The sequence below is a fragment of the Streptomyces sp. DH41 genome (assembly GCF_029813785.1).
Classification (GTDB): Bacteria; Actinomycetota; Actinomycetes; order Streptomycetales; family Streptomycetaceae; genus Streptomyces.
In genome coordinates, this window is record NZ_JARVKY010000004.1 from 1 (window position 1) to 230686 (window position 230686).

The 230686-nt window shown below is 71.8% G+C and carries 163 protein-coding genes and 4 pseudogenes (1 of these 167 cut by a window edge); 73 read left to right on the forward strand and 94 right to left on the reverse strand.

The window, feature by feature from the left end; translation table 11 throughout:
* The 6 genes from QC283_RS08760 to eccD all read right to left on the reverse strand — a co-directional run.
* A partial coding sequence (locus tag QC283_RS08760; RefSeq protein ID WP_279560811.1) for an AAWKG family protein occupies positions 1-1699 on the reverse strand: 1699 nt, incomplete at its 3' end.
* A 12-nt stretch (positions 1700-1711) separates the two neighbouring features.
* A complete protein-coding gene (locus QC283_RS08765) occupies positions 1712-2158 on the reverse strand; it encodes a type VII secretion system-associated protein (RefSeq protein ID WP_279560812.1) in 447 nt (148 codons plus the stop codon).
* Between the two features lie 28 nt (positions 2159-2186).
* Positions 2187-2507 carry a WXG100 family type VII secretion target gene (locus QC283_RS08770; RefSeq protein ID WP_279560813.1) on the reverse strand — a complete coding sequence of 107 codons (321 nt, stop codon included), beginning with the start codon at positions 2505-2507 and terminating at the stop codon, positions 2187-2189.
* 66 nt (positions 2508-2573) lie between these two features.
* The gene (locus QC283_RS08775) at positions 2574-2924 is read right to left on the reverse strand and encodes a hypothetical protein (protein ID WP_279560814.1); all 351 of its coding nucleotides are present in this window, start codon (positions 2922-2924) and stop codon (positions 2574-2576) included.
* Between the two features lie 376 nt (positions 2925-3300).
* Positions 3301-4770, reverse strand: a complete 1470-nt coding sequence (eccB, locus tag QC283_RS08780; RefSeq protein ID WP_279560815.1) for a type VII secretion protein EccB — start codon at positions 4768-4770, stop codon at positions 3301-3303.
* Between the two features lie 17 nt (positions 4771-4787).
* Positions 4788-6185 (reverse strand): type VII secretion integral membrane protein EccD, encoded by a 1398-nt coding sequence (gene eccD / locus QC283_RS08785; RefSeq protein ID WP_279560816.1) that lies wholly within the window; start codon positions 6183-6185, stop codon positions 4788-4790.
* A gap of 294 nt (positions 6186-6479) precedes the next feature.
* Between eccD and eccCa the strand changes: the two genes are divergently transcribed.
* Positions 6480-10460, forward strand: coding sequence for a type VII secretion protein EccCa (eccCa, locus tag QC283_RS08790; protein WP_383529436.1), 3981 nt, complete (start codon positions 6480-6482; stop codon positions 10458-10460).
* Between the two features lie 305 nt (positions 10461-10765).
* Here the strand turns inward: eccCa and QC283_RS08795 are convergent, their stop codons facing one another.
* Positions 10766-11992 (reverse strand): S8 family serine peptidase, encoded by a 1227-nt coding sequence (locus QC283_RS08795; protein WP_279560817.1) that lies wholly within the window; start codon positions 11990-11992, stop codon positions 10766-10768.
* An 86-nt stretch (positions 11993-12078) separates the two neighbouring features.
* Between QC283_RS08795 and QC283_RS08800 the strand changes: the two genes are divergently transcribed.
* On the forward strand, positions 12079-15402 hold the full coding sequence (locus tag QC283_RS08800; protein ID WP_279560818.1) for a right-handed parallel beta-helix repeat-containing protein: 3324 nt from the start codon (positions 12079-12081) through the stop codon (positions 15400-15402).
* Positions 15403-15481: 79 nt separating this feature from the next.
* On the opposite strand, the gene QC283_RS08805 is transcribed toward QC283_RS08800, so the two are convergent.
* From QC283_RS08805 to QC283_RS08830, 6 genes are all read right to left on the reverse strand, one after another.
* Complete coding sequence (locus QC283_RS08805) at positions 15482-16843, reverse strand: hypothetical protein (protein WP_279560819.1); 1362 nt, start codon at positions 16841-16843, stop codon at positions 15482-15484.
* 63 nt (positions 16844-16906) lie between these two features.
* Positions 16907-19927: a hypothetical protein gene (locus tag QC283_RS08810; RefSeq protein WP_279560820.1), complete on the reverse strand. Its 3021-nt coding sequence runs from the start codon at positions 19925-19927 to the stop codon at positions 16907-16909.
* A complete protein-coding gene (locus tag QC283_RS08815; protein WP_279560821.1) occupies positions 19924-20580 on the reverse strand; it encodes a type VII secretion system-associated protein in 657 nt (218 codons plus the stop codon). Before QC283_RS08815 ends, QC283_RS08810 begins: the two co-directional genes overlap by 4 nt.
* Complete coding sequence (locus QC283_RS08820; protein ID WP_279560822.1) at positions 20577-21626, reverse strand: sugar-binding transcriptional regulator; 1050 nt, start codon at positions 21624-21626, stop codon at positions 20577-20579. Before QC283_RS08820 ends, QC283_RS08815 begins: the two co-directional genes overlap by 4 nt.
* A 447-nt stretch (positions 21627-22073) precedes the next feature.
* Positions 22074-23477 (reverse strand): sugar porter family MFS transporter, encoded by a 1404-nt coding sequence (locus tag QC283_RS08825; RefSeq protein ID WP_279560823.1) that lies wholly within the window; start codon positions 23475-23477, stop codon positions 22074-22076.
* Positions 23478-23487: 10 nt separating this feature from the next.
* Positions 23488-24339, reverse strand: coding sequence for a phytanoyl-CoA dioxygenase family protein (locus QC283_RS08830; RefSeq protein WP_279560824.1), 852 nt, complete (start codon positions 24337-24339; stop codon positions 23488-23490).
* 123 nt (positions 24340-24462) lie between these two features.
* On the opposite strand from QC283_RS08830, the gene QC283_RS08835 reads away from it, so the two are divergent.
* Entirely contained in the window at positions 24463-25494 is a 1032-nt protein-coding gene (locus tag QC283_RS08835; RefSeq protein ID WP_279560825.1) for a LacI family DNA-binding transcriptional regulator, read from the forward strand.
* 9 nt (positions 25495-25503) lie between these two features.
* Here the strand turns inward: QC283_RS08835 and QC283_RS08840 are convergent, their stop codons facing one another.
* A complete protein-coding gene (locus QC283_RS08840) occupies positions 25504-26997 on the reverse strand; it encodes a carboxylesterase/lipase family protein (RefSeq protein ID WP_279560826.1) in 1494 nt (497 codons plus the stop codon).
* A gap of 22 nt (positions 26998-27019) precedes the next feature.
* The gene (locus QC283_RS08845) at positions 27020-27934 is read right to left on the reverse strand and encodes an MBL fold metallo-hydrolase (RefSeq protein WP_279560827.1); all 915 of its coding nucleotides are present in this window, start codon (positions 27932-27934) and stop codon (positions 27020-27022) included.
* 211 nt (positions 27935-28145) lie between these two features.
* Here QC283_RS08845 and QC283_RS08850 point away from each other — a divergent pair, with 211 nt between their 5' ends.
* Positions 28146-30902, forward strand: a complete 2757-nt coding sequence (locus QC283_RS08850) for a helix-turn-helix transcriptional regulator (protein WP_443032581.1) — start codon at positions 28146-28148, stop codon at positions 30900-30902.
* A 439-nt stretch (positions 30903-31341) separates the two neighbouring features.
* Here QC283_RS08850 and QC283_RS08855 read toward each other — a convergent pair whose 3' ends face one another.
* Positions 31342-32310: an SDR family NAD(P)-dependent oxidoreductase gene (locus QC283_RS08855; protein ID WP_279560829.1), complete on the reverse strand. Its 969-nt coding sequence runs from the start codon at positions 32308-32310 to the stop codon at positions 31342-31344.
* Between the two features lie 148 nt (positions 32311-32458).
* Between QC283_RS08855 and QC283_RS08860 the strand changes: the two genes are divergently transcribed.
* Together QC283_RS08860 and QC283_RS08865 are read left to right on the forward strand one after the other, a co-directional pair.
* Entirely contained in the window at positions 32459-33325 is an 867-nt protein-coding gene (locus QC283_RS08860) for a helix-turn-helix transcriptional regulator (protein WP_279560830.1), read from the forward strand.
* 301 nt (positions 33326-33626) lie between these two features.
* The gene (locus QC283_RS08865; protein WP_279560831.1) at positions 33627-34118 is read left to right on the forward strand and encodes a hypothetical protein; all 492 of its coding nucleotides are present in this window, start codon (positions 33627-33629) and stop codon (positions 34116-34118) included.
* Positions 34119-34220: 102 nt separating this feature from the next.
* On the opposite strand, the gene QC283_RS08870 is transcribed toward QC283_RS08865, so the two are convergent.
* Positions 34221-35222, reverse strand: a complete 1002-nt coding sequence (locus tag QC283_RS08870) for an ArsR/SmtB family transcription factor (protein ID WP_279560832.1) — start codon at positions 35220-35222, stop codon at positions 34221-34223.
* Positions 35223-35792: 570 nt separating this feature from the next.
* Here QC283_RS08870 and QC283_RS08875 point away from each other — a divergent pair.
* Together QC283_RS08875 and QC283_RS08880 are read left to right on the forward strand one after the other, a co-directional pair.
* Positions 35793-36716, forward strand: a complete 924-nt coding sequence (locus QC283_RS08875) for an AurF N-oxygenase family protein (RefSeq protein ID WP_279560833.1) — start codon at positions 35793-35795, stop codon at positions 36714-36716.
* A gap of 23 nt (positions 36717-36739) precedes the next feature.
* A complete protein-coding gene (locus QC283_RS08880) occupies positions 36740-38272 on the forward strand; it encodes an FAD-dependent oxidoreductase (RefSeq protein WP_279560834.1) in 1533 nt (510 codons plus the stop codon).
* A gap of 178 nt (positions 38273-38450) precedes the next feature.
* Here QC283_RS08880 and QC283_RS08885 read toward each other — a convergent pair whose 3' ends face one another.
* Complete coding sequence (locus QC283_RS08885) at positions 38451-39479, reverse strand: saccharopine dehydrogenase NADP-binding domain-containing protein (protein WP_279560835.1); 1029 nt, start codon at positions 39477-39479, stop codon at positions 38451-38453.
* Positions 39480-39589: 110 nt separating this feature from the next.
* Here QC283_RS08885 and QC283_RS08890 point away from each other — a divergent pair, with 110 nt between their 5' ends.
* The 5 genes from QC283_RS08890 to QC283_RS08910 all read left to right on the forward strand — a co-directional run bounded on the left by QC283_RS08890 (position 39590) and on the right by QC283_RS08910 (position 46736).
* Positions 39590-40564, forward strand: a complete 975-nt coding sequence (locus QC283_RS08890; RefSeq protein WP_279560836.1) for a helix-turn-helix domain-containing protein — start codon at positions 39590-39592, stop codon at positions 40562-40564.
* A 268-nt stretch (positions 40565-40832) separates the two neighbouring features.
* Positions 40833-42200, forward strand: a complete 1368-nt coding sequence (locus QC283_RS08895) for a M1 family metallopeptidase (protein ID WP_279560837.1) — start codon at positions 40833-40835, stop codon at positions 42198-42200.
* A 72-nt stretch (positions 42201-42272) separates the two neighbouring features.
* Entirely contained in the window at positions 42273-42905 is a 633-nt protein-coding gene (locus QC283_RS08900) for a GPP34 family phosphoprotein (RefSeq protein WP_279560838.1), read from the forward strand.
* 110 nt (positions 42906-43015) lie between these two features.
* Entirely contained in the window at positions 43016-45169 is a 2154-nt protein-coding gene (locus QC283_RS08905) for a DUF4139 domain-containing protein (protein ID WP_279560839.1), read from the forward strand.
* Between the two features lie 7 nt (positions 45170-45176).
* Entirely contained in the window at positions 45177-46736 is a 1560-nt protein-coding gene (locus QC283_RS08910) for a mucoidy inhibitor MuiA family protein (RefSeq protein WP_279560840.1), read from the forward strand.
* Positions 46737-46820: 84 nt separating this feature from the next.
* On the opposite strand, the gene QC283_RS08915 is transcribed toward QC283_RS08910, so the two are convergent.
* The 6 genes and pseudogenes from QC283_RS08915 to QC283_RS08940 all read right to left on the reverse strand — a co-directional run bounded on the left by QC283_RS08915 (position 46821) and on the right by QC283_RS08940 (position 53035).
* Positions 46821-47612: a VOC family protein gene (locus QC283_RS08915; protein WP_279560841.1), complete on the reverse strand. Its 792-nt coding sequence runs from the start codon at positions 47610-47612 to the stop codon at positions 46821-46823.
* 105 nt (positions 47613-47717) lie between these two features.
* Positions 47718-48686 (reverse strand): DUF3500 domain-containing protein, encoded by a 969-nt coding sequence (locus tag QC283_RS08920; RefSeq protein ID WP_279560842.1) that lies wholly within the window; start codon positions 48684-48686, stop codon positions 47718-47720.
* Positions 48687-48849: 163 nt separating this feature from the next.
* Positions 48850-50778 carry an ABC transporter ATP-binding protein gene (locus QC283_RS08925; RefSeq protein ID WP_279560843.1) on the reverse strand — a complete coding sequence of 643 codons (1929 nt, stop codon included), beginning with the start codon at positions 50776-50778 and terminating at the stop codon, positions 48850-48852.
* A 115-nt stretch (positions 50779-50893) separates the two neighbouring features.
* Positions 50894-51298, reverse strand: a pseudogene (locus QC283_RS08930) (proton-conducting transporter transmembrane domain-containing protein); the annotation flags it as partial.
* Positions 51299-51375: 77 nt separating this feature from the next.
* Entirely contained in the window at positions 51376-51909 is a 534-nt protein-coding gene (locus QC283_RS08935; protein ID WP_279560844.1) for a GNAT family N-acetyltransferase, read from the reverse strand.
* 145 nt (positions 51910-52054) lie between these two features.
* Positions 52055-53035, reverse strand: a complete 981-nt coding sequence (locus tag QC283_RS08940; protein ID WP_279560845.1) for a helix-turn-helix transcriptional regulator — start codon at positions 53033-53035, stop codon at positions 52055-52057.
* A 136-nt stretch (positions 53036-53171) separates the two neighbouring features.
* Between QC283_RS08940 and QC283_RS08945 the strand changes: the two genes are divergently transcribed.
* Positions 53172-53567 (forward strand): RidA family protein, encoded by a 396-nt coding sequence (locus tag QC283_RS08945; RefSeq protein ID WP_279560846.1) that lies wholly within the window; start codon positions 53172-53174, stop codon positions 53565-53567.
* A gap of 313 nt (positions 53568-53880) precedes the next feature.
* The gene (locus QC283_RS08950) at positions 53881-55653 is read left to right on the forward strand and encodes a beta-ketoacyl-[acyl-carrier-protein] synthase family protein (protein WP_279560847.1); all 1773 of its coding nucleotides are present in this window, start codon (positions 53881-53883) and stop codon (positions 55651-55653) included.
* 4 nt (positions 55654-55657) lie between these two features.
* Here the strand turns inward: QC283_RS08950 and QC283_RS08955 are convergent, their stop codons facing one another.
* From QC283_RS08955 to QC283_RS08970, 4 genes are all read right to left on the reverse strand, one after another.
* Positions 55658-56404, reverse strand: coding sequence for a hypothetical protein (locus tag QC283_RS08955; protein WP_279560848.1), 747 nt, complete (start codon positions 56402-56404; stop codon positions 55658-55660).
* 17 nt (positions 56405-56421) lie between these two features.
* Complete coding sequence (locus tag QC283_RS08960; RefSeq protein WP_279561149.1) at positions 56422-57282, reverse strand: endonuclease/exonuclease/phosphatase family protein; 861 nt, start codon at positions 57280-57282, stop codon at positions 56422-56424.
* A 167-nt stretch (positions 57283-57449) separates the two neighbouring features.
* Positions 57450-58508, reverse strand: coding sequence for a hypothetical protein (locus QC283_RS08965; protein ID WP_279560849.1), 1059 nt, complete (start codon positions 58506-58508; stop codon positions 57450-57452).
* Positions 58502-58720, reverse strand: coding sequence for a hypothetical protein (locus QC283_RS08970; protein WP_279560850.1), 219 nt, complete (start codon positions 58718-58720; stop codon positions 58502-58504). The genes QC283_RS08965 and QC283_RS08970 overlap by 7 nt, the downstream gene beginning before the upstream one ends.
* 157 nt (positions 58721-58877) lie before the next feature.
* Between QC283_RS08970 and QC283_RS08975 the strand changes: the two genes are divergently transcribed.
* Entirely contained in the window at positions 58878-59789 is a 912-nt protein-coding gene (locus QC283_RS08975) for an NAD-dependent protein deacetylase (RefSeq protein ID WP_279560851.1), read from the forward strand.
* Between the two features lie 42 nt (positions 59790-59831).
* Here the strand turns inward: QC283_RS08975 and QC283_RS08980 are convergent, their stop codons facing one another.
* The 4 genes from QC283_RS08980 to QC283_RS08995 form a co-directional block, all read right to left on the reverse strand.
* A complete protein-coding gene (locus tag QC283_RS08980) occupies positions 59832-60821 on the reverse strand; it encodes an MASE1 domain-containing protein (protein WP_279560852.1) in 990 nt (329 codons plus the stop codon).
* A gap of 50 nt (positions 60822-60871) precedes the next feature.
* Positions 60872-61702: a PP2C family protein-serine/threonine phosphatase gene (locus QC283_RS08985; protein WP_279560853.1), complete on the reverse strand. Its 831-nt coding sequence runs from the start codon at positions 61700-61702 to the stop codon at positions 60872-60874.
* 257 nt (positions 61703-61959) lie between these two features.
* Positions 61960-63327 (reverse strand): outer membrane protein assembly factor BamB family protein, encoded by a 1368-nt coding sequence (locus tag QC283_RS08990; protein ID WP_279560854.1) that lies wholly within the window; start codon positions 63325-63327, stop codon positions 61960-61962.
* Positions 63324-63875 carry a SigE family RNA polymerase sigma factor gene (locus tag QC283_RS08995; RefSeq protein ID WP_279560855.1) on the reverse strand — a complete coding sequence of 184 codons (552 nt, stop codon included), beginning with the start codon at positions 63873-63875 and terminating at the stop codon, positions 63324-63326. The genes QC283_RS08990 and QC283_RS08995 overlap by 4 nt, the downstream gene beginning before the upstream one ends.
* A 143-nt stretch (positions 63876-64018) precedes the next feature.
* Here QC283_RS08995 and QC283_RS09000 point away from each other — a divergent pair, with 143 nt between their 5' ends.
* Positions 64019-64837 (forward strand): siderophore-interacting protein, encoded by an 819-nt coding sequence (locus tag QC283_RS09000; RefSeq protein ID WP_279560856.1) that lies wholly within the window; start codon positions 64019-64021, stop codon positions 64835-64837.
* 27 nt (positions 64838-64864) lie between these two features.
* Here QC283_RS09000 and QC283_RS09005 read toward each other — a convergent pair whose 3' ends face one another.
* From QC283_RS09005 to QC283_RS09030, 5 genes are all read right to left on the reverse strand, one after another.
* Complete coding sequence (locus QC283_RS09005) at positions 64865-65257, reverse strand: VOC family protein (RefSeq protein WP_279560857.1); 393 nt, start codon at positions 65255-65257, stop codon at positions 64865-64867.
* On the reverse strand, positions 65254-65556 hold the full coding sequence (locus QC283_RS09010) for an ArsR/SmtB family transcription factor (protein ID WP_279560858.1): 303 nt from the start codon (positions 65554-65556) through the stop codon (positions 65254-65256). The genes QC283_RS09005 and QC283_RS09010 overlap by 4 nt, the downstream gene beginning before the upstream one ends.
* 32 nt (positions 65557-65588) lie before the next feature.
* The gene (locus QC283_RS09015; RefSeq protein ID WP_279560859.1) at positions 65589-66341 is read right to left on the reverse strand and encodes an SOS response-associated peptidase; all 753 of its coding nucleotides are present in this window, start codon (positions 66339-66341) and stop codon (positions 65589-65591) included.
* 288 nt (positions 66342-66629) lie between these two features.
* Complete coding sequence (locus QC283_RS09025; protein ID WP_279560860.1) at positions 66630-66965, reverse strand: putative quinol monooxygenase; 336 nt, start codon at positions 66963-66965, stop codon at positions 66630-66632.
* An 89-nt stretch (positions 66966-67054) separates the two neighbouring features.
* The gene (locus QC283_RS09030; RefSeq protein WP_279560861.1) at positions 67055-67645 is read right to left on the reverse strand and encodes a TetR/AcrR family transcriptional regulator; all 591 of its coding nucleotides are present in this window, start codon (positions 67643-67645) and stop codon (positions 67055-67057) included.
* Between the two features lie 127 nt (positions 67646-67772).
* Here QC283_RS09030 and QC283_RS09035 point away from each other — a divergent pair, with 127 nt between their 5' ends.
* Positions 67773-69224, forward strand: a complete 1452-nt coding sequence (locus tag QC283_RS09035) for an amidase (RefSeq protein WP_279560862.1) — start codon at positions 67773-67775, stop codon at positions 69222-69224.
* A gap of 58 nt (positions 69225-69282) precedes the next feature.
* On the opposite strand, the gene QC283_RS09040 is transcribed toward QC283_RS09035, so the two are convergent.
* From QC283_RS09040 to QC283_RS09055, 4 genes are read right to left on the reverse strand one after another with little or no spacing between them, the layout of a single operon-like run.
* The gene (locus QC283_RS09040; RefSeq protein ID WP_279560863.1) at positions 69283-70296 is read right to left on the reverse strand and encodes a DUF2891 domain-containing protein; all 1014 of its coding nucleotides are present in this window, start codon (positions 70294-70296) and stop codon (positions 69283-69285) included.
* Entirely contained in the window at positions 70296-70946 is a 651-nt protein-coding gene (gene pcp, locus QC283_RS09045) for a pyroglutamyl-peptidase I (protein ID WP_279560864.1), read from the reverse strand. The genes QC283_RS09040 and pcp overlap by 1 nt, the downstream gene beginning before the upstream one ends.
* 56 nt (positions 70947-71002) lie before the next feature.
* On the reverse strand, positions 71003-71977 hold the full coding sequence (locus tag QC283_RS09050) for a DUF979 domain-containing protein (protein WP_279560865.1): 975 nt from the start codon (positions 71975-71977) through the stop codon (positions 71003-71005).
* The gene (locus tag QC283_RS09055; RefSeq protein ID WP_279560866.1) at positions 71974-72693 is read right to left on the reverse strand and encodes a DUF969 domain-containing protein; all 720 of its coding nucleotides are present in this window, start codon (positions 72691-72693) and stop codon (positions 71974-71976) included. The genes QC283_RS09050 and QC283_RS09055 overlap by 4 nt, the downstream gene beginning before the upstream one ends.
* Positions 72694-72910: 217 nt before the next feature.
* Here QC283_RS09055 and QC283_RS09060 point away from each other — a divergent pair, with 217 nt between their 5' ends.
* From QC283_RS09060 to QC283_RS09070, 3 genes are read left to right on the forward strand one after another with little or no spacing between them, the layout of a single operon-like run.
* Positions 72911-73663, forward strand: coding sequence for a LamB/YcsF family protein (locus tag QC283_RS09060; RefSeq protein WP_279560867.1), 753 nt, complete (start codon positions 72911-72913; stop codon positions 73661-73663).
* On the forward strand, positions 73660-74319 hold the full coding sequence (locus tag QC283_RS09065) for a 5-oxoprolinase subunit B family protein (protein ID WP_279560868.1): 660 nt from the start codon (positions 73660-73662) through the stop codon (positions 74317-74319). Before QC283_RS09060 ends, QC283_RS09065 begins: the two co-directional genes overlap by 4 nt.
* Positions 74316-75170: a biotin-dependent carboxyltransferase family protein gene (locus QC283_RS09070; protein WP_279560869.1), complete on the forward strand. Its 855-nt coding sequence runs from the start codon at positions 74316-74318 to the stop codon at positions 75168-75170. Before QC283_RS09065 ends, QC283_RS09070 begins: the two co-directional genes overlap by 4 nt.
* Positions 75171-75282: 112 nt before the next feature.
* On the opposite strand, the gene QC283_RS09075 is transcribed toward QC283_RS09070, so the two are convergent.
* The gene (locus QC283_RS09075; protein WP_279560870.1) at positions 75283-75900 is read right to left on the reverse strand and encodes a TOPRIM nucleotidyl transferase/hydrolase domain-containing protein; all 618 of its coding nucleotides are present in this window, start codon (positions 75898-75900) and stop codon (positions 75283-75285) included.
* A 303-nt stretch (positions 75901-76203) separates the two neighbouring features.
* Here QC283_RS09075 and malX point away from each other — a divergent pair, with 303 nt between their 5' ends.
* Together malX and QC283_RS09085 are read left to right on the forward strand one after the other, a co-directional pair.
* Complete coding sequence (gene malX, locus QC283_RS09080; protein WP_279560871.1) at positions 76204-77850, forward strand: maltose/glucose-specific PTS transporter subunit IIBC; 1647 nt, start codon at positions 76204-76206, stop codon at positions 77848-77850.
* Positions 77851-77852: 2 nt separating this feature from the next.
* Positions 77853-79073 (forward strand): MalY/PatB family protein, encoded by a 1221-nt coding sequence (locus tag QC283_RS09085; RefSeq protein ID WP_279560872.1) that lies wholly within the window; start codon positions 77853-77855, stop codon positions 79071-79073.
* Between the two features lie 89 nt (positions 79074-79162).
* Here QC283_RS09085 and aztD read toward each other — a convergent pair whose 3' ends face one another.
* The 4 genes from aztD to aztB form a co-directional block, all read right to left on the reverse strand.
* Positions 79163-80362, reverse strand: a complete 1200-nt coding sequence (gene aztD, locus QC283_RS09090) for a zinc metallochaperone AztD (RefSeq protein ID WP_279560873.1) — start codon at positions 80360-80362, stop codon at positions 79163-79165.
* A gap of 98 nt (positions 80363-80460) precedes the next feature.
* A complete protein-coding gene (gene aztC / locus QC283_RS09095; protein WP_279560874.1) occupies positions 80461-81450 on the reverse strand; it encodes a zinc ABC transporter substrate-binding protein AztC in 990 nt (329 codons plus the stop codon).
* Positions 81447-82682 carry a PQQ-binding-like beta-propeller repeat protein gene (locus QC283_RS09100; RefSeq protein ID WP_279560875.1) on the reverse strand — a complete coding sequence of 412 codons (1236 nt, stop codon included), beginning with the start codon at positions 82680-82682 and terminating at the stop codon, positions 81447-81449. Before QC283_RS09100 ends, aztC begins: the two co-directional genes overlap by 4 nt.
* Positions 82679-83563: a zinc ABC transporter permease AztB gene (gene aztB, locus QC283_RS09105; protein WP_279560876.1), complete on the reverse strand. Its 885-nt coding sequence runs from the start codon at positions 83561-83563 to the stop codon at positions 82679-82681. Before aztB ends, QC283_RS09100 begins: the two co-directional genes overlap by 4 nt.
* Before the next feature lie 15 nt (positions 83564-83578).
* On the opposite strand from aztB, the gene aztA reads away from it, so the two are divergent.
* Positions 83579-84319 carry a zinc ABC transporter ATP-binding protein AztA gene (gene aztA / locus QC283_RS09110; RefSeq protein WP_279560877.1) on the forward strand — a complete coding sequence of 247 codons (741 nt, stop codon included), beginning with the start codon at positions 83579-83581 and terminating at the stop codon, positions 84317-84319.
* Positions 84320-84364: 45 nt separating this feature from the next.
* Here the strand turns inward: aztA and QC283_RS09115 are convergent, their stop codons facing one another.
* Together QC283_RS09115 and QC283_RS09120 are read right to left on the reverse strand one after the other, a co-directional pair.
* Complete coding sequence (locus tag QC283_RS09115; RefSeq protein WP_279561150.1) at positions 84365-85093, reverse strand: ABC transporter permease; 729 nt, start codon at positions 85091-85093, stop codon at positions 84365-84367.
* Between the two features lie 10 nt (positions 85094-85103).
* Positions 85104-86066, reverse strand: coding sequence for an ATP-binding cassette domain-containing protein (locus QC283_RS09120; protein ID WP_279560878.1), 963 nt, complete (start codon positions 86064-86066; stop codon positions 85104-85106).
* Between the two features lie 103 nt (positions 86067-86169).
* Here QC283_RS09120 and QC283_RS09125 point away from each other — a divergent pair, with 103 nt between their 5' ends.
* The 8 genes and pseudogenes from QC283_RS09125 to QC283_RS39550 all read left to right on the forward strand — a co-directional run.
* The gene (locus tag QC283_RS09125) at positions 86170-86979 is read left to right on the forward strand and encodes a TetR/AcrR family transcriptional regulator (RefSeq protein ID WP_279560879.1); all 810 of its coding nucleotides are present in this window, start codon (positions 86170-86172) and stop codon (positions 86977-86979) included.
* Between the two features lie 128 nt (positions 86980-87107).
* Positions 87108-87818 carry a haloacid dehalogenase type II gene (locus QC283_RS09130; RefSeq protein ID WP_279560880.1) on the forward strand — a complete coding sequence of 237 codons (711 nt, stop codon included), beginning with the start codon at positions 87108-87110 and terminating at the stop codon, positions 87816-87818.
* A gap of 111 nt (positions 87819-87929) precedes the next feature.
* The gene (locus QC283_RS09135) at positions 87930-89147 is read left to right on the forward strand and encodes an AAA family ATPase (RefSeq protein ID WP_279560881.1); all 1218 of its coding nucleotides are present in this window, start codon (positions 87930-87932) and stop codon (positions 89145-89147) included.
* A 29-nt stretch (positions 89148-89176) separates the two neighbouring features.
* On the forward strand, positions 89177-90787 hold the full coding sequence (locus QC283_RS09140) for a vWA domain-containing protein (RefSeq protein ID WP_279560882.1): 1611 nt from the start codon (positions 89177-89179) through the stop codon (positions 90785-90787).
* 174 nt (positions 90788-90961) lie between these two features.
* The gene (locus QC283_RS09145) at positions 90962-92266 is read left to right on the forward strand and encodes an ATP-grasp domain-containing protein (protein WP_279560883.1); all 1305 of its coding nucleotides are present in this window, start codon (positions 90962-90964) and stop codon (positions 92264-92266) included.
* A gap of 12 nt (positions 92267-92278) precedes the next feature.
* On the forward strand, positions 92279-94324 hold the full coding sequence (locus tag QC283_RS09150) for a CocE/NonD family hydrolase (RefSeq protein ID WP_279560884.1): 2046 nt from the start codon (positions 92279-92281) through the stop codon (positions 94322-94324).
* A 42-nt stretch (positions 94325-94366) separates the two neighbouring features.
* Positions 94367-94924 (forward strand): nucleotide triphosphate diphosphatase NUDT15, encoded by a 558-nt coding sequence (locus QC283_RS09155; RefSeq protein ID WP_279560885.1) that lies wholly within the window; start codon positions 94367-94369, stop codon positions 94922-94924.
* A pseudogene (locus QC283_RS39550) lies at positions 94849-95010 on the forward strand (IS630 family transposase); the annotation flags it as partial. The gene QC283_RS09155 and the pseudogene QC283_RS39550, both read left to right, overlap by 76 nt.
* 49 nt (positions 95011-95059) lie before the next feature.
* On the opposite strand, the gene QC283_RS09160 reads toward QC283_RS39550, so the two are convergent.
* Positions 95060-96058, reverse strand: coding sequence for an aldo/keto reductase family protein (locus QC283_RS09160; protein ID WP_279560886.1), 999 nt, complete (start codon positions 96056-96058; stop codon positions 95060-95062).
* Between the two features lie 699 nt (positions 96059-96757).
* Here QC283_RS09160 and QC283_RS09165 point away from each other — a divergent pair.
* Both QC283_RS09165 and QC283_RS09170 read left to right on the forward strand, forming a co-directional pair.
* Complete coding sequence (locus QC283_RS09165; RefSeq protein ID WP_279560887.1) at positions 96758-98797, forward strand: ABC transporter ATP-binding protein; 2040 nt, start codon at positions 96758-96760, stop codon at positions 98795-98797.
* Between the two features lie 202 nt (positions 98798-98999).
* On the forward strand, positions 99000-99293 hold the full coding sequence (locus tag QC283_RS09170) for a hypothetical protein (RefSeq protein ID WP_279560888.1): 294 nt from the start codon (positions 99000-99002) through the stop codon (positions 99291-99293).
* 107 nt (positions 99294-99400) lie between these two features.
* On the opposite strand, the gene QC283_RS09175 is transcribed toward QC283_RS09170, so the two are convergent.
* The gene (locus QC283_RS09175) at positions 99401-100708 is read right to left on the reverse strand and encodes a phytase (protein ID WP_443032575.1); all 1308 of its coding nucleotides are present in this window, start codon (positions 100706-100708) and stop codon (positions 99401-99403) included.
* Between the two features lie 218 nt (positions 100709-100926).
* Here QC283_RS09175 and QC283_RS09180 point away from each other — a divergent pair, with 218 nt between their 5' ends.
* Complete coding sequence (locus QC283_RS09180; protein ID WP_279560889.1) at positions 100927-101154, forward strand: hypothetical protein; 228 nt, start codon at positions 100927-100929, stop codon at positions 101152-101154.
* A gap of 87 nt (positions 101155-101241) precedes the next feature.
* On the opposite strand, the gene QC283_RS09185 is transcribed toward QC283_RS09180, so the two are convergent.
* Positions 101242-101799 (reverse strand): TetR/AcrR family transcriptional regulator, encoded by a 558-nt coding sequence (locus QC283_RS09185; RefSeq protein ID WP_279560890.1) that lies wholly within the window; start codon positions 101797-101799, stop codon positions 101242-101244.
* 119 nt (positions 101800-101918) lie between these two features.
* Here QC283_RS09185 and QC283_RS09190 point away from each other — a divergent pair, with 119 nt between their 5' ends.
* The 5 genes from QC283_RS09190 to QC283_RS09210 all read left to right on the forward strand — a co-directional run bounded on the left by QC283_RS09190 (position 101919) and on the right by QC283_RS09210 (position 107135).
* Positions 101919-103115, forward strand: coding sequence for an MFS transporter (locus QC283_RS09190; RefSeq protein WP_279560891.1), 1197 nt, complete (start codon positions 101919-101921; stop codon positions 103113-103115).
* A gap of 272 nt (positions 103116-103387) precedes the next feature.
* A complete protein-coding gene (locus QC283_RS09195; RefSeq protein WP_279560892.1) occupies positions 103388-104281 on the forward strand; it encodes an aminoglycoside phosphotransferase family protein in 894 nt (297 codons plus the stop codon).
* 264 nt (positions 104282-104545) lie between these two features.
* Positions 104546-105274 carry an alpha/beta hydrolase gene (locus QC283_RS09200; protein ID WP_279560893.1) on the forward strand — a complete coding sequence of 243 codons (729 nt, stop codon included), beginning with the start codon at positions 104546-104548 and terminating at the stop codon, positions 105272-105274.
* Positions 105275-105357: 83 nt separating this feature from the next.
* On the forward strand, positions 105358-105846 hold the full coding sequence (locus tag QC283_RS09205) for a MarR family winged helix-turn-helix transcriptional regulator (RefSeq protein WP_279560894.1): 489 nt from the start codon (positions 105358-105360) through the stop codon (positions 105844-105846).
* Entirely contained in the window at positions 105843-107135 is a 1293-nt protein-coding gene (locus QC283_RS09210; protein WP_279560895.1) for an MFS transporter, read from the forward strand. The genes QC283_RS09205 and QC283_RS09210 overlap by 4 nt, the downstream gene beginning before the upstream one ends.
* A 52-nt stretch (positions 107136-107187) precedes the next feature.
* Here QC283_RS09210 and QC283_RS09215 read toward each other — a convergent pair whose 3' ends face one another.
* Positions 107188-107736 (reverse strand): YciI family protein, encoded by a 549-nt coding sequence (locus tag QC283_RS09215; protein WP_279560896.1) that lies wholly within the window; start codon positions 107734-107736, stop codon positions 107188-107190.
* Between the two features lie 440 nt (positions 107737-108176).
* On the opposite strand from QC283_RS09215, the gene QC283_RS09220 reads away from it, so the two are divergent.
* Positions 108177-109091 (forward strand): YceI family protein, encoded by a 915-nt coding sequence (locus QC283_RS09220; protein ID WP_279560897.1) that lies wholly within the window; start codon positions 108177-108179, stop codon positions 109089-109091.
* A 109-nt stretch (positions 109092-109200) separates the two neighbouring features.
* Here QC283_RS09220 and QC283_RS09225 read toward each other — a convergent pair whose 3' ends face one another.
* A complete protein-coding gene (locus tag QC283_RS09225; RefSeq protein WP_279560898.1) occupies positions 109201-109662 on the reverse strand; it encodes an SRPBCC family protein in 462 nt (153 codons plus the stop codon).
* Positions 109663-110213: 551 nt separating this feature from the next.
* Positions 110214-111041, reverse strand: a complete 828-nt coding sequence (locus QC283_RS09230) for a phosphotransferase enzyme family protein (protein WP_279560899.1) — start codon at positions 111039-111041, stop codon at positions 110214-110216.
* 126 nt (positions 111042-111167) lie between these two features.
* On the opposite strand from QC283_RS09230, the pseudogene QC283_RS09235 reads away from it, so the two are divergent.
* A pseudogene (locus QC283_RS09235) lies at positions 111168-111429 on the forward strand (VOC family protein); the annotation flags it as partial.
* A gap of 79 nt (positions 111430-111508) precedes the next feature.
* Here the strand turns inward: QC283_RS09235 and QC283_RS09240 are convergent.
* Entirely contained in the window at positions 111509-112687 is a 1179-nt protein-coding gene (locus QC283_RS09240; protein WP_279560900.1) for a Cmx/CmrA family chloramphenicol efflux MFS transporter, read from the reverse strand.
* 473 nt (positions 112688-113160) lie between these two features.
* Here QC283_RS09240 and lanKC point away from each other — a divergent pair, with 473 nt between their 5' ends.
* From lanKC to QC283_RS09260, 4 genes are all read left to right on the forward strand, one after another.
* Complete coding sequence (gene lanKC / locus QC283_RS09245) at positions 113161-115779, forward strand: class III lanthionine synthetase LanKC (RefSeq protein WP_279560901.1); 2619 nt, start codon at positions 113161-113163, stop codon at positions 115777-115779.
* 34 nt (positions 115780-115813) lie between these two features.
* A complete protein-coding gene (gene ramS / locus QC283_RS09250) occupies positions 115814-115942 on the forward strand; it encodes a mycelium formation morphogenetic lantipeptide SapB (protein WP_003972313.1) in 129 nt (42 codons plus the stop codon).
* 129 nt (positions 115943-116071) lie between these two features.
* Positions 116072-117865 carry an ABC transporter ATP-binding protein gene (locus QC283_RS09255; RefSeq protein ID WP_279560902.1) on the forward strand — a complete coding sequence of 598 codons (1794 nt, stop codon included), beginning with the start codon at positions 116072-116074 and terminating at the stop codon, positions 117863-117865.
* The gene (locus tag QC283_RS09260; RefSeq protein WP_279560903.1) at positions 117862-119682 is read left to right on the forward strand and encodes an ABC transporter ATP-binding protein; all 1821 of its coding nucleotides are present in this window, start codon (positions 117862-117864) and stop codon (positions 119680-119682) included. The genes QC283_RS09255 and QC283_RS09260 overlap by 4 nt, the downstream gene beginning before the upstream one ends.
* Positions 119683-119724: 42 nt before the next feature.
* On the opposite strand, the gene QC283_RS09265 is transcribed toward QC283_RS09260, so the two are convergent.
* Positions 119725-120324 carry a response regulator transcription factor gene (locus tag QC283_RS09265; protein WP_279560904.1) on the reverse strand — a complete coding sequence of 200 codons (600 nt, stop codon included), beginning with the start codon at positions 120322-120324 and terminating at the stop codon, positions 119725-119727.
* A 563-nt stretch (positions 120325-120887) separates the two neighbouring features.
* Between QC283_RS09265 and QC283_RS09270 the strand changes: the two genes are divergently transcribed.
* Both QC283_RS09270 and QC283_RS09275 read left to right on the forward strand, forming a co-directional pair.
* A complete protein-coding gene (locus QC283_RS09270; RefSeq protein WP_279560905.1) occupies positions 120888-121691 on the forward strand; it encodes an SAM-dependent methyltransferase in 804 nt (267 codons plus the stop codon).
* A 370-nt stretch (positions 121692-122061) separates the two neighbouring features.
* Entirely contained in the window at positions 122062-122796 is a 735-nt protein-coding gene (locus QC283_RS09275) for a D-Ala-D-Ala carboxypeptidase family metallohydrolase (RefSeq protein ID WP_279560906.1), read from the forward strand.
* Between the two features lie 4 nt (positions 122797-122800).
* Here the strand turns inward: QC283_RS09275 and QC283_RS09280 are convergent, their stop codons facing one another.
* Entirely contained in the window at positions 122801-123457 is a 657-nt protein-coding gene (locus QC283_RS09280) for a response regulator transcription factor (RefSeq protein ID WP_279560907.1), read from the reverse strand.
* On the reverse strand, positions 123451-124734 hold the full coding sequence (locus tag QC283_RS09285; protein ID WP_279560908.1) for a sensor histidine kinase: 1284 nt from the start codon (positions 124732-124734) through the stop codon (positions 123451-123453). Before QC283_RS09285 ends, QC283_RS09280 begins: the two co-directional genes overlap by 7 nt.
* Positions 124735-124941: 207 nt before the next feature.
* Here QC283_RS09285 and QC283_RS09290 point away from each other — a divergent pair, with 207 nt between their 5' ends.
* From QC283_RS09290 to QC283_RS09300, 3 genes are all read left to right on the forward strand, one after another.
* Positions 124942-125733, forward strand: a complete 792-nt coding sequence (locus QC283_RS09290; protein ID WP_279560909.1) for a class I SAM-dependent methyltransferase — start codon at positions 124942-124944, stop codon at positions 125731-125733.
* Positions 125734-125884: 151 nt separating this feature from the next.
* On the forward strand, positions 125885-127390 hold the full coding sequence (locus tag QC283_RS09295; protein ID WP_279560910.1) for a carboxylesterase/lipase family protein: 1506 nt from the start codon (positions 125885-125887) through the stop codon (positions 127388-127390).
* 84 nt (positions 127391-127474) lie between these two features.
* Positions 127475-128302 carry a class I SAM-dependent methyltransferase gene (locus QC283_RS09300; RefSeq protein WP_279560911.1) on the forward strand — a complete coding sequence of 276 codons (828 nt, stop codon included), beginning with the start codon at positions 127475-127477 and terminating at the stop codon, positions 128300-128302.
* Positions 128303-128461: 159 nt separating this feature from the next.
* Here the strand turns inward: QC283_RS09300 and QC283_RS09305 are convergent, their stop codons facing one another.
* The 10 genes and pseudogenes from QC283_RS09305 to QC283_RS09350 form a co-directional block, all read right to left on the reverse strand.
* Entirely contained in the window at positions 128462-129682 is a 1221-nt protein-coding gene (locus QC283_RS09305) for an FAD-dependent monooxygenase (protein WP_279560912.1), read from the reverse strand.
* The gene (locus QC283_RS09310) at positions 129679-131076 is read right to left on the reverse strand and encodes an MFS transporter (RefSeq protein WP_279560913.1); all 1398 of its coding nucleotides are present in this window, start codon (positions 131074-131076) and stop codon (positions 129679-129681) included. Before QC283_RS09310 ends, QC283_RS09305 begins: the two co-directional genes overlap by 4 nt.
* 184 nt (positions 131077-131260) lie before the next feature.
* Complete coding sequence (locus QC283_RS09315; protein ID WP_279560914.1) at positions 131261-133804, reverse strand: ABC transporter permease; 2544 nt, start codon at positions 133802-133804, stop codon at positions 131261-131263.
* Positions 133801-134646 carry an ABC transporter ATP-binding protein gene (locus QC283_RS09320; RefSeq protein ID WP_279560915.1) on the reverse strand — a complete coding sequence of 282 codons (846 nt, stop codon included), beginning with the start codon at positions 134644-134646 and terminating at the stop codon, positions 133801-133803. The genes QC283_RS09315 and QC283_RS09320 overlap by 4 nt, the downstream gene beginning before the upstream one ends.
* A gap of 433 nt (positions 134647-135079) precedes the next feature.
* A complete protein-coding gene (locus tag QC283_RS09325) occupies positions 135080-135754 on the reverse strand; it encodes a response regulator transcription factor (RefSeq protein WP_279560916.1) in 675 nt (224 codons plus the stop codon).
* A complete protein-coding gene (locus QC283_RS09330) occupies positions 135751-136989 on the reverse strand; it encodes a sensor histidine kinase (RefSeq protein WP_279560917.1) in 1239 nt (412 codons plus the stop codon). Before QC283_RS09330 ends, QC283_RS09325 begins: the two co-directional genes overlap by 4 nt.
* Positions 136986-137267: pseudogene (locus QC283_RS09335) on the reverse strand (fatty acid desaturase); the annotation flags it as partial. The pseudogene QC283_RS09335 and the gene QC283_RS09330, both read right to left, overlap by 4 nt.
* A gap of 38 nt (positions 137268-137305) precedes the next feature.
* Entirely contained in the window at positions 137306-138517 is a 1212-nt protein-coding gene (locus tag QC283_RS09340) for an acyltransferase family protein (protein ID WP_279560918.1), read from the reverse strand.
* Complete coding sequence (locus QC283_RS09345) at positions 138514-139491, reverse strand: alpha/beta hydrolase (protein WP_279560919.1); 978 nt, start codon at positions 139489-139491, stop codon at positions 138514-138516. Before QC283_RS09345 ends, QC283_RS09340 begins: the two co-directional genes overlap by 4 nt.
* A 266-nt stretch (positions 139492-139757) precedes the next feature.
* The gene (locus tag QC283_RS09350; protein ID WP_279560920.1) at positions 139758-140798 is read right to left on the reverse strand and encodes a DUF6215 domain-containing protein; all 1041 of its coding nucleotides are present in this window, start codon (positions 140796-140798) and stop codon (positions 139758-139760) included.
* A gap of 1056 nt (positions 140799-141854) precedes the next feature.
* Here QC283_RS09350 and QC283_RS09355 point away from each other — a divergent pair.
* Positions 141855-143360 carry a peptide MFS transporter gene (locus QC283_RS09355; protein WP_279560921.1) on the forward strand — a complete coding sequence of 502 codons (1506 nt, stop codon included), beginning with the start codon at positions 141855-141857 and terminating at the stop codon, positions 143358-143360.
* Positions 143361-143387: 27 nt separating this feature from the next.
* Positions 143388-145391, forward strand: coding sequence for a CocE/NonD family hydrolase (locus QC283_RS09360; protein ID WP_279560922.1), 2004 nt, complete (start codon positions 143388-143390; stop codon positions 145389-145391).
* Between the two features lie 73 nt (positions 145392-145464).
* On the opposite strand, the gene QC283_RS09365 is transcribed toward QC283_RS09360, so the two are convergent.
* The 6 genes from QC283_RS09365 to rhaI form a co-directional block, all read right to left on the reverse strand.
* A complete protein-coding gene (locus QC283_RS09365) occupies positions 145465-146829 on the reverse strand; it encodes an APC family permease (RefSeq protein ID WP_279560923.1) in 1365 nt (454 codons plus the stop codon).
* 171 nt (positions 146830-147000) lie between these two features.
* Positions 147001-147972 (reverse strand): amidohydrolase family protein, encoded by a 972-nt coding sequence (locus tag QC283_RS09370; RefSeq protein ID WP_279560924.1) that lies wholly within the window; start codon positions 147970-147972, stop codon positions 147001-147003.
* 220 nt (positions 147973-148192) lie between these two features.
* Positions 148193-148948 (reverse strand): SDR family NAD(P)-dependent oxidoreductase, encoded by a 756-nt coding sequence (locus QC283_RS09375; protein WP_279560925.1) that lies wholly within the window; start codon positions 148946-148948, stop codon positions 148193-148195.
* A gap of 386 nt (positions 148949-149334) precedes the next feature.
* Complete coding sequence (locus QC283_RS09380) at positions 149335-150834, reverse strand: rhamnulokinase (protein WP_279560926.1); 1500 nt, start codon at positions 150832-150834, stop codon at positions 149335-149337.
* Positions 150835-150990: 156 nt separating this feature from the next.
* Positions 150991-153036, reverse strand: a complete 2046-nt coding sequence (locus tag QC283_RS09385; RefSeq protein ID WP_279560927.1) for a bifunctional aldolase/short-chain dehydrogenase — start codon at positions 153034-153036, stop codon at positions 150991-150993.
* A gap of 69 nt (positions 153037-153105) precedes the next feature.
* Positions 153106-154272, reverse strand: a complete 1167-nt coding sequence (gene rhaI, locus QC283_RS09390; protein WP_279560928.1) for an L-rhamnose isomerase — start codon at positions 154270-154272, stop codon at positions 153106-153108.
* A gap of 291 nt (positions 154273-154563) precedes the next feature.
* Here rhaI and QC283_RS09395 point away from each other — a divergent pair, with 291 nt between their 5' ends.
* The 6 genes from QC283_RS09395 (at position 154564) to QC283_RS09420 (ending at position 160840) form a co-directional block, all read left to right on the forward strand.
* Complete coding sequence (locus QC283_RS09395) at positions 154564-156093, forward strand: sugar ABC transporter ATP-binding protein (RefSeq protein ID WP_279560929.1); 1530 nt, start codon at positions 154564-154566, stop codon at positions 156091-156093.
* A complete protein-coding gene (locus QC283_RS09400) occupies positions 156090-157145 on the forward strand; it encodes an ABC transporter permease (RefSeq protein WP_279560930.1) in 1056 nt (351 codons plus the stop codon). The genes QC283_RS09395 and QC283_RS09400 overlap by 4 nt, the downstream gene beginning before the upstream one ends.
* On the forward strand, positions 157138-158169 hold the full coding sequence (locus QC283_RS09405; protein ID WP_279560931.1) for an ABC transporter permease: 1032 nt from the start codon (positions 157138-157140) through the stop codon (positions 158167-158169). Before QC283_RS09400 ends, QC283_RS09405 begins: the two co-directional genes overlap by 8 nt.
* A 93-nt stretch (positions 158170-158262) precedes the next feature.
* On the forward strand, positions 158263-159348 hold the full coding sequence (gene rhaS, locus QC283_RS09410; RefSeq protein WP_279560932.1) for a rhamnose ABC transporter substrate-binding protein: 1086 nt from the start codon (positions 158263-158265) through the stop codon (positions 159346-159348).
* A gap of 65 nt (positions 159349-159413) precedes the next feature.
* Positions 159414-159734, forward strand: a complete 321-nt coding sequence (locus QC283_RS09415) for an L-rhamnose mutarotase (protein ID WP_279560933.1) — start codon at positions 159414-159416, stop codon at positions 159732-159734.
* A 77-nt stretch (positions 159735-159811) separates the two neighbouring features.
* Entirely contained in the window at positions 159812-160840 is a 1029-nt protein-coding gene (locus tag QC283_RS09420; RefSeq protein ID WP_279560934.1) for a LacI family DNA-binding transcriptional regulator, read from the forward strand.
* Between the two features lie 88 nt (positions 160841-160928).
* On the opposite strand, the gene QC283_RS09425 is transcribed toward QC283_RS09420, so the two are convergent.
* From QC283_RS09425 to QC283_RS09435, 3 genes are all read right to left on the reverse strand, one after another.
* Entirely contained in the window at positions 160929-164195 is a 3267-nt protein-coding gene (locus QC283_RS09425; protein ID WP_279560935.1) for a family 78 glycoside hydrolase catalytic domain, read from the reverse strand.
* 54 nt (positions 164196-164249) lie between these two features.
* Positions 164250-167660 (reverse strand): glycosylhydrolase-like jelly roll fold domain-containing protein, encoded by a 3411-nt coding sequence (locus QC283_RS09430; protein ID WP_279560936.1) that lies wholly within the window; start codon positions 167658-167660, stop codon positions 164250-164252.
* 99 nt (positions 167661-167759) lie between these two features.
* A complete protein-coding gene (locus QC283_RS09435) occupies positions 167760-170294 on the reverse strand; it encodes a glycoside hydrolase family 127 protein (protein ID WP_279560937.1) in 2535 nt (844 codons plus the stop codon).
* Positions 170295-170651: 357 nt separating this feature from the next.
* On the opposite strand from QC283_RS09435, the gene QC283_RS09440 reads away from it, so the two are divergent.
* Positions 170652-173702 carry a glycosyl hydrolase gene (locus QC283_RS09440; protein WP_279560938.1) on the forward strand — a complete coding sequence of 1017 codons (3051 nt, stop codon included), beginning with the start codon at positions 170652-170654 and terminating at the stop codon, positions 173700-173702.
* Positions 173703-173799: 97 nt separating this feature from the next.
* Here the strand turns inward: QC283_RS09440 and QC283_RS09445 are convergent, their stop codons facing one another.
* The 4 genes from QC283_RS09445 to QC283_RS09460 all read right to left on the reverse strand — a co-directional run bounded on the left by QC283_RS09445 (position 173800) and on the right by QC283_RS09460 (position 189331).
* The gene (locus QC283_RS09445) at positions 173800-180435 is read right to left on the reverse strand and encodes a type I polyketide synthase (RefSeq protein ID WP_279560939.1); all 6636 of its coding nucleotides are present in this window, start codon (positions 180433-180435) and stop codon (positions 173800-173802) included.
* 59 nt (positions 180436-180494) lie between these two features.
* Positions 180495-186488: a type I polyketide synthase gene (locus QC283_RS09450; protein ID WP_279560940.1), complete on the reverse strand. Its 5994-nt coding sequence runs from the start codon at positions 186486-186488 to the stop codon at positions 180495-180497.
* A 53-nt stretch (positions 186489-186541) separates the two neighbouring features.
* On the reverse strand, positions 186542-188125 hold the full coding sequence (locus QC283_RS09455) for a PfaD family polyunsaturated fatty acid/polyketide biosynthesis protein (RefSeq protein WP_279560941.1): 1584 nt from the start codon (positions 188123-188125) through the stop codon (positions 186542-186544).
* 69 nt (positions 188126-188194) lie between these two features.
* Positions 188195-189331, reverse strand: coding sequence for an SDR family oxidoreductase (locus tag QC283_RS09460; RefSeq protein ID WP_279560942.1), 1137 nt, complete (start codon positions 189329-189331; stop codon positions 188195-188197).
* Positions 189332-189663: 332 nt separating this feature from the next.
* On the opposite strand from QC283_RS09460, the gene QC283_RS09465 reads away from it, so the two are divergent.
* Both QC283_RS09465 and QC283_RS09470 read left to right on the forward strand, forming a co-directional pair.
* The gene (locus QC283_RS09465) at positions 189664-190935 is read left to right on the forward strand and encodes a wax ester/triacylglycerol synthase domain-containing protein (RefSeq protein ID WP_279560943.1); all 1272 of its coding nucleotides are present in this window, start codon (positions 189664-189666) and stop codon (positions 190933-190935) included.
* Positions 190936-191055: 120 nt separating this feature from the next.
* A complete protein-coding gene (locus QC283_RS09470; protein WP_279560944.1) occupies positions 191056-192129 on the forward strand; it encodes a P1 family peptidase in 1074 nt (357 codons plus the stop codon).
* Between the two features lie 6 nt (positions 192130-192135).
* Here QC283_RS09470 and QC283_RS09475 read toward each other — a convergent pair whose 3' ends face one another.
* Positions 192136-192984 (reverse strand): inositol monophosphatase family protein, encoded by an 849-nt coding sequence (locus QC283_RS09475; protein WP_279560945.1) that lies wholly within the window; start codon positions 192982-192984, stop codon positions 192136-192138.
* Between the two features lie 203 nt (positions 192985-193187).
* Here QC283_RS09475 and QC283_RS09480 point away from each other — a divergent pair, with 203 nt between their 5' ends.
* The 3 genes from QC283_RS09480 (at position 193188) to QC283_RS09490 (ending at position 195543) form a co-directional block, all read left to right on the forward strand.
* Positions 193188-193697 (forward strand): MarR family winged helix-turn-helix transcriptional regulator, encoded by a 510-nt coding sequence (locus QC283_RS09480; protein WP_279560946.1) that lies wholly within the window; start codon positions 193188-193190, stop codon positions 193695-193697.
* Positions 193698-193774: 77 nt separating this feature from the next.
* A complete protein-coding gene (locus tag QC283_RS09485) occupies positions 193775-194755 on the forward strand; it encodes an ATP-binding cassette domain-containing protein (protein WP_279560947.1) in 981 nt (326 codons plus the stop codon).
* The gene (locus tag QC283_RS09490; RefSeq protein WP_279560948.1) at positions 194752-195543 is read left to right on the forward strand and encodes an ABC transporter permease; all 792 of its coding nucleotides are present in this window, start codon (positions 194752-194754) and stop codon (positions 195541-195543) included. The genes QC283_RS09485 and QC283_RS09490 overlap by 4 nt, the downstream gene beginning before the upstream one ends.
* Here the strand turns inward: QC283_RS09490 and QC283_RS09495 are convergent.
* Complete coding sequence (locus QC283_RS09495) at positions 195524-198652, reverse strand: ATP-binding protein (RefSeq protein ID WP_279560949.1); 3129 nt, start codon at positions 198650-198652, stop codon at positions 195524-195526. The genes QC283_RS09490 and QC283_RS09495 overlap by 20 nt on opposite strands.
* Before the next feature lie 457 nt (positions 198653-199109).
* Here QC283_RS09495 and QC283_RS09500 point away from each other — a divergent pair, with 457 nt between their 5' ends.
* Together QC283_RS09500 and QC283_RS09505 are read left to right on the forward strand one after the other, a co-directional pair.
* Positions 199110-199628 (forward strand): lytic polysaccharide monooxygenase auxiliary activity family 9 protein, encoded by a 519-nt coding sequence (locus QC283_RS09500; protein ID WP_279560950.1) that lies wholly within the window; start codon positions 199110-199112, stop codon positions 199626-199628.
* A 119-nt stretch (positions 199629-199747) separates the two neighbouring features.
* On the forward strand, positions 199748-200479 hold the full coding sequence (locus QC283_RS09505) for a chitinase (RefSeq protein ID WP_279560951.1): 732 nt from the start codon (positions 199748-199750) through the stop codon (positions 200477-200479).
* Positions 200480-200533: 54 nt separating this feature from the next.
* On the opposite strand, the gene QC283_RS09510 is transcribed toward QC283_RS09505, so the two are convergent.
* Together QC283_RS09510 and QC283_RS09515 are read right to left on the reverse strand one after the other, a co-directional pair.
* Entirely contained in the window at positions 200534-201433 is a 900-nt protein-coding gene (locus tag QC283_RS09510) for an aminoglycoside phosphotransferase family protein (RefSeq protein WP_279560952.1), read from the reverse strand.
* Positions 201434-201597: 164 nt separating this feature from the next.
* Entirely contained in the window at positions 201598-201810 is a 213-nt protein-coding gene (locus QC283_RS09515) for an MbtH family protein (protein WP_279560953.1), read from the reverse strand.
* Between the two features lie 88 nt (positions 201811-201898).
* On the opposite strand from QC283_RS09515, the gene QC283_RS09520 reads away from it, so the two are divergent.
* Positions 201899-202999 (forward strand): alpha/beta hydrolase-fold protein, encoded by a 1101-nt coding sequence (locus QC283_RS09520; RefSeq protein WP_279560954.1) that lies wholly within the window; start codon positions 201899-201901, stop codon positions 202997-202999.
* Positions 203000-203007: 8 nt separating this feature from the next.
* Here QC283_RS09520 and QC283_RS09525 read toward each other — a convergent pair whose 3' ends face one another.
* The 8 genes from QC283_RS09525 to QC283_RS09560 form a co-directional block, all read right to left on the reverse strand.
* Positions 203008-204708 carry an ABC transporter ATP-binding protein gene (locus QC283_RS09525; RefSeq protein WP_279560955.1) on the reverse strand — a complete coding sequence of 567 codons (1701 nt, stop codon included), beginning with the start codon at positions 204706-204708 and terminating at the stop codon, positions 203008-203010.
* Complete coding sequence (locus QC283_RS09530) at positions 204695-215617, reverse strand: non-ribosomal peptide synthetase (RefSeq protein ID WP_279560956.1); 10923 nt, start codon at positions 215615-215617, stop codon at positions 204695-204697. The genes QC283_RS09525 and QC283_RS09530 overlap by 14 nt, the downstream gene beginning before the upstream one ends.
* Positions 215618-215673: 56 nt before the next feature.
* A complete protein-coding gene (locus QC283_RS09535; RefSeq protein ID WP_279560957.1) occupies positions 215674-217464 on the reverse strand; it encodes an ABC transporter ATP-binding protein in 1791 nt (596 codons plus the stop codon).
* A complete protein-coding gene (locus tag QC283_RS09540) occupies positions 217461-218522 on the reverse strand; it encodes an iron-siderophore ABC transporter substrate-binding protein (protein ID WP_279560958.1) in 1062 nt (353 codons plus the stop codon). Before QC283_RS09540 ends, QC283_RS09535 begins: the two co-directional genes overlap by 4 nt.
* A 91-nt stretch (positions 218523-218613) precedes the next feature.
* Positions 218614-219474, reverse strand: a complete 861-nt coding sequence (locus tag QC283_RS09545) for an ABC transporter ATP-binding protein (protein WP_279560959.1) — start codon at positions 219472-219474, stop codon at positions 218614-218616.
* A 38-nt stretch (positions 219475-219512) separates the two neighbouring features.
* Entirely contained in the window at positions 219513-220574 is a 1062-nt protein-coding gene (locus QC283_RS09550; protein ID WP_279560960.1) for a FecCD family ABC transporter permease, read from the reverse strand.
* Between the two features lie 95 nt (positions 220575-220669).
* Entirely contained in the window at positions 220670-221728 is a 1059-nt protein-coding gene (locus QC283_RS09555) for a FecCD family ABC transporter permease (RefSeq protein ID WP_279560961.1), read from the reverse strand.
* A gap of 11 nt (positions 221729-221739) precedes the next feature.
* Entirely contained in the window at positions 221740-223125 is a 1386-nt protein-coding gene (locus QC283_RS09560; protein ID WP_279560962.1) for a lysine N(6)-hydroxylase/L-ornithine N(5)-oxygenase family protein, read from the reverse strand.
* Between the two features lie 233 nt (positions 223126-223358).
* Here QC283_RS09560 and QC283_RS09565 point away from each other — a divergent pair, with 233 nt between their 5' ends.
* A complete protein-coding gene (locus QC283_RS09565) occupies positions 223359-224306 on the forward strand; it encodes a methionyl-tRNA formyltransferase (protein WP_279560963.1) in 948 nt (315 codons plus the stop codon).
* Between the two features lie 124 nt (positions 224307-224430).
* Here the strand turns inward: QC283_RS09565 and QC283_RS09570 are convergent, their stop codons facing one another.
* Positions 224431-224673, reverse strand: a complete 243-nt coding sequence (locus tag QC283_RS09570; RefSeq protein ID WP_279560964.1) for a DUF5302 domain-containing protein — start codon at positions 224671-224673, stop codon at positions 224431-224433.
* 188 nt (positions 224674-224861) lie between these two features.
* Between QC283_RS09570 and QC283_RS09575 the strand changes: the two genes are divergently transcribed.
* The 4 genes from QC283_RS09575 to QC283_RS09590 all read left to right on the forward strand — a co-directional run.
* Positions 224862-225272: a PGPGW domain-containing protein gene (locus QC283_RS09575; RefSeq protein WP_279560965.1), complete on the forward strand. Its 411-nt coding sequence runs from the start codon at positions 224862-224864 to the stop codon at positions 225270-225272.
* A gap of 201 nt (positions 225273-225473) precedes the next feature.
* Positions 225474-226433, forward strand: coding sequence for an alpha/beta hydrolase family protein (locus QC283_RS09580; RefSeq protein ID WP_279560966.1), 960 nt, complete (start codon positions 225474-225476; stop codon positions 226431-226433).
* A gap of 102 nt (positions 226434-226535) precedes the next feature.
* Positions 226536-227933 carry a DEAD/DEAH box helicase gene (locus QC283_RS09585; protein WP_443032576.1) on the forward strand — a complete coding sequence of 466 codons (1398 nt, stop codon included), beginning with the start codon at positions 226536-226538 and terminating at the stop codon, positions 227931-227933.
* A gap of 171 nt (positions 227934-228104) precedes the next feature.
* Positions 228105-230686, forward strand: the 5' portion of a protein-coding gene (locus QC283_RS09590) for a family 16 glycoside hydrolase (protein ID WP_279560967.1). Its footprint extends 427 nt past the window's final position; 2582 of the gene's 3009 nt are visible here — the first part of the coding sequence; the start codon lies at positions 228105-228107; its stop codon lies off the right edge, out of view.

Consider the following 230686-nt stretch of genomic DNA (forward strand, 5'->3'; position numbering starts at 1 on the left):
CGGCCTCAGCCTTCTCCCGCTCCCGCTCCGCCTTGGCCTCGGCCTTCTCCCTCTCAGCCTCATCCTTGGCAGCGGCCTGCTCGGCCTCGGCCTCAGCCTTCTCCCGCTCCCGCTCCGCCTTGGCCTCGGCCTTCTCCCTCTCAGCCTCATCCTTGGCAGCGGCCTGCTCGGCCTCGGCCTCAGCCTTCTCCCGCTCCCGCTCCGCCTTGGCCTCAGCCTTCTCCCTCTCAGCCTCCGCCTTGGCGGCAGCCTGCTCGGCCTCGGCCTCAGCCTTCTCCCGCTCCCGCTCCGCCTTGGCCTCAGCCTTCTCCCTCTCAGCCTCCGCCTTGGCCTCGGCCTTCTCCTTCTCAGCCTCCGCCTTGGCGGCCGCCGCTTCGGCCTCCGCCTTCTTCTTCTCGGCGTCGGCCTCCGCATCGGCGGAGATCTCGGAGAGGGGACGGTCGTCCTTGTCGGTGATGCTCGTGTCGAACGCCTTCTCCGCCGTCTTGAAGGCGTTGTGGATCTCGACGACGGCCTCCGCGCCGGCCGTGCTGAGCCAGTCCTGCACGGATTGCTCCCACCGGCGGACCGCTTCGTCGGCGATCGCCTTCCACGTGGTCATCTCGCTCGGCTTGCCGTACGACTTGCCCTCGATGACGATGTCGTTCTGGAAGCCGGCGGTCGACACCACGTAGTTGTGCCAAGAGGTGTACATGCCGGAGCCGCTGGACACCGTCTCGATGTCCGTCTTGTCGTACTGGGTGTCGAAGAGGGTCAGCCGAGCGTTCTGCAACATGTCGTAGAGCCAGCGCTGCGGATTGCTCTCGGCCTTCCACGCCTCCCAGGCGTCGTAGAGCTTCTGCGCCTGGGCGAGGAGAACACCCTGGGCCTCGGCCAGCGCCCGGGCCGGCGCGGAGGTCACCGTCACGTCGTCGACGGTGACGGCGGTGCCCTCGCCTCCCTTGCCGTTGAGCTGGTCGGCGTACCCCTCGTAGTTCCGGGCCAGTTTGTGGATGAGTTCCTTGAAGATGGCGGCCGACGTGCCGTCCCAGGCGTCGCTGCCCTCTCCGATGTTCTCGGTGTCCCAGTTGCCCACGGTGACCGCGCTGTCCTCGAAGAACTTGACCACGCGGTCGAAGGCCTGGGCGGCTTCCGTGAAGGTGCGCAGGTCGACGTAGTCGGCGTCGTTCACCGGGTAGCCGCGGTTCTTGAACCCGTGGGTCGAGTAGGGCCACATGGTGATCTGGGAGAGGGCGTCCCTGGAACCGTAGACGTACCGGACCAGCGCGTTGGTGTTCCAGTCGAGCTTCTCGCCCTCTTTGTTCCAACCGCCCTTGTCCTTGAGGCGCTCACTCGTCTTCGTGTAGTCCGGGATCACGTCGTCCCCGCCCGGCGGCCAGTCCTGGCCGGACGCGAGGAAGGTGATGTAGGCGCGGTACCGGTAGAGGTACTTCCCCGCGGACACGTCCTGGGAGTCGTCGCTGGGGCGGTAGAACGGGATGGTGTAGTCGGTGTTGTGCGTCTTCCATCCACTCGGGGACAGGAAGCCCGACGCATACTCCGGACCACCCTCCTTGTCCAGCCGGACGTGAAGCAGCGGGATACCGTCGTTACCCTTCAGATCGTCGAACAACGTTTTCCGCTCCGGCAGGACATAGCCGGTGAGCAGGTCAACCGCTTTCTTCCAGTTGTCGTTGTTGTTGTCCTCGGGGCTGGCCATCGCCGAACTCCGCTACTCTTCCTCTTCGGTCGCACCCGGATTGTCAAGATCACTGTCGACATCCTCGAAGATGTCCATGAAATCGTCCGCGGTGATGTTCTCCAGGTTCTTCGCCTGGCTCTTGGCCAGCTCGTCGATGGTGTCCCACAACGCCTGTTCGAGGTCCTCGAAGAGGACCGTCTGGTCCTCGAGGATGCGCAGGACCTCACCCGCGCCCTGCTGGACGACCTTGTTCAGGGCTCCCCCGCCGACCGCGCTGTTCTCGCCGGCCATGAGGCCGATGACGAGCGGCTTCGCGGAGTCGATCGTCGTGGTCGAGATGCTGTCCGCGATGAACGAGATCGCCGGTCCGGCGGTCGGACTGTCCTTGAGGATGTTCTCCAGCGTCGTACGGAATCCGTCGACCTGGTTGTTGATGAAGTTCTTCAGGAATGTGCTGTCGAGGACCGTGACGGCCACGTGATCACCCTTCCGTCACCGGCCGGCGTCAGCGGCTTCCGATCCTAATGTCGCCCCACCGCTGCGACAGGTTCTGCTCCGTGTACCGGTAGTTGGAGGAGATCTCGGTGAGCAGACCGGAGTGGTTGGCGAGCAGGTTTTTGATGTTCTGGACAGCGTTGTCCCACTTCGCCTGGACCTCGCTGTAGACGTCCTTGTCGTCACCGATCCAGCTGTTCCGGAGCTCGGCCAGTTCCATCTCCAGGTTGGCCAGAATGCTCATGATCGCCTGGGACTGGCCGACCATGTCGTCCGCCGCACCTTCGGCATGGTTGTAGTCGACGTAGATGTAGCCGTCGGAGTAGTCCATCAAAGGCCTCGATTCACCTGGAGAACGACGTAGGTTGAGGGGCTGAGATCTGCTGGACGCACCGGGTCAGTTCGACGACGTGTTGGTGCCGTTGAGTTCGTCGAACACCTGCGTGGAGCGTGAGTACTCCGTGTCGATCGCGTCGCTGGTGGAGCCCTGTACCAGCCCGTGCTCCGTGAGGGTGCCGTTCAACTCGTCCACCATCCGGTCCAGGTTGAGCAGGATGGTGTCGACGTGCTCGTCCCACTGCTCCAGCAACTTCTTGTACTTCCCGCCGTCCGCGCCCCCGTAATTCGAGGCGAGCGTGTGCGACGTGGACTGGACGTCCTGCTGACAGCGCTGAACACCGGTGAAAGCCTGTTCCAGTGCCATGATCCCGTTACGGGTGGCGTTTTCCTCGGACTGCTGCATGGCCATGAGAGAGATCCCTTTCGGCAGAACTCACCGGATAACCGCCCCGACTTCACTCCGCGGGCAGACGGAGTGTCCCTACGATCACGGCTGACTCGCCGGGGCCATGGGGTGGCCAGATGCTATGCAGGCCGCAACTTGTTTGGCAATTGCCAGCGGAACCACGAAGTCCTCTACCAGGGAACTCAATTGAGCAATGCCTCGGAATTCGCACCGCTCAGGTGAGCGGCGCGGTGGATCCGGCCGGACAGATCGGGCATCGAGACCGTCCACCGGACGCCGCCGGATGCGTGGATTAACGTGAGGTGACCAAGCGGATGCCAAGAATTTCCCTTCCCCGCGACCGCCGACGGAACCCGATCGCCCTCCCCCCGCCCCACTGTCAGCCGGAGCACCGCAGCGTCACCCGTGCCTCGCCCTTGGACGCCGCCTCGGGAGTCAGGTCCGGGCCGGTGGGCAGCATGGCCAGCATCGGGGACGGCATCGTCCGCGCCTCGACGCCCTCGTAACCCAGCGCCGTCACCGACTCCCGGGAGAGCAGCCGGTACTTCACGCCCTCGTCGGTCACCAGGTACGTGGTGTCGCCCAGTACGCTGCCGCTCGCGCTCAACGCCCTGACCAGCGCACCCGTTCCGGCCCGTACGGCGATGGAGTCGACCTTCAGGCAGCCCGGCTCGACCTCGGGCGCCGGTGCCTGCGCCGCCTCGGGCAGGGCGCCCTCGGGCAGGACCGAAGTACCCACCCGCACGCCGGAGTCCGTGGAGTCGACCTCCGCGCAGGCCACAGAGCCGGCGTCGACGGTGACCGCCTTGGGCGGCGACGCGGGCAGCCTCGCCACCTGCGAACTCCTCGCGTCGGGGGCGAGATGCCCGGCCAGGGTGTCCGCGCCGAGCGTCACCACGGTCGCGGCGTCCCCGCCGTACGCCTTCTCACGCGTTCGCGGGTCGCCCAGCAGGAGGGTGGCGCCGGTGTCGGTGAGGGGGACGAGGCCATCCCGCGTGAGCAGGTGGTGGCGGGCGGCCGAGCCGGGTACGTCGACCTTGAAGAGCTGCCCGATCCTGGTGCTCCGCCCAGCCAGTTCCGGGCCCTTCTCGCCCCGGCCGGCTACCTCGGCGGGCGCCAGGTCGGGCCCCAGCGGGAAGGCGTCGAGGAACGCCGCGGCGACCGGCCGCGGGGGGACGTCGCCGTACCCGAGGGCCTCGGCCGCCTTCGCCCGCTCGTCCAGCCGCAGCCTGCTGCCCTGCCACAGCAGATACGTGGCGTCGTCCGGGCCGGCGACCAGCATGCCCTCGTTCCTGCCCAGTCGCCTGCCGCCGGGCACGTCCTGCGGGGCGTCGGCGCCCAGGGCGAGCGTCGTGGTCGCCGTGACGACACCCGTCGTCCGGGGGACGACGCCGGAACACACCAGCCACGGAGTGCGGTCCAGGTCACCGGTGCCCGGCAGTGCCTCGGGCCCGTCGGGGATACCGATGGGCGTTCCGTGCGGGGTGCCGGCCAGCGAGGACGTGCCCACCGTCGTGACGCCGACAGCGCCGCCGGTGACCAGCCGGGCCGACGCGTAGTTGCGCACCGGACGCAGCCGCCCGTCCAGGTACAGGTAGCGCGCGCCGGTCTGCTTGTCGACGATCAGGTTCTCCCCCGAGCGCCACGAATCGTTGCCGCCGGGACGCAGGAGTCCGAAGACGAAGGCGCCGGCGCACACCAGCAGGGCGATGATCACGCCGATCGCGGCGCCGCGGTTGGTCCTGCCCAGCGGGCTCTCCGGGGCGTCCGGCTCGGCGCGCAGCATGGCCGAGGCCAGCCGCCCCATGATGAAGAGGTGCGCCTGTACTTCGTCGCGTTTGCTGTGCATGTCGCCGTTCTCCCGGGTCAGCCGTTGATGCCGCGGAGCCAGCCGTAGACGCCCATCGACCAGAGCGTCAGCGGCAGGATGCTGATGGCGGCGAGTGAGTGCAGCAGCTCGGCCGCGCGCCCCCAGTACGGGACGAGCCGCCGTCCGGGCACGGTCCACGAGGCGATGGTGATCGCGGCGGCCAGCCCCATCAGGCCGGCCGTCAGGGTCAGCCGGTCCACCGGGGCGAGGGAGCTCGCGGAGACGAACAGCAGCAGGACCACGCCCCAGGCCCCGGCGGCGGTCAGTGACAGCCGCTGCCAGACGTTGCCCAGCCCGCGGCTGTGCAGCAGCAGGAGGAGGGCGAGGGCCACGACGGTGAGGATCTCGGCGAGGCCCGGCGCGGCCATGAGAGCCGCCTGGCAGGGCAGGCACACCAGGCCGATGGCGCCGTAGAGGGCGGTCATCCAGCCGTCCGCCAGTGCCGACCGCGCGTCGACGTCCGAGGAGGAGTACGGGTCGATGCCCTGCTGCAGCTGCTGGACGTTGGTCGGCAGGGGCGGCATCCGCATGCCGGCCAGCCGGAACGACAGGGACGGGACGAACCCGCCGAAGAGCACCACCACGACGGCCACCACGCCCGCCGCCTGTTCCGGCGCCAGTTCCAGGGTGATGAGAGCGGCACCGAGCGCGCCCGCCGCCGCGACGCAGGCCGCGCCGATGAACAGGGCGGGGTACACGCCGACCGCCGCCAGGGCGAGCACAGCGCCCGCGCCGCCGGCCGCGGAGGCGGCCAGCAACCGTGCGCCGAGGACGGCCTCGCCGTCGGCACCGCCCAGGTCCCCGCCGGGCAGCAGCCAGCCCGCCAGGGCGAAGTAGGGAGCCGCCACAAGGCCGAGCACCGAGCCGGCTCCGGCGTCCCCGACGGCACGGGAGGCGGAGCCCGCCCCGGCGATCAGCAGCAGTCCGGCGGCCGTGGCGGCGACGGCCCGCACCCAGCCCGCGGTCCCCGGCATGGCCAGCAGCACGATGCCCAGCACGAGGGTGGCCGCGGCCAGTCCGAGCAGCAGGCGCCGGCCGGCCTGAGGGCTCCAGCCGTGCGGCCTGCGGCCCATGCCGTCCGAGATGCCGTCGACCAGGTCGTCGATGTGCACCTCGGGCAGCGCCTCGGTGCGTGGCCGCAGGTAAAGATCCTCTCCGTCCCGCAGACCGAGGGAGTCCAGGGTACTCTCGGGATCGAGCGGTGGACCGCCGAGGCGTTGGAGCACCCAACCTCCGTGCTCCAGGCCTGATTCCTCCAGGTCGTCCCCTCCGTAGCCGATCACTGTGGGCAGCAGATCGGCGACGGGGACGTCGGAGGGCAGGGCCAGGTCGACGGTCCTGGCCGGAGCGCGTACGGTGACGCGGCACAGGCTTGCCGTCTGAATCTCAGTCATGGGTTCGGGGTTCACACTTTCTGGCGGACCACGCGATAAGCGGTGGCTGGAAGGTGGCAGCGGCACACCGGTCGGTCGCCGAACGCGATGGAAAAGTCGGACGGGGCATGCGCCGACGAGTTTGACCGTACGCCGGGATTTTCGCAACACCACTTCGGGTGTTCAGCGTTGCGGAACCCCACGGCAATTGTTCCGCCACCGTCGCGCGGAACTCTGAGTCTTTACGAAATAGCCCGCGACGTTCCCGCGTGGTTTCCCCGGAATTCCTGCCGAAATCATTGAGGAGGACGTTCGTTGAGCGTGATCCTGTTCCGCCGCCCGGCCCGCCGTAAAGGACCGGAAATGCCGTCGGGGGAGCTGAGCCTCCAGGAGCCGCCGACACTTCCGGAAGTCGTGCCGGACAGTTCCGCGGTGTGGACGTACCTGCCGATGGCGCTGATGTCGGTCTCCATGATGCTGATGTTCATGCGGCCGGGGATGAGCCGGGACAGCGGCGGGTTCATCTACATCGCGCTCGGTGTGATGGTGATCGCGTCGGCGGGCATGATGCTCGGTCAGGTCATGCGCCGCAACGGCGAGCGCAAGCAGCGGATGAAGGGGGAACGCCGCGACTACCTGCGGTACCTGCGGCAGACCCGGCGCATCGTGCGGGCGTCCATCGTCGAGCAGCAGCGCGCCCTCGCCTGGCGCCATCCGGAACCCGACGCTCTGTCGTCGCTGGTGCGCAGCACCCGGCTGTGGGAGCGGCGGGCGTCGGACGAGGACTTCGCCGAGGTGCGGATGGGCGTGGGCGACCAGCGTCTGGCGATGAAGCTGACACCGCTGTCGACCAAGCCCGTCGAGGACCTGGAACCGCTGTCGGCACACGCGCTGCGCGGCTTCACCCGGGCCTACTCCACCGTCAGGGACCAGCCCATCGCGATCTACCTGCGGGCCTGGTCGAAGGTGCTGTTCCGTGGGGACGAGGAGCGGATACGCGCGCAGACCCGGGCCCTGCTCGCGCAGTTGGCGGTCTTCCACTCACCCGACGACCTGTGGATCGCGCTGTGCGTCTCGGACGAGCGGCGTGCGGAGTGGGAGTGGGCGAAGTGGCTGCCGCACAGTCTGCACCGGCACGAGGAGGACGGCGCCGGACCGGCCCGCATGATCGCGTCGGCCTTCACCGAGCTGGAGAACCTGCTCGGTGCCGAGTTCCTGGAGCGGCCGGGGGCCGACCCCGACGCGGTCCCGGGGCGTGAGGAGCCGTACACGGTCGTCGTGATCGACGGCTGCACGGTGCCGACCGGGCACCGCTTCGACGGCCACGGGTTCCGCAACGCGGTGGTACTCGACCTCACCGGGGCGCTCGCGTGGAAACCCGGGCGGACCACACTGCGCCTGGAGGTGGACGAGAGCGGTGTCGCGCTGGTGCGCACCGACCGCGACCGCAAGGAGCAGTCGACGGTGCTCGGCCGGCCCGACCGGCTGGGCACGGTGGGAGCGCTGGCACTCGCCCGGCTGCTGGCGCCGTACCGGATGAGTGTGGGCGGCGACGACTCCAAGCCGCTCGCCAATGATGTCGAGCTGACCTCACTGCTGAACATCCCTGATCTGCACCGGCACGACCCGGCCACGCTGTGGGGGCGGTCGACCGGCAGTGCCCGGCTGAGGGTGCCGATCGCGGTGAGCGGTGAGGGCAGACCCGTGGAGCTGGACATCAAGGAGTCCGCCCAGGGCGGTACGGGACCGCACGGCATGCTGATCGGCGCGACCGGTTCCGGCAAGAGCGAGCTGCTGCGCACACTGGTGCTGGGGCTGGCGCTGACCAACTCCTCCGAGACGCTGAACTTCGTCCTCGTCGACTTCAAGGGAGGTGCCACCTTCCTCGGACTCGACGAACTGCCGCACACCTCGGCGGTCATCACCAACCTCGCCGACGAGGTGGCGCTGGTCGCCCGGATGCAGGACGCCCTGCACGGGGAACTGATCCGACGTCAGGAGCTGCTGCGCGCCGCCGGGAACCACACCTCCGCGCTGGAGTACGAGAAGGCACGGCAGTCCGGGGCGCCGCTGCAGCCGTTGCCCAGCCTGTTCGTGGTGGTCGACGAGTTCAGCGAACTGCTGGCCTCTCACCGCGACTTCATGGAGCTTTTCGTGATGATCGGCCGGCTCGGGCGCAGCCTCGGGGTCCATCTGCTGCTCGCCTCGCAGCGACTGGACGAGGGCCGTATGCACCAGCTGGAGAGCCATCTGTCCTACCGGATCGGTCTGCGGACCTTCTCCGCGATGGAGAGCCGGGGTGTGCTGGGTGTGCCGGACGCCTACGAGCTGCCCGCGCAGCCGGGTGCCGGTTTCCTCAAGAGCGGCGTCGACGCGCTCACCCGGTTCCGGGCCGCGTACGTCTCCGGGCCGTACCAGCGGCGCCGGGCCGTCGTGCAGGCGCAGGTGGCGCGTCAGGTGGTGCCGTGGACGGCGGAGTGGGTGGTGCCGCGCGCGTCCGCGGGCCCGGACCCGGCGGGGGAGCCCGACGAGCCGGAGCCGGAGGGCGAGGGCGGCGGCGAGACGCTGCTGTCGGTGGCGCTCGACCGGCTGCGCGGCTCGGGGCCGCCCGCCCACCAGGTGTGGCTGCCGCCGCTGGGCCGGCCGGCCACCCTGGACCAGATCCTGCCTCCGCTGGCACCCGATCCGCGGTACGGCCTGACCACGGCCGACTGGCCGCTGCGGGGACGGCTCACGGTGCCGGTGGGCGTCGTGGACCGCCCCTTCGACCAGCTGCGCGATCTGCTGACCGTGGACCTGTCGGCGGCCGGCGGTCACGTGGCAGTCGCCGGGGGCCCGCAGAGCGGCAAGAGCACTCTGCTGCGGACCCTCATCACCGCGCTGGCCCTCACCCACACGCCGCGCGAGGTGCAGTTCTACTGTCTGGACTTCGGCGGCGGCACGCTGGCCGCGCTCGACGAGCTGCCCCATGTGAGCGGGGTCGCGGCGCGCGTGGACACCGAGCGGGTGGGCCGTACGATCGCGGAGGTCACCACGCTGCTGGCCAGGCGGGAGCGGTTCTTCCTGGAGCACGGCATCGACTCCATGCCCACGTACCGCAGGCGGCGCGCGGCGGGCGAGTTCCCCGACGAGCCGCACGGGGACGTCTTCCTGGCCATCGACGGTTGGGCCACCGTGCGCCAGGACTTCGACCGGCACATCCCCACCTTCAACGCGCTGGCCGCCCGCGGGCTCAACTACGGAGTTCATCTGCTGGTCACCACCGCCCGCTGGGTGGAGTTGTCGTCCTCGGTGCGCGACCAGACCGGGACCCGGCTGGAGCTGCGGATGGGTGATCCGATGGACTCGCAGATCGACTCCCGGAAGGCGGCGGCGATCCCGCGCAGTGCGGGGCGGGGCCTGACCTCCGACAAGCTGCACTACCTGTCGGCGCTGCCGCGGGTCGACGGGGTCGAGGACGCCGACGACCTCGCGGACGGTGTCGCGGGACTGGTCGCCGCGATCGGCGAGAACTGGACGGGGCCCACCGCCCCGCGGGTGCGGATGCTGCCGGCGAGGCTGCCGGTCGAGGAGCTGCCGGAGCCGGAGGGCGAGCACGGTCTGCGGATCGCCCTCGGTCTGGACGAGAACGAACTGGCTCCGGTGTGGCACGACTTCACCGAGAACCCGCACCTGATCGTGGTGGGCGACACGGAGAGCGGCAAGACGAATCTGCTGAAGCTGGTCGCGCGGGCCATCACCGAGCGGTACACGCCGGCCGAGGCGCGGATCATGACGGTGGACTACCGGCGGGAGCTGGTGGAGAGCGTGCCCGAGGCGTACCGGCTCGGGCACGCCGTGTCCCTGGACATGTTGCGGGACCTGGTGGACGGGGCCGCGCGGGCGGTCAAGCAGCGGGTTCCGGGTGAGGACATCGCTCCGTCGCGGATGCGGCTGTGCGACTGGTGGCAGGGGCCGCGGCTGTTCATCCTGGTCGACGACTACGACATGGTGGGCGGCGGACCGATGACGCAGCCGTTCGCCCCGCTGCTGGACCACCTGGCGCTGGGACACGAGGTGGGCCTGCATCTCGTCGTGGCCCGGTCGTCCGCGGGTGCCGGGCGTGGGCTCAACGAGGCGTTGTTGCGGAGGTTGCAGGAGGTCAACACACCTGGGCTGCTGATGTCGTGCCCGCCGAGTGAGGGGTACCTCTTCGGGAGCGTGAAGGGGCGGGAGCTGATTCCGGGGCGGGCGATCCGGATCGCCCGCCGTAAGACCTTGCAGGTGCAGACGGGACTTGTGGGGGACGCGTCGTGACGCGCCCGCGGCCGGGCCGGCGCCTCGTGAGACCGGCCGTCCGTGAAGGTGCCTCCCCGGTCTCTCAGGTACTTGGGGAGGCGCGAGGGGCCGCGGTCACGGGGGCGGTGTGGTTACGGCTAGGGGGTGTCGTTCGGATCAGGTCGGCTCCAGGAAACGGCGCCTTGCAGCGGAGCCGAGCGGGGTCTGGTGCGTGCGGCTGCAAGGCGGAGGGGGGCGACAGGGCGGAGCCCTGGCAACCGACGACAACGCCGCAGCTGTGCGTGCCGGGCCCCGCGACCCCGGCAAGATCCAAACGACACCCCCTAGGGAGCTGTGGGGGGCCGCCAGCCCCTGGTTCTGCCTCGGGGGACGACCGCGGCGAGGGCCGCGAGGAGGAGGACCGTTGCCAGGCCCACGGCTGCGATCGTCAAGGAGCGGTTGTGGGGGGTGGGGTCGGCCGGGGGCGGCATCTGTGCGGGGGCAGGTGTCGGCGCGGGTGCCTGTGTGCGGTCCTGGAGGAGGGACAGGGCGGCGTACGGGTCCAGGCGGGGGGTGTCCGACGGGTAGGCGGTGTCGAGGAGCCGGCGGGCGACCTCCTCCGCCGTGAGGTCGGGATGGTAGGCGCGTACGAGTGCGGCGGCGCCCGCGACGCCCGCGGCGGCCAGCGAGGCACCGGAACCGATGTAGTGGCCGGAGCCCTCGGGGCCGACGCTGACCATCGCGCTGCCGGGCGCGGACAGGTCGGGCTCGTGGGCGGGCGGCGCGTTCTCCTGTCGTACGCCGCCGGGCCCGAAGTCCACGACGGCGAGGGCGCCGGGCGCGGCGGCCGGCCAGTACGGGCCTTCCGGCATCTCACCGTCGGGTCCTCGCTGCTCGCGGGGCACGGCGTCCGGGGCGGCGGGGGCGACGACCAGTGCGCCGCGCCGGGTGGCGTGGGCGACGGCCGCGGTGAGTTCGGCCTTGCCGGTGCGCAGCGCCTGGCCGACGTAGATGATCCGAGCGCCGCGGTCCGCCGCCGTCCGGATGCCGGCGGCCACGCGTTCCACGGACGGGACTCCGCGGTCGTCGGTGCCGGCCAGGGCGAGGATCTCCGCCTGCGGGGCGACCCCGGTGATGCCGCTGCCCTTCTCCGGAGCGGCGGCGATCAGGCCGGCGGCGAACGTGCCGTGGCCCACGCAGTCCTCGTCCGCGCCGTCGACGGCCGTCACCCTGCCGGACAGGCTGGGGACTCCGGTGGCGACACCGGTGTCGACCACCGCGACGGTCACCCCGCCACCGCCCGAGATCCGCTGGGCCCGGGTCAGTCCGAGCGCCGCCTGCGACCACGCCGCTCCGGTGGCCGTCTGCCCCGAGGCACCGGTGCAGGGGTTGCCCTCGCCGAGCCGGACGGGCAGCGGGGGCAGCAGCGTGGCTCCCGGACCGTCGGCACCGGGACTCCCCGAGGGCGCGTCCGACGCGACCGGGGCTGCGGGGAGGGCGAGCGCCGGCCCGCCCGTGACCGGCAGGACCACGGCGATCGCCAGCGCGAGGACCGCACTCCGACTCTTCATGACATTCCGCATAAGCCGCATGATATGCACACAAGATGTACGGCGCACAACGCCAACTACCGCAGCAGCACAAGGAGGTTCGAGGCGTGGCACGGCAAATACTCACGGTCGGCCCGGAACGGTCGGACGGCTACCAGACGATCGGTGAGGCACTGGCCCAGGCCCGCACCGGTGCGGTGATCCGGGTCCGCCCCGGCCGCTACGCCGAGAACCTCGTCATCCGGCACCGGGTGACGATCGTCGGCGAGGGCGAGCCGGGCACCGTCGAGCTCTGCCCGCGGGACGGCACCGCCGTCACCCTCATGGCCGACGCCGTCATGCTCAGCGCCCTGACCCTCCGGGGCCGCGACAAGGAGGCCGCGGTCGTGGACGTACCGGCGGGGCAGGCAGCGCTCGACGGATGCACCGTGACCGGTGCCGGATGGACGGCGCTGCTGGTTCGCGGCAAGGGCTCACTGGCCGCCCGCGGTTGCCGGATCGGCAACCCCGGCGGCGCCGGACTCGTCGACTCCTCGGAGGCCGAAAGCATCGTCGAGGACTGCGTGTTCGAGAACTTCGGCACCTCCGCGGTCGTCATCGGCGAGTCGGCCGGACCCCTGATCCGCGACTGCCGCATCCGGGGCGCGCGGGCCAACGGGGTCCTGGCGAGCGGCGAGGCCCGGGGGACCTTGGAGGGCTGCGACATCTCCGGCACCGACAAGCCGGCCATCGCCCTGGAGGGTCACAGCTCGACGCGCGTGCTGCGGTGCGCCGTGCACCACACCTCGGTGGGTCTGCTGGTGACCAGCATGTCCCGCCCGGAGATCGAGGGGACCTCCTTCGAGTCCATCGCGCAGAGCGGCGTCGTCATCTCCGGCGGGGCCGACCCGGTGCTGCGCGGGTGTGTCACCCGGCGGACCAAGAACAGCGGGCTGCTCGTCCTGGACCGCTCGCGCGGAACCCTGGAGAGTTGCTCGTTCCAGGGCTCCACCGAGGCCGCCGTGCGGGTCGTCGAGGGCAGCGCCCCGCTGCTGCGGGACACCGTGGTGAGCGACTGCGCCGACACCGCCGGAGCGGTGCAGCTCGCGGACGACTCCACCGCCGAGTTCGAACGCCTGGAGGTCCTGGACGCGGCCGGCGTCGGCATCTCGGTGCGCTCCGCCGCCGACCCCCTGCTGCGCCGTGCCCGGGTCACCGGCGCCGGCGGCCACGGCATCGAGTTCACCGACGACGGCCGCGGCCGCCTCGAGCACTGCGAGATCGAGTCCGCCGGCGGCTGCGCGCTGCACATCGACGACGACTCCGACCCCGAGATCAGCGACACCACCGTGAGCTCGGCCGCCCGCTCGGGCCTGCTCGTCGGCGAACGCGGCCGGGGCACTCTGCGGGACTGCGAGATCGGTGACAGCGCCGACGCCGGGGTCGGTGTGCGGGACGGCGCGGAGATCACCCTGGAGCGGGTCCGGGTGCATGGCTCGCGGGCCCACGGCGTCCAGGTGTCGCACGGCGGCCGGGCCGTCCTCAACGCCTGCGAGATCACCGGGAGCACGGGCGACGGCGTACGGGTCGACAGCGCCGAACCGGTGGACGTCACCCGGTGCGTGGTACGCGACAACCGCGGCGCGGGACTGCGCCAGAGCCGCGCGAGCGAGCGGCTCACGGTCGAGCTGCTGACCAGCGCGGACAACGGCCTGCCGGACAGCTGGGGCGAGTCGGCCGGCACGGCCGGCGAGGAAGGCGTCCCCGGCGGGTCCGGCAAGGAGCAGGAGCCCGAGGGGCCGCTGGCCGCGCTGGAGGCACTCGTCGGTCTGGAGAACGTCAAGCACCAGGTGCACACTCTGGTCAACCTGAACCAGCTCGCGGAGCGCCGGCGCCGGCTCGGCATGCCGGTCCCGTCGATGAGCCGGCACCTGATCTTCGCGGGGCCGCCCGGCACCGGCAAGACCACCGTCGCCCGCCTCTACGGCAGCATCCTCGCGGACCTGGGCGTGCTCAGGAGCGGACACCTGGTCGAGGTCGCCCGCGCCGACCTGGTCGCACAGGTCATCGGCGGTACGGCCATCAAGACCACCGAGGCGTTCAACAGTGCGCTGGGCGGAGTGCTGTTCATCGACGAGGCCTACACCCTCACCGTCGAGGGAACGTCCAACGACTTCGGCCGCGAGGCCGTCGACACCCTGCTGAAACTCATGGAGGACCACCGCGAAGACGTGGTCGTGGTGGCGGCCGGCTACTCCGAGCAGATGGAGTCGTTCCTGTCCGCCAACCCGGGTCTCGCCTCCCGGTTCACCCGCACCATCGAGTTCGGCAACTACGCGGTGGAGGAACTGGTGACGATCACAGAAAGCCTCTGCCACCGCCACCAGTTCGAGCTCGGGCCGCTGACCCGGGAGGCCCTGGCCGTACGCTTCGAGCAGATGACCCGCGACGCGACCTTCGGCAACGGCCGCGCGGCCCGCGGCGTGTTCGAGGACATGGTGGACCGGCAGGCGTTCCGGCTCGCGGCCATGACCGACCCGGCGGAGAACGACCTCACGCTGCTCCTGCCGCAGGATGTCGGCGACGCGGAGGCGGCGGCCGTCGGCGGGACGGCGCAGGACGCCGACGACGCGTCCGACCCGATGGCCGAACTCACCGCCATGGTGGGGCTCGCGGCCGTCAAGCGGGAGGTCGCCGACCTGGTCAGTCTGCTGACCAACGCCCGGCAGCGGATCGCGGCGGGACTGCCCGCCCCCCGGATCAGCAACCACCTCGTCTTCAGCGGGCCGCCCGGCACCGGCAAGACCACCGTCGCCCGGCTGTACGCCAGGCTCCTGCACTCACTCGGGGTACTCCCCCGCGACTTTCTGGTGGAGGTGGCGCGGGCGGACCTGGTGGGCCAGTACGTCGGCCACACCGCCCAGCGCACCAAGGACGTCTTCACCAGCGCGCTGGGCGGGGTGCTGTTCATCGACGAGGCCTACACCCTCACCCCCGAGGGCTCGTCCAACGACTTCGGCCGCGAAGCCGTCGACACCCTGCTGAAACTCATGGAGGACCACCGCGACGAGATCGTGGTCGTCGTCGCCGGGTACACCGAGGAGATGGAGCGCTTCCTCGCCTCCAACCCCGGCCTGACGTCCCGGTTCTCCAAGTTCGTACGCTTCGAGGACTACAGCACGGACGAACTGGTCACCATCGTGTCCCGGCACGCCGCCGCCTCCGGGTACGAGTGCGCCGACGCCACCGCCGAGGCGCTGCGCGCCCATGTGGACGCCATCCCGCGCGACCGGTCCTTCGGCAACGCGCGGCTCGCCCGGCAGTTGCTGGAGACGATGATGACGAGCCAGGCCCGCCGGCTGGGCGGGCTGAGTTCGCCGAGTCTCGCCGACCTCACGACGCTGTTGCCGGAGGACCTGCCGCCGGCACGGCGGCGGGAGGCCGCCCTGTGACGTCCTGAAGGCGAACGCCCGCCGGTTCACACCGGCGGGCGTTCGCCGCGCTGCCGCGCTCACACGGTGAACGCGCCACTCACACGGTGAACCTGACGGCTTCCAGCCAGAGGTGCGCTTCCGTCGTCCCGCCGAAGATCCAGCCCTTGGGCGACTCGCATGCCAGGCCGCCCCAGTCTCGATTGCCGAGTTTGTGGTTCTGGCAGACGTTGCCCGACTTGACACCTATCGTGAAGCCGCTGAGGTTCGGCGCGTTCGAGGCGGCACTGCCCAGCGTCAGATCCGTCCCGTCGGCCGCGCCCGACCACTCGGACGTCCATCCGTCCTTCTGGACGAACTCGTTGCCGTTCACCCTCTGCGCGTTGACCACCGCGACGTTGATGGCGGTGATGGGCCGCCCGTTGCCCTCCTGGCCCGCCGTGGCCCCGTCACACACGGGAGCCGTCCAGCCGGCGCCCTTCACGTGGACCCGGTAGCAGATGTGCCGGCCGGGGTTCGACGCGGCCAGCCGCTGGACGGCGTAGGCGGCGGTGTTCGGCGGGAGCACGGGAGCCTTGTGCTCCTTGACGCGGGGCGCCTCCTCCTTCTTGATCCGGGGCTCCGCCTTCTTCGTCACCGCCTCGGCCGGCTCGGCGACCGGCGCCGGACTCCGCACCGGGTCGGGCTTCTCGACTACCGGGCTCGGCTTGGCGGACGGCTTCTCCGTCGAGGGCTCCGGAGTGGGCTTTGCCGGGGCGTAGTCCCCCTTCGGCACCTCCAGGGGCTCCTCCTCCAGCAACGTGTCGGACCCGGCGGCCACCGCCACGCTGTCCTTCTTCTGCCGCGAGTCGTCCGTGGCCCAGATCAGCAAGGGCACCGCGAGGAGGACGACGCCCGCGATGCCGGCGGCGGCGAGCAGGGGTTTCTTCGGGTTCCCGGACGGCGGTCCGTCCGCACCGGCGCCACCGGCGGCGGTTCCGGCGGCGGCGGTTCCGGCGGCGGCGGTTCCGACGGCGGCGGTTCCGGCGGCGGCGGTTCCGGCGGCGGCGGTTCCGGCGGCCGAGCCGACCCCTTCGGCTCTGCCGACCCCTTCGGCCTCGGCGTCCGGGGCCGCCCGACCGGCGGTGGCCGGCTCGGCGGCGCTCTCGCTCTCCGCCTCCGACCGCTGTCGTGAGGCGGACGCGCCGGACACGGCGGCCGTTCCCCCGCCGGCACCACCCGTGGTGGCGGGCTGCTCGGGAGCCGCCTCGCGCTCGGCGGTGTCCGGGGCGGGTCGGGCCGACCGGGCCCCTCCCCCGGCGCCGCCCTCGTCCGGCTCGGGCGCGGCCGTACGCCGTGCGGCCGGTGCCAGCATCGAGCCCGGGTCGGCCGCCGCCGATCCGAGGGAGACGGCCCTGCGGACGGACGAGCCGCCCGTGCCGTCTGGCCCCTCGGCGGCGGGCGGCTTCTTCTGGCTTGCCATCGTTCTCCTTGATCTGTGTGGGACTGCGGGGCGATGGGTGGTCGTTCGACGCGGCCCCGCTCGCTATCGGTACTCGCCCACGGGCCCGGAACAGCGCTCCGGCCACTGCGGTTCGTCACCGACTCGGAAGCCCTTGGCCAGCGCCTCCTCCAGGTGCTGGAGGGCCCTGAGGTCCAACCCGCTCAGCTCCTCCGCCCCGTCCATGTAGGCGGTCGCGAGGCCGGGGAGTTCACGGAGCAGTACGACGGAGGAGCCGGCAGGCCCGGTCCTCGCCCCCAGCACCCGGAAGCCGGTCCCCGGAACGAAGACGATCTCCTCGGGCGTCTGAGTGGAGCCGCCCGGCCGGTCGAGCAGTTGCCGGACCTTGCGTCCGGTGACGGACCAGATCGCGTAGCGGACGGGAGCCCCGGCGGGGAGCGCGGAGGATCCGGCCAGGGCGCTGACCGGGGCGGGGTCGTGCAGCAGCGTGCCGACTCCCGGTTCGGGGCCGTCGGTGTCCTCGCCGCGCAGGGCCACCCCCCGGTAGGAGGGCAGTCGGCGCAGAGCGGAAGCGAGGCACCCGGCGTAGGGCAGCAGGCGCCCCTCCCCCTTACGCAGGTCCCGGGTCAACTCTCGGTGGTGCAAAGGGCCTTCCTCGGCGGTGAGGTAGGCGTGCACGGCGATGAGATCGGTCCGCGCCGCCTCCAGTTCGTGACCGCGCAGGGCGGGCATCCGGGTGAGCACCCGGGTCACCGCGGCGGCGTGCCCCTCCCAGGCACCGGCTGCGGCATCCCGGAACGCGGCACGTTCCGCGGCCCCGCTGACATGCCCCGGCGCGAACGGAAGGGCGGCGCGGAGCGCGGCCGGCTCTTCGCCGGCCCGTTCCCGCGGTCTCGTCCGCTCCTCGGCACGCCCGGCCCGGCCGCCGTCCGGCCCTGGTGCGCTGCCCTCCCCGGCGACGCGCCCCGTCCCGCCGAGGGCACCGTCTCCCCGTTCACCGTCGGCTCCTGCGCGCGCCCCTGCCGATGAGGCGACCTTCGGCCGGGTCCTCGCTGCTCCCGGGGCCGTCCCGCCGGCCGGCGAAGCGACGGGGTCGGGAGTGCTGTGTCCGCTCCGGGCGCCGGCCCCGGTCTCCCGCGCCGCGGCGGGCGCGGGCCCTTCGGCGGGCCGCCCCTGCGAACGGGGTTCCGAGGCCGCGGCGGGCAGGGCAACCGCGGGCTCCGCTTTCCCGGCAGCCTCCGAAGGAGACGTGGACGGCGCCCCCGCCGCACCACCGGGGCCGACGCCGTCCGCATCCACGTCGGCCGCCCCGCCCGTCGGTGGGGAGTCCGGCGCCGGCAGGGGCCCGGTCCCCTGAGAGGACACCGGCGGCACAAGTCCGCCGGGACCGGCGACCGGGCGGTCCGGAGCATCAGCCTGCGCTGAGGGGTCCGGGAGCGCGACGGGCCCGGCGACCGGAGGCCCGCCGACGGCACCGCTCACCTCCGCGGCCCCACCGTCGCCCTGAAGGGTAGCGGCACGCGCGGCACGCGCGGGCGCAGGCACTCCCGGCCCGGCAGCCGGCGGGACAGCGGCCTTGCCGGACCCACGGGCCACTCCACGTGACGGCAGGACACGGCCGGGTTCCGCGACCGCGCCGGGGCGGTCGGCCGCCCTGCCGGGGCGCGGGGGCCGGCCGGTGGTGACGTAGCGGATGTTGGGTACGCCGTGTTCGGCGGCCAGGCGGCGCAGGTCGCCGTCGCCCGCCAGGAGTCTGCCGCGGACCAACAGGGTGGTGCGTGAGCGGACGTCGGTCCCGAGGCCGCTCAGAAGGCGGGACAGCGCGGGCAGCAGGGAGGCGTCCAACGGCTGTCCCGGCATGCCCAGCTCGATGGCGCACACCTCGGCGTCGACGGCCGGTCCGAGTGGCCCGGGGCGGGGGCCGTCCTGGGCCCACAACGCGAGACCGGCCCGGGTCACCGTCGCCCGCCAGCGGTCCGTCAGCCGTATCGTCCCCCGTTCACCGCCACCGAGTATCCAGTCGGGCAGGCGCAGCTCCGTCGGCCTGGGTACGGGAGCGCGCCCCTGCGAGTCGACCGGCCCGCAGACCACGGACGGCACGAACGGCCGCCAGCTCGGCCTGCCGTCCAGCCCGACCAGCGTGGGCCGGGGAGGTGTTCCGGGCGGGGCGTGGTCGTCGAGGAGAGGCAGGCCGGTGAGCACCTCCACCTCGGTGCCCAGCAGGTCGGCGACCGACTGACCGAGCCTCAGCAGGTCCCGCCGGCCGCCGGGCGCGAGCCGGGTCCGCGCGCGCTCCGCCTCCGGCAGCCCGGCGAGTACGGTGGCGACCTCGTCGGCGGCGACGTCCTCCGCCCGCGGGGCACCGACCAGGACCGTCAGGCGCTCGAAGTCGACGGGCACGGAGAAGCACAGATCGTCGGGAGCGGGCTGGGGCGCCTCGGCCGGGCGGATCACCACCCCCGCCGGGACCCGGTCCACGACACAGCCACCGGCCGTGCGCGCGGGCACCCTCTCCAACGCCTCCTCCCAGGCGGGCGCCGGTGCGCGTCGGCCCGCCTTCCGGGGTTCCTCACCGGGCGCGAACCGCCACCAGGCACAACCGGGGCGGGAGCCGCCCTGGACGAAGAGCGCGCCCCCCGGCGTGATCAGGACCGCCCCGTCCGGAGCCGTCACCTCCAGTTCCCAGGCGTCCGCGATCCGGCGGGCGACGCTGGGCCGGTCCGGCCGGTCGTCGCCGGCGCCGGACATCACCAGCCGGACCCGGTCGGTGCCCCGCGCACGGAGGGAGTCCAGCAGCGCGCCCAGCCGTGCCCAGTGGTCGGCGTCGGGCCCCTCTCCCCCGGCGGCGGAGCCCACGATCACCGTGACGACGCCCTCCTCCCGTCCGACGGCGCCCGCCACCTCGGCCACGACGTCCAGGGGGAACGAGTCGTCCTCGACCGAGCGCACGAGCAGCACGCCGTCGACGTCCTCGACCGGCGGGCCCCCGGCGGGCCGGTCTCCGGTGCCGTTCGCGCCGCCGGCCGGGAGCGCCGTGCCGCGGCGCCCCGCACCGGAACCGGGCCTGCGTCCCCGGCCCGGCCTCACGGGCAACCAGCGGCTCACGCGTTCGCTCCCCGGATCGGGTCCACGGCCTCGGTCAGTACCCGTGTGGAACGGCGGACGGCGGCAGCGGGGGCAGGCCGTTCCACGCCGTTTCGGACCGCGGTGCGTACGGCGTCGAGGTCCAGCAGCATGCTCACCGCGGCGGAGGGGTTCAGATACAGCGCGTGCCCTTCGGGGACGCGCGTCAAGAGATCGTCCGCTCCGACGAGTTCGAAGGAGAAGCGCCCCACCGCGTGCAGGAAGACCGACGAGGTGAAGACCGGCACCACCGGCGTCCCGTCCGGCGCCGCCGCGCTCAGCGGCCCGCCGCCCGGTGCCGTCAGCACGGCCGCCTCGCGCCCCACCAGCGCGGCCGGTACCGCCTCGCCGGGCCCGTACCCGGTCGACGCGAGCTGGACGGCGCGGTCCACCTCGTCCTGGGGTTCGGGCCAGCCGAGCGCACGCGGGGACGGCCGGTACCCGGGGTTGTCCTCCCACTCGACGATCTCGCCGTCGGGCCCTGACCGCCACCGTCCGGTCATCGCCCACTCCGGAGGCTTCCCCGTTCCGGACCACGTCGGGTCGACCACCCCCAGCCAGTGTTCCGGGGCGAGACGGCCCGCCTCCCGGATGTCGTCCGGAACGGGCGGAAGCGCCCCGCCCTGTCGGCTCATCGCTGTCCTCGTTCGGTGGATCGCGAGGACGCCGCGGTCCTTGTCATACCGCCCGGGCCGTCGTGCCGCAGGAGGCGGCGCGCGGTCACGGCGTCCGTGACGACTCCGGTGAACAGTCCGGACCTCAGCACGGCGCGGACCGCTCCGGTGTCACATCCACCAGCCGTGACGGCGATCAGTTCCGCGACACCACGGAGTTCGGCGGCACCGACGGCGATCGTGCGGGCGTTCAACTCGGTGGGAATCAACCGGCCCTCGGCGTCCAGGACATGGCCGGCCACCTCGGCGCACGCTCCCGCTTCCCGGAGCGTCTCGCGCTCCGGCTCGGACAGGGCGTCGTACACCGTTGAGTGCGGGGCGTCCCACGCGCCGATGCCGACGACGGCCTTGGTGACCAGGCCGAACCGGTTCAGCGTCTCGGCGGTGGCGGGCTGGCTGCGCAGGACGGCGGCCGTAGCCGCGTCGGGCAGCAGGAACGGGGTGTGGAGCGGGAACGCCCTTCCCCCGCCCACCGCGGCCGTACGCCGGACCGCGGCGATCGCGGCGTCATGGGCGAGATCGCGCCCGTGCACCCCGGTCAGCTGGACCACGTCGCAGAGCGGCAGCCGGGTGACCGCCTCGCTCAGCGCGTCCACCGCATGGCTGCCGTCCAACCCGAGGACGTCGCCCTCCTCGGCGATCTCCGTGATCAGCCGGGCCGCCGCCGTGCCGAGCCAGCGGTCTTCGAGGAACCGGTCCCCGGCGGACTCCGTGTTTCCTTCGCCGTGGGCCAGGTTGACAACGATGCCGTGACGGAGCCCGAACCGCTCGGTCAGCGCCCGTCCGAGCGGGACGTCGATCTCGGCCGGGACGGTGATGTCGATCCGCACGATGTCGTGGGCCATGGCCGCGTCGAGGAGGCGGGCCACCTTGAACCGGCTGATGCCGAACTCCTTGGCTATCTCCACCTTCGACAGCTGCTCCAGGTAGAAACGCCGGGCGACGGCGGCGGCGAGGAGCGTATCGACCGGCACGGGTAACGTCATCGTCTCAGCCGGTTCGGCCATGTCGTCTCTCCGCGCTCTCATCCATCGTCAACTCACGCCACATCTTCGGCTAGTTCATCTGTACGAAGTGAGCAATACGTGACGGGGGAACGACGTCAAAGTGACACATGAGGCCTCAGTGACCATTGAGACCGGGCATTGCGGCTTCGCGCGTCCCGACGCTCCGATCGGCGCGGTCGATGGGTGGTGGCGAGCATCCGGTCCACGGCGGCGGAGAGTGCGGCGTCGTCCTCGTCGACGCAGGCCCTGACGACGTGGCCGTCGGGGCGGACGAGAGCGGAGCACATGGTGGCCCAGGCGGCCGGAGGCCGGGGGCAGGAGGCCGGGGTGGTGGGCGCGGACGATGGTCGAGCCCGTACGGAGCGCGGGTTACGGAGCGGGGATTGCCGAGCCTGCCGCCGCCCTGGCAGCGCGGCGGCAGGCTCGGCCCCCTGAGCGTCCATCCGGTCAGGAGTTCTGGAGTGTCTTGCGGAAGGAACCGCCACGCTGCAACGCGCGTTCGATGCTCTCCAGGGACTTTCCCCTGGTTTCCGGTACCTTCGCCGCCACGAAGGCGATGCACGCGACGTTCATCAGAGCGTAGACGAAGAACGTGCCGGAGCGGCCGATGGCCTGGATGGCGGTCAGGGCGGTCACCGCGATGAGCAGGTCGACACCCCACAGCGTGACGGTGGCCAGACTGGTCGCCGGACCGCGCACGCTCAGCGGCACGATCTCCGGACCGATGAGCCAGACCACCGCCTGAATCCCGATCCCGTTGAACAGGATGTACGCGAACAGCGCGATGATCACCGTCCAGCGCTGTGCCGCCGATCCCTCCGGACCGAGGAAGGCCAGGGCCATGACCGCCATGGCGAGCCCCGAGCCCGGCAGGAACCACAGCATCGTCCGGCGGCGGCCCACCCGGTCCACGGCGATGGCACCGACCACACCGGCGATCACCAGCATCACGCCGATACCGACGCCGGTGAGCAGGGCGGCCGAGTCACCGAATCCCGCGTCCACGAGGATCGTCGGTGCGTAGTAGACGACGGCGTTGATACCCGTGAGCTGGGAGAAGGCCGCGATTCCGACGGCGATCAGCAGAGCGGGGCGCATCCAGCGCTGTCGCAGGTCGCGCCAGCCGCCGGCGGGAGTGGCGGCGGCGACCTCGGTGATCTCGTCGATCTCCCGGCGGACGTCCGTACCGGCCGGCCGGAGCCGGGCCAGTACCGTCACGGCCTCCTGCCGACGGCCGCGCTCGACCAGCCAGCGTGGACTCTCGGGCAGGAACAGCATGCCGACGCCCAGGGCCACGGCGGGCAGGACCGCCAGGGCGAACATCGTGCGCCAGCCGCCGCTGCCCGACAGCGCCCACCCGCAGAGATAGGCGATGAGCTGTCCGCAGGCGACCATCAGCTGGAACAGCACCATGAGCCGGCCGCGGATCCTGGCGGGAGCCGCCTCGGCGATGTAGACCGGCACCATGTTGGAGGCGCCTCCGACGGCCAGCCCGAGTACGAAGCGCGCGGCGACGAGGCTGCCCACCCCGGGAGCCGCCGCGGCCGCCGCGGCCCCGAGGGCGAAGACGACCGCGACCGCGATGACGACCTTGCGTCGTCCGTGCCGTACGGCCAGACGTCCCGCGAGCAGTGCTCCGGCCATCGCGCCGAGCAGGATCACGCTGACGACGATCTCCTGTTCCCGGGAGGACAGGTCCAGGTCCTCACGCAGATGCAGCAGAGCGCCGGAGATGATGCCGGTGTCGTAGCCGAAGAGCAGGCCGCCCAGAGCGGACACGCCCGCGACCGCGTACACCATGGCCGGTGCCTTCCGCTGGTCCCCGACGGCCGCCTCTGCGTTTGCCCGCACCTCGGCCGGCTCAGGCATCGCCCATGACCAGACCCTCGATGGTGTGCTTCTGCGTGATCGGCTCCAGCTCGTCGACGATCGGGCAGTCCAGGTGGCGCCGCACCCGCTCGGGCAGGGACTCCCAGTAGGTACGGGTCACAGCCGTGTCGTGCCGGTCGCCGTTGGTGGCCTCGGGGCCGTCGACCCCGAGGACCAGCACGGGCCGGGACTTCGCGGAGTTGTTCTTGGTACCGCGGTGGATGGTCAGTGCGGTGCGCGCCGAGATGTCGCCCCGCTGCGGGTACTTGCGCACGGCACGCTCCTCGTAGCGCGGGTAGTGCGGACGGGGCGGGAACATGCCGTGGCCGAACTCCGGGCTGTCGTCCCACTGGGTGCCCGGCGCTATCTCGAAGGGGCCCATGTCCTCCTCCGTGTCGACGGCGGTCACGTTGAAGGCCAGCGAGGTCAGCCGCCGCTCGGCGCGAGTCTCCTCCGGCATGGGGAAGTCCCGGTGCCAGGGCTGGTTGACGGCACCCTCGAGCGGGACGTCGAAACCGAGCTCGACGATGCGGTAGTCCGGGCCGAGCACGGCGGCGCACACGGACCGCACCCAGGGGTGGTCGACGAGCTCGACGAAACCGCGCAGCTGCTCGGGGTGGATCTCCACGTAGTAGCGGTGCGGTCCGCGTCCGACGGCGCCGCCGGGCCGTGCCATCGCTTCCCGGAAGGCCGCGTCGATGTCCTCGCGGAGCCGGTCGGCCCAGTCGGAGGCGAAGGCACCCTTGCGGGCGGTGATGCCGTCCGAGTACAGGGCCTCGACCTCGGCGGTCACGTCCGGTTCGAGGTCGGCCGGGGAGACGCCGGGGTGGGCGTGCGGACTCATGGGGTGCCTCCTTGCACGTGCGGTAGCGCTGTCCGAGACATGTTGCATCGTTGAATGCAACGTGGCAATACCCTCCGGAGGGGATCTTGGTCAGGGTCACCGGGGGCATGCCACGATGTGCGGGTGAGCAGCAGCCTGAAAGACGTAGCCGCCCGCGCCGGGGTCTCGGCGCGCACCGTGTCGAACGTGGTCAACGGTTCCGCCCGGGTCTCCGAGCACACCCGGCAGCGGGTCCAGGAGGCGATCGACGAGCTGGGGTACCGGCCCAATCTCGCCGCCCGCAACCTGCGGGCAGGCCGCACCGGAGTCATCGGTCTCGCCATCCCGGAACTGCACTCGCCCTACTTCGGCGAACTCGCCGGCCTCCTGGTCGACGAGGCCCGGCGCCGCTCGTGGACGGTGATCATCGACCAGACGCACGGTGACCCGGAGGCGGAACGGCGGCTGCTGAACGGCGACGGCGGCCGGGCCATGGACGGCCTCATCATCAGCCCGTGGGCGCTGGAGGCGCAGGAGGTGGCGACCACCGCACGCCCCCTGCCCGTGGTACTGCTCGGCGAACGCAGCCCGCAAGGCCTGGCGGACCGGGTGGCCGTGGACAACGTGGCCGCCGCGGAAGAGGCGACCACCCATCTGCTGGCGCTCGGGCGCCGCCGCGTCGCCGCCATCGGACTGCAACCGCACCTGCACAACGGCACCGCCGAGCAGCGCGCCGAGGGCTACCGCAGAGCACTGCGCCGCGCGGGCGTCGCGCCGAGGCCGCACTGGCAACGCCCGGTCACCTCACTGCACCGGCTGGACGGCGCCCGGGCCATGGCCGAACTCCTCGACGCGGACGACGGAGACTTGCCGGACGCCGTCTTCGCCTTCACGGACGAACTGGCGCTGGGCGCCATGCACATGGCGCACGCGCGTGGGCTGCGGATCCCCGACGACCTCGCGATCGTCGGCTTCGACGACATCGAGGACGGCCGCTTCGGCCGTCCGACGCTGACCACCGTCTCCCCCGACAAACGGCAGATCGCCGAACGTGCCCTGCAATGCCTGGCCGACCGCATCTACAGCCCGGAGAACGAGGTGTCCGCCTTGGATCTGACCATCCCGCACCGGCTGGTCGTACGGGGCAGCACCGGCCCGGAGGCCCAGTCGTACTGATCCGCGGGGTCAGCGCCAGGCCTGCCGTTCCCGACCGCGGGGGTCGTCGACCTGTGTCCACTCGGCGTCGACGCGCATCGTGGCCCGTCGCTCGTCGTCGTACGGGTCCCAGCCGGGGTCGCCGGTCGTCGCGAACCGGACCCAGGTCCCGTGCATACGGGCGGCGAGATCCGCGGGGGGCTTGTCGGGGCCGAGCAGAGCGGCGGATCCGTGCAGCCGCGGCAGGTGGGCGACATCGAAGACGAAGGGCAGCTCGACCGCGTGGGTGGCGCCGAGCGCGCCGTCCAGGGCGTGGGAGCGCCAGGCGAACTCGTAGGCGTAGGTGCCGGACCCGGGGTGGGCGGCATGCGCGCCGGCCAGCGCCCAGGTACCCGCGCCGAAGAGGGCGTCTCCCATGATGGCGGAGCGCAGCTCGCCGAAGGATGCCTCGGGGCGCGTCTTGCGGTACGTCTCGAGGAGTCGCGCCGGCTGCGGGTGCGAGCGCGCCGCCACGTCGTCGACGTCCCCGGCGGTCGAGGTGGCGTACTTGCCCACCGGGACGAGGTAGAGGTGTCCTTCCTCCGTGTTGGTTCCGATGAGCAGAGGGATGTCGCTGCTCTGACCGGCGGCGACGGATTCGGCGGGCTGGGTGTCGAGGACCAGGCTGAAGGGGCTGAGTCCGATCAGCGGGTCGTGATGCGTCTCGGTCCGCAGGCCGATGCCCGCGAGCCGGGAGGCGGCCTCGACCAGACGGTCGTCGGTGATGTCCGCGAAAGCCCCGGCCTCGGGTTCGACGCCCAGGGTTTCGGCCGCCGCCCTGGTGACGCGGGCCGCCTGCTCGGTGGTGAACGCTCCCAGTCCGCTGCCGCTCTGGACGATCGCCCGGCGAAAGAGGCCGGCGGCTTCCGGGGCGGCGAGGACGCCGCCGACGATGGTCGCCCCGGCGGATTGACCGAAGAGGGTGACGTTGTGCGGGTCACCGCCGAATGCGGCGATGTTCTGCCGCACCCAGCGCAGCGCGGCGACGACGTCGAGCAGCCCGCGGTTGGCGGGCGCGCCGGGGAGGTCGAGGAACCCCGCGATACCGAGCCGGTAGTTGACGGTGACGAGGACGACGCCGTCGCGGGCGAAGGCGGAGCCGTCGTACAGCGCGGACCGTGTCGATCCGGCGACGAATCCGCCGCCGTGCACGAAGACCATGACGGGCAGGCCACCGTCAGCGGTGGCGGGCTGCCAGACGTTGGCGGTGAGATAGTCCTCGCCGCGGCTCCAGCCGGTGCCGAAGTAGGGGGACATGTCGACGCTGCCGAGCTTCCGCTCGGACTGCGGCGCGTTGGGTCCCGGCACGGTGGCGTCCCGTACGCCGTCCCACGGCTCGTGCGGCTGGGGTGGTGCGAATCGGCCGGCGCCACGGGGCGGGGCGGCGTAGGGAATGTTGAGGAAAGCGGCCGTGTCGCCCTGACGCAGACCGCGGACGGCTCCCTGCGCCGTGGTCACGATGGGCTCGAGGTGGTGGTGGCTCATGTCTCGTGTCTTTCCGCAGGGCTCAGGCCTGCTCGGTGTACGGGGCGAAGGGCGCCCAGCCCTTGATGGCGAACTTGTCTCCCTCGCGCGCCACTTCGGCGGCGCCGTGTCCGCCCAGGTGTGCGGGGATCACGAGTGCGTTGTTGTCCGCCGCCCAGCCCAGCACCTTGCGACGGGTGGCGCGGGCACCCGCGGGGTCCTCGCAGAAGCAGCTGTTGGAGTCGGGCTCGAGGATCTGCACGGGGTTGTGCAGCAGGTCCCCGACGAACACCGCGCGGTCCGTCCCGGAGGTGAGGGTCAGTACGGAGGAGCCGGGAGTGTGTCCGGGGGCCGCGTCGAGGCGGAGGCCGGCGTCGATCCGGTGGCTGCCTTCCCACAGCGACGTCTGGCCGGCCTGGTGCACCGGCGCCACACTGTCCTCGAAGACATTCTGGTTGCCGCGGCCGAGCAGTGGCTTGTGGCCGTTCTCTGGGTTCCAGAAATCGAAGTCGTCCTTCGGCATGAGATAGGTGGCGTTGGGAAAAGTGGGCACCCATCGCCGGCCGTTCAGGTATGTGTTCCAGCCGACGTGATCGATGTGGAGATGCGTGTTGATCACGATGTCGACGTCCTCGGGCTGGACGCCGGCGCGCGCGAGATTGGCCAGGAAACCCGTCTCGAGACGGTTCCAGACCGGCGCGTAGGGGCGGTCCTTGTGGTTGCCCACGCCGGTGTCGACGAGGATGGTCTTGCCTTCGCTGCGCAGCAGCCAGGTCTGGATCGCGGAATTGACGATATTGGTATCGGCGTCGAGGAAATGCGAGCTCAGCCAGGAGGCGCCACTGTTCCACACTTCCTTCGGGCTTTCGGGGAAGAACTGGTCGGGCGTCATTTCGACGGAACCGAAGTACTCCCACACTCGTGTGATGGTGACGTCGCCGAGCGTGATCTGTTCCATGGGCCATCCTCAGGAGGCGGAGATTTCCCTGAAACCGTACGAGCGGCCTCGGCGCGCGCGGTATCCGTAACATGACTGCACCTGTGCGCCCGGCCCGGGCACTGGACCATGCCGCTTGTAGCCTGGATGGGCCGGCGCAAGGCGGCTCCGATCGACAGCCGCGATTCCTGGAGACTCCGTGGACAAGCACACAACCGGCCGAGGTGCGGTCATGGGGCCGGGGCCGGATCCGGCGGAGCTCATCGTCGGCCGGGACGCGGAATTGGCTCGCCTCCTTCGCGCGGTGGACCCGATGGCGGCCGACCCGGCGGTGGTGCTGGTCGGCGACGCGGGCACGGGCAAGAGCGCACTGCTGGAGCACGTGGCGCGCCGGGCCGAAGCCCGCGGTGCTCGCGTGCTGCGTGCCGAGGGCAGCGAGTCGGAATCGAGCCTGGCGTTCTCCGCACTGCATCAGTTGCTGCGGCCGGTGCCGGCCGAGGTGGAGGGGCTGCCGGGGAGACAGCGCGAGGCGCTGAAGGACGCCTTCGGCGAGGGGGCGGGCACGTCGGCACCCGATCTCATGCTGGTCGCGGTCGCCGTCCTGAGCCTGTTGTCGGGCCTGGCCGACCACCATCCGGTGCTCGTGGTGCTGGACGACGCGCAGTGGCTCGATCGTGCTTCCCTGGACGCGCTGTCCTTCGCCGCCAGACGGCTGGCGGGTGAACCGGTCACGATGCTGATCGGGACCCGTGGCGGCGATCGCCTTCCGGGATTCGACCGTCATGTGCCGGTACTCCCCCTGGAACCGCTCGACAACGCCGCGGCCAGTCAACTGCTGGACCTGCAGCCCAAGAGCCCCACTGGCCACATCAGGTCGCGGATCCTCGACCAGGCAGGCGGCAACCCGCTGGCGCTGGTGGAACTGGCGAGGACGGCCTCAGCCCAGGACACGGCCGCGGGGGCGCCGTCCGCGGGTCCGCTTCCGCTCACCGATCGCCTGGAGCGGATCTTCGCCGCCCGCCTGGACAACCTCCCCGCCTCCACCGCGCGGGCTCTGCTGCTCCTGGCGGCCATGGACAGCGCCGACTCCTCGCTCGCCGACTCGGCGAGGCTGCCGCGCGCCGAGGACGCGGCCTGGCTGCCGGCCGAGCGGGCCGGGCTGGTCAGGCGGACCGGCCGCGACGTCCGGTTTCGCCACCCACTGGTCCGGTCCGCCGTGTATCACGCCGCCTCCTTGGGTGCCCAGCGCGAGGCTCACCTGGCGCTCGCCAAGATGTTGCGGGACGAACCGGACCGGAGTGCCTGGCATCTCGCGGCCGCGTGCCCGCGTCCGGACGCGGCCGTGTCGGCGGAGCTGGAGCGGACCGCCGGACGCGCCCGCCGCCGCGGCGGCCACGCGGCGGCGGCCCGGGCCCTGCGGCGCGCCGCGGAACTCGCCCCGCAGCGCGAGGACAGTGCCCGGCTGCTGGTCGAAGCCGCCGCGGCGGCCGTGTTCACCGGAGACATCGCCTGGGTGGAGGAGCTGGTCGCCGCGGCGCGCACGCGTACGGACGACGCGACCCTGCTGGCCTCCGCGGCCGTACAGGCGGGACGGCTGGCGGTCCTGACCGTGCGCCACAGCGTGGTCTTCTCCCGGCTGGCCGACGCGGCCGAGGAGTTGGCGGCCACCCAGCCGGCGGCCGGGCTGGACCTCGTGGCCGGCGCCGCCGTGGTCCGCTTCTACTCCGGGCAGGACACACAGCGCCACCGTGTCCAGGACATCCTGCGGCGCCTTCCCGCGAACACCTCGTACGCGGGCTTGCCCACATGGGTGAGGGCGGTGTCGGACCCTTTCGACGACCGGGCCCAGCTCGTCTCCCTCCTACCGCGGTTGGCCGCCGAGGCGGAGGGCCGGCCGGAACGGCTCACCGCCGTCGGCATCATGGCGTGGCTCCTGGACGAGACTCCACGGGCCGTCCGCGCCTTCGACGAGGCCTTCGACCGCTGGGGGCTGCAGGGAGCGCTGCCCGAGGGGCTGGGGGGCGCTGTCGCCTGGGCCTACGTGGAGCGAGGACGGTGGGAACAGGCCCGTGAGGCGTGCGCCCGCACCACGGCGGTCGGCCGGGTGGCCGGCCTCGACCACGCCGTGGCCTGTGCGGCCACCGTGGACGCCACCGTGCTGGCCTTCCTCGGCGACGTGTCCTCGGCCCGGGCCCGGGCCGAGGACGCGCTCGCTCTGATCGATCCGCTGGAAAGCCGCTCGGTGGCCGTCTATGCCCATCGTGCGCTCGGCGCGGCGGCAGCCGCGGAAGGCGACTACGAGACCGCGTACGGCCAACTCCGCATGGTCTTCACGGCAGACGGCGCGCCCGTGCACTACCACGCCTCCTACCCGGCCCTCGCGGACCTGGCCGCCGCCGCTGTGCGCTGCGGCCGCCACGAGGAGGCTGTCGCGATCGTCGAGCGCTCGGCGGGCGCGCTGGCGGACAACGCTTCGCCTCGTCTGCGTGCGCTGATCAGCCGAGCCCGTGGCCTCCTGGCGGACCCCGGGAACGCCGAACCGCACTTCCGGGCGGCTCTCGCGGATCCGGTACTGGAGTACTGGCCCTTCGAACGTGCGCAGACCCTGCTCGACCTCGCCGAGTGGCTGCGGCGCCGTCGGCGCGTCGCAGAGGCGCGTGCGCCGCTCACACAGGCCCTGGAGATCTTCCGGCGTCTGGGGGCGCGCCCGTGGATCGAGCGTGCCCGGGTCGAATCGCGCGCAGCCGGCCTCGACGTCACGGACACCGTCCCCGACGCGGTCGCCGAACTCTCCCCGCAGCAGCGGCAGATCGTGCGGCTCGCCGCCCGCGGGCTGACCAACCGTGAGATCGGAGAGAAGCTCTTCCTCTCGCCGCGCACGGTCAGCTCGCACCTCTACCGCAGCTTTCCCAAGCTGGGCATCACAGCCCGTTCCCAGCTGCGCGACCTCATCGAGGGACCCCTCGCCACGGCGGCCCACCGGGGATAGGGGCGAGGCCGCGGAATCCCGCGAGGTGGCCCCTTCCGTCTGTACTCCGATGCCCCCTTCTTCTCCCAAGGTCACGCCTTGCGGGGACGCAGGCCCGTAGCCCACCGGGGCGCGGGGAACGGCTTCACTCGTGCGGGAGCGGTCCTCTGCCGCGCTTGTGGCCGGCGGCTTCACAGCGGTGGTCACTCCGTCGGCGAGCCGCCCGCGCGGGCTTCCGATCTGGAGCCCTGCCCGGAGACCCTGGACCTGCTTCGGGTGCGCACAGCCGGGCTGGACGAGCAGATCGACACGCTCGTCCGGTCCCGCCAACCCTGCGTGAGTACCTGGCGGCCACGGAGCGACGGGTGGCCGGCCAGGTGGTTCGTCCGGATCAGTCGGTCGCTGGTCCGGGTGGATCGTTGACACTGCTTCCAGTCGGGCCGTCCGGTCGCTGCTCGACCTATCGGGGTGAACCGCTCGTCGCTTCGCCTGAAAACGTGTCCGCCCTGGCTGTGTCCACCGCGGTGAACCGCTCGGCGGCCGCCCAGAGCTCGCCCTCGCGCTGCGGGTCGTAGGACTCCTGCGACGAGCGGTCCGCACGATCGCGGTCGACGTAGGAACCGGTCGGCGCATGGGTCGTGCCGAGGACGACGTCGGCGAGGTAGCGGCCCGCGGCACTGCGGCTGGTGGCGAACGGGGTGAGGGTCATCACCGGCATGATCCGGCGCATCGCGAACCGGGAGACCGGTCCTGCGTTGCGGGCGAGACCGGTGCCGGGGACGAAACCCGGGTTGTAGGCGACGGCGTCGATCCCGGCCGGCAGCCGGCGCGCGTACTCGTGAACCAGGTAGATCGCGGCCAGCTTGCTCGTCGAGTACGCGGTACGCCCGCCGGCCGCGGTTTCCGGCTTGGGGAAGGCGCCCGTGCGGGCGAGGACGTCCGGGGACCTCCAGGCGGGACCGGGCACCATGCCCATGTTGTGCTTGAAGTCGCCGAAGTGGGTGTCGCTGGCGGTGATCACGATCCGGGCGGGAGCGGTGAAGCGGTCCTGGAGCAGTCGGACGAACAGGTGGTTGGCGAGCACGTTGACGGCGAAGGTGGCCTCGAACCCGTCGGGTCCCTCGGTCAGCGCGTTCGTGTACTGCATGCCGGCGTTGCCCACGAAGCCGCGCAGCGGCGGCAGGTCACCACGGTCGAGCCGGCCGCGGATCTCGCCGGCAGCCGAGCGGACAGTGGCCAGTGAGCCGAGGTCCGCCGAGACGTGCGAGACCGTGTATCCGCCCGCGTCGAGCTCCGCGGCGAGCCGCGCCCCGGAGGAGTCACGGGCCACGACCAGGAGGTGCGCGTCCGGCGACCGGCGCAGGATCTGCTCCGCGGCGACGCGGCCGATCCCGCGGCTCGCGCCCGTCATCACGATGGTGTGCTTCATGGAAGGCTCCTCAACTGGCTGAACGGTGGCGCCCGGCTCGGGCGCATCTCCACGTTCGCCGGTGGCACCACGGCCAACCAGTGCAGTCGCCGTCACTAGGACTGTCAGTACCCAGGCTCGTCCGGCGCCGCGCGGCGAGAATGGACCCATGGCTTCCTCCCGATCCGATTTCGCCGCACTCCTGCGCGCCTGGCGCGACCGGCTGTCCCCGGCCGACGCCGGCTTCAAGATGACGGACGGCCGTCGTGCCCCAGGGCTGCGCCGCGAGGAGCTCGCCCAGTTGGCCGGGCTCTCCGTCGACTACGTCCTGCGCCTGGAACAGGGACGCGCGAAGAACCCCTCGGCCCAGGTCGTCGGCGCCCTCGCCCGGGCCCTTCAGCTCTCGCGCGCCGAGCGTGACCAGCTGTACCGGAGCGCCGGGCTCCTTCCGCCCCAGGACGGGACGGTCAGCACCCATGTACCCCCGGGCATCCAACGGCTCGCCGCACGCCTGGGCGACGTACCGATCGGAGTGTTCACCGCCGACTGGACCCTGGTGTGGTGGAACACCACGTGGAACGCCCTGCACGGCGACCCCGCCGTCCTCCCGACCGCCGAACGGAACCTCGCGCGTGCGCTCTTCGGCAACGGCGCCGCACACGCCTCGATGCTTCCCGTCCGATCCGAGCGCGGACAGGACGCCTTCGCGGAGTCGATCGTCGCCGATCTCAAGGACGCCGTGTCCCGGTACCCCAGGGACGCCCAGCTCGATCGTCTCGTGCGGGAACTGCGAGAAACATCCGATGAGTTCGCCCATCACTGGGCCGCACAGACGGCCGCCGCCCAGCACACGACGGACCGCAAGACGATCCGGCACCCGGAGATCGGCGACATCCTGCTGGACTGCGACGTCCTCGTCGTCCCCGGCGCGGACCTGCGCATGGTCACCTACACGGCAGCGGCCGGAAGCAGCGAGGCGGGAAAACTGGACCTTCTTCGCGTCACAGGTGGCCGTACTGCCACCGCGCTCCCCTGACCGGCGGCTGCCGGGCGGGTGGTCATGCTGGAGGGTCGGACCTCACCCGGGGCAGCCTGCGACGGGCCTGCCCACGCCGTAGCGGGTGGCTGGGTGCGCGGCTGGATGCCCTCTTCGGGAATCGGCCGGTGCCGGTTCGTCGAGGAGGGGCCGCGGGAGGACGCGCGCCACCTTGGATTGCGTATCCGTCGAATGTTTCGTCCGTCCGGCGCGAACCGCCCCACCATGGGGCGCGAGTGGGTGACCCTTCGCTTCGCGGAGCGGGACCAGGACACGAGACACGGAGGACAGCACTATGCAATTGCCCCGGACCCAACTGAAACCTCGAAAGCTGGTGGGACTCGTCGCGGGGGCGGGTCTGCTGCTCACCACTCTGCTGGGCGCCGCGCCGGTGCAGGCGGCCGACTCGGCCTCCCCCGCGGTCGGCTCGACCGAGCAGCGGGTGGGCGCACACGCGGAAGCGGGGGTGCTGGCGAACTCGCCGGGGATCTCGCCGGCCGCCGAACGCGTTCGGTACGTGTCCGGCAACAATTACAGTTGCCCGACCGGACGGCTGTGTGCCCGCGTGTGGGATCCGACCCGCAACACGTACAAGGTGTTCGACCTGTACTACTGCAAGACCTACTCGCTGTCCTACTGGGGCGGCCGCGGTGGTTTCTACAACTACCAGACCGATGGCACGGCGGCCAAGTTCTACAACTCGAGGGGTGCAGTCGTCCACACCTCGATCGCGCGCAGCACAGCCAACTCGGGGTGGAACTGGGACCCGATCTGGAAGATCAAGAACTGCTGACCCGCACGCCGCACCGCACAGCGCCCGCCTCACGGCCGTACGTCGGCCGGAGTCGGGCGCTTCCGCACGACTCGCCGCACCTTCTCGCGTCCTCACACCGCCCTACTTCCCGTTCAGCAAGGCCTCCCCCAACCTCGTCCGCCGATGCAGCACCCGGTGCCCGTCCCGGACCGAACCGACCAGCCCCGCCTCTCGCAGCACCGTGGCATGGCGGCTGGCGTTGGCCGGGGAGAGGTGGAGGGCGGCGGCGATGCCGCTGGTGGACATCGGGCGGTCGAGCAGCTCCAGCACTCGGGCCCGGGTGGGGCCCAGGAGCCGGTACAGACGCTCCACAGAGCCCGGGCCGGGTGCGCCGCCGGGCCCGGGCAACGTCAGGCAGCCCGGCGCGAGCGGAACCGGGTACACCAGTACGGGAGAGAGTTCGGGTGCGGCAAGAGTGACAGGCTGCCGGCTGCAGAAGAAGGACGGGATCAGAGTCAGCGGACGGCCGTTCAGCTCCAAGCCCCGGTCGAAGGGGTATCCGCATTCGAGCCGGCCGTCCCGCCATGACAGCAGCTCCGGCTGGTAGCTGCTCAGCAGCCCCTCCGCTCCTGCGGCCAGCGCCGAGTCGGCGCGTTTGGCCAAATCCGCGCCGACGGCCCGGTCGATGATCGTCTTGTACGGCGCCACAGCCACCGCGTGATAGGCGCGCACCGCCGTCCCCAGCCGGTGCAGCGCCTCGCTCCCGCCCTCGGCCAGCCGTCGGGCGCCCGGCGGCATCGGTCGGTCCGGGTAGAGCCGGGCGAGTTCGCGTCGTAAGCGTCTGCGGGGTGTGGAGAGCACCGCGTCCAGTCCGGTGTCCGGGTCAGGGGTGCCGGGACCGGGGGTGAGGAAGTCCGGGAAGTAGGAGGCGAACGGGCTCACCTCCATGAGCGCCCGGGTCATCCGGTTCAGCCCCGCTCGCGCCAGCCCCTCACGTACCTGCCTCCGCCAGGGATCGAAGACCAGGGCCGCGTGCCGGTTCTGGAGAAGCTGCAGGCTGAGCACCACCTCCCACATGAAGTCACTGCCCGCCGCCACCCGCAGCCGGTTGAGATCGTCCGCGCCGAAACCGATACGAAGCATGTCCCCCACACTCCTGTGATACGTCCGCCGCCGTGACACACCGTTGGGGCAGACGGGCGGGCGATGACGGACGGTTCCGGGGTGGGGAGAGTTGTCCGAATAGCGGCGGGCATCGAGTCCCCCCTGCGCCTCGTACTCCAGCCGCAGATCGTTGCGTGCCCTTGCTCGTGGGTCGGCTTCGGGAAGGTCGCGTCCATCGCTGACGATCGGCGTGCGAAGACCAACGACCCTGTGGTGGCCGCAGGTCACGACGTGGACCCGCTCGCCGGCAGCAAGCGTTCGAGGGCCTGATGAGCCGGATAACCGGTCGGTTCGCCCGGGTTGGCGCCTCATGCTCTGCGCCGACGGCGCACGGACAGCCCGCCCTCTCCGAACCCGGGGAATCGCGTCGCATCGGCCGGCCCCGGAGGTCCGCCCCGGTGGCGTCCGGCGTCAGCGCGAACATGCTGGTTACTTCGGGGTAGGCACACGGCGGCTCTTGTTATACAGTTCGTCAGCAACATGCTGTTACCGCAAGTAATAGCTGTGAAGGACGAGGCACTTCCCCGATTCGGCTCGAGGAGTCCCAGCATGGCCATCAACATCTCGCGGCCCAAGCCCAGGAGCCGCACAACCGACGCAACCGACCCCGGCGTCGCGCGGCGACTGCTCGACTCCTCCGCGCAACTCTCGTACGACCCGCTCACCGAGGTCGACTGGGAGACGCCGCTCGACGAGAACTACCACGGCGCCAGTCCGGAGTGGAGCACCCTGTACGGGACGGCGTACTGGAACGAGATGACCGATGCGCAGCGCAAGGCGCTGACACGGCAGGAGGCCGCGTCGGTGGCGAGCACCGGCATCTGGTTCGAGATGATCCTGCAGCAGATGGTGCTTCGGGACATCTACGCGAAGGACCCGACCAGTGACACCTTCCAGTGGGCGCTCACCGAGATCGCCGACGAGTGCCGCCACTCGATCATGTTCGCTCGCGGCGCGGAGAAGCTCCAGGCACCGGCCTACCGTCCGCACCGGGTAGCGGTCGAACTCGGCCGGTTTTTCAAGACCGTCGCGTACGGCGAGGCGGCGTACGCGGCGATCCTGGTCGCCGAGGAGGTCCTCGACGTCATGCAGCGCGACTGGATGCGCGATGAACGGGTCGTGCCGTTCGTCCGCACCATCAACAACATCCATGTCGTCGAGGAATCACGGCACATGCAGTTCGCCCGCGACGAGACGCGCAGGCACCTCGCGCGTGCCGGACGGACGCGCCGCCGGATCCAGTCGCTCCTGATCGCCGTGGCGGCCTACGTCATCGTCACCAGCATGGTGAACCGGAAGGTCTACGCGAACGCCGGGCTGGACGAGGAGCGTGCCGTCCGCGAGGCCAAGGCCAACGAACACCACAAGTCGATGATGCGCTCGAGTTGCTCCGGCCTGATGGAGTACCTGACGTCGGTGGGTCTGCTCACCAAGCCCGCGCTGTTCTTCTACCAGCGCGCCAACCTGATCTGACGACCTGGAGCCGAGCGGACGACATGGCCTTCGCGATCACCCAGACCTGCTGCAACGACGCGACCTGCGTGTCCGTCTGCCCGGTCAACTGCATACGTCCCACTCCCGGGGAACAGGCCTTCGGCAGCACGGAGATGCTGCACATCGACCCGGCGACCTGCATCGACTGCGGCGCATGCTCCGACGCCTGCCCGGTGGATGCCATCTTCCCGGTCAGCAGCCTGACCGTCGGCCAGCGGGAGTACGCCGACATCAACGCGGCCTACTTCGAGCGGGCCGAGGAGGAGTCGCAGGCGGGGGCGCAGGGAACACGCGACTTCGGACCGAACTTCCACGCCTGGGGGGAGCCGACCTTCGACCGGGTCCTGCCGTCGGACTTCGGACCGCTACGGGTCGCGATCGTCGGCACGGGGCCGGCGGGCATGTACGCCGCCGAGGACCTCCTGCTGCACACCCGGGCCCAGGTGACGCTCATCGACCGGCTGCCGTTCGCCGGTGGCCTCATTCGCTACGGCGTCGCCCCGGACCATCCGGCGACGAAGAAGATCGGCGACAGCTTCGCCCGCTTCCACACGCACCCGCGTGTGCGCCTGCGCCTCGGCCTCGAGGTGGGCGCGGACATCACGGCCGAAGAACTCGCCGCACACCACGACGCGGTGATCTACGCAGTGGGCGCCGCCACCGACCGGCGGCTCGGCATACCCGGCGAGAAGTCGACGGGGAGCCTCTCCGCGACCACTTTCGTCGCCTGGTACAACGCACACCCGGAAGTCGCGCCGGACGCCGTCGACCTCTCGACCGGGCGTGTCGTCGTGGTCGGCAACGGCAACGTCGCCCTCGACGTCGCCCGCGTCCTGGTCTCCGCCCCGGAGACGCTGGCCGACACCGGGATCGCGCGCCACGCGTTGGCGGAACTGCGCCGCAGCAAGGTGCGCGAGGTGGTGCTGCTCGGACGCCGGGGGCCCGAGGACTCAGCGTGCACCCGGTCCGAACTGCTCGCTCTGCGGCACCTTCCCGAGGTGGACCTGATCGTCGACGACCACGATCCGCGCATCGGAGCGGTGATCGACGCCGCCGGCTCGAAGGACAAGGCGGGGGTCCTGCGGGGCGTTGCGCGGGAGGCAGTCGACTGGTCCGTGCCCCCGGACCCGGCAGGGCGGCGGCGCATCGTGTTCCGGTTCCTGTCCAGGCCCGTGGAAGTGTGCGGGGACGAGCATGTGCGTGCCGTGCGCGTCTCTCACGGGGCGGGAGAGCTGGACATCCCGACCGGGATGATGCTGCGGGCGATCGGCTACCGGGGAACGCCCCAGGCCGGACTGCCGTTCGACGAGGCGACGGGAACCGTTCCGCATGAGCAGGGCCGGGTGACCGGCAGTGCGGGGACCTATGTCGTGGGGTGGATCAAACGAGGTCCCTCGGGAGGCATCGGTGCCAACCGCGCCTGCGCGGAAGAGACGGTCGGCACCCTGCTGGCCGACGCCGTCGCGGGCGCACTCCCCACGCCGACCGGCTCCGCGAGGGCATTCCCCCGCCTCGCACGGCGCCGTCGCCGCTGACCGCCCCCTGGGCGGCTGGCCGCCTTTCGTTCGATCACCGCTGTCCCGGGCGCTGTCAGGCTGCGCCCTTCCGTCCTTCTCCGTGAATACCGGCCAGCTTTGGGTGCCCAGGCTGACGGCAGGACAGTGATGAGGCCGGCGGCCGACGACGCAACTGTGCGAGTGCGCCGCCCGGCCACTACGGGAGCAGCTCCAGGCTGATGTGCGGGGACAGCGCACGGAGGAAGTCCGCCGCGTCGAACACCTCGCCGGCGGAGACGACTCCGACCGCGGCGGTCCGACCGTCGAGGACGCGGCCGAGCGCTTCCGCCACCAGCGGCGCGGTGACGGCGTAGATGTCCTGCCCCCGGGCGACCGCACGTCGTTCGGTCGCCCCCGCGCGCACCAGTACGTCGACGAGGAAGGTCTGGGCGGAGCGCCCGCGCTCGTCCACCACGGCCGGCGCCGGCGTCTGTGGAGCGGCGATGTCCCGGGCCGCCCCGACCGTCATGTAGGTGCGAACTTCGGGGATGGCCAGGTGGCTCGGGATGGTCACGACGTCGGCCATCGTGAACTCCGCGATCACGGGGCGCCGGCCGAGGGGCTCGGGGAAGGTCCAGTCCTCGGTCGCGGTGGCGTCGCTCGTGTACCGCAACCGTCCGCCGGTGTAGCGGACCCGCCGGCCCTCGCGCCGCTGCCGTGAGACGGCGCCGGCCGTGCGTGTCCCAGCGGTGGGGTGCCAGTTGCTCAGGCCGTAGGCGACGTGCGCCTCGTCGGCCACCGTCCGGTCCCCCATCGCGGCGGTGGCCAGCAGGTCGCCGAGTCCGCCGAAGAAGGCCATCGCCGGGACGATCACCGTCCCGGCTCCCCGGGCCCGGTCGGCGAAGTGGGCGAAGGTGTCGACGTTGGCCTCGATCTCGGCCGCCACGTCCAGATACGGGATCCCTGCCCGCAGGGCCGCCTCGATCACCGGTGCGGCCGTCACGGCGAAGGGGCCGGCGCAGTTGACCACGGCCGCCGTCCCGGCCAGCGCACGGTCGAGCGAGGACGGGTCGTCGACCGACGCCGGGCGGGCGTCCAGCCCGGTCTCGTACGCCAGCGCCTTCAGCTTCTCGGCGCCACGACCGGAGAGGACCGGGAGGTACCCACGCTGTCTCAACTCGGCCACCACGAACCGCCCGGTGTGCCCGTACGCGCCGAATACCGCCACTGTCTGTCCCGATCCCATGACTTCTCCCCTGTACTCGCACGCCCCGTCACGCTCCGACAGGAACATCCTCATGTGGACCGGCGCCCACCACTACTGTCCGGAACGCCATGGCCCATACAATTCCGGACATGACCACTGTCGCACTGGCCGCCACCGACGGCATGCTGCACTTCGAGCTGGCCCTGGCGTGCGAGGTCTTCGGGACCGACCTGGCGGACGTGGTGAAGCCCTGGTACCGCCTCTCCGTCTGTGGCCCGGGCACCGTACGGGTCGGCCGTTTCGGGCTGGAGCCCGATGCTGGGCTCGACCACCTCACGTACGCCGACACGGTGGTCGTCCCGGGCTGGGCCGACATCGACCGGGATCCGCCGGCCGAACTGGTCGATGCGGTGCGCGAGGCCCACGAGGCCGGCGCGCGCGTGGTCTCCCTGTGCACGGGCGCCTTCGTACTGGCCGCCGCCGGCCTGCTGGACGGCAGGCGCGCGACCACGCACTGGGCCCACACCGGGGAGCTGGCCGAGCGCCACCCACGGGTGACGGTGGACCCGGACGTCCTCTACGTGGACGACGGCAGCGTGCTCACCTCCGCCGGCAAGGCGGCGGCCATGGACCTGTGCCTCCATCTCGTCCGCCTCGACCACGGGGCTTCGGTCGCCAACAGGCTCGCCCGCCGGCTGGTCGTGCCACCGCATCGGGACGGCGGTCAGGCGCAGTTCGTGGCCACCCCGGTGCCCGCCCCGGACAATCATCCGCTCGCCGAGCTCTTCCCCTGGGTTCTGCAGCGGCTCGACCACCCGCTCACCGTGGAGGACCTGGCCCGCCGGGCTCGGATGAGCTCGCGCAACCTGGGCCGCCATTTCAGGTCGGCGACCGGGACCACCCCGCTGCGGTGGCTGCTCACCCAACGCATCCGCCACGCACAGGAGTTGCTGGAGACCACCGACGACACCATCGACAGGATCGCGACGGCCACCGGCATGGGCACCGCCACGACGCTGCGCCGGCACTTCCACCGGACGGTCGGTGTACCGCCGGACGCCTACCGCCGCACCTTCCGTTTCCAGACCGGCCCCGCCCCCACCGTCGCCGCCCGCCGCCCCTAGCTGGGCCTACGGCCGTACAGGTCGGGGTGCGACCGCATCGGGACGTCGTGCGTCGGCCACGTCGTGCGAGGGAGGCGGTCCACGAGCTGGAAGGCGAGGCGGCTCACTCCGTCGAGCACGCGAAGTACCGGCCAGTCGGGCTCCTCGGGCGCACTGTGCGCCTGGGGTACTCGCCCATGGGTCCTCCGTACGTCGCGGTGTCCGGTGCCTCGTCCGCGGTCTTGTGGCAGTATCTCCTGGCATGTCACCGTCAGCCGCGTGGTCTGCCATGTCCGGTCGTCGTCTGTTCGTCGTGCTGCTCGTGCTGCTCCTGGCCGTGTGCGCCGGGACCGGTGATGCCGGCGCCGCGGTGGCCGAGTCCCGGACGCCGGCTGCCGCGACGCCCGACCGGGCGGGTTACGACGTGGCCCTGCGCTCCGACGCCGATGGCAGTCACTGGGCCGGGCGGCAGCGGGTGTCCTTCCACAACGCGTCCGACCGCCCCCTGCGTGAGGTGTACCTGCGGCTGTGGGGCAACGGCGAGGACGAGTGCGGCACGCCCGGCGCGCCCTCCCCCGTCACCGTGTCGCACGTCCGCGGTGGCACACCGGACCGTCCCTCCGTGGACTGCACGGCCCTGCGCATCGCCCTGCCGAAGCCGCTCGCGCGCGGGAAGCGGGCGTCCGTCGCCTTCGACGTCTCCATCACCGTGCCCGACCGCAATGCCCGCTTCGGCCGTGAGGACGCCTACCGCTTCCTCGGCAACGCGCTGCCGGTGCTCGCCGTGCACGACTCGAAGGGGTGGCACCTCGACCCGTACGTGGCCGTCGGTGAGAGCTTCTACGCCCTGACGAGCGACTTCCGGGTCCGCCTCGACCACCCGTCGGCCCTGAAGGTGCCGGCGACCGGCCGCACCCGTACCCTCCCCGGCGGCCCCGGGCGTACGGTCACGCTCAGCGTCGCGGACCGGGTGCGGGACTTCGCCTGGGCCGCCGGGCCCTTTCGCACGGCGACGGACACCACGCGCGGCGGCGTGCGGGTGAAGTCGTACTGGGCGCCCGGCACCTCTGCCGAGGGTGTGCGCCTCAGTCGTACGGACGCCGCGGCCGCGATCGACCGGTTCGGCCGGGAGTTCGGCCGCTATCCGTACGGCGAGATCGACCTCGTGATGACCAGCGGTTTCGGCGGCGGCATGGAGTATCCCGGCCTCGTTCTCCTCGGCACGACCGAGGAAGGCAGCGCCGTCGTCCACGAGGTGGCGCACCAGTGGTGGTACGGCGTCGTCGGCAACGACGAGTACGACTCACCTTGGCTGGACGAGAGCTTCGCCCAGTACGCCAACGCCCGCTTCCACGGCTGGGACACCCGCGACTGCTGGTCGGACGTCTACTGGCCCGACGACGGCACCGCACTGACCAACTCGATGGCCTACTGGTCACAGCACCGCGGCGAGTACCACGTCGTGTACACGGCCGGGCCCTGCGCCCTGGCCGACCTCGAACGCGCCCTCGGCGCCGACACCATGGCGCGACTTCTCGAGCGGTACGCCCGGGACCACTGGTACGGCGTCTCCACCACCGCCGACTTCAAGAAGGCCGCCCAGGCCATGACGGACAGGGATCTCGGCCCCTTCTGGGAGGCGCACCGCATCAGGTGACGGCGGGTACCGCGCCGCGGGTCGCGTACGCGGTCTCGACCGCGGGCCGGGACGAGCAGCACAATGGCGGGCATGAACACCGCTCGGGATCTGTTCGCCATCACCCTTGAAGTGCCCTCCGCCCGGCCCATCGCACAAGGAGACGTGTCCTTGGCTCTCGCCGGTGCCGAACTCCTCGACCTTCGCGAGGCACATGCCGTGCGTCTGGACGGTGATCGCGTCATCCCCCTCGGCGAGCACGTCCACGGCACGGACGCGCTCCTCGCACAGGCCGCGGAGCAACTCGGCACGGAGCCGCCGTACGAGACGGTGGAGGACTGGCTCTGGCGCCGGGGCCGCGGACTCGCCGGCGCCTATGCCGACTCCCTCGCCACGCAGGCCGCCGTGGACTCCCACGGCGGCTTCCTGCCCCGCCTCCTTCGCCGCTCCGGCCTCACCCGCTCTCAGGAACCGCCCTCCGCGTCCCGTCCCGAGGCCACCGGTCTTTCGCTGCCGGACGACCCCGTCCTGGCGGCCCTCGCGAGCACACTCGGTATCGGGGAAGGGGTGTCCCCGGAAGCCGTGGACACGTCCGCGACGGAGACCGCGGACGACGTGGAGACCATCCTCGCCGTGGTGAGCGACGCGCTCACGGAGCTCGAGGCCGAACGTCAGCGACGCCAGATCGAGCAGGACGCCTACGACAACGTGTGGCGCGCGACTTGACGGGTCTCGGTCCGGACGCACCCTCCCGTGAAGACCGTTGAGAAGACGCGACTCGTGCGGGCATCCGGCATAGAGTTCCCTCGGCACTGACACGGCGCAGGGGGGAGCACATGAAGGCTGGGACGGTTCCGAACTGGTCGTCAGCACTCGACTCGGTGGTGGTGTACGCGCAGGGCGCCCTGTGCCGGCGGCTCGCCCGCGGCAGCGTGCCCCTCGACGGGCGGGTGCGGGTGACCGGCCTGCCGCGTTCCATGGACCCGGGCTCTCTGCGGGTACGGGTCCTCGACGCCACCGACGCGCGTGTCACCGAGGCCAGGGTCGAGGTCGAGGCCGAGCCGCTCGGCAGCCCCGCTGCCGACGAGCTGCGGCAGGAGGTGGAGCGACTCCTCGACGCCGTACAGGCAGCCCAGGCCCGCCGGAACCGGCAGCAGGGGCTGATCGACGAGGTGGCGGCCCTGCGCCCGGTGCCGCCACCCCGCCAGGCCGAGGATCCGCACCGCCGCACCCCCGTCGACGCCTGGCTGGACCTCGCCGAGTTCGTCGACGACCGGTTGACCGCGCTGCACTCCCGCCTGCGAGCCTCGGAAGAGGAACTGAAGCACGTCGAGCACGCGCTGGACGTGGCCACGGACAGACTCTCCCGCGCCTCCACCGACGCCCCCGCCGCACGCGTCGAGACCACCCTGTGCGCGGCCGTGACCCTCGTGGGCGGCGCCGGCACGGATGTCGGGGTCGAGGTGGAATACGGGGTGCCCGGCGCCGTCTGGGTGCCGGCCTACCGTCTCACCCACCACCAGGGCGGGAGCGACGGGCGGTTGTCGCTGCGGGCGGCGATCGCGCAGCGCACCGGCGAGGACTGGACCGGCGTCCGCGTCTCGCTGGCCACGGCCGATCTGCGGCGGCGCACCGACGTACCCCGGCTCCGTTCCCTCCGCATCGGGCGCGGTCAGCCCGCTCCCGCGCCGTCGGGGTGGCGTGAGCCGCCGCCCGGGCTGGCCGGCCTCTTCGGCGGCTACGACGCGGCGGGACCCCGTCCGGGCGTCGGCAGGTCCGCGGTGACCCTCCCGGCCGCCGGGAGGGACCCGGCCGCCGGGCCCGTCCCGGCCGCCGTGTCGGCCGAAGCGGCTCCTCCGTCCGGTCCCGCCTCGCCCCCGCCCCCTCCCCCGCCGATGACGGGTCATGGTGCGCCCTTCTCCGTCCTTCCGCCGCCCGGCGGAGCGGCGGCGGGACCGGTGCCCGCCTCGTTCGGCGGCTCGGCACCCGGTCGTCCCTCACCACACGCCCGCCGGAAGGACGGCGCTCCCCGTACCGGCGGCGGGCCCGCCGCGCCCCGCCCTGTGGCTCCCGCGGCCCCCGGCCGGGCCGCGCCTCCGCCCGTACCCGGTCCTCCGGCCGCGCCCGTGCCCTCGTCCGCCCCCGTGGCCGGACCGCCACGGCCGAGCGGAGCCGAACTCGACTACGCGGCACTGGTTCTGCACGGCCCTGACTCGGGGCAGGAGCGTCGCGGGCGGCTGTTCCCGGACTCGGCCCCCGACCCGGTGACGGCCGAACACCGTCGACGCGCCGAGACGGTCGCGGCGCTGCCCCTGCCGGAGAACGCCGTACGCCCCCGCGAGTCGGCCGGTTCCTTCGACCACCGTTACGACGCCGCCGCCCGCGCCGACGTCCCGTCGGACGGCACGTGGCACACGATCACCCTCGGCGACGTGGCGGTGGGCCTGCGCACCGAGTACCTGTGTGTCCCGTCGGTGGAGCAGGCGGTCTACACGACGCTGGTGCTCTCCAACGCCACCGACCAGGCGCTGCCGGCGGGTCCGCTGGAGGTCGCGGCCGACGGGGACTTCCTGCTGACCACGTCCCTGCCCACGCTCGCCCCCGGCGGAGTGTGCCACGTGGGGCTCGGTCCCGACGAGGCCGTCCAAGTCGCACGCCGGACCAGCGTGCACGAATCGACCTCAGGGCTGCGCAACAACGTGACCGTGCTCGACCACCGCGTCCACGTGGAACTCGCCAACCGGCTGCCGGTTCCCGTCACCGTGGAGGTGCGCGAGCGAGTACCGGTCACCTCCGAAGCGGACGTCAGGATCGAGGAGAAGGCCGACTGGAAGGCGCCGGCCGGCGGGACCGAGTCCGGGCAACACGCGTCCGGCACCCGGCTGTGGCGAGTCGAACTGCCGGCCCGCGCCACTGCCGCCCTCGACGGCGGCTACGTCATCCGCATCCCGGCCGGCAAGGCCCTGACCGGCGGCAACCGCAGGAGCTGACACCCGCATGCCCACGAGCCCCGATCCCATCGCCCTCCCCGTCACCGCCGTCACCTGTCTGGAGGACCGGGCACTCGTCGAACGAACCGCGGTGCTCGACCTGGCGGCCGGTACCCAGCGCCTGCGTCTGGGACCGGTCAGTGCCCTGGCCGTCGACCACAGTCTGCAGGCCGAGTTGCCCGCCGACTGCCCGGCGACCGTGCTCGACGCCCGGATCGTACGCGAGTGGACGCCGCGAGGGCCGGGGCCCGCCGACGACGACTCCGCCCTGCGCCACCGTGTGCGGGTCCTCGAAGAGGAGCAGCACACGGTGGGACAGCGGCGTGAGCGGCTGCACGCCCGCCTCGACCTCCTCGGTCGTCTCGCCACCGATCTGCTGCGGGAGATCGGCGAAGGCGCGGGCCTCGGGGAGACCGACAAGAGCCGGTGGGCCCGCGAACTGGACCGGGTCGACGAGGAACGCGACACCCGTGGCGAGCGGCTGCGGGTGGTGAACGCCCGGCTGACCGCGCTCGCGGCCGAACTCTCCGACGCCCGGCATGCCCTGGAGCACGCCGAAACGGAACCCGCCGAGCTGGTCGGCCACGTGGAACTGACCGTCCGCGCGACCGCCGCCGGGCCGGCCGGGCTGCGCGTCACCCATCTCGTCCCGTGCGCCCTGTGGCGGCCCGCCTACCGGGCCGTACTCGACGCGGACTCGCTCACCCTGGACACGCACGCGATGGTCTGGCAGCGCACCGGCGAGGACTGGTCCGGCGTACGGATGACTCTGTCGACGGCCCGCAGCACGCTCGCCACCCAGCCTCCCCGGCTGGAAGAGGACAGGCTGACGCTCCGGGACCGTTCCACGGAGGAGCGCCGCGGCATCCAGGTCGAGCTGCGCGAAGAGGACATCGCCGACCTGGGGCCCGCACCGGTGGAGGGCCTGCCGGGAGTCGACGACGGCGGCGAGGTCCGGGTCCTGCGCTGCGGCGCCCCGGTCTCGGTACCGTCCGACGGGCGGGCACACCGTGTGCCGCTCTCCTCCTTCACCACAACCGCGAGCAGGGAGTACGCCTGTTCACCCGAGTTGTCCCCACTGGTCGGCCAAGTGGTGCGGCTCGGCAACCGCTCCGGCCACGCGCTCCTCGCCGGGCCCGTGGACCTCGTCAGCGGCAGTGGCTTCCTCGGTCGCGGCACCCTGGACTTCACCGCTCCCGGCGCCTCGGTCGCCCTCGCTTTCGGCAATCGCGACGACCACCGGGTCGTGCGAGAGACCGAGGAGACCCGTGACACGGCCGGTCTCACCCAGCGGACCGTTCTCACGCGCACCGTCCGGCTTCACCTCTCGCGTTTCTCGGGGCCCGCGGACCAAGAGGAACACATGATCGTCGTACGGGAACGCATCCCGGTCTCGGAGACCTCGGCGGTGGAGGTGAGCCTGCGCCGGCAGGCGTGTTCCCCCGCGCCCGACGACGTCGACGCGGACGGCGTCGTCCGCTGGGACGTGCTCCTCCCACCGGGCGGCCGGCGCACGGTGGAACTGGTCTACGAGATCACGACGAGCGCCAAGGTGAAGGGAGTGTGACCCGCGCCCGGCGAGATTCCGGACGGGGCCCTCCGGCTCACCGTGCGACCGTCGGACGGCGCGGCGGCCCGGGGGATGATCCGGTCACTCCTGTGCCGGGGCGAGCACCACGAAGTCCGCGTTCGACGGGTCGAGGCAGACGGCCAGCCGGCCGACGCCCTGCGCGTCCTCGGGCCCCATCTGCACGCTGCCGCCGTTCTCCGTGACCGCGGCGACCGCGGCGTCGCAGTCGGTGACGGCGAATACCGGGTGCCAGTACGGCCGGCCGTTCGCCAGGGCGAGGTCCTGCTCGCGGAGCTGCATGAGACCGCCGTGCATGCGCTCCTCGGGAAGGCCGGCGGGAGTGATGAGGGAGTACGTGCCCCCGCCGCCCGGCATCTCCATGTCACCGAACTGCCAGCCGAAGACACCGCCGTAGAACTCCTTGGCCGCCGCGGCGTCGCTCGTGTACAGCTCGGTCCAGGAGAGCGACCCCGGCTGGTCCACCAGCTCGACGCCCTTGGTCGTGCCCGGCTGCCACGCGGCGAACTGGCCCCCCGAGGGGTCGCTGTACTGCGCCATCCGGCCCCAGTCGTCGAGGTCCATCGGCGCCACCCGCACCGTGCCGCCACCGCCTCGCACGGCCCGGGTCGTGGCATCCACGTCGGTGACGCGGTAGTAGATCATCCAGGCGGAGCGCGCGCCCTCCTCGGTGAGCTTGCCCAGCCCGGCGACGATCTTGCCGTCCTTGCGGAACATACCGCCTTCCACGTCCTCCCCCATGGACTCGTAGTCCCAGCCGAGCACGGCACCGTAGAAGGCCGCGGTGCCGGCGACGTCGGGCGTACCGATGTCGATCCAGCAGGGGGAGCCGGGGGCGAAGTCGTTGGTGATCACGGCGATTCCCTTTCGCAGTTCCTGTACGGACTCAGCGTGACACCTCGTGCCGGCACCCGCCCGTCGTCCTGGTCCGGCGTACGCCCCGCGCCCTGCGCGCCTCCTTCACCCGTGCTGCTCCGTGTAGTGCGCGCGGAGCAGGTCGGCGCCCCAGTCGTGGCGGACGTGCCGCCAGACGGAGTGGGCGTGATTGCCGTCGTCCTGGGTGTTGTCGTACTCGATGAGCAGATCGGGGCCCCGGACGCAGTAATAGTGCCGCTCCCCGGGCGCGCGGCCACCGGCCCAGGCGAAGGAGAGGCCGGCCGGCCCGCGCGCCACGATGTCGGACCAGCACTCCCGTGCGTACGCCGGGGGTGCCCGGTCGAGGTAGCGGCGCACCAGGCGCTCGAGCAGCCGTCGCTGTCCGGACGTCATGTCGGCGTACGCCAGGCCGGCCGGCAGCAGGTCCGGATCGGCGAACGGATCGGCGCGGGTCAGGATGTCGTCGGGCGGCGTCGCGGCGAAGACCGCCGCCGCCCGTCGCAGGGGGTCCAGGTCCGTGACCAGCTCCCGGGCCAGATCCTCCTCCGGCCCCAGCAGCCGGCGTCCGGCCTGCGGACCGTCCGTGACGCGCGCCGGCTCCGCACCGACGAAGTGCGGCGTCACCCGGATCGCGCCCGCCGTGATCAGTACGTGTACGGCGAGGTGATGGCCGTTCATCCGCCATCCCCAGGGCCCGTCGCCGTCCGGGTCTCCGAGCAGTCGCACCCAGTAGCGGTCGGTGCCCGCGGCGCCGGCCGTGGCCCGGCGGTGGCGCTCCACCTCGATCGCCCCGCGCGCCAGCTCCGCTCCCGGTGCGCTGTGCGCCGCGGCCAGCAGCGCGTCGACGGCCTCGCGCTGCCTGCCGTCGAGGCCCTCGGTGGACAGACCGGGACGCGGGCCCGGCAGATAGGTCCACTCCCTCAGCTCGGGCGCGTCCAGCCGGGCGGGTGCCGCGCGCAGCTCGCTCACCTGTCCCGGGTCCAGTACGGACAGCAGCGCGTGCACCGCCTCCCGCATCTCCACCGCCGTCGCCTCCGATCGATGGACGTCCACCGTTCCCCTCCTCCGTCTCGGCGCACGCCATGGGCATCCGCGCAGTGGTGTCACCCCTTATGACCATGGTGCGTCACCCGGCGGCGACCCAACAGCGGCGGGCCCCGCCACCGCCGCCGATGAGAGGGCCGGCCGGCGCCGGACCTGACGGCGCCCGGCTCGATCACGCGGGGCCGGTGCCGGTGCGAGCCTGCGGGGACGCCCGCCGGACCCGATCCGGAGCCGGTGCCGGCGGTTCCGGCGGTCCCGGCAGCCCGGTGGGACCGGCTCCCGGTGGGGCCTCGCCGGGTGCCGGCTCGGCGCTCTCGTCGAGGAAGCCGCCCGACTGGTGCTGCCACAGCTTGGCGTAGACGCGGCCCGCCTCGAGCAGCTCCTCGTGGGTGCCCTGCTCGACGACGTTCCCCCGGTCGAGGACGACGAGCCGGTCCATGCCGGCGACGGTGCTCAGGCGGTGGGCGACGACGAGGGCCGTACGTCCGTCCATCAACCGCCACAGGGCGTCCTGGACGAGGATCTCGCTCTCCGAGTCCAGCGCGCTGGTCGCCTCGTCGAGCAGCAGGATCGGGGCGTCGCGAAGGACCGCCCTGGCGAGGGCGACCCGCTGGCGCTGACCGCCCGACAGCTTCACGCCCCGCTCCCCCACCAGGGTGGCGAACCCCTCGGGGAGCTGCTCGGCGAACTCCGTGACGTGCGCGGCCTCGGCCGCCGCGTGGATCTCCTCGTCGGTGGCACCGGGCCGGGCGAAGGCGATGTTGTCCCGCAGACTGCGGTGGAACATCGCGGGCTCCTGCGGAACGTAGGCGATCAGTGAGCGCAGATCGGCCTGACGCAGCCGGCTGATGTCCTGACCGCCGATCAGGACGCGTCCTGCGTCGATGTCCGCCATGCGCAGGAGGAGTCGGGTGAGTGTGGTCTTGCCGCCACCGGACCTGCCGACCAGACCGATCCGTGCCCCGCCGGGGACGTCCAGGTCGAGACCCTCGAAGATCGGCTTCGCGCCCGCGTGCGCGAAGGTCACCGCTTCGAAGCGGATGCCGGTGTCCCGTGGCGCGACCGGTTCGGGCTCGGTCGCGTCCAGCACGGTGGGCGGGTCCAGCAGCAGCTCCGTGAACTGCGCGGCCTCGGTCACCGAACTCTCCAGACGCCGGTAGATCTGGTTGAACTCGAACATGATCTGGGTCGCGTTGGAGTAGTAGGTGAAAGCGACGACGATCTCCTCCACTCCCTGGCCGGAGCCCCGGAAGGCGATGGCGACCAAGAGGCCGAGCACGTTGGTCAGCACGGACATGGGGGCGATCAGGGTGTCGACGCGCAGGTTGCCGTAATCCCACGACCTCAGCGCCAGGCGCCGGGACTCCGCGACGCGGCGGCGGTGCTCGTCGGCTTCCCGCCGCTCGGCCGCGAACGCGCGGATGGTCTCCATGTTCATGAGGCTGTCGGCGACGTGACCGGAGACCCGGGCGATCGCCGCCTCACGGTCGTTGACGAGCGCCTGACGGCGACGGATGAGGGGTGCGGCGCTCACCACAGTCAGTACGATCATCAGGAGGAGACCCGCGACGAGCATCGGTTCGTAGTGCCAGAGCACCACGGCGCCGAAGAGCAGCGGCACGAGGCTTCCCACGATCCGGTACGTCACGGTGTCGACGAAGTCCTCGAAGCGCTTGCCGAAACTCAGCACGCGTTTGGTCAGGGAGCCGGCGAAGTTGCCGTGGAAGAACGCCACGTCCTTGGCGAGGAGTTCGTCCATGCCGCTCACGTACAGGTGCTCCATGCCGAGGGCTTCCACGCGGTTCAGGCAGTGCTGGGCGATCCGCCACACCGTCTCGGCCAGCAGCAGCACCACGCCGAAGCCCAGCACGTACGGCATCGCCGAGGAGAGGGTGAGACCACTGTCGTCGGCGGCCTGCCCCGCCAGTTTGGCGACCAGCAGCGGGGCGACGTAGCGGATGCCGATGTTGCCCACGGCCGGCAGGAGCAGCGCGGGCAGGGCCAGTCGTCGCAGGCGCAGCAGTTCCCGGCCGTAGTGGCGCAGCGCGAGGACGACCGCGCTCCTGCCCGGCGTCGGCGCCTGCGTTGTCGTTGCCGCCATCACTCTCCCGAAGGTCGGAAGACGGAAGTTTCCCGTTGGACGACGGCACCGGTCCAGGCATTTACCACGGATGGATGAGAATCGGACACGGCTGCCCGCCGACGCTTGATGTGTCGACCCAGGCGGCACCGCCGTCGATCGCCGCGCCGAAGATCTCCGGTTTGCCGAGGAAGACGCCGGTGGGCGGAGTGCCGACCAGGCCGAGCGGACAGACCACGAGGACGGCTGCGAGACCGGGGCGGTGACGGGCCAGACCTCGGTAGTCGTCCAGGCGGCGGGCCCTCGGCAGCGCTGCCACGACCGCGAAGGCGCCGAGGTTGGTGGCCGCGTAGGCGGCCAGGTGGAACAGCAGGCTCTTGAGGGCGAGGTCGCTGCGGCCGGCGACGGCGAGGGCCACCAGGAGGTAACCGACCTGGCTGATGGCGGAGTAGGCGAGCAGGCGCTTGACGGAGGTCTGGGAGAACGCGGCCAGACCGCCCAGCGTCATGGTGACCGCGGCGAGGACGGCCAGCGGCAGCGGCCGGCGCCCGGGAGATTCCGGGCCGGCCGTCGACCCGTGGCAGCCGCGTCACAGTCCGGTCCAGGCCGTCCTGTCCGCTATTCCTGGTACTGCGTCAGGTCAATGCCGAAGACCGCGAGGTCGTGGCCGTGGACCGGGTGCTGTGCAGTACCTTCCGCCTGCATGCCGAGCTTGTCCAGTACGTTCACGGAGGCGCCGTCGCCCGTCCGGCATACGGCGACCACGCGATCGAGGCCACGGTCCTGAAGGGCGAACTCCAGGGTGGCGTGCGCCGCTTCGGAGGCGTAACCCTGCCCCCAGAAGACCCGTCCGAGCCGCCAGCTGATCGCCACCTGACCGGCGACCTCGGCCGGGGCGTCGGCAACGGACAGGCCGACAGCGCCCGCGAGCTCGCCGGAGCCCAGGAACTCGACCGCGAACATCCCGAACCCTTCCTCGTCCCACTCCTCCTCCCACGCCTCGATGTCCTCGGCGGTCTGCTCCAGGGAACGCGGCCTGCCGTCACCGATGCCCTGCATCACCACCGGGTCGGCATGGATCTCGGACAGGGGGACGAGGTCGTCGTCCAGCCATCGGCGCAGGACAAGACGGGGGGTGCGGATCTCGATCATGTTGTCATCCTGCCGACACGGCGACGGGAACGCGAACCGCGGGGCCGGACGAACGAGCGCGCCGCACTGCCTGCGGGGCATACCGGTCTGTTCGAGACCTCGCGGCGGGGTCTTTTTCGGGACCCCGCGGCGCGTGGTGCGTCACTCACTCCCGGGGTGAGTCCCCGTAGCGGGCGGCGATCGCGGCGGCGCGGTCGCGCAGGGAGGCGCGCAACGACCTCGGGGCCAGGGCTTCCGCGTCCGTACCGAGCTGCCACAGCGCCCATTCGGCGTGCCGGGAATCCTGGAAGGTCGCCTCCAGCCGCAGCCAGCCGTCCTCATCGGGTTCTTCCGCGCGGACGGCCAGCGCGGTGTCCAGCAATTCCTCCCGCCGCGCCGGGTTCATCCGTACCAGCACGGTGACGTGGTCACCGTCGGAGAGGAACCGCGCCGAGCGTTCCCGCCAGATCCGGTCCAGATCGACCCGGTCGGGCCGCTGCGCGGTTTCGGGGAGTTCCTCGGCGTCCCGCACCCTCGACAGCCGGTAGGTGCGGTCCGCGCCCGACCTCGTTGCCAGCAAGTAGGCCCGGTCGCGCACGGTGACCAGGCCGATCGGGTCCACGGTGCGCCACCGTGGTGCCTGGCCCGTGGCCGCGTAATGGATGCGCAGCTTGTGTCCGGCGAGCACCGCGCGCCGTACCTCGATCATCGTGGTGTCGGACACCTCCTCGGTGACCAGCCGACGCGAGAGCAGATCCGTCTCCGGGTCGACGAGAAGTCGCCGGGTGGCGTCGCCCGCGGTGGCCCGATGGCTTTCGGGCAGCGCGTCGACCACCTTCCGCATGGCCGAGGCGAGCGCCGAGCCGAGGCCGAACACCTGCTCGCCGCGCCCCGATCCGGCGGTCAGCAGGGCGAGGGCCTCGTCGTGGTTGAGTCCGGTGAGCTCGGTCCGGAAGCCGGGCGACAACGCGAACCCGCCGTGCCTGCCGCGTTCGGCGTAGACCGGGACGCCCGCCGCGGACAGCGCCTCCATGTCGCGCAGCACGGTGCGGGTGGACACCTCCAGCTCGCGGGCGATCGTGTCCGCTGTCAGCCGACCGTGCCGGCGCAGCAGCAGCACCAGTGAGACCAGCCGATCGGCACGCATGCGAGGACTTTAACCAGATACATGACCAAGGGTGTCGTGATTCGCTGGGAGGCTCTTCGACACGACGTCGGAACTGGTGGCCACCGAGCCGATGGACGTACGTGCTTCCGATGGATCGAATGGAGCTGATGCGGCAGTGGAACGAACAGCGGTCAACCCGGTGACGTGGTCGGTGGCGATGGGATTCAACCAGGGGGAGGTCGTCTCCGGGCACACACGGACCCTGTACGTCTCGGGGCAGACCGCGATGAGCGGCGACGGCAGGCCTCAGCACGACGGCGACATCGCGGCGCAGTTGACGCTGAGCGTCGACAACCTGGAGGCGGTGCTCGGCGAGGCCGGCATGTCCCTCGGGAACCTGGTCCGGCTCAACGTCTACACGACCGACGCCGATCTGCTCCTCCAGCACTACGGCGTGCTGGCAGCGCGGTTGGGCGCCGCCGAAGTGGCGCCCGCCTCCACGATGCTCGAGGTGACGCGACTGGCGGTCCCCGGCCAGATGGTCGAGCTCGAGGCGACCGCCGTCGCGTGACGCGTCCTCGTCGGCCCTGCCACTCGTGCCGGTCGAACCGGCACGAGTGGCAGGGGGACGGGTGGTTACCCGTGCTCGGTGTCCTGGGCGAACGCGCCGAGCGCCCACAGTGACGTTTCACACAGGACTGCGATGCCCTGGCAACTAGTCCGTGTTGTCCGCCATTTACCTGACGTGTCTCGCGTCACCTATGTGGCAGATCTATACAAAATGGACAAGTCCTACGTTCAACAATAGCCGATTCACACTTCGTGCAGAACACTCATGAACGCCGTCAGTACGACAGTTCGGATTGAAGAGAGTGCGCACGGCTATGACCCACTCACCCGAAACGCCCGAAGTACCCATACGCCCGTACACGGTTACGGCCGCCGAGGTCGTCCCCGGCGATCTGCTCGCTCTGTCGGGCGAGGACGCGGCGCGGCACCGGTGGCACGTCGTCACGCACACGCAGCCCACGTCCCCGGAAGTGATCCGGGTCACGCTGCGACCGCCGCTCGGCGGCGTGGACCACGAGGAGGCCCTACGACGCGAGCAGCGGGTGACCGTCGCCGGGCGGCGCCTGGACCCGGACGCGGTGCCGACCGGGAGCTCGCCCGCCCTCGACGACGTGGCCTTCCGCGACGGGGACCGGGTGCACTGCCTGCGGGCTGTCGACCCGCAGGCCCAGGGCGTGACGTACGTCCGTCGCTGGGGCGCATGGCACCGGGACACGGAAGAGAACCAGGATGACGGCGTGACCGACGCCCAGGTACGCCGGTGGGCCGCAGCGGCCGACCGGGAGGGCGAGGTCGTACGGCACGAGCCGCGCGCCGTCCGGGAGGCCGAGGCGGCCGGAGGACGGCGTGTCGTCGTCACCGGGCTCGGTGCCGTCACGCCACTGGGCGTCGGTACGGACGAGTTGTGGCAGGGGCTGCTCGAAGGGCGGCATGGCATACGGGAGTTGGCGGGCGAGGAGTTCGACGGGCTGCCGGTGCGCATCGCCGGCACCGTGCCGGTGGACCCGGCCGGACTGCTGCCTCGCCGGTCCGCGCGACGGATGAACCGCGCCGCGCAGTTCGCCGTGCTGGCCGCGCGGGAGGCCTGGGCCGACGCCGGTTACGCGGACGGCGGTACCCGCGAGAGCGGCCTCGACCCGGAGCGGGTCGGAGTGAGCCTCGGTGCCATCCTCGGCGACGCGTCGGTACTCGTCGGCGGGGACCGCGCACTGCGGGAGAAGGGACCGCGCGGAGTCTCACCGCTCACCACGCCGATGACGGTGCCCTCGCAGGCGGCCTCCCAGGTCTCGCTCGACCTGCACATCACCGGTGAGGCGCGAACCGTGACCAGTGCGTGCGCCTCCGGCACCGAGGCGATCGGGCAGGCCGTGGACCGCATCCGGTACGGCCGGGTCGACATCGCCCTCGCGGGCGGTGCCGAGGCGGTCGTCACGCCGGCGATCATGGCGTCCTTCGCCGCCATGCGGGCACTGGCCGACGGTGACCCGTCAGCGGGTTCGCCGTCGCGGCCGTTCGCCAAGGACCGTGACGGCTTCGTCAACGGGGAGGGGGCGGGGGTGCTCGTCCTGGAGTCCGAGGAGCACGCGCGCGCCCGTGGGGCTCGTATCTACTGCGAGGCCGCCGGATGGGGGCTGTCCGCCGACGCCCACCACGTCGCGGCGCCGGATCCGTCCGGCGACGGCATCGCGCTCGCGCTGCGACGGGCCGTACGCGACGCCGGCGGCCGGCTCGCGGACGTCGTCCACGTCAACGCGCACGCCACCGCGACGGTCGACGGCGATCTCGCCGAGGCACGGGCCCTGCGGGGCGTGCTGGGACGGCGCGAGGTACCGGTCACGGCCCTCAAGGGGCACATGGGCCACCTCCAGGGTGCCGCGGGCGGGGTCGAGGCCGTCGCCGCCGTACTCACGCTGCACCACGAGGTGATGCCGCCCACGGTCGGCTGCGCGGAGCTCGACGACGCGATCGACCTGGACGTCGTACGCGCCGGACCGCGTGCCCTCCCGGCCTCCGGCGACCTCGTGCTGAGCAACTCCTTCGGCTTCGGCGGCCACAACGCGGTGCTGGCCCTGCGCCGGGTGGGGTAGGGCCCTACCGCAACGCCTCGCCGGCTCCAGGCCCCGGAGGGAGGCGGATGCCGCCTTCGGGCACCCACGTCCAGGCGTCACCGCCGAGTCCGTCGAACGGGTCGCCGTCGCTGTCCGGCCAGCCGAGCGCACCGTCGGCGTGCAGGGCGGGCCGGTAGCCGAAGGCCGTGCCGCCGCGGTGCAGCGCCGCCTCGACCTGCTCGACGTAGTCGACGAGGGTGCCCAGCGCGAAGTCCACCTCCCCCGCCTCCCCCCATGCCCCGATCCGACCGTCCTCGGGATCGAGGAAGAAGCCGGACATGGAGGAGTCGAGGGTGTCGGCGGCGAAGGGGATGAGCCGGTCGTACTCCCCGTCGATGCCCTGGTGTACCGGATGCTGGGCCACCACTTCGTCGAGGGGGAACCAGGCGAAGCCGGTGTGGATGCCCGGGCCGGGCAGGAAGAGAGCGGCGGCCCACTGCGCCTCCCAGGCACGGGAGGCGTCGTCGGCCGGTGCGGGCAGCGGTCCCCCGGCGTGCGGGTGGTCCCCGAACCGGTCCTGGTCGTACCCCCGGCTGCCGTCGTGCAACAGGTAGAGCGCCCTGAGAGCCGGGGGAAGGGGGAAGCCCGTCGTGGCCTCCCAGCGCTCGATCCGGTCCGGGGCGGCGGGCGGGTTGAGCATGGCGTGCGAAGCGGGGGCGTGGCGTTCCAGCCACGTCTCGATCCGCTTCCATGCCCGCTGTACGCGTATGAAATCGTCGCTGCTGGTCACAGCGCGAAGGGTATCGATCAGGGTGTCGATCGTTGGTGGTTCCGCGGGCCCAGGTCGGCGTGCACCAGGTGGTGGTCCGAGTACGGGGTGGGGTGCACGCGGTGTTCGAGGGGGACCAGGCCACGCAGGAAGACGTAGTCGAACTTGCTGTGCCAGTCGGTGGTCAGCTTGCAGGTACCGGCGGAGGGGGGATGGCACTGGGGGTCCGCGTCGTCGGCCAGGGTCCACATCCGGGCGAGTTCGGGAGCGTCGGGCACGGCGTTGAAGTCGCCGAGGACTATCGCGCGGTCGTGCCGGGCGACAGCCGCGGCGAGTACTTCGGTCTGGCCCGCCCGGATCGCCTCCTGACGTCGATGGGCGAGGTGTGTGTTGAAGACCCGGACGGGCTCGCCGCCCACCATGGTGGTGACCGCCATGTACCCGCGGTCCTCGGATCCGCCGTCGGGGTACTCCACGTTGACGTGGTCCGTCATCGGTGCCGCCGAGAGGACCGCCTGGCCGAAGGCCCCCGGATTCCACGGCGTTCCCCCGCACCGGCTCCGGTGATCGAGAACCGTCCCGTACTCGACGTGGTAGACAAGCCCGTAAAGGCTCTCCAGGTAGGCCCGGATTCGCTCGACGTCACGCACGCACGCTTCTTGCATGCCGACGATCTGGGGAGCGTACGTGGCGATCTCCGCCGCCAGCTCGACGTCGCTCTCCTGGCACGGGTTGCAGATGTTCCACGTCATGACCCGGTTCGGTACGACGTCTCTGGGAGCGTCGGAGGGCAGCGGCCTGACGACGAGGGAATCGCCTGGTGCGCTGGGGCCTGTCAACAGCAGGCATGCCACGGTTGTGGCACCCGCGAGCAACCGCGCGCCCCTTCCGAGCACCATGGCCTCCCCAAGATGTGTACTCATGGCACCTGACGTCTTGAGACACAAGGTTATGGGACGCGGGTGTCGTCGAACGGCCAGAGGTGCCCGGAGATCTCCTCGTGACCGACGACGACCTCATCCTCACCGTCCGCGCGCACGTGGCCGCTCTGCCGTGCAAGGCACGTTCATTCGCCGTCGGTCCAGAGGTAGGTGACGGTCACCCAGCCGTTGTCGTCGAGGCCGACGTTGTAGAAGGTGCCGTCGGCCAGATCGATGCCGGCCGGGTTGGCGACCAGTCGGCCGAACTCGTCGCGTCCGCCGTTGTAGCCGTTCTCGTACGCCGCCTGCGCCTCGGGGAGGCCCCGCGGCAGATCCTGCCACTGCTCGCGCTGCGCGGAGGGGTTCCAGTGGTCGTCGTGCGTGTTCCACGGGCCGACGTCCCACACCGGTGCGGTCTCGCAGCGGACCGGCCCGCACACCTGCACCGCATACTGACCGCTGTCCTTGGGCGACAGGGCCCGTCGTGAGGGGAGCGCCACGAAGTGGTCGTCCTCGCGGATGACGTGGCCGTTCGCGGTGGTGTGTCCGACCAGGCCCTCGCGGGTGGCGTAGACCCGGGCGGAGAAGGCCGAGGCCGCCTTCGGCGCGGGTTCGGCGGGGGCGCTGCCCATGTCGTCCGCCGTCAGTGTCAGCGCTCTCACCGCGGCCGTGGCCCCGCCCTCGGTGTTCCACAGGGTGAGCCGGGCCTGGACGTCGACGACGTGACGCGGCAGCTGCGCCGGGGTGCCGGTCGCCGCCCGCCGCCACTCTGTCCAGGTTCCGTCGGCGGCCCGTCCCCGTACGTCGACCTCGACGCTCGCCGCCGCGGGCACCGTCGCGTCGAGGCCCACGGTGACCCGGTCGACCGGCCGGTCGAGGTGGTGTGTCTCCAGCACGGCGGAGGCGTAGCCGCGGTCGCGGTCCAAGGAGGCGGGATTGACGGAACCGTCCCGCACCCGCAGGGTGCCCCCCTCGTACTGGACGTTGACATCGTCGGCGCCGGTCCGGGACAGGTCCGGGCGCCAGGACGCCGAGGGGGGCGACGGCTCGGCGGCCGGAGCCGGAGCCGGAGCCGGAGCCGCGGCCAGTGTCGTACCGGCGAGGGTGAGCAGGCACGCCATGACGCTCAGCGCGTGCGTGGAGCGCGGTCCGCGGCGCGGGGCGGCGCCGCCGCGCCGGGTGGGGCGGACGGGACGGGTCAGCATGTGGGCACTCCTGGGAGCCGGGCGTCATTGACGTCCATGAAGACGTCGGAGATGCAGCCGCCGTGGTCGGGGCAGGCACGACGGACGTCGTTGCCGTAACCGTCGTACTCGACGAGTCCGCCGTGGACCTGGCAGGCCACGCGGACGGACGTCGGTCCGGGCGGGGTCACCACCCGGGCGGAGTCCGTCGACGGCTGCTGACGGATTCTCACGTCCGCGCCCCGGATCGGGAAGGGTGTACCCGTGGTAGCGACATCCACGTTCACCATTCCCCGGCACGGTCGCCCGGCGTCCCCTCCGCTGACCTTGTGCGCCGGCCGCCGACCCGGCGCCGAGCGCCCGGGACGGGCGGTTCCGTACCCTGGCGGCATGCGCATGCGCCCCACTCTGAGCTGGACCCCTGACGAGGACCTGCCCCCGGGCAGCACGGATCCGGGGCCAGTCGCCGATGCGCTGAGCGCCGGTGGTGTGCTGGTGCTCAGCGGGGCGGGCATCTCCACGGAGTCGGGTATCCCCGACTACCGGGGCGAGGGCGGGAGCCTGAGCCGGCACACCCCGATGACCTACCAGGACTTCACCGGCAGCGCCCAGGCGCGACGCCGGTACTGGGCGCGCAGTCATCTCGGCTGGCGCGTCTTCGGCCGCGCCCGTCCCAACGCCGGGCACCGGGCGGTGGCCGCGTTCGGACGGCACGGCCTGCTCTCGGGTGTGATCACCCAGAACGTCGACGGCCTGCACCAGGCCGCCGGCAGCGAGGGCGTCGTGGAACTCCACGGAAGTCTGGACCGGGTCGTCTGCCTTTCCTGCGGCGTCCTCAGCGCGCGCCGTGACCTCGCCCGGCGACTGGAGGAGGCCAACGCGGGCTTCGAGCCGGTGGCCGCCGGAATCAACCCGGACGGTGACGCCGACCTCACCGACGAGCAGGTCGGGGACTTCCGCGTGGTGCCCTGCGCGGTCTGCGGGGGCATGCTCAAACCGGACGTGGTGTTCTTCGGTGAGACCGTGCCGCCCCGGCGGGTCGAGCACTGCCGCACGCTGGTCCGTGCGGCGGAGTCCCTGCTGGTCCTGGGGTCGTCACTGACGGTGATGTCCGGGTTGCGGTTCGTACGCCAGGCGGCCCAGGACGGGAAGCCGGTACTGATCGTCAACCGGGACCCGACCCGGGGCGACCGGCACGCCCGCACCCGGGTCGCGCTCCCGCTGGGAACCGCGCTCACCACCGTGGCCGCACGGCTGGACATCCCCGTCGACGGCCCGGGACCCCTGCCGCCCCGAAGCTGACCGGCCGGTCCGGCGGCTCGGGCCCGAGGAGCCCGCGGCACCTCACCGGCCGTCTCGCCCGGACGTTCCGGTGTTGCCCGGGCCACCGGCGTTCAGATGCTGCAGCGCCTCGACCAGTTCCTGGCAGGCCCGTTCCACCGAACGTCTGGTGTTGAGCTGTTCGCTGATCACGGCGGACAGCAGGAGCGCGGTCAGGCCCAGGGTCCCGTTGAACGCCTGGAGCTTCATCATGGTCTCGACGTCGGTCAGTCGCCCGAAGGAGCCTGCCTCGTCCCTGGCGGCGACGGTGGCCACCACCGAGGCGAAGAGGGCGCACGGCATGCCGCCGGCCAGCTGGAAGCGCAGCGCGGCCCAGATCAGGATCGGGTACACCAGGAACAGGACACTGACCGAGCTGTACGTGACCAGCGGTACGAGTACGCACACGACGAGGGTGAGCCCCGCGGCCTCACCCCATCGACCGGACGGGGGCGGCAGGCGGGCCCGGTGCAGCAGAAGCAGCAGCGGGGTGACGATGACGACGCCCATGGCGTCACCCACCCACCACGCCAGCCAGACGAGCCAGAAGTCGTGGGTGGCGAGTTTGTCCGTGAGGACGAGTATGCCGACGCCCACCCCGGAACTGATCAGCATGGCGGTCAGCGCCCCCAGGAACACCAGCGCGAGGCCGTCGCGCAGCCGGCTGAGGCTCACGCGGAATCCCACCGCGCGCAACATCAGGAGGGCACACAGGGGCGCGGCGGTGTTGCCGATCACGACTCCGGCGGCCGAGAGCCCTGGCACGGTCAGGGACGCGACCACCAGCAGGGAGCCGACCGCGATACCCGGCAGGCACCGTACTCCGAACAGCAGCAGGCAGGCGAGCGCGACGCCGGTGGGTGGCCAGATGGGGGTGACGACCGCCCCGTCCGCGACCAGTTGCTGCGACAGCCCCAGCCGCCCCGCCGCGTAGTAGCAGGCGGCGACGAGCAGCGTCTCGCAGACCAGGACGAGCGGTCGCGGCCAAGCACGGATACCCACCACAGCAGTCATCAGACACCGCCGTCACCGTGTCAGCGAGGCGAGTCGTACCGGGTGCCTCCCTACGGCGTAACAGCGCGCCCGTCATGACCGACGACCAGCACCGCCGCGTCGTCCTCGTGTCCCACCAGCTCGGCGTTCCTGAGCACGGCGGCCGCGAGTGCGTGCGCCTCCATCCCCGCCACCGCGGCGATGCCCGCCAGCCGTACGACCCTTTCGAGCCCCTCGTCGACGCTGAGGGAGGGGCCCTCCACCACACCGTCCGTGAGCAGGACGAAGACTCCGCCGGTGGCGAGCTGGTACCGGGTCACCGGGAAGTCGGTTCCCTTCAGGACGCCCAGCGGCGGTCCCCCTTCGTCCTCGGAGACCTCCGCCTTGCCGTCCACCGTGGCCCACACGCAGGGGATGTGCCCGGCCCGCGCGCTCTCCAGAACGCCGGTGGCCGGGTCGAAGCGCATGAAGGTGCACGTGGCGAAGAGGTCCTTGTTCAGGGAGAGGAGAAGATCGTTCGTACAGGCGAGCAGGTCACCGGGCTCACTCGTCACGGAGGCGAGCGCCCGCAGACCCACGCGTATCTGCCCCATGAAGGCCGCCGCGTCGATGGCGTGGCCCTGGACGTCTCCGACGGAGAGGCCGATACGGCCGTCGGGGAGTACGAAGGCGTCGTACCAGTCGCCGCCCACGTTGAGTCCGGAGTAGGCGGGTGAGTAGCAGGCCGCCAGGTGGAAGCCGGGGACCACGGGCAGGTCCGCGGGAAGCATGTCGCGCTGCAGTGCCACGGCGAGCTCCACCTGGGAGCGCCGGAGCTCGGCGAGTTCCCGTGTCCGGGTCGTCAGCGAAGCCAGCCTGGCCAGCAGCTCTTCGCCGTCAGGTGCGGGACGCTTGCGGAACATCGACCACTCCCGGGCCGGACGGCCTCTGGACGGGCTTCACCGTGCGGTTCGCTACAGCCCTGGCGGGCACCGGGCACTGCCAGTGTCTCACTCAACTCGAACGGGGGCATACCGTCGCGAACCGCGCGGGAGGGACGGGCGACTCGTCCCGCCCGGCGCCTCCCGCCCGGCCCCTCCCCCGCGGCCTCCTGCCGTCCGGCCCCTCCCCCGCGGCCTCCCCCCGCCCGATCCCTCCCCCGCGGCCTCCTGCCGTCCGGCTACGAACCCGCCTCGGCCGGCTCCGGCCTGATACGGAACAGCTCGCCACCGATCTGACCGATGAGCCCGCGCTCGTAGAGCATCAGCTCCGGGGCGATCCCGCCCTCCACCGGGCCTTCCGGCACCGGCACCCGGCCGCGCCAGCGCACGGCACCGCTGTCCAGGTCGAGACCCACCAGCCGCCCGGAGGGGCCGAGGTAGTACGCCATACGAGTGCCGAGATCCACCGCGGCGGCGGAGGGCAGTTCCCGCATCGTGGGATCGCCCGGCTCCGTGCGCAGCTTCAGTCCGAGGTCGCGCGACCACAGCCGCTTCCCGTCGTCGGCGGAGTAGGCGACGACGTCGCCGTTCCCGCCGGGCGTCAGGATGACGCCGTCGGCGACCACGCCCATCGGCAGGCCGTCGACGCGGTGCTGGGACACCTGGCCCGAGCCGACGTCGACGCGGGTGAGGGTGGCGGGGCCGGGGTCGCTGAGGAACTGCTGCCCGCCGGCCATGCCGCCCAGCAGGATGGCGTCCCCGTCCGTGCCGATGTAGGCGGTCGGGCCCTCGACGGACGCGACCGTCCGCGGCTCGCCGGTCGCCGGGTCCAGCCGGACGACGGTGCTGCGCCGCGGGCTCTCCTCACTGTCCGGCGAGCACATCAGGTACGGGACGCCGCCGATGGCGGCACGGTCGCAGTCCGCCTTGTCCCACGAGTACGTCCACAGCGTCCGGCCCGTCCGGTCGTCCAGCGCGACCACACTCCGGAAGGCCGGGGAGTTGGCGAGGATCCCGCCGTCGAACAGCACGGCGGAGGCACTGCTGCGGCTGTCGTCGGCCAGCTCGTGCTTCCACAGCACCCGCCGGCTGTCGATGTCGAGTGCGACGAGGTCGGTGCCGGCTCCGGACGTCCCCGGGGCGTGATCGGCGTAGGTGTACAGGATCCCGTCGCGGACGCCGGGCAGCGCCCCTGCCGGGGAGCTGCCGCCGTTGACGTCCTTGGCCTTGTGCTGCCACACGATCTTCCCGGTGCGGGCGTCCACGCCGATACCGTCGTACTCCTCCCCCCGGCAGTACACGGCACCGGGTCCGGTGGTGCAGGCGTCCCAGGACGTGCCGGGCAACGTCGTCCGCCACAGCAGCGTGCTCCGCTCACTCACCCGCGCCGGCGGCCGCGCCTTGTCGTCGCCGCCCGCGCCGGTGACGAGGACCGCGCCGAAGGTGATGCCGGCGAGGCCCAGGGCCGCTCCGGTGACGCGCGCCAGGTTCCGCCGTCGGCGGCGGCGCACGACGCGGTCGGCGATGTCCGCGGGAGCGCCCGGGTCGTCGGGGGTCCAGTGGTGCAGGACGTCCCGGATCGCGTGGTCGAGCCGGTCGGCGTTCATGTGCGGGCCCCCTTCGGTACGTCGCTGCTCAGGGTGGTGGCCGCGGCCGGTGCCGGGGCGGCCAGTTCCGGGGCGAGTCCGCGCAGCCGGGCCAGTGACCGGTGGGTGGTGCTGCGCACGGTGCCCACCGAACAGCCCAGGGCGCTCGCCACCTCCGTCTCGGACAGGTCCTCGAAATAGCGCAGCACCAGCATCGTGCGCTGCCGCGGAGTCAGCCGGGCGAGCGCCTGGCGCACCGTGATCCGCAGGTCGGCGTCGGACGTGCCGTCGGCGACACCGTGGCCCTCCGGCGGCGCGGCGAACGTCACCTCACGGTGCGGGCGGCGCAGTCGCCAGCGGCTGATCTGCTGGCGATACATCACCTTGCGCACGTAACCGTCCAGGTCCTCGATGTGCCGCCAGCGGCCCAGCGCCTTCATCAGAGCGATCTGCACCAGGTCCTCCGCCTCGTGCCGGTCGCCGCCGGTGAGCAGGTTCGCCAGGCGCAGCAGGGTGCTCCACCGGGCGTCGACGTAGTCCCGGAATCCCTCTTGGTCCTGCGGGTCCATGACCCCTCCCGTTCCCTCACGCCCACAAGGACGCGCGGACCCCGGCCGATCTATGCCAGCGTTCCCGGGATTCTTCCGCGAGCGGCGCAACCGGCGCCGGGGGGAGGGTGATACGAGGTTCAACTTAGGCTAGCCTTGCCTGCATGGCGAAGGTTCGTCGGCTCATGCCACAAGACCCCAGGATGTTCCGTGCCCACGTGGTGCGCACCGAACGCGTCTCCCCGTCCATGCAGCGCGTGACCGTCACCGGTCCGGACCTCGCCGAGTTCCCCTGGCTCGGGTATGACCACTGGTTCCGCCTCTTCCTCCGGCTCCCCCGCCAACACCGTCTCCGGCTCCCGGAGTTCACCGGGTCCCAGTGGTATCAGCCGTATCTCGCCATTCCCGAGGACGAACGGCCGCACTGCGCCAACTACTCCGTGGCCGACTTCCGTCAACAGACGGCGGAGATGGACATCGACTTCGTCGTGCACCGCGGCCCGGGGGGCGACATCGAGGGCAGGGCGGCGATCTGGGCCTGCCGTGCCGCCCCGGGAGACGCGCTCGCCCTGCTCGACCAGGGCATCCTCTTCGACTGCCCGCAGGACGCCTCCGAGGTCACCATCGTGGCCGACGAGACCGGCCTGCCCGCCACTGCCGGCATTCTGCGCTCCCTGCCGGACGGGACGGTCGGACGGCTCATCCAGGAGGTTCCCACCGCGGACGACAGGCGCGCGCTGAACGGACCGGCGGGAGTCGCGGTCTCCTGGGTCGTGCGCCAGGACGGCGCCACCGTCCCTGGCGTCGCGGCACTCCGTGAGCTTCGGCGGCTGTCCTCCGCCAGCGCGACGGGATACGCCTTCGTCGTCGGCGAGTCGGCCCTGGCCACCGAGGGCCGCAGGCATCTGCACCGTCTGGGCCTGCCCAAGGACCGCATCACCTTCTCGGGCTTCTGGAAGCACGAGAAGGCGCAGGCCGCCTGACGGCGGCCGGTCGCCGTCGAGAGCCGTCTACTGTGCCTGTGTCGCGATCTGGATGAGGTTGCCGCAGGTGTCGTCGAAGACGGCGACGGTGACGGGGCCCATCTCCAAAGGCTCCTGGGTGAAGCGGACGCCCAGATCGCGCAGGCGCTCGTATTCCGCCTTCACATCGTCGACGGCGAACTGCGCGAGCGGAATGCCGTCCTGGACGAGCGTGTCGCGGTAGGTCTTGACGGCCGGGTGGCCGGCGGGCTCGAGGAGGAGTTCGGTGCCGCCGGGCTCGTCGGGCGAGACGACCGTCAGCCACCGGTCCTGCTCCCCCACCGGTTCGTCGTGCTTCTTCACGAAGCCGAGAACCTCCGTGTAGAAACCCAGGGCCTTGGCCTGGTCGTCGACGAAGACACTGGTCATGTTGATCTTCATGGGGTGCTCTCTTCCGTTCGGGCTGTGGCGGGTGCGAGCCAGCGCTCGGTGATCCGCCTCAGCGGGGTTGTGTTCAGGTCGTGGAACTTGTACCGGCCCTCGCGCCTGGTCTCGACGAGCCCGGCGGCCTCCAGCACGGCGAGGTGCTGGGAGACCCCCTGACGCGAGATGCCGAGCTGGTGCTTCACGCTCAGTCGCGAGCAGATCTCGAACAGCGTCTGTCCGGACTTCTCCGCGAGCTCGTCGAGGATGGTGCGACGTGTGCGGTCGGCCAGGGCTTTGAAGAGGTCGTCGGCCACGACCCCAGGATAGGCAAGGATTCACTTGCCTATCAAGTCGAGGTGCCTCCTACGTCTTCCAGCAGCCGCGGACCGTCGTTGCGGACGTTGTTGACCGCCGTGGAGACGGGGCGGGCGTTCAGGTGGCCGTCGCCGGGCTGGTTCAGCAGGCCGCGCAGCCCCTCCGGGTCCTGGTGGGCGGGGTCGAGCCAGGCGTCGTAGTGCTCCTCGGCGACGGCCAGGGGCATCCGGGGATGCACGCGGCCGGCGGCATCGGTGGCCTGGGTGGTGACGACGGTGCAGGTCGTCAACCAGGCGGACCCGCCGTCGTCCCGCCCGGCGTCCGGGTCGCGCCAGTACTCGTACAGCCCGGCCAGAGCCATCACCCGGTCGTCCTCGGCGTGGATGAAGTACGGCTGCTTGCGAACCTTCCCCGTCTTCGGGTCCTCGAGCCGCTGCCACTCGTAGAAGCCGTCGGCGGGAAGAAGGCAGCGGCGCCGGGCGAACGCGGCACGGAAGGCCGGCTTCTCCTGGACGGTCTCCACCCGTGCGTTGATCATTCGGGCGCCGATCCGGACGTCCTTCGCCCATGACGGCACCAGTCCCCAGCGCAGCGGCCGCAACTGCCGCGTCGGGCGCGCGTCGTCGTCCGCGCCGCGCGAGATGCGCTCGAGGACGGCCCACACGTCGTCGGTCGGAGCCACGTTCCAGCTCGGCGCCAGGGTCTTCTCGACGCTCCGGTCGGCGACCCGGAAGAGCCCGGCCAGATCTTCGGGGCTACGGGTGGACGCGTACCGGCCACACATGAGTCCACCTTCCCACCTTCCGCCCGGGCGAGCACGCTCCTGAGGAGGGGATGGGGCCGGCAGGCGAGCGAGCGCGGGCGCAGGCTCGAGGAGTACGCCGACGGCGGGTCCCTGGCGACGGCCGGCCCGGAGGGCAACGAGTTCTGCGTCATCCCCGACGGACCGTTCGAGCTCGACGACGAGGGCCGCACCACCTACCTCGGCTGACGGGCCGCGCGAGCGGCCGGCACGCCGGTTGCCGCCGCCGGGACCTCCTCCTCTCCCCACCGAAAGCGCGGCGGCGCTGCCTCAGCCCTCTTCTCCCGGGACCGCCATTTCCCCGAGCCGCGACCAGTCCTCCTGTGGGACCGTCGCGTTGACGATGCGCGGCGTTTCCACCAGGTGGGGCGGCAACGTCTCACGTGCCGCGGCGAAGTGGTCCGAACCGACGTGCGCGGCACCGGCCTCGTCGTCACGGAACGCTTCGACCAGCACGTACTCGGTCGGGTCGTCGATGCCGCGGGACCAGTCGAACCAGAGGCACCCGGGCTCCGCGCGGGTCGCCTCGGTGAAGGCGCGGGTGATGTCGGGCCAGGCGTCGGCGTCTTCGGGCCGGACGCGGAACCTGGCGGTGATGAAGATCATGGACTGGCCTTTCGGGCGTTCGGACGGTGGCCGGCCAGGCGCTCGGGAAAGCGGTGGGACGGTCTGCCGAAGGAGGAGCCGGGGGAGGATCAGCGCCGGTCGACGATCCCCTCGACGATTCCCATCAGTCGGTCGCCCACCTGATCGATGCTTCCGTTCTGCGTGCTGACCTGCGCGCCTTCGAGTACGAAAGTGATCTCGGCCGCGGCCTGCTCCGGACGGGGCAGGCCGGCCTCGGTGCACATGCCGACCAGTCTGCGGGTCTGGTCCGCCTTGTGCTTCTCGATCACCTGTCGTGCGGGATGGGAGCGGTCGGGCAGTTCGGCGATGGAGTTGATGAACGGGCAGCCCCGGTGCGAGATGGCCGGCAACCCCTCGGCGATGAAGCGGGCCAGCCCCAGGATCTGCTCCCTGGGCCGGCCCGGGTTCTCGGCCTCGACGCGGTCGAAGGCCGCCCGGTAGTCGGCGGCGACGATGCGCAGCCACTCCGCGACCAGCGCGTCCTTGGTTTCGAAGTGCCGGTAGATCGCCATTTTGGTGGTCTCGGCCCGCTCGGCGATCGCCTGGACGCCCACCCGCCTGATCCCCTCGCTTTGGAAGAGCTCTTCCGCGGCGTCGAGGATCCGTTCGCGGGGGGGCAGTTTCGCGACTCTGCTCGGCCTGCCGGCGGTCGATGTCATGACTGCTCCGTGACGTCCGGTGGGTTCGGGCCTTTCCATTCCTGTTACGGTACCAGCCCGTCCCATGCGATACCGCTCGGTATCATCAGGGACCCAGTGGTATCGCTCGTTTCGATGGAGGGTGACAGTGAGAATCGCCGAATACGTGAACTTCGACGCGGTCGGACTCGCGGAGCTGGTGGCGAAGGGCGAGGTGTCCCCCGCCGAACTGGAAGCAACCGCACGCGAGGCCGCGCAGGCGGTCAATCCGCGGATCAACGCGGTCGTGGAGACCTGGCCGGCCGACGACGGGCCCAGCACCGGCAGCTCACCGCTGGCCGGAGTCCCCTTCCTGATCAAGGACATCGGAGTCTCCATGGCCGGGAGGCGAACGGAGCTGGGCAGCCGTCTCGCGGCCGGCAACGTCGCCGGCTCCGACTCCTTCCTCATGCTGCGCTTTCGCCGAGCCGGCCTCGTGACGTTCGGGCGTACCGCGACGCCGGAGATGGCCTACAGCATCACGACGGAACCAGTGCTGTACGGCCCGACCCGCAACCCGTGGGACCCGGAGCGGAGCGCGGGCGGGTCCAGCGGGGGCGCGGGCGCGGCGGTCGCTGCCGGGGTGGTTCCCCTCGCACACGCCACCGACGCCGCCGGCTCGCTCCGCATACCCGCCGCCTACAACGGCCTCTTCGGGCTGAAGCCCACCCGTGGCCGGGTCTCCATGGGCCCCGCCGCCGACGAGACGTTCAGCGGTCTGGCCGTGCACGGCTGTGTCAGCCGCACGGTACGGGACAGTGCGGCACTGCTCGACCAGATGCGCGGGCCGGAGCCGGGCGATCCCTACTTCGCCCAGGAGCCGCCCCGTCCGTACACGGAGGAAGTCACCCGCCACCCGGGCTCGCTGCGGATCGGCGTCCTCACCCATGCGTGGGGCGGACGCCGGACCGCGCCACCTGTGGCCGACGCCCTCTCCCGCACCGCGGGTCTGCTCGAGTCACTCGGCCACCAGGTGGAGGAGGCCAAGGTGGAGCTCGGGGCCGGCTGGGAGGACTTCGTCCTTGCCAACGCCCGTCTGATGACGGCGCATCTCACGGCCTCGGTCGACGAGTTGGCCGGCGCCTTCGACCGTCCCGTCGACTCCTCGACCCTGGAGCCGGTGACCCTTGCCGGCTACCACTACGGGCAGCGGGTCTCCGGCGCCCAGTTCGTCACCGCTCTCGCGATCCGGAACCGGGTCGCCCGGAGTCTGGCACGGTGCTTCGACGCCTACGACATACTGCTCACCCCGACCCTGCCGGAGCTTCCGATGCCGCTGGACACCTATGGCGAGGGCGCGCAGGAACTGGACGGCCTCGGCTGGATCGACCGCCTCAACGACCGCTCGCCGTTCACCATGCCGTTCAACGTGGCGGGTACGCCCGCCATGTCCGTGCCGGTGACGGCCGATGCCCAAACGGGCCTCCCGGTCGGTATGCAGTTCGCCGCCGGTTACGGACTCGAAGGCCGCCTCTTCCGCCTCGCCGGCCAACTCGAGCGAGCGGCCCCGTGGTCGGGCCGGACACCGACGGTGTGGGCGGGGAGCCCCACGGACCGCTGAGAAGTGCTTCAGGTGCGAAGCCGCCGGGCTCTTCGGCGCCGTGGCCCCCGGCACCCGTTCAGCCGTGGGCGACCGGGTCCAGAGCCAGGGCGGCGAAGGTCGCCAGCCAGTGGTCGGTGGTGAAGTCACCGCGTTCCACCGCCGGCAGCCCCGCCGACAGGTGCGCCCGGGCCGCCTCGTCCATGCGGGTGCGGACCGGTCCGTCGGGCAGGGCGTCCGCGAGGGAGCGCAGCGCGGCCGCCCTGCTGAGAGTCAGGCCGAGCAGATGGCCGATCTGCGGGTCGGCGTGATCGGAGACGACCGGTACGTCCAGGAGTGGACAGGGAACACCGGAACCCAGCGCGGGCAGGAAGCCGTCGAGCCACTGCGGGAACCTGTCCTTCGGGAGCACCCTGCGCATCGCGTCGGCCTCGCTCAGCGCCGGGGAGAGGAAGTCCTGTCCCGACGGTTCCCAGTGCGCGGGCGCGTCGTGGTCGTCGGTGAACCAGGCGAGCAGGCGTTCCCTCACGGCTCGGTCGGTCGCGGCCGACAGTTCTCCCGAGTCGAGCGCGAGGCCCAGCGCGAAGGCGCTGTTGGGGTGGTTGCCGTGGCGTACCGGATACGTGGCCTTGGGCAGCCAGTCGGCCAGCAGTCGGTCGACGGCTTCGACGGCCGGCGTCAGTGCCTCGGCCCAGCGGGCGCCCGCCGCGCCCCGGTGAGCCCGGCACTCGGCGGTGAGCGCGAGCAGCCAGGCCCAGCCGTAGGGCCGCTCGAAGGAGGGTCGGTCACGGAGGTAGGCGGCTTCGACGGCGAGATTGCCGGGGGTGAGGTGCCGGTCGAGCACGTCGACGGCCGGCCCCGTGTCCGGCAGTACGGGCGTACCGCCGTGCCGGCGGAGCAGGCGGACGAGCAGCCAGTGCATGTGGACCGAGGAGTGCCAGTCGTAGGCACCGTAGAAGGCGGGATGCAGGGAGCGGGGAGCCGGGCGCTCGTCGGGTGAGGTGATCAGGTGGGCGAGGAAGTTGGGGTACTCGCGGGTGATGTTGGCGAGGGCGAGCCCGGCGAAGGGGGCCGCGTAGGCGCTGAGCGGCATCAGTGGGTGGCTCCTTCGGTGACCTTCAGGTCCTGCTCCGGCGGTGTGCCGGCGGCTGTGACCAGCAGGGCGCGCAGGCCGTGGGCGACGGTGGCGGGTGGCAGGGACGGCGCGGTGCCGTCGGTGACCTGCTCCGGCGCCCAGGGCACGTGCACGAAACCGCCCCGTATGTGCGGGAACTCGGTGGCGATGAGGTGACCGAGGCCGTAGGCCACGTGGTTGCAGACGAAGGTGCCGGCCGTGTTGGAGACCGCGGCCGGGACACCGGCCTCCCGCATCGCGGCGACGCAGGCCTTGACGGGGAGGGTGGAGAAGTAGGCGGCGGGGCCGTCCGCGATCACCGGTTCGTCGATGGGCTGCCGGCCGGCGTTGTCGGGGATGCGCGCGTCGTCGAGGTTGAGGCCGGCGCGTTCGACGGTGACGCCGGGGCGTCCGCCCGCCTGGCCCAGGCAGAGCACCAGGTCGGGGGCTTTCGCGCGGATGGCGTCGCGCAGGGTGTCGAGGGACTTGCCGAAGACGCAGGGCAGTTCGGTGGCGGTGACCGTGAGCCCGGCGGGCGGTTCGGCGGCCACCAGGGTCGCCGCCCGCCAGGACGGGTTCACGCTCTCGCCGCCGAAGGGGGCGAAGCCGGTGATGAGGACTCGGGTCATGGGCATTCCTTGCGGGTCGTACGGGCGCCGGTCGGACGAGGGGCCGGAGCGGATGCTCAGAACGCGAAGAGCGACATGATGACGGTGCAGCAGCCGAGGAGCGCGATGCCCGTCGGCAGTTGCGCCTTGATCGGTCCGTACTGGTCCTTGAGCTCGAGCAGGGTGGCCGGGACGATGTTGAAGTTGGCCGCCATCGGCGTGCAGAGGGTGCCGGCGAAGCCGGCCAGCATGCCGATCGCGAGGACGGCGGGCTCGTTGCCGTGCATGTCCTGGATGAGCACGGGCCAGCCGATCGCCGCGGTCATCACCGGGAAGGCGGCGAAGGCGTTGCCCATGATGACGGTGAACAGGAACATGCCGACGCAGTACGCGATGACGGCGAGGTACTTGGAGTCGTCGGGCAGGACGTTGTTCACGATGTCGCCGACCTGTGTGCCGACTCCGGCGGCGGCGAAGATCGAGCCGAGTACGGCCAGCAGTTGGGGCAGGATCAGGGCGGAGCCCATCGCCTCCAGCATGGAGCGGCCGGAGTGGATCGGGACGGAGAGCTTGCGCTCGCCGGTGACCAGCATGCCGACGACGAGCGCGACGACGCATCCGAGGCCGAGTCCGAGGAGCGTGGCCTTGCCCGTCTCGAACAGTCCGGACTCGTCCAGCACGGAGGCGCAGACGATCGCGACGAGCGGGATGGTGAGGGCGGGGATGAAGATCCTGCTGCCGAGCCGGGTGGCGGAGGCCTCACGCTGTTCTCCGGTGGTGGTGACCGGGACGCCCTTGCCGAGGAAGTTGAAACCGGCGAGCACGATCAGGGTGAGGACCGCGACACCGAGCGGTTCGGCGGGCAGGGTCCAGTCACCGTTGCCGGCGGTGGCGTTGGCGACGCCGGTGCCGTAGGGGAAGGTGAGACCGAGCAGGCCCCAGAACGCGGCGGACGTCCACCGCTTGGGGTTGCTGCGGTCGGCGGCCATCTGCACCGCCATGACGACGAAGACGAGGCCTATCAGCCAGTAGAGCCATTCGACCTTGATCACTTGTCGGCCCCCTCGGGAAGCGGCAGGTCGTGCTCGGCGGCGGCCTGCGCCATCTCACGCTCCAGTTGCCGGTCCAGGAGCAGCAGCCTGGCGCCGTGGATGACGAAGGCGCAGACCGCTAGCGGGATCGCCCACAGGGCCAGCTGGGTCGGTTCGATCTCCTGCTGGTAGGTGGAGTTCACGAAACCGGTGATCAGCAGGATGGATCCGATCGCGATGAAGCAGTCCTCGCCGAAGAAGACGCCGACGGTGTCGGCCGACGCGGAGTAGGAGCGCACCTTCTCGCGCAGGCGGTCGGGCAGTTTGGCCCCCGTGGAGCGTTCGGCGGCGGCCTCGGCCATGGGGGCCACCAGGGGCCGCACGGTCTGCGCCGGGCCGCCGATGCTGTTCAGGCCGAAGGCCGCGGTGACCTGCCGGACCAGCAGGTAGACGGTGAGGAACCGGCCCGCGCTGAGCTTGCCGAGCCGACCGATGAGATTGCGGGCCTGTTCGCGCAGGCCGTAGCGCTCCAGCAGGCCGATCACCGGGAGCACGATGGCGAAGACGGTGACCGAGCGGCTGTCGGCGAAGGACCGGCCGAAGGCCGCGAGGACCTCCAGAGGGCTCATCTTGCCGAGCAGTCCGGTGACGATACCGGCGACGCCCACCACAAGGACGGGGTTGCGGCGCGTGACGAATCCGAGGATCACCACGACCACACCGAGGAGAACAATCATTCGGTGGCCTTCAGGCATGAGGGGGCAGAGCACGGACCCGGAAGCTGCGGAGCCATGACTTCATCGGTCCGGGGACCATAGCTCCAGATGCGTGGCAGATGCACGGACACTAGCGATCGTTGAACGATCTAACAAGAGGTGAATCTCGGAACCCTCTCCACTCACGATGTCCGCCGATGTCTTGTCGGATCGTTCAACAATCGATTACGTTCGGAGTGTGATCGACCTCAACGCAGACCTCGGTGAGGGCTTCGGCCGCTGGACCCTCACCGACGACGACGCCCTTCTCTCCGTCGTCACCAGCGCCAACGTCGCCTGCGGTTTCCACGCGGGCGACCCGTCGGTGATGCGCCGCGTCTGCGACCTCGCCGCCGAGCGCGGGGTGCGGATCGGAGCCCAGGTGTCCTACCGCGACCTGGCGGGCTTCGGACGGCGCGCCATGGACGTGCCCGCCGGTGAACTGGCGGCCGAGGTGGCGTACCAGATCGGCGCGCTCCGGGTGTTCGCCGAAGCCGCCGGGTCCGAAGTGGCCTACGTGAAGCCGCACGGCGCGCTCTACAACCGCACCGTCCACGACGCCGAGCAGGCCCGTGCCGTCGTGGCCGGGGTCCGGCTCGCGGGCGGTGCGCTGCCCGTACTCGGCCTCCCCGGCTCGCTGCTGCTCACCGCCGCGGGCGAGGCCGGGCTCACCTGCGTGCCCGAGGCCTTCGCGGACCGCGCCTACACCGCTCGGGGCACACTCGTCCCCCGCCGGGAGGCGGGCTCCGTGGTGACGGACGAGGACGCGGTGGTACGGCGCGCGCTGGCGTTCGCCGTACGGGGCGAGGTCGAGGCCGTGGACGGGACGACCGTCGCGGTCGCCGCCCGGTCCCTGTGCGTGCACGGCGACACCCCGAACGCGGCCAGGATCGCGGCGCGGGTGCGTGAGGCGCTGGAGTCGTCGGGGGTCGGGATCGGAGCGTTCGCATGACGGAGAGCCGGTCGCTCACCGTGCGTCCCGCCGGCCGCCACGCGCTGCTCGTCGAACTGCCCGACGCCGAGCGCACCGCGGCCTTCCACGCCGAAGTGCTGCGGCGGCGGGCGGCCGGGTCCCTGCCTCCCGTGGAAGAGATCGTGCCGGGAGCGCGGACCGTCCTGCTGGACGGGGTGCCGGACCCGGACGCGCTGGCGCGCCGGCTCACCGGGTGGGAGGTGGCGCCGGGCGCCGACGACGACGGGGACCTCGTGGAGATCGCGGTGCGCTACGACGGGCCGGACCTGGCCGACGTGGCGGCGGTGTGGGGTGTCGCCCCCGAGGAGGTCGCCGCACGCCACACCGCCCACGCCTACCGTGTCGCGTTCTGCGGTTTCGCACCCGGCTTCGCCTACCTCACCGGTCTTCCCGCCGAGCTGCACGTGCCCCGCAGGGCCACGCCCAGGACCCGGGTCCCGGCGGGCGCGGTCGCCCTGGCCGGCCCCTACAGCGCCGTCTACCCCCGCTCCACGCCGGGCGGCTGGCAGCTGATCGGCACCATGCCGGACGCGGGCTCCCTGTGGGACCCCGCGCGGGAGCGGGCGGCGCTCCTCGCACCGGGGACACGCGTGCGCTTCGTCACAGCGGACGCCGCCCCGGGAGGCACGGGATGACGGCGAAGCTCACGACCGTGCGCTCCGGCGCCCTCACCACGGTGCAGGACGCCGGGCGGCGCGGCTACGCCCACCTGGGAGTTCCCCGCTCCGGCGCCTTGGACGCGCCCGCGATGCGGCTCGCCAACCGGCTGCTCGGCAACGACCCGGACGCCGCCGTCCTGGAGACCACCCTGACCGGCTGCGCCCTCAGACCCGACCGAGCCATGACCGCGGTGGTCGGCGGCGCGCACTGCCCAGTCACCGTGGACGGACGTCCTGCCGCCTGGGGGGCGCCCGTGCGGGTGCCCGCGGGTGCGGTTCTGAACGTGGGAACGGCGACCGCGGGCGTGCGCTCGTACGTGGCGGTGGCCGGGGGCATCGCGACCGATCCCGTCCTCGGCAGCCGCTCGACGGATCTGCTCTCGGGGCTGGGCCCCGAGCCCCTGCGGGACGGGGACGTCGTACCGGTGGGTCTCCCCCGGCCGGTGGCACTGTCCGTCGCCGCTCCCTGGCCCGGACCGCCCGCCGAACTCGTCCTTCCGGTACGCCTCGGCCCCCGCGCCGACTGGTTCGCGCCGGCCGCCCTGCGTACCCTCACCTCGGCCACGTACCGCGTCTCCCCGCACAGCAACCGGATCGGCCTGCGTACCGAGGGGCCGCCGCTGGAACGGGCTTCGGCGGGTGAACTGCCCAGTGAGGGCGTCGTCCTGGGCGCCGTTCAGGTCCCGCCGGACGGACGCCCTGTGATCTTCCTGCACGACCACCCCACGACTGGTGGCTACCCGGTCGTCGCGGTCGTCGCGGAACCCGCCCTGGCGGCGGCCGCCCAGGCCGCGGTCGGGACACCGGTGCGCTTCACGCTCGGCTGAGGCCCCGGCGACGAAGTACGAGAGCCTGGTCCCTGGCAGTCGTCGGCGAAGCCCGGCCGCAGGCGCATCCGGTCGTCGCGACGGCCCGGCTCACCGGAGCGGGTGCCGACGGTCAGAGGCTGGTGAGCAGGTCGTCGAGCGGGGCGGGTACGCGGTCGGGGTCGAGGGCTCCGACCAGGACGCCGGCGTAGTGGATCTTGCGCCCCTTCTTCGTGCCGAGGAAGCGGCGCAACTGCTGCCGCGCGGTGCGGCCCTGCTGCGCGGGTTGGCGAAGGAAGGTCCGCAGGGCTCGCATGTCGCCCTCGGCCCGGACGAGTTCCTCCACCCGTGGCACGCCCAGCGCGCGGATGAGCTCGTCCTCCAGATCCGCCGCGCACACGAAGTACCGGTGGTCTGCCGCGCCGGCCCGCTCCAGGGCTCGGTCGTAGTAGGGGTGCTCCCTCTCGTCGCAGAGTCCGGTGAGGCGGAGCCCCAGACCGGTCGGTCCGAGGAAGCGCGCGAAGCGTCCGACGTTCATCGCGCCGCCCATCGACAGGACGCACACTCCTTCTTCCTCCAGGTCCCGGCCGTGCGCCGCGGCCAGCGCGCCTACCGCGGCGACGTCGCTCGGGCCTTCCAGCAGGACCACCGCCCGGACGGGCAGGCGCGCCGCGAGCTCACGCGCGGGGGTGTCCGGGCCACCCGGCGCCCACTGGATGACCGCCTCGCGGAACGCCCCCATGTCAGTCATGAGACGAGTCTCCGCCTTTCCCGGCCGCCACGGTAGTGATTTCCCGTCGCGGCACGGGGCGGACCGCTCAGGGCCCGGCGCGGCAAGCGGGAGCAGCCGCCTCCATGGACAGTCGCCGACCCGCTGTGATGTGATCCGTACGGCGGAACGGTCCTGCTTGGCGCGGTCACAGGTGATCCCAGGTGCCGCGCGAGGACGGCCGGCCCCCACGTCATGTCTTCCGCCACTCGCTGTGCCCGTGGGCCCCGCATCGCCACGGCGAGCGTCCGGGCCCGTCCCCCCAGGCTCGAAAGTTCCGTACTCATGCAGAAGACCAAGGCCGCGCTCTGGGAATTCCTCCAGGGACTCGGCAAGACGTTCATGCTGCCGGTGGCCCTGCTCGCGTTCTGCGGCATCATGCTGGGCATCGGTTCCTCGCTCTCCAGCGAGGCCGTCACTGACAACGTTGCCTTCCTGAAGGGCGAGGGCTGGCACCTCGTCTTCACGTGGATGGCCAACACCGGGTTGGTCGCCTTCACCTTCCTGCCCGTCCTCTTCGCGATGGCGATCCCGCTCGGTCTCGCCCGTGAGGACAAGGGGGTGGCCGCCTTCTCGGGTTTCGTCGGCTTCGCCGCCATGAATCTGGCGGTGAACTTCTACCTCACCGCCAAGGGCGTCGACTTCGAGGACGAGAAGGCGATCGAGCACTACGGCATAGCCGACGTGCTGGGTGTGCGGTCCATCGACACCGGGCTTCTCGGCGCCGTGGCCGTTGGCATCGTTGTCAGCCTTCTCCACCGGCGCTTTCGCACCCAACGGATGCCTGACGCGCTGGCCTTCTTCGGCGGGCTGCGCTTCGTCCCGATCGTCTCGGCCCTGGTCCTGAGCGTGCTCGGCCTGCTCATCCCGCTGCTCTGGCCGACCTTCAACGGCTGGATCACCGCCGTGGGCCGGGGCATCGGACACACCGGGGTGTTCGGGCCGTTCTTCTTCGGCATGGGAGAGGTGCTGCTGCGGCCGATCGGGCTGCACCACATCCTCGTGGCCATGTTCCGCTTCACGGACGTCGGCGGTGCGGGAACCGTGTGCGGCGACCAGGTCTCCGGCGCCCTGAACATGTTCTACGCCCAGCTGGACTGCTCGGCCGCCCCGAACAGCGCGGTCACCGACGCCACGCACTTCCTCTCCCAGGGCAAGATGGCGGCCTATCTGGGCGGCCTCCCGGGCGCCGCGCTCGCGATGTACCACTGCGCGAACCGGCGGATGCGCCCCGAGATCAAGGCGCTGCTCGTGTCGGGTGTCGTGGCCTGCGTAGTGGGTGGCATCACGGAGCCGTTGGAGTTCCTGTTCCTCTTCGTCGCCCCGTGGCTGTACGCCATCCACGCGGTTCTGGTCGGACTCGGGTTCCTCACGGCGGCCGGGCTCGGCGTCTTCATCGGGAACACCGACGGCAATGTCATCGACTGGATCGTCTTCGGCGTCCTGCAGGGCTCGACGACCAAGTGGTATCTCGTGCCGGTGATCGCGGCGGTGTGGTTCACCGTGTACTACTTCCTGTTCCGCTGGGCGATCACCCGCTTCGACCTGAGGACTCCCGGGCGCGAGGACCTCTCGGCACAGGACGGGGACGAACAGGACGGGGACGAACGGAACGAGAACGAACGGGACGAGGTGGAGGACGCCGCCCCGGACGAGGCGGCGGGACCCGAGCGTGAGCTGGTCGCGGGGAAGTACGACGCCGCCGCCATCCTCGACGCGATCGGCGGCGCCGACAACATCCGGTCCCTGGACAACTGCATCACACGTCTGCGGATGACGGTCCAGGACGCCGAACGGGTCGACGAGGCACGGCTGAAGAAGCTGGGGGCCGTGGGAGTCATCAAACTCGACGGCCACAACGTGCAGGTCGTCATCGGCCCGCAGGTCCAGTCGGTGAAGGACGCCATCGCCACGATGATCCCGGTGGGCTGACCATGACCTCCTCCCCCGCCGGCCACCCTGTCCGCGGCACCTCGCCTGCGCCCTACGACTTCGACACCCCGGTGGACCGGCACGGCACCTGGTGCACGCAGTGGGACTACGTCGAAGACCGCTTCGGCGTGCCTGATCTGCTGCCTTTCACGATCTCCGACATGGACTTCGAGACCGCCCCGGAGGTCATCGCGGCACTCCGCGCACGCCTGGACCACGGGGTCCTCGGCTACTCGCGGTGGCGCCAGGACGACTTCCTCTCCGCGATCGTCCACTGGTACGCGACGCGGCACGCCACGGACGTGGCGCCCGAGTCGGTCGTCTACGCGCCCTCCGTCGTCTACCAGGTCTCGCAGCTGCTGCGGCTGTGGTCGCGCCCCGGTGACGGCGTGGTCGTCCACACACCCATGTACGACGCGTTCCCCAAGACGGTGGCGGCCCACGGGCGTCGGCTCCGGCGGTGTCCGATGGACGACTGGGCGGAGTTGGAGCGGCTCCTGGCGCTCGACGACACGGCCGTACTGCTGCTGTGCTCACCGCACAATCCGACGGGCAGGGTGTGGTCGGCGGACGAACTGGACCGGATGGCCCGGCTGTGCGCGCGGTACGACGTGGCGGTCATCAGCGACGAGATCCACTCCGACCTCGCGTATGCCCCGCACGTCCACCGGCCCTGGGCCCGGCACGGCGGCGACGGTCGTTGGGCCGTGCTCACCTCGGCCTCCAAGTCGTTCAACATCCCCGCGCTGACCGGCAGTTACGGAATCATCCGCGATCCCGCGACACGCGAGGCCTACCTGCGCCGGCTCAAGGAGGCGGACGGTCTCTCCTCCCCCGCGGTGCTGTCCCTGGTCGGCCACATCGCCGCGTACCGCGAGGGAGCGCCCTGGCTGGACGCCCTGCGCGGATACCTCGCGGGCAACCTCGCGATGGTGGCCGGCCGTCTCCGTGAGGAGTTCCCCCAGCTCGGCTGGGAGCCTCCGCAGGCGGGATACCTGGCCTGGATCGACCTGCGGCCGCTCGGCGTCGACGACGACGCGCTTCAGCGCGACCTCGTGGAGGTGGAGAAGGTGGCCGTCATGCCGGGGGCCACCTACGGCTGCCCGGGACGCGTGCGGCTCAACGTCGGGTGCCCTCGGTCGAAGGCGGAGGCGGGTGTCGAGGCCCTGGTGCGGGCGTTGCGCCGGATCACCCGGCCGGAGGGGGCGACGACCCCGTCCTGAGCGGTCCACCGGCCACCCGGGAAATCGGTCCACGGGCGCCGGTGGCCGCCACCCCCGGTCCTCGGTCCGCCGCGGGCCGGGGCGGCGGGTCAGTGTCCCGCTACGACGCCCGAGAGCTCGTTGGTGCTCTGCGGCAAGGTGACGGAGGTGGTCTTCTCGCCGGTCGCGAGGTCGACGGCGTGCAGGGCCTTCTTGCCGGGCTCGGAGACGTAGGCGGTGCCGCCGCGGACGAACAGGGTGGGCCGGGGCTGCTGCCAGTCCAGCGGCTCCCGCCACTCGCCCACCACGGGGATCTTCTTGTCGATCTCACCGCTGACCGGGTCGATCACGCGGATCGCGCCGTCGGTGCCGAGGACGAGCGCCTCGCCCTCGGGGCCGCGGGCCAGCGAGCGGAAGGAGTAGCTGGTGCCCAGGTCGACCAGGCGCAGCGTCGCCTTCTCGGTGTCGATGAGGGACACGCGGGTCGGCCGTTCCAGCTCGGCCTCGGGGTCGCTCTTGTAGTCGCCCAGGAGGACCGGGGAGGCGTCGCTGCCCGCCTGGTTGCCGATGCGGCCGTAGTCGTCGGGGGCGTCGACCTTGGTGAACCGGCCGTCCTTGTAGATCAGTACGCCGTCCTCGCAGCCGAAGGCGACGGCTTCGTTCCGGGCCGCCGCCTCACCGTGCACACCGGGACACTTCTCGTTGCGCTCGATCTCCTTGTTGTTCTTGTCCAGCACCAGCGCGCCCGTGCGCTTCTCATCGGTGCCGAGCGTGCTGAGGAGTTCGCCGTTCTCCAGCTCGATGGCGACGCCGTGGTGCGGCTCGGCGGAGGTGTAGGTGCGGGTGGCGGGCTTCTTGCCGGTGCCGAGCCCGGTGGGGTCGAAGACGTTGACCTCGCCGGTGCCGTCGGTGAAGAGGGCTGTCCTGCCCGCGTGGCGGACGACGTGGCCGGGCTTGGAGCCCTGGTACTCGATGTCGGTGAGGGTCTGCCCGGTGGCGTCCAGGACGCGGAAGCCACTGTCGGTGGAGACGATGACGTGGTCCTCGTCGCCCGCGGGGCTGACCCGGTTGAAGCCGGGCAGCTCGACGGTCCCGGCCAGTTCGAGGGTCTCGCCGTCGAGGATGTAGAGGCCGCCCTCGAAGGTGGCGACCAGCGGGTCCTTGACCGCCGCGGCGGGCGTGGGGCTCGCGGTGTCATGGGCCTTGGCGTCGGTGGAGGAGTCCTCCCCGCCGCAGGCGGTCAGGACCGTGGACACCGCCAGAGCGAGTGCCGTGCCCGTGAGGGCTCTCCTGCGTATCGACGTGTTCACCGGTGTGTTCCTTTCCGAGCCGCACGGTGGCGGCATGGGATGCGTGGCGGATCCGGCCCGGTCGGCCGGCGTCCGTGGGGTTGGGGAGCGGGCGCGTGTCAGTCGCCGGTCGGGCCGGCGGTCAGGCCGTCGGTCATGGCGGTGGTGTTGGCGCGCATCATCCGCAGGTAGGTGTCGGCGCCCTCGCCCGGCGCGGTCAGGGACTCCGAGTACAGCTCGACGACCTCGACCCGGCCGTCCAGTTCCGTCCGCAGGACCTCCGCCAGCCGCTTGGGCTGGGAGGAGTCGGCGAACACGGTGCGAACGCCGGCCTCGTCCATCGCCCGGGTGAGTGAGCGCAGGTCGGAGGAGCTGGGTGAGGCCAGTGTGGTGCCGCTGGGAACGACTGCGCCGATCACCCGGAAGCCGAAGCGGTCGGCGAGGTAGCCGAACACATGGTGATTGGTCACCAGAGCGCGTTCGTCCTCCGGGACGCGGTCGAAGGACTTCTCCATCCAGGTGGTGAGGTCCGCCAACTCCTTCTCGTACCGGCCGGCGTTGGCGCGTACCGTGTCCCCGTCCACGCCGTCGACGTGCTCGATCACTTGGGCGGCGATCAGGCCGGTGGCCTTGCGCACCCGGTCGGGATCGGTCCAGAAGTGCGGGTCGGGCTGTCCTTCCCCGTCCTCGGGGCCTCCGTCGTCGCCCGCCCGGAAGGTGAGCGGGTCGACCGCCCGTCCCGCCTCGAAGGTGGCGACGCCGGACTCATGGGCGGCTGCCACGTGCCGCAGCACGTTCTCCTCCAGGCCGAGGCCGTTGTAGACCACGAGGTCGGCGCGTTCCAGTTCGGCGGCCTGCACGGCCGACAGGCCGAAGGAGTGCGGGTCGGCGTTGGGCTTCATCAGGACGGTGACGTCGGCTTCGTCGCCGACGACCTCCCGGGTGATGTCGCCGAGGATGTTGGTCGTGACCACGATGTCGGGCCGGTCGTCGCCGGTGGTGCAGGCGGTGGCGGCGACGACGGTGCCGAGGGCGACCAGTCCCATGAGCAGGCTGCGCAGCCGTGCCACGCGTACTCTCACACGCTTCTTCGCCGCGTTTCGGCTCATCGGCCGGTCTCCGCCATGAGGACGGGCTCGATGTCCAGGTCGAAGGAGCGCGCGATGCGCAGGCCGTCGTTGTAGTCGATCTCGAACACCTTCTTGCCGTCGGGGTCGTTGACGTAGGCGCGGCTGCGGTCGACCTCGATCACCGGTCCGCTCTCGGTCGTGCCGGCCCGCTGTGCTCCGGTCAGGAGCCGCTTGGTCCGGGCGATCTGCTTCCCGGTGGCGATGTCGTAGCCGTGCAGTGCCCCGTCGGTCTCCAGAACGAGCAGCACGGATCCTTCTCCGGCGGTGTTGGCGGCGACGACGGGACCGGTCTCCACCCGGGTCCAGGTCCGCTCGGTCGCGTCCAGGACCCACACTGCGTTGTTCCCGGCCGACGCGGTGAGGGTGTCGCTGCCGGGCCGCTGCCGGAAGGCGGTGGCCCGTTCCGCCGCCGGAACGCCGTCGTCGTAGGGGATCTTCTGGGCGGTGAAGGCGCCGCCCTCCTCGCGGACCAGCAGGGCTCCGTCGGCGCACCCCAGCACCACTCCGCGCCCGGTGACGGCGTCGCCGCGCGGCTCGTCGCACCGGGTGTCCGGCGAGTGGACGCGCTTGCCCTTCCGGTCGAGCACGGTGAGTTTCGTGGTGCCGTCCTCGTTCGTGAACGCCAGGAGGTGTTCCGCGTACGGCACGACAGCGCCGGTGTACGTGCCCGGCAGCGTCCGGGCGGAGACGACCTCGCCCTTCTCCAGTTCGCTCCGGTCGAGGAGAACGGCCCGGCCGTCGCCGTCGGTCACCGCGGTCACGGCCATGTCGCCGCGCACACGCGTGTCGCGGCCCGCCGGGATGTCTCCGACGTCACGGATGGTCGCGCGGTAGTAGTGGACGTGGTCCCCGTGGTCCACCGTCCAGGCGCCGCTGTCGAGCACGTGCGTGCCACCGGACGCGTGGAAGTAACCGAACCGCCCGTCCGTGCTCACCCGTACGGCGCCCCGTACCTGTGTCGTCCTGTGCACCTTGCCGGTCGTGAGGTCGAGCACCCGGGTGTGCCCGCTGCGGGGGTCGTTGAGAAGCAGACGGGATTGCTGCTCGGCGGCTTCCTGGGCTCCCGCGACGTACCCGTGAGGGGTGGCGGACGAGGAACTCGCCGCCGGGCGGGAGTCGTTGTCCGGCTGCCCCGCGCAGCTCGTGGCGAGCAGCGCGGTGAGCAGCAGTGTGGCCGAGGCCCGCGGAGTGACGCTGCTTCGGACGGTCATGACGATCGCCTCGGACTTCCTTCAGTTGACTTCAGGGGCGGGAGCAGGGGCTGCGGCGAGGGGGCGCGGCGGTGGCGGAGGCCGGACGCCAGGTGGGAGAGGAAGAACACGCTCACCGCGAGGGCCGAGACGGTCGCGCCGGCGGCGGTGCCCAGATGCCAGGACAGCAGCAGCCCGCCGAACGTGGCGGTGACGCCAAGGAGCGCCGCGAGCAGCATCACCCCGCGGACGCCGCGCGCCCACGGCAGGGCCGCCGCCGGAGGGGCGATGAGCAGGCCGAGGACCAGCAGGGTCCCCACGATGTGGAACGAGGCGACGATCGCGAGACCCAGGAGGCCGAGCAGCACGGCATGGGTGAGGCGCGGACGCAGACCGAGGGTCTGGGCCTTGCGGGAGTCGAACGTGAGGGCGAGGAAGGCCCGGTGGCCGAGGACCGAGACGACGAGTGCCGCCAGCAGCGCCGCGGCCAGCACGAACAGGTCCTGCTTCCGCACGGCGAGGACGTCACCGAACAGGAACCCGGTCAGGTCCACCGCGAAGGACTGCGAACGCGACACGATGATGACGCCGAGCGACAGCATGCCCACGAACAGCAGCCCGATCCCGGTGTCCTGGGACAGCCTCGGAATACGTCCGAGCGCCGTGACGCCCGCCGTCATCACGGCCGCGCTCGCCACCGCGCCCACCAGCAGGTTGCCACCGAACAGCGCGGCCAGCGCGACTCCCGGCAGCAACCCGTGGGACATGGCGTCGCCGAGGAACGCCATGCCCCTGAGCACCACCCAGGTCCCGGCCGGCGCGCAGATCGCGGACACCAGGATCCCGGCCCACAGGGCTCGCTGCACAAACGTCACTTCGAACGGGGTCGTCAACCACTCCATGGCGAGGACACTACAATGAAAATCATGTTCAACAAACCGACCTCCTCGCCCGCCTCCCCCCGACAGCGGGCCGCCCGCGTCCACTTCACCGAGCTGTGCGCCGGCTATCCGGGGCGGCCCGTGCTCTACCAACTCGACGCCGAGATACCGCGGTTGGCCACGACCGCGCTCGTCGGCCCGAACGGCAGCGGCAAGTCGACACTGCTCGGTGTTCTGGCCGGTGTGATCCAGCCGACATCGGGCAGCGTTCGCCACCACGAAGGATCGCCGCCCGCGTTCGTTCCGCAGCGCGGGGCCGTCGGCGACACTCTGCCGCTCACCGTCCGGCAGGCCATCGAGATGGGACGCTGGAGGGAACGCGGTCCCTGGCGCCGGCTGACCCGACGGGATCACACGACGGTGGACACCGCGCTCGACCGGCTGGGCATCGGCGATCTCGCCTCACGCCAACTGGGCGAACTTTCGGGCGGCCAGCGTCAACGCGCCCTGATCGCGCAGGGATTGGCGCAGGAGTCCGACCTGCTGCTGCTGGACGAGCCGACCACGGGTCTCGACCCGGAGGCCAGGGACCGGATCGCGGCGCTGCTCACGGCACTCGTCGCCGACGGTGTGACGGTCGTCCAGGCCACACACGACCTGGAAGCCGCGCGCTCGGCCGACGCCTGCCTCCTGCTCCGCGACGGCCGCCTCGCCGGTCAGGGGCCTCCCGGCCGGGTGCTCACCACGTCGGCGCTGGCCCGGATCTGGGGCCCGTGACGGTGGACGGCGTGATCCACCGAGGTCACCTGGCGGGACGAAGCACTACTGGCTCGTCCGCCGCCGGAAGAGCGCCCCCGCCGCCGCCACCGATACCGCCGTGATCGCCGCGCACCATGCGAGCGCCTGCCAGCCGCCGGCACCCACCGGCTGGTCGAGCAGAAGACCGCGCATCGACTCGATCACCGGCGTCACCGGCTGGTGTTCGGCGAAGCCGCGCAGCCAGGACGGCATGGTGTCGATCGGTACGAAGCCACTGGACGGATACGGAAGGAAAGCGATGAAGAAGGTGAAACCCCCGGCCGCCTCCGGCGACCTGGCCACCAGCCCCACCGCCGCCGACAGCCACGACAGGGCCACGATGTAACAGACGAGCACGCCGATCGCCGCGAACCAGCCGGCCGCCGACGCCGCGGGGCGGAAGCCGATCGCCGTGGCCACGCCGAAGACGACGACGGTGGCCGCGATGTTGCGGGCGAGTGAGGCGGCGACGTGTCCGGCCAGGACGGACGTGCCACTGACGTCCATGGAGCGGAAGCGGTCGATGATCCCGCCGTGCATGTCGTTCGCGACGCTCATGGCGGTGTTGCCGGCACCGAAGCCCGCGCACAGCACGAGCACGCCGGGCACCACGTACTGCACGTACGTGCCGCCGGTGTCGATCGCCCCGCCGAAGAAGTAGACGAAGACGAGCATCAGCATGACCGGCATCACCAGGGCGCTGATCAGCGCGTCGGGCGTACGGGCACTGAGCCGGACGGACCTTCCGGTCATGGTGAGGACGTCAGACACCGGTCCGCTCCTTCTGCCGCGTGACACCGGTGCCGGTGCCGGTGAGGGCCAGGAAGACGTCGTCGAGGGTGGCACCGTGCACGGCGAAGCGCTCGACCAGTTCGCGTTCGGGGTCGACGGCGTCGAGGAGCTCGCGGACGTGCTCGGCGCGACCGCTCGTCGCCACCCCGAGCCGCAGCTCGTCGGGTTCCCGGCGCACCACGAGTGTGCCGAGGAGCCGGTCGGCCTCCTCGTACGCGGCCCGCCCGGCGAGCGTCAGGACCAGTAGTTCGTCGGCCACCCGCAGCTTCAGCTCGGCAGCCGTGCCCTCGGCGACGATCCGGCCGCTGTCGATGAGCGCGATCCGGTCCGCGAGCCGGTCGGCCTCCTCCAGGTACTGGGTGGTGAGGAAGACCGTCACCCCGGACCCGGCCAGCTCCGCGATCAGCTGCCACACCTCCTGCCGGCTGCGTGGGTCGAGGCCGGTGGTCGGCTCGTCGAGGAAAATCACGGCCGGCTCGCCGACGAGCGAGGCGGCGAGGTCCAGGCGGCGCCGCATGCCGCCGGAGTACGTGGCGACCCGGCGGCCGGCGGCATCGGTGAGCCGGAAGCGAGTCAGCAGCTCCTCGGCGCGGGCGCGCGCTGCGGCACGGTCCAGACGGGCGAGGCGGCCCATCATGCGGAGGTTCTCGACCCCGGTGAGCTGCTCGTCGAGAGCGGCGTACTGCCCGGTCAGGCTGATCGACCGGCGTACGCGGGTTCGCTCGATGACGACATCGTGCCCGGCCACCCGGGCATCGCCGGCGTCGGCGGCGAGGAGGGTGGCGAGGATGCGGACGGTGGTGGTCTTGCCTGCGCCGTTCGGGCCGAGCAGGGCGAAGACGGTCCCCGGGGCGACGGTCAGACCGACGCCACGCAGGACGTCGACATCCCCGTAAGACTTGGTGAGGCCGCGGGCCTCGATGGCCGGTGTCATGGGTGCGGAGCTCCTCTGCGTACGCCATACACGCTACTGCGTAGACCATACACGCTTTTGCGTATGCCGTACACGAAACTGTGTGTGACCTACACTCCGGCCCATGGAGAACGACGCATTCCCCGCCAGCGTGGAAGCGGCCTGGGGCCTGCGTGACCGCCCCCAGAAGGGCCCGAAGCGCGCGCTGACACTCGACGGGATCATCACGGCGGCCATCGCGGTCGCCGACGCGGAGGGGGCCGAAGCGGTCTCCATGAGCCGGGTCGCGAAGGAGCTCGGAGCCTCGACCATGGCGCTCTACCGCTATGTGGCCACCAAGGACGAACTGGTGACCCTGATGGTCGACTCGGCCGTCGGCGCTCCCCCGCCGCTGCCGGACGGCGTCACCGGATGGCGCGCGGGCCTCGAGTACTGGTGCGTTTCCATGCGCGAGGCGATGCTCCGCCACCCCTGGGCGATCCCGCTGGTGGCCGCGAGCGGTGGACCGCCCATCACCCCGAACCAGCTGGCCTGGCTCGACCAGAGCCTCCGGATCCTCTCCGGCACCCGCCTCGGCCAGGGCGAGAAGATCGCGATCACGCTGCTGGTGAGCGGCCAGGTCCGCAGCGAGGCCGGCATCACCGCGATGCTGCTGCGGGACCCCGACGGCACGAAGCGGCGACTGGCGGGCTACAAGGACTTCCTCCGCCGGGTGACCGAGAACGGCAGGCTTCCGGCGCTGCGCGAGGCCGTGGAGGACGGCGCCTTCGACGACCTCGACGCGGACGCCGCCGCCGAGGTCGACCACTTCGACGACTTCACCTTCGGCCTGCAGCGTGCGCTGGACGGGGTGGCGGCGTACTTGGCAGCGATGGGCGACGTCCCGGTCCCCCACTCCGCGCAGGGTGATCCGGCTGGGGCGACGGCCGAGTAGTTCCTCGCCAGGGGCCGGGCCGGTGGAGGGCGTACTGGAGGACAGCCGGGACGGGAATCCGGCGGACGTCCCGGCGTGTTCGGCCAACAGCCACTGCCGCGTGCCCCCTTCGTACAGGAGCCTCTCCCATGCCGGAGCTTGAGATCGACGCAGTCGTGTTCGACGTGCTCGGCACGCTCGTCGACGAACCCGCCGGTATCCGCGCCGGCATTCGCGAACTCGACCCGTCCCTCGACGGCCCCGGGGTCGAGCGGCTGCTGTCGCTGTGGCGGGAGCACATCGACCGCGAGCAACGTCGCGTCCTCGCCGGCGCCCGGGCCTACGTCACCAGCGACGTCCTCGATCTGGAGAGCGCCCGGCTCGTCGCCGATGCCGCCGGGATCGACGACCCGGCCGCCCTGGCGGCGCTGGCCCTGTCCGGTCGCAGGCTCCCGCCGTGGCCCGACACGGTGGCAGGGCTCGCCCGGCTCGCCGAACGGTTCCCGCTGATCGGTCTCTCCAACGCCGGCCGGACGGCGCTGCTGGGTATCAACGCCCACGCCCGACTGCGCTGGCATCAGGCCCTGTCCGCCGAAGACGCCCGGACGTACAAGCCGGACCCGCGGGTCTACCGACTGGCCGTCACCGTTTCCGGACTACCACCACAACGGCTTCTGATGGTCGCCGCCCACGCCTGGGACCTGCGCGGAGCACAGGGCCTCGGCCTGCGCACCGCCTACGTCGCCCGCCCCGTCGGCGACCCGCCCGCTCCCTCGGACCGCTTCGACCTCCACGCCGACGGCCTGGCCGACCTGGCCGACCGGCTCGACCGTGCCCAACGGCCCGCCCGCCGGCCATGACACCATCCTCGGTGGCCGCTGAACCAGAACGCCGACCGGAAGAACGGGCGAATCCGCAAGACGCTCCGCGGCTCGCCCGCCCGACCGGGCGCCAGATATGAGGAGTTGACCATGGGGCCACAGGACTCACCGGCGGCGCGGGGCCCGCGGGACACGGCCGAGCGACTGCGGACCATCAGCGACGAACTGTCGGACCGTTTCTACGAGCGGGCCGACGTGGTGCGGACGCTGGTGGTGACACTGCTGGCCGGACAGCACTCGCTGGTACTCGGCCCGCCCGGAACGGCGAAGTCCGAGATGGCCCGGGAACTCACCGCCCGGATCGAGGGGGCCTCCTACTGGGAGATCCTCCTGTCGAAGTTCACGGCGCCGACGAGGATGTTCGGTCCCGTCGACGTGGCCGCGCTGGCCCGGGGCGAGTACCGGCAGGTCTACGACGGCCGTGCCACGACCGCGCACGTCGCGTTCATCGACGAGATCTTCAAGTGCTCGACGGCGGCGCTGAACGAGACGCTGGGTTACCTCAACGAACGTATCTACCACCCCGAGAGCGGTGGCGAACCGATCCGCTGCCCCCTGATCGGCGCCGTCACGGCGAGCAACGAACTGCCGAACGGGGAGGACACCGCCGCCATCTACGACCGGCTGCTGGTGCGGATCGAGGTCAAGTACCTGGAGGACCCCTCGAACTTCGCCGCGCTGGTCCGTTCCGCCGTCAGCCGCCCGGCCACGCCGCCGCGGACCACGGTCGAGCTGGCCGCGTTGCGGCACGCCGTCGCCGAAGGCGTCCCGGCCGTGGACGTCCCCGACGCGATCGTGGACGCGGTGTGCACGCTGCGGGCCGCCCTGCGCCGCAAGGAACTCGTCGCCTCCGACCGCCGCTGGCGGCAGGCGGTGGGCCTGCTCCAGGCGTCCGCGTACCTCGACGACCGCCCGGCGGTCACGGAGGCCGACCTGTCGGTGCTGACCCACGTGCTGTGGAACTCCCCCGCCGAACGCCCGACCGTCGAACGCGAGGTGCTGCAACTCGTCAACCCCGACGCCAAGGAGGCGCTCGACCTGGCCGACACCATCGAAGAGCTGGAGGTACAGCTCGACGCGATGGCCGGGCAGTCCCGCGAGGCACTGAGCGAGTGGGTCATCAAGAAGGCCCACAACCAGCTCGCCATGGCGGGCAAGCGGCTGGAGAGACTGCGCGAGGAGGCGGCGGGCGCGGGTCGCTCCACCGCCGCCATCGACCGGGTCACCGGCCGCCAGCGCGCCGTACGCGCCCGCGTCCTCACCGAGGCCCTCGGCATGGACGCGAGCATGGTGCGGGCCCAGCTCTGAACACCGGCGCGACGAGGACGAGCGGGAGCATGAGCGAGACGACACCGGGCAAGCTCGATGAGCTGGCGGGCCGGGCCGGCACGTGGCTGGCCCTGACCGCCGCTCCCGCACGCCACACCGCGGCCGTGGTCGCGGACCGGTTCGACCGGATGGCGTGGCGCGACACCTACGAGCAGTCGGCCGGACTGCGCGAACTGGCCGAAGAACTCGACCAGCGCCACCACCACGCCACCGACCTCGTGGCCGACGCGTTCCTGGCCGCCTACAAGGTGGGGCCGCGGTTGCGCGAGCCCTCCGAGATGGACCCCTCCCGGCTGGTCAACCACCAGGTCGTCGCCTCGCTGTTGGAGTCCGCGGAGTTCGCCGAACTGCACCGTGAGACGGTGGGCGACCCCTACGCCGCCGCCATGGCCGTACTGGCCCAGGCCACCGCGCTGCGCCGGATGCTGGACGGCTCCGAGGCCGCCCGGGAACAGGCCGAGCGGGCGGGGCAGGCCCGGCGGGCCGTCGAGGACGCGGCGACCGCCGTGTCCGAGGCGCTCCAGCAGGCCGCCGACGAGGCCGCCGACGACGGCACTGTGCCGGCTGCGGCGGCCGACGCCGTACAGCAGGCGGTCGAGAGCGCGGAGGCCGCCGCTCAGCAGGCCGCCCAGGGCGCCGCGCAGGCCCTCGCGGTCGCGGTCCCCGGCATCCGTGGCACCGCGCGCAACGCGGTGGCGAAGGCTGCCGCATCGGCCCGGGAGGAGGCCGCGCTGATGCGGGCATGGGGCGTTGGTTCCGGCGAGCTGGAGCGGATGCCGTTCGACCGGCGTGCCCGGCTCGCCGAGCGGCTGCGCACCAGCCGGCTCGCCCAGTGGGCCGAACTGATCGGCCGCTTCCGGCAGATGGCCGACGGTGAGCGCGCCCGCAAGGTGGAGAACGCCACCGGGGAGCTCATCGGCGTCACGCTCGGTGACGACCTCTCCCGCGTCATCCCCTCCGAACTGGCGGTCCTCGGCGTGCCCGAACTGCGCGCGGTGTTCGCCGCGCGCTTCGCCGCCGGGGAGTTGATGCTCTACGACAGCCAGGGCGAACAGGCCACCGGCCGGGGCGCCGTCATCGCGTGCGTGGACACCTCGCACTCCATGTACGAGGCGGGGCCCGGCGGAATCACCCGGGAGGCGTGGGCCAAGGCGTGCGCGCTGGCGCTGCTGGACCAGGCCCGCCACGCGGGGCGTGACTTCGTCGGCATCCTGTTCTCCGCCGCCGACAAGCTCCAGGTCTTCCGCTTCCCGGCCGACCGGCCCGCCGGCATCGCGCGGACCCTCGACTTCGCGGAGACCTTCCTCGGCGGCGGCACCAGCTACCAGAGGCCGCTGACAGCGGCGCGCGACGTGCTCGAGGAGGAGTTCGACGACGCCGCCCGTACCCGCGGTGACATCGTGATGCTCACCGACGACGACTGCGGCGTCACCGAGGAATGGATGCGCGCCTGGAACGAGTCCAAGCGCCTGTTGGGCTTCCGGGTCTTCGGCGTCGCCATCGGCGCCCCGCGCGTCGCCGAAGGGGGCTCGGTCCTGGAGGCCCTGTGCGACAACCTGCGCTCGGTGGAGGATTTCACCGACGTCCACGCCGCCGCCGATCTCTTCCGCGTGATCTGACGAGAAGGCGTACGCCGGCATCACTTTCCCGTCCCGCTCGGGTGCCGTCGGCCCGTCGGCGAACGCACCGCCGCCGGTGCCGGGTTGCCCGAACTGCCGGGCGCCCGCCCCCGTCCGTGGTTGCCCGAGCCACGCGCGGGTACCCAGCCGATCTTGGGAGGAGAGAGGAGAGTCGTGTCTGACGAACATGTGAAGAACGTCTTCGTGGTGGGTCTCGACGAGACCAATCTTCCGACGCTCAAGGCCGTGCCGGGCGCGGATTCGCTGCGCTTCCACGGTCTTCTGACGGTCGAGGAGCTACAGGACGGCGAGGTTTCGCTACCGGATGTGATCGAGAAGGCGCGGCAGGTGCTGGACGCCTTCGACGGAAGCATCGACGCGATCGTCGGCTACTGGGACTTCCCGGTCAGCACCCTGGTGCCGATCCTCGGAGCGCGCTACGGCACCCGCACCACGAGCCTGGCGTCGGTGGTCAAGTGCGAGCACAAGTACTGGAGCAGGCTCGAGCAGCAGAAGGTGACGGACCGGCATCCGCGCTTCGGCCGGGTCGACCTGGAGGCCGACCCGCCGCGTCCTCCGGAAGGCGTGCGGTTCCCGATGTGGCTCAAGCCCGCGTTGTCCTACTCCTCCGAACTCGCCTTCGGCGTGGACGACGAGGAGGAGTTCGGCGCCGCCGTCACCGAGATACGCGAGGGCATCTCCCGCATCGGCCGCCCGTTCGAGCACATCCTCGACCAGGTCGACCTGCCGCCGGAGATGGACGGCGTCGGCGGCCGGGTCTGTCTCGCCGAAGAGGCTCTGTCCGGTGTCCAGGTCGCCGTGGAGGGCTACGTCCACCAGGGCGAAGTGACCGTCTACGGCACGCTGGACTCCATCGACTACCCCAATTCGCCGTGCTTCCTGCGCCACCAGTACCCCTCCATGCTGCCCCCGCAGGTCATCGACCGGCTGCACACCGTCACCGAGCGGGTCATGCGCCGGATCGGCTTCGACTCGGCGACGTTCAGCGTCGAGTACTTCTACGATCCCGGAAACCAGGACATCAGCCTGCTGGAGATCAACCCGCGCCACTCGCAGTCGCACGCGGAGCTCTTCGAGTACGTGGACGGCGTGCCCAACCACCACTGCATGCTCGCCCTCGCCCTCGGTCGGGACCCGCGCATGCCGCACCGGCAGGGCCCGTACGCGATGGCGGCGAAGTGGTACCACCGGTGGTTCACGGACGGCGTCGTACGCCATGTCCCCTCCGCCGAGGACATCGCCCGTATCGAACGCCAGATTCCGGGTGTACGGATCGAAGTCCTGCCCGAGCGGGGACAGCGGCTGTCCGACCTGTCCCAGCAGGACAGTTACAGCTACGAGCTCGCGCACATCTTCACCGGCGGCGACGACGAGGAGGACATGCGCGGGAAGTACGACCAGTGCGTCGCCGCCCTGGGCCTGACCTTCGACGAGCCCGCGGAAGCAGCGCGAGGATAAGGAGCGCCGGTCATGCGTCATGTGACCCACCTGCCCTTCACCACGAAGGAAGAGGAACACGTCGTCATCCCCATGTCCGACGGCGTCCGCCTGTCGGCGCGCGTCTGGCGCCCCACGTCGTCGGACCACGAGCCCGTGCCCGCGGTGCTGGAGTACATCCCGTACCGCAAGCGGGATCTCACCGCCGTACGTGATTCCGTCCACCATCCCTACATCGCCGGGCACGGCTACGCCTGCGTCCGCGTCGACCTGCGGGGCACCGGCGAGTCGGAGGGGGTGCTGCGGGACGAGTACCTGGAGGTGGAACAGAGGGACGCCGAGGAGGTGCTGGCCTGGCTCGCCGACCAGCCCTGGTGCGACGGCACCACGGGGATGATGGGCCTGTCCTGGGGGGCGTTCGCGGCCCTCCAGGTGGCGGCCAGGCAGCCGCCGAGCCTGAAGGCCGTGGTCATCGCCTCCTTCACCGACGACCGGCACGCGGACGACATGCACTACATGGGCGGAGCCATGCTGTCGGACAACCTGGCCGAGGCGGGCACCATGTTCGCCTACGCCACCTGTCCGCCCGATCCCGCCGTCGTCGGCGACAGCTGGCGCGACATGTGGCACGAACGCCTGGAGCACTCCCAGCCCTGGGTCTTGGAGTGGCTGCGCCACCAGCGCCTGGACGACTACTGGCGGCACGCCTCGGTCGCCGAGAACTACCAGGACGTGCGGTGCCCGGTGCTGGCGTCCAGCGGCTGGGCGGACGGCTACTCCAACGCCGTCACACGGCTGCTCGCCCACCTGGACGTGCCCCGCAAGGGGCTCATCGGCCCCTGGTCGCACAAGTTCCCGCACCTCGGCGAGCCCGGCCCCGCCATCGGCTATCTCCAGGAGGTGGTGCGCTGGTGGGACCACTGGCTCAAGGGCGTCGACAACGGCGTCATGGACGAGCCGATGCTGAGGACGTGGATGCAGGACAGCGTCCCGCCGTCCACGTCGTACGAGGAACGGCCGGGGCGCTGGGTGGCGGAGCCGTGCTGGCCGTCACCGCACGTCCGTCCGACCACACACGCGCTCACCCGGCACCGGATCGCGCCTCCCGGTGAGCGGCGCGAGGAGACGGCAGGGGACGGGGGCGGTGCCGCGCTGACCGTGCGGTCACCCCTGTCCGTCGGTCAGTTCGCGGGCAAGTGGGCCTCCTACAACGCGCCACCGGACCTGCCCTACGACCAGCGGGAGGAGGACGGCGGCTCACTCGTCTTCGAGACGGAACCGCTCACCGAGCGGCTGGAGATCCTCGGATCGCCGACCGTCGACCTCGACCTGTCCGTCGATCAGCCGGTCGCCATGGTGGCCGCACGCCTGTCGGACGTCCACCCGGACGGCGCCGCCACCCGGGTCACCTACGGCCTGCTGAACCTCACCAGGCTGCACAGCGCGGAGCGGCCCGAACCGCTGGAGCCCGGCCGACGCTACCGCGCCACCGTCCACCTCAACGGAGTGGCGCAGAGCCTTCCGCCCGGCCACCGCATCCGTCTCTCCCTGTCCACGTCCTACTGGCCGCTCGCCTGGCCACCGCCGAAGCCGGCCACGCTCGGCGTCCACGACGGCTCGAGCACGCTCACCCTCCCGGTCCGTCCTCCGGAGAAGGCCGACGACACCCAGGCCACGCCGTTCGGCGAACCGGAGGGCACCCCGCCCCTCGTCACCACCACGCTGACGCCCCCGGAGGAACGCTGGGACGTGAAGCGCGATCTGGTCGGCTACAACGCCGAGCTGGAGACCGTGAAGGACCGTGGCACCGTCCGCTTCGAGGAGATCGGCCTGGACGTCGGCCGCCGTGCCCACGAGCGCTACGCCTCCGTCGCCGACGACTTCACGTCCGTCAGCGGCGAGTCCACCTGGACCATGGAGTTCCGGCGCGCTGACTGGGACGTCCGCGTGGTCACGCACACACGTCTCACCTGCGACGAGAACAGCTTCTTCGTCGACGCCACCCTGGACGGCTACGAAGACGACCGCCGGGTGTTCTCCCGCACCTGGAACGAGTCGGTGCCCCGCGACCTGCTCTAGCGGGTGTGGCTCTCGGGGGCCTCAAGGATGTGGAATGGGCGGGTGAACTCTCCCGCACAGGGCGCCGAGCGCCCGGAACGCGTCCACCCCGCCTCCCACAGCCTCACCGGTGTGGGCCTCGCCGTCCTCGACCCGGCCGGACGGATCCTGCTCGGCCTGGGACACGACGGACGCTGGGAACTGCCGGGTGGCAAGGTCGACACCGGGGAGGACTTCGAGACGGCCGCCGGGCGCGAACTGGCGGAGGAGACCGGGCTCGTCGTGTCCGCGTCGGACGTCCGGGTGATGGCGGTCCTCGTCGACGGTCTGAGCGGGCTGCCCCGGGTGACGGCCGCCGCCGTCACCCGGCGGGCCACGGGAACGCCCCGGGTCACCGAGCCGGACAAGATCGTGCGCTGGGAGTGGTTCGACCGCCGGGCGGTCCCCTCCGCGCTCTTCCCTCCGTCCGCCTCGGTCCTGGACTGCCTGTGGCCCGAAGCGGCACCACGAGGAGCCGCCGGGGTACGTCACTACGAGGTGCTCGCCAGGACGAGGCCGGCCTCCCCCGCCGGCGGCCCAGAGGACGGACCCGGGGCCGGCGCGGCCGCACTCCCGTCGTGACGGACGGCGAGTGACGCTCGGGAGGCCTGTCGGTGGCCGGACTGATCGCGATACGGCCCGGCTCCCGGACCCGGCCGTGCCACCGTCCGCGCCGCGCCCCGCCGACTGGGGCGAACCGGTACGGGCCCGGCTGAGTCAGCGGTGCTTGATACCGGCCTGGGCGGCGGGGGCGAGGGTCGGTTCGGTGACGGGAGCGTCGCCGAGCGCCCGGTCGACGGCACTCAGCAGGTCGTCGGGCAGTTCCACACCGGAGGCGGCGGCGTTGCCGTGTACCTGTTCGGGTCGGGAGGCACCGGTGATGGCGGACGCGACTTCGCCGCGGCGCAGGACCCAGGCGAGGGCCAGGACGGGCATGCTCAGCGCGGCCTGTTCGGCGATCGGGGCGAGACGCTGGACCGCTTCGAGGGTGGCGTCGCTGTAGACGAGGTCCTGGGAGACCGCCATGTCGGCGGAGGCGAAGCGGCTGCCCTCGGGGACGGGCTGCCCGGGCTTGTACTTGCCGGTGAGGACGCCCTGGGCGAGCGGGGACCAGACGATCTGGGAGATGCCGTTGGCGGCGCACAGGCCGAAGACCTCGGCCTCCGGTGCCTGCCACAGCATGGAGTACTGCGGCTGGGAGGAGACGAACAGGTCGGGTCCGGCGATGTCGATGCCGGCCTGGATCTGTTCGGGGGTCCATTCGCTGAAGCCGAGGTAACGGGCCTTGCCCTGTTCGACGACCTTCTGGAACGCCTCGATGGTGTCCTCGATCGGTACGGCGGGGTCGAAGCGGTGGGCCTGGTAAAGGTCGACGTGGTCCGTCTTGAGGCGGGTGAGGGAAGCGTCGATCTGCTTGGCGATCTGCTCCGGTGACAGGCCCCGGTCGGCCGGGTCGTCCGACATCGGGCCCCACACCTTGGTGGCCAGGACGTAGGAGTCGCGGGGGTGGGAGGAGAGGATCTCGCCCCAGGCGGTCTCTGCGGCGCCTTGTCCGTAGACGTTGGCGGTGTCGAAGAAGTTGATGCCCGCGTCGAACGCCGCCTCGGTGCAGGCCCGGGTTCTGTCGGCCTCGACGCCGCCGGAGTAGGTGAGCCAGGAGCCCAGGGAGATCTCCGAGACCCGCAGGTCCGAGCTGCCGAGTGTGCGGTAGCGCATGGTCGCTCCTTGCGTCGGTTGGTTGTTTCGGAGGATGAGCGGCAGGCCGGCGGCGGAGGGCGGCCGGCTGCGGGGCGGGGTCGAGGAAGTTGCTGTCGGCCGGGTCGATCACGGCTCCCGGGGTGACGATCTCGTCGGATACGGTCCAGAACCCGCGGAGCCAGGATCACGTCGGCGGCGGACAACTGCGACCGGAGGTGCTCCAGCGTGCGCGGGCCGCGGAGCGCCGAGGTGACCGCGGGAGGGTCGGGTACGAAGGCGATCACCGTGTCGATCGACGTCATCCCGTTGTCCTGTCCTCGGCCAGGTGGGTGAGGACCTCGGTAGCCCGGAGCGTGCGCCGGTCGGCCCGCAGGGACACGGTGATCACGACCATGCCGTACCGGGCCGCGGTGGCAGGACGTCGGCCTCGATGCCGCGCACCAGCACGGAGTACGGCGCCCGCTCGCACACGAACCGCTCCAGGCGGCCGGCCCCACGTGGTCCCGGCGGTGCTTGATCGCCCGGCCGGCGACTTCCTCGGGCCGGCCCGCGTCGGCGACACGGTGTGCCGTCTCGAGCATGAGCTCCCGGCGCACCGCGCAGCACGGCCGCCCTCGGTACTCGCGTCCGCGCGCCCCCTTCTTCCCCCTCCCCACTCTGCCGCTCCGCCGCCAGGCTGCTGTGCGGCAGTTGGCCCGTATCGACCGGAGGAGCACGATGTCCCCACCGCACGACGGCACTCCCGGCAAGCCGCCGCCCCACGCCGGTGGCGTGTCGGCGGCCGAGCAGGAACTGTTCGGCGGGCGCCTGCGCTACAACCAGGCCTTCGTGCACCACGAGGGTGCGTTGACGCGCATGACGTTCGGACAGATGGCCTCGGCGTTGCCTCGTATGGTCGCGGTGGTGCTGCGGGCCGGGTGGGGTGTGGACCGCCGTGCCCTGGCGGGGCTGGTGGTCTCGCAGGTCGGGCAGGGTGTGACGGCCGCGTGGGGGTTGGTGGCGGTCAACCGGGTGCTCACCGAGCTGTTCGCGGAGGGTCCGACCGCGGACAAGCTGCGCCAGTCGCTTCCCGCCCTGGTCGTGCTGGCGTCCGTGTCGGTCGGGACGGCGCTGCTGGCCGCGTGGACGACGGCGATGTCCGGGCGGTTGGAGCCGCAGGTCGAGCGCGCCGTCGCCACGGACTACTACCGGGCCGTCACCGGTGTGGAGGTGGCGGCCACCGAGCAGCCGGAGGTCCAGCGGATCCTGGAGGCGGGCAAGTTCGGTACGGACTCGGCGCGGCGCATGCTGGGGTTGTCGGTGAGCGTGGCGGGCGTGCTGATCAGCATGGTGGCATCGGCCGTCGTACTCGCCTCGCTGCACTGGGCGTTGCTGCCGATGCTGCTGGCGATCGCGCTGCCCAAGGGATGGGGCGCGGTGCGCTCGGCCCGGCGCGAGTACCTCTCGCGCCGTCACTGGGTCGACCATCGGCGAGCGGTCGCGACGCTCCTGCAGTACCTGACGCTCCCCCATGCGGCGGGCGAGATCCGGGCGCACTCGGCCGGCGCGCTGCTGCTGCGCGGCTACGCGGAGATGTCTTCCCTGATGGAGACCGAACAGCGGCGTCTGGCCCGCGCCCAGGCACACACCGACCTCGTCGCCGGAGCCTTCTCCGGCATGGCCTCGCTGGGCTGTTACGGGGTGCTGTGGTGGCTGCTCACCAGCGGCGGCCTCCCTCTTGCGGTGGGTGGCACCGCCGTGGTCGCCATTCAGACCTCGACCGCCCGCCTGCGCTCCCTCGTCCAGCAGGTCAACCGCATGTACGAGGAGATGCTCCACCTGGGCGACACCGAGGAAGCCACCCGACTCGCCGCCCGGCACGCCATCCCCGCCACCGGCGTGCCTGTGCCCGAGCCCGTTCGAGCGGTCGCCGTCGACAAGGTCTCCTTCACCTACCCCGGCGCCGGCACCCCCTCCCTGCATGACGTGAGCCTGCGGGTCCAGCGAGGCCAGGTGACCGCGCTCGTCGGCGCGAACGGCTCCGGCAAGACCACCCTCGCCAAGATTCTCGCCGGCCTTCTCCTGCCCACCGACGGCACCGTGTGGTGGGAGGGCCCCGGCGGTGAACGTGTCGAGGCACGCGCGGCCGACCGGGCGGGCATCTTCCGCTCCGTCGGGCTCCTCGCCCAGGACTACCCCCAGTGGCAGATGACCGCCGCCACCAACATCGCCATCGGCGCCGGCGACCGCCCACGCGACATGACCCGCGTCGAGGAGGCCGCCCAGGCCGCCGACATCCGAAAACTGATCGAGGACCTCCCTCACGGCTGGGATTCGATCGTCTTCAAGGGCTACGACCGTGGCGTCCAACTCTCCGGTGGCCAGTGGCAGAAGCTGGCCAACGCCCGAAGCCGCTACCGCGACGCCCCCGTTCTTCTCGTGGACGAACCCACCTCCGCCCTCGATCCCCACGCGGAGATCGAGGCCTTCGAGCGCCTGCGCACCCTCGCCGACAGCGGCACCGCGGTGGTCCTCATCACCCACCGGCTCGCCGCGACCGCCACCGCCGATCACATCTACGTCCTCGATCACGGACGCGTCGCCGAGCACGGCGGCCACGAGTACCTCATGTCCCGTCCGGGCGGCCTCTATCAGGCCATGTTCCAGGCCCAAGCCGCCCAGTACGGGCTCACCGCACCTGTGGGCGGTGACTTGCCACAGCCCCGTCGCGGCCCTGACGTCACGGACAGGAGGGCTCCGCGGCCTCGGCGCGGGTGACCCTCGGCACCACGGAGCCCCGCCCGATCGATGCCCTCCCTCGCCGTAAACCCGGCTTCGGGCACAGCTGAAGCCAGACGGCGCACTCCGGGGATCGAGAGGTTGCCTCCACACGCCGGATACAGGAAGCGCCCACTCGAATACACTGAGTGACTTCAGTGGGTCGCATCATGCGCGGTCCGCTCGAGGAGGGGACCCCCACATGATGCGACGACGCATGGCCGTGGCCCTCGGGGCACTGGCGGCCGCCGTGACCTTGGTTGCGGTGCCGGGATCGGCGTACGCGGCGGAAGGCGTCCTGATCATCAACGGCAGCGAACAGGAAGACCCGAGCGGCTGCTACGCCATCGACTGGTACCCGTCCTCGGTGACCAACCACACCGACGCGATCGCCGAGGTCCACTCGGGACCGGACTGCACCGGTCCGGTCGAGTGGCTGGTCTTCCCGAGCGAGACCTACTACACGGAGACGGCCCAGAGCGTCTTCATCCTCTGAGCGCTTGAACCGGTGCAGCCAGGGGGAGGCGCCGGTGTCGTCCGCCTCCGGCGGCCCTGTAGCTCATCAGGCACGGCACGGCAGGGAACGGCACGAGTGACACAGTGTCAGTCGTCGAGGGCGTCGAGCACAGGCTTCAAGTCGACGAACTTGAAGTTCGTGGCCTCCCGGTCCGTCTCGCCCGGCTTGTCGTCGCCGTCCTGGACGACGAGCAGACCGTGCGGGTACTTCCTTCCGAGTGGCTCGTTGAGGACGGCGGCGCCGTCGCTCTCCTCGGTGCCGTCGAGGCTGTCGGAGGTGGCGACCACCCGGAAGCCACCTTCGTACTCGTTGTCGTCGTCCAGTTCGCGGTCGTATGCGGCGAAGCTGTCGTCGCCCTGGCTGGAGGCGAGCAGGTAGCCGTCGCCGTCCTCCTGGTTGAGCAGGGTGAGGCCTTCGACATCGGCCGACAGGCGCCTGCCTCCGTAGCCCGGATTCTCGCCCGGGACGCACTCCTCGGTCTCCTCGTCGTAGGTGCCGGGCACTCCGTACTCCCGGACCTTGTCGATCAGTTCCGGAGTTCCGCGAAGGTCGGCGTCCAGGCGCCAGATGCCGACGTCCTCCTGGCCCGCGTACAGGGTGCCGTTCCGCGGGTCGACGACCATGCCCTCGACCTGCGGCAGTTCGTCCGGCTCACCGCACGGCGCCCAGGTCCCGCCGTTCGGTAGCCTGAATGCGGAGGGCAGTTGGAGGGTGCGAACCTTGCGGTAGGAGACCGTGCCGTCGGCGGCCGCCGTCAATTCGAGCAGGCTGAGCGCGGTGCGCTCCCGCCGGCTGACCACCGCGTACGCGCGGCCGCTGGACGGTTCGGTCCACGTGGCGAGTCCGTAGGCGGTCCGCTGTTCGTTGATCTCCTCCTGCGAGGACGAGTGGATCGTAGGCGCTGAAGGGGAGGTGACGTCGGTGAGCGGAGTGTCGGCGTTGCCGCCGTCGATGCGGTAGATCCGCAAGCGGTCACTGCCACGGTCGCTGGTGACGGCAAGGTCGGCCTTGGCTGAGCCGATCCTCATGCCGTGCACGAGGTCGACGTTGTTGAACCGGCCGGGGGCGTCGCCCGGTCCCGGCGCTTCGGGCGCGGCCACGGACTGCACTGCGCGGGCGTCCAGGTCGTAGACGCGCAGACCGCCCTCCTTGGCGGTGGCGACCACCAGGCTGCGGTCCGGGTCCGCCGGGTTGCGCCAGATCGCCGGGTCGTCGGCGTCCGCGTTGCCGCCCGCCTCGTCGTCGTACTCGGAAGGGGTCTCCGCGATCGGCTTCACACCGGGCAGATCGTCGGCCGCTACGGCCACATGGGGTGTCACCATGGCGAGGGCGGCGAGGGCCGCGAGCAGTGTGAAGCGGCCGACGGCGGTACGGTCTCGGACGGACTGAGCCATGAACTGTGGTCCCTTCATGTCGCGAACATGACGAGCTCATCCTGAAGTCGTTCGGTGACGGACTGTCGAGGAATAGCAGAACGAGGGGCTGTCCCGAAGATGAACAACCGCTCGTGGGGCGGTTGGCGCTGCCTGGGGCGGGGTGCCGGGGGTGAGCGTCTGTGCGCCCCCGCAAGCCCACTGCCCGCCCGCCCCGGACCGGGCGCACGGTCGAACGCATGGTGTACACAACGGAGCAGGCGTGTGCGGGGCGTGGGGACGGGAGCGACTGCCCGAACGGGGAGTTGCTGCCGACCGGGCCGGGACCGGGCGAGGTCCGGTGCGAGGAGTGCCGGCACCACTGGGAACTGGACGCCATGGAGCCAGCCCGGCGTACGGCACCGGATGAGGGGCTCACGCAGCCGATGGGGGATCCGCGGGAGACCGGGCACGGAACCGCCGCGTAGGCCGGGGTCAGCGGTCGGCCGCCCGTCTCCGGAACCGGCCGGTACGTCCGCGTCCACAGGGAAACCCTGGAGAGGTGCCGGTCGCGTTCAACGGTCCCGATCGACTACGGCGTCGACGATGGCGGCCACTTCCGCGCGGTCGGTGGGCCGTAGGTCGACGGAGTTGTGGATGGACAATCCTTCGATCAGTGCGTCGAGGGCCCGTGCGGTGAGTGGGTCGAAGTGCCTGGCAAGCGAGTCCCGGCTGGCTTGCATCCAGGACCGCATGACAGTGCGCACCTCGGGGTGGCGGGTGGCGAAAGCGTAGAGCTCATAGCTGAGCAGGAGGTTGCGGTCGGTTCCCCAGACCTTGCCGCAGATGATCTCGACGACCGCCTCCTGTGCCTCCCGAGGTGACCGGGCCGCCTCCAGCAGGGCCCCGTACCGCGTGGAGACGGACTCGGCATGCCGGGTGAAGGCGTCGGTGAGCAGGTGCTGCATGTCGTCGAAGTAGTAGGTGAGTGAACCGAGCGGTACCCCGGCCGCGTCCGCGATCCTGCGGAAGGTCACCTTGATGGCGCCGTGCTCAGCGATGACGTCGAGCGCGGCGTCGAGGATGCGTTCGCGGCGTCGGGGGTCGTTGGGGCCGCGGGTACTGCCTGTCATCGCCGTTGCCTGCCTTGTCTTCTCGGACACCCACCCGGTGTGTACATTTGTGCATACTTGGTGGGTGCGCGGACTCGTTGCCTGCCTGTCCATTCTGTCGAATGCCAGCGGAGCCCTTCTTGATAGACCGCGCCGTGCGCCGACGCCGTCGTGCGCTGTTCCTGTTCTTCTTCCTCAACGGCCTCGCGATGTCCTCCTGGATCACGCGCACTCCGGACATCCGCGATCACCTGGGAGTGTCCACCGGCCAGATGGGACTGGTGCTCTTCGGGCTGTCGGTCGGCTCCATGGCCGGCATCCTGTGTTCCGGCCGCTTCGTGTCGAGGTTCGGCACCAGGCCCGTAACGGCACTCGCGACCCTGTTGGTCATCGCGAGCGTGGTCATCGTCGCCGTGGGCAGCGCCCTCGCCTCCGCACCGCTGGTCACCGCGGGACTGTGTGTGTTCGGCGCGGGGGTCGGGTCGGGTGAGGTGGCGATCAACGTGGACGGCGCCGACGTGGAACGGATCACCGGCACCGCCGTTCTGCCCACGCTGCACGGATGCTTCAGCCTGGGGACCGTCATCGGAGGCCTGGTCGGAATGGCGGCCACCGCCGCGTCGTTCCCCGCCCACTGGCACCTGGCGGCCGTCGCCGTGGTGGCGACCGCGATCTTCGCGTACGCCATCGGTGCCGTCCCCGCCAGGACCGGAATCCGCGCGGCACCGCCCGCCTCTGAGCAGGCGCGGTTCCAGAAGCCGCAGGTGTGGAGGGACCGCAGGCTCCTGCTGATCGGGGCCATCGTCCTGGCCATGGCCCTCGCGGAGGGAGCCGCCAACGACTGGCTGCCGCTGCTCATGGTCGACGGCCACGGACTGAACGCCGCAGCCGGCTCGCTCGTCTACGTGGGCTTCGCCGCGGCGATGACCCTGGGCCGCTTCAGCGGCACGTTCTTCCTCAACCGTTACGGCCGTACGACTGTCGTGCGGGCCAGCGCGCTCTCCGGCGCCGCCGGTCTGTCCCTGGTCGTCTTCTCCGACAACGCCGCCGTGGCGGCAGCCGCCGTCCTGTTCTGGGGTCTGGGCGCGTCCCTGGGCTTTCCGGTGGCCCTGTCCGCCGCGGGCGATTCGGGACCCGACCAGACCGCCCGTGTCAGTCTCGTGGCGACGATCGGTTACGTCGCCTTCCTGGTGGGGCCGCCCGCTCTCGGTTTCCTGGGCGACCACTACGGACTGCGTTCGGCCATGGTGGTGGTGTTGGCGTTCGTCGCCACGGCCGTCTTCTTGGCCCCTGCCGCCGGCACCCGCGCTCGAGTCCCTGACTCCGTACGCGTCTGACCGCCCTCGGCGCACCCGCCTTCGGGCACGTGTCCAGCACGAATCCCTCAGCGCCTGGTGAGTTCCGGAGACCGTCCATGAAGCACGCGCACGGGTCGATCGGCGTCCTCCTCGTCCAGCGCGGCCGCCATCAGCGGACACCTCCCGGGGCTGCGCCGGGCGCGGCCCCGAGCACGCGCTGCGGTGCCTGCGCGCAGTGGAGCGCGCGCGGTCCATGCTCATAGGATCCGCTGGAAGTGCATCGACCACCTACGGGGGAAGTGTTGAGAGAGTTGACCCGCGTCGCGCCAGAGGTCCGGGACCGGCTCGTCGTTCGGTTCGGCGCTGATGTACTCGGTTGGTGTGACGAGTTGCCGACCCTCGTCCATGAGCTCGCTGCCCGTTGGAACCTGCAACTCGTCGCGGCGAGCGGTGGAGGCACCTCGCGGGTGTTCCGCTGCCTGCGGCGCGACACCGGTGCCTCGGTGTGGCTGAAGCTCACGCCCGAGCCCTTGATCGCGCGTGAGGAGGCCGAAGCCCTGCGAGCCTGGGCGGATACGCCGTCGGTCGTCACTCTGCTGGCAGTGGACCTCGCAGCCGGGGCTCTGCTGCTGGAGAACGTGGAACCCGGAGTGCCGGTGCGGCAGTTGGCTTGGGACCTGCCCGAGGTCGCGGCTTTGCTGCGAGACCTTCGGGCCTCACCTCCCGTGCCAGGGGAGCACTCGGTACTTCGGCCTCTCTCGCACCGGATCGACTTCCTGTTCGACTTGACTGAACGCAGGTCGGCGGCGGCCCGCGCGAAGGGCCTGGTCGATCGGACGGTGCTTGGTCGGGCCCGGGCGGCGGCCCTGGAGCTTGCGGGCAGTGGGCCTGTGGGACTCGTGCACGGTGATCTCCATCCGGCCAACGTGCTGTCCGGTCCGGGCGCCCGCATGGTGGCGATCGACCCGAGGCCGACGTGGGGCGACCCGGACTTCGACGCCGTGGACTGGGTGGTTGCAGGAGTTGCGGATCCAGCCATGCTGGAGAAGAGGATCGCGGAACTGGCGGCACTGGTTCCTGGTCTGTCTCCTCATCGTGTGCTGGACTGGTGCCGGGCCCTGGCCGCCCTCGATGCGGTTCCCAGACTGTGTGCGGGGCGCGACGACGCGGAGACCACGTTCCTCATGGCCCTGGCCGGCGGCTGATCCGCCCGGTGGCTCCGGCCGGAGCCGCTCAGCCGTTGCTAGCTCCGCGCAGTGCCTCCGCGGCCATCCGGCCACGGAGGCTCCGCAAAAACCCGTTGGCGGACGAGGGCTGCCACCGCTACATTTCCGGAGACCGTGCGAAAGATCGAGGAGGTGGTTCCCGTGAACGTGGTAACGACATGGGTGCTCCCCTCCGAGGTCACGGTCGGGCGATAGACAGGTCGTCCGGGAGCGCCGTTCCAGTGCACTCCGAAAGGCACGACCATGCGTTTCACTTCCGAGCAGCGCCTCGACAACGGCGTCCTCGAACGCGAATTCACCCTCGGTGAGATCCCCGGCATCCTGTGGACACCCGCATCCGCACCGACGCCGCTGATCCTGCTCGGCCACCCTCCCCTCGGGCTGCGCAAGATGTACCCCCGACTGGTGGACCGGGCCCGGCACTCCGCGGCGGAGGGCTTCGCCACGGCCACCATCGAACTCCCCGGAAGCGGCGACCGGCCCCGCCTGCCCGCCGCCGAACAGGCCCGCGCCGACCTGCGCCGGGCGATGGAGGCCGGCGAGCCGGTCAGCGACGAGATCGTCGACGCCCTCCTCCTCCCGCTGGTCGACAAGGCGGTCCCGGAATGGCAGGCCGCCCTGGACGCCCTCCTTTCGCTGCCCGAGATCGGCGGCCCGGTCGGGTACTCGGGGGGAGTGATCTCCATCGGCGTACGCCTTGCGGTGGTCGAGCCGCGCATCGTGGCCGCCGGCTTCTTCGCCGGGAGTTTCGTGCCTCGCGCCACGTTCGAGGAGGCCCGCCAGGTCACCATTCCGCTGCACGTCCTGCTGCAGTGGGACGACGAAGGCAACGACCGGCAGGCCGCCCTGGACCTGTTCGACGCCTTCGGCTCCAAGGAGAAGTCCCTGAACGCCAACATGGGCGGGCACACCGGCGTCCCGCAGTCCGCGGCGGACGCCGCGGTCCAGTTCTTCACCCGACATCTGAAATGAGGCGGGGACCGACGGGACAGCCGCTGTCGCTGAGTGTTCGATCCCTGGCTCCTTAATTACCGCAGCGCTGTTATATTAGCGCTGTGACATCTTCAGATCCCACAGCGCTACCCGACCCCTGGCACTCCTTGCACGAGCTTCTGGCAGCCATGGACGCCGAGATCGAGCAGGTCTACGTCGAACGTGGCATCGAGGGGGTGCGGCCTCGGTTCGCCTATCCGCTGATCCGGCTCGCCCACACCGGACCACTGACCATTCGTGAGCTCGCGAAGTCCCTGGGCCGCTCGCACTCCGCGATCAGCCAGACCGTCGCCGCCATGCGCAAGGAGGGCCTGGTCACTTCCGAGCCGGGGCCTGACGCCCGCACCCGGCGGATCGACCTGACCGAACGCGGCCGGTCGCTGGTGCCGTTCCTGGAGGCGGAGTGGCGCGCTACCCATGAGACGGTCGCCGAGCTGGACAGGGAGGTCCCGTATGCGATGACCACCGTCGTCGAGGAGGTGCGGCGGGCGCTGGAACGCCGGTCGATGCGGCAGCGGATCCTCCGGCACCTTGTCGAGCCACCGCGATGAGGGGGCGTGTCCGTGTCCGCTTCCTCGACACCCGACCGCTGCGCAGCAGTCAGTCGTTTCGCGACCTGTGGCTCGGCACCTCGGTCTCCCAACTCGGCGGACAGATAGCCAACGTGGCGGTGCTGGCCCAGGTCTGGGACCTGACCCGCAGCCCAGTCGGCACCGGCGTCATCGGACTCGCCACCGGCCTGCCGATGGTGCTGTTCGGGCTGCTCGGCGGCACGTTGGCCGATACCGTCGACCGCCGTGCGGTGGTACGGGCCACCACTGCGGGCCAACTGCTGGCCGCCGCAGGGCTGTGTGCCCAGGCCCTGGCGGACAACCGAAACGTGTTGCTGCTGCTCGCCCTGGTCGCCATGGGGACGAGCTGCAGCGCTCTCGGCGCTCCCGCCCGGCGCACCTTCCCGGTCCGGCTGTTGCCGGGCGACCAGGTGGCGGCCGGGCTCGCGCTGACCAACGTCTCCTTCCAGGCAGCGATGATGGCCGGACCCGCGATGGCCGGGCTGATCATCGCCCGCTGGGATTTCCCCGCCGCATACGCCGCCCAGGCCGTGGCCGTGGCAGTCTCGATGGTCGCGGTGATCCGCCTGCCTGCCATGCGTCCCGAAGGCGCCGACGCGGCAGGCGGCAGGCGCCGGCCGGAGCGTGGCGGCTGGCGGATCGCCCTGCGCCGTCCGACACTGTGGGGCTCGATGGCCACCGACCTGTCCGCCACGCTGCTCGCCATGCCCATCGCACTCTTCCCGCTGGTCAACGAGACCCGTTTCGGGGGAAACCCGCAGACCCTCGGCCTGTTCCTCTCGGCTGTCGCGGTCGGGGGGATCACAGCCGGACTGCTCTCCGGCACAGTGACGCGCTGGCGCCGCAGCGGCCTGGTGCAGCTGTCCGCAGCAGGGGTCTGGGGCATGGCGCTGGCCTGTTTCGGTCTGGCGGGGCCGCTGTGGCTGGCGCTCGGCTGCCTGGCCGTGGCGGGCGCCGCCGACACCGTGTCTGTCGTCACCCGCGGCGCCCTGGTCCAGTTGGAGACCCCGGACGCGTACCGGGGGCGGGTCTCCTCGGTGGAACACGTCATCGGTGTCGCGGGCCCCGAACTCGGCAACTTCCGTGGTGGCCTGTTGGCGTCGGCCACCTCCGCCCCCTTCTCCCTGGTCTTCGGCGGACTGTCCGCCGTCCTGGCGGTCGTCGCCGTGGCCGCGACCAACGCCCCCCTTCGCGCTTATCGCACGCCGCCCGCTGCCGCGAAGCCGGCCGTCTCCGGAGTCGCCGACGCGGCGGCGCCCGCCGGTTGAGTCTGCTGATTCGCCTCCGGCGTCGACGCCCGGCGAGGGGAAGGGGGCAGGCTCATCGACGCCCCCCGAACTCCCAGTCGTGGACCTCGATGTCCGCGTAGCGGTCCGGGTTCAGGACGGCTCGTGCCGTGTCCGGATCCGGGGCCCTGAGCAGCACCGCCGTACCCAACCAGGTGTCGCCGTCGTCGGACAGCAGCGGCCCGTACGCGACCAGCTCGTCCCGGTCGAACGGCAGGGCGAGGTCCGCGGCCCGGCCCTCGCCGAGGCCGAGCACCAGGTACCGCTTGCCACCGCCCCGGCCACCCGGGAAATCCCACATGGTGCGCCCCAGCACGTTGTGCCACCGCCGCAGCAGCACGTCCCGGTACACGCCGGCCTGGTGGTTGGGCTCGTCGAAGGCGAACGCGCGGGCGGCGGCGAGGTCGGGCAGGTCGACGATGTGCACACTTCCGGTGGGTGTTTCACCATCGTCGGCGAAGGTCGGGCCGCGAGCGATCAGCTCCTTCGTGTACCGGTCCATGTAGGACCAGTGCTCCTCCAGCAACTTTTCGCGCAACGCGAGGGAGCCGGGCCGATCGCGGTGATAGCAGAAGAACTCCATGACCGCAGACCCTCCCCCATCACGAGCACCGTCTCAACCGGCTTTGGACGACGGCGACCTCGTGCTCCGGACGATCGGCCCTCCCTGACATGGCTCAGCCGTCACCCGTCCCGCTTGTGTCGGGCCTGTGGTGGAACTCAGGGCTGCCGGTGAAAATCACTGCCCCCTTCCGTGCCCTTCGCCACAGCATTGCTGCAAAGCAGCGGAGCCGAGGTGCGGTGATATGGGCCGTCTATGTACTGATTTACGACCCGACTTCCACGGGCCAGGGCGCGGGAAAGCTCGCGTACAGGTGCGAGGTGGCTGAACCGGGCGGCTTTATGATCATCAGCGAACCGCCGCCTCCGCATACGCCCTCCTGTCGCCGCCCCTTGGCGACCGCGAACATCGCCGACCGAGTGGCCCGCGTCGCGGTGCCCCTGTGAAGAAAGGTGAACTCCATGGCCCTCAGGTTGCTTCGTCGTCGGCGTTCGCACGGCACCTCCGGTGCCGGAGCGAGCATCTCGGTCCCCCTGCCGCCCGACTCCGGGGCGTTCGGTTTCGAGATCGTCGATCCCACGGGGCAGCCCATGGGCGGAGCCGAGGTCACCGTGACCGCGGTGGAAAGCCACCGGGTGGTGACACGTGGAACCACGGACCCCAACGGCTACTTCATAGCGACGCTGCCCCCGGGCTCCTACAGCGTCATGACCGTTGCCGAGGGCCTGTCACCCGCCCGCGAGACCGTCGACATCACGGCCGGGGTCGCTCTGCCACCGACGCGCCTCGGTCTCGCACCCGCACGCCAACTGGAGCTTCCGACAGCCGGAACCTGGCTGTTCGACCCTCCGCACACCGCGATTCGGTTCATCGCCAAACACGTCGGCATGGCCCATGTCCACGGCCGGTTCACCCGCTTCCAGGGCGGCATCCGCGTCGCACCGGACATGACCGACTCACAGGTCTCGGTGCGTATCGACGCCGCCAGCATCACTACGGGCAACAACACCCGCGACAACCACCTGCGTTCCGCCGACTTCCTGGACGTCGAGCGCTACCCCTACATCGACTTCACCAGTACCCGGTTCGCCTACCGCGGCGGGTCCAAGTGGACCCTGCACGGCACGCTCACCATGCACGGCACCAGCCGCTCCGTCGGCCTCGACACGACCTACCTCGGGATGGTCAACGGGGGTTACGACCAGGAGCTGCGCTGCGCGGCTCTCGCCAAGGCGGAACTCCACCGGGAGGACTACACCCTCAACTGGCGCTCCATGCTGGCCCGCGGTATCGCGGTCGTCGGTCCGACCATCCAGCTGGAGATGGACGTACAGGCCATGTACCGCACCCACGACACGCCCACGCCCCCGGAGTAGACGCTTACGGGCGAACGCTTCAGTGCACTGACCGGCCCGTCCCGACGGCGCCGGCACCACCATGTGGCGCCGGCGCCGACAGCGCCCCGCTTCGGGAACGGGAAGGGGGTCACTCCCCCGGCCTGATGCGCCCGCGCCAGGCTCCGGACTCGCCGCCGCGGCCCTCGATGTACTCCTTGAAACGCTGCATGTCGCCCTTCACCCGCCGGTCGATCACTCCCAGCATGTCCCCGGCCTTCTCCGCGGCGCCGGTGGGATCGACGTCCATGACGAGCTCGACCCGGGTGTGCGTGTCGTCCAGGCGCTGGAAGCGGACCGTGCCCTTCTGCTTGCTGTCACCCGTGGTCGTACGCCATGTGATGCGCTCGTCGGGCAGCTGGTCGACGATCTCGGTGTCGAATTCGCGCTTCACGCCGCTGACGTTGGTGGTCCAGTGATTGCGGCGCTCGTCGAGCTGCCTGACTTCCTCGACCCCTTCCATGAACTGCGGGAACTCCTCGAACTGGGTCCACTGGTTGTAGGCGGTGTGCACAGGAACCTCGACTTCCACCGCTTCCTTGACCGTGCTCATCCGGACACCTCTTTCTGTCGGTTCTGCTGGATTCTTCGCGGCCGGTACCGAGAGCACTCGGTCCCGGCACGCTGAGCGAGTACCCGAGATCACCCGTCTGACGACCGGTCGGCAACGCCGCGTACCGGGTGCGGCCCGCCGTCAGGTGTCTTCGGCATGTGGACGGCTTCAACGGGCACATGAACGTTCCGCGACGGGAGGGGAAAGACGGAACATGACGACGGAGCCGATCACGTGGTCGAAGGCGAGGCCCGGCGGCTGTGGCGCGTGCGGAGGGCACGGCCCCGAGTCCCCGGACGAGGCGCCGGAAACGCCACGCGAGCATGACCGTCACCTCCATGCGGGCGGGAGCTCACCTCGGGCCTGGCGCGACCAGAACCACCCCCGCTCCCCCGCGTGATGGTCCCCGCGCGGCCACGCTTCGCGTGAGCGACCTGGGCGCTCGGTCGGGCTTCGATGGGCCAGGCCGTCGCTCCGGCTTGCCGGAGTCGCCCAGGCCGCTGTCTCGCGTTGAACTCGGCTGGCGCACCCGGCAAGGACACCGGCCGCGGTCAGCGACCGCGCGCTGCTCGGATCCGGCCGAGCCACTCCGTGCCCAGCCGGCGCCCGTCCGGGAATTGGTCACACCGGTCCCAGCGCCACGCGGTGACCATCGCCAGCACGAGAACCCGGCACTCGCGCAGCACGTCCTGATCGACACCCGGATAGTGTTCGCCGGCTTCCTCGGGCGCATGAGCGAGGTCGAACTCGACAGGCCCACGGCAACACGTCTCGAAGTCGATGAACAGCGGCCCGTTCCTCGTGGCGAGCACGTTGCCCGGGTGCGGCTCGCCGTGCAGCAACTGCTCGCCGCCGCACTCGCCTACCACTCGTCCCAGACTGCGCAACGTGTCGCCGAGCAGTTCCCGGTCCGCTTCGGCAAGCGCCGGTGTGCGGTCACGGTCCGCCACGAGGCGTTGCGCCTGCGCGACTCGATCGGTGAACCGCGGCACGGGAACGTCCAGCGTGCGCATGCCGGTATGCAGCCGCGCGAGTGCACCGGCATAGTCGGCCGGTGAAACCTCCTGAGGCCCCACGGACTCGTAGTAGGTCCACAGCGTGACCACGAACCCATCACGCTCATGGACACGAGGCTCCACCCGAGGATCGAGTACAGCCACAGGGCACCCGGATTCGGCCAGCCGCTGAGCAACACCGACCTCGAACTGCGCGACCTGATCCTCCGCAGGCGCCACCCGGGCCAGGACGTCACAGGGCAGCAGACGCAAAGTAAGTTTGTTCGAGTCGTGAAGAACGACCACGTCGTCGACAACCAGTCCGAGCGACGAGACAGTCGACACGGCCGCGGCCGTCGCACGCCTGACTTGTGAAACCTGCACAGCCGCCTGGCCCTCCCCCGAACGCCGCTACAACTCTCCAAGCCATCCAGCCCGCGCACCCTACCAAGCCGCCGTGCGAACCGGCCGCACGACAGCCAGCCACGAGGGAACCCCGAATGCGCACGTCTGCTCGATGAGAGGTCACCCAGCGAAGGGCCCGGAGTCACCAACCTGGAGCCCGTGGGCTTCGACTGGCCGGACCCGTCCGCCGTCTGCGTCGATCTCGTCCGTGTCTCGGCCCCGGAGACGGTGAAGTACCGCGTGCGCATCGAGCTCGCCACCACCTCCGGCGCGCACCAGGCGGAGCGCGACACATGCCGATGTGGGCCAGGGCGATGTGCCGTGGGCGGTGATGGCCGACCCGGAGGGCAACGTGTTCAGCGTCCTCGGCCGGGGTCGACGCGGAACGCCGCCCCCACCCTCATGGCGGACAGCCCCTCAGCGGCCGGCGCCCGGTGTCGTCGAGTTCACCGGAGCGCACCGGGACTGTGTCCCACCGGTGTCACGGTGCGCAGGGGCAACGCGGTGAGCAGCGCGACAGCGATCAGGAACCCACTCGACCACAGCGGTCCGAGGTTCCCGGCTTCGGTGCCGAGAGTGGGCGCGGCGATGAGGGGGCCGACCGCGGCTCCGACGTTCAGCGCCGCGGTCGCGTACGAGCCTGCCATGGTGGGGGCTCCCTCCGCCTCGTACAGGACCCGGGTGATCAGGGTGCTGCCCAGCGCGAACGACAGAACGCCCTGGACGAACACGAGGGTGAGCAGGGCGACCGGCTCGTGGGCCAGCACGGCCAGGGCCGGCCAGCCGATGAGCAGCAGCGGGCCGGCGACCGCGATGACCGTGCCGGGGTGCTGGTCGGACAGGCGACCGGCGACGGTGACCCCGGCGAAGGAACCAGTACCGAAGAGCACCAGCGCGACAGGGATCCAGAGCTCGCTCAGCCCGGCGGTGTCGGTCACGACGGGGGCGAGGAAGGTGAAGCCGGCGAAGGTCGCCGCGTTCACCAGGGCGCCCAGCAGCATCACCAGGATCAGCCGGCGCCTTGCCAGCTGGGCGACCTCCGATCGCAGGGCCGGCCCGCCGTTCACCCGCCCCTTCACACGTCCCGCCGGGATGCCCTTCAGGATGCCGAGAGCCGCGGGCAGACAGAGAGCGGCGACAGCCCAGAAGGTGGCCCGCCAGCCGAACAACGTGCCCAGCACCGAGCCACCGGGGACACCGGCGATCGTGGCCGTCGTCGTGCCGGACAGCAACACGGCCAGCGCACGGCCCTTCCGGTCGGGTGACACCAGCGTGGCGGCAGCCGTCAGGGCGACGGCGAGGAACCCCGCGTTGGCGAGCGCGGCGACGACCCGGGTCGCGAACAGGACCGGGAAGCTTGTGGTGATGGCGCCCACGAGGTGAGCTGCCGCGAAGGCCAGGACGAACCCGAGCAGGCTGGAGCGCCTGGGCCAGTCGCGGGCGAGCGCGGCGACCAGGGGGGCGCCGACGATCATGCCGATCGCGAAGGCCGAGGTGAGCACGCCCGCCGTCCCGACCGTGACGTCGAGATCCGAGGCGATGTCCGGCAAGAGACCGGCGAGCATGAACTCCGAGGTGCCCATGGCGAAGACGGCCACGGCAAGCAGGTACAGCGGAAGAGGCATCGAGTGGCTCCGAGGCGAGGAGAGGCACGAGTAGGTCGTCTCGTCACCGCGGCCGGCCCCCGAGGGCGCCCTCGTCCGGCCCCGGAACGCGGGGCGACGGCAGGGCTACGAGCTCAGTGGTTCAGGGGGCTGACGGCGTGACCGAAAGCCCCCACCCTGTCTGACTCGGGACTCGACATGGCCCGCACGCTATCCGACCACGGCCCGTCGACGCACCCTGGTTCCACCGGTTGTCGGCCGTCCGCCCGCGCCTCGGCGAGCCCGCCGGCCAGGAGCGGTTCCGTACGGGAACGGCGACAAGCAACCAGCGCCCCGCTGACGTGACGGATGTCACCTGCCGGTACCGGAGCACGCGCCGCTCGCCGAAGTTACCTGTGCGTTCCGCACGCCGGAGACGTGACAGCGGTGACTGTCCCGGACACGGCGGCGCGTGACAGCGTCTTGCTCGGCATCGACCGGTGGAGGGAGAAGGCGTGAACAAGGGCTACGCCGTCTACTGCGACGCGGACCCGCACTTCTACGACGCGCCGCATCGCACCGCCCCCGGCACCCGGGCGGCGGGCACCCGGTACGCGGCAGCCGTCCTGCCGGTACCGGCGGGATGGCAGCGCGGCGAGAGCGGCGACTGGCTCGCCCTGCGACCCCTGGACGCCGTACTGCCGCCGCAGGGATGGAAGATCCACGTTTCCGCCTGCCTCGACAACGCCGAGTCCGTCCTGGAGCGCGTCCGGCCCTACTGCGTCGAGCGCGGCATCGCGTTCAAGTTCGTGCCGAGCCGCTATCTGCTGCACCAACGCAACGCCAAGTACGCGGACCGGGCGGGCAGCGGCAAGTTCATCACGGTGTACCCGGCGGGCGAGGAACAGTTCGAGCGCCTCGTGGGTGAGCTGGCCGCTCTGCTGGACGGCGAGCCCGGGCCGCACATCCTGAGCGATCTCCGGATCGGTCACGGCCCGGTGCACGTGCGCTACGGCGGCTTCTCCCGCCGCGACTGCTACGACGAGAGCGGGGAACTCCGTCCGGCCGTCGCGAACCCCGAGGGAGTGCTCGTTCCCGACTTCCGCGGTCCCGTCTTCCGTGTCCCCGACTGGGTGAGCGTGCCCGCCTTCCTGCGGCCCCACATCGACGCGCGGGCGACGATGACACTGGCCGGCATCCCGTACACCGTCGAGTCGGCCATCCACTTCTCCAACGGCGGTGGTGTCTACCGGGCACGGGACACCCGTACGGGTGAGGCCGTGGTACTCAAGGAGGCCCGCCCGTACGCCGGGCTCGCGGCCGACGGCGCCGACGCGGTGGCCCGCCTGCGGCGCGAACGCCGGGCCCTGGAACAGCTGTCGGGGCTGTCCTGCACGCCCGAGGTGCGGGACGGCTTCACCGTCGGGGACCACCACTTCCTGGTGCTGGAGTACCTGGACGGCAAGCCCCTCAACACCTTCTTCGCCCGGCGTCATCCGCTCATCGAGGCGGACCCCGACGACAGGCGTCTGGCCGAGTACACCGAGTGGGCGCTCGATGTCCACGCCCAGGTCGAGCGGGCCGTCACGGAGGTGCACGCGCGGGGTGTGGTCTTCAACGACCTGCATCTGTTCAACGTCATGGTCCGCGACGACGGGCGAGTGGCCCTGCTGGACTTCGAGGCCGCCCACCGCGTCGACGAGCCGGGGCGGCAGACGGTCGCCCATCCCGGTTTCGTGGCGCCGCCCGGCCGACGGGGCATCGCCGTGGACCGGTACGCGCTCGCCTGTCTGCGCCTGGCCCTGTTCCTGCCGCTGACCAGCCTGCTGGCCCTGGACCGGCGCAAGGCGGAGCACCTCGCCGACGTGGTGGCGGAGCGGTTCCCGGTGCCGCGCGCCTTCCTGGACGCGGCGCTCGACGAGATCACCGACGCCCCCGGCCGACGGCCCGCGGCACGGGGCGCCGCCGCCCCCTTCGTCCCCGTCGCTCCGGGTGACTGGCCCCGCAGCCGGGACTCGATGACGGCGGCCGTCCGGGCCTCGGCCACTCCGTCGCGCGACGACCGGCTCTTCCCGGGAGACGTTGCCCAGTTCGCCACCGCGGGCGGAGGGCTCTCATTCGGCTACGGAGCGGCCGGTGTGCTGTACGCGCTGGCCGAGAGCGGGGCGGAGCGCGACGAGGGCGAGGAACAGTGGCTGCTCGACCGGACGAAGGAGCCGCCCTCGGGCATGCCGGTCGGCTTCCACGACGGGATCGCGGGAATCGCGTGGACGTTGGACCACCTCGGTCACCGGGCCCGGGCACTCGAACTCGCACGCTTGCTCGTCGAGCATCCCCTCGACCCGCTCGCCCCCGACCTCCACAGCGGGACGGCCGGGGTCGGCCTGACGCTGGACCACCTGGCCGCCTCCACCGGCGACACCGCCCTGCACGACGCGGCCCTGCGGTGCGCCGAACTCAGTGCCCGGACCACGACGGCCGACGCGCCGGGCCGCGTGCCCGGCCATCGCGATCGAGCCGGTCTGCTGTACGGCGCGACGGGCAGCGCCCTGCTGTTCCTGCGCCTGTACGAACGTACGGGTGACACCGGCCTGCTGGACCTCGCGGGGGCCGCACTGCGCCGGGACCTCGCGCACTGCGTCCGCGGAGCGGGTGGCGCCCTCCAGGTGGACGAGGGCTGGCGCACCATGCCGTACCTGGGCGCGGGCAGTGTGGGCATCGGCATGGTGCTCGACGACTATCTGGAGCACCGCGCCGACGAACGGTTCGAGCGGGCACGGCAGGAGATCGTACGGGCGGCGCAGGCCATGTTCTACGCGCAGCCCGGCCTCTACCGCGGCGTGGCCGGTATGGCGCTGTACCTCAACCGTACGACCGCCACCGGGCCGGGCACCGGACCCGAGGCCGTCCGGCGCCAGATCGACGCGCTGGGCTGGCACGCCATGTCGTACCGCGGTCACCTCGCCTTCCCGGGCGAGCAGATGATGCGCCTGTCCATGGACCTCTCCACCGGAACGGCCGGATGCCTGCTGGCCGCCGCTTCCGTGCACGGCGACCGGCCCACCGGTCTGCCGTTCCTCCCACCGCTGCGGCGAGAGCCGCGGCCCATGAGCCGGCCCCGACCGGGGCCGTGAAGAGAACACCCGTTGTCGTACGAAGGGAAGAGACATGAACCTGTTCGACCTGCAGTCGATGGAGACCCCCAAGGAAGAGGCCATGGGCGACGTGGAGACCGGCAGCCGCGCGAGCCTGCTGCTCTGCGGCGACAGCAGCCTCAGCATCACGACGTGTAACTGACGTCCGGGTCGGCCCGTCGCGGCGATCGCGGCGGGCCGCGGTACCGGCGCCCCGGTTCCATCGCCCGGGCGCCGGTACCGCGCCCTCGTCGCCGCCGCGGGCGGCTCCGACCAGGTAAGGGGGCGGCTGGTGAAGACCATCCCGGTCCGGCGGCGGACGCGTCCGGCGCGCGGCCCGTCCGGCACCGGTCCCGGGCGGGTGCCCGAACTGCTGGTGCTGGTGTGTTCGGTGACGGCGGCAGCGGTCGCCGTCGGTCAGCCCTTCGTCCTCGGCCGCGCACTGGACCTGCTGCTGCACGGCGACGACACCGGCCCCTGGCTCGTGGCGAGCGCCGCGCTGCTGGTCGGCGAGGTTCTGCTCGACGGTCTGACCGCCCTTCTCACCGGCCGGTGCACCGCCGACTGGACGGCCTCGATCCGCTCCCGCGCCCTCAGTGGCCTGTTGCACGCCGTGCCGGACCTGGCCCGGTCCCACTCACCCGGAGACGTCGCGACCCGGCTGACGCTCAACGCCGCCGACGCGGGCGCCGCGCCGGCGGCCCGGGCCGCGCTCGCCGCCTCGCTCCTCACCCCGGCCGGCGCGCTCGTCGCACTGGCCGTCGTCGACGTGTGGGTCGCCGCCTGTGTCCTGGCCGGGCTACCGGTCCTGGCACTGGTACTGCGGGCGTTCGCCCGGGACACGGGGGCTTCGGTCGGGGCGTATCAGCGGGTGCAGTCGGACATCGCGGCCCGGCTGCTGGAAACCGTGGAGGGCGTGGAAACCATCGCCGCCGCCGGCACCCGCACACTCGAACGCGACCGTGTGCTCCGCCCGTTGAGCGAGCTCGCCACGCTGGGTACGCGCATGTGGACGCTGCACGGACGGGCGCTGGCCACCGGCGGTGTCCTCGTCCCGCTGCTGACGGTGGCCGCCACCGCCGTGGGCGGTCTGCGGCTCGGCGCGGGGGACCTGAGCGTCGGCGAGCTGCTGGCGGTGTGCCGGTACGCGCAGCTGGCCGCGGGGTTCGGCAGCGCGGCCACGCTGGTCGGCGCGCTGGTCCGGGGCCGCTCCGCGCGAGAGCGCACCACGACGCTGGAGGAACTGCCCGCCCTGCCCTACGGAACGCGGACCCTGCCCCCGCGAGGTCCGGGCGTCCTCGAGCTGCGCGGGGTGCGGGTCCTGCGCGGCGGGGCGGAAGTCCTGCGGGCAGACCATGTGGTGGTGCCGGGCGGCCTGACCGCCGCGGTCGTGGGCCGCAGCGGCGCCGGCAAGTCCGTCCTGGCGGCGGTCGCCGGCCGGCTGATCGATCCCGACCGGGGGCAGGTCCTGCTGGACGGAACACCGCTCGATCGTCTGACCCGGCCCTGCCTGCGGGCCGAGGTCGGCTTCGCCTTCGCGCGTCCGGCCCTGGGCGACCGCACCGTTTCGGAAGCGGTGGCGGCCGGGCCACGAACCGTGTCACCTCGCCAGGTACGGGCCGCCGTCCGCCTCGCCGACGCCGAGGTCTTCGTACGCCGGCTTCCGCGGGCGTACGACACCCGCCTCGCCGACGCCCCGCTGTCCGGCGGCGAGTACCAGCGTCTGGGGCTGGCCCGGGCCTTCGCCCACGCGGGCCGGCTGCTGGTCATGGACGACGCCACCTCCAGCCTCGACACCGCCACGGAGCACGCGGTGGAACAGGCGCAGCGTCGCTCCCCCACGGTCGCCACACGGCTGGTCGTGGCGCACCGCCCGTCGGTCGCGGCCCGGGCGGATCTCGTGATCTGGCTGGAGAGCGGACGCGTGCGGGCGGTCGGCACTCATCGGCGGCTGTGGCAGGAGGCCGCCTACCGGGCGGTCTTCGGTACGCCGGAGAACGGCGTCGAGCCGCTCTCCGCTCAGGACGACCGTGACGGGTGCCGCCGCGAGCGGACCGGCTCCCCGCGAGGTGAGGCGCGACCATGACTTCCCCCGACGGACGGCGTGCGACGAAGCCCCGCGGCACATCGGGGACCCTGCACCGGATCGGCCCGCCCGCCCGGCGCTTCCTGGCCGAACGCAAGGCGGTCCTCGCGCGGCTCGCGGCGTGGTCGGTGGCCGAGTCGGCGCAGACCTTCCTGGTCGGCTACGGCGTCGCCCAGGCCGTGGACCGGGGGTTCCTCGCCGGTGACACCCTCACGGGACTCGGCTGGCTCGGGGTCGCCGCCGTCGGCGTGGTGCTCGGCGCACCCGTCATCAGGGGTGTCTTCGCCCAACTGGCCGGGCTGACGGAGCCGCTGCGCGACCGTCTCGTACGGCGGGCGGTCGACCAGTCCCTGTCACGGGCCCTGGCCCGGCCCGCCGGCAAGGACCGTGCCGCCGTGTCGCGGATCACGAACCAGGTCGAGATGGTCCGGGACAGCTTCGCCGGGCTGGTCCTCACCCTGCGCTCGTTCGTCTTCACCGCGGCCGGAGCGCTCGTGGGGCTGTTCTCGCTGGACCCGGCACTCCTGGTGGTCGTGGTGCCGCCACTCGCCGCGGGGCTGGCGCTGTTCCTGGTGACGCTGCGGCCGATGGCGGCGGCGCAGCGGCGGGCTCTCGACGCGGACGAGGCGCTGGGCGAGCACGCCGCGCGGACCCGTGGGGATCTGCGTGACATCACCGCCTGCGGTACACAGCCGGAGGCGGCACGGAACGGGACCCGGCTCGTCGCGCGTGCCGCCGCCACGTCCCGGGTCCTCGCCCGCTGGGCCGCGGTGCGCACCCTGGCCCTCGGCGTCGCGGGCCAGCTCCCCGTCCTGCTCCTGCTGGTGGCCGTCCCGTGGCTGCGCGGCCGGGGCGTCACGACGGGCGGCCTGCTCGGGGCGTTCACGTACCTCGCCCAGGCCCTGCTGCCCGCCCTGCACACCCTGATGACCGCGATCGGCGCCGCGGGGACCCGGCTGCTCGTGGTGCTGGACCGGTTCACCGGGACGGACGCGCGCCCGTCCCTCACCGGTGCGACGACGCCCCGTGCTCCCCTGTCCGGGCGGGCGGGACCACGGGCACGCCTTCCTCTCCCGTCGGTTCCGCCGCCGCGGCAGGCCCCCGCGGTGGAACTGTGCGGGGTGACCGCGGGCTACAGCGCTCGGGCGGAGCCGGTCCTCGACGCGCTGGATCTGCGCGTCGAGGAGGGCGAGCACTTGGCCGTCGTCGGTCCCAGCGGCATCGGCAAGTCGACCCTCGTCCGTCTCATCGCCGGGATGCGCGCGCCGGGGAGCGGTACCGTGCGGGTGGCCGGCCAGACGGTCACCGGCCGGGGCGCGGCGGAACTCGCCGCGTTGCGGGTCCTGGTGCCCCAGCAGGCGTACGTCTTCACCGGCACGGTCCGGGACAACCTCACCTACCTGCGGCGGGACGCCTCCCCGGACGACATCGGGGCCGCTGTGCGAGACCTCGGGGCCGCCCCTCTCGTCGAGCGTCTGGGCGGGCTCGCCGCGCCGCTGCGACCCGACCACCTCTCGCAGGGCGAGCGCCAACTGATCGTCCTGGTGCGCGCTCACCTGTCCACTGCTCGACTGCTCCTGCTCGACGAGGCGACCTGCCATCTCGACGCGGCGTCCGAGGCGCGCGCCGAGGAGGCGCTCGGGCGCCGCCCCGGAACGCTTCTCGTCGTGGCGCACCGTATGTCGTCCGCGGTCCGGGCCGACCGGATCCTGGTGCTGGACGGTGTTCGGGCGGCCCACGGCTCCCACCGGGAACTGCTCGAGGGGTCGCCTCTCTACCGCGACCTGGTGGGGCACTGGCACCGAAACCGGGGCTGACCCGCTAGCCGTGGCCCTCGCACACGCGTGTGCCCTCTCCCGTCACATCCAGCCGGCGTTGTGGACGATGCGGATCGCGTCCACGCGGTTGCGTGCCCCGACCTTCCGGATGGCGCTGGCCATGTAGTTGCGGACGGTCCCCCGGGACAGATGCAGGCAGACGGCGATCTCGGCGACGGAAGCCCCCTGCGACGCCTGGAACAGGACGCTCAGCTCACGCGGCGTCAGCGGCGTTTCCGACGCGCGCAGCAACGCGACGGTGAGCCGCTCGTCGAGGAACCGTTCCCCCTTGGCCACCGTGTGCACCGCGGCGATCAGCCGTTGCGACGAGGCGTCCTTGTCCACGAAACCGAGCGCGCCTGTGTCGAACGCCCTGCGCAGCACACCCGGCCGCTCCGGAGCCGCGAGGACCACCAGTCGTGCCCCGCACCGCTTCCAGAAGGGCGTTCGGCCGACGTCCTCCGGTGGCCCTTCCAGACAGTCACCGTCCACCACGCACACGTCCGCGGGCAAGTCGTCACCGTCGGGGTCGTCGCCGCGGGAGGACATGCACGAGACCTCGAGTCCGTCGGCGGACCGCAGCAGTTGCACGAGCGCCGACCGCAGCAGCGTCGCGTCGTGCACCACGAGAACACGGACCATGTACAACCCCCTGTTTTCCCCGGCCGTCAGACGGACTTCCGGGCTCGTCCCCAGTCCCCAGCCGTCTGCCCCTGGACAGCGCATAAGAAGCACAGGACTCGCTCCCAGCCGGGACACAGCGGCAGCAACACGCCGTTCTCAGCCCCTACGAGAGGCGGAGGGGCCGGGCGGGAACAGGCTGGAACACGTCGGTGGTGTACGCGGTCTTCCGGCCGGGTCCGCCTGGTGACCTCGCCCGTGAACTGCTCACATGACCGGCCGTCACACCGAGCGCCTGTCGGGCGGCGCGAACGGCGGGGACCGGCCCCTCCTCACCGGAACGTCCTGGACCGAAAACAGGCGAGATGAATGTGGCCCGAATGCCCCGTCCGCGCCTGCCCACCCGCTCGGCCGGTCGGTGGGGCTCGGGGCTCGGGGCGCCGGATCAGCACATGGCCCCGACGGTGCGGGTCCGCCACCTCGTTCGGGTGTCGAGCGGATCGGCGGGACCGGTCGCGGGACGAAGTCGGGGAAAGACCCAGGGCAGTTGCCCCGAGCACGCAGCTCTGTGTGAAGCTTTCCCCATGACCCACCCGAGTGAAGAAGTCAGGGCCAGGCTGCAGACCGATCGCCCGCACTCCGCCCGCGTCTGGAACTACCTGCTGGGCGGCAAGGACAACTACCCCGTCGACAGTGAGGCCGGTGACGTCATCCTGACGACGTTCCCGGAGTTCGCCGCCGTCGCCCGGCTGCAACGGCGGTTCCTCGCGCGCGCCGTGCGCCATCTGTCGCAAGAGGCCGGCATCCGCCAGTTCCTCGACATCGGCACCGGGCTGCCCACCGCCGACAACACGCACGAGCTGGCCCAGCGCATCGCGCCGGACAGCCGCATCGTGTACGTCGACAACGACCCCCTCGTCCTGGTGCACGCGCAGGCCCTGCTCACCAGCAGCACCGAGGGCGCCTGCGCCTACGTCGACGCCGACGTCAGGGACCCGGACCGGATCCTCGCCGAAGCGGCGAAGACCCTGGACCTCAGCCGTCCTGTCGCCCTGACCATGCTGGGGATCATGGGGCAGATCTCCGACGCCGAACGCCCCGCGGAGCTGGTGAACAGGCTGCTGTCGGGACTGCCCCGGGGCAGCTACCTCGCCCTGAGCGACGGTACGAACACCAACGAGGCGCTCAACACCGCGGTCGAGGTCTACAACGGGCAGTCGGCCAACACCTACCATCTGCGGTCACCCCAGGAGATCGCCTCCTTCTTCGCCGGGCTGGATCTGGTGGAGCCGGGAGTCGTGTCCACGGCCGCCTGGCGTCCGGACGCCGGCCCGTCCGAGGAGGCCACGGCCGACGTCTCCGTCTGCGGTGTCGCGGTCAAGAACTGACCCTCCTTGCCGCTCGACAGTCCTACGGAGGTATGACGCGACGCTGGCGGGGGCGGGGGCGGGGCCGAAGCGGGACGGGCCGGTTGGGCCGGGAACCTCGGCCACCCGGGCGACCGGCGTCGCGCGACCAGCGGGCCGCCTCGCCGCCTCGCCGCCTCGCCGCCTCGCCGCCTCGCCGCGAGATCATCGGCGCCCTCGTCCGGCCCCCGACGACTGCCACCGCCTGCGCGTCCGGCGACCACAGCACACGTGATCACCGCCGGACACGGAAGCGTCATCCTCGCTTCCCCCGGGACACCATTGACGCGCGTAGCCCGTTGCCGCACGCTGGGCTCCGGTTGTTGTCGGCTCAACGGTCGGGAGGCCGCCGATGTTCAGACGCGTGTCACGTCTGCTTCTCTCATTTGTCATGCTCATGGCTGGTGCAGTGGTGGGAGTGAGCGCCACCGCCGGCACCGCGCACGCCGACTCCTGCTACACCTGGAACCGCACACTCTCCCAGGGGTCCTCCGGCAGCGACGTGACCCAGCTCCAGGTTCGGGTCGCCGGCTGGGTGACCGCAGGCGAGCGGCTCTCCTACGACGGCCAGTACGGCGCGCGGACCGCCGCCGCCGTCAAGAAGTTCCAGGCCGCGTACGGCCTGAGCGCGGACGGGGTCGCCGGACCCGCGACCTTCAGCAAGATCTACGCCCTCCAGGACGCCGACTGCACGCCCGTCCACTTCAGCTACGCCGAACTCAACAAGTGCAACTCCGACTGGTCCGGCGGCGCGGTCTCCGCGGCCACCGCCAAGTCGAACGCGCTCAGGACCATGTGGAAGCTCGAGGCAATGCGGCACGCCCTCGGCGACGTCCCGATCACCATCTCCAGCGGCTTCCGCTCTCGCGCGTGCAACAACGCCGTCGGCGGCTCCGCCACCAGCCGTCACCTGTACGGCGACGCGGCCGACCTCGTCGGCTCCCCGTCCCTGTGCCGGCTCGCCCAGCAGTCCAGGACACACGGCTTCTCGGAGATCCTCGGCCCGGGCTACCCCGGCCACAACGACCACACTCACGTGGCCTTCGACCCGTCACCGTACTGGTCGGCTCCGACCTGCGGCATCTGACCGCTCACGGCAGCAGGCGGTGGCGGGCCGCGGCCGCCACCGCCCCCGCCCGGGTCCGCACACCCAACTTGGCGTAGACACGCCCCAGATGGGTCTTGACCGTGGCCTCGCTGAGGAAGAGGGCTCGGGCGATCTCCCGGTTGCCCAGGCCTTCGGCGAGTCGGCCCAGAATGTCACGCTCCCGTGCGGTGAGGGCGGGACCCGGGGCGCGCAGGCGGGCGACGACCCGGTCGGTGACCGGCCCCGACAGCACGGCCCGTCCCGCGGCGGCGTCCCGGACGGCCTCGAACAGCCGCTCCGGCCGCTCGGCCTTGAGCAGGTAGCCCGTGGCCCCCGCCGCCACGGCGCGGGCTATGTCGGCATCGGTGTCGAACATCGTGAGGACCAGCACCCGCGGGGCGGGCCTGTCCGGCCCGCTCCGGGCGATCAGCCGGCTGGTGGCCTCCACCCCGTCCATGCCGGTGCCGAGCTGGAGGTCCATGAGCACCACGTGCGGTCGCAGCCTCGCCGCCATCACCAGGGCCTCCTCGCCGCTGCCCGCCTCACCGGCCACGTCGATGCCGTCGGTACTGGACAGCAGGGCGCGCAGTCCGGCGCGTACGACGGCGTGGTCGTCGCAGAGCAGGACCCGGACCGCGGGAGCGGCGGCCGGGGTCACCACGCCTGCCTTCCGGCGCCGTCCTCGGCGAGCGGCACCGACATCGTGACCACCGTCCCGTCGCCGGGCGCCGACTCGACGGCGAGCGTCCCGCCCGCCTGCTGTGCTCTCATGGCCATGCCCGAAAGACCGTGACCGCGGGTGGCGGCCCGGCCGGGGCCAGGAGGCCGGCGTGTGTCGAAGCCGCGCCCGTCGTCGGCGATGTCCACGGTGATCCGATCCTCCAGACAGGTCAGGGTGACGACGGCCCGGGTGGCGTCGGCGTGTTCCCGTACGTTGGCCAGCGCCTGCTGGGTGACCCGCAGCAGGGCCGCTTCGACGGGCCCGGGCACAGGGCCGGGGGCGTCGGGGGTCCCGTCCAGGCGGAACTCGACGGCCGGTCCCCCTGCCGGTCCAGGTCCAGGACCAGCGCCAGGGCCAGATCCCGGCTCCGCTCCCGGCTGCCGTCCGCCGCCCGGCGCGGCGAGGGCGCGCAGTGCCTGCACGAGGGTGTTCTCGGCGAGGTCCAGCGGCGTCAGGTCACGGACGAACCGGCGGACCTCGGCGAGCGCGCGCTCGGCTGCCGCCGCGGCTTCGCGCACATGCCCGCGCGCGGTGTCCGGGCTGGTGTGCCAGCGGCGGTCGGCGGCCTGGAGCAGCATCCGCTGGCTGGACAGGCTCTGCGCGAGGATGTCGTGGATCTCCGTCGACAGGCGCTGGCGCTCCGCCAGGATGCCCGCGCGCCGTTCTGTGGCGGCCAGTTCACCGCGGGCGCGCACCAGGTCGTCGATGAGCAGGCGTTGCCGGCCGGCGAGTTGTCTGCTGTCGACCAGGACGGCCGTGGCGACCGTGCCGAGGGCGACCGGGGCGAGCACCAGGTTGGGATTGAACGGACCGGTGAGCACGCGTAGTTCGGATATCACCACAAGAGCGACGAGCACGGCGGCGAGCGGCACCGCGAGCCGCACCGGCAGCCGGTGGAGCCCGGTGAACAGCAGCGGCATGGTGCACCACGTGGCGCTCGGTTCCAGCGCGAGCAGGACCACCCAGACGGCGAACACCACGCTCAGCCAGAGCAGATGCCGGGTGGCCGGGCGCTCCCCGTACCGCGGCGCGGGCGCCCACCACAGCCCGAGCAGGTAGATCGCCCCGAAGGCGAGGAACAGGACGAGGGTCAACGCCTTACGGGCGTCGTCGACGGATCCGTGGGTCAGCAGCCGGGCGATCGCTCCGCCGAGCAGCAGCAGGAAAGCGACGTGCAGGGCGGCGGTCAGCCACCGCGCGTCCGGGTCCGGCCTCATGCCGTCTCGCTCCACCGTGTCCCCATCGTCTCGCCGGTCCCTGTCCCACCACTCATACACGTACACACCATGAGCGACATCATCCGTTCAGCTGACTTTCGCATAGTCCTGAGGGCACCCCCGGCCAGCCGCACGTCCGAGGGTCCGGGCCGGTTCAACGGCGAGACTTCTGGGACACGTCCCCTACGGAGATCGGGAACCGCCCCCATGCCCAAGAACCTCACAGCCAACCGCGCGTCCCTCACGCACCGCCTGGCCTACGCACTGCGGCACCCCGGCCGGGTGCCACGCCACCTGCGCCGCACCGCACGCGACACCTGGCTGCGGTACCGCTCACCGGACCATGTCGCCTACTACCGGGCGGTCATGCGGTCCGACACGCGCCGCGACCCGGACGCCGCGGTGGGCAGTCACAGCCGGGAGCGCTGGCTCGCGCTGGGACAGATGCAGTTCGACTACCTGCTGCGTCACGGGCTGCGCCCGGAGCACCGGATGCTGGAGATCGGCTGCGGCAACCTGCGGGCGGGCTGGCGCTTCATCGAGTACCTCGACCCCGGCCACTACTACGGTGTCGACATCTCCCCCGACATCCTTGTCGCCGCCCAGGACACCCTCCAGGCCCAAGGGCTCCAGGACCGGCTGCCCACGCTGACGCCGGTCCGCGGTCTCACGCTGGGCTTCCTGCCGGCGGGGCACTTCGACGTGGTACACGCGCACAGCGTGTTCTCGCACTCCCCGCTGCCGGTGATCGAGGAGTGCTTCGCGCATATCGGCCGCGTCCTGGCGCCGGGTGGCTGGTTCGACTTCACCTTCGACCGGACAGAGGGCGAGGAGCACCACGTGCTGCGCGAGGACTTCTACTACCGCACCGAGACGCTGATCGCCCTGGCCGCCGAGCACGGCCTCACGGCGCGCTTCATGGACGACTGGGAGGAGCTCGGTCACGGCCAGTCCAAGATTCGTGTGACGCACCGGCCCGACACCCGAGGCGCCTCCTGAGCACTCCCGGTTCCGGGCAGGGAGCGGAGCATTGACATCACCGGTGCGTCAATCGGCATGATCTTGGTGTTGGTCCCGGGGCGCCGCACGATGCGAAGCTGGGTCTCCGTCCTCCTCGCTGAGCCGGGGTGCAATGAGAGGCAGTCTTCCGATGGACAACACCTTCGAGACGAGGAGCGGTTCGGTCCAAGGGTTTCGAGCCGGTGCCGACGTCGTCGCCGTCCTTGGCGTCCCCTACGCCGCCCCGCCCTTCGGGGCCCGCCGGTTCCGGGAACCTTCCCCGGCGCGGGCCTGGACCGGAGTGCGGGACTGCACGGCCTTCGGGCCGGTCGCCCCGCAGTCGGCAGAGCTGCCCGGCGCACCCGCGTGGTCGCCCGACGACGAGGACATCCTCACCGTCAACATATGGACCCCGGCCCCCGAGGGCGGCCGTCTGCCCGTCCTGGTCTGGATCCACGGGGGTGCCTACACCTTCGGATCATCGGCCCAACCCGACTTCGACGGCACCGCGCTGGCCCGTGCCGGTCTGGTCGTGGTCACCCTCAACTACCGGATCGGCTTCGAGGGCTTCGGCCACGTCCCCGTCGCGGGAACGACCGACCACCCGGACAATCGCGGTCTGCTCGACCAGGTCGCGGCCCTGCGCTGGGTCCAGGAGAACATCGCCGCCTTCGGTGGCGACCCTGGCAACGTCACGGTCGCCGGCCAGTCCTCCGGGGCCGCTTCGGTCGCCTGTCTGATGGTGATGGATCGCGCCCGCGGCCTGTTCCACCGTGCCATCGCCCACAGCGTCGCCAGTCCTTGCCACACGCTGGAGACAGCTGCGGCGACCACCCGTGAGATCGCTGCGGCAGCGGGCTGCCCCGCCACGGCCGAGGGCCTGGCATCCGCGACTCCGCAGGCCCTGGTCGTCGCCTCCGACCGGGTGGTCGACGGCTACCGGCGTGACCCCGCCTCCGGATCCCGCCACTACGACCCCTCCCTCTACGCTCCCGTCCTCGACGGCGACGTTCTGCCCACCGATCCCCTGACGGGGATGGCATCCGGTGCGGCCCGGGACGTGGACCTGCTGGTCTGCCACACCACGGAGGAGTACTGGCTGCTCGACGCCGTCGGCAGCAGCGCGAAGGTCACCACCGAAGAACAGCTGGCCCGCTTCGCCGAGGACTTCGGTCTCCCCGCCGGCCTGGTGGCCGGCTACCGCGCCGTGATGCCGCACGCCCCGGTGCTCGACGTCTACCTCGCCGTCTTCGGGGACCTGCTGTTCGGCGAGTACAGCAACCGGCTCGCCGAGTTTCACGCCGGAGCCGGCGGACGGGCCTTCCTGTCGCGCTTCGACCGTCGGCGCACCGGCCCGAACGGCGTGGTGCGGGCCTGGCACTGTGCGGACATCCCCTTCGCCTTCGGGAACCTCGGCACCGACTGCCTGGCTTTCCTCATCGGCGGAGCACCGACACCCGCCGACCACGGGCTGGCACGCCGCATGGTGCGCGCGTGGGCCGATTTCGCCGCCACCGGAGACCCGGGCTGGCCATCGGTCAACGACTCCCCCACCCAGGTCAAGGTGTGGAGCGCCGACGGCGAACCCACCGGTGACAAGGCCGCCGCCGTCCGTCCTCTGTGGGCCGAGGCCGACTTCCCGGTCCTGTGTCCGTGAACTGTTCGAACCACCGGCGGCGCGTCAGTGGCTGCCGCCGAACCAGTGGCGTCGCCGCGGACGAGCCCTCTAACTTGTGCGTTCGTGACTGATGATCCGAAGACGCCCCCGAATCGGCACGACCTCGGCCGGGTGTTCAACGAGGTGCCGGAGCTCTACGACCGGATCCGTCCGGGATACCCCGACAAGCTGTTCGCGGACCTCGGCGCCATCACCGGCGTGGACGAAAGGTCGTCGGTGCTGGAGGTGGGCTGCGGCACCGGACAGGCGACGCGCTCGCTGGCGGCGCTCGGCTGCGCAGTGACCGCCGTCGAGCCGGGCGCGGGCCTGGCCGCGATCGCCCGCCGACGGACCGCCGCCTTCCGTGACGTCGAGGTCGAGACGTCGGCGTTCGAGGATTGGGACGACCGCGGCCGGAACTTCGACGCCCTCGTGGCCGCGTCGTCGTGGCACTGGATCGACCCGTCGGTCGGCTGGCGGCGAGCGTACGAGGTGCTCCGTCCCGGAGGCTGGACGGCGCTGCTCGGCAACGTCGTCGTCCGCAGGCCGGGAGAGCCGGAGGTGTACGCCGAGACCGCCGATCTCCACGAGCGGTTCTGTCCCGAACACCCCGGCTGGGGTCATCCGCCGCTCGAGGACGAGGTGCGCTCCACTGACGAGGGCTGGGGCCCGGTCGACGGTCCCGGAGAATTGTTCGGCCCGGCGATCGTGCGCTGGTACCCGACCGTTCAGTGGTTCGACGCAGACGGCTTCACCGATCTCCTTCGCTCGACGTCGCTGTACCGCGGGCTCGACCGCGACGTCCGTGAACCCCTGCTCGACGCCGTCGCCGAGCGCATCCGTACTCGGATGAGCGACCGGGTACCGCGCCGTTATCTGAGCGTCCTCCGCGTCGGACAGCGCGCCCGGTAAGGCCAGGGGCCGCTCTTCGCACCACCGGCCGCGGCCCGGTCAGCGGAGGGAGAGGCCCGTTCCTCCCCCTCCGTTCCTCGGGTCCTGTACTCGCCATCCGTATCGACGTATCTCGTGTGTACTCGCGTGACGCCCGTCGATCGGCGCGCGAGTCCGGGCTCACCTCATGGGCTTGAATTCGGGCAGGGTGAGGGCCGAATGGGCCGGTCGTCCCTCGGCGGGGGGTACGGCGCCGAGACCGCGCAGCCTGTCGTTGCGCCGCTCCAATGCCACAGCGGTGGTCGGGAAGAGGGCGGCATCGCCCTCGCCCACCTGCTCCTGGTTCACGGTCACGAACTCACGGAGGTGGTGTTCGTAGGCCGCGAAGCCCGCGGTGTGGTCGCGGTCGGCCAGGGAGCCGGCGAGCATGTACGCGCCGACGAGGGCGAGGCTGGTGCCCTGTCCGGTGAGGAACGAGGGCGCGTACGCGGCGTCGCCCACCAGCGCGACCCTGCCGCTGGACCAGCGGGGCATGCGGATCTGGCTGACCCCGTCGAAGAACAGGTCGTCCGCGTCGCGCAGGGCGGCGAGCATGCCCGGAACCTCCCATCCCGCGTCGGCGAAGGTCTCGGTGATCAGGGCCCGTTGGGCTGCCGGGTTCCGGAACGCGTCGAACGGTGGTTCCGGGTGGGCGAAGTTCAGGAAGGCGTGCACCTCGTCGTCGTCTCCCACCGCGTAGAGTGCCGCGGCCCTGCCCGGGGTGTTCCACATCATGGTCTCGTGGGAGAGGCCGAAGGTGTTGCGCATGGTGAACACGGCGAAGCAGTAGCCGAGGTACCGGTGGAACCGCTCCTCGGGGCCGAACAGCGTCTCCCGGGTACGCGAGTGCGTGCCGTCCGCACCGACCACCATGTCGAACGTACGGCTGCTGCCCCCGTGGAAGGTGACGTCGACCCCGTGGCCGGACTGGTCGAGGGTGTCGATGGAGTCGTCGAACAAGAACTCCACGTCGTCACGGACCGCCGTGTGGAGAACGTCGGTCAGGTCCCCGCGCCGCACTTCCAGGTCCCGTCCCGCGACACCGCCGGTGACGGCGTGCGGGTGCAGCGAGGCGACCTCGCCGCCGTCCCCGGCGAGGAAGGTCAGCCGGCGCAGGTCGACGTGCGCCTCCCGCAGTCGCGGCAGGAGCCCCATCCGCCGGACGACCTCCAGCGCGGTGCCGCGGACGTCGACGGGGTAGCCGCCGCTACGAGGCGTGGATGCCTTCTCCACCACCGTGACCGCGTATCCGTAGCGGTTCAGCCAGAACGCGAGGGCGGGGCCCGCGATGCCCGCCCCGGATATCAGGACCTTGCGCCTCGGGGTGCTGCGGATATCCGTCAGCTGATCGGTGCGGGTCATTCTTCGACTCCCTTGTTCTTGGTACGGACGACAAGCAGGGACAGCACGGTGATGACACCGGCGATGAGGAAGCCGCTGACGAAGGCCGATTCGGCCGGGACGTCCGACCCGGAAGGGGTCCCCGCGGTGAGGAGCGCACCGCCGACCTGCCCGCCCACGGCGTAACCGATCACGCGGGTCACCAGGACCAGGCTGGTGGCGATGCCGGTGTCACCTTTGTCGACGGAGGTGGCGACGCCGGTCACCAACGCCGTGACGCACAGGCCGTTGGCCAGCGCGATCAGCGCCTTGCCGACAACGATGTGCCAGACCTCGGTGTGCGCGGCCGACAGGGCGAGCAGAGCGGCGGCCATGATGACGACCCCGGCCGTGACGACGGCACGCGAGCCGAAACGCCGCTCTCCGATCCCGCCGACCGGCCCGGCCAGCGACGCGGCCAAGGCGCCGGGCAGGAGGATGACGCCGATCCCGGTGGCGCCGATGCCGAAGCCGTACCCGTCGCCGGACACGTCGAGCAGCTGTGGAACGAGATAGACCCCCATCGAGGTACCGAGGCAGATCACGAACGTCAGCACACACGACTTCCAGATCACGGGCCGTGCCAGCATGCGCGGATCGATCATCGGCGCGGCCGCACGACGCTCGACGGCTGTCCATCCGGTCACGAAGGCGGCCAACACCATGACCAGGGCGCCGAGCACGAGTGGCTGCGAGCCGGCCTCGGGCGCCAGCGCGAGCACGAGCATGAGCGTGATCAGCGTCCCGCTCAGGAGGGCCAGGCCGGGCCAGTCGATTCCGGCACCGTCCGGCCGGCCCGGTGGATCGGACGGCATCAGCCTGTTCACCAGCAGTGTGGACCCGATGACCGCGATCGTCGGCAGTGCGAACATCCAGTGCCGGGAGAGCTGTTCCGCCACGGGGCCGGCCGACAGCATGCCCGCCATCGAGCCTGCGACGAACATCCCGCTGACCGTCCCGATGGCCACCTTCGACTCGCCCACGGGGAGGTGCCCGCGTACCACGATGAATGACAGGGGCAGCGCGCCCACCATCGCGCCCTGCAGTATCTGACCGAGGAGCAGCACCGGAAGGTTCGGCGCGAGGGCGGAGACCAGGCCACCTGCCGAGACCACGGCCATCAGCTGGATCAGGACTCGCTTTCCGCCGTAGCGGTCGCCCAGTTTGCCCGCGAGCGGTGTGATGAGCGCGCCGGTGACGAGGAGCACGACGCTGAGGAGCGCCCCCTCGGCCGGACTCATGTCCAGCTCGCGTTGCAGAAGGGGGAGCGTCGGCGTCACCACCGACTCCAGGGCGCCGGCGGAGACCGCCAGTGCGCCGAGGGCCCCGACAGCGGCCTTCCCGATGCGGGCCGGGGGTGCGGGTGCTGTGGTCATGGACGTCCTTTCCGTCATTGCCCGGGAAGGCGGTGGGGCGGCCGTACGCGTGGCCGTGCCGCCTCGCCGGGTGCGGGCCAGGGTGACCGGGGCGCGATGCGCTCGCCGCGCTGACGCCCGCGGTCGGGGAGGTCGTACGGGCGGGAGCCGATGGGCTGCCGGCTCCCCGCCTCGTACGTATGCGCTACGACCAGCGGCGCAGCGCCGCTCGGGCCGGCAGCGTGACCGCGAGCAGGGCCAGGCCGCCGGCGGCGGCGACGAAGGATCCGTACACCAGCGGGGGCACGTACGGCGCCTCGCCGGTCGTGCCGCTCATCATGGGGATCAGCGTGGCCGCGGCGATCGCGGAGCCGAGGACCACTCCGACCGCGGAGACCAGCAGGCCCTCCCAGCGAAGCATCGTCAGCACCTGGCGCCGGGTGGAGCCGACGAGGCGCAGCGTGCCCAGTTCGCGGCGACGGTCCAGGACCGTCATCACCAGGGTGTTGACCGCGGCGACGGCGGCGAAGCCGCCGAGGACCGCGGCCATGGTGTTGTTCATCCAGGCGCCCAGCTTCGCGTCGAGGTTCCGCTCGGTGGCGTAGCCGGAGGCGTCGGTGACCTCGCCCAGGGCGGTGAGTGACTGCTCCGAGCCGCCCCGTACGAGCAGGGTGCTGTCGAAGCCCGAGGTGACGTGCCCGGAGAGAGACGCCCGGTCCATGGTCACCGTGGCCAGACCGAGGCCGCGGCCGTAGACCGCGACGATCTCGGGACGGGCCTCGGTGCCGTCGGGGAGGTAGAGCGGAAGCCGGTCGCCTACGCCGGCGTCCGCCGAGTTCGCCAGGGTCTTGTCGATGGCGATACGGCCCTTGCCGAGGTGGTCGAGGCTGCCTTCTCGTACGTCCAGGTCCTGCACCTTCGCGAGCTCGGCGCCGGAGCCGGTGACGCCCTGGGTCGCCGCGCCCTGCAGCGACTTGAACTCGCCGGAGCCGACCGGCACCAGCACCTGTGTGTTCAGCAGGCCGACGGCCGCCTCCACGCCCGGCGCGCGGGAGGCGTGCGCCGCCGCGTCCACCGGGAGCCCCGCCGGGTCGGTGACCACGTGGTCCGCGGTGATGCCCGCGCGCCGTTGCTTGTCGGCGGCGTGGGTCTCGCTGGTGTGCATGAAGACGAGCGTCGAGGCGAAGGCCATGGCGAGCACGATCGGGGTGATCGCGGAGGCGAGGCGGCGTGCGTTGGCGCGGGAGTTGGCCGCCGCGAGCTCGGCCGCCGGGCCCGCGCCGCGCAGCGGGAGGCCGAACAGGCTCGCGCACAGCCGCGCCACCAACGGGCCCAGCAGCCCGACGGCGAGCATGAAGCACATGACGACGCCGAGGGCGGCGCCGGCCGCGTCGCCTCCGGCGGAGCGGGCGGACACGCCGGTGAGGACCGCGCCCGAGACGAGGGCGCCGACGCCGAGGACGGTACGGATCAGGCCGGGCCGCAGTCGCTCCACCGACGCCTCCGACAGTGCCTGGCCCGGCTTGATCTTCGCAGGCCGGCGGCCGGCCGCCCAGCCGGCGCCGAGCGCGGTGAGCAGCCCGACGCCGACGGCGGCGAGCAGCGGGAGTCCGGAGACGTGCAGGTCCACGGCTTGCGGGATGGCACCGCGGTCCTGAAGCTGCCCGAACCACCAGTGCGCGAGTCCGATGCCGGGCAGGCACCCGGCGATCCCGGCGAGCGGCGCGACGAGCAGTGCTTCGGAGGCGACCGCGCGGCGGATCTGTCGCGGGGTGGCACCGACGGCGCGCAGCAGCGCGAATGCGCGGGCTCGCTGGCCGACCGACAGCGCGACGGTTCCGGCGGCGGTGAAGACCGCGACGATGGCGGCGATGCCGCCGAAGGAGCCGCCGATTCCGAAGAGTGTCAGTTTGGCGTGGCCGAGGCCCGGTTCTTCGACGGCGCCGCGGTCGTCGCCGGTGTGCACCTGTGCGCCGGAGCCGGTCAGTGCCTTCTTCACCGAGCCGGCGAGGTCGCCGGCATCGGTGCCGTGCTTCGCCAGTACGACGATGGCGTCCGCTTTGCCGGGGTGTCCGGCGAGCGTGGGGGCCTGGGCGTCGGCGAACCAGGCGATGGCGCGTGCGTCGCCCGTGTCCCGGGCGGTGTCCGCGGCTCCGGCCTCGGCGACGCCCGCGACGCGGAAGTCCTGCTGCCCGGCGGCGGTCCGCAGCACGACGGTGTCGCCGACAGCGGCCTTCGCCGCGCGGGCCGTGCCCGCGTCGAGCACGACTTCGCCCTCGCGGGGCGCGGAACCGGTGGTCAGCTCGGTACCGGTGAAGGTCTGCGAGCCCCATCCGTGCGCGGTGATCACACCGCCCGGAACGGGAAGTCCGCGTGCCCCGGGGCCCGCGCCGTCGTCCGCCACGCGCACCGGGAAGGTGAAGTCCGGGACGGCGGTGGCCGCACCCGGCGCCTTCGCGGCCTTCGCCGCCAGCCCCGCGTCCACCCGTGCGGTGTCGGGCAGCGGGACCGCCTCCTTCTCGCGGTCTTCGCCGCTGCCCGTGACGACGTACTCGTACTGGTCCGCCGCCGCGACGACGGGCGCCCGCGCGTACCGTTGCGGCGGCACCGACGCGCGCAGGCTGGTCTCGAGCAGGATCCCGCAGGCCGAGACGATCAGTGCGGACATCAGCAGCGCGAGGAAGGTACCCGCGAAGGACGCGGGCTTGAAGCGGACGGCCTCACGGGCGAGTCCGTTGGGGCGCCTCATGCCGCCACACCCGCCATCGCACCGGCGCCGGAGGCAGGGGAGGTGAGCACGGCCATCCGTGCCGCGATCTGCTCGGCCGAACCGTGCTCGAGGTGGTCGGAGAAGGCGCCGTCGGCGAGGAACAGAACACGGTCGGCCCAGGCGGCCGCGGCCGGGTCGTGGGTGACCATGACGACGGTGGCGCCGAGGGTGTCCACCGCGTGCCGGAGCAGGCCCAGGACCTCGGCGGCGGTGCCGGTGTCGAGGGCGCCGGTGGGCTCGTCGGCGAAGACCACGTCCGGGCCGGTGACCAGGGCACGGGCGACGGCCACGCGTTGCTGCTGGCCGCCGGAGAGCTCGCCGGGCCGGCGCTTCGCCTTGTCGGCGAGGCCGACCTGTGCGAGCACCGTCTGCGCCCGGCGCCGGTCCTGGCGCTGCCCGGCCAGGCGCATGGGCAGCAGCACGTTCTGCTCCGCGGTGAGGGAGGGCAGCAGGTTGAAGGCCTGGAAGACGAAGCCGAGACGGCTGCGGCGCAGCTCGGTGAGCTCGTTCTCGCTCATGCCGGTGATCTCCGTACCGCCGAGGCGCACGGAGCCGGCCGACGGCCGGTCGAGGCCGGCGGCGCACTGGAGGAACGTGGACTTCCCGGACCCGGAGGGGCCCATGACGGCGGTGAACGTGCCGCGCGGGAGGGCGAGGTCGATGCCCGCCAGTGCGTGCACGGTGCCCGCCCCGCGGCCGTACTGCCGCCGGACACCGCGCAGCTCGACGGCGAGACCGGGTGTGGCGGCCTGGACCTCGGGCCGGTCCTCCGCCTCCGTCCGGTCGTCCGCCTTCTTCCGCTTGCCGCTGCGTAGCCTCATGTCCCGTCTCCCTCATACGTGCACTTCTGTGACGGGTGAAGAGTGCGGGGACGGCTGCGCGCCGGGCGTCATACCCGGGAGCCAATGTGGAGGTGCTACCACGGTAGGGGGTGGAGGAGGGGAGGTCTCGGGCCCTCCCCCCGGCCGGTGGTCACCCGCCGTTCGATGCGGCGGGCCGTGGACTCGTGTCCACGGGGGTGGCGTACCGCACGGCCCCGGACGGCGCGGGCGCCCGGCCCGGCACAGCGGTTTCCCCGCCGGAGCCACGCCCCGGGCCCCGGCAGAAGCGGCAACGGGGCGACGGGGGCAAGGGGCGGCAACGGAGCGAAGTACCCCCGCACGCCGCGCCTGCGGGGGCGGCTCGGAGCCCCCGGCCCGCCCTTCGGCGCAGGCCGGGGGGCTCCGTCCTTACCGGCCGCCCCGACGGGGTGGGCTATTCGCCCGGTGCCACCAGCCCCGACTCGTAGGCGAAGACCACCGCCTGGGCGCGGTCGCGCAGGTCGAGCTTGGTGAGGACGCGGCTCACGTGCGTCTTCACCGTCTGCTCGGCCAGAACCAGCGTCGTCGCGATCTCCCCGTTCGACCGGCCGCGGGCCACCAGGGTGAGGACCTCGGTCTCGCGTTCGGTCAGGCCCTTGAGCCGCAGCGCCGGCTTGCCCCGGGCGACGGGCCGCTGCCTGGCGAAGTCCGCGATGAGGCGGCGGGTCACGGAAGGGGCGAGCAGCGCGTCGCCCGAGGCCACGACGCGTACCGCCGCGATGAGGTCGGCCGGCGGCGCGTCCTTGAGCAGGAATCCGCTCGCGCCCGCTCGTAGCGCCTCGTAGACGTAGTCGTCGACGTCGAAGGTGGTGAGCATCAGGACGCGCGGCCGGTGCGTCACGCCCGGCGGCGGCGTCAGAAGGCGGCGCGCGGCCTCCAGGCCGTCCATCTCGGGCATGCGGACGTCCATCAGCACGACGTCGGGATGGGTGCGGCGGCTGAGCTCGACGCCCTGCGCACCGTCGGGGGCCTCGCCCACCACGTCGATGTCGCTCTGGGCGGCCAACAGCGCGGCGAAACCGGCTCGCACCATGGCCTGGTCGTCGACGATGATGACACGCGTCGTCACGTGAGGTCCCTTTCACTCAGTGGGAGTTGTGCGACGACCCGGAAGCCGCCGTCCGGCAGTGGCCCCGCGTCGAGGGTGCCGCCGGCGAGCCGTACCCGCTCACGCATACCTACGAGACCGTGCCCGGTGCCGCCCACCTCCAGCGGTGCGGCGGGCGGCTTCGGCGGCGGGCCGTTGACCACCAGGACGGTGAGCCGCGCGCCGTCCCGCGAAGGGGAGTCCGAAACCGAGAGCGACACCTGTGTCCGCGCACCCGGTGCGTGCCGGACGACGTTCGCGAGGGCCTCCTGGACGATGCGGTACGCGGACAGACCCACCGCCTCGGGCACGTCGGCGTCGCAGGGGGTGAACTCCACCGGTCCGCCTGCCCTCGCCGTCGCTTGTGCCAGCTGCGCGATCTGCGTCAGCCCCGGCTGGGGCGCGAGCTCTCCGTGCTCCTCCTCGTTGCGCAGGACTCCGAGGAGTCTGCGCATCTCGCCGAGCGACGCGCGGGCGGTCGCCGCGATGGACGTGAACTCCTCCCGCGCCTCCGGCGGCAGCCGGTCGAGGCGGTACTCCGCGGTGTCCGCCTGCACCGTGATGACGGACATGTGGTGCGCCACCACGTCGTGCAGCTCGCGCGCGATCCGGGCGCGTTCCTCCAGCAGCGTCCGCCGGCCGCGCTCGGCCTCGCTGATCGTCTCCTGCTCGGCCAGCCTGCGCTGCACCTCGTGCCGCTCGCGGAGCGCGCCGGCGAACACGAGGGTGACACCGCTGAGCATGGTGAGCACGGTGCTGTTGCTGTTCGTGCCGTGCGGCACGACGAACTCCAGGCCGATGCCCGCGCCCGCCGTCGCCAGCCACACCAGCAGCAGTGTCCGGCGCCGCTCGCGCAGGCCGAGGGCGAGGCAGAGGCCGACGTACCCGACGATCTCCATCGGCGGGAACGGCCACAGGAGCCGTTCCTCGAAGTCGACGGCGAGCAGGGCGAGCGCCCCGGCCACGTCCGCGGCGAAGACCAAGTACCAGGCCTGCAGCGGACGGAGGACGGCGAGCAGCAGCGGTGCCGACTGCACGACCGCCAGGGCGCTCGCGATGCCCGCGTTCAGACCGTAGTCGACGCTGAGCACCCGGATGGTGGTGGGCAGCAGCGCGACGCACAGCACGAACGCCACCCCCCACGGCAGCAGCCGTACCCACGGGCGCGAAGCCCCCGCGAGCAGCGCACGCGGGCGTCCCTCCTTCACTGCGGTCATGAGCACCAGCCTATGTGCGACGGGACGGGGTCAGGACACGCGGAGCGGTCCGCGTCATCGGCGCGGCCCCGGCCTCCGGCCCCTGCGGCGGCGAATGTCGCCTGGCGATAGGAGTCGACGCGGCCGGTCTCCGCGTAGGGGACGCCGAGGGCCCGGCGGTGGGCCTTCACCATGGACCGGGCGAGCCTCAGGTGCGGGCGGGGCATGCTGGGGAACAGGTGGTGCTCGATCTGGTAGTTGAGGCCGGCGAGGAACCAGTCGGTGCGAAAGCCGCCCTTGGTGTCGGGTCTCCGCACGCGGCGCGGCACCGGATCCCTCACGCCGCCAGCGCGAAGTAGGCGAAGCCGGCCGCCAGTACGCCCGCCGCCGCGCGGCGGGTCGTGCCGGTGCGGACCCAAGGGGTCTCCAGGGGCCGGGCGAACTTCACGATCGCCACGAGCAGACCCGCGAAGAGCGGCATCCAGGCCACCCGCGCCAGGATCCAGCCGGTGGTGTCCGGCGCGGTGGTCAGGCCGGGGACCTCGCCGAAGCGGGAGAAGGGGACCGCGGCGGCGAGCATCGCCGTCTGGTGCCAGCACAGGATCGTCATCGCGGACAGGTTGATGATCACCACCGGGGCCCACAGGGCGGGGCGCCCGAGCAGCCGGGCCAGCCGGTCGCGCAGCAGGATCGCCGCACCGGACTGGGCGGCCGCGAGCGCCAGGACCAGCAGGGACGGCGGGTGGGAGTTGGTACGGGACGCGCCGGGCACGCCCACTATCGACGCCGGGTAGTGGAAGGCGAGCAACAGGGTGGCGAACAGGGCCGTGCCGCCCGCGAGCAGCAGCCACGCCTCGCGGCGGCCCAGCCGCCTGTCCGCCCAGGACACGCCCAGCTGGTAGGCGAACATCCAGCCCGGAAGCATGTTGAGCAGACTCACCCAGGACGGCATCGCGTCCGCGTACGGCCCGTAACGCAGGAAGTCGACCACCGCGACCGAGCCGAGCAGTGGGGCCGCGGACCGGAATCCGAGGCGCTGCGAGGCGCGGACGCAGTACGGCGTCAGGGCCGTGATCACGGCGTAGACGCCGACGAACCACAGGGGCTGGACGACCAGTGTCGACGCGGTGTGCAGGGTGGCGGTCGGGACGCCGAGGCCGTAATGGAGGGTGGGGAGCAGCAGCGCCCATACGGCGGTGACGCCAAGGACCGGGCGGCCCAGGCGGGTGAGCCGGCCGGTGATCCACTCGCGGGCCGAGCCCTTGCGACGCTGGTAGGAGAGGTACGAGGAGTAGCCGCCGACCAGGAAGAAGATGCCCAGCGTCTGAAGGATCCAGCCGGCCGGGGCCAGCGCGCCGAACGTGGCCAGCGGGCTGGCGTTGTGCAGGCCGCCGCCGGTGTCGAGGGTGAAGCCGCCGAGCAGCCAGTGGCCGGTCGGGACGGCCAGGAGCGCCAGCGCGCGCAGACCGTCGATGGCGCGGTCGCGGTGGGCGGGGGTCCGGTCGTCGATCCGGGCGGTGAGCTTCGTGAGCTTCGTGGGGGGCTTCATCGCGGGTCTCCCCCGGCGATCGCCGCGAACGCGGTCAGGGTGGAGGTGCCGGGAGTGAGGTACTCGTCGTGCTCCGGGACGTCGTCGGCGGGCAGGACGGTAGCGCCGAAGCCGGGCGAGGTGGGGTCCGCGCCGTGGCCCAGGCCGAGGACCTCGACGTTGGGGACGTGGCCGATCCAGTCGGCCGGGGACTTCGCCGCCCAGATGTGGGCATCGGTGCCGAGCGCGGTGACGTCGTCGGCGCGCATGCCGGGCGAGCCCATGACGACGATGTCGCTCGCGTCGGTGTCAGGGGCGGCGAGGCCGCAGACCACCGAGCCGTAGCTGTGGCAGAAGAGGGAGGGGTCCGGGAGGCCTGCCGCGTCCAGGCCGTCGGTGAGACGGGTGAGGCGTTCGGCGCCGGTCTCGGCGAGCCGGGCCGTCGCCAGGTCGGGTCCGATGCCGGAGGGGGTGGTGTAACCGGCCCAGGCGATGACGGCCGTGTCGCCGCCCGCCTCCTCCTGGAGGTCGGCGGCACGCTGGGTCAAACGGTCGAACGTCGAGATGTCGATGTCCGAGCCGGGGACGAGCACCGAGACGTGGGTGGCGTTCTCCAGGTCGCCGGTGACCTGCGCGATCAGGCCGCGACCGCGCGGATCGTACGCCAGGACCCGGTCGCCCGCGGGGGCGTTGGCCTCGTAGCGGAGGCTCACGGGGGCGCCGTCGAGGTTGCCCACCACGGTGGGGTGGTCCTCGACCAGTCGCTGCCGCTGAGTGTCGGAGAGACCGGCGAAGAAGGCCGCCACCTCGGACGGGGTGGCCGTGGTGGGGTCCGGTGTCGCCCTGCCGAGAGAGTCGTCCGCCAGCCAGGCGGCGGTGCCGGGAAGCGGACCGCTCAGCACGCTCTCGCTGCTCGCCGAGGCCCAGCCTGCCGTGCTGCCGACCAGCAGCGCGGTCAGTACGGCGGTGATCAGGCTCTTCCTGAAGCGGCTCATCCGTCCGTCTCCCTCTGTCTCGTCCGTGATGACGGAGAGGAAGGTAGGAAGACGGTGTGGGGTGGGGCGTCACCCTGGGGAGCCACGCCGGAAGTGATACCCCAGTAGGGGGTGGGCCAGAAGACGCCGGTTCTTGGGGGGCGGCGGTAATCGTCGCGGGCCACCGGCCGATGCGGGCGCTCGTCGCGCCGATCGGCCGGCGCGTCCCCGTCGGCGGGGGTCCCGTCGTGTCCACTCCACCGGTTCTGAGCATTGCTGAAGGGGTTTCAGGCAGCCCGTTCGGGAATCGTCGGAAGAACCTTCTCAGCGACGCCGAGGAGAACGCTGTCGTCCGGGAGGGCTCCGGACGTGCTCCAGACGGTGATGTCGTAGTAGCCGCCCCGGTCGCCGCGGTCGAGGGCCACGGACAGCGTCCTGGCCAACGGACCCTGCTCGACCGGTCCGCCGGACCCGGCGCCATCGAGACTGATGCTGAACCGCATGGTGTGGTCCGAGGACAGGACCGCGGGCCGGCCGAGAACGTCGAGCGGTTCGAAGTCCGCCTCACCCCCGGTTCTCAACAGCTTCACGTACTGGGCGATCGACAGCTCGTTGTAAGTGGCCGAGACATTGACGGTGTAGGTGTCGAACGTGACCTCGGCCTCCGGCTGGGCGACCTTTCCGTCCGTCAGCCACGCGGTGTCGTTGCTGCCGGACGCCGCGGTCGCGATCTCTTCAGGCGTACCGAGGAGCTGGGCCAGGTCCGGTCGGTTGAGCGCCTCGCACAGCTCGTCCCCGGTCACCACTCCGGTCGTCTCCCCGTAGGCCTTCGGAAGTTCCTCCGTCCCCCTCGAACACGAGGCGGACTGTGGCGTCTTGTCGTCGGAGGGCAGCAACCGCGGGCCCGCCCACAGCGCGAGCGCCAGTGCCCCGAACACAGCCACGGCGGCGACGGCCTGGCCCCAGGCATTGGGTTCCTTCTCCGTGGTGTCCCGGGCGGTACGCGCTCCGGGTGCGGCCGGGGCCCGAGTCTCGGGCTGGAGCTGGAGCTGGGACCGCAACTGGGCCTGGGGCTGCGCGGCAGCGTCTGCCGCCACCCCGGCCGAGGGGGCCGCCCGGTCCGGGTCCCGTCGTGCGCGCAGGGCACGCACGACGGCGCGGACGCGTATCCCGGTGAGCGCGAGGAACACCACCGCGAGGCCGGCAGCGACCCAGGTGTCATCGCGGAAGGCGAGATACATGACGCGTACGCCGAGAACGGACCCGATCGCGATGAGCAGGGGCTCACGGACCCAGAACGGCAGGAGACGGAGGAGGAAACCGGGCATCCGGTGATCTCATCAAGATCGAACCACTTCCGCTGTGACGGAGGCCATGATTCCGGGGCTGTGCGCGGTCGGCCTCCCCACCCGGCTGCGGGCCCCTGCTCAGTCGTGCTTCCGGGTCACCGTGAAGGCGGTCCCGCTGTCGGTCAGGAGCGAGGTGACGGCCTTGACGACGTACCGGCCCGGGTTTCCGCGACCGTCACCGTCGCTCCGGGGAGGGTCCGGCACGGGCGCCGTGGACGAGCCGCTGCCGCGCACAGGCTGTCACCGCCCCCACGGTGCTACCCCACTGCTCGCCTCAGAACGGCGTGGACACCCCGGTCGTCGATCCGGGCGCTGTGCCACTCGTGCGGACGGACAGGAGCGGACGGTCCGGTCCTCGCCTCATCCGGCCGAACCACCGCTCGCCGACCGGCCCGCGTGGCCTGCGCGGGACGCTGGGGGTTGCGTCGATCTGAGAAGGTTGTTGTACAGGCGTCTCAGGTGTTTGGCCGCGGGGCACCTCGCACCGTCCGCCTCGCACTGACGGCAGGTCCGCAGGTGGTGTTCGTAGTCTTCGCGCGCCTGCTCGAGGCGGTCGTACGACGGATTCATTCGGCTTCCTGTTGGTCGTCCGGGACTCGGAACCACGGACACACGGGGGGGGGTGGGCTACCTCAAGTAGTCGCGTGAGGTGCGGAGATCAACTCTGATCTTGTTACTTGGAGTAAGCAAGCCGAGCCGGTCATTGTGCCCGCGGGGACCGACCGGCGGTGCCCCTCTCCTGGCCCGATCGCGCAGCAGGAGGCGGCGTCCGAGTCAGGGGCGTCATGTCGCCGTGTTCCCCGCGGCCCCCGAACGGCTCGCGCGGCGCTGCCGTTCGCGATGTACCACGGCCCGCGTGTGTGCGGGACAGCGGCGTACGCAGTTGCGAAGTACGGGCGATCCCTGATCTCCTGACCTGCGACGTGGGACTGACTGTCATGTCGCGGTGAGCGTCGCGCAACGGTGTCGGCAGGCACTGTGCACGCCCTTTCCGCTGTGCAGCGGTCCAGCCATCCCCGACCGGCGACAGGACCTATGACAGACCGTGCTCATCCCGAGACAGCCGACGACGAGCAGCCCCCGGCGCGGGACGACCGCGCTTTCTTCGGGCAGCCGAAGGGTCTGCTCACGCTGTCCGCCCTGGAGGTCTGGGAGCGTTTCTCGTTCCTGGGCATGCAGGCGATCCTGGTTCTGTACTTCGCCGACTCGGTGGCGAACGACGGCCTGGGCATGGACGCGGGCACCGCCGCCTCCGTGTCGGCCGCCTACGGCACCCTCGTCTACCTGGTCTCCGTCGCGGGCGGATGGCTCGCCGACCGCATCCTCGGCTCCTACCGGGCGGTCCTGTGGGGCGGCGTCCTCATCGCCCTCGGCCACTACTCCATGGCCGTCCCCACCGCCGCCATGACCTGGGTGGGCCTCGGCCTGATCAGCGCCGGCACCGGTCTGCTCAAACCCAATGTGGCCGCCATGGTCGGCAAGCTCTACCGCACCGACGACGACCGCCGCGACGCCGGCTTCGCCCTGTACTACATGGGCATCAACATCGGCGCTTTCGCCGGGCCGCTGATCACCGGCTGGCTCGGCGAGCACCAGGGCTGGCACTGGGGCTTCTCGGCGGCCGCGTTCGGTATGACGCTGGGACTCGTCCAGTACATCACCGGGCGCCGGCATCTCGCCGGACGCAAGCACACCGCCGAGTTCGCACTGGCCCCGGCGGCCATGCGACGGGCCGTGTGGCTCATGGTCGCCGGGGGCCTGGCCTTCGCCGCGCTGTGCGGCGTGCTCGCGGGCGCCGGCTGGCTCACCATGGACCGGTTCGTGGACGTCCTCACGGTCGTCTCGGTGATCGCGCCGGTCGTCTACTTCTGGATCATGTTCACCAGCCCCCGGGTCACCGTGGAGGAACGCGGGCGGCTGCGGCCCTACATCGTCCTCTTCCTCGCCTCGGTGGTCTTCAACTTCATCCTCTTCCAGGCGTACTCCACGATGATGCTGCTCGCCTCGACGAACGCCGACACCAGCATCCTCGGTTTCGACTTCCCCTCCAGTTGGTACGCCTCCGCGCTCGGGGCCTTCGAGGTGGCGCTGGCCCCCGTGGTCGCCGCCGTCTGGGTGCGGATGGGCCGGCGCCAGCCCCACGCCTCGAACAAGATCGCGTTCGGGGTCGTTCTCGGCGGTCTGTCGTTTCTGCTGATGGTGATTCCCACCGCGGGCCACGACGGCACCGACTACCAGATGGCCGCCTGGTGGATCGTCGGCTCCTACCTGCTGCTCGGCCTCGGCGACGTACTCCTGGAGACCTCGGGTCTCTCGGCCAGCAGCAAGCTGGCGCCGAAGGCGTTCTCCAGCCAGACCATGGCCCTGTGGTTCCTCTCCCTGGCCCTCGCCAACGGCATCCAGGCCCAGGTGGTGAAGGTCTACGACGACGTGTCCCACCCCGTGTACTTCGGCGTCAACGGCGCCATCGCCGTCGTCCTCGGTCTGGTCGTCGTAGCCCTCGCGCCGTGGCTGCGGCGCACGATGCACCCCGTCCACTGAGCACCGGCCCGCCGGAAGGTACCGCCCATGCGCATTCGCACAGACTTCCCGTACGAGACGACCCACGACGACATCCGCGTCCCCCTGCCGGACGGCACCCGGCTCTACGCGCGGATCTGGCGGCCGCTCACCGACGAGCCGGTCCCCGCCCTGCTGGAGTACCTGCCGTACCGCCTCAGCGACTGGACCGCGCCCCGTGACAGCCAGCGCCACCCCTGGTACGCGGGCCACGGCTACGCCTCCGTGCGCGTCGACGTGCGCGGGCACGGCAACAGCGAGGGACTGCCGGGCGACGAGTACGACGCCACCGAGCTGGCCGACGGCGTCGCGGTCGTCGAGTGGCTGGCCGCGCAGCCCTGGTGCAACGGCAAGGTGGGCATGTTCGGCATCTCCTGGGGCGGCTTCAACTCGCTCCAGATCGCCGCGCTCGCCCCCGAACCGCTGAAGGCCGTCGTCACCGTCTGTTCGGCGGACGACCGGTACGACAACGACGTGCACTACATGGGCGGCTCGGTGCTCGGCGTCGACATGCACGCCTGGGCCGCCACCATGCTCGCGTTCGTCTGCCGTCCGCCGGACCCGGAGTACGCCGGGCAGGAGTGGCGTCAGATGTGGCTGCGGCGGCTGGAGGCCGTCGACCCGTTCATCCACACCTGGCTCGCCCACCAGCTCCGCGACGACTACTGGAAGCACGGCAGCGTCTGCGAGGACTACTCCGCCATCGACGCCGCCGTCCTCGCTGTGGGCGGCTGGCACGACCCGTACCGCGACACCGTTCTCCGACTCGTGGAACACCTGCCAAGCGAGCGGGTCCGGGGTCTGATCGGGCCCTGGTCCCACCAGTACCCGGACCGCGGACTGCCGCCGGGCCCGCCGATCGGCTTCCTCCAGGAGACGCTGCGCTGGTGGGACCACCACCTGAAGGGCGAGGACACCGGCGTCATGGACGAACCGCTGCTCCGCTCCTGGATCAGCGAGTCGCACCCGCCGGCCACCGTCTACCCCGAACTGCCGGGCCGCTGGGTCGGCGACCCGGCCTGGCCGTCGCCTTACACCACTCCCACGGCCCACGCCCTCGGGGGCGAGCCGGTCGTCGTACGTTCCCCCCAGCACACCGGCGTCGACGCCGGACGGTTCTTCCCCTTCGGCAACGATGCCGACCTGCCGCCCGACCAGCGCGAGGAGGACGCCCGCTCGGCGTGCTTCGACTTTCCCGTCACCGACGGCCCCGTCGAGATCCTCGGACGTCCCGAGGTGACCCTGCGCCTTCGGATGGACGTACCGTACGGGCAGGCCGTCGCCCGGCTCTGCGACGTCGCGCCGGACGGATCGTCGACCCTGGTGACCCGCGGCGCCCTCAACCTCGCGGCGCGCCAGGGCCGGGACCGCAACGTGCCCTGGCCCGCCGGGGCCACGGAGACGGTGACCTTCCAGCTCAACGGCATCGGCCACACCTTCCCCGCCGGGCACCGCGTCCGTCTCGCCGTCTCCTCCGCGTACTGGCCGTGGATCTGGCCGCAGGCGGGCTCCGACGGCTTCGTACTGGAACCGGCCGGCTCCGCACTCGAACTGCCGGTTCGCGACGCCGGTGAACACCCCGAGGACACCGGGGTCCGGTTCGAGCCTCCCGAGCAGTCCGAGCCGTTGCGCGTGGCCGTGCCGACGACCTCCGAGGAGGAGCGCCCGGAGCGGCTCGTGGTACGTGACGTGGCCAAGGGTGAGTGGCGGCTCGAGGTGGATCCGCGCTACGGCGGGACCCGCGTGTACCCGGACGGCCTGGAGTTCGCCGAGGACGCGCTGGAGACGTACACCATCCGGGAGGACGACCCGCTGTCGGCGCGGGCCGGGTCCGAATGGAGCGTCCGTCTGCGCCGCCCGGAGCTCGACTGGGACGTGCGGGTCGAGACCCGGTCGGAGATCACCTGCGACGCCGATGACTTCGTCACGTCGAACGAGGTGGTGTGCCGTGACGGCGAGGACGTCGTCTTCCACCGCACCTGGGAGAGGCGCATCCCCCGAGTCGCTCGCTGAGCGCGCCCTCGCGGCCATGACGGTACGGGCGTCCGTACGCGTGGGTGACCGGGCAGGACGCCGCTGAGGGGGCTCACGCCTCGCCGCGTGCCTTCATCACCGTCCTGTTCAGCACCCACAGCCCGATTCCGATGGCCAGGAGGACCCCTGCCCGGATGTAGACGTGCGCGGGCCGGTCGGACAGGGGGCTGGCCAGAATCAGGGAGGTGACCGCGCCCAGCACCGGCAGAGCGGTCGGCGTACGGAAGTGCTTGTGCTCGACGCGGTCGCGGCGCAGGACCAGTACGGACACGTTCACCACGGCGAAGACGCACAGGAGCAGGAAGGCCGTGGTGTCGCCGAGGCCCGCGATCTCCCCGGTCGAGACCAGGCCGATGGCGAGGAGCGAGACGAAGACGATGCCGACGACCGGGGTGCGGCGCCGGGGCAGGACACGGCCCAGCGCGCGCGGCAGGATGCGTTCGTTCGCCATGCCGTAGCAGAGCCGGGACGCCATCATGATGTTGATCAGTGCCGAGTTCGTGACCGCGAACAGGGCGATCAGCGCGAACAGCTTGGGCGGGAAGTCCAGACCCCCGGCCTTGACGACCTCCAGCAGCGGGCCGCTGGAGCCCTCCAGTACGCGGTAGTCGACGAGCAGCGAGGAGACCAGCGCGACCAGGACGTAGATGGTCCCGGTGACGGCGACGCCGATGAAGATGGCGCGCGGGAACGTACGCACCGGGTCCTGGGTCTCCTCGGCCATGTTGACGGAGTCCTCGAAGCCCACGAAGGCGAAGAAGCCGAGAGCCGTCGCCCCCAGCACGCTGGTGAGCAGCGCGTAGCCGGTGCCCCCTGCCTGGAACTCGCCGAGCCGGGAGGGATCGCCGTCACCGGTGAGGACCGCCCAGGCACCGACGGCGAGGATGACGAACAGGCCGGTCAGTTCGACCACGGTGAGGACCACATTGGTCTTGACCGACTCGGACACGCCGCGCAGATTGAGGGCCGCGAGGGCGAGAATGAACAGGATCGCGATGAGGGTGGGCGGGAAGAAGTCGGTGAACTCGGCGAGGTAGTCGCCGCTGAAGGCGCGCGCTGCCGCGCTCGCCGAGGACAGGCCCGAACACATGACCATGAAGGCGACGATGAAGGTGAGGAACGGTACCTGGAACGCCTTCTGGGTGTACAGCGCGGCCCCTGCCGCCTTCGGGTACTTGCCGACGAGCTCGACGTACGAGGCCGCTGTCAGGATCGCCACGACGAACCCGATGACGAACGGCAGCCACAGCGCCCCGCCGACCTTGCCGGCGACCTGACCGGTGGTCGCGTAGATGCCGGTACCGAGGATGTCGCCGATCACGAACAGGATGAGCAGCTTGGGTCCGATGGCCCGCCGCAAAGGGGTGTCGTCCGCTCCCTCCGGCGAGGCGGTGGCGTCTCTTCCGCCTGTGGTCACGCAGACTCCCCCCTGAGGTGTTGGTGCTGGACAACGTCTCCCCTGCCCGGAGGACCGGTGAGTCATGCCCGGGGCGGTACGTCCGGCAATCCCACACCGAACCGCCGGGACGCGTACCCGGAGTCGTCCTCCGAGGCGTCCTTTCGACGAGTGCGGCCTCGGGGCGTCTCGTCAGCTCGCGTAGAACCTCATGGCGTTCGTGCTCAGCACGGCTTCCACGAGCGTCTCGGAGAGTCCGCTGTCGCGGACATAGCCGACCGCTCTGGTGTACTTGTCGTCCTGGAAGTACGGATAGTCCGATCCCATCATGACCTTGCCCGGATCGACGGTTTCCATCGCGAGCCGCAGCGACGGACCGTGGAAGTTCGCGGAGTCGAACCACATGTTCCGCAACGCGGCGCGAGGCGATCGTTCGAACGTCCGCCAGTCCTCGTAGTTGTCCTCGATGCGCTGGGCGAGGAAGGGCAGGTCGCCGCCGAGGTGCGCCACGTGGAAGCGAATGCCGGGGAACCGTGCCGGAACGTCGGCCTTGAGCAGATGCAGTACCGCGAGCGCGTCCTCGAGGGGTGCCCCGTTGACCCATTGGAGTTGGTGGTCGTTGATGAGCGGGCAGTTCGCGCCACCGCCGGTGGCGTGGAGGTAGACACGCGCTGCGCGCGCGTCGAGAGCGGCCCACAGGGGTTCGAGGGTCTCGTTGGCGAGTGTCATGTCGCCTCGGACGACGGTGGGCAGCGCGACGCCGAGGAAGCCCAGCTCGTCCAGGCAGTACCGGGTCTGCGCGATGGCCGCTTCCACGTGCGGCACCGGCAGACAGCCGTAGGCCCTGAACCGGTCGGGGTGGTCACTGAGGACGGCCGCGTACCGGTCGTTGACCATCTTCGCGGCGCGGGCGGCGGTGCCGGGGTCGTCGACCATGGGGACCTGGGGCACCACTGACAGGATCTGGACACCGACGCCGGCCGCGTCCATCTGCCGCAGTCGCGCTTCCAGTTCCTCCGGCTCGTCGCTCGCGCGGAGGTTCCGGGCGATCGCGACGGTGTCCGGGTCGGCTCCGATCGCCACGAGCCGGTCCAGGTACGTCGCGGGGTAGAGATGCGCGTGGGTGTCGACGACGGGCGTACCGCGCAGTGGATTCGCGACCATGACGCTTCTTTCCCAGGCTCTCGCTCGACGGAGGGCGGCCGGCGCGGCAGGTGCGTGCACCGGCCGCGCGCCATGACCACGATGGTGCACCGTCTCCGACGGAGGACGTGCTCCGCCGGGCCGGTCTCCCCCACATGCCCAGGACTTCACCGTAAGCGATGGGCACTTCCGTTCGAACGCGACGATGCCCTCTGACCTGCTGCGCCGCCAGAAGGACGGGTCAGCGGAGCTTGACCGAGCCGCCGTCCGCCATGACGGTCTGCCCGGTCATGTACTGCGCGTCGTCGCCGGCGAGGAAGGCGACGATGGGAGCGACGTCCCGGTCGGGGTCACCGAACCTGCCGAGGGGCACCATGGCCGCGGACTGGGCGTACTGCTCGGGACGGGCCTCGGCCCACTGGGCCACGCCGGCGGTCAGCGCCATCGGGCAGACCACGTTGACCCGGATGTTGTGCGGGGCCCACTCGTTGGCGGCCACGCGGCTCAGGCCGCGGATGGCCTCCTTCGCCGCCGCGTAGGAGGCCTGGTTCGGCTGACCGTTCAGACCCGCGCCGGAACCGAAGTTGATGACGGAGGCGTTGCCGGTCTTCTTCAGCTCGGGCAGGGCGGCGAGCATGAAGTTGCGGGTGGCGTACAGACCGGTGTTCATCGCGAGGTCCCAGTCGTCGTCCGTCTGCTCCTCGAACGGCTTCTGCCGGGACACACTGGCGTTGTTCACCAGCACGTCGAGGGAACCGAAGTGCTCGACGGCGGCGGCGACGGCCGAGTCGGCGACCGCCCGGTCGGAGACGTCACCCTTCAGGAAGACCACGGCGTCACCCAGTTCACGGCTCAGCGCCTCACCGGCCTCCTCCTGGAGGTCGACGACCACTACCCGGGCTCCGCGCGCGACGAAGGCCTTGGTGATGGCGCCGCCGATGCCCGAGGCGCCTCCGGTGACGATGGCCGACTTGCCCTGCAGGCTGAGAGAACTCATGAAGAGATTCCTTTCGTGTGTGCCCGCGACGCAGGCGGCCCCGCGCAGCGGGATGGCGAGGGTGAAGAGCTACGGAGCGGCGCCGAAGCACGACGAGGAGCTCCCGAGCGGACGAGCATCCGGAAACTGTATGTGCATAGTGCACTTGCTATGCACCATACACAATACTGGCGTGCGGCGATGTGCCGTCCCGGGGCCCGCGGTGCGTCCGGGCGGCGCGGCAGGCCGCCGATGTGCGTGAGGCACGAGTTGTCGGCACCGCACATCACGTCCGAGTCCGCGTCCGAGTCCGCGGCCGAAGGAAGGGCGTCGCGCCTTGACGGTGGCGATCGCCGTGGACGAGTGAAGGACGTCGTCGACGCGGGCGGCGGAGAGGGCTGCGCGCGTCAGGACTCCGTGCGGGCAGGGGTGAGCCTGGCGGCGGCCGCGTCCCAGGCCGCGCTGTCGCCGCCTGGGGTGTAGTGCCTGAGGTGCTGGGTGGAGGCGACGAGTCGGCGCATCGCCGCCAGGTCGGCCACCACCCCGGCGGCTCGGGCCTGGACAAGGATGTTGCCGAGGGCGGTGGCTTCGGCGGGCCCGGCGATGACGGGCAGTCCGGTGGCGTCGGCGGTGAGTTGGCAGAGCAGGTCGTTGCGGGAGCCGCCGCCGACGAGGTGGATGTGGGTGATGTCGCGGCCGGCGAGTTCGGCCGCCTGCCGCAGGGTGCGGCGGTGGGCCAGCGCCAGGCTCTCCAGGACGCAGCGGACGACAGCCCCCTGGCTGACGGGGGCGGGCTGGCCCGTACGGCGGCAGTACGCGCGGATCCGTTCCGGCATGTCGCCCGGGGCGAGGAATCCGGGGTCGTCCGGGTCGACGATCGCGCCGAACGCCCTGGACCGGGCGGCCTCGGCGAGGAGTACGGGGATGTGTGCGGGCAGCCCCCGCGCTTCCCAGGTCCGGCGGCACTCCTCCAGCAGCCACATGCCCATGATGTTGCGGAGGTAGCGGACGGTGCCGTCCACACCGAGTTCGTTGGTGAAGTTCGCCGCACGGGAGTCCTCGGTCAGCACCGGGGCGTCCAGTTCGAGGCCGGCCAGGGACCAGGTGCCGCACGAGATGTAGGCGAAGTGCGGTTCGGTGGCCGGAACGGCGGCGACGGCGGAGGCGGTGTCGTGCGAGGCGACGGTGACGACCGGTGTGCTCGTGTCGAGACCGGTGTGGGCGGCGACGTGCGGCAGGAGGGTTCCGGCCGGGTCGCCGGGGCGGCGCAGGGGCGGCAGCAGAGCCGGGTCTATGGAGAGCCGGTCGAGGAGTTCGCCGGACCAGGTGCCCGTGCGGGCGTCGTAGAGGCCGGTGGTGGAGGCGTTGGTCGCCTCCGCCCCGATGGTTCCGGTCAGCCAGTGGACCAGCAGGTCCGGTATCAGCAGCAGGGTGCGGGCAGCGTCCAGCTGGCTGGTGCCCGCCGCCGAGGCGAGTTGGAAGACGGTGTTGAACGGCAGGTGCTGCAGCCCGCTGATCCGGTACAGCTCCTTTGGCCCGACGCGGGGCCAGACCCGCTGGGCGGCGTCGTCGGTGCGGCTGTCCCGGTAGTGGTAGGGGGCGCCGAGGAGTACGCCGTCGGCGTCGAGGAGCCCGTAGTCCACCGCCCACGTGTCCACGCCGATGGAGACGACCGAGCCGGCCCGGGCGGCCTGGCGCAGTCCGTCGACGGTTCCCTGGAAGAGCGCGAGCAGGTTCCAGTGCAGTCCGTCGGGCAGGCGTACCGGAGTGTTGGGGAACCGGTGGGCCTCGGTCAGGTCGAGGTCGTCCGGCCCGACCCGGCCGAGGATCACCCGTCCGCTGGTGGCCCCGAGGTCGACCGCGGCGAACGCCGAGGGGTGGGCCGAGGAGGCCGGAGTGGTGGTCACGTGGTGTTACCTCCGCTGTGCGCGGCGAGGAGGGACGAGGCGAAGGGACCCCGAGCGGGGGAGAGCGGGGCGATGAGGGCTGGGGCGCCGGCCCGTGCCGCCCGCCCGGATGCCGCCGCCGCGACTCGCGCGGCGGCATCCGGACGGGTACAGGGGTCAGCGCAGGAAGGCCGCGGCGACACCCGCGTCCACCGGGACGTGCAGCCCGGTGGTGTGGGTCAGGTCGCCGCCGGTGAGGGCGAAGACCGCGTTCGCCACGTGCTCGGGCAGCACCTCGCGCTTGAGCAGCGTGCGCTGCGCGTAGTACTCGCCGAGCTTCTCCTCCGCCACGCCGTACACGGCGGCCCGCTTGGCGCCCCAGCCCCCGGCGAAGATGCCGGAGCCACGCACGACCCCGTCGGGGTTGACGCCGTTGACGCGGATGCCGTGCTCGCCGAGCTCGGCCGCCAGCAGCCGCACCTGGTGTGCCTGGTCGGCCTTGGTCGCCCCGTAGGCGATGTTGTTGGGACCCGCGAAGACACCGTTCTTGGAAGCGATGTAGACGATGTCGCCGCCGAGCTTCTGCGCGGTCATCACCCGGGCGGCCTCGCGGGAGACCAGGAAGGAGCCGCGGGCCATGATGTCGTGCTGGAGGTCCCAGTCCTTGGCCGTGGTCTCCAGCAGCGGCTTGGAGATGGAGATGCCCGCGTTGTTGACGACGAGGTCGACGCCTCCGAAGGCGAGTACGGCCTCGGCGAACGCGGTGGCGATCTGCTCCTCGCTGGTGACGTCCACGGTCACAGCCACGGCCTTGTCCGGCCCGCCGAGTTCCTCGGCCACGGCGGTCGCCCCCGCGGCGTCGAGGTCGGCGACCACGACGCAGGCGCCCTCGGCGACGAGCCGGTGGGCGATGGCCCTGCCGATGCCGGAGCCGGCGCCGGTGACGAAGGCGACCCGGGTGGCCAGCGGCTTGGGCGCGGGCATCCGCCGCAGCTTGGCCTCCTCCAGCTCCCAGTACTCGATGCGGAACTTCTCCGACTCCTCGATGGGGCTGTAGGAGGAGACGGCCTCGGCGCCGCGCATCACGTTGATCGCGTTGACGTAGAACTCGCCGGCGACCCGTGCGGTCTGCTTGTCCTTGCCGAAGGAGAACATGCCCACTCCCGGCACCAGCACGATCGCGGGGTCGGCGCCGCGCATGGCCGGTGAGCCGGGAACGGCGTGCCGCTCGTAGTACGCCCGGTACTCGGCGCGGTACTCGGAGTGCAGCTCCGCCAGCCGGTCGATCGCCTGCTCCAGCGGCGCCCCGGCCGGCAGGTCCAGGACCAGCGGCCGGACCTTGGTACGCAGGAAATGGTCGGGGCACGACGTGCCCAGGGCCGCGAGACGCGGGTGCTCGGTGCGGGAGAGGAAGTCCAGCACCGTCTCGGAGTCCGTGAAGTGGCCGACCTGCGGCAGGTCGGCGGAGGCGATCGCGCGGACGTACGGGGCGAGCGCGGCGGCCCGGGCGCGCCGCTCCTCGTCGGGCAACGGCTCGTAGCCGTCCCGCGCCGGGCCGAACGGCTCTGGGCGGCCCTTCTCGGCGAGGAACGCCTCGGCGGTGCGGATGATGTACAGCGAGTTGGCCTCGCACTCCTCGGAGGTGGCGCCCCACGCGGTGACACCGTGGCCGCCCAGGACGCAGCCGACCGCCCGCGGGTTGGCCTCCTTGATCGCGGCGATGTCCAGGCCGAGCTGGAATCCGGGCCGCCGCCACGGCACCCACACGACCTTGTCGCCGAAGCACTCGGCGGTCAGCTTCTCGCCGTCGGCCGCGCAGGCCAGCGCGATACCCGAGTCGGGGTGCAGGTGGTCCACGTGGGCCGCGTCGACCAGGCCGTGCATGGCGGTGTCGATGGACGGCGCGGCACCGCCCTTGCCGTGCAGGCAGTAGTCGAACGCGGCGACCATCTCGTCCTCGCGCTCGACACCCGGGTAGACGCCCTTCAGGGCGTGCAGCCGGTCCAGGCGCAGCGCGGCCAGTCCGTCGGCCTTCAGTGTGCCCAGATCGCCGCCGGAGCCCTTGACCCACAGCAGTTCCAGCTCGCCACCGGTGACGGGGTCGGTGGCGGTGCCCTTGGCGGACGTGTTCCCGCCCGCGTAGTTGGTGTTGCGCGGGTCCGAGCCCAGCCGGTGCGAGCGCGCCAGGAGCCCGGCGACTTGGGGATGGATGGCGGAGGCCATGGTGATCTTTCCTTCGGGATGGGTTGACGACGGAGGACGCCCGAGGCCGGGCGGCGCCCCGGAACGGTGTTACGCGCCCCAGCCGGCCTGCTCGCCGCCCACGCGTTCGGCGGCGATCCGCTCCTGCCAGCCGTCGGCGCGGTAGGCGGCGACCGGGTCGGGGTTCAGGCCCTTCTCCTCACGGATCCCGGCCAGCAGCGGCCGCACGTCGGTGTTGTACGCGTCCATCAGGACGGCGTTGGCCGCCAGGACGTCGCCCTCCCGCTGGGCGGCGGCCAGCGCATCGTCGTCGATCAGCAGTGCCTTGGCGGTGGCTTCCTGCACGTTCATCACCGAACGGATGATCGCCGGGATCTTCGCCTCGATGTTGTGGCACTGGTCGAGCATGAAGGCCACGCCCGCGGCGGGGTCGAGGCCGCCGTTCTTGATGACCTCGTGGAGGATCCGGAAGAGCTGGAAGGGGTCGGCGGCGCCGACCATCAGGTCGTCGTCGGCGTAGAAGCGGGAGTTGAAGTCGAACCCGCCGAGCTTCGCCTCGCGGAGCAGGACGGCCACGATGAACTCGATGTTGGTGCCCGGCGCGTGATGGCCGGTGTCCACGACGACCTTGGCCTTGTCACCGAGCTTCAGGCAGTGCGCGTAGGCGGTGCCCCAGTCGGGGACGTCGGTCGTGTAGAACGCCGGCTCGAAGAACTTGTACTCCAGGAGCATCCGCTGGTCCGCGCCCAGGCGCTCGTAGACGGTCTGGAGGGCCTCCGCGAGTCGGTCCTGGCGGGCCGAGATGTCGTCCTGGCCGGGGTAGTTGGTGCCGTCGGCGAACCAAAGCTTCAGGTCGCGGGAGCCGGTGGCGTCCATGATGTCGACGCACTCCAGCAGATGGGCCAGCGCCTTGCGCCGCACGGCGGCGTCGGGATGGCAGACACTGCCCAGCTTGTAGTCGTCGTCCTGGAAGACGTTGGAGTTGATGGTGCCCAGTTCCAGGCCCCGCTCCTTCGCGTACGCGGCCAGCGCCGCGTAGTCGTCCACCCTGTCCCAGGGGATGTGGAGCGCCACCCGGGGGGTGACGCCGGTGAACTCGTGCACTTTGGCCGCGTCGTCCAGCTTCTCGCGCGGTGTCCGCGGCACGCCGGGCTGCGCGAACACCTTGAAACGCGTTCCGGAGTTGCCGTAGCCCCAGGAAGGCGTCTCGACCCGCTGGTCGGCGAGTGCGGTTCTCACGGCAGTAATGTCAGGCATGTCCACCTCTGGATGCGCAAGTTGCCCCGTCGCGGGAGTCTTGGGGAACTTGTTCGTGTGAATCGATTCAGGCTGCGCCGAAACTAACCCCTGCCGCAATCCCCGTCAAGGGTCCCCGCAGGGCTTGACCCACCTGTTGCCTGTCACTTGCCTGCCACCGCGTCACAGACCGGGTGACCGCATGAGTGCGGACCCTTGACGTCCCGGACAGGCTGAAGCTAGCTTCCCGGCAACCCCGTTGAAACATTTCACAGCGGGGTTTCCGCTCGGCACACGTACTGGAGAGAACTCATGACTCATCCCGAACCGGAGACCACTCCGGTGCTCGCCCTGGAGGGAGTGAGTAAATCCTTCGGTGCCGTCCGAGCGCTGCGCGACGTCTCGCTGCGGCTGTACGCGGGCGAGGCCCATGCCCTGGCGGGCGAGAACGGCGCCGGCAAGTCCACCCTGATCAAGACTCTCGCGGGCGTGCACCGTCCGGACACCGGAACGGTCCTCCTCGACGGCGAGCCGGTGGGCTTCCACAGCCCGGCGGACGCCCGCGACGCGGGGATCGCCGTGATCTACCAGGAGCCGACGCTCTTCCCCGACCTGTCCGTCGCGGAGAACATCTTCATCGGACGGCAGCCCCGGCGCTCCCTGGGCAGGGTGAACCACCGTACGGTCAAGTCGGCCGCGGCCGAACTCTTCGCCCGCCTCGGTGTCGCCCTCGACCCCGACCAGCCGGCCCGCGGCCTCTCCATCGCCGACCAGCAGCTGGTGGAGATCGCCAAGGCCCTGTCCTTCGACGCCCGCGTGCTGATCATGGACGAGCCGACGGCGGCGCTCACCGGCAGCGAGGTGGCCCGGCTGTTCGGCGTGGTCAGGACGCTGCGCGAGCAGGGGGCGGCGGTGCTCTTCATCTCGCACCGCCTGGAGGAGATCTTCGAGCTGTGCCAGCGGGTCACCACCCTGCGCGATGGTGCCTGGATCGCCAGTGAACCCCTCTCCGCGCTCGACGAGGACGGACTGGTGCGCCGCATGGTCGGCCGCGACCTGGAGGAGCTCTACCCCAAGCAGGAGACCCGGATCGGCGAGGTCGCCCTCAGCGTCCGACGGCTGACGCGCGAAGGCGTGTTCACCGATGTGTCCTTCGACGTCCGGCGCGGTGAGATCCTCGGTCTCGCCGGTCTGGTCGGGGCGGGTCGAAGTGAAGTCGCCCGCGCGGTCTTCGGCGTCGACCGGTTCGACGGCGGTGAGGTCGATGTGCTCGGCCGGAAGCTTCCGCCGGGTGCTCCGAGCCTGGCCATGGCCGCCGGTCTCGCGCTGGTGCCCGAGGACCGCCGCGCGCAGGGCCTGGTGATGGACATGTCCATCGAGCGGAACATCGGGCTGACCGGCTTCGCGGCCACCTCCCGGGCCGGCCTGATGAACCGGCGGGCCGAGCGCAGCCTCGCCGTGGACTGGGCGACGAGGCTCCAGGTGAAGTACGCGCGCCTGGCCGATGTCGTGGGGACGCTCTCGGGCGGCAACCAGCAGAAGGTCGTACTGGCCAAATGGCTCGCCACGGCTCCCCAGGTGCTGATCGTGGACGAGCCGACCCGCGGTATCGACGTGGGGACCAAGGCGGAGGTGCACCACCTGCTGTCCTCGCTGGCCGCCGATGGCGTGGCGGTGCTGATGATCTCGTCCGACCTGCCGGAGATCCTCGGTATGGCCGATCGCGTCCTGGTGATGCACGAGGGCCGGCTGACCGCGGAGATCCCCCGGTCGGAAGCGACCGAGGAGACCGTGATGGCAGCCGCGACCGGCCGCGGCGACCGAGGGAGGAAGGCGGCATGACCGCGACCGTGGAGCCCGTGCGGCCAGAGGTCGCCCCCGAGTCCGTCGCCGCGCGGCGGCTCATGGACAAGATGTTCAAGGCCCGAGAACTGGCCGTGATCGCCGTGCTGGTGGTGATGCTCGGCGCGACCCAGCTGTCCAACTCCGAGTTCCTGTCGCAGCAGGGCATCAGGGACCTGATGCTGAACGCGACCATCCTCGTGCTGGTCGCGATCGGCCAGGCGATGGTGGTGATCACCCGCAACGTCGACCTGTCGGTCGGTTCCGTGCTGGGCGTCTCCGCCTTCGCCGCGGGCCTCTACCTCAAGGACGGCGGCCACCCGCTCGTCGCCGTCCTGCTGGCCGTGGGCGTCGGCGCGCTGTTCGGCGTGGTCAACGGCGCGCTGGTGAGCCTGGGCAAGGTCCCGGCGCTGGTGGTGACCCTGGGCACGCTCTACATCGTCCGCGGCATCGACTCGATCTGGGTCGGCTCCCGCCAGATCACGGCGAGCGCCCTGCCCGACGGCTTCGTGGACTTCGGCAGCGGCGGCATCTGGGTGGTGCCCTACCTCGCGCTGCTCACCGTGGCCGTCCTGGTCGTCGTGGCCTACTACCTCCGCAACTACCGCAGCGGACGGGACATGTACGCCCTGGGGTCCAACCCGGAGGCCGCCCGGCTCGCCGGTGTCCCGATCCGGGCCCGGATCATGACCGCCTACGTGGTCTGCGGGGCGCTCGCCGGACTCGCCGGCGCCCTGTACCTCGCCAGGTTCGGCAACGTCGACTCCAACACCGGCAACGGGTACGAACTCATCGTGGTGAGCGCCGTGGTCGTCGGCGGCGTCGCCTTCACCGGCGGATCGGGCACCGTGTACGGCGCCGCGCTCGGTGCCGTGCTGCTGACCTCCATCAACGGTGTGCTTCCCGCCCTCGGCGTGAGTTCGGTGTGGGTCACCGCCATCAACGGCTTCCTGCTGCTGCTCGCCATCGCCGTCGACCGGATCCTGGCGCTCAGAGTCTCCGGAGCCCTGCGCAAGAAGGCCGCACAGTCGAGGAGTGCCCGTCATGCCTGACACCACCGTCAAGTCACCCGTGCTCTCCCGTCTCGGCGGCGCGGTGCGCTGGGACACCTCGGTCGGCGTGCTGCTGGTCGTCCTGCTGATCTGTTCGTTCTCCTTCGTGGAGAACTTCGGCAACGCCCTGAACGTGTCGTTCCTCATCGGCAACACCCTGCCCATCGCCCTGATCGCCCTGCCGATGGCGATGCTCGTGGTCTCCGGCGAGGTGGACCTCTCGGTGGCCTCCACCGCCGGCCTCTCCAGTGCCGTGATGGGCGCGCTGTGGAACGCCGGGATGGCGATCGAGACGATCATCCCGATCTGCGTGCTGCTCGGCGTGGTGTGCGGCCTGGTCAACGGCCTTCTGGTGACCCGGCTCGGACTGCCCTCGCTGGCCGTCACCATCGGCACGCTCGGCGCCTACCGGGGCATCGCGCAGATCGTGCTCGGTTCCGACTCCGTGACCGACTTCCCGGCCCAGTACCTGGACTTCGGGGCCGGCCGGTTCGGGGACACGTTCCTCCCGTACGCCGTCGTCCCGTTCGTCATCCTGCTGGCGATCGCCGTCGTCGTGCTGCACGCCACGCGCTTCGGCCGTTCGCTGTTCGCCATCGGCGCCTCCGAGGAGGCCGCACGCTTCGCCGGTGTCCGGGTCAAGCGGCTCAAGCTGGCCATGTTCGTGTCCACGGGTGTGATCTCCGCCCTCACCGGTGTCTTCTGGACGCTGCACTACGCCAGCGCCCGCTACGACAACGCCACCGGACTGGAACTGTCTGTGATCGCCGCGGTGCTGCTGGGCGGCATCGACTTCGACGGCGGCAAGGGCACGCTCGGCGGCGCCGTCGCCGGTGTGTTCCTGCTCGGCACGATGCAGAACGTCATGAGCCTGCTGAACGTCACCGCCCAGTCCCAGACCGTGGCGACCGGAGTCCTCCTGGTGGTCTCCGTCCTCGCGCCGCGGATCGGCCGCCAGGTCTCCCAGGTACGGGCCAGGGGGAGAACGGCCGCTTCCCCACCGTTGACAGCTCCTTCCTCATAGCCCTTCTTCCCGTCCTCCCGGCTCCTCACGGGCCCTCCCCGCCGGGAGAGCCCGTCCTCTCCCCTCCCTCCCGTACAGGCAAAGGAACTTCCCATGCTCGGCACCACCGCCAGATCACGCCGCCTGACCCTCGTACTCGCCACTGCCACCGTCCTCGCGCTCGGCGCCACCGCCTGCGGCGGCACGACCAAGGACGACGCGAACAAGGACGGCGGCAGCGCGGCCGTCGGCAAGGCCGACCCCGACGCGGAGACCAAGAAGGGCCTCACCGTCGCCTTCCTGCCCAAGCAGGTCAACAACCCCTACTTCACCACCGCCGACAAGGGCGGCGAGAAGGCGCTCAAGGAACTGGGCTCCACCTACAAGGAGGTCGGCACCAGCAGCGGCACCGACACCGCCGGCCAGGTCAGTTACGTCAACACCCTGACCCAGCAGCAGGTCGACGCCATGGCCGTCTCCGCGCAGGACCCCGGTGCCCTGTGCACCGCTCTCAAGCAGGCCATGCGCAACGGCGTCAGTGTCGTCACCTACGACTCCGACACCAACAAGGACTGCCGTCAGGTGTTCGTCTCCCCGGCCTCCGCCGAGGACCTCGGGCGCACCCAGGTCGAGCTGCTGGCAAAGCAGATCGGCGGCAAGGGCGAGATCGCGATCCTGTCCGCGGCGCAGACCGCGACGAACCAGAACACCTGGATCGACGTCATGAAGGAGGAGTTGAAGAAGCCCGCCTACAAGGACATCAAGCTCGTCAAGACCGCCTACGGGGACGACGACGCCCAGAAGTCGTTCCAGCAGACCCAGGGCCTGCTGCAGGAGTACCCGAACCTGAAGGGCATCATCTCCCCCACCACCGTCGGCATCAAGGCGGCCGCCCAGTACCTGTCCGGCTCCAAGTACAAGGGCAAGGTCAAGCTCACGGGACTCGGCACCCCGAACGACATGCGCGCCTACGTCAAGAACGGCACGGTCGAGCAGTTCGAGCTGTGGGAGCCGGCCAAGCTCGGCGCACTCGCCGCGCGCGCCGCGGTCGCCCTCGAGTCCGGCCAGATCACCGGCAAGGAGGGCGAGACCTTCGACGCCGGTGACCTCGGGACGATGACCATCGGTGCGGACGGTGTCGTCTCCCCGGGTGAGCCGACCGTCTTCGACAAGGCCAACATCGACGAGTACGACTTCTGATCCGCAACGACAGTCGTGGGGCCCCGGCGTCGCCGGGGCCCCACGCTCGGCAGCAGGGTGATCCGATGCAACGCGTCTGTTTTCTTCTCAAGGTCCGCTCCGGGATGGTCGCCGAATACCGCGAGCGCCACAGGGACGTGTGGGCCGACATGCTCACCGCGCTCTCCGAAGCCGGCTGGCGCAACTACTCCCTCTTCCTGCGGGAGGACGGCCTGCTCGTCGGCTACCTGGAGACCGACGACTTCGAGGCGGCCCGGGCGGCCATGGACGCCACCGAGGTGAACGCGCGTTGGCAGGCCGAGATGGCGGGGTTCTTCGAAGAACTGGACGGGCGGGCACCCGATGCCGCCATGCGCCCCCTCGCCGAGGTCTTCCACCTGGCGTGAACCGGGGCTCCGGCCTCGTAGGACGAACGCTTCCCCGACCGGCTCGATGGGCGGGGACAGAACAGCAGGAGACACACATGACGCACTCCCCGCCGACGGTCGGCATCAAGGACGTCGCACGGGAGGCCGGTGTCTCCGTCGGCACGGTTTCCAATGTGCTCAACCAGCCCGGCCGCGTCTCGCAGCGGACGCGACGTCATGTGGAGCAGGTGATCGCGCGGCTGGGTTACGTGCGCAGCGAGTCCGCCCGGCAGCTGCGGGCGGGCCGCAGCCGTGTCATGGCCCTGCTCGTCCTCGACATGGGCAATCCGTTCTTCGTCGACCTGGCCCAGGGAGCCGAGCGTACGGCCCGGGATGCGGGACTGGCCGTCACCCTGTGCAACAGCGCGCAGAGTGTGCGGAAGGAGGCGGAGTACCTCGAACTCTTCGCCGAGCAGCGGGTCCGCGGGGTGCTGGTCACCCCCGCCGACCCGAGTGGGCGCAGCCTGCGCGACTTCCGCCGGCACGGTATTCCCTACGTTCTGGTGGACCGGGTGGCCGGCGACGCGGAGGGCTGCTCTGTCTCGGTCGACGACGTCACCGGCGGTGCTCTGGCGATCCATCACCTGACCGGTGCCGGTCACGGCTCCATCGCCTATGTCAGCGGACCGCCGCATCTGAGGCAGGTGCGGGACCGCCGGACGGGGGCGCTGGAAGCCGTCGCCCAGGCAGGCCTGCCCCCCACGGCGTTGCGGGAGATCCCCACCGAACGCCTCGACGTGGCCGCCGGCCGTGACGCGGGCGCCAGGCTGCTGGGTCTGGCCGAGCGGCCCACCGCGGTCTTCTGCGCCAACGACCTGCTGGCCCTCGGGGTGCTCCAGTTCATGTACACGGCCGGGGTCAAGGTTCCCGACGACCTGGCCATCGTCGGGTACGACGACATCGAGTTCGCCGCCGCGGCGACCGTACCGCTGACCTCGGTCCGCCAGCCCGCGCGCGCCATGGGCGCCATGGCCGCCGACCTGCTTCTCCAGGAAGCCGGTGACCGGGCGGACGAGCACCGTCACGAGCACGTCGTGCTCCAGCCCGAGCTGGTCGTCCGCGGTTCGAGCCTGCCCAGGCGCTGAGGACCTGCCCAGGCGCTGAGGGCCCGCCGCGTCCCGCGGAGCGCCGGACGGCGGTGGCGTCGCCAGGACGCCGCCGCCGTCCGACGGGTCAGGACGTGGCGGTGCTGTACACCGACGTGAACGTCCAGTCGCCCGAGCCGACCTCGTAGACGGCCTCACCCTTCCCGGTGCGCAGCGGCTTCGCTCCGGCCGGGGCGGCGACGCGTCCCTCGGTGAACGGCACGCGGACCTCGGCCGTGCTGCCGGCGGGCACGCTCAGCCGCAGCTCGTAGCGGTCGCCGTCGCGCTTCCAGTCGGTGCTCACGGTGCCGTACGGAGTCTTGTAGGAGCCCGACGCGGAGGTGAGGTCGCCGACGACGGCCGGGTCGATCAGCAGCTTGCGGTAGCCGATGGAACCGGGGGCCTGTTCGATGCCGGCGACCCGGTCGGTGAACCAGGCGTCGATGGCGCCGAGCATGAAGTGGTTCTGGGACTGACCGGGGCCGCCGTCCCAGGACTCGCCGAGTGTGGTGTTGCCGTTCAGGACCTGGTAGCCGTAGCTCGGGCTGGTGGTCTGCGTGGCGATCTCGTGGATGACGTCGTCGCGGCCGGCCTCCGAGAGCACGCGGAAGGCCGACGGAAGCGAGATCTCGCCGAGGACCAGGTGGTGGTCGGCTTCCTCGACGCTGTTCACGAAGTGGTCGAGAAGGCGTTCGCGTTCACCGTCCGGGACGGCTCCCATGTCCAGGGCGAGGGCCTCGGCGCCGTGGCCGCCGCCGCCGAAGGTTCCGGTCTCCCGGTCGTAGTACTTGGCGGTCAGGGCCTCGGCGCTCGCGTCGGCCTTGGCACGGTAGGCCGCCGCGCCCTCCTCGTCGCCGAGGACCTCGGCGATGCGGCTCAGGGCGTCGACGACCCGCCAGTAGCCGTAGGTGCCGGCCACGGCGCGCGGGAAGGTCCGGTCGGGGGTGAACCAGTCACCGAGGCCGTAGTCGAGGATGCCGTCCTGGACCTTCTGTTCCAGGAACGTCACGTACCGCTTCATCCGCGGGTAGTACGTCGTGAGCGTGTCCCGGTCGCCGTAGGTGGTGTAGAGCTGCCAGGGCACGAGGACGAAGGCGCCGCCCCAGTTGGCGTCGTTGCGGTAGCCGCCCGGCAGGTTCGTGTACTCGGGGACGGTGCTCGGGATCAGCCCGTCCTCGGTCTGGGCGTCGGACATGTCGCGCACGAGCTTGCGGAAGTACGCCTCCATGTCGTAGTTGCCGGTGAGGACGGGGAAGAGGAGCTGGTTCTGCTCCAGCCAGCCGAGCTTCTCGCGGCTCGGGCAGTCGGTGAGGACGCTCATCATGTTGCCCTCGACCGAGCGGCGGATGATCGAGTGGATGCCGTTGATGAGCTTGTCGGAGCTGGTGAAGTCGCCGGAGGAGGCGTTGTCGGTGTGCAGGACCATCCCGCGCACCGTGACGGTCGCGTTCTCGGGCAGGCCCTGGAGTTCCAGGTAACGGAAGCCGTGGTAGCTGAACTTGGGGTGCCAGGTCTCCGTGCCGTCGCCGCCGGTGGTGTAGGTGTCCCACAGCGGTCCGCCGACGTTGCTGATGGACTGGAAGGCGTGGCCGTCCTTCAGGCTCTCCGCGGGGAGGATGCGGATGTCGGTGCCGGCCGGGGCCGTGACGGTGATCTCCGGCCAGCCGGCGATGTTGCGGCCGAGGTCGAAGATCCGGCTGCCTTCGGCCGCCTCGTCGACCTCGTTGCCTTCGAGGGTCTCGATGACGCGGACGGGTTCGGTCTCGCGGGCGCTGAGGAGGGCGGGGTCGTCGGCCGTGCCGGGGCCGGACACGGTTGCCGCCGCCTTCCAGGAGGCGCGGTCCCGGCCGGGCTTGTTCCAGTTCCGGATCTCGCGGCGTGCGTCGTAGTCCTCCCCGCCGTACCAGTTGGAGGAGGTGGTCGCGCCGAGGGTGGTGCGCCAGTCGCCGCCGCTGCCGACGCGGCGTACGGTGCCGTCGGCGAGCGTGATCTCCAGCTGGGCGACGACCTTCGGGTCGCTCAGGTTCCCGTAGAGCTTGCGGTAGCGGTCGGCGGTGCTGACGACGTTCGACATGCCGTTGCCCAGTTCGATGCCGATGGTGTTGCGGCCGGAGCGCAGCCGGTCGGTCACGTCGTAGGTGGCGTACTGGACGCGCTCGGTGTAGTCGGTGTTGGCCGGTTCGAGAACGGCGTCGCCGACCGGCTCACCGTTGACGCTCGCGTCGTAGATGCCGAGGCCGGACACGTACAGCCGGGCGCTGCGGACCTTCTTCGGCAGGGCGAAGTCCTTGGTGAGCAGCGGCAGTGCGGCGGGGAGGTACGGCGTGGGCGGCCGCTGGCCGGTGATCTCGGCCGCGCGGGTGAACGGGCCGTCGGGTGCGTCGCCGGTGGAGACGGTGTAGTCGACGGGGAAGTGCGGCACCCGGCCGTCGTCGCTGAGGGCGTCGGCGCGCGGGTAGAGGGCGATCCGGTCGAAGGTCTTGGCGGACCCCAGGTCGAGGGTGAGGACGACCGGCGCGTTAGAGGCGTCGGGGCCGGTGTGCGGCGCGCTGGAGTACCCGGCGGCGGTCTGCAGGGCGCTGTTGGGCAGGCCGTCGACGGCGAGGGCCGGCTCCCAGGTCTTGCGCACGGTGTCGGTCTCCGAGGCCGTCACCGTGGCGCCCTCGGCGAGGCCGGTGGTTCCGGTACCGGAGTCGCGTACGTCGATCTCGCCGAGCTGGAGGCGCCAGGACTCGGCGGGGAAGTCGTCGGCGAGCGGCAGTCCGAGCTTGGTGACGTCGAGGCGGACGTAGCGGGCCGTGGTGCGCGGCAGGTCGACGACGACGGGCTCGATGGTGCGCTCGCTGAGCCGCCAGTCCGGGTGCGTGATCCAGTCGGCGTCCCAGTCCCGCTGCTCGGTCAGGCCCGTCTCGAACACCGAGGGCTTGCTCCAGCCCGAGTCCCGGCCGCTGTCGCCCGACCAGAGCATGACGCGCCAGTACACGCGGTCGCGGGAGCCGAGTTCCTTGCCGGCGTAGGTGGTCCGCGGGACGCCGGAGCGCACCTTGCCCGAGTCCCACAGGTCGGGCCTGCCCTGCTTGAGTCTGCTCGGGGAGCTGGCCGCCTGGACGCGGTACGCGGACTGCACGACGCCTCTCGCCCGGCTGGTGATGTTCCAGCTCAGGTACGGCGTGGTGTCGTCGATGCCGAGGGCCTGCGCGAGGTGCTGGGTGCGCAGTTCGGCGGGTGCGATGCGGGCGGGGGGCCCGGCGTCGGCGTTGACGGCCGTCGGCAGCACGGTGACGAGTGCGGTGAGGCCGGAGGCGACGAGGAGGGCGGGGCGCCGGTGGGCGCGCCGGGTGAGCGCTCGGCTCATGTGGTGCTCCTTGCGGGTGCGGGAGGAGGGCAGGGTTGGGACGGCGCCGCCGGGTCAGACACGGTTCAGGACGGCCGTGACGCGGCGGTACGGCCGTAGGGTCACGGGGCCGAGCAGGCCCGACGGCAGCGGCTTCCCGCGCTCGTTGGAAAGGGTGTTGGAGACGCGGACGGAGATCGTGTTGCGTCCGGCGCGCAGGACGTCGGTGACGTCGGCGGTGTACGGGCTCCACAGCAGCGGCGGCAGTTCGGTGCCGTTGACGGTCACGGCGGCGACTTCGCGGACCACGCCCAGGCCGAGGCGGAGGCCCCGGCCGTCGAGGGTGTCCCGGTCCAGGTCGACGGTGGTGGTGTAGGTGCCGCTGCCGGAGAACTCCGCGTCGAGGTCGGTCCAGCTGCCCAGGGGCCGGGTGACGGGCTCGGCGCCGTCGCGGTCCAGGGTCAGTGTCCAGTCGCCGTCCACTCCGATGGGGTGGAGGGGGTCGGTGACCTCGGCGGTGCCCCGGTAGGAGTGCCGGTCGTCGGTGCCCTTGAGGGCGTAGCGGCCGGGCGCGTCGGCGACGGCGGCGACGAGCAGCCGGTTCTTCCGCGGGGTGACGTCCTCGACGGGCAGTTCCGCGTCGGTGAGGTGCGCGCCGGGGCGGGTGGCGGAGCGCACGACGATCGCGAGGGTCTCGTAGGGGCGCAGCCGCAGCGGCACCCGGAGGCCGTCCTTGCCTCGGTCGCGGCGGTACACGGGGGCGGGCCGCGCGATGCCGGTGGCGGGGTCCCAGAGTTCCGGGACGCCCTTGGCGGGCAGTGCGGCGACCGTCTCGACGGCCTGTCCGCTCTCGTTGTTGACGAGGAAGGCGATGTCCTTGCCGCGGGTGGTGCGCAGGACGCGGACCGCGTCGGCGGCCGGTTCGAGGACGGCGGCGGCGACGCCGGCCGCGTGCGTGGCCGCCCGCAGCCCGGACACGTCGGCGACGCGTACGGCCGTCCCGGCGCCGGTGCGGCGGCTGCCGGGCACCTTCTCGCCGAACAGCGCGGACAGCTCTCGTTCCAGGCGGCGGTCGCCGCCGTTCGCCTCGTCGCCGGGCAGTTCGCCGACGGCGACGACGGTGCCGCCGCCGCGCACGAACCGCGTGAGCGTCTGCACGGCGGCGGCGTCCAGCGTCGGGGTCGGCGGCAGGACGGCCAGGTCGTAGCGGGCCTCGCCGACGGTGAGCCGGCCGCCGCGGGTGGCGGCGTGGGCGAGCAGTCCGCGATCGCCGCTCAGCGCGCCCTCGTGGACGAGGTCGAAGTCGACCTGGGCGCTTTCCAGGGCGTACGCGGTGTCGCTCAGCGCGCCGTCGACGGCGCCCTGCCGCTCGGTGCCGCGCCACTGTTCGGCCGCCCGCTGCGGCTGGACGAGCGCGGTCCGCGCGGCGGAGGTGCCGCGTGCGACCTCCATGACGCGGCCGATCCAGTCGGCGAGCGGTTCCATGGCCCACCACCAGGGGGCGCGCGGGCCGAACGGCGGCGGGAAGAACACCCGGGTCTCGTCGGTCCACAGCGCGTGCAGCACCGTGAGGTTGACGCCACGGGCGGCGTTGGCGCCCACGAGAGCGCGGGCGAAGTCGGGTGCGACCTGCCAGCCCATGTTGCCGAAGGCCTCCAGCAGGGCGCGTTCGCGGCCCATCTGGTGGGCGACGCTGACCGGGTTGCGCGGGATCATCGTGGGTTCGCCGGCCACGTACTCGGCGGTGATGATGTCTCCGCCGGGGACCTGCGCCCACTGGTGGACCTTGTGCAGGTCGCCGGTGGAGGCGATGCGCTTGGACGGCGCGGTCTCGTCGTACAGGGGGTTGGTGACGAGGGCGACGTCCCGCTTCTCGTACCAGCGGGACTGCTTCTCGAAGTACACGGCGAAACGGTCGGAGACCGCCTGCCAGTACCGCCCGCGCGCGATGCGGCCCTCGCGGCCGAGGTCGTCGAAGGCCGAGGCGTACGCGGTGCCGGGTTCGACGCCGACGGCGCGCAGCGCGTCCTGCAGTGCCGGTGACCACGGGAACCGCTTGAAGTGCGCCTCGGCGGAGGCGAAGTACGGTTCGTCGTCCCAGAACCCCGGTACGACGTTGCCGAAGTAGCGGCCGAAGCGGCGGTGGTACTCCCCCGGGACCATGTCGAGGAACAGGTCGACGGGTTCGTCGTCGAGGAGGTCGACGTAGCCGCGGCTGTAGCCCTGGCTGTCGTCGGTCAGGGGGCTGCCGCCGAAGACGTCGATCTGCCAGCGTCCGGCGGGGACGTTCCAGTGCCGTCCGGCCTGGAGTTCCTCGGTCAGCTCCACGATCCGGTCCGTGCCGGTGGCGCCGACGGGACGGGCGACCGCGGCGACGGGCGCGGAGGTTCCCCCGGGGCGCGGGCGGGCCGGGAAGTCGCCGGCGGCGGAGGGGTCGTCGAAGGTCTGCTCGTACAGTGTGGTGCCGTCGGCGGCGGTGACGGTCAGCGTCTCCCACAGGGCTCGCTGCCCGTCGACGGCGCTCACGCCGACGCTGCCGGTGGCGTGGTGTCCGTCGGTGACGGTGCCCTTGTCCTTGTCGTCGAGGGTGACCCCGATGGTGTCGCCGCGGACGGTGACGACGAGTGTGTGGAACTTCGTCCGGTTGAATCCGTCGGTGCGGCTGCTGCGGGCGAGTTCCGTCGGTGCGGCGCCGTCGGTGAGGCGCAGGACCGTGACGACGCCGGTCTGGTCGAACTCCACGGCGTAGCCGTCGGTCCCGGAGGCCGAGGCCCGGACGACCAGCCCGGCCGCGCCGTGGTCGGCCTTGGCGCTGCCGGTGACGGTGTAATCGGCCCACCTCGCGCCCTGGCTCAGTGCGGCAGCGCCGCCGAGGACGTCGGCGTCGGCCACCAGACGGCCGGTGTCGACGCCCACGCCGGTGGTGACGGCGAGATCGGCGGTCGCGGGCCCCTCGACGACGGTGGTGGATCGCCACAGCGCCTTGAGCCGCAGGTCGGGCCGGGGTGCGTAGGTGCGGGACCCGACGGTGCCGCCCTCGACGATGTACTCACCGGCGCGTCCGCTCGGGAAGTGGTCGTCGTTGAACAGCCACACCCGCATGCCGGTCCGCTCGGCGACCTCCAGGACGTGGCCGACGATGCCGAACCACTCCTCGCTGAAGAACACCGGCCGCATCTCGGCGTTGTCGAAGGGGAAGACGATGACCTCGTACATGCCCTTGGAGCGCAGGTCGGCCATCTGGGTGTCGACCAGCTCGGGGGTGACGGTGCCGTTCCAGTACCAGTACACCGTCGGCCGGCTGTCGCGGCGCGGGTCGGCGAAGTGCTTGGGGGTGAAGCCGGCCTTCCGGGCGGCGTCGGCGGCCGTCGGCTCCGCGGCGTGTGCGGTGGCCACGCCGGTGCCGGGCAGGCCGACGGCGAATACGGCACCGGTCGCGCCGGCGGCGGCGACGAATCGGCGTCTGGTCAGGTCGGACTCGGACAACGGGAACTCCCTTGTTCAGGGTGGGTCGTCGGGGGTGTGCCCGGGCCGTGCGGCCGGCGCGGGCAGGTGTGTGGTCGGCGGCGCGCGGTCCGGGCACCGTCAGCCGGCGGCTTCGGCCACCTCGGCGGCCGACAGGGCGCGGTTGCGCAGGCGGAAGTCGGCGACCGCGCCGTGGAGGTAGGGGTGCGTGGAGTTCTGGGACCGGCCCAGGTAGTTGCGTGTGCTGGCGCCGAGCAGCAGCGGACTGGCGGCCATGGCGGCGTTGCGGCCGGCTTCGGCTCCGTCGACGTACAGCACCCCGGTGCCGCCCTCCAGGGTGACGGCGACGTGGATCCACCTGCCCTGCGGCAGGGGCCCGGCGGCGTCGATCACGTCCTCGCCCTCCATACCGGAGATCTTCAGCGCGGCGCGTGCCCTGCCGGATCCGGTGCGGGCAGTGAGGTACAGATAGGTGCTCTTGTGGTATCCGAGGTCGAAGACTCGGGCCGAGTCGGCGAGCGAGTCGACGCGGACGCGGACACTGACGGTCAGCTCGGACAGTCCGCCGGGAAGCCCCTCGGGGAGCGCGACGTGGCCGTCCACACCGTCCAGGAGTACCGCGGACCGGTTGCTGTCCTTGGTCCAGGTGGCGCCCGCGGCCAGTTGGGCACGGGGGAAGCTTCCGGTGGTGTCGGCCGCGGTGGTGCCCTCGCCCTCGTCGAGCGGGTAGCGGGCGATGTCGCGTTCGCGGCTCGGGCGGGGGGTGACGGCCCAGTAGACGTTGTAGTTCTGGTGATGGATCTTGTAGAAGGGCCGCAGCGGTATCTCACGGTCGTCGGCCACCGCGGTGAACTCCAGCGGGACGCCCGCCACCGGCCGCAGGGACTTCGGCCGGATGCCGGGGATGGTCGCGAGTTCGGTGTCTCCGTAGGCTCCGGCCAGCACGACGGGACCGTAGGAGAGTGACCGGACCTGCGGGTTGTCCGGGGCCGGCTGCCAGACCGGCTCCCTGGGGAAGGTCAGTTCCACCGTGTCGCCGCGTCGCCAGTGGCGTCTGATCGTGAGGTATCCGCCCGGTCGGGCGGGGGCACCGGTCGGCCGGCCGTTGAGCCGGACGGTGGCGCGGTGACCACTGGCGGCGAGCCAGGCGGGGACGCGGATCCTCAGGGCGAAGCGCGCGTCGCCCGCGGTGACGGTGAGTTCGGTGCGGTCGGTCTCGGGATGACCTGTCTCCTGGCGGAGCGTCACCCCCCGCTCCTCCCACGTGACTTCGGAGGGGATGAACAGGTTCACATACAGTGCATCGGCGTCCGCCGCGGCGGAGCGGAAGTAGATGCTGTCGGCGAACTTGGTGTGCGTCTCCATGCCGGTGCCGTGATCGCAGGAGAAGTTGTCGTAGTCGCTGCTGTAGCTGCCCGGCGCGGCGCCGAGTCCGCCCTTGGGCTGCCGCCGGGAACCGGCCCACAGGCCCGTGTAGTAGGTGACGAAGCCGTGCTCGGAGTCGGGATCCTGCTCGCCGAGCATCTGGTTGTAGAGCGTCCACTCGTAGTGGTCCATGTACGCGGCGGTGCCGGGGTCGTGCAGGAAGAGCTGCCGGCCGAGCTTGAGCATGTTGTAGCTGTTGCAGTTCTCGCAGGTGTCCTCGGACAGTCTGCTGACGATCTCACCGGGCGGTCCGAAGAACTCCTGGTTGGAGTTGCCGCCGATGGCGTACGAGTGATGCCGGACCACCGTCTCCCAGAAGTGGGTCGCGATGTCCAGGTAGCGCCGCTCCCCCGTCGCCTGGTAACTGCGCACCGCGCCCACGATCTTGGGGATCTCGGTGTTGGCGTGCCGCCCCGCGAGTTCGTCACGGCCCGCGGCCAGCGGTGCGTAGAGCTCCTCGTGGTCGAAGCGCCGCGCGGTGCGCAGATGTGCGGGATCGCCGGTCGCGAGGTACAGGTTCGTCAGTACCTCGTTCATCCCACCGAACTCGACCCTCAGCAGGGTCTGCATCCGGTCGGGGGCGAGGGGCGCCGTGCGCGCGTCCACCCAGGCCGCCATGGCCGCCAGCACGGTCAGGGCCTGTTCGTTGCCGCTGAGCTGATACTGGTCGAGGAGCCCGGCCATGATCTTGTGCAGCGTGTAGTACGGCGCCCAGGGCCGGCCCCCGGCTTCGAGCTGGTCGAAGACGTCCTCCGGGAACGCGGAGAGGTAGCCCTCGCCGTATCCGGCGGCCGGCGCGTGGTCCTGGCACTCGGCGAGCGCCGCCACCAGGTGACGCGCTTTGCGGGCGTGGGCGTCGTCCCCCGTGTTGGCGTGGGCCTGGGCGAGTGCGGACAGCAGGTGTCCGGTGCTGTGACCGCGCAGCAGTACGTCCGGGGCCTCCCAGCCGCCGCACGGCTCCGCGGTCGACGGCAGGCCGACGTTGAGACGGAAGGTGTGCACAAGCCGCTCGGTGTCGACGAACGACAGGTAGGAGCGGGTACGCCGCATGTTGGCGAGGAACGGGCTCTCCAGGAGCCGCACGGCGGAGAGCGGAAAGGGCCGCAGCACCGGAGGCGCGACGCCCGTGTCGGGCCCGGAACCGGTGTGGACGGGCGGATCCGCCTTCGCGGCGGTGACGGACAGGACGTGGCGACGGGTGGGGCTGGACGCATGGGGTCGCGCGGACAAGAGCCGGGCTCCTTCGGGAAGGGAAGAGTGACTCGGTGACGGGCCGACGCGTGCACGGAGCGACGGGACGGACGTGACGCCCCTTCAGAGCAGCCGTCTCCGCGATATGCGTTGAAACGTTTTTGTCAGCCGACGGAAAAGTAAGCGGAGCCTTCATGCGCGTCAAGGGTTCCGACAGCACGCACCGAGCCCACAAGCCCGCTTCGCACAACGGAATTCGCAGGGCACTTGCTGGTAACAGCCCGCCTCTGAGCCCTCGTCGCGCGATCGGACGATCCGCCTCCACCGAAGCCTTGCGAGCGCACCGTTGGCTGCGTATGTTCCAGGCTGGCCATTAAAACGTTCAAACGAGGTGCGATGAGACCTACACCTGAGCAGGAAGACACCTCCGAGCACAGCAGTCTGCGGCGGCGAGCTCTGCTCAAGATGACCGCGGCGGCGGGTGCCGCGGCGGCGCTGTCGACGGCCACGGCCTCGGTCGCCGCGGCGGCGGGAACGCCGACGGCCACCGGCGCCACCGCCGCGAAGCCCGGCGGTGCCTTCGCCCGTTCGTTCGCCGCCCCCGCGGCGCGGGTACGCCCCAAGTTCCGTTGGTGGTGGCCGGACGCTCTCGTCGACCCGGAAGAGATCAAGCGGGAGATCGACCAGATCGCGGCCGCCGGATTCGGAGGCGTGGAGATCGCGGCCGTCACCCACAGCGTCTCCGAGCCGATCGACCCGTCCCGGCACGGATGGGGCACGCCGGCCTGGGTCGCCGCCGTCGAGACGGCCCTGCGTCAGGCCAGAAGGCGCGACATCGTCGTGGACCTCACCATCGGTCCCGCCTGGCCGGCCGCCGTTCCCGGCATCACGCCCGACAGCAGGGCCGCGATCAAGGAGCTGGCCCACGGGGTCGCCGTCCTTCCCGGCGGAACGGCGTTCACCGGGCCGCTCCCCGAGCCCGTGACCGCCCCCGGTTCCGGGGTGACCGCCCGCAGGACGCGGTCCGTACAGGCCGCCCGCGTCGTCGCCGGGACCTCGCCCACCGCTTTCCCCGCCCAGCTGGAGAAGGACTCGGTAACCGATCTCACCTCCCGCGTCTCGGTGGGCCGGCTCGAGTGGACCGCGCCGGACGACGGCACCTGGCTCGTCATCGCCTGCTACGAACGCGGCTCCGGACAGCGCCCCGAGGGCCCCGCGCACACCAGCCCGCTCAGCTATGTCGTCGACCACTTCAGCGAGGCCGGCACCCGGGCCGTGATCGACTTCTGGGAGAGCCGCATCCTCACCCCGCGCATGCGCAAGCTGCTGCGCGAGACCGGAGGCGCGCTCTACGAGGACTCCATCGAGATGGAGACGCACGCGACGCTGTGGACGCCGGCCGCGCCCGCCGAGTTCGAGCGCCGGATGGGCTACTCGCTCATGCCGTACCTGCCCGCGCTCCTCCAGACGAAGGAGAAGTACGCCTTCTCCTTCGACGCCGCCACCAACAAGGCCGTCCGCCGTGACTACATGGAGGTGGTCACCGAGTTGTACGTCGAGAACCACCTGCTTCCGGTGCAGAAGTGGGCGAACGGCCTCGGCCTCCAACTGCGCATCCAGCCGTACGGTCTGCAGACCGACGCGATGTACAAGGCCGCGCTGCTGGACGTGTCCGAGGGTGAGTCGCTCGGCTTCAAGAACCTCGACGACTTCCGCTGTCTGGCCGGCGGCCGGGACATGGGCGGCAAGCTGGTGCTGTCCAACGAGGCGGGCGGGACCGCCGGCGGCGCCTACGCGACCACCTGGGACGCCACGCTCAGAAAGCTCGTCACCCAGTACGCCGCCGGCGTCAACCAGGCCGTCTTCCACGGCTTCGCGTACGCCGACGCCCCGGGTGCGGCGTGGCCCGGGTTCGCCGCCTTCTCGCCGTACAACGGCGGGGCCGGCTACGGCGAGGCCTGGGGTCCCCGCCAGCCGACGTGGGGCCACACCGCCGACATCGCCGGGTACCTGAGCCGCACGCAGCAGGTGCTGCGGACCGGAGTCAACAAGGTCGACATCGGCGTGCTGTGGCAGAAGGGCTACGCCGGTTCCGGGCTCGGTGCCTCCTGGTTCAGCGGCGACGGCGTACCGGTCGGCTGGACGCACCTCTTCCTCAGCCCGCGTCTGCTCTCCCTGCCCGGCGCCGTCGTGCGCGACGGCCGGTTCGCACCGGACGGCCCGGCGTACAAGGCGCTCCTCATCGACGGCGACGTCATGATCGGCCGGGAGCACACACTGCAACTCGACGTCGCCGAGAAGCTCGTCGGCTACGCCGAGAAGGGCCTGCCGATCATCGTGATCGGCGACTGGAAGGACGGGCACGTGCCCGGTCTGCCGAAGTCGGGCGAGAACGAGCGCCTGCTGCGGCTGATCTCCGAACTGCTGGCGCGGCCCAGCGTGTTCAACGTCCCGGACCGTCCCGACGTACCGCGGGCCATCGCCGCGCTGGGCCTGAGGCGCGACGTCGAGTACGCGCAGTCGTCGATGCTCCTGCACGCCCACCGGGCCGACACGGAGGCCGACTACTACTTCTTCGCCAACGACTCCGTCAGCAAGAAGGGCTCGACCGGCACCCCGATCAGCCACGACGTCACGCTCACCACCCGCCGGCCGGACGTCGTCCCCTACGTGCTGGACGCCTGGACCGGAACGATCGAACCGCTCGCCACCTACACGCGGCTCGCCGACGGACGTATCCGGCTCCGCGTCGCTCTGCGGCCGGGAGCCACGACGATCATCGCGACGGCACGTCCCGGCACGTGGATACCCGGCCCCGCGCCCCGTCGGCACGCGACATCCAGCCAGGCGTCCGAGGTCCGTCTCGCCAAGAGCGGCCGGCTGGAGATCCGGGACACGCGGCCGGGCACCTACACCACCCACCTCCACGACGGCACCTCCGTCAGCGGCACCATCGAGAAGGTTCCCGAGCCGATGCCGCTCACCCGCTGGACGCTGACCGCCGAGGACTGGACGCCGGGCGCCGACGCGTCGAGCACCACCAAAACCCGGCGCGTCGTCGAGCTCGACGGGCTCAGGCCCTGGCCCGAGATCCCGGAGCTGACCGATGCCTCGGGCGTGGGCAGGTACCGCACCACGGTGAAGCTGGGCGCCGCCTGGACCGGCGGTCACGGTGCCCTGCTGGAACTGGGCGAGGTCTACGACACCTACCGGGTCACGGTCAACGGACGCACCCTGCCGCCCGCGGACCAGCTCACGACCGTCGTCGACGTCGGCCCCCACCTGCGCCGCGGCACCAACAGCATCGAGGTGGAGGTCGCCACCTCACTCCTCAACCGTCTCCGCGTCTCCAACGCCCCGGTGTTCGGAGTCGCCAAGAAGCAGGACTACGGGCTCGTGGGCCCGGTGCGACTCGTTCCGTACGGCCGGACCGCCGCCGACGGCTGACCCGGCCGCCCTCCGGGCGCGGGGCCGGTGGGAGCGCCCCTTCGCGACGCGCTCCGCGGCCGTCCCCGTGCCTCGGGTCCCGTGCCGGCCGGCTCCGTCACCGGCTCCGGGCGGCCTGCGTCCGTACCACCCGCATACCGAGCCCCTGCACGCGGTACACGCAGGTGTCGTCGCTCCACAGCGTCACGTCGGCGGTGGCCCATCGGCCTCGCGCGTCCTCACCGACGTCCAGGATCTCCATGTCCACCCTGATCAGCCGGGTCTCCGGGGTGATCTGGCCCCGGTACTTCCACGTGACCTCCCGACCGAGCATCACCGGCTCGAACCGGGGAGACGGGATGCCGTCCGTCAGGCCTCGTTCGATCATGTAGTACTGGAGCAGGCGGCACATCGCCTCGATGCCGAGGGACCCCGGCTGCACCGGATCCTGGAAGAAGTGCGCCTTGAAGAACCACTCCCCGGGGTCCACGTCCTTCTCCGCCCGCAACCGGCCGAGACCCGCGTCGCCCGCGTCCGGCCAGTAGGCCGTGATCCTGTCGAGCATCAGCAGCATGGGGCCCGGCAGCCGCGCCGGTCCGTCGAAGAAGGGTCCGGGACGTGTCGTGAGATCGACCGTGTGGTCGCACGGTGCGGTGAGCCTGGCCCGCTCGTCCGCCTGGACCGGGAGTCCCGCCTGTTGCTCGAAGGCCGTGTGCGGGAAGAACCCGAACACCGTCGACAACTCGAAGACGCACTCGCCGTCGGCCACGCACCGGACCGTGAACGACTCGATGAGCATGTCGCCGCCGCGCGAGACACTGGTCAGCTCGGCGTGGGTGCGCACGGTCCTCGTGGCGGGGGTGACCTCACCGGTGACGGTTCCGCGGCCGTCGAGGTTGCGGAACCGCAGATCGACCTGGCTGGCCCGGGCGCTGCCCACGTAGGTGGCCAGCCAGCCGCACGGTTGCAGGGCGATCTCCATGAGGACGGCGAAGGGCATCGTCCCGCCGTCGTTCTGTTCGAAGAACCAGGCACGGTCGGGGACGTCGTACTCGGCTGTCACGCCGCTGCCCTCGCGCATCCCGTTCAGCGGCCCTTCGACCGCGACGACGCGACTCATGAAGTGGTAGGGAGGTCCGGGCAGTCGTGCGGCCCTTCGAATGCCGTCGAAGCGCTCGTAGGCCGGGCCGAACGCCTCACTGGGCCTGCCCCACGCGCACGCCAGCAGCGAGGCGTAGTCGAAGGCGAAGCCGTCCACCACTGCCACCGCCGTGGGCTCGCGGTGCCCCACCAGGCCGCCGAGCGAGGCGACCGGTACCGGGGTGCCGCTGGTCTGCCTGGCCGGCGGGCCGAGCTCGCGCCAGTGGGTCAGTGGCCAGTCCGGCACCAGCCGGAGCCCGACCTGCCGACCGCGGAAGGCCCTGCACCCGTCGACGGTGCCCAGCACGTCGGCGTACAGGGTCGGCACCGGTCCGGCCGACACCCCGCGCACGAACACCTCGTACACGATGCGTCGGCTGTTCGGCGTGACCTGGCCCCGGCACTCGGCCGTGCCGGGAACGCCGTCGACCGGCTCGAAGCGCCAGCCGTCCCGGTCGAGGGTGAAACCCATGGCGGCCAGGTAGAAGGCCATCGCCTGCACGCAACCCTGGAGCATCAGGGTCCCTGGCATACAGGGGTCGTTCTTGAAGTGCCCGTCGAAGAACCAGTCGTCCCGCGCGACGGGGGTCTCGGCGCGCAGGTAGCCTCGGCCCCAGGGCCCGCCCGTCGGATCGAAGGCGGTGACCTCGTGCAGCAGCCAAAGCCGGCCCCCGTCGGTGCGCGGTGACCTCACATGGGCCGCGGCCCGCTCCCACCCGGGTCCGAAGCAGTCCGCGGGCCGCCCTTGTGAGAAGGCCCGCACCTGGTCCGCGGTGAAGGCGCCGTACTCGCAGCGGACGGCAGGCGGGTCGGTGGGGAGGTCGTCGCCGGGTGGGCTCTCGGCGGGGTCCCGCTGTACTCCGGTGCCGCGACGGAGTTCCTCCTGGGTGAAGAACCCCGCCTGGCCCTTGCGGACGCTGAGCCGGAGCCGGCCGTCGACATGGCAGTCGTAGTGGAAGAAGAACAGCCGGACGCCGTCGTGCTCGGCGTGTCCGTCGATGTGAATCTCGTACGACAGTGTCTCCCCCGCGCGCGGAGGGCTTCCGTGGTACGTCAGTTCGCAGCCCAGCAGCCGGTAGGCCCGCTCGCCCCGGGTCAGCAGGTCGATGCCCAGCCAGCTGATGAGCAGGAGGTCCGCCTGACCGCCCTCGACCATCAGGCTGCAGGGCATCCGGCCGGTGGGGTCGAGGTACCAGCTGTCGAGACGGACGTCGGTCTCCGTCCAGATGGTGCCCTTGTGGTTCGCCGGGCCGGGTGCGAGCAGTGCCCCCGGTTCGGCGTCGATGCCGGTGACGCGGTCGGTCAGCAGCATCGGCGGTTCGGGCATCCGGGTCTGCACCGCGTAGGCGTCCTGTGCGGCGAACTCGGGCCCGAAGAGGGCGGAGATCCGGCCCGACGCGAGCTGTTCCAACTGGGCCCGATCGAAGCTGGGCCCGGGCCGGGGCGCCGCCGGTGGCGGTGGCGATGGGAGGGGCGCGGCTGCCACTGGTGGGGCGTGTCCGAGGGCGGCGACGGTCTGCTCGGTGATCCGCAGGAACTGTGTGTGCAGCCGTGTCTGTCCGGCCATGACGTCCCGGTGGACCGCCGTCGCGCGCAGGGCGTGCCGGGCGGCCAGGGCGCGACGGTCCACCGGGACGGCGCCCGGCCCGCCGGGCGCGCCGGGTGCGGTGGGCACGCCGGGTGCGGCAGGCACGCCGGGTGCGGCCGCCGGGACGTACTGGCCGGGGTCCGGCACGGGTACGGGAGCCAGCCGGGGCGCCACGGGCAGGGTCTGCACTGCCAGGCCGATCGACGACGGCAGCCGGGGCTCCCCCGGTACTCGTACCTCCAGGGTCGGGCCGGTCCGCGCGTCCGCCTCCGGAGTGCTCCGCAGTGCGTCGGACAGCGCGTCGGCCCGCACGGGCACACCGGCTGCCACGAGTTCGGCCACGGCCAGGTACAGCTGTCGCAGGCCCCTGCCGGGCGGGGCGTCCAGGGCGACGGCCACATGCTCCCGGGCGCCGAGGACCCGTTTGATCCATCCGGTGCAGAGCCCGCCCGGCCCCTGCTCCACGAAGATCCGGACCCCGTCGGCCCAGGCCTGTTCCACCGTGCCGGCGAAATCGATCGTGCCGAGGCCCTGGGCGGTGATCGCCTCGGCGGCCCGCTCGGCCGTCGGGAGGTAGGCCTGCCGGTCGGCCTCGCTGTAGAACCGTACGCCGGGCACCTCGGCGGTGGGCCGCAGGTGGAGGTTCCTCCACTCCTCGCGGACCTCGGCCAGCTCCGGCGCGTGGGCGGCCACGTCGTAGTCGATCAGGATGGCGTTGCCGGCACCGAGTCGGTCCACGACAGCCGCGCAGGCCCGTGACTCCCCGCCGACGACACAGATGCCGGGTGCGTTGACCGCCATCAGGTGAACGGCTCGGTGTTCCGCGATCTCGTGCCTGACCTGTTCGAGGGGCGCGGTGACCAGGTAGCTGGACCACCGGGTCCCTCGCACACCGACGCGTTCCCACGCCCGTCGTACCGCGCGGAGTTCCCCGGTCAGTTCCCCGGTGAACAGGCCACTCTCCCGGGCGGCCGCGTACAGGCCCTCGGCGTCCGGCCAGGCCCCCAGGGCCACCAGGGCGGCGGTCTCGCCGGAGGAGTAGCCGATGGCGGCGTCCGGTCGCAGGCCGAGCAGCCCGCGGCACAGCTCGGTGTGGACCGTGGCGAGCCGGGCGGCACCGCTGATGCGGTCGAGCGTCGTCGGCCCGGTGCCGCCGGGGTCCACGGGTTCGGCGACGGCGCCGTGCCTGGCCAGGAGGGCCTCACCGAGTGAGGGCAGGGCGAGCATCAGCTCTTGTCCCATGCCCGGGTAGGCGGCCGATCCGTTGGTGTACACGAACCCGGTTTCCCCGGCCACCGGCGCGTCCCGGTAGCGCACACCGCCGGGTTTGATCCCTCCTTCGGCGAGCCAGCGCCGGGCGCCCTCCACGCACGTGTCGAAGTCGGCGTCGCCTTCGACGACGAGAGCCAGGCGGGCGGGACCGTCCCGGGACTCCGCCCCCCGGCCCAGCGCGGCCAGCACCTCCTGGCGGTCGCCACCGGAGAACACGTGCAGCCGCGGCACGGTTTCCCGGACCCGCGCCCGGACGTCGCCCGCACGCAGCCGGACGCGCGTGGTGGGGGCCTCCAGTGGCGTGACGACCGCCTGAGCGGTGCGCAGGTCGGCGCGCGGCTCGGCGGGGGCCCCCGGCCTGGGCACAGCGCGATGCAGCAGGGCGGTCGCGGCGACCGCGACGGACAGCAGTCCCTGGGCGGCGTGGACCCGGCCGAAGACCGACGCCGGATCGAACGTGGCCGCCTCGCCGTCCCCGACCAGCAGATCCGGCTCGCCCTCGCCCGCTCCCTCGCCCTGGTCCGCTCCCTCGCCCTCGCTCTCCTGGTCGAGGAGGGCGAGGACGGTGTCGCCGTCCCTGCGGGCGGCGGCGAGCGGTTTCAGCACCAGGACGACGGCCGCGTCCCCGGTCTCGGTCGCGTGGCCGAGTTCGCCCAGGGCGGTGCGGTGCACCGAGCCGCAGGAGAGATCGGTGGCGCCGACCAGCGCGGCATCGGCCTCGCCTGCCCTGATGGCCCGAGCCGCGAGGCGCAGCGCCACCAGGCCGGACGCCTCCTCCGCCGACACCGCGAAGCCGGGCCCCGCCAGGTCGAGTTGGGTGTTGATCCGGTTGGCCACAAGGTTGGGGAGGGCGCCGACCACCGGCTCCGCTCCCGTGGAGGACACGAACGCGTCCTGGGCGCGCGCGAGGAGGCCGGGGCCGACGTCGAACCCGGACAGCTCCGCCCAGTGCGGCAGTCTGCAGCGCGCGCCGACGCGTGCCGCTTCGGGGTTCACTCCCGCTCCGACGAGCACCATGGTCCGCTGACGGGGCAGCGACACCCCCCGCACGGCCTCGCGGGCGGCTTCCAGCACCAGAAGCTGAGGGGGCGAGGTGCTTTCCAGCGACACGGGCGGAAAGCACAGGTCCGGCAGTGCGACGTCGATCTTCGTGGTGGGACCGCACCGCTCACCGTCGAGGACGGCGCGACGGAAGTCCTCGGTGCCGGCCCCGTCGCCGACTCGCGCGCCGACGGCCACGATCGCGATCGCGGAATCCGCCGGGACGGCGAGATTCGGGGCTGCGGCCCCCGGGACGGCCGGGTCCGGCGCGGCGGAACCCGGGACATCGGGCCCCTGGGCGGCGGGACCCCTGACGCCGGGACCCGGATCGGTGACGTCCCGCACCGCTCGGAACGGGCCGGGGGCGCCGCCCGCGCGGGACGCCGCCCTGTCCCCCTCCCAGGCGTCGACGACCAGATGGGCGTTGGTGCCGCCGAAACCGAAGGCGCTGACCGCGGCCCTGCGGGTCCCCGGCCACGGCTCCGGCTCACTCAGCACGCGCAGCGGTGTGCCCTCCAGAGCGTCGAGGGGACGGTCGGCTCCGAGTGTCGCCGGACGGATGCCCGCGCGCATCGCCCCGAGCACTTTGAGCAGCCCACTCACGCCCGCCGATGCCAGCAGGTGGCCGACGTTGGACTTCACGGAGCCGATGGGGACGTCGTGTCCCTTCGCGAAGGTCCGCGCCATGCTCCGGGCCTCCACGGCGTCGCCGAGCGGGGTGCCCGTGGCGTGGCACTCGACGAGCGAGACCGTCTCGGGTGCGATGCCCGCCGTGGAGTACGCCAGGGCCATCGCCCGTTCCTGGCCCTCCTGGGCCGGGCTGAGCAGGCCGCTGCCGCGTCCGTCGTTGGACAGCCCGACGCCCCGGATCACTCCGAGGACGGGCGCGTCGGCCGCCAGCGCGTCGGGCAGCCGCATCAGGGCCACGAATCCGGCGCCCTCGCCGTGCAGCAGACCGTCGGCGTCCCGGTGGAAAGGACGGCTGCGACCGGACCTGCTCACCGCCGACAGGTCGCAGAACCCCACGTGCAGGAACAGGTTGTCGACCCGGTTCACCGCGCCGGCCAGCATCAGGTCGGCCGTGCCGTCGTGCAGGCGGTCGCAGGCGAGCTTGATCGCGTACAGCGAGGAGGCGCAGGCGGCGTCGAGCGCGAAGGCGCCCGCGCCGAGTCCGAGGGCCTTCGCCGCGAGGTGGGCGGGCAGTCCGGAGGAGAAGCGGTTGCGCGCGTCGGGTCGGACGCGGCGGGTGCCGGTCAGCAGGGCGTCCCGCACGTGCGGTTCCTGCTCGGACAGCCAGACGTGTTCCGCGTAGGCCGACCCGGCGCCCGTGGGGTAGGCGAGGTTTCCCAGTACGAGGCCGGTCCTCTCCCGTGGCCCCTGGTGTCCGGACTCCGCCAGGGCCTGCCGGGCACCGTGCAGTACCCAGTGGAAGAGCGGGTCCAGTGTCAGGATCCGTTCCGGGGCGACGAGGAAGCCTGTCGGGTCGAAGACCGGCTCGAAGCCCCGGACGTAGCCTCCGATGTCGGTCCAGGTGCGGTCGCGGTGGTCGTCGACGGTCCCCATGGCCCAGCGGTGCGGCAGCCGCCACCGCTCCTCGGGGACCGCCGACAGGCTGCGACGGCGTGCGGCGATGTTGTCCCAGAACGTGTCCGGGTCCAGCGCGCCGGGCAGCACACAGCCTCGTCCGACGACGGCGATCGGTTCGAATCCCATGCTGCTTCACTCCACGAGTCGCGGGCGTACGGATGAACGGGGGCGCGGGGCACGCCGGTTCAGTCGGGACGTCGTACGAGCTCCACCCCGAGCAGTTCCGTGCGCAGGGCGCCGTCCGGGTCGAAGAGGGCCACGTCGCACCGTGCGCCGGTGTCGTGCACCTTCCGGGCCCGCACCACGCACCGCAGGCCGTCCGGAGCGGGGCCGCGCCGGTGGACTCGGCACTCCGCGACGGCCATCGGCAGGGAAGCGGCCGCCAGGGCGTGTTCCGTCCACAGCAGGGCGAGTTGCAGCGCGCCGTCCACGGCCGCCGGATCGGTCCCCCAGTGGTCGTCGCCCCAGCCCAGCTCGGCGACGCCCACGACGGTCGCTTCCGCCCCGTCGGGCCGGACGCTCCCGAGGGCACGCAGTGCGTGGAACCGTGGCCCGTGGAAGAGGGTCCGCCCGTCGTAGAGCACGGCACGGCCCGTCGTGTCCGCCGGCTCCGTCGTCTCGGAGCCGGGCGCCCACGGCTCCCGCTCCGGGAGCGTCGCTTCGAAGTCCAGTACGGCACGGAAGTGCGACGCCCCGTCCTCGTCCCGCAGTTCGGCCTCCAGGCCCGACGGGGGGCCGACGTCACGGCGGCGACCGTGGACGGTGAGCCGGTGGCCGTCGTGTGCCAGCCGGGGCAGGGTGACCTTGTCGAGCACCCGCACGTCGCGCAGGACCGGCCCGCCCGCTGTGGGGCGCCAGGCTCCCGCCGCGCGGACGAACCACTCGAGGGCCATGGCCAGGGGCAGTACCGGCTCGTCGGCGACTCGGTGGTCGGTCAGATAGGGGTGCGTGGTGGACGTGATCCGGATCCGGGCGGGGGACGGATCACCCGCGCTGTCCGGTGTCGCGTCTCCGGCGCCGGCGACCAGCGCGATCCTGGTGTCGCGGTCCGCAGCGCCGAGTTCGGCGGTGAACGCGGCCGCGCCCCGGTCCACGGGGATCAGCTCGATGCCCGACCGGCCGAAGTGCTCGGCCAGCGCCGGGGTCACCATGCCGCCGCGCCAGGGCCCCCAGGCGATGGAGCGCACCCGGCAGTGAGGCCGCCCGGTCCGCTCGGCCGACGCCACGTGGTCGAGTACGCCGTTGGCCATCGCGTAGTCGCTCTGCCCCGCGTTGCCGAAGACCCCGGCGACCGAGGAGAACAGGCAGATCAGCTCGAGCGGGTCGTCGGCCGTCGCCTCGAGCAGCGTGCGCAGGCCGTCGACCTTGGTGGACATCACCCGGTCGAACTGCTCGTCCGTCTTGTCGGAGATCCGCTTGTCGGCCAGTACTCCGGCGCCGTGCACGATCGCGGTGACGGGGCCCCAGTCCGCACGCACCTCGTGCAGTGCGGCCGCGAGGGCCTCGCCGTCCCTGATGTCCACCGGCAGGTACCGGACCTGGCAGCCGGCCTCCTCCAGCGTGGCGAGCGTCGCCCGGACCTCTCGCGCGGCGAGGATCGCCCTCGCCTGCGCGCTGATCTCGGCGGGGCCGGTGCCGTCGGCTCGGCGCGCGCCGAGCAGCCGCACGAGTGCGGCCTCGTCGGTGGCCTCGGCCGCCCCGGCGGGCTCGGCCACCAGTTCCGTGCGGCCCAGCAGGACGACGCGGGGCTGGTGGGTCCTGGCGAGGTCCGCCAGGGCGGCCGCGGTCACGCCCCGCGCTCCCCCGGTGGCCACGATCACCGACTCCGGGCCGATGCCCGTCGGCGTGCCCTGCTCCAGCGGTGCCGCGACGGCGCGCGGGACGACGCGGGTGCCGTCCGCGCGCAGGCCGGCCTCCGGGGACGGTCCGCCCTCCAGGAGTTCTGCCACGATCGCCTCGGCGACGGCCTCGGCGTCCCGGCCGCCGCGCTCGCAGTCGATCGCCTTGACGGACGCGGCCGGCCACTCCCTCGCCGCGGTCCTGGCCAGGGCGGCGAGGCCGCCGAGCCATGCGCGGCCGGGGGCCCTGCCGTCGAGCCCGAAGTCGCCCCCCGTGTCCTGCACGGTCACGAAGGCTCCTCCGGTCGCCTCCATGCGCGGCGCGACCGAGCGCGCCGTGCGCAGGGCTTCCCGCAGGATCCGCCCGGCCTCCTCAGGGGCGGCGACGTCGGTCATTCCGCCGAGATGGACGACGGCGCGTGCGCCGTCGGGGACCCGGGTCGCGGTCTTCGCCCGGATCCCGCGACCGGTCAGTTTTCCGGCCACCAGGGCGGCGAGCCGAGAGGGGCCCCCGACCACCGACACGGGCCCGTCGTCGAGTCCGGCCATCTCCAGGCCGGGCGCGGGCGCGGTCACCGTTCGCAGGGCCAGCCGCCTGAGTTCCACCGGCTCCGGTGGTCCCTCCTCCACGGCGGGCGGCTCGGACGGGGCGAGCGCCTCGGACGGGGCGAGCGCCTCGGACGGGGCGGGCGGCTCGGACGGGGCGGTCGCCTCGGCGACGGGCGCGGCGGCCGTGGTGAGGGCGTCGACGATCTCGCGCAGGGTGCCGAGCCTGCCCAGCGCGGCGACATCCCCGGTCGGCAGGTCGCCCACCCGCTGCCGGACGGCGGACAGGATCTCCACCCGCTTGATCGAGTCGATGCCGAGGTCCGTCGCCAGCTCCATGTCGGCGTTGAGCATGGAGACCGGGTATCCGGTGCGTTCGGCCACCACGGACAGGAGCAGTTCCTCCAACCGGTCCGGGGTCGCGGCGGGCGGTGCGTCGGCACGGTCCGGAACGGAGCGGACGGGGGACTCGGGTGCGCGGGCGGACGGCACGACGGGGGCCGCGGGCGGAGCCGGCGTCGGGGGCAGGAGGTCGGTAGCCGGGATGGTGGTCCCGAGCTCGGTGGCGGGGTCGGGAACGGGAGGCGCGAACGGGGTCGGTGGTGCCGCTGCGACGGCGGGCGACCAGGACGGCGTGGGCCGTGCCGGGGTGTCCTCGCGCCCGGAGCCCAGGAGCGCGGTCAGCGTCGTCTCCGTCATCTTCAGGAACGCCATATGGCTGTCGGCCAGCATGCGGTGGCAGGCGACGTGGGCCTCCGCCGCCTGCCGCTGCACGCTCTCCACCATGGCCGCCCAGTGGGGGCCCGCCGGGAGCGCCGGTGCCGCGTCGGTATCAGTACTGGTGTCGGTGTCGGTGTCGGTCGGAGCCGGTACGGGCTCCGCGGCCGGTACGAGCACGGGGGCCGGTACGGACGCACGGGCCGGTGCGGGCGTCGGCAGGCTCCGCGGCGGGTTCGGTGGGGGCAGTTCGGGCGCCCCGCCCGCGGGGGGATACGGCTGACCGTAATTGGCACCGCTGATCTGCACGGTCATGCGCGGCTCGCGCTCCTTCGCTGCTGTTCCTGACGGCCCGTACGGCGCCCAGAGGAATTCGTAGTCCAACCGCACGCCGCGCACGGCGAGTTCACCGAGCGCGTTGTGCAGGGTGCCGGCTGTGTTCTGGCCCCGGCGGTCCAGGGCGGCTGCCGTGTGCTCGCGGTCACCGAGGATCCGCCCGACCAGGCCGGTGAGTGCGGCCCCCGCGCCGACCTCGACGAACGTCCGCACACCCGCGGCGTACATCGCTTCGACCTGCTCGTGGAACAGCACGGGCGAGGCCAGGTGCTCGGCGATCCTGCGGCGCACCTCGTCGGGGTCCCTCGGATACGGCGACGCGTCCGCGTTGCCGTACACGTCCAGTACGGGAGCCGTGAGCGTCGTGTCGCGCAGGAAGCGGAGGAGCGGCTCGGCCGCGGAGGCGACCAGCGGGCTGTGGAAGGCGTGGGAGGTGTCCAGCCGACGAGAGGAGATGCCTCTGGTGAGGAACTCCCGTTCGGCGGCTTCGATCGCCCCCGTCTCGCCGGACACCACGACCTGGTCCGGCGCGTTGTGGTTCGCCGGCCAGACTCTCCGCACGCCTGCCTCGTCGAGGACGGCCGTCACCCGGTCCAGACCGGCCGACACCGCCAGCATGGCCCCGGGGGTGCCGGCCGCCGCCCGCATCAGCTCGCCCCGTGTGCGGGCGAGGGCGACCAGGGATGCGGCGTCCAGGGCTCCCGCGGCGTGCAGGGCGATCAGCTCGCCGAAGCTGTGGCCGCCTACGCAGTCGGGCCGCAGTCCGAGACCGCGCACCACCTCGAGCAGGGCCACGCTGTGCACGGCGAGCGCCGGCTGGGCCCACTCGGTGGCGTTCAGCAGGGCGGCTCGGGCTTCCCGCTCCTCGTCGGTGAAGCCGGGAGGGGGGAACACCACGCGGTGCAGTGCCCGGTCCTCGTACCGGGCACCGCCCAGGCGGTCCCAGACGCCCTGGGCGGCGGGCGCCAGCATGGCGAGGTCCGCGCCCATACCGACGTACTGGGAGCCCTGCCCCGGAAAGAGGAAGGCCACCTTGCCGGGGGCGGGGGCTCCGGTGGCGTAGTGCGTCCCCGGGACGGAGAACGCGGTGTGCGGTCGCTGCCGGACGGCCGCGGCGGCCCGCGCGAACTTGTCGCACAGGTCGTCGGTGTCGGCGGCGGACACGGCCAGGCGTACGTCGTCGGTGGGTCCGAACCCGGCCTGGCTCTCCCGCGCGATCTCGGCGAGTGAGCGGCCCCTGTCGATGGTCCGCTCCAGCAGGGCGGCCGGCGAGGGGGCGCTGAACAGGACGAGTTCCGTGGGCGCGCTCCTGCTGCGCCACGCGCTGCGGCCAGGCAGCCCTTCGGACGGTACGTACTCCTCCAGGGCGATGTGGAAGTTGCTGCCGCCGAAGCCGAAGCTGGACACCGAGGCCCGTCGTGGGTGGCCGGGCGCGCGCACCCAGGGGCGTGCCTCGGTGTTGACGTAGAAGGGGTTGTCCCGTGTCCGCATCGCGGGGTCGGGCCGCTCGACCTTGATGGTCGGCGGCAGCACCTGGTGGTGCAGGGACATGACCGCCTTGAGCAGTCCGGCGGCGCCCGCGGCACACTTGGTGTGGCCGATCTGCGACTTCACCGAGCCGATCGCGCACCACTGCCGCTCCGGACGCCCGTTCGTTTCGAACACGGTCCGCAGTGCGGCGAGTTCGGCGGCGTCTCCGGCCTTCGTACCGGTGCCGTGGGCCTCGACCAGTTCCACGGTGCCGGGGTCGTACCCCGCCTGCTCGTACGCGCGCCGCAGCGCCCGCGCCTGGCCCTCGGGCAGGGGCGCGTAGATCGCCGTCCCCTTGCCGTCGGACGAGGCGCCGATCCCCCGGATCACCGCGTGGATCCGGTCTCCGTCACGTTCCGCGTCGGACAGCCGCTTGAGCGCGTACATCACGACGGCCTCACCGAGCATCGTGCCGTCGGCCGCGTCGGAGAAGGGCCGGCAGTCCCCGGTGGGTGACAGCGCGGGCGTCTTGGAGAAGCACATGAACGTGCCGATGTCGTTCAGGGTGTCGACACCACCGCTGACCATCAGGTCGGCACGGCCCAGCGCGAGTTCCGCGACCGCGGCCGAGAGCGCGGCGAAGGAGCTGGCGCACGCGGCGTCGGTGGTGTGGTTGGTGCCGTGCAGGTCGAACCTGTTGGCGACGCGTCCCGCGACGACGTTCCCGAGCAGCCCGGGGAAGGTCGACTCCTGCCAGGGCGTGTAGTGGTCCCGGATGGTGTCGCACACGGCCTGGGCCTCTGCCTCGGGGACGCCGTGCTCCCGCAGCGCCTTCAGCCACACGGGCCGTTGTGTCCGTCCCTGCATCTGGCCCAGCAGTTCCAGGGACGTCGCGCCGAGGACGACGCCGACCCGTTCGCGGTCCACACCCGACAGCCCGCCGGCGTCGGTGAGGACCTGGTCGGCCACCATCAGGGCGAGCAGCTGGCTGGTGTCGGTGACGGGGAGGGTGGCGGGCGGGATCCCGTAGGCCAGCGGGTCGAAGCCGACCTCCGGCAGGAACGCCCCTCTGCGCGCGTAGGTCTTGTCCAGTGCGGCGGGGTCGGGGTCGTAGTGGTCCTCGACGAGCCAGCGCGACGGCGGCACGTCCGTGATCAGGTCCCGGCCGGAGAGGACGTTCCGCCAGAACTCGGTGGTACTCGTCGCGCCCGGGGCCAGGGCGCCGATACCGACCACGGCCACGGGCACCTGCGGGGAGTGGGGGGCGGTCACGGGCTCCTCCTGTCGTGGGACGCCGTCTTCCGGGTCCGGGGTGTGGGCCGCGGTCACGCGAGCCTGCGCGGCGTGTAGTCGAACGCCGCGGCCGGAACCGGGACGCCGTAGGTCCGCAGCTGGTGGGCCCGGGTGACGACCGCCGCGCCTTCGAGGAGGTTGAGCGCGATCTGCACCACGGTCCGGTTCGCCCGCTCGGCGAGGAAGCCGCCTGCGGTCCACCGGTTGAACGCGCCCATCGCCGGGCCGCACCAGAGCTGGTAGTCGGCGCGCCGGGTGGTGTCCCCGTCGATGGCCCAGCGGCTGGAGCTGCCGAGGTACCAGCGGAAGACCAGCGCCATCCGGTGCTTGGGATCACTCCGGGCCCGGGTGATCTGCTCCGGGTCGCGGGCCTGCCAGAACCGCTCGGTCCTTTCCCAGACCTCGTCGACGGAGGCCCGCAGGATGTCCCGTTCCAGTTTCGTCCGTACCGCCGACGGGAGTTCCTCCAGTGACGGGTACGCCCGGTAGGCGGCGTACAGCTGTGCGGCCCTGGGGGCGAACATGGTGCCCCGGCGGAGTACCTGGAGGGTGACGCCCAGCTCGAACATGTCGGCCGCGGGGGCCATGGCCACGTCGGCGATGTCCGCCTGGGCGAGCATGGCCTTGGCGTCGTCGGAGATACCGGCCTCCGTGGCCGTCTGGTTCACCGATCCCGTCACCACGTAGCCGGCCCCGAGCGCGAACGCCGCCGCCACCCCGGCGGGTGTGCCGAGCCCTCCCGCGGCACCGATCCCGATCGGGCGCCGGTAGCCGAGGCGCCGGGTGATGTCGTCGCGCAGGGCCAGCACGCGGGGCAGCGTCGAGCCCAGCGGCCGGTTGTCGGTGTGCCCACCGCTGTCGGCCTCCACCGTGATGTCCTCGGCCACCGGTACGCGCGCGGCGAGTTCGGCCTCCTCGCCGCTGAGCTCGCCCTGCTCCACGAGCCGGCGCAGCAGGTCGTGCGGAGCGGGCGAGAGGAACTTCTCGGCCACCTCGGGCCGGGAGATCTTGGCGAGGATCCGGGTGGGCCGCCGGATCCGCCCGTCGCCGTCCCGGCGCAGTCCGCGGGTCGCGCACAGCACCGCGGCGGGGGTGAGTTCCATGTACGCCGACAGCGACACGCAGGGCACACGGTGGTGCAGCAGCAGCTTGGCGACCCGGAGTTCGAGTTCCGGTTCGGCCGGCGAGTGGATGAGGTTCACGCCCCAGTTCGTCCTGCCCTCGAGTCGGCCGGCCAGCTCGCGCACGGCACGCTCGACCTCGGGCAGTCCGAGGCCCGCGGCACCGAAGAACCCGAGCATGTCGGCCCGGGCCATCTCGGAGACCATGCGGGTGGTCGCGATGCCGTTCGCCATCTCGCCCGCCACATAGGGGAAGCGGACGCCGTGCGCCTCGCAGAAGGTGCGTCCGCCGAGCCACTCCGGATACAGCGGCGGCAGCGTGCCGACGACCTCGCCGGCCGGCCGGGGGCCGGGCGCCAGGCCGAGTGCCTGTCGGGTGCTGTCGGTGACGATGTGGACGTGCTCCCGGATCCGCCGGGTGCCGGCGGTGACCGCTTCGGGTGAGAAGTCCGGTGGACGCGCGTCGGTCGTGCCGGGCCGGGCGGGAGCGGACAAGGGCGGGCTCCAAGGGAAGGCGTGCGTACGAGGAAGTCGGTGGGAGGAAGGGCCGGGGGCGGGGGGCGCTCAGTGCGGGCGGCCCACCGCACGTGCGCCTGCCGGACGGGCCGGGCGTGTCGGGCGGAGACCGGACAGCAGGTAGTCGACGTCCACCCGGGCGGCCGGCCGGGGTGGCCCGAGCAAGGTGCGCGCCCGGGTGTCGTCGTAGCGGCGGAGGTGGCTCAGGTAGGGCCGGATGCCGGGATAGAAGTCCATGGACGCTTCGAGGGGGGACAGGTCGGCGGGTCTGCTGTCGACCAGGCGGGCCCGAAGTGGCACGAGCCGCTCCATGAGTTCGGTGACGGCGGACACGGGAACGTCGTGGTCGTGGACGACGTGATAGGTGTCGACCCTGCCGGACGGCTCCCGGTCGGCCAGGCACGCCATGGTGGTTGCCGCCTCCTCGACGGGCATCATGTTCAGGTGGCCGTAGCGTCGGCCGACCAGTCGCACCACGGGGAGGTCGGGGCCGGTGGGGCGCGATCCGGCGAGGCCGGCGGCACGCAGGGCGTCCCGCACGAGCTGGTCCATGACCTGCAGCGGATGCCGGGGCAGCTCCGGGTGCGGTGGCAGGTCGGTGACCAGGATGCCCGGCCGCAGGACGACGGCGGGACGGCGGTGTGTCCGCGCCCAGGCGTGCACCAGGGCTTCGGCCTCGTACTTGGATCGCTCGTAGGAGTTCTCGAAGCCGAAGCCGTCGTCGAGTTCGTCCTCGTAGACGACACCCTCGCGTCGTGCTCCGGCCACGAACGCGGTGCTGACGTGGTAGATCACCGGCCGGCGGCGGCCTGCGGCGGCCAACTCCAGTACGGACCGCGTGCCTTCGACGTTCACGCGGCGCAGCGAGGGGAGGTCGCCCTCCAGGTTGATGGAGCCGGCGCTGTGCCAGATGGCGTCGAGTTCGTCGGCCAGCTCCGCGAACCGCACCGCCGGAATCCCCATGCGCGGCCGGCTCAGGTCGGTGGGCACCACCCGGATCCTCGCCGGGAGTCGCGCGGTCAGTCGTTCCGGTGCTCCGGTCAGCTCGAGGAACCGGGCGATACGGCCGAGGGCGTCCGGGGACGCCGCGTGGGTGAGCACGGTCAGTGATCCGTGCCGCTCCAGGAGGCACCGCAGCAGACGGAGGCCGAGGAATCCGGTGGCACCGGTGAGGGCGACGTTCACGACCGCGGCTCCCCCGGGTCACACCACGCGGAAGCGGACGGAAGCAGTCGCTCTCGCACCACCGGATCGCCCATCCTCATCCCGAACCCCTCCCCCTCGGACGCGCCGAACGCACGTCGAGCACAGTGGCAGGGAGAAGGGGGAAAAGGAGCCCGCATCCGCTCATGCTCATCCTCGCGAGGGCTGCCCTCACCCGAGGGTTGACGAACTGGCGCCCGATCATGTCATCCGACTGTGTGAAAGGTCCTCCCGAGGCCATGCTTCCCGGCGCGAGTGGCGTCTAGCTTGTGCTGTCAGCCCCGATGTAGGCCGTTCGAGCGAACGGAAGCAGGATGACCATGGCCGCGGATGTGCGTACTCACCCCATCGACCGAGCGTATCTCCGTTTGGAGCGGGCCCGTCCAGAGGCCCGCTGGGACACCGGCGGCATCGCCTACCTCAGCGGCCCGCCCCCGCGGCTGGAGGATTTCCGGGCCTATGTCGGAGCGCACCTGCCGCGTCTGCCCATGCTGACCCACCGGTTGGAGCGGACCGCGCGGCCCCCCGTGTGGCGACGGGACGAGACCTTCACGCTTGAACGCCATGTCCACGAAGTGGGGTCGGCCGGCCCGGACGCGTCACGGCCGCCCCTGGAGACGGCCCTGGAGACCGCCCTGGGTGCACCGCTCCCCCGCGACACTCCCTGGGGGGTGTGGCTGGTACACGGCGCGGCGCGCGACGAGTACGCCATCTGCTACCGGTTCGACCACGTGTGCCAGGACGGCGTCGCCGCCGCCCTCGCCTTCCGTACCCTGCTCGGTACCGGTGAGCCCGCCCGCAGGCCGCCTCCCGCTCCGCCCCGCCGCGCGGACCGCCTGCGCAGGACGGCCGTGGCGCTGGGACTCGGGGCGAAGTTCGCGTTCGACGTCCTGACCGTCCCCGGCCGGCGGCCCGCGGCGCCCTTCGTGCCCAGTGGACGACGGCGGCTGCTGCGGGCCCGGGTGCCCCTGGAGAGGTTGCGGAACATCGGCGCGGTGCGGGGGGTGTCGGCGAACGACGCCCATCTCACGGCGCTGGCGGGTGTCCTTGACCGGTGGTCACGGGAGGCGGGCGTCGGCCTGCGGCGCGTGTCGGCGCTGCTGCCCGTGGACGCACGCGGGCCCGACGAGGAGCAGACCTGGGGAAATCGCACCTTCGCCGTCCCCGTGCGGCTCCCGCTGTCCGAGGACTCGCCGTCGCGACGGCTGGAACTCGTCGCCGAGCAGACCTCCGCGGTGAAGCGGAGCTCACGGCGGCAGGCCATTCACGACCTGGTCAGATACATGCCCGCCGGACCCACGGCCTGGTACATGCGGCAGATCATCTCCCCGGACGTCACGGCGATGATGGCCACGTCGGTCCCGCTCGCCGAGGGCGGCGCGCTGGGCGCCACCAACGTCACGGGAGCCGCCCTGCTGCCGCTGCTCCTGCCGGGCCACCTCTTCGGCGTGGGTCTGGCCTTCTTCGGCGACCGGGCCGAGGCCTCCTTCCTGGTCGACCACGCGCTGCCTCTCGGCGAGCGGTTGCCCGGCCTGTGGACGGATGCCGTGGAGGAACTCGAGCGGAACCTCGCACCGCCGGCCTGACGGCGCCACGGAGGCCCGGGAAGCCGGTGGTGACCGGCGGCCCGTAGATCGGGTCCGGTCACCACCGGGGCGTCCTGTTCCCCGTACGTCTCGTCGGCCCGACGCGTAACGTGCGGCCGCATGGAAGCGCAGCCGCACCCCCCGTCCCCGCCCGGCGCCACCCGGCGCCGGGCCCGTGACCTCGGCATCGTGATCGGACCGGCCGGCACCGGGCCCCTCGACGCGATCACCGATGTGCCGGGCGTCCAGGTCGGACACACCACCGTTCGCCGGCAGCCCGACGTGCACAGCGGAGTCACCGCCGTCGTGCCCGACGTCGTCAGTCCTCGGGCGCCCCTGCCGGTCGGGGTGTTCACCGGCAACGGCTACGGCAAACTCATCGGGACCACCCAGATCGCCGAACTCGGCACGCTGGAGACCCCGGTCCTGCTCACCTCCACCCTGTCCGCGTTCCGCGTCGCCGACGCCCTCGTCGGCTGGGTGCTCGAGCGGCCCGGATGCGAGGAGGTGCGGAGCCTCAATCCCGTGGTGGGCGAGTGCAACGACGGTCTGTTGTCCGACATCCGTGCACGACCCGTTCACGAGGAGCACGTCCGGGCGGCCCTCGACACGGCATCCGGTGGGCCGGTGGCCGAGGGGTGCGTCGGTGCGGGGACCGGCACCGTCGCGCTGGGGTTCAAGGCCGGCATCGGGACCGCCTCGCGCATCTGCGTCCTGGCGGGCCGGTCCTTCACGGCCGGCGTCCTGGTGCAGGCGAACTTCGGCGGCACGTTGCGGGTGCTCGGACACACCCTGACTCCGCGGTCCATGGGCGTCGGGTCCGACGGTGCGGTGCCGGCCGCGGACACCGGCTCGTGCATGATCGTGGTGGCCACGGACGCCCCTCTCGACGCCCGGCAGCTCACCCGTGTCGCACGGCGCGCGGTGTTCGCCCTGGCCCGCACGGGCGCGGCCTACAGCCATGGGAGCGGCGACTACGCCATCGCCTTCGGTACGCGACCGGGCGGCGCCCCCGTGGCCGATGCCGAACTGGGCCCGCTGTTCGAGTCCGTCCTGGACGGGGTCGAGGAAGCGGTGCTCAATTCCCTGCTCGCGGCGACCACGACCACGGGCTTCGGCGGCCGGACCGTACCCGCGCTGTCGGCCGACCGCCTGCTCGACACCCTCGCGTCCACGCGGGGAACCGTGTCGTGACCGCCCTCAGCGTGGCACCGGCCGGGGCCGGGCACCCGGTTCGTCCCTCGCGGCGTGCGGCCCCCGGTCTCGGATCATCGACATGAGCAGCCCGTGTGTCTCGGCGTCGGCGGCGGCCACCAGGCCACGGCCCGCACTGCCGAGGGGAGCACCGTCGACTCCGGTGACAACGCAGCCGGCGGCCCGGCACAGAGCGATGCCGGCGGCGAAGTGCACGCTCTCGGTCAGGTCCCCGCCGTCGGTGACGTAAGCGGCGCGTTTTCCGGCCGCGACCCAGGCCAGCGCCAGCGTCGTGGACACGACCCGCGGCCGGAACCGTTGGACGAACGCGGGGTGAGCGAGCAAGTCCACCGCCCGGAATCCGGGAGCGCCGGGGAAGGGCGGATCCAGGTTCACGTCGACCAGCTTGGTGGCCGCCGACGGTATGAGCGGTGCTTCACCTCCGTCGCGCCGAACCCGAGCGGTGTTCCCGTCGGTCACGTAGACCTCGCCGCCGAACGGATCGGCCACCGCCGCGGGGCCGCCGCGCAGTACCACGTTGACGGCCACCAGCAGGTTGCCGACGGCGTAGTTGAGCGTGCCGCACAAGGGGTCCACCAACCACTGCCGCGCCGCGTCGGCCGGCCCCCGCCGCCCTCCCTCCTCCCCGAGCACCGCGTCCCCGGGCCGAGCGGCACGGATGACACCGAGAATCGCCTCCTCGGCCGCCACGTCGGCGTCGGTGGCGAAGTCTCCGGCACCCTTGTCGAAGCGGGTCAGCCGCTGCCCGTATCGGGCGTGCACGACCTCCGCGCCCGCCCGGGCGGCGGCTGTGGCTACCTCGGTATCGTCAGGACTCGCAGGGGAGTTGATCACGGCGTGCAGAGTACCGGCGACACACCGCGCGGTACATGGATCCGGTCGGGAACTGTCACGGCCGAACGAGAACGGCGTCACGTGGAAGATATGTATCATTCACATGATATGCACCATGCGCGGCCAGGATTCGGTGTGGCCCCTCGCATTCAGCGGTCATGCGCGATGGCGAGCGGGAACCGACGGCGGGACAGGACCAGGAAATGAGCGAGCAAGAACGCCGGCTGAGTGATCTGGAACGGGAACTGACGCTGCTGTCCCGGCACTTCGTCGCTTCGCGCGGCCCTCGCATCGGTCAGAGCCTGGAACGCTCGGCCTACGTGCTGCTGACGCGGCTGGAGACCGGTGAACCGCTCACACTCAAGGAGCTGGCGCACACCTTCCAGGTGGATGTCTCCACCATCAACCGGCAGGTCAGCGCCATGCTCCGCAACGGCCTCGTCGAGCGGATCCCCGACCCCGACGGGGGCATGGCACGCAAGTTCCGGCCCACCGCGCTCGGCCTGGAGCGCCTGGAGGCCGACCGGGCCGTCAGCCGCGCGGGGACCGCGCGTCTCGTCGAGGCGTCCGGATGGGCGGGCGATCAGACCCAGCAGTTCCTCGACCTGCTGATCGAGCTCAATCAGGGCATCGAGCATCTGGAGGGACTCGCGTGGTCCCGCACAGGCACCGGCACCGATACCGGCACTCAGTCATCCTCAGCCGACAAGTGACCCCCCTCGAACCAGTTTCAGGGCGCTGAAACCATGGTGAAACCGCGCTGAAGGCGCCCTGCCGCACCATCTGCGGCATGACGACACCGACATCGCACCCATTCGCCATCGCGGCCAGGGGACTACGCAAGGCCTACGGCGACAGGACGGTCCTCGACGGCATTGACGTGCGGGTACCGGCCGGCACCGTCTTCTCGCTGCTCGGCCCGAACGGTGCCGGCAAGACCACCGTAGTGAAGATCCTGTCCACCCTCATCACCGCCGACGGCGGACAGGCCCAGGTCGCCGGCCACGACCTCACCGCCGACCCCCAGGCCGTACGCGCCGCGATCGGGGTCACCGGACAGTTCTCCGCCGTCGACGGACTGATCACCGGCGAGGAGAACATGCTCCTCATGGCCGACCTCCACCACCTGCCCAAGCAGGAGGGACAGCGGGTCACCGCCGAACTGCTGGACCGCTTCGACCTGGTGGAGGCCGCGAAGAAGCCCGCCTCGACCTACTCCGGCGGCATGAAGCGCCGCCTCGACATCGCCATGACCCTGGTCGGCAGCCCCCGCATCATCTTCCTCGACGAACCCACCACCGGCCTCGACCCACGCTCCCGCCACAACATGTGGCAGATCATCCGCGAACTCGTCTCCGACGGCGTCACCGTCTTCCTCACCACCCAGTACCTCGAAGAAGCCGACGAACTCGCCGACCGCATCGCCGTCCTCAACGACGGCCGGATCGCCGCCGAGGGAACCGCCGACGAACTCAAGCGCCTCATCCCCGGCGGCCACGTCCGGCTCCGCTTCACCGACCCCACCGCCTACCGCTCCGCCACCACCGCACTGCACGAGGCCACCCGCGACGACGACACACTCACCCTCCAGATCCCCAGCGACGGCAGCCAGCGCGACCTGCGCTCCATCCTCGACCGGCTGGACTCCGCAGACATCGAGGCCGACGAACTCACCGTGCACACCCCCGACCTCGACGACGTCTTCTTCGCCCTCACCGGCAACACCCGCGTCCCCGCCCAGCCCGACCAGCCCAAGGAGACCGTCCGATGAGCAACCTCGCCCTCGCCGTACGCGACTCGACCACGATGCTGCGCCGCAACCTCCTGCACGCCCGCCGCTACCCGTCCCTCACCCTGAACCTCCTGCTCACCCCGATCGTCCTGCTGCTGCTCTTCGTGTACGTCTTCGGCGACGTCATGAGCGCCGGCATCGGTGGTGGCGGCGCGGACCGCTCCGCGTACATCGCCTACCTCGTGCCGGGCATCCTGCTGATGACCATCGGCGGCACCGTGGTGGGCGCCGCGGTGTCCGTCTCCATCGACATGACCGAGGGCATCATCGCCCGCTTCCGGACGATGGCCATCCACCGCGGTTCCGTACTCGTCGGACACGTCATCGGCAGCGTCCTGCAGTCGGTCGCCAGCGTGGTCCTGGTGGGCGCCGTCGCCGTGGCCATCGGTTTCCGCTCCACGAACGCCACGGCCCTGGAGTGGGCCGCGGCATTCGGACTGCTGGTCCTGGTCGCCCTGGCGCTCACCTGGATCGCGGTCGGCATGGGCCTGGCCAGTCCGAACGCGGAGGCCGCCAGCAACAACGCGCTTCCGCTGATCCTCCTGCCGTTCCTCTCCAGCGCCTTCGTCCCCATCGACGCGATGCCGGGCTGGTTCCAGCCCATCGCCGAGTACCAGCCCTTCACACCCGCCATCGAAACCCTGCGCGGACTACTCCTCGGCACCGAGATCGGCCACAACGGGTGGATGGCGGTCGTCTGGTGCCTGGGCCTGGCCGTGCTCGGGTACCGCTGGTCGGTGTCGTTGTTCAACCGCGACCCGAAATGAGCGCACGGGCTGCCTCCCGCAGCTCGTCCCGCCCGAGGGCGGTGTACTCCGACACCGCGTCGGCGTAGGCCGCCCCGTCGGCGTCCTCGGCCGCCTTCCGGGCGCGGGCCGCCGACATCGTCGGCTGGAACTCGCGCAGCACCCGCAGCCGTTCGGCCAGCGCGATCATCCGTACGCCGGCGGTGTCGCCCGACGCCAGAGCCGCCATGCCCAGAGCGTGCAGAACCGTCCCGAACACCGGGAGCTCCAGGGGCGAACCGGCCGGGCGGGAGAGCATCGTCCGCAGCCGCTGCCGCAGCCGGTCGACCGGCTCCGCGACGAGTTCGAGACGGCCGGCGTGTGCGTGCGCCGTCACCGCCGCGGACTGGATCTCGAGGGCCCACGGGTCGCTCCAGGGGTCGCCGCCGTGCATCGAGCCGGCCGCGGGCATCCGCTCCACGGCGCCGCGCCACAGTCCGAGCCCGGCCTGCGTCAGCCCTCGGCTGAGTGCGATCTCGGCCCGCCCGCCGAGGTCGGGGCTGTAGAAGTCGTCCTGCTGCGAAGTGCCGTCCCGTTCGGCCTGACGCAGCCAGTACTCGGCCTCGTCCGGGTCACCGCGCTGCAGGCAGGCGAGTACGAGACCCCAGCGGATGCCGATGTAGTCGTGCTCGTCACCGAGCCGCGGAAGCGTTTCGAGCGCCGCCTTCAGGTGTCCGTACGCGGCTTCGCCCCGCCCTGCCTTCAGGTACAGCTCGCTCAGCCGGGAGTGGCCCATGACCTGTGTGGCCGGGTGGTCGATGGGCGTCAGCGCGGCGATCATCCGGCGGGCCGAGGCGAGTGCGCGGTCGAGGTCGTGCTCGGACTCCCAGACATAGCTGGCGACGCACTCGGCGATTCCGGCGACCAGGGGCCGCTCACTGCCGCAGAGCCTTCGCAGCACGTCGTAGTCGGGTGGCACCATCTCGGGGACCGCGCTCAGCACGACCGCGGTGGCTCGCAGCAGCGTGTCCGGTGGCGCCGGGGGCAGCCGCCGGAGGGTGACGAGGTGGCGTACGACGTACGGGCCCTGGCCCATGAACAGGCTGGCCGTGCACAACACCGCGGCGGCACGGGCGACTTCGACGTACTCGGGCTCGGGCCGGTAGTGCGACAGGTGTGGGCCGGTGTCGGCGGCGAGAGCGGCGAGGCGGGGGTAGTTGGAGTCGGTGGACCACAGGCCGGCGAGGACCGCGGTGAGGGCGGCGGTGGCGGGGCCGTCCGCACGGGCCAGGGCGTACCGCAGGGCCAGCACGAGATTGTCCTGTTCGCCCCTGATCGACTGCCAGGTGGTCAGCGATCGCGAGCCGGAGAGCCAGTCGTGGTGCGCGACCCCGAAGTCCCGTGCCCAGGTGAGGAATCGGCCGACGGCCTTCTCGTCCTCGCCCGCCTCCGCACGCCGGGCCGCGCTGAACTCCCGCACGGTCTCCAGCATTCTGAACCGAGCCCCGGCCGGGGTGTCGAAGGCGGCGAGCAACGACTGCTCGGCCAACTGCTCCAGGAGGAACAGCGCGTCCTCACCCAGCACCTGCTCCGCCGCCTCGGCGGAGGTGCCACCGGGGAAGACGGACAGCGTGCGCAACGCCGCCCTGGCGTCCTCCGCGAGCAGGTTCCAGCTCCACTCCACCACCGCGTGCAGCGTGCGGTGGCGCTCCGGCACGTCCCGCACCCCACCGCGCAGCAGCGCGAACCGGTCTCCGAGGCGGCGGGCGATCTCCGGCACCGACAGCACCCGCACCCGAGCCGCGGCCAACTCCAGGGCCAGCGGCAGCCCGTCGAGGTGGCGGCACAGCTCGGCCACCGCGTCCGGCGGCAGCTCCACGCCGGGCCGCGCGGCCCTGGCCCGGTGGGTGAACAACTCGACCGAGGTGTCGAGGCCGAGTTCCGGGAGTGCGTACACCGCCTCCGACGTGAGGCCCAGCGGGGCCCGGCTGGTGGCGAGCACTCGCAGATCCTTCGAGGACGAGACCAGGGCCTGTACGAGGTCGGCGACGCCCCGGACGACCTGCTCGCAGTTGTCGAGCACCAGCAGGGCGGGCCCCGGGCCGAGCACGCCGAGGATCCCGGAGACCGGGTCGGCCGGGGCGTGGCCGCTCACGACGCCGTGCCGTCCCTCGCCCGCACCGAGCGCGGACGCCACGTCCGCGGCCACGCCTGCGTCCTCGGTGACGCCGGCGAGCGGCACGAAGTACACCACGCGCTGCTCGGCCCGGCGGCTGACGGCGTGCGCGAGCCGGGTCTTGCCAAGTCCTCCGGGGCCTGTGACGGTGACGGCGCGCGAGGCACGCAGCAGCCGACGCACCGCCGCGATGTCCTCGTCCCGGCCGAGGAGCGGGTTCGGCTCGTGCGGAACGCCGTGCCTGACCACAGGCGCCTCGCCGCGCAACAGCTCGCGCTGTACCGCCTTGAGCCCGGCGCCCGGGTCCGTGCCGAGCCCGTCGCGCAGTTCACGGCGGTACGCCTCGTACCGTGTCAGCGCGGCGGACGGGCCCGCGGTCGCCGCCTCGCCGCGCAGCAGTTCGGCGAGCACCTCCTCGTCGCGGGGGTGCTCGGCGGCGGCCACGGCCAGCGGCCCGGCCGCCTCCGTGTGCCGCCCGAGGCGGGCGAGCGCGAGTGCCCGCGCGCGTACCAGTGCGTCGCGGACGGGGGCGCGTGCGGCACGCAACGCGGCCTCGGGGTCGTGGGTGGTGCCGGTCCCGTCAGGGGTGCCCTCCCACAGTGCCAGTCCGGCCTCGGCCGCGGCCAGCGATCCCGTGTGGTCCCCCGCTGCGGCCCGCTCCGCGCTCGCGGCGGCGTGCAGCAGCAGGGCGGAGCTGTCGACCTGGTCCTCGGGGAGGGTGAGCCGGTATCCGGTCGGCGTGCTCGCGAGGACTTCGGCGCCCAGTTGGGCCCGCGCCCTGGACACGAGGACCTGCACCGCCTTTCCCGGCCGCTCCGGCAACTCGTCCGGCCACAGGCCCGCCACAAGCCGCTCGGTCGTGCAGCCCGTGCGCACATCGCCCGCGAGCAGCGCGAGGAGGCCGCGGAGCCGGGGCGCGGTCACCTCGCGTCCGAGGTAGGCGACACACGGCAGCAGGGTCAGGTCGGTGGTCACGCGTGAAGATTAGGGCCCGTCCGGCGGATCGCGCTCACGGCGGGGGTCCCGGAGCCTGTTCACCGGACCGTGGGCGGCTGCCCCCGGCCGCGTGACCGGTGGCCGCGACGCCGCGCGGCCGAGCACCTCACTTGGTGGGCCGGCTCGGCCACCACGCGTGTTGCCGTCAGGTCCTCGCGCCACCGGCGGTCTCCGGACCTGCCCCCGGACAACGGCGCCGCGTCACACCCTTGACACGGTCACGACGATCGCTTGTATGGTCTAGTCCAACAGAACTCGCCGCTCCGCTTTCGGAGTTGCCCCCTTCCGGGGCACATCTCCCCCTGTCAGGGCGGCGAGTGCGCGTCACCTTCGCGCCTCTTGGCCCCCACCCACGAGAGGCCGTATTCGGTGCGTGCGGTCACCCCCACACATGACCGCGCGTGCCGTGGGACGGCCCGATGTGAAGGAGTTCCGCATGCACACCAACCGGAAGACGGCTGCCCTGATCGGCGCGGCCCTCGCGCCCGTCATCGCCGTCAGCCTCCCCGCCGCCTCGGCGAGCGCGCACGGCTACATCTCCGATCCGCCCAGCCGCCAGGCCCAGTGCGCCGCGGGCACCGTGTCCTGCGGGGACATCACCTACGAACCCCAGAGCGTCGAAGGCCCCAAGGGCCTCACCAGCTGCAGTGGCGGCAACAGCCGTTTCTCGGAGCTGGACGACGACAGCAAGGGCTGGGCCGTCACACCGGTGCCGAAGAACACCACGTTCTCGTGGCGGCTCACCGCACAGCACGCCACCAGCACCTGGGAGTACTACGTCGGTGGTCAGCGCATCGCGCTGTTCGACGACGGCGGCGCCAAGCCGGGTGCGGTGGTGAACCACCAGGTCGACTTCGGTGGCCTGACCGGCCGGCAGAAGGTGCTCGCCGTCTGGAACGTCGCCGACACCGACAACGCCTTCTACGCCTGCATCGACGTCAAGGTCGGCGGCTGACGGACGAGTGGCGGACGGGGAGCGACCGCCCTCCCTCCTGGGCGCCCGCGGCCGCTCCCCCTCCCCTCTCTCCCTCCCGCACACACGCCGTATCCCCCCACCGAGCAGGAGTCGCCCTCATGCAACCCCGCACACTCGCGTTGTCGGCCGCCAGCGGCGCGGCCGCCGTCCTCTGCGCGCTGACACTGGCGCCGACGGCCCTCGCCCAGAAGCCCGGCACCCGGGCCGCCGCCGAATTCGTGGTCAGCGAGGCGCAGTTCGACCAGATGTTCCCTGGCAGGAACTCCGTCTACTCCTACAGCGGTCTCACCGCCGCACTCAACGCCTATCCGGGTTTCACGAACACCGGCAGCGACACGGTGAAGAAGCAGGAGGCCGCCGCCTTCCTCGCCAACGTCAGCCACGAGACCGGCGGACTCGTGCACGTCGTCGAGCAGAACACCGCCAACTACCCGCACTACTGCGACGCCACCCAGCCCTACGGCTGCCCGGCCGGCGACGACGAGTACTACGGACGCGGGCCCGTCCAGCTCAGCTGGAACTTCAACTACAAGGCCGCCGGGGACGCCCTCGGCATCGACCTGCTCAACAACCCCGACATGGTCCAGAACGACGCGTCCGTGGCCTGGAAGACCGGTCTGTGGTACTGGAACACCCAGTCCGGGCCCGGCACCATGACTCCGCACGACGCCATGGTCGACGGTGCCGGCTTCGGGGAGACCATCCGCGCCATCAACGGCAGCCTGGAGTGCGACGGCGGCAACCCCGCTCAGGTGCAGAGCCGGATCGACAAGTACCGGCAATTCACACAGCTCCTCGGCGTCGAGCCCGGCGGCGACCTCAGCTGCTAGCCAGAGGCCGCGTCACGCACGATGAGCGGATCGGGCCGGCGACACGGACACTCCCTAGCCGATGAGCGCCTGCCTGATCTGCCGAGTGGTCTGCGCGGCGACGCCGGGGTTGGTGGCGGCGTAGGAGACGTAGGCGTTCAGGCCCGTGGCCAGGGCCCAGCCCCGGCCTCGGGTCCAGGTGGCGTCGTCCACACCGAGCGCGGCACGGAAGGCGGTTCGGGGTACGGCCGACATCAGGGTGAAGGCGATGGTCAGGTCGCGGGCCGGGTCGCCGATGCCGAGGCCGCCGAAGTCGATGACCGCGCTGAGACGGCCGTCGACGGTGAGCAGATTGCCGGTGTGGAAGTCACCGTGGAACCAGACCGGAGGACGGCCCCAGGCCGGCACGCTGAGCGCCGCGTCCCACAGCTCGGTCATGGCGGCCCTGTCGAACGCGCCGCCGACCTCCGTGATGGCGGCTCGCGTGGCTTCGTCCCGAGCGGCCAGCGGCTGGACGGTGGGGTCCTCGACGAGGCTCCGGGCCGCGGCGGCCTCCTCGGGCTCGAACCGCTGAAGCGCGGACAGGAAACCGGCCAGTTCCACCGCGGTCTCGCAGGAGTCGGCCAGTGCGCCGACGGTGGCCACCTCTCCGTCGAGCCAGCGGGTCACCGCCCACGGCCAGGGGTAGCCGAGACCGGGCTCCCCCACCGCCACCGGGACCGGAACGGCCAGGGGCAGGTGCGGGGCGAGCCGGGGCAGCCATTCGAGTTCCTTCCCGGCCTGCCCGATGGCGCCGGCGTGGCGGGGCAGCCGGACCGTCAGCTCCTCGCCCAGCCGGTGGATCACATGGTCCGAGCCGGCCTGCTCGAGCAACCGCAGAGGCAGCCGCGCCCACTGCGGGAACTGCCTGTCCACCAGGCGTCTGACCAGGGAGGTGTCGATCGAGGGGCGGCCCGGGACGCTCACGGTTGCCAAGGACGGCTCCTGGAGTCGGCCCGCCGCGTGCGGCGGGCGGTCCCTCCCATCACAGCGCCTCGCGCGCACTCCTGTCGACCGAATTCCTCCGTCTCTCACCCCGGGCCGACCAGCGACCAGCCGGTACGGACGGCGTTCGTCCGCCTGGTGCGGAGCGACGGACGTCAGGTGTCCATGGACTCGGCGAGGGAACGGGGGCGCAGATCGGTCCAGTTGGACTCGACGTACTCCAGGCAGGCGTCCCGGGTGTTCTCCTCGAAGACGGTCCTCCATCCCCCGGGCACCTCCGCGAAGGACGGCCAGAGCGAGTGCTGGCCCTCGTCGTTCACGAGGACGCGGAAACGGCCGTCGGTGTCGTCGAAGGGGTTGGTGCTCATACGCGGCGCCTCCGAAAAAGTTAGGTTAGGCTCGCCTAATTGTGATTGAGCTTAGCCTTCTCGCTTTCCGCTCCACAAGGAGACGTACATGAGGTCGGGGAACGACACCTTCGCCGCCTTCGGGCTGTCCGGAGCGCCCGGTACCGAGGCCTTCTGGGCGACTGCCAAGGCCCCCGCGCCGGTCCCCGACGGTGACGGCTGGACGACCCTGTTCCTGCGGCGGGGGTCCGAGGCGGCGAGCGTCGGCTTCGAGAGCTGGTCGCGGCCGGTGCCCCTGCGGCGGTGGGGCGACACGGACTGCTGGTACGCCGAGGTGCGGATGCCGGCGCGGCTGCGGGTCACCTACCAGTTCCTGGTGGGTGACGCGGCGTACGCGGACCCGTTGAACCCGGTCGGTGCGGGCGGTGACCGGTCCATCGCCGCGACCCCGGACGCCCCGGCCCAGCCGCACTGGCCCCTCGTCGGCGCCGGCACCGACGTCGTACTGCCCCTGCCCCGACACCGGCTCCGCTGGAGCAGCGAGCGGCTCGGCGGGCGGCGTACCGTGCGGGTCCACCCGGCGGGCGGCGGTGGACCGGTGGTCCTGCTGCTCGACGGGGACGACTGGCTGTACCTGCACCCGGCGATGGTCGCGTTCGACTCGGCCGTCGCCAGTGGTGCGATGCCCCCGGTCACACTCGTCTTCCTTCCCGCCCGGGACAGGAAGGCCGAGTTCGGGTGCCGGCCCGGACTGTGGGAGGCGGTCCGGGACGAACTGCTGCCGCTGGTGGCCGAGTCCGGCGTGACCGCCGACCGGGACCGGCTGGTGGTCGCCGGGCAGAGCCTGGGCGGGCTGAGCGCCCTGTACGCGGCGCTGGAGTTCCCGGAGCTGGTGTCACGCGTCGCCGTGCAGTCCGCGTCGTTGTGGTGGACGCCCGGCACCGCGGACCTCACCGACCCGTTGGGCGGGCCGGTGGGCGGCGCCCTCGCCGCGCGCCTGCGCGGGCGGCCCGATCTGTCCGGTCTCCGGGTCGCGTTCGACGTGGGGGAACACGAGACGCGGATGCTCCCCCACTGCGGCCTGGTGGAGACGCTGGCCCAACAGGCGGGTGCCACCGTGCGGGTGTCCCGGTCGGCGTCGGACCATGACCGGGCGGGCTGGCGGCACGCCCTGCTCAGGGACGTCGCCTGGGCACTCGGTAGGGACTGACCGCCGGGTCACCGGGTCACGGCCAGGCAGTAGGCCTCGTCGGTGGCGAGGAGGTTGCGGTGCGTGTCCTCGGCCGTGATGACGCCGTCGTCCAGGACGAGGACCCGGTCGGCGGCGTCCAGGAGGGCCGGGCTGCTGGTGATCACGAGGGTGGTGCGGCCCCGGCGCAGCTTCGCGATGTTGCGCGCGACGAGCTGTTCGGTGACCGCGTCGACGGCCGTCGTCGGATCGCGCAGGACGAGGACGTCGGTGTCGGCGGCGAGGGCGCGGGCCAGGGACAGCCGTTGGCGCTGGCCCCCGGAGAGGTTCGCGCCGCGGTCGCGTACGGCGTAGTCGAGTCCTTCGCGGTGCAGGGCGACGACGTCCGTCAGCATGGACGCCTCCACGGCCTCGGACAGCGTCCGGCTGGTGCCCGAGGGGTCGATGTTCGTGCGGAGGGTGCCTGCGAAGATCTCCCCGTCGTACGGGTTCACCAGCAGGTGCTCGCGAGCCGCCTCGATCGACAGGTCCGCGAGGGCCCGGCCGCCGACCCGCACCACCCCGTCGTACGCGTGGGGCGGGACATTCAGCGCCAGGACCGACGCGAGGTCGGCCGCCGCGCGCGGCTGGTAGGCGGCGATCGCCACGAACTCGCCGGCGGACACCCGGAACCGCACCTTGCGCAGCGCCCCGTACCGGACGCAGTCGACCTCGAGGCCGCCGCCCGCGGCCGGCCGCTCCGGCCCCGGGGCCGTCACCGGCGGCGCGGTCAGGACCAGCGCCATCCGCTCGGCCGACGCGCGCGCGATCATCACGTACTTCGGCATCTCGGAGAAGAGCTTGAGCGGTTCCATGATGAACTGCGCGAGGCCCACGGCCATGACGAGTTCACCGATGTCGATCTGCCCGCCGAACGCCAGCCAGCCCGCCGTCAGGGTCACGGCGGCGGCGAGGACCGCGTTGAGGGCCAGTGCGGTGCCCTCGTACACACCGTTCACCCTGGCGACCGTGACCGCCTGCCGCTTCGCCTCCGTGCTGACCCTCCGGTAGGACCGGAACGCCGCGTTGTTGCCGCCGAAGCCGTGCAGCGGACGCAGGCCGATGATCAGGTCGGCGACCTTCGCTCCCGCCCGTGCCACCCGGGCCTGCTGTTCGCGGGTGCTGGAGCCGATCCGTTTGGACATCACGCTCAGGACCGACAGGATCGCGACGGTTCCCACGATCACCAGCAGTCCGAGCCGGACGTCGGCCAGGCCCAGCGCGAGGGCCGCGATCACCACCGCGACCAGCGAGCTGATCAGCAACGGCACCACCTCGATGATGTCGGCGGTCTGATCGGCGTCCTCGGTGGCGATGGTCAGCACCTCGCCGGACCTGAGGCCGACGTCCCGGGCCACCGGCTGGAGCCCGCAGGCCGCGACCCGCACCCGCCAGCGGTGCGCCTCGGTCGTGTTGGCGTCCTGCAGGACGCGCATGCCGAACCGCCACGACAGCGACACGGTCGTGATGATCACGGCCAGCGCTGCGACCGAGACGCCGAGGGCCTCGGGGCTCCGGTCCCGCATGGTGTGTTCGACGATCAGCCCGAGGGCGATCGGGAAGGCGGTCTCACCGGCCTGGTACAGGCCCATGAGCACGGTGCCCCAGACCATGGCGCCGACGTTGCGGCGCAGGGCGGTACGGAGGATGTCGGACCCCGGACGGGGCCGCTGCGAGTCAGGAGTTGTCATCGAGATGGCGGGCAATCGCTTCCGGGGTTCGCAGGGTCAACAGATCGCGGATCGTGATCACAGGACCGTACTCCCGGCGGAGCAGTCCGGTCAGCCGCACCGCCAGCATGGAGTGCCCTCCGAGGGAGACGAAGTCGCTCACCGCGCTCACCTCGTCGTCGTCCAGGTCCAGTGCCTCGGCGAAGAACTCGCACACCACGGTCTCGGTCCCGCTCCGCGGGCTCCGCTCCCCCGCCGTGGTCAGCGCGCCCAGCGGCCTGGCCTCCGGCAACGCCTTGGTGTCGGCCTTCCCGTTCACGGTCAGCGGGATGCCGTCGACCCGGGCGTAGTGCGTGGGGCGCAGGAAGTCCGGCAGCGCGGCACCCACTTCGGCCGCGACCGCCGCCAGGTCGGCGCCGTCCAGCACGAGATAGGCGGCCAGCCGGTGGGCCCCCTCGACCCGCGGGTCGGGCTGGGCGACCGCGGCGACGAACCGCACCGCCGGGTGCGCCGCGAAAGCGGCCTCGACCTCGCCCGGTTCGACCCGGTGCCCTCTGATCTTGACCTGCTGGTCGGTGCGGCCCAGGTACGCCAGGTTCCCGTCGGGCCGCCGGACCACCAGGTCCCCGGTGCGGTACATGCGCTCGCCGGGTGCGCCGAACGGGCACGCGACGAAGCGGTGCGCGGTCTGCGCGGTCTGTCCGAGGTAGCCTCGCGCGATGCCGATGCCCGACACGTACAGCTCGCCGGGGACCCCGTCGGGCAGCGGCCTCAGCCACGGATCCAGCACGTACACGTCCGTGTTGTCGATCGGGACGCCCACGACCGGGTCCTGGCACTCGAAGGTGCCGACGCCGAGGGTGTTGATGGTGTACTCGGTCGGGCCGTACAGGTTGTAGCCGGCCGTCCCCTCGGTCTCGGCGAGCCGCCGCCACAGCGCCGGGGTGACGGCCTCGCCGCCCAGCAGCACCAGCGCGGGCCGGTGTGCCGGGTCGTCGAGCAGACCCTCGGCCACCAGTTGCCCCGCGTAGGTCGGGGTCACGTTGATCACGTCGATCCCGTGCGCGCGGCAGTACTCGACCAGGCGGGGCGCGTCACGGCGCAGCTCCTCGTCGCAGATGTGCACCTCGTGGCCGTCGGCGAGCCACAGCAGCTCCTCCCAGGACATGTCGAACGCGAACGACACGGTGTGCGCGATCCGGAAGGTCCGGTGGCCGTGCTCCGCCAGCACCGGTTCGAAGATCCGCCGCTGGTGGTTGACCAGCATGTTGGTGAGTCCGGCGTACTCGGTCACCACGCCCTTGGGCTTCCCGGTCGATCCGGAGGTGTAGATCGTGTACGCGGGGTGCCGCAGCCGGTCCGGGTCGTCCGGCGCGAACGTCACGAAGGGCTCGGCCTCGGGGAGCGGGCGGTCCAGCTCGATCAGGTCGCCGGTCAGCCGGGGTGAGACGGCGCTGACGGTGAGGATCACGTCCGGGTGGGCGTCCGCCACGATCGCGGCGATCCGCTCGTCCGGGTGGTCCAGCTCCAGCGGCACGTACGCGGCGCCGACGCGCAGTACGGCGAACAGCGCCACGATCGAGTCGAGGGAGCGCGGGATCGCGAGGCCCACGGTCGTCTCGGGCCCGACGCCGCGGCGGGCCAGCACACCCGCCACCGCGCGGCTGCGGTCGCGGAGCCCGGCGAAGGTCATGGTCGAGCCGTCGGCGACGAGGGCGACTCGCATCGGATCGCGGTCGGCGGCCCGGTCGAAGCGGTCGACGACGGTGTCCGTGCCGATGTCGGCGCGTTCGGCGGGTCCGGGCTCGGGGCCCAGGCCCCGCAGCGCGCCCACCGGTCCGGTCGACCGGGCCAGGTCGTCGAGTACGCGCAGGTAGTCGTCGAGGAGGCGACGGGCGTTCCCGGTGTCGCCGTCGCGGTACTCCAGCTTGACGGTGAGCTGTTCGCCGGGCGTGACGACCCAGGTGAACGGGTAGTGGGTGGAGTCGTCGGCCTGTACCGAGGTGATGCCGTGCCTGGCGTTCATCTTGGCGAAGGCGTCCAGGTCGAGGAAGTTCTGCAGCACGAACAGGTTGTCGAACAGGGTGTCGTGCCCGCCGGCCCGCTGGATCTCGCCGAGCCCGAGGTGCTCGTGCTCCATGGCCTCGACCCTGGCCGCCTGCACGGCCGTCAGGTACGCGCGGACCGTGTCGTCAGGTCGTGCCCGCGTCCACATGGGCACGGTGTTGAGCAGTACGCCGACGATGCCGGACAGTCCCTCGCCCTCGCGGCCGGAGACGGTCACACCGAACACGGCGTCGGCGCGGCCCGTGCGGGCGCCGAGGAGGAGGCCGAACGCTCCGGTCAGCACCGAGTTCAGCGTGACGCCGTGCGCCCTGGCCGCTTCCCTCAGCAGGTCCGACCGCGTGCCGGACAGCGTGTGGACGAGTGCGCGTGGCAGGTCGTCGGAGAGGGACGGCGCCGGTCCGGCGAGCAGGGTGGGGCCGGTCAGACCGGCCAGGTGGTCGGCCCAGAAGCGCTCCGACACCGCCGAGTCCCTGGCGTCGAGTGCGCGGGCGTGCTCCTCGAAGCCCGGCGTGGCCGCGACAGCCGCCGGCAGCGGCTCACCCGCGAGGACGGTTCGATAGGCGTCGAAGAGGTCCCTGAGCACGATCTCGCGCGACCAGCCGTCCCACAGCAGCAGGTGGTGGCTGAGCAGCAGGCCGTCGCGGTCGTCGGGCCGGCGCACCACGGTGAGCCGGATGAGCGGTGGTTCGTCCGGGTCGAAGCCCGTGGCGCGGTCCCGGGCGCGCAGGGTGTCGACTTCCGCGTCCGACGCGAGTTCGACCGTGCGGACGTGGACCCGTCGGCCGGCGCCGAGGACCTGGACGGGGTTTCCGTCGTCGTCGGTGGTGAAGCCGGCGCCCGCGGCCGGGTGCCGTGCGATCACGTACGCCATCGCCTCGGACAACGCGCCGGTGTCCAGGCGCCGTTCGAAGGCGAAGTAGCTCTGCGCGACGTAGTGTCCGGCCGTGCCCGCCATCTGGGCCTGGAAGTACAGGCCCCGTTGGAGCGGGGTGACCGGTGCCGTGCGCTCGGCCGTCGCGGAGGCGTCCGCGACGCGTTCCAGCGCGCCGAGCCAGTGCTCGGTGATCTCGTCGGGGATGCCCTCGGCGAGGGTGAAGGCAGCGTGCAGGCTTCCGGTGCACGCGTCGATCCACGCGTTGACCTCCACGGCGTACGGGCTGCCCTGGTCGCCGCCGGCGAGGCGCGGTGCCTGGGACTCGCTGCCCCGGCCGAGGTAGTTGAACAGCACCTGGGGGCGGGCGCTCAGCAGCGGGGCCGTCTGCGGGTTGAGGTACCTGAGCCCGCCGTAGGCGACGTGCGCGCGCTCGTCCGGCTGGCGTTCGGCGATCTCGCGCGCCGCCGCGAGGGGATCGGTGTGCGGTGTGAGCCGTACGGGCGCGATGGAGGTGAACCAGCCGACCGTGCGGGTGTAGTCGTGGTGTTCGAGGACCGGGACCCGGCCGTGCCGCTCCAGCTCGATCGCGAGATCGGTGGGCGAGGGCTGGACGTGGGTGAGCGCGGTGCGCAGCGCGCCGCACAGCAGTTCGGTGAGGCCGACGCCGAGTGCGGTGGGCGCGGTGCGCGTCACCTGTTCGGTCACTTCGGGCGGGAGCACGGCCGTGGTCTCCCGCAGCGGGCCGGCCGAGGGCAGCGGCGCGGGTGCCTGGAGTGTGGTGATCCAGTGGTCCAGGTCGTCGGCCGTGCGGGTGGCGTGGAGCGTCAGTGCCCGGGCGTACTCGGCGTAGGGCGTCGTCGGCGGTGCCAGGGGCAGGCGGCGCATCGCGGTGGCCAGGTCGTCCAGGAGGATCAGCCAGGAGACCGAGTCGACGGCGAGGTGGTGCGCGGTGATCACGAGGGTCCTGCTCGTCTCCAGCCACGCGAACGCGATGACGTCCCCGGTCTCGGGGTCGAGCCGCCCGGCGGCCTCGTTCGCCGCCGTCGTCGCGTCGGACGCGTCCGGTCGTACGACGGTGACCTCGCGGGCGGGTTCGGTGCGCAGGGTCCACACCCGGTGCTCGACGCGCAGCCGCAGGCTCAGGGCCGGGTGTGCGGCCACGACGGCCCGCGCGGCGCGCTCGGCGTCGGCGAACCCGGTGCCCTCGGGGGCCGGCAGCGTCCTGGCCTGGGCGAACCGGGTGAGGGAGCCTCCCAGGTCGCGTTGGCGCAGGATGACGGGCGTCGGCGGCAGCGGCCCCGGCTCGTGGGCCGTGGCCGCGCTCCCCGTGGTCTGCGGTGCGCCGGGGCCCGCTACGCCCCGACTCTCCAGGTGCTGGGCGAGCGCACGCGGTGTCCTGAGCAGGAACACGTCCCGTGGCGCGATCGTCAGGCCGAGCGCCCTGGCCCGGTTGATCACGGTGATGGCCACGATGCTGTCGCCGCCGGCCCTGAAGAAGTCGGTGTCGCCGTCCACTTCGGAGCCGGGCAGGGTCTCGGCGAAGATGCCGGTGATCGCGGCGAGGACGTGGTCGGCCGGGGCCACCGCGGTGGCGTCGTGCGTCGCCCGTTCGGTCAGGGCCCGCCGGTCCAGCTTGCCGTTGACCGTCAGCGGCAGTGCGTCGAGCTCCCGCACCCGGCCAGGCACCATGTGCGCCGGCAGCTTCGTGGACAGCTGCTCGGTGAGGTCGTCGGGCACGTGGCCCACGACGTGCGCGACCAGGTGGTCGCCGGTGCCGGCCACGGTGACGGCCACGTCCACGACACCGTCGAGTCCCCTGATCGCGGACTCCACCTCGCCGGGTTCGACACGGAAGCCCTTGAGCTGCACCTGGTCGTCGGCGCGTCCGGTGAACTCCAGCTCGTCGTCGAGTGTGCGGCGGGCGAGGTCGCCCGTGTGGTACATGCGGGAGCCGTCGTTCGCGAACGGGTTCGCCACGAAGCGGCCCGCGGTGAGCCCGGGCCGGCCCAGGTAGCCGAGCGACACCTGGTCGCCGGCGACGTAGATGGCGCCCACCCGGCCCGGGGGCACCGGCCGGAGCCGGTCGTCGAGCAGGTGGGTGACCAGGCCGGGAAGCGGACCGCCGATGGGACTGGTGGTCTCGCCGGCACCGAAGTCCTCGTCGGTCAGCACCCGGTGGGTGACGTGGACGGTGGTCTCGGTGATGCCGTACATGTTGACCAGCTCGGGGGAACCGGTGCCGTGCCGCTCGACCCAGTCGCGCAGCCGGCCGAGGTCCAGAGCCTCACCGCCGAAGATGATCCGGCGCAGTGCGGGGAGCGGCCGGCCGGCCTGCCGGTCGGCCTCGGCGAACTGGTAGAACGCCGAAGGGGTCTGGTTGAGCACGGTCACCCCGCGTTCGCGGACGAGCCGGTGGAAGTCGACCGGGGAGCGGGTCAGCCCGTACTCGGGGACCAGCAGCTCACCGCCGTGCGCCAGCGCGCCCCACAACTCCCAGACCGCGAAGTCGAAGGAGAAGGAGTGGAACTGGACCCAGACGTCGTCCGCGCCGAAGTCCATGTCCGGCCGGGTGCCGGCGAGCAGCGTCACCACACCGGCGTGCGGAACGACGACGCCCTTGGGCCTGCCCGTCGATCCGGACGTGTAGATCACGTACGCGGGGTCGTGCCGGTCGGCTCCCGGCCCGGGGACGGTGGAGGTTGAAGGCGGCTCGTCCCCCTGCACCAGGACGCGGGCCGCCGGCATGCCCGTTCTGGAGAGTAGCCGGGTGAAGCGGTCGCGCTGGTCCGGGGCCACGAGGACGACCTGCGGAGCGGCGTCGGTGAGGATGTACTCCAGTCGCTCGTCGGGGTACGCGGGGTCCAGCGGCACGTAGGCGCCTCCCGCGCCGACGACCGCGACCAGGGCGGTGACCTGCTCGACGGAAGGGGGTACCGCGACGGCGACCCGACGGCCCGGCCCGACGCCGGCCGTGCGCAGGGCCGAGGCCAGCCTCTCCTTGGCGTCCGCCAGTTCGCCGTAGGTCAGGGACCGGGTGCCGCCGTCCAGTCCGCACTGGGTGACGGCGGTGGCGGTCGGGTCCCGGCGCGCGGCGGCGTCGAACAGTTCACTCAGGGTCGTCGGGGCGCTCGGCGCGGGGCGCCGGGTCCCCTCGGACGCCAGGGCGTCGACCGGGGCGTCCGGGCGGGTGAGCAGGGCGGTCAGGGTCCGGGTGAACGTGTCCAGGATCTCCCGGGCGCCCGCCTCGCGCAGCAGCTCGCCGTCGTAGACCAGGTTGAAGCGCGGGCGGTCGTCGGGCGTGCGCTCGACCACCAGCGTCAACGGGTAGTGCGGTGCGCCCTCGTTCACGATGCCGGTGACGACCAGGGTGTCGTCGGGCCGTCGCAGGCCGGCCAGGTCGGTCGCCACGTCGAACACCACCAGGGTGTCGAACAGCGGGCCGGCGCCGGCCTGGCGGACGATCCGTGCCAGGGAGACGTGCTGGTGCGGCAGCACCGCGCTCTGGTGCGCCCTGACCGAGGCGAGCAGTTCGCGTGCGGTGGTGTTCCGGGACCAACGGGCGCGCACGGGGATCGTGTTGATGAACAGGCCGACCATGTCCTCGATGCCGGGCAGATCCGCGTCGCGTCCGGAGACGGTGGAGCCGAACACCACGTCCGTCCCGTGCAGGATGCCGCCCAGCGTCACCGCCCAGGCGCTGTGCACGGCCACGCTCAGGGGCACGCCGGCCGACCGGACAGCCCTGTCGAGGTCCTGTTCCGGGTCCACCGCCGTGTCGGCGAACCGGTCGGAGGGGGTGTGCCCCTGGGCGACCAGTGAGGGACCGGGCAGCTCGGCGAGCTGGTCGCGCCACACGCGGTCGCTCGCGGCGTCGTCGCGTCCGGCGAGGAGGCGTACGTAGTCGGGGAAGCCGCTGAGCGGGTACCCGGTGCCCGGCGCGTGGTACTCGGTCAGCAGCGTGCGCAGCATCCGCGGCACCGACCAGCCGTCGGCGATGATGTGGTGCACGGTCTGCACCAGGACGTTGCGGCCGGCGCCCCCTCGGACGAGCGTGTACCGCATCAGCGGGCCGGTGGCCAGATCGAACCCGGTGCGTCGGTCCCGTTCGGCGAAGACCCTGATCTCGTCGTCGGTGATGCCGGGGCGGTCCAGCGTGGTGAAGGGCGCCTCCACGCCGTTCTCCAGCACGGAGACCACACGACCGTCGGCGAGGGCCGTGAAGCGTGCGGCCAGGTTGGGGTGGAGCGTGAGCAGGCGGGTGGCCGCCGCCGCGAGCCGGCCGGCGTCGACCTCGCCGTCCAGCGTCAGCAGCTGCTGCTCGACGTAGCTCCCCGTCGAGTCGTCGTCGTAGACCGAGTGGAAGTACAGGCCCTCCTGCAGCGGGGTGAGCGGCAGGATGTCCCGCAGCGCCGGGCCGTCCAGGGCGTCGACGTCGGCCTGGGTGAGCGGGACCGGCGCGAAGTCGCTGGGCGAGTGGCCGCCCGTGTCGAGCGCGGCCAGCCCTGCGAGGGCCGCGCGGTAGTAGGACTCGATCGTCGCGATGTCCTTCTCCGTGAACATGCCGTCGGGCCAGGAGATGGTGGTGACCAGCTCGTGGGCGCCGGTGGCCGGGGCGGGTTCGGCGATCGCGTTGAACTCCAGGGCGCGCGGCAGACGCATCCTCGGGTCGCGCCTTTCGCCCAGCTGCCCCGTGGTGTACGCGAGTTGCCAGTCCTCGCGGACGCCCGCGTCGAAGCGGCCCAGGTAGTTGAAGAGCACCTGGGGCGCGGGCGCGTCGAAGTCGGTGTGGGCCAGGTAGCGCAGGGCGCCGTAGGAGATCCCGTTGTCCGGGATCCGGGAGAGGTCTTCCTTGACCGCCTTGAGCGCGGCTGTCAGGTACTCGGGCGCGGTGGGGTCGGGGGCCGCGCCGGGGTCCACGGTCACCGGGAACAGGGTGGTGAACCAGCCCACGGTCCGCGACAGTTCCGGCTCGAAACCGGCGGACGGTGCCACGAACCGTCCCTCACGGCCGTGGCCCTCGAGCTCGATGTGTGCGAACGTCTGGTCCTGGCCGAGGTCGCGGCGCCATCGGGCGAGGGTGACGGCGAGGGCGGTCAGCAGCACGTCGTTGACGCCCGCGTGGAACTTCGCGGGGATCTCACCCAGCAGCGCGGCCGTGATCTCCGCGCCGACCGTGACGGTCCGTACCCGCTCCCGCGCGACGGTGTCGGCCTCGGTCGGGGCGCGCCGGCCCAGCGGCTCGTCCGTTCCCGGCAGGGGGCGCCGGAAGCAGGCACCGTCCGCGTCGAACGCGGCGCGCTCCAGCAACTGCGTCCAGCGCCGGAACGACGTTCCCGTCGGGGGCAGTTCGACCGGAACACCCATCGCGGTCTGCCGCCATGCCGTGGCCAGGTCCTCCATCAGTACCCGCCAGGACACGCCGTCGATCACCACGTGGTGGACGACGACGACCAGCTGCCGTGCCTCGCGGCGCCAGACGGCACGCAGCATCACGCCGTCCGTCGGGTCCAGCAGGCCGGTGGCGAGGGCGACGCACTCGTCGAGCGGCCGGTCGCTCTCCTGCCAGTACGGGACCGCCTCGCCCGCTTCGCCCGCCTTCGGGATGTCGAAGCTCCAGCGGTCGCCGCGCACCAGTTTGGCGCGCAGCATGGGGTGCTGCCGGACCACGGCGGTGAGGACGCCGTCGAGGGCACCGGGGGTCAGGTCCGCCGGGGTGTTCAGCACCACCGACTGCACGAATCCGTCGATCGCGTCCGTGGTCTCACCGAGCCACCGCACGACGGGCGATCCCACGACGGAGCCGTACTCGATGTCGCGGTGGTCCACGGTGGAGGTGTCCTCCCGGCTCGCCACGGCAGCCAGCGCACCCAGGGTGCTGTGGCCGAAGATCTGCCGTGCCGTGACGTGGAGTCCCGCGTTCCGCAGTGCGCCCAGGAGTGAGATCGCCAGAATGCTGTCTCCGCCGAGCTGGAAGAAGTCCTGGTCGACGCCGGTCTCGTCCAGCCGCAGCAGCCCCGCGACCGCCGCGCACACGGCGCGTTCGTTCTCGGTGGCGGGTGGAACGGCCGTGGCGCTCCCGATCACGGGCTCCGGCAGCGCCTCGCGGTCGATCTTGCCGTTCGCGGTGAGCGGGAACTCCCTCAGCACGACGATGTGGGCGGGCACCATGTACTCCACCATGTGCTCGCCGGCCCACGCCTTGACGTCGGCCGCCCGCAGGCCGTCGTTCCCGGTGGACGGGATCACGTAACCGACCAGGTGGGTGCCGCCGGCCGTGTTCTTCCTGGCGACGACGCAGGTGTGCCGCACCCCCGGGTGTTCGGCCAGGCCGGCCTCGACGTCCTCGGTCTCCAGGCGCATACCGCGGATCTTGACCTGGTTGTCGGCGCGGCCGAGGAAGTCCAGCGAACCGTCGGGGGCGAAGCGGGCGAGGTCACCGGTCCGGTACAACCGGGACCCGTCGTCCGCGAAGGGGTTCGCCACGAACCGGGACGCCGTCAGGCCGGGCGCGTTCACGTATCCGCGTCCCAGGAGGAGGCCTCCGGCGTACAGTTCGCCGCCGACGCCGACCGGGACCGGGCGCAGCTCGTCGTCCAGTACGTACAACTGCGTGTTGGGGTTGGCCTTGCCGATCGACGTCGACAGGCGTTCGGCCGCGCCCCGGTAGATGACGTGCGAGACACCGATCGTCGTCTCGGCGGGGCCGTACCCGTGGTACATGGGGATGCCGAGCCGGGTGCGGAACCGTTCGTAGAGCTCCGGGGTCAGTACCTCGCCGCCGCACCACACATGGCGCAGGCTGTCGAGGTGTCCCGAGTCGCCGGCCATCTCCAGCAGCACGTCCAGCATGGACGACACCAGGTAGGTGAAGGTGACGCGCTGCTCGGCGATCACGCTCAGCAGGTGGTGCGGGTCGCGTTCGCCGCCGGGCCGCAGGACCACGAGCCTCGCACCGGACACCAACGGGAGGAAGATCTCGTTGATGGAGATGTCGAAGGACAGTGGGGCCTTGAACAGTGACGCGTCGTCGTGGCCGAAGCCCAGGATCTCGTGGACCTGCCACAGCAGGCGCTCGCTGATCGCCTCGTGCCGGATCATCGCGCCCTTGGGCCGCCCGGTCGAACCGGAGGTGAAGATCACGTAGGCCAGCGCGTCGCCGGGGCCGGTGACCGGGGCGCGGTCGGCGGGGTGGGATCCGAACCGCCAGGCGCCGAGGTCCACGGCCACGGCTTCCGGTTCGCCCTCGGCGTGCTCGCCCGAGGCGTTGAGCTGCACCGCGACCCGGGCGTCCTGGATGACGACGGCCCGGCGCGCGGCGGGCCAGCCCGGGTCGAGCGGCACGAACGCGCAGCCGGCCTGGAGCACGCCGAGCAGCCCGATCACCATGTCGGCGGAGCGTTCGAGACAGACGCCGACGACCTGCTCGGCGGTGAGCCCGCGTTCGACGAGATGGTGGGCCAGCTGGGAGGCCAGTTCGGCCGTCTCACGGTAGGTCAGCGTCCGGTGGTCGTCGACGACGGCGACCGCGTCCGGCCTGGCCCGCGCCTGTTCGCGGAACATCTCCACGAGGGTCGGGCGGACCCGGTCGGCTCCGGTGTCGTTCCACTTGGCCAGTTCCCGCCGACGCGCCGCTGTGCTGGACGGGCCGATGGTGCCGATGGGCCGGTCCGGGAAGTCGGCCAGGTCGTCCAGCGCGCGTCGCGCGTCGTCCGGTAAGACGTCCGCCGGGAGGATGATGGTCCGGCCGTCCGTCCCGATCTCCCAACCGCCCGCCTTCGGGCCGCCGCCCGCGGCCCACGCGAGGACGTCGGCGAAGAGGGTGCCGGGGGTGAGACCGATGCCGTCCGGGCTCCGTCCCGTCGCCCAGTACGCCAGCCCGAGGGCGCAGGCTTCGGTGATGGTCCGGTCGGAGAAGTCGCCGACGCGGCGGCGTATGCCGGTCAGATGCGCGGCAGAAAGCTGAACGAGACGAGCGGTCGGTTCCATCATCGAGACTCAACGCCCCTTCCAAGGAATGAAGGCAGGCTAGCCTAAGTTAGGCATACCTAACTACCCTCTCTCCAGGCCCGCCACAACCGCGCGTACCGGCCGCCCAGAGCCACCAGCTCCCCGTGCGTCCCCTGCTCCACGACGCGTCCCGCGTCCAGGACGGCGATACGGTCCGCGGCCATCGCCTGGGTCAGCCGGTGCGCCACGAACAACGTGGTCCGGCCCGAGCAGGCGGCCAGCACGGCCCGTTCCAGCTCGGCGGCGCCCTCGCTGCCCGCCTCCGCGGTCGACTCGTCCAGGACCACCACCGGCGCCCGGCTCAGCACCAGCCGGGCGAGGGCGATCTGGGCGACCTTGGTGACGTCGAGGCGCTCGCCGCCTTCGCCGACCATGGTGTCCAGCCCGTCGGGCAGCGCATCGACCCACACGTCGGCGCCCACCGTGCGCAGGGCGTCCATGAGTTCGGCGGCGGTCGCTTCCGGCGCGGCCAGCCGCAGATCGTCGACGAGCGGACCGGAGAACACGTGCGTCTCCTGGGTCAGGATGCTCACGAGGGCCCGCGCCCCGGCCTCGTCCACACCGGCGAGATCGGTCGGCCCGACGCGCACCGTCCCGGCCTGCGGGGTGCCGATACCCGCGATCAGCGCCGCCAGGGTCGTCTTGCCCGCACCCGTCGCCCCCACCAGGGCGAGCGAACCGCCCGCCGGGATCGTCAGGCTGACATCCCTCAGGACCGGCTCCTCGGCGCCGGGGTAGGCGAACGTCAGCCCCTCCACCGTCACCGGGTAAGGGATGGACTCGTCCGCCACCGCGACCGACGCGTCGCCCACCAGCCGGTCCTCCGCCTCCTCCCCCAGCACCCCGACCAGCCGGGTCAGACTCGCGCCCGACTTCTGCGCTTCGTCGAAGGTGAACATGATGGCGCCCAGCGGGGTGAACAGCCGGTGGAACAGCAGCGGGGCCGCCGACACCTCTCCCAGGCTGGCGGCGTCGGCCTCCAGCAGGGCGTAGCCCACCACGATGATCAGGGTCAGTCCGATGAACTCGGCGCGGTTCTCCCTGCCGACGAACCGGCCGAAGAACCGGAACACCTCGATACCGAGATCGCGCACCCGCCAGGACTCGGCGGTGACCTTCTGGCGGAAGGCGTCTTCGAGGCGGTACGCCCGGACGGTGTCGATCCCGTTCAGACCGCTTATCAGGGCCTGCGCCCGGTCGGCCTGGGCCACCCGCTGCTTGCGGTAGAGCGGGGCGGACCGGGGGAGGTACCAGCGCAGGGCCAGCGCGTACGCGGGCAGCGCGCCGGCGCCCGCCAGGCCGAGACGCCAGTCCAGTCCGAACATGCCCGCCGTGGCGATGGCGACCAGCACGCCCGCGGAGAACACCGTGGGGACGGCCGTCCGGATGCCCTTGGAGATCACGGCCACGTCGTCACCGACCCTGGACAGCACGTCTCCCCGGCCGACCTGTTCGATCCGGGTGCTGGGCATCCCCAGCACCGCCCGGACGGCGCCTTCGCGCAGCCGCGCGAGCAGATCGGCGCCCAGCCGCCCGATCAGATAGGTCGACACCGCGGTGGCCGCCGCGCCGAGCAGCGCGGCGGCCACCATGAGGGTGCCGATCGTCACGAGAACCGACCGCGATTCGCCTTCGACCACCGCGTCGACCACCCGGCCGAGCAGCAGCACCGGCAGCACCTGGAGCGCCGCCCCGGCCACCGTGGTGAGTACGGTGGCGCCCGTCAGCCACGGCACCTCGCGGCAGTGCTCCGCGATCCACCGGGTGGCCTCGCGTCCGGTCGCCGTACGCAGCGTCGCCGGGGCGACGCGTGTGTCGGTCCCGCTCACCCCTGCCCGACCGACTTGACGAGCTCGTCGATCGCGTACGGCATGGACAGCAGGGTGCCCTGGGAGATGGCCGCGCCGACCGCCGGACCCTCGCTGTCCAGCAGGTACGACACCTTGCCGTTCTTCACGGCGTCCAGGTTGCCGAACAGCTCGAACTTCTTCAGCGCGTCCTGGTCGGCCTTGTCGTTGATGACGAAGATCCGGTCGACGTCGACGAGGTCGACACGCTCGGGCGAGAGCTTCGTGTAGAAGGTGCCGTCCGCGACCTTGTCGATCTCGGTCTGGTACGTGAAGCCGATGCCCGTCACCAGCCGTCCGCGCACGTCGGTGGAGGTGAAGGGCGCCACCGAGTCCTCGTACCAGGACAGGACGACGGCGGTCTGGCTCGCCAGCTCGGGGTGCGCCTTCTTGGCCGCGTCGAGCTTGCCCTGGATGTCCGCCACCATCTTCTCGCCCTCCTCGGCCTTGCCGAGCGCCTTGGCGATGTGGAGCGCGTTGTCCTGCCACGGCGCGCTGAACGGCTCCTTCTCGGCCTTGGTGCGGCCCACCGTGGGGGCGATCCTGGAGAGCTTGTCGTAGGCGGCCTGGTCGATCTCGGAGTACACCGCGACGATCAGATCCGGCCGCAGGGCGGCGATCTTCTCGAAGTTGGGGCCGGAGTCGCCGTTCTTCATGACGACCTCGGGCTTGGTGTCGCCCCACTTGTCCTTCACCCAGGGCCATTGTGTGTTGATGTCGGGGCTCTGGCCCGCCGGGTTCGGGTACTGGTCGACCATGCCGACCGGCTTGATGCCGAACGCCAGGACGGTCTGGTCGTCCGTGTAGCCGACGGAGACGACCCGCTCGGGAGCCTCGGTGACCTTCGTGGTTCCGAACGCGTGCTCCACGGTGACCGGGAAGGCGCCGGCGGCGGCTGCCTGGGAGCCGTCGCCCGCCTTGTCCGCCGAGTCGTCCGAGTCGGAACCGCACCCCGCGAGGAGGCCGACGCCGAGTGCGACGGCGGACAGGGCCGCCGCCAACCGCCGCCGGGGCTTCGTACGCGTCGTTCTGAGGAGCATCCGGGGATCCCTTGCTGTCGCGCCGTCCACTACGCCCCCGTCCAAGGGGCAGCAAACCTTACCGCGCTGGAGTGAGGTTAGCCTACCCTCACTACTTCAACTCTGTGGGTACCCGGGCGAGTTCGGCGTGGGCGCGTCCAACGGGCACGATGAGCGGCCGGTCGCCCACCGGGTCGTCCATCACCTTGGCGCGCAGTCCGAAGGCGTCGTGCAGCAGGTCGGCGGTGATCACGTCACGCGGGTGGCCCTGCGCGAGGATCGCCCCCTCCCGCATCACTATGAGGTTGTCGCTGTAGCGCGTGGCCAGATTGAGGTCGTGCAGCACCATGACCACGGTGCGCCCCGACTCGTGCAGGTCGTCCACCAGATCGAGCACGTCGATCGCGTGGGCCAGGTCGAGGTAGGTGGTCGGCTCGTCCAGCAGCAGCAGGTCGGTGCCCTGTGCCAGGGTCATCGAGATCCAGACGCGCTGACGCTGGCCGCCGGAGAGCGAGTCCACCGGGCGGTCGGCGAGGTCGAGGACCCCGGTCATGGCCAGCGCGCGCTCCACGACGGCGGCGTCGTCCGACGACCACTGCCGCAGCCAGCTCTGGTGCGGATGGCGCCCCCTGGCGACCAGGTCGGACACCGTCAGCCCGTCCGGCGCGAGGGGCGCCTGGGGCAGCAGGCCGAGCTTCTTCGCCACGTCCCTGGTCCGGAGCGTGACGATGTCCTCGCCGTCCAGCACGACCGTCCCCCTGGCCGGCTTGAGCAGTCGCGACAGCGTCCGCAGCAGGGTCGACTTCCCGCAGCCGTTGGGGCCGATGATCGTGGTGATCACCCCGGACGGGATGGCCACGTCGAGATCGTCGATGACGGTCCGGGCGCCGTATCCGACCGTGACTCCCCTGGCCGCCAGCCGTGCGGCGCCGTCGGCTCCGGACTCGGTCGCGGTGGTGGACTGACCGTTCACAAGGCCCCCTTGTTTAGGCTCGCCTTACTTTGTACCAGCTATCCGCGGTTCGCCCGCACCAGCAGATAGACGAGGAAGGGGCCGCCGATCGCGGCGGTGACCACACCGACCGGGAGGGAGACCGGCAGTGCCGTGCGCGCGACCAGGTCCGAGCCGATCAGCAGCAGGGCCCCCACCATGCCGGAAGCCACCAACGGCGGCGTCGGGCACCTCGCCAGACGCATCGCCACCTGCGGCGCCACCAGAGCGACGAACGGGACCGGTCCGGCCGCGCTCACCGCCAGGCCGGCGAGCAGCACGGCGCACAGCAGGAGGACCGCCCGCACCATCGAATACCGGACGCCGAGACCCGCGGCGACCTCGTCGCCGAAGTGCATCGGTTTGAACTGGAACGCGACACACGACACGACGGCCAGCAGGACGAGCGTTCCCCACAGGGCCACCCAGACCTCGTTCCACCCCCGGTTGTCCAGCGAGCCGACCAGCCACACCTGGGCCCGGGCCACGTCCCTGATGTCGGCCGTGACCAGCAGCCAGGTCGTGATCGCCTGCATCATGGCGCTCACCGAGATACCGATGAGGATGAGCCGGAAGCCGTCGATTCCCCGGCGCCACGCCAGGAAGTACACCAGCAGCCCGGTGCCCAGACCGCCCGCGAGCGCCGCCGAGGACAGGCCCACCGCGCTGACGATCGCCGCGGCGGTGCCGCCGGACACCGTCACGAGGAACACCGCGACCGCACTGGCACCGTTGGTGATGCCCAGGATGTCCGGGCTGGCCAGCGGATTGCGCGCGATGGACTGCGTGAGCGCGCCGGAGACTCCGAGCGCGACACCCACGACGAGGCCGGCGAGGGCACGGGGCATCCGCAGGTCCATGATCACGAACTCGTCGACCTGCTCGCCCCGGCCGAAGATGGTGGCGATCACCCGGGGCAGGCTGATGGGGAAGTCCCCGACGCCGATGGACAGGCAGAACAGCAGGAAGGCCGCCACCGTCAGCAGCAGGGTGACGCAGGCGATCCAGGGCCGCCACACGAACGACACGCGCCCGAGCCGCACTCCGGGCGCCAGGGCCGGCTTCACCCCGGTCTCGTTCACCGCCACATCCGCCCCGCCCGGTCCCACGTACGCCCCGTTCGCCCTCACGTCCGCCCCGTTCCCCGTCACGTCCGGCCGCACATCCGCTCCGCCGCTCACGCGTTCTTGAACTTTCCGTGCCACACCAGGGCCGCGAAGAACGGCGCGCCGAGGAGAGCGACGAGGACACCCGCGTCCAGCTCCCCCGGCCGCACCACCAGACGCCCCACGATGTCGCAGACCAGCAGGACGACGGCGCCGAGCAACCCCGCGTACGGCACCAGCCAACGGTAGTCCGGCCCGGTCAGGTACCGGGCCACGTGGGCCACCATGAGACCGATGAACGCGATGGGGCCGCACGCCGCCGTCGCCGCGCCCGCCAGCAGGGTGATGGCGACGATGCCGACGGTCCGGGTCAGTGCGATGTTCACCCCCATGCCCCGGGCCACGTCGTCACCCAGGTTGAGCAGGTTGACGGCGGGCAGCGTGGTCAGTGCCAGAACCAGCCCGACCACGATGAACGCGGTCACCGGCCAGATGACGTCGAACCCGACTCCGGCCACCGAACCCGCGTTCCAGAAGCGCAGCGCGTTCAGCGAGGCTTTGTCCGTCAGCGCGACCGCCGTGGTCATCGCCGCGAGGAACACGGTGACGCCCTGCCCGGCCAGCGCGAGCGTCAAGGGGTTGCCGGCGCCCCGGCCGATGCTCGACAGCCCGAACACGACGACACCCGCGACCGCCGCGCCCAGGAAGCCGAACCAGACGTACTGGAACGGGCTGGTGAACCCGAACAGGGCGATCCCCGTCACCACGGCGAACGAGGCGCCGGAGTTCACCCCCAGCAGACCCGTGTCGGCGATCGGATTGCGTGTGTATCCCTGGATCAGCGCTCCGCCCGCCCCCAGGGCGACGCCCGCCACGATCGCGAGCACCGTGCGGGGCACCCGCACGGTGCGCACGATGAGTCTGATCTCGGTGAGCCGCTGGTCGGGGTCCGGCGCCGCGAACAGCCCGTGCCACACCTCGGCGGGACTCAACGCGCGCGCGCCGACGACCAGCGACGCCGCTGCCGCGACCACGAGTACCACCGCGAGTACGCCCAGTCCCGCAACCCGGCGTCGACGGGCCTCTGTTACGCCCCCGGGCGTGGGACGTCCAATCGCAGTCGTGGTCATGGCGACGTACACTAACGGGCGTTCGTGCCGGTTCCGTCGGCGACCGTCCGGACCGCGTCGGACGCGGACTTGAGGCCCCGGTCGAGAAGCGATTCCAGGATCTCCCCGACCCTGATGGCGGTGTTGGAGAGCAGGGACGACGTGATGCCGTGGGTGTGCTCCGTGCCGCCTTGCAGGTAGATGCCGCAGCGCAGGCCGGGGTCGGTGGCGACGCGGTAGTCTCGCTCGACGCGGACGCGGCCCTCGTCGTCGCGCAGGCAGCGGTCCGCGACCTCGCCGAGAAGGCCGAGGGGGTCGGCCGGGCCGTAGCCGGTCGCGAAGACCACGACGTCCGCGTCCAGGAAAGTCTCCTCACCGGTGACCAGGGACTTCACCGTGGCGCGGACCTTGTCCGGCGTCTCCTTGACGTCGGTGAGCCGGGACACGTTGAGGAAGCGCAGCCGCTCGGTGCCGAGGACCTTCTCCTGGTACATCTGCCGGTACAGGTCGTCGATCAGGTCGATGTCCACCACGGAGTAGTTGGTGTTGCCGTGGTAGTCCATCAGGCGGCGTTTCACGCTGCCGGGCGCGGTGAAGTAGTCGTCGACCGCGGCGGGGTCGAAGATCCGGTTGGCGAAACCGCTGTCGTCGGCGGGGCTGTAGCCGTAGCGGCTGAAGACGGCACAGACCTCGGCCCCGGGGAAGCGGCGGTGCAGGTAGGCGACGTTCTCGGCGGCGCTCTGGCCCGCGCCCACGACGACGAAGCGGGACGGTGAGGTGCCCTCCAGAGCGTCGACCCTCGCCAGCAGTTCGGAGTTGTGCCAGACACGGTCGCCGCGCTCCACGCCCTTGGGCACGAGGGGACGCAGTCCGGTGCCGATGACGAGGTTGCGCGCCCGGTGGATCTCGAGGCCCTCTCCCGAACGGACCGTCACCTCCAGGTGTTCCACGGCTCCGTCACGGAGGACGGGGGCGACACCGACGACCTCGTGACCGTAGGAGACCAGGTCGTCGACCTGGGCGGCGGCCCACTCGAAGTAGTCGTGGAACTCCACCCGCAGTGGGAAGAGGTTCTTGTGGTTGATGAAGTCGATCAGCCGTCCCTTGCTCTGCAGGTAGCAGAGGAAGCTGAACTCGCTGGCCGGGTTGCGGAGTGTCACCAGGTCCTTCAGGAAGGACACCTGCATGGTCGCGTCGTCGATCAGCATGCCGCGGTGCCAGCCGAAGCGCGGTTGCTGCTCGAAGAAGCGAGCGGTGACCGTCTCCGGCCCGCCGGCGTGTGCGTTGTGCTCGCTCAGCGCGATCGCCATGGCGACGTTGGACGGTCCGAAGCCGATGCCGACGAGGTCGTGGACCAGTGGGGGGCCATCGGGCGGGGGCCCGTCAGGTGCGGGGCCATCAGAGGGAACCTGTGACATGTCACTCCCATCGTGCGGAACAGTCGCCTGTCGGGCGTGGGGGGTTGCCGGAACGGGACATGCGACGGAACGGCCGCCGGAAACTTAGGTGAGCCTAAGCTAACGCCACATGGCTGTCGATAGGGCGATTCGGTGGCGACGCGCTCAACTGGGGTATCACGCAAGGTCGTTGCGCACTAAGGTAAGCCTTGCTTTACTTGCCCGGGCTGTCCCCTGTCTCGAGGAGGAACTCCATGCGGGTCGTCATGTTCGGTTACCAGACCTGGGGGCACCGCACCCTGCAAGCCCTCCTCGACTCCGAACACGACGTGGTGCTGGTCGTGACGCACCCCAAGAGCGAGCACGCGTACGAGAAGATCTGGAGCGACTCCGTCCACGACCTCGCCGAAGAGCACGGCGTCCCCGTACTGATCCGCGACCGCCCCGACGACGACGAGTTGCTCGAGCGTCTCAAGGAGGCCGACCCGGACATCATCGTGGCCAACAACTGGCGGACATGGATCCCCCCGCGCGTCTTCGGCCTCCCGCGCCACGGCACACTCAACGTCCACGACTCGCTGCTGCCGAAGTACGCCGGCTTCTCCCCGGTGATCTGGGCTCTGATCAACGGCGAGTCCGAAGTGGGCGTCACCGCGCACATGATGAACGACGAACTCGACGCCGGCGACATCGTCCGGCAGGAGGCGGTACCGGTCGGACCGACGGACACCGCCACCGACCTCTTCCACAAGACCGTCGACCTCATCGCTCCGGTGACCACGGCCGCGCTGGGCCTCATCGCCGCCGGACAGACGGAGTTCACCAAGCAGGACCGGTCCCTGGCGAGCTTCTTCCACAAGCGGTCCGCCGAGGACATCCGCATCGACTGGAACTGGCCGGCCGCGGACCTGGAGCGCCTGGTCCGTGCCCAGTCCGAGCCCTATCCCAGCGCCTTCACCTTCCACCGGGGCAGGCGGCTCGAGGTCCTCGCCGCCGTGGTGTCCCGGGGCCGCTACGGCGGTACGCCCGGCCGCGTCTTCTACCGCGAGGGCGACGGCGTGGTGATCGTCGCCGGAGCCGACGCGCGCACCGGCCGCAACCAGGGCCTCGCCATCACACGGGTACGGACGGAGGACGGACGGGAGTTGTCCGCGACGGAGTACTTCACCCGTATGGGCGGCTACCTGACCAGCCGGCCCTGACGACACCCCGGGAGCTACCGGAGACCCGGCGCCGCGAAGCCGGGGCGGCGTGCGCGGGCCGCACGGACGAGGGCCCGACCGGCACGCCATGGTCAGGCCCCCACACCACGCTGTTCCGGAGCCGTCAGCCGCCGCTCTTCCGACGGAACGACCGCTGGCTCGCAGCCGGACCGTGTGCGCCACGGATCTTCGACGCGTCGGTGTGCGCGGCGATCGCCGCGGCCTCGGCCTGTTTGCCGCGCTTGCGCTCCAGCGCCTCCCGGAACTTGCCCTTCAGGTCGTACTGGCCGTTCTCGTCGGGCGTCAGAGCAGGGCTCTCGACGTCGGCCGACTCCGAACCTGCTTGCGACGAAGACTCTGCAGTCATGGTGACCTCCTGGGTTCGGACAACAGGACCACAGCTTGCCATGCCGACCGCCACCCGGGGTACCGCCCCCGCCCGGCCGTACGGGCCGGGGGGCGCTGGTCCACACTCGCCCGCGCGTCGATGCCTGCCTAAGGTTGAGCAGGCCGACGGAACCGGCGTTCTTGCCGATCGCGGGAAGGTGGGGCGACATGGCACGCAGTGTCGAATCGATCCGGCGAGCCGTCCTGGGCACCCTCGGAGCCGCACTGGTGGTGCTCGGCGTCGCCCTGCTGGTGCTGCCCGGGCCGGGCCTGTTGCTCGTGTTCGCCGGGATGGTGCTGCTGGCGCGCGCCGTCCCGGCACTGGACCGGTTCGTCGCCCCCGTGCGCGGACAGGCGATGCGGGCCGCCGAGGAGAGCGTCTCCTCCCCGTGGCGCATCGCCGGCTCGGTCCTGGCGGGGCTGCTCCTCATCGGCGCGGGTTTCGCGTGGGGCCTGCTGCCCCAGGTGCCGTTCTCCGGATGGGGCACCGGAGCGAGCCTGATCATCTCGGGCGTCATCCTGTTCGCCCTGCTCGTCTGGAGCCACCGCCGCGTCCACGCGGCGCACACCGGCGACTGACCCCCGCACCGCCACCGCGCGTTCACGCCGGGCGGCCCGCCCCCTTCCCCCCGAGGGCGTTGACTAAGCGGAACGATGTTCCGTATATTAAACGGGACAGCGTTCCGCTTCGGGTCGTCCGGAGCCGGACACTCCTCAACGCCGCACACGCCGCCGGTCCCGAGAGACCGGCCGCGACGGCCATCGAACGGACACGCACCCATGCACACACCCCTCCCCGCGGCCGGCGTCACCGGCTCCCCCTCGCCCGTCCTCTCCCTCGCTCCGGTCGTGCTGCCGGCTCCCGGCCGGGCCGTGGACCTGGAAGTGCGGGTCTCCGCGCCCCTGACCGGGAGCGACCTGCCGGTCATCCTCCTCTCGCACGGGCAGGGCTACTCGAACCACCTCTCCTCGCTGCACGGCTACGCTCCCCTCGCCGACCACTGGGCGGCGCACGGCTTCGTCGTCATCCAGCCCACCCACCTGAGCTCCAGGACGCTGAGGCTGGATCCCGAGACCCCCGGCGCACCGCTGTTCTGGCGGTCTCGGGCCGAGGACATGACGCGCGTTCTCGACCGGCTCGACGTGCTGGAAGCAGCCGTTCCGCAGCTCCTCGGACGGCTGGACCGCAGCAGGGTCGCCGTGGCCGGGCACTCGATGGGCGGGCACACCGCGAGCCTGCTGCTGGGCGCCCGGCTCACCGATCCGCACGACGGAACGGAGGTGAACCTGGCCGAGCCCCGGATCAAGGCGGGCGTCCTGCTCGCCGCACCCGGGCGGGGCGGCGACGCCCTCAGCGAGTCCGCGGCCAAGAACTACCCCTTCTTCCTGACCACCGACTTCTCCCGGATGGCGACGCCCGCGCTCGTGGTCGCCGGCGACCGGGACGACTCCGCCCACCTGACGGTCGACGGGCCGCGGTGGCACGCCGATCCGTACCACCTGTCCCCGGGCCCCAAGGCCCTGCTCACCCTGTCCGGCGCGGAACACGGGCTCGGCGGGGTCGCCGGCTACGACGTGGCCGAGACCACGGACGAGAGCCCCGAGCGGGTGGCCGCGGTCCGTCGGCTCGCCTGGGCCTATCTGCGCAGTGAGCTGTACCCCGGGGACCCCGCCTGGCAGGCGGCGTGTGACGACCTGACGGCCGGACCGAACCCGTTCGGACGGGTCGAATCCAAGTAGGCGCCCGCTGGTAAACTGGGGTCCACGCTTTGAGGCGCCCGGGTCCGTACCGAGGGGTACGGGCCCGGTCGCGTTCCGGGCGCCTGATCAGGAAGGTCGCCCATGAACGCGCACCCGTCGTCATCCCCCGAAACCTCCCCGGCCGGCAAGTCCCGGCGGACGGCAACGCCACCGGAGTCGGTGGACGGGCCACCGGCCGCGTCCTTCGACGCGCTCGGCCTGCCACCGGCGCTGCTGAAGACGATGACCGGCCTGGGCGTGACGGAGCCGTTCCCGATCCAGGCGGCGACCCTGCCCGACGCGCTGGCCGGCCGCGACGTCCTCGGCCGCGCCCGGACCGGCTCCGGCAAGACGCTGGCCTTCGGGCTCCCCCTGCTCGTCCGGATCGCGGGCCGGCGGGCCGAGCCCAAACGGCCGCTCGCGCTGGTCCTGGTGTCCACGCGGGAACTCGCCCAGCAGGTGAGCGACGCGCTGACGCCGTACGCGCGGACGCTCGGCGTGCGGCTGGCGACGGTGGTCGGCGGGCTGGCGATCAACCGGCAGGCGGCACAGCTGCGCGAGGGCGCCGACGTGGTCGTCGCGACGCCGGGGCGGCTGGCCGACCTGGTGTCGCGCCGTGACTGCCATCTGAACGGCGTGCGGATCACGGTGCTGGACGAGGCGGACCAGATGTGCAACCTGGGGTTCCTGCCGCAGGTCACGGGCATCCTGGACCAGGTGCCCGCCGACGGGCAGCGGCTGCTGTTCTCGGCCACGCTCGACCGCGACGTCGACCAGCTGGTGCGGAGCCATCTGCACGACCCGGTGGTCGCGTCGGTCGACCCGGCGTCGGCCTCGGTCACCACGATGGAACACCACGTACTGACCATTCACCCCGCCGACAAGTACGCGACCGCGACGGAGATCGCCGCACGGGACGGCCGGGTGCTGATGTTCCTGGACACCAAGGCCGGGGTGGACCGGTTCACCCGGCATCTGCGGGCCAGCGGCCTGCGGGCCGCCGCCCTGCACAGCGGGAAGTCACAGCCGCAGCGCACGCATACGCTCGCCCAGTTCGTGGAGGGCAAGGTCACCGTGCTGGTGGCCACCAACGTCGCGGCCCGGGGCATCCACGTCGACGCGCTCGACCTCGTCGTCAACGTCGATCCGCCGGCCGACGCCAAGGACTACCTGCACCGCGGCGGGCGTACGGCGCGCGCCGGGGAGTCCGGGAGTGTCGTCACCCTGGTCACGCCCGAGCAGCGCCGCGAGGTGAACCGGATGATGTCCGACGCCGGGATCCGGCCGACGATCACCCCGGTGCGCTCCGGCGAGGCGAAGCTGACGGCCATCACCGGTGCGAAGCGCCCGCCGGACGGGTCGCGGGCCGGCGGTGGCAACGCCCCCTTCCGCGGCCTCGGTGCCCGTTCGGGCCGCCCCGCGAAGGAGTCCCGCAAGACGACCGAGGCCCGCAAGGCCGCGGAGGCCCGCGCGGCGGCCCGGGTGCGCAAGGGCCGCTGACCCGGGACGGTCCCCTCGGAGCGGGTGGGCTCCGAGAACTTTGAACACATCGATGACAAAGTATGGACATGTCAAGCGGAAGTCTCCTACCTTGGCGGCGGAAGTGCAGTCCCACCGCACGAGACCGGAACGATTTCCGGCACGGTCCGGTCCCCATGCCCTGGAGGACCAATGCGCCAACGCCTGTTCTCGCGTGCCCGAAGACACCTCATCCTGCTATTGGCCTCGGCCGTCTCCGTCGGCGGCGTCCTGGCCGCTCCGGCGTCCTCGGCCGCTCCCGCGGACATACCCCCGCAGGAACCCGGCGTCACGCTGCGTGTGTTCGACGTACAGACGCCGCTGAACGAGCTGTGCACCCTCAAGCCCGGCCAGACACCCAACCACGACAAGCTGATGCCGACGGTCGACTGGTCCAGCACCGCCGACTTCGGCGGGATCGCCGACAACTTCGTCTCCGAGGCCTCCGGTTACCTGGTCGCGCCGCGTGAGGGCACCTACGTGTTCCGGCTCACCAGCGACGACGGTTCACGGCTGACCCTGGACGACGCCACGGTGATCGACCACGACGGGCTGCACGGCGCGGAGCCGAAGGACGGCACGGTCGAGCTCACCGCGGGAGCGCATCCGCTGCGCGTCGAGCACTTCGACCGCGGTGGAGGACAGGAGCTGCGGCTCTCCTGGATGCCTCCGGGCGAGAGCGAGTTCACCGTCGTGCCCCGAGAGGCCCTGAGCACCGACGCCGGAGTCGTCCGGGTGACGGCGCCGGGCCGCAAGGAGTGCGAGGCCGGCGGGGACACCCCCGGCGACGGCCTGCCGCTGACCTCCGTGCGCCCCGACCTCGCCCTCACCGACCTGCGCCCCGACGGGTTCGAGCCGCAGGTCAGCGGCATGGACTGGCTGCCCGACGGACGCCTCGCCATCAGCACCTGGGGCGGCACCGACAACGTTGCCGGAGAGGTGTACCTGCTCGACAACGTCACCGGCGAGACCAGCCGCGACAAGGTCACCGTCAAGAAGGTGGCGAGCGGGCTGCGCGAACCGATGGGCATCAAGTACGTCGACGGCTCGCTCTACGTCTCGCAGAAGCACGAACTGACCCGGCTCGTCGACCGGAACGACGACGACGTGACCGACGAGTACCGCACGGTCGCCACCTGGCCGTACGGAGGCAACTTCCACGAGTTCGCGTTCGGTCTGCTCTACCGCGACGGCCACTTCTACGTGAACCTCTCCGTCGCCATCGACCTCGGCGGCGCGACCACCAGCCCGCAGCCCGCGCCGGGCCGCGGAACGACGTACAAGATCAACAAGAGGACGGGAAAGATCAGCCCGGTCGCGGGCGGGCTGCGCACGCCCAACGGCATCGGCTGGGGCCCGGGCGGCGGCCTCTTCACCACCGACAACCAGGGCGGCTGGCTGCCCTCCTCGAAGCTCGTCCAGATCAAGCAGGACCGCTTCTTCAACCACTACACCGAGCCCGCCGGCCCCTTCGAGGACTCCCCCGTCACCGAGCCGGTGCTGTGGCTGCCGCAGAACGAGATCGGCAACTCGCCCTCCACCCCGCTGTACCTGAGGAAGGGCCGGTTCGCGGGCCAGATGCTGATCGGTGACGTCACCTACGGCGGCCTGCAACGCGCCTATCTGGAGAAGGTGAAGGGCCAGTACCAGGGCGCCGTCTTCCGCTACACCCAGGGCCTGGAGGCCGGTGTCAACCGCATCACCGTCGGACCCGACGGAGCGATCTACGCCGGCGGCCTGGGCGCCGACGGCAACTGGGGCCAGGAGGGGAAGCTCAGGTTCGGTCTGCAGAAGCTGACGCCCAACGGCGGCAACACGTTCGACATCCACAAGATGCGGGCCGTACCGGGCGGCTTCGACCTGACGTACACCCAGCCGCTCTCCGAGGAGACCGCCGCGGAACTCGCCGCGCGCTACCAGGCCGAGCAGTGGCACTACACGCCGACGGCCGACTACGGCGGCCCGAAGATCGCCGAGGAGGACCTGTCCGTACGCTCGGCGACCCTCTCGAAGGACGGCCGGACCGTCCGGCTGCGGCTGGACGGCCTGAAGCCGGACCGTGTGGTGCACGTGCGCTCCCCGCGCCCCTTCACCTCGGCGTCCGGTGAGACCCTGTGGAGCACCGAGGCCTGGTACACGCTCAACGAGATGCCCGGCAAGCAGCCGCCGCCCGCCACGCTCTACGAGGCCGAAGAGGCGCGCCTGACGGGCACGGCCGGGATCGACACCGACCACGTCGGCTACTCCGGCAGCGGATTCGTCGACCGGTACGACACCGAGGGCAAGACCGCCACGACGTTCGACGTGACGGTCCCGAAGCCGGGCACCTACGACGTCGGCCTGCGCTACTCCAACGGCCCCAACCCGTTCGAGGGCACCAAGTCCCTGTCCCTGTACGCCAACGGGAAGAAGGTCCGGCAGACGGAACTCGCCTCCACCGGGGACTGGGACTCCTGGTCCACGCGGACCGAACGTTTGAGGCTGCGCGCCGGCCACAACACGATCTCCTACCGGTACGATCCCGGCGACACCGGCCATGTCAACCTCGACCTGATCACCGTGCGCCCGCACGGAGCCCGCGTCGCGCTCTTCGACGGCACCACCGCCTCGCAGGAGCAGTGGCTGCACACGGACGGGCGGCGCGTGGCGTGGCCCCTGGCCGAGGAGAGGTCGATGGAGGTGTGCTGCGGTGACATCCGCACCAAGGAGGCCTACCAGGACTTCAGAATGCACGT

Coding starts and splice junctions, on each gene's coding strand:
- QC283_RS09290 (WP_279560909.1), top strand. CDS start 124,942: ATGCCCAAGAACCTCACAGCCAACCGCGCGTCCCTCACGCACCGCCTG.
- QC283_RS09505 (WP_279560951.1), top strand. CDS start 199,748: ATGCAACCCCGCACACTCGCGTTGTCGGCCGCCAGCGGCGCGGCCGCC.
- QC283_RS09055 (WP_279560866.1), bottom strand. CDS start 72,693: ATGATTGTTCTCCTCGGTGTGGTCGTGGTGATCCTCGGATTCGTCACG.
- QC283_RS08820 (WP_279560822.1), bottom strand. CDS start 21,626: ATGGCCGAACCGGCTGAGACGATGACGTTACCCGTGCCGGTCGATACG.
- QC283_RS09340 (WP_279560918.1), bottom strand. CDS start 138,517: ATGAAGCCCCCCACGAAGCTCACGAAGCTCACCGCCCGGATCGACGAC.
- QC283_RS09115 (WP_279561150.1), bottom strand. CDS start 85,093: ATGACCGGAAGGTCCGTCCGGCTCAGTGCCCGTACGCCCGACGCGCTG.
- QC283_RS09185 (WP_279560890.1), bottom strand. CDS start 101,799: ATGACAGGCAGTACCCGCGGCCCCAACGACCCCCGACGCCGCGAACGC.
- QC283_RS09005 (WP_279560857.1), bottom strand. CDS start 65,257: ATGAAGATCAACATGACCAGTGTCTTCGTCGACGACCAGGCCAAGGCC.
- QC283_RS09170 (WP_279560888.1), top strand. CDS start 99,000: ATGATGCGACGACGCATGGCCGTGGCCCTCGGGGCACTGGCGGCCGCC.
- QC283_RS08890 (WP_279560836.1), top strand. CDS start 39,590: ATGACCACTGTCGCACTGGCCGCCACCGACGGCATGCTGCACTTCGAG.
- QC283_RS09480 (WP_279560946.1), top strand. CDS start 193,188: ATGAGCGAGCAAGAACGCCGGCTGAGTGATCTGGAACGGGAACTGACG.
- aztC (WP_279560874.1), bottom strand. CDS start 81,450: ATGAGCCGAAACGCGGCGAAGAAGCGTGTGAGAGTACGCGTGGCACGG.
- QC283_RS09220 (WP_279560897.1), top strand. CDS start 108,177: ATGGCCCTCAGGTTGCTTCGTCGTCGGCGTTCGCACGGCACCTCCGGT.
- QC283_RS09240 (WP_279560900.1), bottom strand. CDS start 112,687: ATGCCTCTTCCGCTGTACCTGCTTGCCGTGGCCGTCTTCGCCATGGGC.
- QC283_RS09375 (WP_279560925.1), bottom strand. CDS start 148,948: ATGAGTTCTCTCAGCCTGCAGGGCAAGTCGGCCATCGTCACCGGAGGC.
- QC283_RS08885 (WP_279560835.1), bottom strand. CDS start 39,479: ATGGGATCGGGACAGACAGTGGCGGTATTCGGCGCGTACGGGCACACC.
- QC283_RS09160 (WP_279560886.1), bottom strand. CDS start 96,058: ATGCGCTACCGCACACTCGGCAGCTCGGACCTGCGGGTCTCGGAGATC.
- QC283_RS09130 (WP_279560880.1), top strand. CDS start 87,108: ATGCCGGAGCTTGAGATCGACGCAGTCGTGTTCGACGTGCTCGGCACG.
- QC283_RS09385 (WP_279560927.1), bottom strand. CDS start 153,036: ATGGCCTCCGCCATCCATCCCCAAGTCGCCGGGCTCCTGGCGCGCTCG.
- QC283_RS08995 (WP_279560855.1), bottom strand. CDS start 63,875: ATGGACCCGCAGGACCAAGAGGGATTCCGGGACTACGTCGACGCCCGG.
- QC283_RS08795 (WP_279560817.1), bottom strand. CDS start 11,992: ATGAAGAGTCGGAGTGCGGTCCTCGCGCTGGCGATCGCCGTGGTCCTG.
- QC283_RS09070 (WP_279560869.1), top strand. CDS start 74,316: ATGACGGCGAAGCTCACGACCGTGCGCTCCGGCGCCCTCACCACGGTG.
- QC283_RS09485 (WP_279560947.1), top strand. CDS start 193,775: ATGACGACACCGACATCGCACCCATTCGCCATCGCGGCCAGGGGACTA.
- QC283_RS09025 (WP_279560860.1), bottom strand. CDS start 66,965: ATGATCTTCATCACCGCCAGGTTCCGCGTCCGGCCCGAAGACGCCGAC.
- QC283_RS09560 (WP_279560962.1), bottom strand. CDS start 223,125: ATGTCACAGGTTCCCTCTGATGGCCCCGCACCTGACGGGCCCCCGCCC.
- QC283_RS09500 (WP_279560950.1), top strand. CDS start 199,110: ATGCACACCAACCGGAAGACGGCTGCCCTGATCGGCGCGGCCCTCGCG.
- QC283_RS08900 (WP_279560838.1), top strand. CDS start 42,273: ATGAACACCGCTCGGGATCTGTTCGCCATCACCCTTGAAGTGCCCTCC.
- eccB (WP_279560815.1), bottom strand. CDS start 4,770: ATGCACAGCAAACGCGACGAAGTACAGGCGCACCTCTTCATCATGGGG.
- QC283_RS09215 (WP_279560896.1), bottom strand. CDS start 107,736: ATGGAGTTCTTCTGCTATCACCGCGATCGGCCCGGCTCCCTCGCGTTG.
- QC283_RS09425 (WP_279560935.1), bottom strand. CDS start 164,195: ATGAGCCGAGCGCTCACCCGGCGCGCCCACCGGCGCCCCGCCCTCCTC.
- QC283_RS08805 (WP_279560819.1), bottom strand. CDS start 16,843: ATGGCAAGCCAGAAGAAGCCGCCCGCCGCCGAGGGGCCAGACGGCACG.
- QC283_RS09125 (WP_279560879.1), top strand. CDS start 86,170: ATGGAGAACGACGCATTCCCCGCCAGCGTGGAAGCGGCCTGGGGCCTG.
- QC283_RS08860 (WP_279560830.1), top strand. CDS start 32,459: ATGGCTTCCTCCCGATCCGATTTCGCCGCACTCCTGCGCGCCTGGCGC.
- QC283_RS08990 (WP_279560854.1), bottom strand. CDS start 63,327: ATGAACGCCGACCGGCTCGACCACGCGATCCGGGACGTCCTGCACCAC.
- QC283_RS08855 (WP_279560829.1), bottom strand. CDS start 32,310: ATGAAGCACACCATCGTGATGACGGGCGCGAGCCGCGGGATCGGCCGC.
- QC283_RS09320 (WP_279560915.1), bottom strand. CDS start 134,646: ATGAGGCTACGCAGCGGCAAGCGGAAGAAGGCGGACGACCGGACGGAG.
- QC283_RS08905 (WP_279560839.1), top strand. CDS start 43,016: ATGAAGGCTGGGACGGTTCCGAACTGGTCGTCAGCACTCGACTCGGTG.
- QC283_RS09370 (WP_279560924.1), bottom strand. CDS start 147,972: ATGGTCGCGAATCCACTGCGCGGTACGCCCGTCGTCGACACCCACGCG.
- QC283_RS09350 (WP_279560920.1), bottom strand. CDS start 140,798: ATGCCCGGTTTCCTCCTCCGTCTCCTGCCGTTCTGGGTCCGTGAGCCC.
- malX (WP_279560871.1), top strand. CDS start 76,204: ATGCAGAAGACCAAGGCCGCGCTCTGGGAATTCCTCCAGGGACTCGGC.
- QC283_RS09100 (WP_279560875.1), bottom strand. CDS start 82,682: ATGACCGTCCGAAGCAGCGTCACTCCGCGGGCCTCGGCCACACTGCTG.
- QC283_RS09395 (WP_279560929.1), top strand. CDS start 154,564: ATGACTCATCCCGAACCGGAGACCACTCCGGTGCTCGCCCTGGAGGGA.
- QC283_RS09520 (WP_279560954.1), top strand. CDS start 201,899: ATGAGGTCGGGGAACGACACCTTCGCCGCCTTCGGGCTGTCCGGAGCG.
- QC283_RS09305 (WP_279560912.1), bottom strand. CDS start 129,682: ATGACCCGCACCGATCAGCTGACGGATATCCGCAGCACCCCGAGGCGC.
- rhaI (WP_279560928.1), bottom strand. CDS start 154,272: ATGCCTGACATTACTGCCGTGAGAACCGCACTCGCCGACCAGCGGGTC.
- QC283_RS08870 (WP_279560832.1), bottom strand. CDS start 35,222: ATGCTTCGTATCGGTTTCGGCGCGGACGATCTCAACCGGCTGCGGGTG.
- QC283_RS09330 (WP_279560917.1), bottom strand. CDS start 136,989: ATGACCGCAGTGAAGGAGGGACGCCCGCGTGCGCTGCTCGCGGGGGCT.
- QC283_RS09040 (WP_279560863.1), bottom strand. CDS start 70,296: ATGCCGCTCAGCGCCTACGCGGCCCCCTTCGCCGGGCTCGCCCTCGCC.
- QC283_RS08965 (WP_279560849.1), bottom strand. CDS start 58,508: ATGCTGACCCGTCCCGTCCGCCCCACCCGGCGCGGCGGCGCCGCCCCG.
- QC283_RS09015 (WP_279560859.1), bottom strand. CDS start 66,341: ATGTGTGGCCGGTACGCGTCCACCCGTAGCCCCGAAGATCTGGCCGGG.
- QC283_RS09030 (WP_279560861.1), bottom strand. CDS start 67,645: ATGACATCGACCGCCGGCAGGCCGAGCAGAGTCGCGAAACTGCCCCCC.
- QC283_RS09260 (WP_279560903.1), top strand. CDS start 117,862: ATGACTTCCCCCGACGGACGGCGTGCGACGAAGCCCCGCGGCACATCG.
- eccD (WP_279560816.1), bottom strand. CDS start 6,185: ATGACTGAGATTCAGACGGCAAGCCTGTGCCGCGTCACCGTACGCGCT.
- QC283_RS08880 (WP_279560834.1), top strand. CDS start 36,740: ATGGCCTTCGCGATCACCCAGACCTGCTGCAACGACGCGACCTGCGTG.
- QC283_RS08840 (WP_279560826.1), bottom strand. CDS start 26,997: ATGAGCCACCACCACCTCGAGCCCATCGTGACCACGGCGCAGGGAGCC.
- QC283_RS09580 (WP_279560966.1), top strand. CDS start 225,474: ATGCACACACCCCTCCCCGCGGCCGGCGTCACCGGCTCCCCCTCGCCC.
- QC283_RS09120 (WP_279560878.1), bottom strand. CDS start 86,066: ATGACACCGGCCATCGAGGCCCGCGGCCTCACCAAGTCTTACGGGGAT.
- QC283_RS09415 (WP_279560933.1), top strand. CDS start 159,414: ATGCAACGCGTCTGTTTTCTTCTCAAGGTCCGCTCCGGGATGGTCGCC.
- QC283_RS09180 (WP_279560889.1), top strand. CDS start 100,927: ATGGTGTACACAACGGAGCAGGCGTGTGCGGGGCGTGGGGACGGGAGC.
- QC283_RS09000 (WP_279560856.1), top strand. CDS start 64,019: ATGGCGAAGGTTCGTCGGCTCATGCCACAAGACCCCAGGATGTTCCGT.
- QC283_RS09530 (WP_279560956.1), bottom strand. CDS start 215,617: ATGATGGAACCGACCGCTCGTCTCGTTCAGCTTTCTGCCGCGCATCTG.
- QC283_RS09565 (WP_279560963.1), top strand. CDS start 223,359: ATGCGGGTCGTCATGTTCGGTTACCAGACCTGGGGGCACCGCACCCTG.
- QC283_RS09085 (WP_279560872.1), top strand. CDS start 77,853: ATGACCTCCTCCCCCGCCGGCCACCCTGTCCGCGGCACCTCGCCTGCG.
- QC283_RS09360 (WP_279560922.1), top strand. CDS start 143,388: ATGCGCATTCGCACAGACTTCCCGTACGAGACGACCCACGACGACATC.
- QC283_RS09225 (WP_279560898.1), bottom strand. CDS start 109,662: ATGAGCACGGTCAAGGAAGCGGTGGAAGTCGAGGTTCCTGTGCACACC.
- QC283_RS09075 (WP_279560870.1), bottom strand. CDS start 75,900: ATGACTGACATGGGGGCGTTCCGCGAGGCGGTCATCCAGTGGGCGCCG.
- QC283_RS09540 (WP_279560958.1), bottom strand. CDS start 218,522: ATGCTCCTCAGAACGACGCGTACGAAGCCCCGGCGGCGGTTGGCGGCG.
- QC283_RS08950 (WP_279560847.1), top strand. CDS start 53,881: ATGACCCACTCACCCGAAACGCCCGAAGTACCCATACGCCCGTACACG.
- QC283_RS09465 (WP_279560943.1), top strand. CDS start 189,664: ATGACCATGGCCGCGGATGTGCGTACTCACCCCATCGACCGAGCGTAT.
- QC283_RS08975 (WP_279560851.1), top strand. CDS start 58,878: ATGCGCATGCGCCCCACTCTGAGCTGGACCCCTGACGAGGACCTGCCC.
- QC283_RS08910 (WP_279560840.1), top strand. CDS start 45,177: ATGCCCACGAGCCCCGATCCCATCGCCCTCCCCGTCACCGCCGTCACC.
- QC283_RS09140 (WP_279560882.1), top strand. CDS start 89,177: ATGAGCGAGACGACACCGGGCAAGCTCGATGAGCTGGCGGGCCGGGCC.
- QC283_RS09210 (WP_279560895.1), top strand. CDS start 105,843: ATGAGGGGGCGTGTCCGTGTCCGCTTCCTCGACACCCGACCGCTGCGC.
- QC283_RS09295 (WP_279560910.1), top strand. CDS start 125,885: ATGGACAACACCTTCGAGACGAGGAGCGGTTCGGTCCAAGGGTTTCGA.
- QC283_RS09470 (WP_279560944.1), top strand. CDS start 191,056: ATGGAAGCGCAGCCGCACCCCCCGTCCCCGCCCGGCGCCACCCGGCGC.
- QC283_RS09150 (WP_279560884.1), top strand. CDS start 92,279: ATGCGTCATGTGACCCACCTGCCCTTCACCACGAAGGAAGAGGAACAC.
- aztB (WP_279560876.1), bottom strand. CDS start 83,563: ATGGAGTGGTTGACGACCCCGTTCGAAGTGACGTTTGTGCAGCGAGCC.
- QC283_RS09525 (WP_279560955.1), bottom strand. CDS start 204,708: ATGACAACTCCTGACTCGCAGCGGCCCCGTCCGGGGTCCGACATCCTC.
- QC283_RS09400 (WP_279560930.1), top strand. CDS start 156,090: ATGACCGCGACCGTGGAGCCCGTGCGGCCAGAGGTCGCCCCCGAGTCC.
- QC283_RS09135 (WP_279560881.1), top strand. CDS start 87,930: ATGGGGCCACAGGACTCACCGGCGGCGCGGGGCCCGCGGGACACGGCC.
- QC283_RS09445 (WP_279560939.1), bottom strand. CDS start 180,435: ATGGGATTCGAACCGATCGCCGTCGTCGGACGAGGCTGTGTGCTGCCC.
- QC283_RS09575 (WP_279560965.1), top strand. CDS start 224,862: ATGGCACGCAGTGTCGAATCGATCCGGCGAGCCGTCCTGGGCACCCTC.
- QC283_RS09585 (WP_443032576.1), top strand. CDS start 226,536: ATGAACGCGCACCCGTCGTCATCCCCCGAAACCTCCCCGGCCGGCAAG.
- QC283_RS08775 (WP_279560814.1), bottom strand. CDS start 2,924: ATGGCCATGCAGCAGTCCGAGGAAAACGCCACCCGTAACGGGATCATG.
- QC283_RS09420 (WP_279560934.1), top strand. CDS start 159,812: ATGACGCACTCCCCGCCGACGGTCGGCATCAAGGACGTCGCACGGGAG.
- QC283_RS08940 (WP_279560845.1), bottom strand. CDS start 53,035: ATGCGTGCCGATCGGCTGGTCTCACTGGTGCTGCTGCTGCGCCGGCAC.
- QC283_RS09285 (WP_279560908.1), bottom strand. CDS start 124,734: ATGAGGCCGGACCCGGACGCGCGGTGGCTGACCGCCGCCCTGCACGTC.
- QC283_RS09165 (WP_279560887.1), top strand. CDS start 96,758: ATGTCCCCACCGCACGACGGCACTCCCGGCAAGCCGCCGCCCCACGCC.
- QC283_RS08815 (WP_279560821.1), bottom strand. CDS start 20,580: ATGAGCCGACAGGGCGGGGCGCTTCCGCCCGTTCCGGACGACATCCGG.
- QC283_RS09175 (WP_443032575.1), bottom strand. CDS start 100,708: ATGGCTCAGTCCGTCCGAGACCGTACCGCCGTCGGCCGCTTCACACTG.
- QC283_RS09490 (WP_279560948.1), top strand. CDS start 194,752: ATGAGCAACCTCGCCCTCGCCGTACGCGACTCGACCACGATGCTGCGC.
- QC283_RS09440 (WP_279560938.1), top strand. CDS start 170,652: ATGAGACCTACACCTGAGCAGGAAGACACCTCCGAGCACAGCAGTCTG.
- QC283_RS09515 (WP_279560953.1), bottom strand. CDS start 201,810: ATGAGCACCAACCCCTTCGACGACACCGACGGCCGTTTCCGCGTCCTC.
- QC283_RS08770 (WP_279560813.1), bottom strand. CDS start 2,507: ATGGACTACTCCGACGGCTACATCTACGTCGACTACAACCATGCCGAA.
- QC283_RS09315 (WP_279560914.1), bottom strand. CDS start 133,804: ATGAGGCGCCCCAACGGACTCGCCCGTGAGGCCGTCCGCTTCAAGCCC.
- QC283_RS09270 (WP_279560905.1), top strand. CDS start 120,888: ATGACCCACCCGAGTGAAGAAGTCAGGGCCAGGCTGCAGACCGATCGC.
- QC283_RS08935 (WP_279560844.1), bottom strand. CDS start 51,909: ATGATCGAGATCCGCACCCCCCGTCTTGTCCTGCGCCGATGGCTGGAC.
- QC283_RS08875 (WP_279560833.1), top strand. CDS start 35,793: ATGGCCATCAACATCTCGCGGCCCAAGCCCAGGAGCCGCACAACCGAC.
- ramS (WP_003972313.1), top strand. CDS start 115,814: ATGAACCTGTTCGACCTGCAGTCGATGGAGACCCCCAAGGAAGAGGCC.
- QC283_RS08895 (WP_279560837.1), top strand. CDS start 40,833: ATGTCCGGTCGTCGTCTGTTCGTCGTGCTGCTCGTGCTGCTCCTGGCC.
- aztA (WP_279560877.1), top strand. CDS start 83,579: ATGAAAATCATGTTCAACAAACCGACCTCCTCGCCCGCCTCCCCCCGA.
- QC283_RS09065 (WP_279560868.1), top strand. CDS start 73,660: ATGACGGAGAGCCGGTCGCTCACCGTGCGTCCCGCCGGCCGCCACGCG.
- QC283_RS08960 (WP_279561149.1), bottom strand. CDS start 57,282: ATGGTGCTCGGAAGGGGCGCGCGGTTGCTCGCGGGTGCCACAACCGTG.
- QC283_RS08850 (WP_443032581.1), top strand. CDS start 28,146: ATGGGGCCGGGGCCGGATCCGGCGGAGCTCATCGTCGGCCGGGACGCG.
- QC283_RS08830 (WP_279560824.1), bottom strand. CDS start 24,339: ATGAGTCCGCACGCCCACCCCGGCGTCTCCCCGGCCGACCTCGAACCG.
- QC283_RS09555 (WP_279560961.1), bottom strand. CDS start 221,728: ATGACCACGACTGCGATTGGACGTCCCACGCCCGGGGGCGTAACAGAG.
- QC283_RS09405 (WP_279560931.1), top strand. CDS start 157,138: ATGCCTGACACCACCGTCAAGTCACCCGTGCTCTCCCGTCTCGGCGGC.
- QC283_RS09345 (WP_279560919.1), bottom strand. CDS start 139,491: ATGAGCCGCTTCAGGAAGAGCCTGATCACCGCCGTACTGACCGCGCTG.
- QC283_RS09265 (WP_279560904.1), bottom strand. CDS start 120,324: ATGGTCCGTGTTCTCGTGGTGCACGACGCGACGCTGCTGCGGTCGGCG.
- QC283_RS08925 (WP_279560843.1), bottom strand. CDS start 50,778: ATGGCGGCAACGACAACGCAGGCGCCGACGCCGGGCAGGAGCGCGGTC.
- QC283_RS09310 (WP_279560913.1), bottom strand. CDS start 131,076: ATGACCACAGCACCCGCACCCCCGGCCCGCATCGGGAAGGCCGCTGTC.
- QC283_RS08985 (WP_279560853.1), bottom strand. CDS start 61,702: ATGTTCCGCAAGCGTCCCGCACCTGACGGCGAAGAGCTGCTGGCCAGG.
- QC283_RS09275 (WP_279560906.1), top strand. CDS start 122,062: ATGTTCAGACGCGTGTCACGTCTGCTTCTCTCATTTGTCATGCTCATG.
- rhaS (WP_279560932.1), top strand. CDS start 158,263: ATGCTCGGCACCACCGCCAGATCACGCCGCCTGACCCTCGTACTCGCC.
- QC283_RS08845 (WP_279560827.1), bottom strand. CDS start 27,934: ATGGAACAGATCACGCTCGGCGACGTCACCATCACACGAGTGTGGGAG.
- QC283_RS08980 (WP_279560852.1), bottom strand. CDS start 60,821: ATGACTGCTGTGGTGGGTATCCGTGCTTGGCCGCGACCGCTCGTCCTG.
- QC283_RS09570 (WP_279560964.1), bottom strand. CDS start 224,673: ATGACTGCAGAGTCTTCGTCGCAAGCAGGTTCGGAGTCGGCCGACGTC.
- QC283_RS09200 (WP_279560893.1), top strand. CDS start 104,546: ATGCGTTTCACTTCCGAGCAGCGCCTCGACAACGGCGTCCTCGAACGC.
- pcp (WP_279560864.1), bottom strand. CDS start 70,946: ATGACCCGAGTCCTCATCACCGGCTTCGCCCCCTTCGGCGGCGAGAGC.
- QC283_RS09355 (WP_279560921.1), top strand. CDS start 141,855: ATGACAGACCGTGCTCATCCCGAGACAGCCGACGACGAGCAGCCCCCG.